Origin of the sequence: Anabaena sp. PCC 7938, assembly GCF_049315035.1 — a bacterium.
In the GTDB taxonomy this organism is placed as follows: Bacteria; Cyanobacteriota; Cyanobacteriia; order Cyanobacteriales; family Nostocaceae; genus Anabaena; species Anabaena cylindrica.
The window spans coordinates 2,986,438-3,217,123 of record NZ_CP186034.1 but is presented as its reverse complement, the minus strand read 5'-3'; the positions used below and the strand labels follow the sequence as shown (position 1 = coordinate 3,217,123).

Below are 230,686 nucleotides of genomic sequence, written 5' to 3'. Positions count from 1 at the left end.
GGTCAATCCCCGGAAGAAATTATCGGGCAAGATCCTTATGATATGTCTGCAACTTGTGAAGAAATTGATTATTATTTAGAGTGCGATCGCCTGGTGATGAGAACTGGTAAACCACAAATGCACATCCAAGAAACTTTCCATAAACCGGATGGTTCTTTGATGTGGATAGAAACCAATAAAGTACCACTGCGGGATACTGATGGCAATATTATTGGTATTCTGGGAACTTATGATGATATTACCAGCCGACGCACCGCAGAAGAAGCTCTCCGCTACGGTGAAGAACGCTTTCGCATTGCTTTAAATAATTCGCCAATTGTAGTATTTAACCAAGACCTTGACCTGCGTTACACCTGGATTTATAACCCAGCATTGGGTTTCACTCCTGAACAGGTAATTGGTAAATTTGATACTGATCTATTCCTTCCTAAAGATGCTCAAAAATTAGAAGCCTGGAAACGTAAGGTCATAGAAACAGGTCTTGGCATCAGAGATGAAATAGTTATTGGTACAGAAGACAATTTTCTGTGCTACGTTTTAACAATTGATCCACTGCGCGATCGCAATGGTGTGATCGAAGGTGTTACCTGTGCAGCTTTAGATATCACCGACCGCAAAACAACTGAAATTGCTTTAAAAGAAAGCCAGTATTTAATTCAACGTATCACTGAAGCCAGTCCAGATATCCTCTACATCTACGATTTGCGGGAAAAACGCAATGTTTACGTTAACAGAGAAATTGCTCAATTACTAGGCTACTCTCCCGCAGAAATTCAAAGCATGGGTTCAGAGTTATTTTTACAAACGATCCATCCCGATGATATCTCCAAAATCGCTGATTATCATGCTCGCTTTGCCACAGCTAAAGATGAAGATATCTTGGAAATAGAATACCGAATGCGCGATCGCCAAGGCAACTGGCACTGGTTTGTTAGCCACGATACTGTATTTAGCCGCGATCCCGAAAATATACCTAAACAAATTATCGGGTGCAGCTTTAGAAATGACAGAACGCAAGCAGATGGAGGCAGAACTGCGCCAAACCAATGCTGAATTGGCCCGTGCAACTCGCCTCAAGGACGAGTTTTTAGCGAATATGAGTCACGAACTGCGTACCCCTCTCAACGCCATTTTAGGGATGTCAGAAGGGTTATTAGAGGGAGTTTTTGGGGCTGTGAGCGATCGCCAACAACAATCCATCCAAACCATCGAACGCAGCGGTAAACACCTATTAGACTTGATTAACGATATTCTTGATTTATCAAAAGTTGAAGCCGGTAAACTAGAGTTACAACCGACATCAGTTGCCATTAGTTATCTCTGTAATTCTAGTTTGACATTTGTCAAACAACAAGCGCTGAAAAAAAATATTCAAATCTCCGTAGAATTATCTCCAAATCTACCTGACTTAATTGTAGATGAACGCCGTCTTCGTCAGGTGCTAATTAATTTACTCAACAATGCAGTTAAATTCACTCCTGATGGTGGAAGTGTCAAACTCATCGTGCATCAGGAGGAAGGCAGGGAGCAGGGGGCAGGGGGCAGGCAGCAGGGAGATGGGGGAGAAAATTTACCTTTCTATACTTCCCAGTCCCCAGTCCCCAGTCCCCAACCCCCAAATCAATGGATTTGCTTTTCAGTTATTGATACAGGAATTGGTATTGCTAAAGAAGAATTGGGTAAACTGTTCAAACCTTTTGTGCAGATCGACAGTAGTTTGAATCGTCAGCACAATGGTACAGGATTGGGTTTAGCTCTAGTACATCGACTGGTAGACCTACATAATGGTCAAATAATAGTCATTAGTGAGCTAGGTGAGGGTAGCTGTTTTACAGTTCGTATCCCCTGTATAGAGAAATTGGAGGATGGCGAAAAAAGTCTATTTTCTGGAAATCATCAACTTTTAACCAATACTCAAACCCCAAATTCACAGGTACTAATCATTGAAGACTCAATGGTTGCAGCAGAACAAGTTGCGCGATACTTGAATGAATTAAATATGCAAACTACTATTTATACTAAAGGTGAAGGGGCCATTGATGAAGCAATCCGCATCCATCCAGTGCTGATAATTTTGGATATTTTGTTACCGAATCTTTCTGGATGGGAAGTATTACAACAACTGAGAGCTAACCTGCAAACACAGAATATACCTGTATTGGTAATTTCGGTAGTTGATGAGCGATCGTATGCAATATCTTTAGGTGCTACGGAATACTTAGTTAAACCTATTAGCCGAGAACAATTCCGCAATACTTTACAAAAACTCCAAAATCCCAATGATGTCTCTAATCAAACTCTGATTATTGCCCCAACTACTACTTCCAGAGAACCAACTTCCCCTCCCCTGATTCTCTTAGCAGAAGACAATGAAGCCAATATCGCCACCATCTCTAACTATCTGGGTGCTAAAGGATATCGCCTGATTATATCCAAAAATGGTGAGGAAACCGTTACTCTCACTAAAATGCAACATCCCGATCTAATTCTTATGGATATCCAAATGCCAGGTATGGATGGATTGACTGCCATGAGTCTTATTCGTGCCGATCCGTTGTTCATAAATACTCCCATTATTGCTTTGACAGCTTTAGCTATGCCGGGAGATCAAGAACTATGCATCGCATCAGGAGCGAATGACTACTTGACAAAACCAGTCAAGTTGAAACTTTTAGTAGAAAAAATTCAAGTTTTGTTAAGTTACAAAACGGATCTTAGGTGATTGATAACTGATATAATCTTCGTCTAAGTATTTATTATATACAAGTAGGAATTTTAAATGATCTTTGAAACAGATTAATTAGAACGACCTAAAAAGACCGTGGACGCGTGGTGGTTTCTCGGAGAGTAGTATGTAACAAAAAATAAATTTGCCTACAAACCTCTTCCCTTCTGACCCCTACCTTGTCATAATGACAATTTTTAATGCCAAGTTAAGTTGGCATAGGATGACAAAGATTTTAAAAACGTTTTTAGATTGATATGTAAATTAGCTGGACTTGATTATGATATTAGCTATGAAACCACTACCAAAGATTTTAGTTATTGACGATGAGCCTGATAACTTTGATGTTATTGACGCATTATTAGATAATGAAGGTTACGCATTAAGCTATGTTGCTAATGGACAGCAAGCTTTGGATCTCATGGCTTTTTTTCAGCCTGATGTGATTTTACTAGATGTGATGATGCCACAAATGAATGGTATCCAATTCTGTGAAAAGTTTAAATCTAATTCTCAATGGAAGCATATTCCAGTGATTATGGTGACAGCACTTACAGCTAAAGAAGATTTGTCCCAATGTATGGCTGTAGGTGCTGACGACTTCATTAGTAAACCTGTGAATGGGATGGAACTGCGATCGCGGGTGAGATCAATGTTACGCATCAAACAACAATATGATGCTCTCCAAGAAACTCTGCATTTGCGGGAAGATCTTTCTAATATGATTGTTCATGATTTGCGGAATCCCCTCACCTCGATTATTCTCGCTGCTGAAATGTTGCGAATTTCTCACTTACCTCCCGAACGTCAGTTTCAAAAAAGCAGTCAAATCATTGCCGCTGCACAACAATTAAGATCAATGATTGATAGTTTATTGCTGTTGGCAAAATTAGATTCTGGAAAATTAATTTTGCAACGCACAGATGTTGATCTATATGAACTTTGTGTCGCAGCTATTACTGATATTGAACCATCTGTAATTCAAAAGAATATTAAACTGATTAGCGATTTACCCCAACCTGGAGGAAGTATTAGCTTGGATGCGAATTTATTCCGCCGAGTGCTTGATAATTTACTTTCTAATGCAATTAAATTTACCCACCCCCACAGTGAAATCATCGTACACGCTGACTATCCAGCACCAGGAAAAGCCAAAATCCAAGTTTTCGATTCAGGCCCAGGTGTGAAAGAGGAATTACGTGAAGTAATTTTCGAGAAATATGAAATTGGCACTTTTAATAAAGCAGCATCTCAAATTGGTTTAGGTCTTGCTTTCTGCAAAATGACGGTAGAGGCTCATGGGGGGAACATCAAGGTGGAAAGCAATCAACCTGCGGGGGCAATTTTTACGATTGAAATTGATGAAAATCAACAAATTTTACAGCATACTATCCGTAGATAGTTCTTCCTTATCGGAAAGAATGGTATCATATTTTCAAGCCGAAGTCAACAGCCCCTACTCTTATTAGCCGCCGATCTTCTGTTTTCCATATCTGCTCAATGCGTGAAATAAATCTACGATCTGAACTGGTTTGCTAATATAGTCATCCATACCAGCAGCTAGACAGATTTCGCGATCGCCTTGCATGGCATTAGCCGTCATGGCAATAATATAAGGACGTTGACTTGCTTCCCAACCCTGACAAATGATTTGGGTTGTTTCCAGTCCATCCATTTCTGGCATTTGTACATCCATCAATACCACATCATAAGACTGACGCTGCAAAGCTGTGAGTACTTCCAAACCATTAGCTGCGACATCTGCCCGATAACCAATTTTTTTGAGCATCAGTAAAGCTACTTTCTGATTAACGACTGTATCCTCTGCCAAAAGAATCCGTAATGGTAGTTTTTCGGCCAAATGAAAATCAATTTCTGGGATTTGAGTTGGGGAGATAATAGCTTTAATAGGTTGATTACCAAAAACATGAGCAAGTGCATCATAAAGTTGAGACTGTTTGACAGGTTTAGTCAGGTAAGCTGCAATCTTAATATCGCTGTATTCTTGACTAATTTCTGCTTTAGTTAAGGAAGTAAGAATTACCAGAGGTATAGTTTTACAGTTTGATTGCTTGCGGATTTCTTGTGCTAAGGTGACTCCATCCATCTCCGGCATATTTAAATCTAAAATAGCAATATCAAACTCAACACCTTGGCGAATTTGTTCTAAGGCTTGCTGTGCTGATGTAACGGCATAAATTTGCATATTCCAAGACCTTGCTTGCAAGCTCAGAATTTGGCAGTGAGCAGGATTGTCGTCTACAATCAACAGTCGTTTACCAGTTAATTGCGCTGAATCAGTTGATAATTCCTCTGAATCTAAATTGGAATTAATATCTTCTGGGACAGTAATAGTAAAAGAAAATGTTGAACCTTGATCAAACGGCAAACATGAAATTAAAAATTCATCTTGCCAACGAGAGCTAGGATTACCACCAATAGATCCTTGACTTTCAACCCAAAGAGTACCGCCCATCATTTCACTTAATCGCTTGCTAATGACTAAGCCTAATCCTGTGCCACCATATTTTCGGGTGGTAGAAGAATCTGCTTGGGAAAAAGGTTGAAATAAAAGGTTCATTTTATTTGCTGGAATACCAATACCTGTGTCTTTGATGGCAAATAAAATTTCGTAAGTTTTGGGGCTTGGGTGAGATTCTGCGACTGTGTTTGCAATTGGTTTTGCGTGTACAGAAAGTATGACTTCTCCTTTTTTTGTGAATTTAATGGCATTACTGACAAGATTCATTAATATCTGACGCACACGAGTGAGATCGCCAATAATCTTGGCAGGAACTTGAGAATTGATCAAGTAAGCCAGTTCTATGTCTTTTTCTGCTGCTTTTGGGGCTAAGGTATCAAGTACTCGTTCCACACAATTTCTTAACTCAAAAGATTGTTCTTCTAGTTCCAGCTTGCCCGATTCGATTTTGGAGAAATCGAGAATATCATTGATAATGGTGAGCAAAGATTCTCCACTATTACGAATTGTTTCTACAAAGTCTTGCTGTTGAACGGTTAAATTAGTATCTAACAGTACTCCTGTCATGCCAATTACAGCATTCATAGGGGTACGGATTTCGTGACTCATCATGGCCAAAAAATCACTTTTTGCGCGGTTAGCTGCTTCTGCTGCGTGTTTGGCCTGTTCTAGAGCAGAGTTTTTTAAAGTTAGTTCTTCCCGTTGACGGGTTTCTTGTTCTAGCAGATGAGCTTGTGCTAAAGCAATACCCAATTGAGCTGCAACGGCTTCTAGTAATTCAATTTCTTCTGGAGTCCATTGACGAAAATAACTGCATTGGTGTAAGCCAATGACTCCATTGAGTTGGCCTTGATAGGAGGTACGAATTGCTAACATGGACTTAAGTCCAATTGCTTGGCAAAGAGGTGCTGTTGTCTGGAGTAAGGGATCAGTGTACACATTGCTGGAAGCGATCGCTTGATCCTGTGCAATTATGTTCACAACATGGGAATTACCTTCCAAAGGGATCTCCATCTCTAGCATTGACGAGTAATTAGGAATAACATACTCCGCGACTAAGGGAATGCGAGGGATGGGGTTATTAATATAAGAATGAATCAAACAGCGATCTGCTTTAAAAGCTTGCCCAATTTCGGTAGCTGATGTCTCAAAAATTTCTTTAACATTGAGACTTTGACGGATTTCAGCAGTGATTTTTTTGAGCAGCAATGTGCGTTGTAATTGTTGTTTGAGTACTTCTTGTGCTTGTACACTTTCGTTTTTTTCTTTGAGGTCTGCTTCTGCTTTATCAACAGATTTAGTTCGCACTTTTAAGGTTGTTTCGATTTGATTTTTGAGGGTAGATTGGGCAAAATAGGTTAAGAAGATCATTTCCACACCCACAATGATTCCAGCCCACAATACGAAGACGGGTAGGGGTGAGCGTAAGTTTTTTAATAATTCTGGATTAGGTGAAATTATCATTTGCCAATTAAGGCTATAAGAGTCAACTTGAATATTTTGTTGCCAAGGAGATCTTTTAATTCTTCCACCATGACTGTAAAGCAATTTTTGACCATCAAAAATCTCAATTTGATAATTATTGGGTAGCTTTAAAATTGCATCCAATAATGGTTTATTTTGAAAAATCCCCAAGATAAATCCATCAAATTTATTTTCTATAAACAAGGGGATATATACTAAAAATTCTTTGCCATTTTGGCTCATTTTAACTATATCTACAACCTTTATTTGTCCATCATTTGGTGCGATTTCTAGGATTGTTTTGCTTTTTAATTCTTGTTTTAAATCAAAATTTTTATCTGATTTATTTTCTAATTTAGGAACAATCCAGCGGATTTGATATGATTTATCCACCCATGCGATCGCTTGATAACCTGCAAAATCTTCCATAGAGTTTTTTGCATCTGCCTCCCACGCTGTGTAAGGATTACCACCACTCTTTCCCCAACGTTTCCCCATGCGCTGGAGTTCCATAATTCGGTGATTAAGTTCGTTGGTTAACTCAATTTTGATAGAAATAGCTTGTTGTTGAATTAAATGTTTAATGTGAATTTCTTCTGCGATTGATAACCTGTACCAGAGTATAGTTACTATAATTAATACTAAACTTCCCATTAATAGAGGCAAAAATTTATGATTGCTGAAAAAATTAACTATTTTTAACTTATTTATTTTATGTAAAGTGTTCATATTATTTATTACCGTTTACTTATTGATCTTCAATTTTCAGAAGCGTCAACAACAATTATATTCTGCATTTTAACTTTATAAAAGGGTTTAATTTAAATAATTAATACTGTTGTTTGATGCTGAGATGACGTAGCTATAAATATGCTGGATTTGCTATTATGGAAGCTTTCTAAAATACATCGCTCCAAAATTTATGGTTATTCAGTACCTAATATGCAAAGTCTAGGCAAAAAATCCCAGAAACATTAATTTGTATAAGAAATAAGGCAAAATATTGCCTCTTTCCCCATTTCCCTATTAAGAGTTCCCTCTTATCGAGTGGTAATTGAGCATAACAAGTAACTTAGAGCAATACCTTGTCCATTTTTTTAGGTTGGGTTAAGCGACAGCGCAACCAGACGCATTTGTTGAGTTATGCCTCCGGCACACTACGTGAACGTCCCTCAATCCAACCTACAAATCAATGATTTTTTTTGATTTGGACAAGGTATTGGTAGAGCCAAATTTATTTGGTGCAATATCATATAGGATTGGTATAGAGAATGCAGAAGCAATAAGACTTTAAGGATCATACTTGATATTTTTGTAAAAATATCGAGTCTGTTAATTGCTGATTTTACAATTCTTGGGACTTCTGAATTCTAACAGTATCAGTAGATTTTGATTTTATTTGCAAAGCTAACTTTACTCTCTCATATTCAGTTTCCATCTGCTCTAAGAGAACTCGATATTTATCAATATTTTCATTTGGATCAAGCGTTTCCATGTTTTTGCAAAAATTGGCTAAATTGATAGCTCCAACAGAAGCGCTACTAGATTTAAATTTATGGGCTATTTGTTTAAGAGCAGTAGTATTGAGTTGTTCAATAGCTATATTTAAATCTACCAATGAATTAGCAGATTCTTCTATATATATATTAATCAACTCTGACATGAATATATTAGCATCTTCACCAGCCATATCCCGTAATGACTGAAAAATGCGAAGATCGATAGCAGAGGTATAGTTGAGTGAAGATAAGGTTGTGACTGGTTTTTTTTCTTGATAGTAACTGTTAGCAAATGTGTATGATACTGAAGTATTTTTTTGAGAGACTAGTTGACATTGAGTTAGTACTCTGACCAGATCTTCTAATCGAATTGGTTTACTGATATACTCATCCATGCCAGCCTCAAGACAAACTTCTTTATCTCCCTGCATTGCATTTGCAGTCATGGCGATAATTCGTGGTTGTTCTTCCCAATGCCACATTCGGATTTGTTGAGTGGTTTCTAATCCATCCATTTGTGGCATTTGTACATCCATGAGAATAACGTCATAGGATTGACGCTGTAAGGCAGATAATACTTCTAAGCCATTACCTGCTACATCTGCTCTTAAGCCCAGCTTGGACAAAATGAGGATGATCATTTTTAGATTCACGGGATGGTCTTCCGCTACTAAAATTCGCATTGCTAGATCACTTAGATCAGGATATGTTTGCCCAACATTGCTGTCTGAACTGCTAAATCTAATTGGTTGCTGACGAGTAAGATTGAGCAAACTATTATAAAGTTGAGATTGCTTGAGAGGTTTATTTAAAAAAGCTATTCCTGCTATCGGGTTAACTCGATGTTTGATTTCTGGCTGGTTGAGATCTTTTAATATTAGTAAAGGTAGTGTCTGGTAATTTGGATGCTGACGGATTTTTTTTGCTAATGCTAAACTATCTATTTCCGAAAATTGCATATCTAAGATGGCAATATCAAACTGTTCTCCTTGACGTAGACATGAAAAAACTTCAGCAGGAGATTTAACTGCATTTACTACCATTTCCCAAGATTCGGCTTGCATAGTCAGAAATTGCCGATGAGCTACATGGTTGCTGAGAATTAGTAGCCGTTTGCTGTTGAGTTGATTGGATGACTTGTTTAAGTTGATTGATTCCGTGAGAGGATCTGCTGGGACTGTGATGGTGAAATAGAAAGTAGAACCATTGTCTATTTGGCTTTCTACCCACATTCTTCCCCCCATCATTTCGCTGAGTCGTTGGCTAATAACTAAGCCTAGTCCTGTGCCACCATATTTGCGAGTCATGGACGAATCAACTTGGCTAAAAGGTTGAAATAATCGATCTATTTTTTCTGGGGGAATACCAATACCTGTATCTTTAATGGCAAATTCGATTTCATAAAGTGGGAAAGTTGGCGCTGTTGTGACTATTGCTAATGCTTTGGCTGTGGCTGTGACAATGACTTCTCCGATGTTGGTAAATTTGACAGCATTGCTCAATAAATTCACAAAAATTTGTCGCAGACGGGTGATATCGCCGATGATGGTGTTTGGTGTCTGGGGAGTTAGTAAATAAATTAACTCTATTTTTTTAGTGGCTGCTTGGGAAGCTAATAAATCTAAAGATTCTTCTAAACAATTACGTAGACTAAAGGGTTGTGCTTCTAAATTTAGCTGGTTAGATTCTATTTTTGAGAAGTCAAGAATATCATTAATTATTGATAGTAGGGCATCACCACTGCTGCGAATAGTGGTGATCAAGTCTTGCTGTTGTGAGTCGAGGTTGGTGTCGAGTAACAAACCTGTCATGCCGATGACTGCATTCATGGGAGTACGAATTTCATGACTCATCATGGCTAAAAATTGGCTTTTGGCTCTGTTGGCGCTTTCTGCTTGGCGTTTTGCTTGTTCTAAGTCAGAGTTTTTGATGGTAAGTTGTTGACGCTGTTGTTTTTCTTGTTCTAGAAGGTTTGCTTGGGCGATCGCAATTCCCACTTGTGGTGCGACTGCTTCTAGTAGTTCGATTTCGTCTGCTGTCCAACTACGGATGCGATCGCACTGATGTAAGCTAATTGCTCCATTTGCTTCTCCTTGATAGGATGTGCGAATTGATAATATTGATTTCACCCCCATTTGGCTATACATTGCTTCAGCCGTCCTGAATAGAAGCGGTTCAGTATAGACATAGTCAGAGCCGATACCTATACACTGGCTACGATAAGGCGGAGTATCTTGTTCAGGTGCTGTTTCCGATAGGAGAAGAGATGCGATCGCTTTGTCTTGTACAATCATCAACTCTGCATGAAGATTACCTGCAATGAAAATTTCTAAATTCAGTAAAGATTCATAACCTATATCTAAATGTTCAGCAACAACAGAAATTTTAGGTACAGGTGTAGCAATATAAGTGTGAATCAAACAGCGATTTACGTTAAAAGCCTGACTAATTTGATTAGCTGTAGTTTGAAAAATTTCTTGTGTATTTAAACTTTGGCGAATTTCTTCTGTAATTCGTTTTAGCAATAAAGTTCGATTAAATTGTTGTTGTAGTGCTGTTTCTGCTAGTTTACGAGCGATTTCACTACCTAACCATTGAGCCATCAGCATTAATAGTTTTTTGTCTGCTAACGTAAACTGCTTTAGTCGGGGGCTGAGACTAGAGAAACTGAGAGCGCCATACAACTTATCTCGGATCATGACTCTAATCCCAATATAAGCTTCCATATGGAACATTTGATAACCCGGATGTTGGCACCATTCAGAAGCACCAGTATGAATAATAGTTACAGGTTCTTCTCTATCTATGACTAAGTTACACAACATCTGTCGTACATCAAAAATATCGCCTGGTTGCAGCGAATTATCTGGGCATTGAGCTTGTAAAAGGTGAAAATATTGATTTTCATCTATATGGCCAACACTACCAAATTCCATTCCCAATGTTTGACAGCCCAGACTTAAAACACTTTTAATTCTTTCCTCAAAGTCTAATTGATGAGATGCTATATCATATAGTTTTCGCAGAAATGCTTCACTTTGTTTTAATTCTAATTCTACATTCCGTCGTTCAGTAATATCATAATATTTCCATAGATGCCCACAATAATTTTCATCCACAAAAATAGGTATATAACAACGCTCAAATATGCGATTATCCGACATAATAAATTCATCAATTACAGCAGATTTCTCTGCTACTATTTTTGATGATTGTTCTACAAAAACTTCTGGATCTGCAAATAATTCTTTTCTTGTCTTTGAACATTCGTTAAAACTTACCCCAATTAAACTTTGTGGTGCAATTTGAATATCAAACATTTGACAAAATTCTTGATTAATCAGAATAATTTTGTTTGATTCGTCTTCAACTAAAACACCGGCTTGTAAGTTTTCAATTAATGCTGTTAATCGTGATGTTGTCGTCCGTAATTTTGTTTCTGTTTGTTGGCGTTCTCTAATTTCATCGTGTAATTCCTGGTTAATTCTCTCCAATTCTCTAGGACTAGGTAAAGCTATAGCTTGAGGTATCAACGGTATCAGTTCTATAGCTGCATAGCAGGAAATCAGGGCTGTAATAGCTTTGATAGTACCCGATAGCCAATAATCTGGATACCAAAGTGTCCATATTGCCATTAAGTGGGTTGTACCACAGGAAATAATAAAAGCTCCAAATAAGGCAAATATAGACCTGAATGGGACATCTGGACGTTTATTAATGAAATACACTAGCCCGATTGGAATTGAGTAATATGCTAATGCAATTAGCATATCGGCAATAACGTGTAGAGACACTAAATCAGTATTCCACAAGTAACAGTGTCCATGTGGTATAAATGCTGGCATCCAAAAGAAGTAATTAAAAAAATCCAACATAGAGAAATGAACCCTCAAATAACCATAATGAAATGCAGATATTATCACTCTCTTCTATTAGATAAGTCTAAACTTGTCTATTAGGCAATAGTATCAACAGTATATTAAATTTATTTTATACCAAAAAATATAAGTGTTAGACAATAATAGGTTGGTATTAAATAAACCCAAAAATTAATTTTCAGTTTACGATTTTGGATTTGGGATTTACGTTAGCGAAGCGTAAGCAGCGCAGCGAGTATTTTTCCATCCTGAAGGACGGGGCTTGTACCAAATTTTTTTAATCTAAAATCTAAAATTCCCGGTCAAAAAAAAGGGTGAGCTATTCTGCCCACCCCAAAAAATAACTAAACTATTTATTGCTAATTAACCCAACAAAGCCTTAGCTTTAGCTAATACATTATCAACAGTGAAACCAAACTTCTCCATACAAGTACCACCAGGAGCAGAAGCACCAAAGGTATCAATACTGACGGTATCACCATCAGTGCCAATATACTTGTGCCAACCAAAACTGCTAGCAGCTTCTACAGATAGACGCTTGGTGACTGCTTTAGGTAGAACGGATTCTTTATAAGCAGCATCCTGAGCATCGAATAAATTAGTTGAAGGCATGGAAACAACACGGACTTTTTTCCCTTCCGCTGTTAGTTTCTCCGCTGCGGTGACGCAGAGGCTCAACTCTGAACCTGTACCGATGAGGATCAGATCGGGTGTACCTTGGGAATCTACAACTGTGTATGCACCTTTTTTCACACCTTCAATGGATGTACCTGCTAAGTTAGGAACATTTTGACGGGTAAATGCTAACAGAGTAGAAGCTTGTGCTTTAGACTTCTCAACTGCGACTGTATAAGCTCCAGAACATTCGTTACCATCAGCTGGACGAATCACTGTTAAATCAGGAATAGCTCGCAAGGAAGCTAGAGTTTCAATAGGTTGGTGAGTGGGGCCATCTTCACCTTGACCGATTGAATCGTGAGTCATTACCCAAATTGAGCCAGCTTGGGAAAGAGCAGCCAAGCGAATGGCAGCACGCATATAGTCTGTAAAAATCAGGAATGTAGCACCGTAGGGAATTAATCCCGAAGCGTGGAGCGCCATACCGTTACAGATTGCGCCCATAGCGTGTTCCCGGACACCAAAGTGGATGTTACGGTTTTGGTATTGCCCTTTCTGGAAGTCACCAAAACCTTTGAGTTCGGTGAGGTTGGAGTGAGTTAAGTCAGCTGAACCACCAATTAATTCAGGTAAAACTGCTGCTAGTTTGTTGAGGCAGTTTTCTGAGTGTTTACGGGTGGGTAGTGCTGAATCTGCGGGGGTGTAGGTGGGTAGTACTTTATTCCAACCGTCTGGGAGTTTACCGCTAACAAAACGCTCAAATTCCGCTGATTCTGCGGGGTATTTGGCTTGGTAGTCAGTAAAGGTTTTGTTCCATTCGGATTCGTAAGCTGCACCACGTTCTACTGCTTTGCGGGTGTGGTTGAGGGCATCTTGGGGGATGACAAAAGGCTCGTGTTCCCAACCTAAGTTTTTACGAGTCAGTGCTGTTTCATCTCCACCGAGGGCAGCACCGTGAATACCAGCGGTATTTTGCTTGTTGGGAGCGCCATAACCTATGGTGGTTGTCACCTTGATCATGGTGGGTTTGTCGGTGACAGCTTTTGCTGCTTCGACGGCTTTGGAGATGGCGGCTAAATCGGTGTTGCCATCTTCTACGTGTAGGACGTGCCAACCGTAAGCTTCAAAACGTTTGGAAACATCTTCGGTGAATGCTACATCTGTAGAACCATCAATGGAGATGTGGTTGTCGTCGTACAGAGCGATAAGTTTACCTAATCCATAGTGACCTGCTAAAGAAGCAGCTTCACCGGAAATACCTTCCATGTTGCAACCATCACCTAGAATTACATAGGTGTAGTGGTCTACGATTTTGGCATCAGGTTTGTTGAATTTAGCTGCTAGGTGTGCTTCTGCCATGGCTAAACCAACTGCATTGGCGATTCCTTGACCCAAGGGGCCTGTGGTAACTTCCACACCTGCTGTTTCAAAGTTTTCTGGGTGTCCAGGAGTTCTAGAACCCCATTGACGGAATTGTTTGATGTCTTCGATGGTAACGCTATCGTAACCTGTTAGGTACAGCATGGCATACTGTAACATACAGCCGTGACCGGCAGACAAGACAAAGCGATCGCGGTTGAACCATTTGGGATTTTTGGGGTTATACCGCATAAAGCGATCCCAAAGGACAAATGCCATGGGAGCTGCGCCCATTGGTAGTCCTGGGTGTCCCGATTTGGATTTTTCTATGGCATCTACAGCCAAAAAGCGGATTGAGTTAATACAAATTTCTTCGAGGGATTGGGTTGCAACAGCCATAATCTCTTGTTTTTAACGACGGGTTAACACTCTTTGTAGCTTTTTCTTGCTGGGGTCATATACAGCGATCCCACCATTCTCATCATCCCATTCCTACCTGTAGATGGACAAGCGGGATCTTCTGAGTTTGTGGTGACGAATAAGGCTGATAATTTGGTAATGCTGAACCCTTAATGTTGATAGGAATGATATCTGAGATACTTTCCAATGTTCATTTCAGGCAGGGTAATTGGTGATTGGGCATTGGGCATTGGGCATTAGGCATTGGGCATTGGGCATTAGGAAAAACCCTTCTCCCCTGCTCCCTGCTACCTGCTTCTTCCTGTCACCTTTTCCCTATTCCCTAATTAGACGTATTTTTTAAAAGCCAGGGTGACATTATGACCACCAAATCCAAAGGAATTGGATAGTGCTACCTCTACTTTTTGAGCGCGGCTCAGGTGAGGGACATAATCTAGGTCACATCCTGGATCGGGATTGTCTAGATGGATGGTGGGGGGAATGTGGTCATTAGCGATCGCTAGAACTGTAGCCACTGCTTCAATTCCACCTGAGCCACCTAACAGATGCCCGGTCATAGATTTGGTGGAACTAATTGCTATTTTGTAGGCATCATCGCCCAGAGCCTTTTTAATTGCTGCTGTTTCCGTGACATCATTGGCTGGGGTACTGGTTCCATGAGCGTTGATGTAACTGACCATTGATGGTGTGAGTTCACCATCCTTAAGTGCCAGTTCCATAGCTCTAGCAGCACCTAAACCACCGGGGACTGGGGAAGTCATGTGGTAAGCGTCACAAGTCATGCCATAGCCGACCATTTCTCCATAAATACGAGCGTCACGATTGAGGGCGTGTTCTAATTCTTCGAGAATTAAAATTCCTGAACCTTCACCCATGACAAAGCCATCTCGATCTTTGTCAAAGGGACGACAAGCATAATTAGGGTCGTTACGAGTTGACAGCGCTCTAGCTGCGGCAAATCCAGCTACAGACAATGGTGTCACAGCTGCCTCACAACCGCCACAAATCATGGCTTGGGCATATCCATTTTGAATTAGGCGAAAGGCATCCCCAATGGCGTTAGAACCAGCGGCGCAAGCTGTGACTGAGCAAGAATTAGGCCCTTTAGCACCTGTATGAATGGCTGTTAATCCTGCTGCCATGTTGGCGATCATCATGGGGATCATGAATGGACTACAGCGGTCTGGTCCTCGATTGAGGTAGACTGTTTGCTGGTCTTCCAACACTTTAATACCACCAATGCCTGAGCCGATCATGACACCTATATGTTCGGCGTTGAGGTCATTGATGACTAATTTTGCGTCTGATATAGCCTGTTTAGCCGCTGCGATCGCAAATTGAGCAAACCGATCTGTGCGCTTGGCTTCTTTGCGCTCCATATAGTCATGTGGATCGAAGTTTTTTACTTCACCCGCAATGCGACAATCATGTTTAGAGGCATCAAAGGCAGTGATAAAGTCAATGCCATTGCGTCCATTTAGCAATCCTTCCCAATATTCGGTTGGTGTGTTACCAATAGGTGTAATCGCGCCAACACCAGTTACAACAACGCGCTTACGTTTATAGTCTGTCATGATTCAGTTAAAGGTGGCGAAAAAGCAGCAGGTAGAACAATAGAAAGACTGGGGATGAGGGATGAAGGATAATTGGTATCAAAATTAGGAACAGTTCAAAATTCAATATTTCTCAGTCCCCAGCCCCTGATACCCAGTCCCTCAAAACTCTTAGGCAGACGCAGCAACGTTATTGCTGATGTAGTCTACTACCTCTTGAACCGTTAAAATCTTTTCGGCAGCTTCATCAGGAATTTCGATGTCAAATTCTTCTTCCAAAGCCATTACCAGTTCCACGATATCTAGGGAATCAGCCCCTAAATCATCTGTAAATGAAGCATTTGGTTCAACTTTATCAGTATCAGCGTCTAGTTGCTCAACGATGACCTTTTTAACCCTTTCAAAAATATCTGCTTGGCTCATAGATAAAAGTCCTTAACCAGTTGCTATGATCTGCTCTTTACGGGAAACGTTTTTTGAGCATATATATCTTATCGGAAAGCGTGATCACCCGTATACTTCTCAGGGTTTTTCCTATTTCCGGTTATCTATCCGGGACTAAAAAATCCCCACTTTTATTAAGTGGTATGTTTAAGTTAGGGTATAAATTGCCATCTAAAAACTCTTATTTCCTGTTCCCCATTCTCTATTCCCTCTTAAAAATTATATGCTATCTCAATCGCTCAAATACGCGTACTACCCAGGTTGTGTGGCTCAAGGAGCTTGTCGGGAGCTTTATTTATCAACACAGGCACTTACCCAAAAACTCGGTATTGAACTTATTGAATTAAAAAAAGCTGCTTGCTGCGGCTCAGGTACGTTTAAAGAAGATTCCCAATTATTGGAAGATACGGTTAATGCCAGAAATATAGCTTTAGCAGAAGAATTAAATTTACCCCTTTTGACTCATTGCAGCACTTGTCAAGGTGTAATTGGTCATGTAGATGAACGTTTGAAAGAATGCCAGTCAAGTAACTCCGCTTATTTGAATCAAGTTAATGGGTTGTTGCAAAAAGAAGGTTGTTCACCTTATCGGGGCAGTACAGAAGTTAAACATCTACTTTACGCCTTAGTCACAGATTATGGTTTAGAGGAAATTAGCGATCGCGTTACCCGCAAATTATCTAACCTCAAATGTGCAGCTTTTTATGGCTGTTATCTCCTCCGCGCTCAAAAATCCATGCCCTATGATGACCCCTTCCAACCTGAAGCGATGGAAAATATGTTTCGGGCAATAGGGGCAACACCAGTATATTATCGTGGTCGTACTCAATGCTGTGGTTGGCCTTTATCTAGCTATGCCACTAATGAATCTTTTAAAATGGCAGGAATGCATATTCAAGACGCTTTAGAAAATGGTGCTGATTGTATTGTGACACCCTGTCCTTTGTGTCATCTTAATTTAGATTCTCGTCAACCAGAGGTAGAAAAAGTAATTGAGAAAAAATTAGGTTTACCGATTTTACATTTACCTCAATTAATTGCTTTAGCTTTAGGAGTTAGTCCGCAAGAATTGGGTTTAGACAGACATATTGTTTCCACAAAACCAGTTTTAGAAAAATTGGGATTTTAGGTAATGGGTAATGGGTAAGTTTTTATTTTCTGTCCATTACCTCATCTTCCTAGTTTCACACTTGATGCGAGTTTTATTTAAAGCACTGTAGGTTGGGTTGCATAAAACGAAACCCAACAAATAAATATCAACAAGGAGATTAAAGCCAATTTCCTAACAGCACAAATGGAGCCCAATAGAAGGGATTTCTGTATTCTGGCTGGTTGAGTAGTTTTAATTGAGCAAGACGGATAGCTTCAGCTTTTGTTACTTTAGATTTGGCTAATTGGCGGTAAAATTCCACCATAAACTCAGCGGCAGATTCATCATCTACAGACCATAGTGTTGCTAGAGTACTACGTGCGCCAGAACGAACAGCTACACCTGCTATTCCTAGTGGGGCGCGGTTGTCTCCTTGGGCGGTTTGACAGGCGCTAAGAACTAATAATTCAATGGGATTATTGGTATCCTGTTCTCTTGTTTGCAGTAGTTCGCCTAAATCTTTAACGTTAAGACGATTATCCCAGGTGAGAATAAAGGTATCTTGTGCATTGGAACTAAATTGACCGTGGGTAGCAAGATGAACTATGGGGAAGGGTGTCGCACGGATGAGATTTTGGATGTCTGTGCTGGTGAATGTTTGATTAAATAGGACTTGAGTGGGAATCTCTGAAGTGATACCTTTAATTTCTACGCTTACTCCAGGTAATGAGGAAAAACCTTGTCTGGCTTCGCTGATAGCACCGACTAGTATTTTGAGGGGTTGTTGTTGTAGGGGTTGGGGAGAAAGTAGTTGTAAACCTGGTGTTTGAGCTAGGCTGTATTTTTCTACTAGATATTGCTTTCCGTCGTAAAGTGCTGCCATGGGTAGGTTTTTCATCACGCCATCGAGGACAAATACTAGGGTTTTGATGTCGCTGGCAGCTAAATCTGCTTCTGTGGGGCGGATGAGTAAATTGTATACTTTTTGAGCGATCGCTAGACGTTGTTTGTTTCCTAAGTTGGGTCTAAGGGACGATCGCATTTCTAGTAAATTCTTCTCTAGTTCGGCTTGGGGGATGGTTGTGGTATAGTGACGTAGAGGTTGATTGGTGACAGAAATGATCATCTCCAAGCGATCGCTCAAAATAATCGGATATATAATTGCAGCTTGGGGATCTATCTGATCAACTTTGGCAATCTGACTTGTGAGACAATCTTCCCGAAAGTAATTATCTAATTCTGCTACTTTTAAAGATTCAATCAAATCACGGGCTTTTGTCAAATTCAATTGACTGATATCTTTGGTATTTTTTATTTTTGTAGGTTGCAGTAATAAACCAACTAACTCTCGATAAATAGGTTCTATACTCTCCTGAAAGGAAAACTGAAGATTGCTATTCCCGGCAACTAAATCTTTACGAATATACGCCAGGGTTTTCACTGCTGCATCGTATGCACCAATAGCTTTTTCCGAGTTGCCAATGGCTTGAAAAATTCTTCCGAGTTGCCATTGCCAAAGATAGCTGATTTCGGCAGCATTACTGGTTTGGGAAAGATTTAAGGCTTGTTCAGTGAGTTTTTGAGCTTCCGACCATTGTTGATTTTGTTCATACATTCCACCCAAATAACCTAAAGCGTAAGATTCTGCCCTTGTGTCGCTGATAGTTTGAGCTTGTTGGACGGCTGTGGCCAGAGTTTTGGCAGCAAGTTGTTTTTGAGCAGTGTTTTGATAAATTTTTTGCAAACTTTGGGCAAAATTTACCTTTGCATATATGCTGGTGCGACTAGGAGTTAAGTTTTCTATTTGAGGCTGAATTTGGGTGATTAAAGCTTTAGCTTCTACCAATTTTTTGGTGTTTATGTAAAGACGTAATTGATTAAGTTGGGCTTGGAGTTTTATTGTAGGTGAAGTGGATGCAGATATTGCCTGTTGATAATAATTGAAAGCTGCTTGAATTTGTTGTTGAGAAAAAGCAGTGTTGCCTAAACTGAGTAATGTGACGGCGATTTCCGGTTGGGAATTTAATTTTTGAGCTATCACTAAACTTTGTTGTAAAATTTCATGGGATTTTTCTAAATTACCCATCACCCGCAGAGTATCACCCAAGTTCAGCAAACTAGATGCTTTTAACATATTGTCTGGTTGTGCTTGCAGGTTTTGGCTTACTTGCTCTAAAGTTTTCCTAGCACGGGGGTATAGTCCCAATGATCGCAAAGCTTGAGTTTGATTTAGTAAGCTGCGGTTGACTCCTGTTTGATCTCCAGCTTTTTTATACATATCAGCGGCTTTTTCCCAGGTAGTAAGTGCCGTTTCTGCTTCTCCGTGAGATAGTTGCAGATTTCCTTGGATATTCAATGCTGGCGCTAAGAGGGAGAAAGGTGGGTTTTTCTGATTTTTACTGAGTAAATTTATACTTTGAGATATAGCCTCGTTTGCTGGTTGTAACTTGCCTAACTGTTGATATGCCAAGGCTAAATTACTGAGTACAATTGCTTGGTTGAGGGTATCACCTTTTTTGGCAAATATCTCTGTGGCTTGTTGCCAAAGTGCGATCGCTTCTGTAAACTGTTCCGATTGATAGCTTTGCTTTCCAGCTTCTACTAATGAAGTTGGAGAAGTAATTTCTGTAGTCACTGCTGTTACTATAGGCAGTGAGAACGAAAAACTTTTATTTACTTGCAATAGAGTCAGCAAAGTAACTAATATTCCTAAACAAAAATATTTAAATATTACCCTATTAATAATCATATCTGCATTATATCTCCTACTAATATGCCAGTTGAGTAAGTCCTGATTTTTATTCTTGCTTTTTATTTATTAATTAAATATTGCAATTACCTTGATCTTCGTACCTCCAATCATGAATGATTACCGGATATAAACCGACTTAATAAAGCAGCCAGACTCAAAGCTTTCCCAATTGATTTAGGGTTAGTCTCTTCTTCAGCATTTTGAATTTTGAGTATTCCAGCGTATTTCAAAGCTAGTGGTTGCTTTGGGTTGAGTTTTAAGGATTGACGTATATAAACTTTAGCCATTCCTGGGAAGTTCTGTTGGAAGTGTATTACACCTAATAAAGCGTAATGATCACTATTATTTGGCTCTAGTTTAATAGCGTCACGCAGTTCTTGTACAGCTAATGCCCATTTTGCCTGCTGTCCATATTCGACGGCTCGTTCGTAATGACGTTGAGCGTAATTTATAGAAACAGGTTTAGAGTCTTTTTCTTTACTTTTAGGTAATTTAATTTCGGTTTTTTGAACACTTGGTCGAGGGACAATAGAGACGGATGCTGTGGATGTTGATATTGCTGGCAATGGTGGCGCTTGAAGGCTATTTTTTTTGTGCAATGATAAGTAAACTAGATTCAGTCGCAGGATATATTGAGTTACTTGATGTATTTTTTGAAGTGATTGATATTGCTTGTTTGCATAAGCAGCTATCGCTTGTTCATAAACAATATTAGTCTCTTGTAAAGACAGTGGCATGATTTGCAAATTGATGGCAGATTGAAGTTCTAAAATTGTTTGTTGATCCAAGGATACTGCTTTTAATCGCAACTCCCCTAGTATTTTGAACCTTGTTTTTACCTGTTTTAATTGCTGATAAGCTGGGTTAATCAATCTCGTAAATACTATTGTGGCTAATTCATGGTTTGGATCATCCCTGTTGACATAGTTGTCAGGATGTAGCTGTTTAGCCAAAGCGTGATAGCGCTTAAGAATTTGACGCTCATCGGCATTCACAGAAACTCCCAATACAGCATAGGGGTCAATCAGTAATTCAAGTACTTCTGGTGGCAGGGAGTTCTGTGACATCATTTTAATATTTGCAAATAAGAGCTTTAAGGTATTATCAAAGCTAAATGCAGAATTTTTGTTAATCAGGTGAATTGCTACAAAGCGTTTAATTATTCTATCTGTAGTTAGGTATTTTTAATGTGCCTAGTACGTCAGGGATAGCTGATAGAGATCACAATTAATGCCTACAATGGATTTAGATATAGCAGATTGCAGATCGATGAGGTATAGAATCTAAATTCAAAGCCAGACACCAAGCCAGTTTTATTCCTGACTTCTGAATTCTGCTGTATATATTTTGCATCTAAACTAGACCGAACTGAATTTATGAATGAGGTTTGCTAATATGGCTGTCTTATCTTAGAAATTATAGAATTTGGAGACTGATAACGATAATGTTAACTAAACATAAAAACCGAAGTATTGCTGCTATCTTAGCCTTTTCTGGTACACTGACAATCTCAGGATTACATAAATTTTACCTGGGACAACCATTCTGGGGAATTTTGTATGTTTTGTTGTCTTGGACACCAATTCCTAAGGTAGCTAGTGCTATTGAGGGAGTTTGGTATTTAGCTCAAGATGAAGAAGCTTTTAACCGAAATTTTAATTTCGGTAAGTCAACAGCCAAGGCTTCACAACAGGTTAGTAATCAAGTAGAATCCATAGCTAATGCTCTACGTGAGTTAGACGCTCTCCGCCAAGATGGTTTAATTTCTGAGTATGAATTCGAGCAAAAACGTCGCCAGATGCTAGACCAGATTTCTTGACGCAAGCAATAATAATGAATAACTGGCTACCTTTAAATCTGAAATTGCAAAAACTCCGCGTTAAGCTGCTGAATGATCCCTACTATCGTTTACAGTCTGGGGAAGAAATTCAGATGGCTGCACAGTTGGGAATGTGTATTGATGCTAATCAAGCAACGGTTGATGATTGGCTACGTTTACCGGGGTTGTCGATTCATCAAGGGCGATCGCTAGTCGAACTCTCTCGTTCTGGTGTGAGGTTCTATTGTATTGAAGATATTGCAGCTGCTTTGTGTGTTCCAGTACAGCGCGTGCAGCCACTAAAACCACTGCTAAATTTTAGTTATTATGACGATGAATCTATAGATCAGCCGACTTATTTGGTTAATCCAAATACAGCAACGGCAGAGAGTCTGGCAAAAATTCCTTTTATAAATTCATCTTTAGCCCAAGCGGTGGTACAAAATCGCCTCACTGCGGGGCCGTACCGTAATTTGGTTGATTTTCAGCAACGACTAGAATTATCTGGGGATGCGATCGCTCAATTAATGTATTATCTGCGGTTTTAGGTAGGAGGCAGAAGGCAGGAGTCAGGAGTCAGGAGTCAGGAGGCAGAAGGAGAAAGATAGATAGATTTCTCCTCATTTCCCCATTAAGCTGTTACGCACCTAAATTTTATAATCCTAAAATTGTTAAATCTTGTGGGGTGGGCATCTTGCCCGCCTGACTTATACAAATTAAATGCACAACAGCTTACCTCAGTTAGCAATACCTAAATTAACCCGATGCGGTCGAAAGGCCAGAAGCGAAAAGTTGCACGACCGATGAGATTTTTTTGGGGTAAAAAGCCCCAGTAGCGAGAGTCATTACTATCGTTTCGGTTGTCTCCCATGACAAAAAATTCATTTTCTGGAACTGTCACGGGTGCAAATGGCTGATTTGGCGGTTCTGCGATGTACTCTTCTTGTAGGGGTTGACCGTCGAGGTAAACTTTTCCCTTGGCTACACTAATCACTTCCCCCGGCATCCCAATGACACGTTTGATAAAAGCTTGGTTTGCTTCATATCCCCGACGTTGCAGTTCTGGAGGTGATTTGAAAACGACGATATCACCAGTTTTGGGAGGATGAAACCGATAGGATACTTTTTCGACTACTAAGCGATCGCCTGTGTGTAAGGTGGGGTACATTGATTCTGATGGAATTAACCGGGGTTCGGCGATAAATGTCCTAATCAGCAATGCTAAAGTTAGTGCGATCGCTACTAAAGTGAGATTTTCCTGCCAAGCACGCCATGTTTTTGAAGATGTGGAAGTTTCTTTAATATTATTTTCAGGGGGAAGCATAGAATTTTGTAGCTAGTTTAAATTTGGGACTACTGTGACTCTCAAGGTAGAATTATTAGTCATTTTAGTTCTGTGCGAACTCATACAAAGAAGAAGGAAAGAGGGAAGAGGAAATAATTACGAATTACGAATTACGTTAGCGCAGCGGGACGTAGCCCATTATGAATTAATTTATATTACCATCTAAACTTGATTCTACTTTAGCGGTAATTACTTCTGTGGGACGCAGAATTTTTTCACCCCAACGAAAGCCACGACGGACTATTTTAGTAATGGTTTGATCTGGAACATCAGTTCTTTCTTCCCGATCAATTACACGACATAAGTTAAAATCTGGTTCTATCCCTGCTTGTAATTCTATAGGTATAAGTTGACGTTTTCCTAATACACTCAAAAATTTTCGATTCACTGCGGCTACAGAACAGGGTAAGCGTTCTATGAATTCTGGGCTAGGACTGGGATTATTTTCCAAATAAGTTAATAAAGCTTCTAATGCATCAGCAACTTCTAAAAGTTCTAAAAATAAATCTTCAGTTTCGGATGCTGTTTGAGTTTGTTGTTCTCGTAATGATTGCTGTAAGGTAACATTTTCTTTTTTGATTTCACCAATTTGGTGCATGAGCAAATCACGCAATTCTTGGCTGATAAAATAGGTGGGAGTTAAGTCAGACACGGGTTATCTCTTTGGATAATACTGCTAAGATTTTGTTAGCCCAAGTATTGACTTGGGGGTGAGTATGATTACTCAGCGACTCACAAAGAGCGATCGCTTTTTGTAATTGTCCATCCATCTGATAGGCTTTAATCAGCCACATCATACCTTGTAGATAATTTTGGCTATTGCGGTTTCTACAACCTTGGCCGTAGTCTTCTAAATATTTTATCGCTTTGGGGTAACTTCCCTCTTTGCAAGCTGTCACTCCTTCTGTGAATAGTTGTGATAACGGAATCTGTGAAGGTTCTCTCTCTAGGTTTTCTTGTTGGGTAGCTTGTGCGATCGCATCATCCAAACCGTCAAATTCTGATAATAATACTAAAGTAGGAGCAGGTTTAGTCAAAACTGTCAAATCAGTATACTTAAATCGCTTAATAGTCGGCAATATCGGACGCAGATAGTCAGCAATAATTCTTTCTTCTGATTTGATCAAGCTTTTTTGTGCCTTAGCAATTACATCTACCGGATATTGCTTGCGCTTCATAGCAACCGCTACTGCTTTAGTAATTTCTGCTTCTGATGCGGTTTGAGATACACCTAAAATATCGTAGGGGTTATTTTCCATAATTTAATTACAAGGGTATAAATAAAGCTGTATGGTAGAGGCATATTGCAATACGATCTCTAAGTTGTTCTCAAAAATCTTGTAAGTATTCAGGATAGAGAATACAAAAGTCAGGAGAATAAAGCTTTTTTGGTCAAATTTGATAATTTTGATAAAATCTCACTTCTCTCTATTCTTCATTTCATTAAGTATTCTGACTCCTGACTCCTTACAAAATCTTTAACAAAATTTTAGTCTCCGATAAACTTCTTGAAACGCAGGTTCATCTGGACAGATTTCATAAGCCCAACGCCCTAATTGTAGCATTACTTCTGGGTCATTTAAACCACCTTCTTCTACACCTTTAATTAATAAATCTATAAAGAATTCAGCGACAATAAAGCGAACTTTATCACGCTTTGAACTTCTAGCTTTTTTCACCATTTCTTCATGTTTCCGAGTTTTAAATAAGCGGTTAATTTCTTCTATTTCCTGATCAAATTCAACATTTTCTATAATGTCATTGACAACTGGATTATTACTATCAATATTTTTAAGTTTCTGAAGTTTTTTCAAAGCTTGTTTTAAAGAAATTTCTTTATTAATAAGTCTTTGTCTGACTTCTTCTGCTTGGTACTCAGCCAAATAACTACTAGCAGACTGAGTATCTATAATATCATACCAAAATTGAGAAAATTCTAAATGTTCTTGAAACTCTAATATAACTTGACGATGTAAATTACAAAGTCTATCTATTTCTTGTTGCCAATCTTGATTATTTTTAATTTCTGCTTTTGCTTGCTGCCAAGGAGTAATTGCTGCTTGCCATTTTTGTTGTTGTAGATGATAACAACCTTCATGATAAGCAACAAAATTGTTAGCAAATTGTTCAACTTCAATAGTATGGTCATTTGTCGGTTTAAGTTGAATTGCTCTTTGCCTATCTCCTTCTAAACAAGCAGCCACAGCTAATCCCCAATGAGTATAAAGAGAATGGAGAATTTTTTGACTAGAATGTATTTTATATACTATGGTACTCTGCCATTGGGAACTAAATTTGTGATAACAGCCAGGTGTGATAAATACATCATTAATTTGCATTCCTGAGTTAGCAGGTTCTCCCATAAATCTGAGAGCAACTATTTGCCAGCGTAAGTAATCGCACAAATTTAAATAATTTTCAATATTGGTATTTTTGATATTATCAATTGCTGCTTCTAAACGGCGTTTTAATTTTAAAGATAAAAAATTAAAATCCACAGCTTTATTTCCTAACCAAGGAATATTTTGGAGACTAGGATCAGAGCTTAAATTGGCTATGGCAGTGTATAAGGCAATAATTAAATCAATCAGTTTATCAGGATTGCTTTGAGCATGGTAATAAGTTGCTACTGTCCAGTTATGTAATGTGGTAATATTGGGATTAGCAATCCAGATATTTTCCATTTTAGGAGCAATATTTTCCCAATCTGAATCTTGCCAAACTGCGGCTTCTAAACTTGGCTGGATATGTTCTTTCAGATTATTTTCAACCAAAGCGTTAGCACCAAATTTTTGAATAAATTCCCTACTTGCTGTTTTAGCTTTCTCCCATTGTTTAGACTTGACTAACTCTTCAATATTATGTAAAGATAATGAAAATTGATACTGAAAAACGTCCTGAATAATTGTTTTTTGCTCATTTATTGATACCGCAGATACATTTTGCCATTCCCAATAAGCTAACTGTAAATTTGCTTGTTGAGCTAGTGCAAAACCGCGCAGATAAGCAGCTTGTTGTCCTGATAAACCTTGTAAATAAGATAGTGCAGTTGCCCAATCTTGCATTTTTATTGCCACTATACCTAAGCGGATTTGGGAATCTTGAGGATTTGGTAAAAGTGATTGAGCATTTTCATATAGAGATTTAGCTGCTGGAAAAAAACCTGCTTTTTCTGCTGCTAAACCTTGCCGAAATAGTTCTCTACCTTTGACTATAGATTTGAGTTTTTGGAGTAAAGCAATTCCGTCCGCACGAGGGAAATTAGTTAAAGCGGAATCTAAAAGTACGATCGCTTCCTGTAATTTGCCTTTAGACTCTGCTCGCTTTGCCTTGCGAAAAATAGATTTATAACTTTCTTCTTGGGAAACTTGGCTTAAAGCATCAGCAAAGGCTTGTTTGATTGACTCAGTGATGTATAATTTCTCAGCTTCTTGGTAAATAGCGATCGCATTTTTAAAGAAGTAATTTTCAGCCTGTGACTGTGCTTGTTTCACCAATTCCTGAAACTGCTTGCGCTTTTGCAGTTCCTGTTGGCATTGCTGAATCGAGTATAATATTTGCTCATCTTCAATAATTATACTATATAGTCGATAAAGTGCGATCGCATCAGATATGCCCTTAGTGACGAACGGATCACCTGTATCATTCCTCAAAATCAAATTAGCCCTAGCAGCCAATTTATCTGCCTCTGTGACTTGATTTCGCCACTCTACTAATTGTTTTTGCAACCTGTCTACAAGATTACCAATTAATATTTTACCAAGTAATACTTCCCAAAAACTTGGTGCTTCTGCCCACATATTCAGGGCTGTTTCCGCAGTAGTTACAGCTTCTCGCAGTTGCTTTTTGAGAGCGAATTGTTCTGCTTGCTGGCTGGCCTCCTTTATAGTATCAAAGATACTCATTCAGTTTTCTCCTGACAGTTAGGAATTTTCAACTCCTCCCCCGGATCTATATAGTAGTTTTTCCGTTTTTCTAGTTCGGGATTAGCTTTAACGATCATTTCCCAAGTACCACCTTGACCACATAATTTTAAAGCAATCAAACTCAGATTATCTCCAGGTTTAACAGTGTAAATATTTGGTTGTGTGACGGGCTTATTTGCTGTTGATTTAATGCTATTAACTACTGTTGTATTAGAGTTTGAAATAGTTGCATTATATAGACCAGATTGCACGATTATCAAACTACTTCCCACACCCAAACCCATACCTATAATTAACATTAATAAAGCTACTGCTAATGTCCAACCGCTAAATTTTCTTTTGAGGGATTTTTTTTCTATCAGTGGTAATTCTTGGAGTGTGCGAATTAAGGAAAGGTCGGTATCACAGTTAGGACAAATATTGTTTTCAATATCTTGATATCCACAGACAGGACAATTAATTTTAGTATTCATCGTGTGAGTCCTGTGACAATGCTGTTATTGAGTAAGTCTTGATTGAGCCAATTCTGTACATCTGGTTGCAGTTCAATTAACAAATGTTCGGCTTCATTTTTATTACCATTTTCCATCGCCGAGAGATTATAGACCAAAATCGTCTTGACATCATCGCTATAGCGGTTCTCGGTTGAGTGAGATACAAGAACCCCTCCCCGCAAGCGATGAGGGGGCTATGATGTATTTCATTCAAGTGCATACCGCTATATTAGGTGAAAAACCATAGGCTATCGCCGCTTTTTTGAGAATTTTCGTTAAATCACCAAAACCCCTATCCATTAGCCGCTTAATAGAAATAATTACATTTTCTGGGTTATGGCGTAGCTGGTTGTAAACTTGACCTCCCACCAAAAATTTACCTTGGTTATAAGCAACCACAGAACAAGTGAGTTTCCGGTCTGGAGGCGTGTTATCGTTTGCTGTTACTACTTCCACTTCTGCTAACTTAAAAGCAGTGACAGAGTTAGTCGTCCCCAAATCAATTCCTATAGCCTTACCCATTACTAATCTTCACCCTACTATGTATTGTTTTTAATGTTCTAGGTAAACAGTCACTTTATCACTAAAACAGTGCTGAGTCTTGAGTACTCAGTAGCAAGTACTGAGTACTGAGTACTGAGTACTGAGTGAAAGATGAAATTAGACCAATTACCCATTCCATTACCAACCCAAATTAGTAGTCTGTTCATAAATGCGCTTCAAGGTATTCACATCTCTAGCAGAAATAGTTGGTGGGTTACGGACTTGGGAAAAATAAAGCACATCAGTTTGCAGAGGACTATGACCCCAAATTCCTAAAGCGTGTCCAAGTTCATGACGTGCGGATGCTTGCACATATTCCCCTGCTTGGCTAGGACTCAGCAAGATCCTAAAGCGGTGGGATAACACATTATTCGTTGTGTATAACTCAAAGGTAGTCAAAGCAGAACGCGCACGGGGAATTTTTTGGGGTGACAACTGAAGCGGTGGGGCTTTCCTGACAATTGTAATATCAGCTTCTGGCTGTTCCACTACCTGTAAAGGTAAATAAACACTCCACTCTTGTACAGCCTCTAAAATGCTATTAACCCATATTTGCGCCTGTTTTTCACTCATTCCTGTCGGTTTGTCTATCTTCACTTGCACAGGAAAACGTGACCAAATTAAATAACCAACTTTAGTGGGTGTAATTTGGTCAAAATAATCACTACTATTGGTTTTATCTTGCCAATTTTTGAGAGTCAGGGGTAACGGATGGGATTTTTGTATTAATTCTGCCTTTGCGCCTAAAACCTCACTTTTGGAAACTTTCCAGGTAAAATCTCTACTAAATGCAGGTTTTTGGACAGATTTATTCATCACAGCGCTGGATAGAAAGTTAGTAAAAATAACTAACAGCCCTGTACTTATGATTAAAGTTAGGACTGCTAATAACCTCCGCCAAAATATTTTATTTCGGGTTTTGTATATCAATATTTGGGTAATTTTGCCCATTTTCACCTATTTAGGGCTTGCTGAAAAAGTCTTTCCGTTAGGGCTAGAAGTCAGGAGTCAGGAGTCAGGAGTCAGGAGGAAGAATTAGAAGAAGAGAAGAATAGTCTTGAATCTGCTCAAGTGATAGGTTTTTGGTAGTTTCAACGCTTATTCCTTGCACCTGATTCACTTTTTAACCTTCAAACTCTTGATATATCTAGGTTTTTGCTTTATTCAGCAAGCCCTATTTAGGCAACCAATTAGCACTTAAAACTACTGTTAAACCCATAAAAATTACTACTAGCGCCCAAGTAATTCGATTTAATGTATTTTCTGCACTCTTGGTACTGCTAAACAATTGCGCTTGTCCACCAATTGCGCCAATACCATCACCTTTAGGACTATGCAGTAAAACGAGAATGATTAGACCTAAAGCAGAAAAAGCCCAAATACCTTGCACGATGTTAGTAAGTGTCATAAGTAATTCAAAAACAAAAATAATCAGACCAAATATAAATTATAACGGCTAAGGACTATTATCTCCTTCCTAAGTCGGTTGGCGTTAAAAATTGTCGTTGGGATCAGGCAGGGGGAAAAAGGATTTGAGCCTTGTTTACTTTTCTTTACATAGTTTGGTTTGATTCTGCCCACCTGACTTGAAAATCGGGGAAGGTGAAAAGACTTATTTTCATCCCTCCTGGTGTACGCAGTTCATGATGGCTACTTAGTGTAAGATTCTTCCTTCTTCCTTCTTCTTTCTTCACTTCGCGTCCTTCGCGTCTTCGCGGTTCATTTAATCCATATTCTTTTACACCCGCCAAAGGCATCGCTCAAAACTGCAAATTCAGAAAAGTTAACAGTTAACTTGATCATCGTTAACTGTTAAGCTTTCACTATTTTACAAACCTATTTGTGCAGGAGTGCGAATAGGTTTCAAGTCATATTCTGCGGGTTTTAGCAGTGATATCCCTGTCATTTCTGGTGGCTGGGGTAGCTGTAAAATATCCAGAATAGTCGGGGCAATATCGGCTAACTTGCCATCATTTCGCAGTTCCACATTTGTGCCATATCCTGGTATTTTGACCTTTTCGCCTTCTACCAAGATTAAGGGAACTGGATTAGTAGTGTGTGCTGTCCAAGGATTACCTTCTTCGTCTAACATATACTCAGCGTTGCCGTGGTCAGCAGTAATAATTGCTGTGCCGCCAGCTTTGCCAATGGTATCGAGGAGAAGACCTAAACAGCGATCTACAGTTTGAATGGCTGTCACTGTAGCTTCTATCTGTCCTGTATGCCCTACCATGTCTGGGTTAGCATAATTCATGACCACTAGGGAGTAGATGCCCTTTTTAATGGCTGCGATCGCAACTTCTGTCACGGATTGGGCTGACATTGCAGGTTCTGTGTCATAGGTAGCCACCATTGGACTGCTGACTAGTTCCCGGTCTTCACCTTCACAAGGTTCTTCAAGTCCCCCATTAAAGAAATAGGTGACGTGAGCATATTTTTCGGTTTCGGCGGTGCGAAACTGTTTTAAACCATGATTGGCGATGACTTCTCCTAAAATATTATTCAGATTCTGTGGTGTGAAAGCCACTGATACTGGTAATTCAGGATCATACTGGGTAAAAGTCACAAAGGATAGCGGTGTAATTTGCTGTCTTTCAAAACCTGCAAATTTGGGACTGACAAAGGCTTGAGTTAATTGTCTAGAGCGATCGGGGCGGAAATTGAAAAATATGACCCCATCACCTGGTTCTACTGCGCCAGGAGTAATACGAACTGGCTCAACAAACTCATCAGTTACACCTTTGGCGTAGGATTCTTTTAAGACCTCTACCGCCGTGAGTCCATTTCCCGCACCATCTTGTGTCATGACATCATAGGCGCGTTGGACTCGATCCCAACGGTGATCCCGATCCATTGCATGATAACGACCGCTAATAGTGGCTATCTGACCAATGCCGACGCTATCTATATAATCTTGCAGTTTCTGGATTGCTTTAATACCCTCAGATGGGGCAGTGTCACGTCCATCAGTAATGGCGTGAATACAAACTTTTGGAAGTTGCTCTTTTTTGGCTAAGTCAAGTAGTCCAAATAGGTGGGTAAGATGCGAATGTACCCCACCCTCAGAACAAAGGCCGATGAGATGCAACTTGCCATTGCGAGAGCGGACTTCCTGGCAAATTTTGACAAGTGCTGGGTTGGCGGCTAAAGAACCGTCTTCAACAGCATCAGAGATGCGTACCAGTTCTTGGGGAACCACTCTTCCAGCGCCAATATTCAAATGACCAACTTCCGAGTTGCCCATTTGACCTTCTGGCAACCCTACGGCTTTGCCTGATGTGCGAATGAGGGTGTGGGGATAGGCTGCCCATAAACTGTCCATGATTGGAGTTTTAGCAGCAGCGATCGCGTTTCCTCGCTTGTCCTCACAGTAGCCCCATCCGTCTAAAATGACTAGCACCACAGGAGCAACAGGTGCTTTGGTCATAGTAAAATTGCCCTTTACTTTTTGTAATAACCGAATGATACCATTGCTAATCGCTCATGTAAGTTAATTTCTGATTATTAATTTCTCAGGCACGTTCTTAACTATCAGCGTAGCAACTACGTATATTATTTTAATTTATACCATTAATCAGTATAACGGCTTGTGTCGCTAACAATAAATCTTTTGCAAAAGCAGCATATCCACCGGGACAGCAAGTTTTAATTATCTCTAAATCAATCTGAAAAGCCAAGTTCCAGCGAATTTGTAGCGATCGCTGATTACTAGTGTCTTCAGAAAAATATGTTGATTTCTGTATTGCATTCTCCAAAATGTCCTTAGTTTTGTCTAAATCTTCTAAATTTTCCAGAGATGGGAATTCTACACCTAAAACAGTTGCAACTGTTTGGGTATCAGCCTGTAACCACGTCTCAAAATTTCTAATTGCTAAACCTCCAGCAGAGCGATCGCTAATTGGTTGCTCGTTAATATCTAAGTGATTGTCACGAATTTTATTTAAAGCTCGTTCCAAATCAATTTTTCTTTGCTCAAGTTTATCATCTGCATCAACCACAATGAGGATCATATCTACCTCTTCTGGTTTCCATAGAATAACAATTTGGGCTAGATATTTGATATCTAAAATAGAATGTCCAGTTCGTAAAGTAAGTTTTTGAGTTTCTTTAATTGATGGATGTCTTTGGACAAAATCGCAATCTAGAAATCCAGCATTTTCCAGTTCTCGTCTAATTAAAGTATGCAGTGCGCCTTCATTATTTCTTTCAATTACTTTGCCACCATCTTCTGGTTTAATATAAGGAATACTTGCACCCAGTTCTGCCTCCCCTTCAGCAATTAATCCAATCCGAATCCGACGACTCATTCTGGATTTCCTCCAAACACATTTGTAAACCAAAGTTCACCTAATGCCCCATCATAGGCTTCTAAAGCTTTTTGAAACCGGACAGAATCTACAGGTAATTTATGAACTTGAGTTTTACCTTCTTTGTCTAATTCAACCGCACGGACTTGATATGGTTCAACATAATTTAACAACACAGGAGAATGGGTTGTAATTAAAACCTGCACAGGTTTACCAGTTATTCCTTCCGTGGAAACAATTTTTAGCAACTCCATCATTTTATGCAGTAACCAAGGATGCACACCATTTTCTATTTCTTCAAAGCAAATAATACTAGGAGTGTTTTCTTGATACAGTGCAGTTAGAAAAGCTAAAATTCTTAATGTTCCATCCGATATATCAGAGGCAGGGATATGATGTTCTGAATATCTATCAACTAACTCCAGTGAAAAAGTTTGATTTTCCCCACGAGGTAACAAAATTTTTTTGATATTAGGAACAAGCTGCGTTAAACGATCCTGCAATTCATCAAAACCTTCACGATTCGCAAGCAAAATATCAAGTAAAGCATAGGCAATTCCTTGACCAGTTTTATCCATATTGCCATTTGATGAGGTTTTATTAGAAATATCAAATGGCGCAAAATCGTAAACATTAACTTTTTTCAGTGCATTATACAAAGAAGAATCTGGAAATTGATGAGAAACTATAAAATCTCTTAATGGACTTATATATTCATCTTCTTCACATTGAGTATTGCCAAGATTTTTTATACTAATTATTCGCCGAGAATAATCAACATTAACTGATATTTTTAAAAAGTTTTGAGCTTTTTCAGAAGTAATTATTTCTGTTTTAGGAATGGTACTAGCCTCAAACAAAAGATAATCTGGCTTTCCATGCCAGAATTTAGATTGAATGCTCTGTAGGTTCGTACTTACAGTCTTTAAAGACTCTAAAAAAAAGGTCATACTCTCTGTATAGTCTGGAGCAACTATCAAGTTTTGAAAAAAATCAGACAATACAGCCAAAGCTTCACAAATATTAGATTTACCAGAACCATTAGGACCAATGAATACAGTCAATGGTTCTAAATCCACTTCTGTATCAAAAAGGCTTTTGTAGTGTTGAACTTTTAATTTAGATAACATCTGTTTGAAAGGAGATTGATATATACAGGACTTACGCAAAACAGGATGGAAGTAGGAGTAATTCATGAATTACCCTTACGCAAGAATCAGCTTTTGAGTTCAATCTTGCGTAAGTCCTAATATATTATACGCAGTGTGAGGGTTTAGCAATACTAAATCCCTACATCTATAGCTAATTCGTAGCGGTTGGTAAATTATTCGGATCAATCCCTTGGGATTTCAAATAAGCTATTAGCCGTTCTTTCTCATGACGTTCTTCTGCAATCTTTTCTACAGACCAAGGTAACAAATTACCCTCTTTATCCCACCATCTTAACCAATACCCTGTTCTGGCTTCTTTTTCTCCTCTCCAAGTTCCTAAAAATAGACCCATTGCATCAATCCAATGCAGACCATTTTCATTCGCTTGCTTTAATTCGTAGCGACCATTTTCTAGTTGATAAAATTCTAATAAACCACCATCTGGATCAAAAATTACATAAATGGGAACTTGTAAAATTTGCTCGTAAAAAAACCATTTTCCTGGTGGATATGTTCGCTTAACAGAATATTTTCCCCCTTCAGTATCAGATAAAAATTCTATGACTATAGCCGGAACATCCCCTTCTAAATTGGGTGTGTAGCTTTTGCGTTCAGGTACAATCTCTTTCACTGAAGGAATATATAGCCAATCAGGTGCTTTAGCAATAAATTGACCGTCTAATGTGGCACATAAACCAAAATTTGAGGCTATCAACATCTGCGGTTGAATAAAACCCGCAATTTCTAAGCTTTCTCGCAAAGCACCAGCCAAAATTGGCTGTCCTGTATTTTCCACCGGTTCATCCTCTAACTGAAAATCATGGGGTAAGGCTTCCCAAGAGATGACCGGTTCAGTGGGAGATTTGATTTCACTGATTTGGGTTGCCATAAAGACTTCCTCATTGTTGATTTGTTTTTATTTTATTCGATCAATAAGGAGGGTGATTGGTAAGAAATTATTCTCCCCTGCCCCCCTGCTCCCTGCCTCTTTTTATCAGGCTCTACCACTACCAATAAAATACAACAACGCCATTCGCACGGCTACGCCACTGGTAACTTGTGATTGAATTAAGCTAAATTCAGGATCATCCATTAAGTCAGAGCTAATTTCTACACCCCGATTAACTGGGCCTGGATGTAAAACTTTAACATTAGGTTTACACAGTTTGAGTTTGGCGCGAGTAATACCAAATAGTTGATGATATTCTCGCAAACTTGGCAATAAATGAGCCGTCATGCGCTCTTTTTGTAACCGCAATGTCATGACATAATCGGCATTTTCTAAAGCTGGTTCTATTTGCCAATGGGTGAATAACTTGCCTGTGTTTGCTGCTTCACCTAAATATTCACTAAAGAATTTAGGTAATAATGTTGGCGGTGCTGCAAGATGAACTTCAGCACCACTGGCAATTAAACTCCAAATATTAGAACGCGCTACGCGAGAATGGAGAATATCGCCAACAAGAGCTATTTTTTTACCTTGTAATAGTTCGATGCGGGGTTGGGCTGGATCAATTAATGTACAAATGGTAAATAAGTCAAGTAATCCTTGGGAAGGATGCTCGTGTTGACCATCACCGGCGTTGAGGACACTGACTTTGACACCTAAACGATCCATTTCTTGAGCGATCGCTTGTGGAACTCCCGCTTCTCGATGGCGAATCACCATAATATCAGTTCCCATCGCCAAATAGGTCTTCGCTGTGTCGAGAATTGTCTCTCCCTTTGTCATGGAAGAAGTCGCAGCTGCAAAGTTGAGGGTATCCGCACTTAAACGTTTAGCAGCAATTTCAAAACTACTGCGTGTGCGGGTAGAGGATTCAAAAAATAGATTGGCCACCACCTGTCCCTGTAAGGTAGGTACTTTTTTTGTTCTCCGTGATAGTACCTCTTGAAATGAGGCCGCAGTTTGCAAAACCGCGTTATATTCAAAAGTTGTGAAGTCAGCCAGGGAAAGAATGTGATGACGATTCCAGGTAGTACTAGGCATAAATAACTATTAATTTCGGTTGTAGAGATTGATACTGAATGTTTCTCTACAGCTTGTGAATTTACATATGTAGACGCACATAATCATACTTTTGTTCTATCATTTGCCTACCAAACAATAAATCTGTCCATAACTCTCACTCTAAAAGTTGCTAAGTGCAGACTTGAATTTTTCGGCAAATGTGGCTATTTAAGGTTGTAGATGAAAAACCTTTAAAGCAATAGAAATCATGCTGAGAAAGGTTAAAAAGCCAATTGTATCCAGAAGTGTGGTGACTAATGGCCCACTCATTAAAGCCGGATCTAGCTTCCAACGGGTTAAAGCCATTGGTAGTAAAGTACCGAGGGTAACAGCGACAATTGTATTAGTTGCCATGACTGTTCCTGCAATCAAAGCTACCCATCTTTCTTGGGGTTTAGCCCAAATTAGGGACAGCAGCATCATAGTTATGCACAAAGCTAAGGCTGTTCCTAAACCCGCTAACAGTTCTTTACGAAGAATTTTCAGAGTATCTTTGGGTGTGACTTCTCCCACTCCTAAGCCGCGAATAGTGACGGTTAAAGATTGGATGCCGACAGTGCCACCTGTGTTAGAAAAAATGGGCATAATCACAGCGAGGACTGGTACAGCAGCAATTACAGATTGAAAAGGAGCGATCGCACTAGCAGCACCTATATACAATCCCATAATCCCTAACAACCAAGGCAATCGTTTGCAAATTGTTACCAGTGGAGAAGATAAAGCAGATTCATCACCACTTACCCCCGCCAATTTTTGAATATCTTCAGTTGCTTCTTCTTCTAAAATATCAATGACATCATCAATGGTAATAATTCCCACTAATCTATCTTCCCTATCCACTACTGGCATCGCTATTAAGTCATAACGCTGCATGATGCGAGCAACTTCTTCTTGGGAAGTTTCAGTTTTAACTTTAATTACATGATCACTAGCAATATCTTTAATTAAAACTTCAGGAAAAGTAAATAACAACTGTCTCAAAGAAACAACACTTACTAAGGTGCGGTTATCATCTGTGACATAAGCGTAGTAAATTGTTTCTTTATCTTCGTCTTGCAGGCGGATTTTAGTTAAGGCCTCACCCACAGTTAAGCCTTGACGTAACCGAACATATTCCGTTGTCATTACCCGCCCAGCAGTCCCTTCTGGATAACCGAGAATGGTTGCTGTAGCCTGTCTTTGTTCGGGGCTTAATTGTTGTAACAGCCGTTTGACTACTCCTGCTGGTAGTTCATCAAACAAGTATGCTCGTTCGTCGGGACTCATTTCTTCCACTAGATGTACAACTTGGACATCATGGAGAGAATTTATGAGTTCTTCTTGTATTTCTGTGGGTAAATATTCAAAGACATCTATAGCCTGAGCCTTGTTGAGGAGACGAAATGCGATCGCTCTTTGTTTTTCCGGCAACTGTGTGATGTATTCCCCAACATCTACGGGTTGTAACCGATTTAAATCAAACTTAAGTTGATTCAAGTCAGCAATGTCTAGGGCATTGCGAACATCTTGTGTGAGCATAGTAAATACCTCCTATAGTCTCCCCCACGCTGGGAGACTAACTCGCCAGCTTAGAGGAGGTTGCTACTGCCATCTGGTGGACATCTGTCCATAAAATCTTAAAAACTCAATATTATTGATATTGGAGCAAAGCATCGTTGACTTATCATCCTATCCCAGAATGGTTTTCTCGGATAGATTCTTGGTAATAATGTACGTTATCAGTAAAATTGTACACTAGTATGAAAACAGCGGTCTTTGCTCCAGTTTAATTTAGAGATTTTACTACTGTATTAATCTGTGTCAAGTCAAACAGCCTCTTTACTGATAAACTTTACAAAATCAATATATTTGAATGACAAAAAGTATAACTTTTGTAAGAGCGATGCCTTCGGCGTACCACTAACGGGACTCGTTGGTATATCTTCTCGCAGAGAAGAGAGCAGACGCGCAACTTATCAAAGGTATGGCTCTTGAACTGATAAAGAAATCATTTAATCATATAAATGTGCTGTAAAATAGTTATTTTAAAGAGGACAATATGAGAATTAAGCAAATTTCAGTAACCGAACTTTTTGGCATTTTTAATCATGTCATTCCTCTGAATACGGAAGACCGTATAACTATAATTTACGGTTTAAATGGTGTTGGTAAAACAGCAATACTTAGGCTATTAAATAATTTTTTTAATTTCCGGTTTTCAGAACTATACAATATTATATTTAATAACTTCCAGATCGATTTTGATGATGGTAGTTATATTCGACTGAACAAAAAAGCCAAATCTGCTATTGATGGTGATATAAAAACTGAGATCATAATATTCTTCAAAAATAGTAGTAGCAATGAGTATGAATTTTCTCTAAATCAACATGACTATGATTTTATAGAAAATAAAAATTTCAATATACCTATAAAATCAAAAAATTCTGAATATTTCATGAGCGATAAAGAGAGGTACTTGGTTGCTGTAGAACGCCTTAAACAATCTACAAAAATTTTATATGGATTTCAACCTGAAACAATACCAGAATGGTTGCAGACTATTATTACTTCTATAAATATTCGTTTCATAGAATCCCAGAGATTATTAAATATATCAGACAATAATTCAATGATTCCATCTGTGACTAGTTATGCAAATGAACTTGCAGAAAATATTCAGGAAAAATTAGCTGAGTATGGTATGTTATCTCAATCACTTGATAGAACTTTTCCAGCAAGATTAGTTAAAAGACAAGCTTCAACTGAACTGACAGATAAGCAACTATATCAAAAGTTAGATGAAATTGAAGAAAAGCGAACTCATTTGATAAATGCTGGATTATTAGATAAAGATGAAAACTCAAACTTCCAAATTTTTGAGCAAATAGATGAAAATACAAAAAAGGTTTTATCAGTTTATGTTGAAGATGTTGAAAATAAACTTAATATTTTTGATAATCTATCTCAAAAAATAGAATTGATGAAGAGGATTATCAATCAAAGATTTTCTTACAAGCAAATAAATATCAGCAAAGATAAAGGTTTTACTTTTACCTCTAATGGTAATTCTTTATCACCAGAAAAATTATCTTCTGGAGAACAGCACGAATTAGTTATGCTTTATGAGTTATTATTTAAAGTCCAACCTAACACATTAATCCTCATTGATGAGCCAGAACTTTCATTGCACGTGGAGTGGCAAGTGAATTTTCTTAAGGATTTAAAAGAAATTACAAAAATTGCTAATATAGATGTTTTATTAGCGACGCATTCTCCTAGTATTATTCATGATCGATGGGATTTAACAGTTGAATTGAAAGGTCCTCAGATATGAGAGAATCTATCACACCTGAGTTTATTGCTAATCAGATTCGTATGAGGCGTAGTGCTTACTCAGGGACTTTTATAATTGTTGAGGGTTCTACAGATGCGCGGGTATATGAACGCTGTTTAGATAATAAAAAATGTGAACTTTCAGTTGCTTACAATAAAGAAAAAGCTATCGGCGCGTTAGCTATTTTGGAAAAAAATAATTTTGCAGGTGTGTTGGCTATTATTGATGCAGATTTTTCTAGACTTGAAGATATTTTACCAGCTAGTCCAAACTTATTGGTGACTGATTATCATGATTTAGAAATTATGCTAATTCAATCCCCAGCACTTGATAAGGTAATTCGTGAGTTTGGCAGTGAAGAAAAGATTAAAAATTATGCTAAAAATATCACTATAACTCTACTTGAAACTGGCAAAATTATTGGTTATTTAAGATGGCTATCTTTGAAATTTAATTTATCTCTTAAATTTGAAGATTTAACCTTTAGTAAATTTCTAGAACCTAAAACTTTAGCCATAGATACTATAAAACTGATTAAAGCAGTTAAAGACCACTCCCAAAAGCCAGCACTTATAGAAAAAGATATTCAAGAGAAGTTGGAAAATTTAAAAGATGATGATCATGATCCTCTTCAAGTATGTTGTGGTCATGATTTAATTTGTATTTTGTCCATAGGACTGTGTAAGGTCTGGGGAACATGGAATAGTAATGATGTTAAGCCAGAAGTATTAGAAAAAATTTTAAGACTGGCATACGAAGAATCGTATTTCCGTAATACACAGTTATATAGACATATTCAAACATGGGAACAAAATAACCAACCTTACCAAGTTTTATCATCAACTTCTTAAGAAAATGATCTCAGTTCAGGAAGGTGGGCTTTGTCTTGATAGACTTCAGAATTCTCTTCTGAAAGCTGTATATTCCCACACAGCACCCCACACACAGCACCCCCACGCTTCAATCCTCTGGTAAACTATCAAATAGGTGTTTAACTAGCTGCTTCGTTTTTTCTTCCAGATGTTGCCAATCCACTTCTCCTAACTCATCAATTAAGCTAGTATCAATATCAACATCATAAATCCCTACACTGTAATTTAAAAAACACACTTGGTAACAAATATCCCACAAATCCACATTTACTTGCTGCTCTTGACGTTGCAAGCGCAGATGGTATCCTGGATGGGGCATCGGCAGATGGGCAAGATTTTCTCTAATATCTTCCACCTGTTGGGGTGTTGCAGATTCCATATCTTGCAACAACTGTGTCACCAAGGCTTTTGTTTCATCAGTTGTGTTAGGCGGCCAAATCAGTACATCGTGGTAAGTTCCTTTCCAGGAAGAGACATCAAGATGCTTACGAATATTATCGACAACGCGAATAAATGCAGGTTGCATGAGGAGTTCAGCTTGCTGCCATGTAGTGGAATTTGTTATCTTAGGTGGCATTGCTAGTTAACATAGATACTAAATCAAACGTAACAATTTGTTGTTTTTATTAAAAAACTGCGTTTTGAGTCTAAATCTTTTCTCAAGATAGCGGATTTCCTAGAAGAAAATTTGGAGATATCTATTACTATCTGGAAAATTAGGTATTAAAACTGGGGAGGGAATATGATAGGCAAACTACTAGACCACCGATACCAAGTCATTCGCATCTTGGCGAAAGGAGGATTTGGTCAAACCTACATTGCCCAAGATACCAGGCGGCCAGGCAATCCCATCTGCGTTGTCAAACACCTTAAGTCCGCCAGCACTGACCCCAAAATTTTTGAAACGGCTAAACGTCTCTTCAACAGCGAGGCCGAAACTTTAGAGAAACTGGGTAATCATGACCAAATACCTAGGCTACTCGCTTATTTTGACGAAAATCAAGAATTTTTCTTAGTTCAAGAATATGTTGACGGACATACTCTGAGTGAGGAATTAATTCCGGGACAACCTTGGAATGAAGGCCAAGTCATCCAAATGTTGCTGGAAGTTCTGGGTATTTTAGAATTTGTCCATCAACAAGGTGTCATTCACCGCGACATTAAGCCAGATAATATTATCCGTCGCGCTGCTGATTATAGATTGGTTTTAGTAGACTTTGGGGCAGTTAAACAATTAAGATCACCTTTAGTGACGGTTGGCGCACAACTCACGGCGACAGTAGCGATTGGTACACCCGGCTATATGCCTACAGAACAAGGACAAGGCAAACCCCGTCCTAATAGTGATATTTATTCTCTGGGTATTATTGCTATTCAAGCTTTAACGGGAGTACCAGCCAAGCAATTACAAGAAGATCCGAATACTGGTGAAATTCTCTGGCAGCATTTCCTGCCTGTTAACTACCGCTTGGCAGAAATTCTCAGCAAGATGGTACGTTATCACTTTAAAGACCGCTACCAAACTGCTACGGAAGCACTGCAAGCCTGTAGAGAGTTGATGAATCTTGCCTCTGGATATTCTCTGCCTTCAGAGGCTCCTCAACAGGTTATTTACCAAATTCCTAAGTCTCTCCCCTCTCAAGTATTTTCACAGCACACCGTGGCTGTCGCACCCGCTAATCCGGTGGTTTCTAAATCTATTCGCAGAGAGTCTAACAAACCTGATCCATTGCCTTTGGTAATTGGCATCTTATTAGCAGGTGGTGCAGCAGCTTTGGTGACAAATTTATATCCAAATGTGAAAAATTTAACTGCTAATTGGACAGGGAACGATCGCACATTGGGAAACAAATGCTTGGCTGTAGTGGTGGCTAATTCTAATATCCGCTCTGAACCTAGTGCAATTAATTCTGATAATATTTTGAAAACTGTTGGTGATAATAGCCAATTTGATGTTACTGGCAAGCGCACAAAACGGGGTTGGATTGAACTGAAACTCAAGTCTGGACGTTTGGCCTGGGCGCATTCCGAAGTTATTACTAATAATGACAATTGGATTTCTTGCTTGAGGGATCAAGGTATTTCTGTGCAAACGGTAGATGATAGTTCTTTAATTACATCTATCCCTGTTCCGAAACCGCAAGTTAAACCTATTCCTGTTGCTACTTCTCAGCTAGAAATATCAGAATCTGAAAAAACCCAAGCTGGTCAGGATCAGGATAAAATTGTCGCACAAGCTAGAGAGAAGTTTGAGTCTGGAGATTTGCAAGGTGCGATCGCTATACTGAGATCAATACCTGCCAATGCTGCATCAGGAATCAAGGAAACTGTTCAGATTGTTAATCAATGGCAGAATGATTGGGCAAAGGCTGAAGCACTGGCTAATGATATCAATAAAGCTATTGATGATGGTAAATGGGATCAAGTTTTAGCTTATCGAGATAATCCTGAAAAATTACCCAATATTAAATACTGGCAAGACAAGTTAGAACCAATGTTTAAACAAGCATCTGAAAATGCGGCTAAACAGGTTCTTTCTCAGGAAGAGAAGAATAGTAATGAAAATAAACCGACTTCTACACAAACTCCAGGTGCTACAGACAAGCCAGCTAGTGATTTGTAAATGCCTGGTAATGGAAACTATCTTCTTCCCATTACCAATCACCAGCCTGACCGAATGAAGTTAGGTTCTAGTGTAGTTCATCGTATTCGGCCGTTTCCATGCGTCTGGTTTCCATCCGAGTGGAGGGTAAAAACTCAGCCCGACGGACATTTGCTAATGGTGGTGTGGGGCCATTGTAGGGATGAATTACCTGCACAGTACGGGTGGGACGATGTTGTTTTGGAGAAAATAGAGATAAGACTCCAGCGACAACAACACCACCACCGATAGTTAGTGTTGCTCCCCCAACTGCCCAAATTATAGGTGATTCCCACCAAGCTTTCTGTTCATATGGGAGTACAGATGATATTTTTTGTTGATTTTGCTGCTGGGCTAATTGCCACTGCTGCTGGGTGAAATTCTGTACTTGTCCCTGGAGTTGGAGGTTTTGTAACCTCAACTGTTCGTTATCTGTTTTCAGCTTTTCCAATGTCATGTTCAGTTTTTCCATTTCCACACGCTGGTCGGAATTAGGAGCTACTGGTTGTTGATATGGATATGCTGGTTGACCGTAATTAGGGGGATACTGGACAGGTTGCTGCATTAACTGGGGCTGTACAAATGATGGCATTTGTGGGGTAGCAGCAAAATTAGATTGTTGTATAGGAGTATTTGTTCCTTTTAGCAGGAGGAGAGCCGCCAGACCAGCTACAGCAACTCCGCCGATAAATGCCATACTTTCACTCATTGCTTTTATCCCTCAACTACGACGGCAGCGTAACTAGATTTTGACTGACTCACTCTCACACTCATATTGCTTGCCTACTTCAATTCACAATAAGACTCAAACTATAAGCAGATATATCAGGTAGTCTTTTTACCTTTGTATGTGCTGTTAACATTCAAGACCATATCAGTCAAATTGTCCACTAATGGATGGTAAAAAAACTACCCTGTTATACTTTTTAATCTAATTTTCCCAAATCATCAAGAGGTAGTTGTGATTGCTGTCTTCAGATTTTGGCAAAATTGAGCGATCGCATCTAATCCTTGTTCCGGTGTCCCTTCTGCTAAACGCTTGACTATAGCACTACCCACAATTGCTGCATCTGCACCCCATTCTCGGACTTGATGCGCTTGTTCAATGTCAGAAATTCCAAAGCCTACGCCGATGGGTTTATCTGTGACAGAGCGAATTTGTGTGAGTAAATCGGAAACTCGGCTTTCCATTTGCGATCGCATTCCTGTTACACCTGTCACACTCACCAAGTAAATAAATCCTTGGGAAGCACGTGCGATCGCTTCTATCCTCTCAGTAGAGCTAGTAGGAGCTACCAACAGAGTTAAATCAATCTCCATCTCACTTGCTGGTTTTAATAACCCTGCTGCCTCTTCCAAAGGTAAATCAGGAACTACCAAACCTGCTACACCAGCGGCCTTAATTTGCTGAAGAAACTTATCAATTCCCCGGTGTAAAATCGGGTTGTAATACGTAAATAAAATAATTGGTGCTTTTAAACTAGGAGTAGTTGCTTGCAACATCGCCAGCACCTGATCTAAAGTAGTACCCTTTGCCAATGCACGGGTAGCAGCTGCTTGAATCACAGGCCCATCAGCCAAAGGATCAGAATAAGGAACACCCAACTCAATTATGTCGGCTCCAGAGCGATCTAAAACTTGTAAAGCCTTAGCTGTTGTTTCCAAATCAGGATCACCAGCAGTAATAAACGGAATCAGAGCGCACTCTTGATTCCGTCTTAAAGTTTCAAAACAACGAGAAATTGCAGTCATTGGTCAGAAGAAGGGAATAGGGAATAGGTAATTAGGTGACAGGGAACAGGTGACAGAAGGTAGAAGGTAGAAGGTAAATACTCTCCCCCATCTCCCCCACTTCCTTATCTTTACTATCTTCCTATCTTTTCTGTCACCTGTCACCTGTCAACTGTCACCTAATTGCCTGATTCAATTTCAGCTTGAATTTTTGCTAATTCTTCAGGAGTGAGTTCATCTAGTCGCTTTTGTAAGAACGCCTTTTCATACTCTTCCCGTTGTTGATGGTAGGTCATTTTTTTGCTACCTGCTCGGAAAAGATATGTGGACAACCAGCCCAACAACCCAAAAACCAGTAAAACCTGACTCCAAATTCCAGCTTTTTGTCCATCTAACCCGACTAGCTGTAATCCCGCATAGGCCAAGCCACCAGCCACAAAAATCCCCAAAGCAATTCCGATTGCATCAATGCGTCGCATGAGAGTTATGACCTACCAATCAAGTTAAACAATTTGTCTGCGCCGGGGTCGAAAATTCGCAATGGGCGAAAGCAGCAACAAACCCGGAAAGAAGAAGAACACTAAAAAGTACATGAACACACGTTCAACAGAACTAGCCGTATACCACCGCAGCTTTAGATAAAGCATTACAGCCATTGGGATTACCAGAAGATAAGCTCCGGCCAAAATTAGATATAGTAGCGCTACAACCATAATTCTTTATCGGATTTGAGAAGACTATTCGGTGCATCTATTCCCATAATATGCTGAATGGTCGGACTCAGGGAAGTATCACTCATCAGTTTTGTCGGGAAAGAAAATAAATTAATTTTGTCCGACTTGCAATAATTTGAAAAAAAGTTTATATTGTGTTATGGTGATATTTCGCCATTAAACGCGGTTGTGCAACCAAGTTAAACAAGGTCATTACCTAAAAAGTATGATTTTGAGGCTAAATTGAAAAAAGTAGTGTTTGAAAAAAAATTTTGAAAACTACTTGCACAAAATACGCAATTAATGATGAAATAGATGGGGAGGTTTTTTGAGCCTCTAAACATCAAAAACCCTTGGGGGTGTGGCGGAATGGTAGACGCTACGGACTTAGAAAACTGAGCCTTGATAGAGAAATCTTTCAAGTGGAAGCTCTCAAATTCAGGGAAACCTAAATCTGTTTACAGATATGGCAATCCTGAGCCAAGCCCGGAAATTTTAGAATCAAGATTTTATTTTGGCTTTCAATTTGAAATCAGAAATTCAAAATTCAGGGAAGGTGCAGAGACTCGACGGGAGCTACCCTAACGTAAAGGCGAGGGTAAAGGGAGAGTCCAATTCTTAAAGCCTGAAGTTGTGCAAGCAACAAGGCAACAGTGAAAGCTGTGGAAGAATGAAAATCCGTTGACCTTAAACGGTCGTGGGGGTTCAAGTCCCCCCACCCCCATATAAATAATTTGTAATTTTGAGTTTACCGATATAGGCATTCCCAAGCTGATTAAATACACCCCACCCGCGCTGTCGCGCACCCTCCCCTTGGTAAGGTGAGGGTTAATTTTGTATATAACTAGAGTGGGAAAGGCTATAACTTTTCTGGTTTTCTTTCTAGACAATATGCTCCCTCAACTCGTTGTGCAGTGTTTGAAGAGCGATTTGTAGGTATTTCGAGTGTATCCACAACAGGATCTACATAGCGAACTCAAAAATTATCAATTCTATCTTTGTCCCAATTGCCGTAAAACGCAGGGAATATTAAGCCAGGGACTTTTTTCTTTAACTTCTTACCCATTACCTATTACAGATTACCTCAAATAGTTATCAATAAAATCAGTAATTTCTTGATAAAAAACCTGCCCCTTTTCTCTACTACTACTTGCAGTTACTAATAATCTTAAAGTTTCCACCAATGAAGTTATAACAGCATCACAAACCAAATCAAAAAGCCGATCTAAATTATCTTGGTTTTGTTGTCCATAAGCCAAAGCGTTAATATAATCATTGCGAATTTGATTATTAATCACCACAATGGGATACCCTGCACGAATTAAGAGTAAATTCATTAATAATCTAGCCGTTCTCCCATTCCCATCCCGAAAAGGATGGATCGAGACAAAACGATAATGAGCCATTGTTGCATATTCTACTGGATGGAGTGTTAAAGAAGCGTCTGAATTGAGCCAAATTACAAAATCTGCCATTAATTGAGATAGTAAATAATGGGGAGGATAAAGATAATTTGTTCCTGCTGCCATTACATCCAGCATTCGATAACAACCCGCTTCATCAGGGTTAATCTTTCTCAGGATTAGATTGTGAATTTGTTTAATTTCCCATTCATTAATTACTGTATCTTTTTGGGCTAAACTCTCAATATAGTCAATCGCTTCCTTATGTCCAATCACCTCTAAATGCTCATCAAGAGTTTTACCGCCAATTGTAATCCCTTTAGTTAACACTAACTCGGTTTCACTTTGAGTTAAAGTATTCCCTTCAATGGCATTAGAGTTATAAGTAAAGCGGATATCATACAGCTTTTTGAGTTCCGCGATAATTGTGGTATCAAACGGTCTAAAGTCATCCAACCAAACTTTTAGCTTGTCTATTTGCTCTAATTTAAGCTGATAATTCATGCTCACATAGTTACTTATTACAGCAGTCAATGAAAATTCTTTTTCTTGACTTAAACTAATTACCTGTTCAATAAACTGCTCGTAGAGTTGAGAAGAAGACAGTAGCATGGGGTATTGGGTAATGGGTAAAATGGGTAATGTTTTGATTTTATTCCCCATTTCCTGGTTCAAGGGTTAAACCGCGATAGACTTGCTCAATGGGGAAACTGAGATTGATGCTTTTTAGTTCAATGATGTCACCTTCTCCATAGTTAATAATCATCCATTGTCCCGCATCATTTTTGTGATACAGGTCGATTTCGATGCTGGTGGAACTAACCAATAGGTAATCTTTCAATATGGGGTTATTTCGATACATTCTAAATTTGCTACCGCGATCGTAGGCTTCGGTAGTTTTGGAGAGAACTTCAACAATTAAGCAGGGATAGGTAAAATAGTTGGAAGTATTTTTATCTCGTTCATCGCAAGTTACACTCGCATCTGGATAGGTATAGTTATTCGTTTCGACAATATTAACCTTGATATCAGAATTTCCAGTTATACAACCACTATTCTCTAAATGGGCATCAAAAATGGAGGTGAAGCGGATGGAAATACGACCGTGATTGACGCTACTGCCGCTCATAGCATAAACTTGACCGTCGATCAATTCGTGTTTTTCTAGTTGCTGTTCTTCCCAAGCGAAATATTCTTCAGGGGTGAGGTTGGGGGCTTTGTCTTTGGCTGCGATCATGGTTCGTTATTTTCTAACGTTTGCAGTTGCTTGGGGTCAGTTTGGCTCTGGGTTAGTTGATTTAATTTTAACAATCTAAACCAAGATTTTTTCGGAGTAAGCCTTTTTTAATTGGCGTTTTCAGCAAACTCTAATTAGCAAGACGTTCATCTAGGGAAGCTAGAGCCGCGCCGGCAATTTCAGCTAAGATGCTAATGAGACGATAAAGTGCGATCGCACTAATTACTAAAGCAGCAGGGAAGTGATACTGTAACAAGGTGAGAGCTGTAGCTTCAAACACACCTAAACCCCCAGGCGCACCAGGGATAACTAAGCCTAAGACCCAAGCAAAACTAAACGCACCAAGCAATAAAGGAATTTGACTCAAGTTTAACGAACTCAGGGCAAACATAGTTAATATAAAACCAGTACCACGCAGGCCTAAAAAACCTAACTCTCCTAATAACGGTTTGAGAGGATAGCATTCAATAATTAAACTACTAATAGGCTGATTTTCAGATTCAGATTTTTTGTTCTTGAATTGGTATAAAAAACGAATTGCTGGGTTCAAAAACCGGGGATGAACTGCACCCAGTACCACCGCTAAACTTAGCAATTGCAGAATTTGCACCCCAATATTAGTATCACTGACTGCAAATTCACCACCAAATAAAACAATAATAATTAAAGCCGCTGCCAGCATCAGTAACGGTTCTAGTAAAACGCTTAAAGTTGCCGCACCAGTAGAGACATTAGCATTTTTAGCCGCTAAAATTCGCCCGTAGTAATGCCAAACATTGCCAGGTAAATACTTAGCAATATTCGTTTTTAAATAAACTTGGATAAATGGGAAAGTTGGTACAGATTGATTTAACTCTTTCAACACCCAAGTCCATATCCAACCAGCCCATGTATGTGCGAGTAAAGTTATACCCGTAGCAACTGCTAAAATTGCCCATCCTGCTGCATCAATACGGATAGAAGTAACTTCTATCCAATTATCCTTCAAAGCTTTTCCTAAAAAAAACAGCGTTCCCCCCAAAATAAACCAGCGTAAAAATTTTTTCATTATTTGTGAAATTTAATCATTAAATTGCCCAAAATTATTATATTAAATAATATCTCTCTATAGTTAGATAAAATTAAACTTTTTTCAGCAGTAAAATGTGACCTAAGCTAGAGGTTAATGTTATTTAAAAACCGTTACTCTTAATAAAGTTTGTTCACGTTAATAAATTGCATCAATACCAAAAAATATGATTGATAAATTGAATTAACGTGTTCTCTTAATATAAGGAGGGCTAAGTGAAAAGATTGATGAACTGGTTTAATAAACTACAAATGCGTCGAATTTTAACTATCTTTTTAGCTGGAGTATTTTTGATGATTAGCACTGCTTGTAGTGGAACAAGCGCTCAAGGAATGAATCCCAAGAGTACTCCTGTGCAGGCTGGTGGAGCAAATAATCCTTATAAAAATGGTGGCGATAAATATACCAATTCAAATTCACCAACGTCTACTGAATCAAGAAAGCAAAAAGGCGATCAAGCTAGTCTGCCCTTAAATTCACAAACATTATTAGTTGCCAATAAAGACTCAGAACTTCTTTATCCTGGGGCAGAAACACCCTTAGGAAGAATTAAAAAAGAAGCAGAACTACCAATTATTACAGAAGAAGAGTTCAAACATACTGAGCCAGGTGGATTAATTCAGGGTCAACCAGATTTAGGAAATCGCATTCAAGACCGAATTGAAACTGTAACAGAGTCATTTGAAAAAGCTTCAGGATTTTTAAAAGAAAAAGCAGATGAAGCAAGTGCCAGACCTGAACTACAAAAAAATCCATCTGTAGGCAAATAGACCTTTATCAAAATACAAAGAGGATAATTATGAACAGAGTAATTAATTGGTTACAAAATCTGCGTCCCTTTAAAGTTTTAACGGTATTTTTAGCCGGGGCTTTACTCTTTTTAGCACAAGCTTGTAATCGTCCCACCATAGCCGGACAACCACCCCAACCCGCTGGACAACCGCCAAATGTGCAAAGATATGATCCCACAAAAGATTATCCTATCTCTCGATATCAAGGAGGGATGAACAATTTTAGTGATGTAGATCCCAGAGCGAGAGATGCAGAAAAAGCAGCCAAAATTAGAGCCGATGAGTTAATAGAAAATGCTCAGAAAAACAACGAAAATAAAGGAATTGATAGTACTGAGCAATATGTACGTAATTATCGTCAAGGAACACCTTTTGATGAAAGGGTGAAAAACTTAGGTGAAGATGTGGGAAGTTCTGCTGAAGAATTGCGGGAAGGTGTTACTAAAGGAACAAAGCGAGGAGTTGAAAACCTTCAGGAAAATGTCGGAAGTGCTGCTAAAGATTTGACCAAAAATATGCAACGTGGAACTGAAGATGTTGGGAAAAATATTCAACGCCGAGCCGAGGATACAGGAGAAGCAATCAACAGAACTGTGAGAGAGGCTGATTAAAATTAATTTCATGTTTAAAAGGTGGGCAATGCCCACCTTTTTCTTTTGGATATTGCTACTTAAAAGTGGATATTGATGTAAAACATGAGTTAAGTTTGAGAATACCAATTTTGTAGTGCCATGCGTTGAATTTCCCGCCAAGGAATATTATATTTTCGTGCTAAGTCTGCACAATCTTCATATTCTGGCTGTACATTGGTAATTACTCTTTCTGCGGCTGATCCTTTCCAAGCAACTTTAATACCGACTTTGCCATAAAGAGGAATTTCTACTTGTTGAATTTCCCGTTGTAAAATAGTGCGTTGTCCAGTAGTGCGACGAATTCCTAAAGTAGTGGTTTCGCGGAATAAAATCTCTTCACAAGTGACTAAATGTTCTGGATGACAAATAACGGTTAATAAAATACCTGGACGGGATTTTTTCATCCCTATCGGTTGGGTAAAGACATCCACCGCACCAGCAGTAAATAAAGCCTCAAAGACATAGCCGATAGCTTGGGGGTTTAAGTCATCAATTTGGGTTTCTAGAACAGAGATAGTTTCTACATTGGGACTAGTATTGGCAAAATTAAGAATATTTGTCTGGAAATTTGCACTTTCACCGAGCCAGAGCCGTAGTATATTGGGGATGGGTAAATCGAGGGAACCTGCTCCTAGTCCCACTTTTGTGATTGTGATTGGGGGGGGTGAACCAAAATTTCTGGCTAAAGTAGTAGCGATCGCTGCCCCTGTTGGCGTTACCAGTTCTTTTTCAATACCATTACTATAAACTGGACAACTCCGCATTTCCCACAGCTTCAATACTGCGGGGACTGGTACTGCCATTTGACCATGTGCAGCGCGAACAGTTCCCCCACCAGTCGGAAACGCTGAACAATAGATCAGAGGTAATCTTTCTTCATTGCTGTCAATACCCAACCAATCTAACCCCAAGCAAGTACCGACAATATCCACAATCGCGTCTACAGCACCTACCTCATGAAAATGAACTTTTTCCGGTTCAATACCATGTATTGCCCCTTCTGCCACTGCTAACTGCCTGAATACAGCTAAACTCCAAGCTTCTGCCTGTGATGGCAACTTAGCTTTAAGAATCATTTCCTCTATTTCTGGTAGGTGACGGCCATGATGGTGAGAGTGTTCATGGTGATGATGATGGTGTAATAAATCGACGTGGATTTTAGTTGCTTGCTGAGTTTGCCGATGAACAAGTTCTGCCCGTAATTGGTATTCTTGCTCAATTCCCAAACAATTGAGTTTTTCTACTAAATACTCTAAGGGAACACCCAGACTTACCAAAGAACCCAGGCACATATCACCGGAAATTCCTGTTGGACATTGAAGATAGGCAATTTTATTCATAAATTATCAATTGGTAATTGGTGATTGGTAACTGGTAATACTATTCACATTACCTTTAACCCATAACCTATCACCTGTCACCCTTCAACAGTTCATCCGTTACTCATAGGGAAAAACTACACCATTACCCATTACCCATTACCCATTACCCATTACCCATTACCCGTTATCCAGTGAGCATCTTTTATGGCAAGAACTTTTTCAATTCATCCTGATAATCCTCAAAATCGCCGAATAGATGAGATAAAGTTAGCGCTCTCTAGTGGCGCTATCATGCTCTACCCTACTGATACAGTTTATGCAATTGGTTGTGATTTGAATGCCAAGTCGGCGGTGGAAAGAGTGCGGCAAATCAAGCAGTTAGCAAATGATAAACCACTAACCTTTCTATGTCCCTCGCTTTCTAATGTGGCGACTTATGCCTTCGTAAGTGATACAGCCTATCGGATGATGAAGCGATTGATACCAGGTCCTTACACTTTTTTGCTACCTGCTACCAAGTTAGTGCCGCGACTGGTGCAAAGTCCCAAGCGGAAGACGACAGGAATTCGAGTGCCAGATCACACCGTGTGTTTGTCATTGCTAGAAGCGTTAGGAAATCCAATTATTTCCACTTCGGCACATTTGCCACCAAATGACATAGATGATGAAATAGTAGGAATAGATTCAGAATCTATTTTGTCTAGGGTTGAGCTATTTGACCGTTTGGATAACTTGGTGGACATAATTATAGACACGGGTGAAGAACCTACTTCTCTAGTGTCTACCATTTTAGATTTAACGGAAGAAGAACCAGTTATTACACGGAGGGGGTTAGGTTGGGAAGCAGCAGCAGCTTGGGTATAATAATTAATCCTTACAGATGCGACTTTCTGTTTCGGAAATTGTGATAAACATACACCAGTTTTAAAATTGTCATACTCACAGACGCTGGGATCGCGGAAAACGGGATGGCGGCAAATCTTGGTATTACCAGGTTTTGGATTTGTTTTAGCGCCCTCTTACAACCGATGTCTCAACTTTGATATAGTTGCTGATAAAAAAAGCGACACACTTGACAAGCCCTTAACTTTTGAAATTTACAGCAGTCTTATATGTGAACAGTATAGGCGGCGAGTCTTGATGGATAAATACCAGCAAGATTTTCCTGTTATGACTGGCTTTAAGTACTGTGTCTGCGTTTTAGTTAAGGTGCAATACCAATTCCAGGAAAAGTCATGAAAGCTAACCTCGTCAATCTGCCAAATTCTACACCTGCTTTTGATAGCGATGTTTCAACCGAAGACTTATCAGAGAGTAAATCTGATACTTTAGTACAACTGCTCTGTCAGGAAATGCAGTCTCAGGTAAAAGCTTCAGTTGGATGTGTACAATCTGTAACAAAGCGTATAGCTAAAGAAGTAGAACGCATTTGTGATAAAAGCTCCCGCATTCAAACTTCTGGCCAAATCAGGTCTTGGCAGATTACTTTAGCAAGACACCGATTACAAAAGTGCCTGCGTTACTATCAATTGGGTTCAAAACAAGGAAGAGTGGAATTACATAGCAGTTTAGGTGCTATTGTTTATCGCCACGTTACGATCGCTGGTTCAGAGTTGGGTTTTGAAGCTCGTTACAATTTGATTGAAGATTTTCTCCAAGCTTTTTATATTGAAGCGATTAAGGCTTTTAGAAGAGAAAACGAGTTACCGGAAGATTACACACCGCGTACTCAGCTACAATTGGCTGAGTATATGGCGTTTACAGAGCAGTATGCTAAACGCCGCATTAATTTACCTGGTGGTGCTAATCAACAGTTGATTGTGTTACGCGCTCAAGGTTTTGCTCGTCGTCAACCCCAAGAAACGACTGTAGATATTGAGATGGCTGTGGATTCGGCTAAGACTGAAGAAGCAGAATCTTATCAACGCAATTTGGCGGTGCAGCAGATTAGGTCACAAATGGTTGCTAAAGCGACATTTGATCCTTCTGAGGAATCGGAACGCGATCGCGTGATTACGGAATTGATGAAATATCTGGAATCCCAAGGTCAAGCTGATTGCATGGATTACCTCTCTCTGAAACTCCAAGACCTCTCAGCACCGGAAATTGACCAAATTCTCGGACTTACTAGCCGTCAGCGCGATTATTTGCAACAACGCTTTAAATATCATGTTGAGAAGTTTGCTAAACAACACCACTGGCAATTGGTACATCAATGGCTAGGTGCTGGTTTAGAACATAAGTTGGGTTTATCGTCCCAGCAGTGGGATACGTTTTGGAATCAACTTACAGAACAACAACAGCAAATCTTTAATTTAAAAACTGCTCTGGAAAATGATCAAGCGATCGCAAAAGCTGTCCAATGTACTCCCAAACAGCTACAAAAGCGCTGGACTCAAATGTTAGAACTAGCATGGGCTATCCGCAATGGTCATGCTGAAGTTAAAACCGGCTGAACCCAAGCTGAAATTCCTAAATTTATCTGAATCCCTGATCCACCTTATATACCTGTTCTTACAAAACAAATATCTCCTCTATTTCTCCCCCAGTCACGGGAGAATTAGAGAATAAGGTAGGAAGTAACAATTTTAGATTTTAAATTTGCATAAATACATTTGTTTTAAAGTACAAAAGTACCATCTTTATTTTTACCCTTTCTGAGAAAAAATCAAAAATTCATATTCAGCTATTTACCCTTTGTTACTGCTTTCATGGAATCCTAGAATAAGCAGGACTTTTAGCAGAGGGTTTGAGTATGACGATGACTCAAGGTGGACGGGCCAATAAGTCTGGGAAAATTTTAGAAGGTAATATAGAGGCAATATTAAAAGGGCATAATTATTTCCAAGTCGGAAACCATGTCCAAAAAGAATTTTTATATAATGCTGCTTTATTGCCAAAACGTTATGGAAAAGAAGTTTATATTGGTACAGGAATTTATGATACTGAACTAAAGGTAGACTTTTATATTATTGGTATACCTGCAATGCTATCAGGTTTAATTATCGAGTGCAAATGGCAAGAAAGTGGTGGTTCAGTTGATGAAAAGTTTCCTTATTTGAATATGAATATTCAGTTATCTTATCCTGCCCCAACTATAATAGTTATGGGAGGTGAAGGAATGAGAGAAGGTGCGAGCAATTGGTTGAAAGCAAGAGTTAATGATAACCCAAATTTATTAGCAGTTTTTAGCTTAGATAGATTCATTGCTTGGGCAAATAAAAACCTTTAGTAGGAAGTGATTAAGAGTTCATTAATAACACCACGTTTTTGAGCATTGGAATTAATTGATCTGGCTGCCGATATAGTACGAATATTAAAATTTTTATAAAGTTCCCGAATAAATTTGCAGTCTGAATTAGATAGCATAACTCTAACGCCACATTTAGATAATTTTACAAATATATCCCTTAATTCAACTTGCTGAATTTCAGCAAAGGAATAGCGACTGTAAGCTGTAAAATAGCTGGTTTCACTGACAGGATAATAAGGAGGATCAAAGAATACAAAATCATCACTGTTAAGCGCATATTGTAGCACTTTTGTAAAATCTGCTTGTTGGATATCAGCCCTATAAAGCGCTTTAGATGCGACTCTCAGCAAATCTTCTTGACAAATACCAGGATTTTTGTATTTACCCAAAGGCACATTAAACTTATTTTGAGAATTAACTCTATACAGACCATTAAAACAAGTTTTATTCAAATAAATAAACCGAGCAGCTTTCTCCAAATCTGTGCCTTCAGGATAGGCTCTTACATCATAATAATAATCTCTACCATGTCGTTCTTGATGTTTTTGTAGTAGCTCAATTAATTCTTCAACATGATCTCTAACACAGCAATAAGTGATAATTAATTCGGCATTAATATCAGTTAAAACTGCCTTTGGTGGTTGCAGATGAAAAAAAACAGCCCCTCCACCTAAAAAGGGTTCATAGTAAGTCTTGTAATGCTGGGGAAAATAATCTTTATATTGCGGAATCAACCGATTTTTACCCCCAGCCCACTTTAAAAAGGGACGTGGGAAAGTTGCTTTGGGGATTTGACTTACCATTTACTTAACGATTAAACTAAAACTCGGCTCCTAAATCAAAGCCAATATAACTAACGAATTATATTTTATATGAATTGAGCTATTTTCAGCATCATAGATTACAATTAAGCTAAATAAGCACCTGAAAACAAACTTACATTTTATAACAAGGCAGTCTATATTCAAATGTTTGACGGATTTTGGGATAACGTCTTTCGCTACCCTCGGTACTTGATCACTATCGTCTTAGGTATTTTTCTGAATACCTTTGAGCCATTAATGCCACTGTTGAAACGCCCAATCACCTTAATTTCTCTTTTGGGCTTGTTTATTGGGAGTCTGTTTGTTCCTAACGCTGACTCTCCGGGCTATGCTGGGCTTAGGTACAACCTAGCGTTATCCCCCCTAATTTGCATCTATATCATGTCGTACAACCTCTGTGAGAAGGCGGAATTTTTATGGCTACAAATCGCCGCGTTTCCCGCGTTGCTGAATTAATTAAACGGGAAGTTAGCCAAATGCTACTCAACGGTATTAAGGATGACCGTGTGGGTACAGGTATGGTAAGTGTTACCGATGTGGATGTTTCCGGTGACTTGCAACACGCTAAAATCTTCGTCAGTATTTATGGGACAGAGGAAGCTAAGGCAGAAACTATGGCAGGTTTAAAGTCAGCGACTGGTTATGTTCGCAGTGAGTTGGGTGCTAGAGTCAGGCTACGTCGCACGCCAGAAGTTATCTTTGTCGAAGATGATTCCCTTGAACGAGGTACTAAATTGCTGAGTTTATTGAACCAACTCAGGCAAGATCGTCCACCTGAAGGAACTGACGCTGATAACCAGGAATTGACTGATGAGTAACAAGCACTAGGTAACAAATAGTACCAAATAATTAAGGGAATACCAAAAAATAAATTATCCAAAAATTGTAGTTTTTTTATTTGGATGTCCCTTAAATAAATCAGAACCTGGCTAAAGTCCAGGTTTTTGGCGTTTGAGGTCAATTTACTATCTTTTGCAGGTGCGTCAGACCTATAAATTGCTTATTATCAAAAGATTTACGATATCTGACGCACCCTACAAAGCTGTTTAAGAAAACATAGCTTTCCAGATTAAAAAATTGTTAACAGATAGGTTGCGATAAAACTTAGTGGTGTAACTTAACTATTGGAATTTGCAACAGTTTATACTTGATTTTGGCTCATGGGTAATTTATTTTTCCTAGAAAAAATCATTACAGCACGGCTAGAAAGAGTTTGCGCTGGCTACTAATCATATCAGCAATATTTTATACTATGGGAGTTATTTTTAACTGCTAAATTGTAGCTATGGGCATATAGATATTAAAGTGTTAAACCTGTTGAATAGTAGTCACACCGAATTCTCAGTCAGTTTAATTAAACTCATTGGGATTCATAATATAAAGCGGAGTAAATATCAATGTTAGGATTCATTGACAAACTTAACATTTCTTTAGATAATTTATAGGTCTGTAGCGTCAAAATGATAATAGTTCCGTATAGCAAACTACAAAACCTAGCCACAGGTCTAATTATTGCCATTTTTGTTCCTGATTAAGATTGGGAACACTATCTAATTGTAAATTTGTGAGTAAAAACAATGAGTGTGAATACGGTGCCTTCTATCAATTACTACTCTCTAGATGTAATTCAGGACGAAGCACGCCAACTGGTACAAAGAGGAATGTTGAGCCGTCAGCAACCAATATATACGCTCTGCCAATACATCCCAGCCAGAGAGTGGGTTTGTGTGGAATGTGAATTAGAGAAATGTGACTTTTTATTGCGCGATCGCATTGGTGATTTGATTGGTCGTGAAGAATGGGATAACGACTAGTCAATCTTTAGTTGATGATTTTGGTCAGGCTATAAAGTCTTAATGGGTTTTCATCCAGTTAAGCAATTGCTTCCCTTTGGGTTTCGTAATTGCGCCCAAAGGGATTGGGTGTTAGTTTTTTATTTTAGATTTACGCAATATCTAAAAGTCGATCAATCTAAATAATTAGTCATTCTTTTATTTATACTTGTCCAGATTTCAGAAATCTGGGCAAGTATTTTTTAGCTTACTTGTTCTAAGTACTGGTTAATATCCTCAATCATGCGAGTGAGTTCAGTTTCTGTAGTTACGCGAATGTTGATATTGCGAATAGTCAGCAAGACTTTGGCTGCAAAGGGTGTAGGCCAAATATTGGGGTTACAAAAAACTTCTAAAAAAACTTCACCTGTATAGCGATACTCTAGGGAAGGTTGGGGCTTGACTTTACCACCGCCTGGGGTGGGTTTAGCAGCAACAGCTTTCAGACTCATCATTAATTCAGCTATTGCTGCTTTTAATTCTTGTGCTGCTTGGGCTGAAAAACTAAAGGAAACGGAACCCTGATCCAGGTTCAATGTCAGAGGGATAGAAGACATAGAGCTTTGTGATGACAACTTCTTGGTAATTACTTATCTTACCGGATGGGGTAGTGCGGAGATGGTAAAAAAATAATTTTTCGTTTAATTCAAAAAGTAGATCCTAAAACTGAAAATGATTTTTACTATTAATGATAATTATAGTCTATTGGAAGTAACGATAATACATCAATATATCAATATATAGGACTTCTATTTGATTTTTGCACAGGACTCGGTACACACTGAAATCCTGCTTCCCTGTTTCCTAACTCAAGGGAAAATTCATAAGTCATTTAGGATTAGTGTATTAGCTGTTTTTATTTAAAATAAATCGCAATAAAATTATCTAAAAATCAAAGTAAGTCAAGAGACTTATTCCTTATAGCATAGGAGTTGTAGCCATTTTATTTGTGTTAATTGGTGTTTTATGTTTTACAGTAGAAGTCATAGAACTTGAGATTATAAATTTATGACTTACGATCACCGGGCTGAAGTTAGAAAAGTTTTAATAATTACTCTTTTGCTCAATTTATTTGTAATGGGATTGAAAGCATTTGTAGGATACTCTACAGGTTCTCTCAGTCTGTTGGCTGATGCATTACATAGTGTGACGGATAGTGCTAACAATGTTTTAGGATTGTTTGCGAGTCATTTTTCTTCCCCATATCCAGATCGAGAACATCCCTATGGACACAACAAATTTGAAGCTGTGGGTGCTTTAGGGATAGCAGCTTTTTTAGGCATAGCCTGTTTTGAGATTCTCAAAGGAGCGGTGGAGAAAATTCTCAAAGGTGGTGAACCGGTGACAATATCAGCACCAGAATTGTGGTTATTACTGCTGGTGTTGGGGGTAAATATTTTTGTGACGTTTTATGAACGTGGTGTAGGTAGGAGAGTGGGTAGCCCAATTTTGATTGCAGATGCCACTCATACAATGAGTGATGTTTGGGTAACAATTGCTGTGCTTGGTGGTTTGATTGGTATTTGGTGGCTAGATTTTCAATGGCTAGATGTGGTGTTAGCTTTTCCGGTGGCTTTGTTGGTATTTTGGAGTGGTTGGTCAGTTTTAAAAGAAAATTTACCTTCGTTAGTAGATGAAATGGCGATCGCACCAGAAGCTATTCATGCGATCGCACTTTCTGTTTCTGGAGTGATAAATTGCCATGATATTGCTTCTCGTGGCATTCTCGGCCGACAAGTCTTTATAGAAATGCATTTAATAGTAGATGCACCAGATGTAGAAACTGCTCACCGGATTACCGAAGAAGTAGAAAGCCAACTAGAACAACGCTTTAGTCCAGTCAGGATTTTAATTCACGTTGAACCACCAGCATATAAATCTGAAAATATTAGCTTTGAACCGAGAGTAGAACAGATAGATCCTCAATGTTAATTGTGAGAAAATGCGACTAATTTGGCTATAATTTCCACTAATTCATCTGGCTCTACAGGTTTAGCTATATGATTCTGAAAGCCAGCTTGTAAGGCGCAAAGTCTATCATCACTATCTGCATAAGCAGTTAAAGCCACAGCCGGAATTCTTCCACCTTCATTTGCTTTAAGCGATCGCACTTGGCGGATTAAACTATAGCCATCTTCATCAGGCATAGCAATATCACAGATTAAAGCATCAGGTTTAAACCTGGTTAGCATTTCTAACGCCGCTGCTGCTGAAGAAACCGCTGTCACAACTGCTCCATCTGCTTCTAAGACAGTAGTAACGTAAAAGCGACTATCCTCATCATCATCGACTACGAGAATGCGTAAACGAGCAAGAGGGAGATCGGCTGGCATAACATCTCTATTAGTGTTAGAAATTTGCAAAAAAAAATCCTCAATCAGAGTGTGTTGTCCTATCCTCATCCACCACACAAGAAATAATTCTACTGTGATCAAGGTAATATTTTACTATTGATTAATTTATAGCAATTCCCAAGCTCATGAAATACACCCCACCCGCGCTATCGCGCACCCTCCCCTTGGTAAGCTACGGTGTACACACATCCTTATCCAGAGATGGTTTCCAGTCCTGAGAAAAGGATTCAAGTCACCGCAGACCCCAAACCAAAGCATGAATTACACGAATTTTTTGAGGTTTATAGCCAGACTAACCGCCAAGTTAAGCCGTAATCTTCAACTCACAACTGATGTTAACTCCCTAATTCTGAAATTATGCGGTGGTGAAGCTTAAATTTCCGGCTGAAAAAAGGCTCAAACCTATGCCAGGATTACTTGTGTGTACACCGTAGCCTTGCTAAGGAGAGGGTTGGGGAAGGGTAATTTTGTATATCACGCTTAGTGGGAAACGCTATAAGTTATTTAATAGTAAAATCAAGGATTATTAATAATCTCCTGGAAAATTGGGCAAATATTTATTATTTTGAATTATTCTTTTATAGCTTTTTACAAACAGTAAAAATTCAAGCTATTCATTTAACTTCACAAAAATACATTTTTTGTATAAAATTTAAAATTAGGCTTTTATAATAAAATTTAGAAATTTATCCAGAACTTTTAACTGATATTCATAGTTATTCACAGTCTATTCTAGAACCAATAATTAAATCTATATCTAAAATAGTAAGAGTCAAGAAACAAACATCTATTGATTGATAGTAAGGGACTTCCAACTAAAAAAATATCCAATCGTGTTTAAGGCAGGGGGCAGGGAGCGGGGAGCAGGGGGAGGGACAGTCGTTTTGAAACAGTAAAATTGGATAATTTATTTTCTGGAGTTCCCTAATCACCTTTTCCTTTAAAGATTGTTTCAAAAGTCTAATTTATTACAGTCCTGGCGACTAGAAGCAGTGGCTATACAAACTAACCCCTCCCTGCGAGGGTTAAAAAGACTAACTTTTCAAACATCCTCTTAGATAAAATCAATTTCCTATAATAAAACTCAAATAATAATTCGTGATTACAACTCAGAAATTACAATTATCAATTATGAATACTAGCAATGATGTCAGAATTGAGTTAACAAGCTGCGAAAAAGAAGCAATACATATACCTGGATTAATTCAGCCGCATGGAGTTATTTTATCTTTTCAAAAACCAGAACTAACTATTTTGCAAATTAGCGATAATACATTGAATATTCTAGGAATACAGCCAGATGAATTATTAAATCAAAACTTGAATCGACTACTTGAACCTGAGCAAATTAATTTATTATTAGATTCCTTAGAGCAGGAAAACTTAGAGTTTGGTAATCCCATTGAATTTAATATCAAAGTAAATCAAAAAAATGTGGATTTTGATGGAATTGTTCATCGCTGCCAAGAAATTTTTATTTTAGAATTAGAGCCTGCTTTATCAGAAAAAAGTAATAAATTTTTTAGATTTTATCCCTTAATAAAGTTTGCAATATCAAATCTAAGAGGAGCAGCTACCGTTACTCAATTAAGCCGAGTTATTGCTCAAGAAATCAAAAAAATTACTGACTTTGATCGAGTAATGGTTTATGAATTTGATGATAATTGGAATGGTGTAGTAATTACTGAAGAAAAAGCAGATAATCTCACATCTTATTTAGGTTTACATTACCCATCTGCTGATATTCCCCCGCAAGCTAGACAACTCTATACTCAAAACTGGCTCAGACTTATACCAGATATTAACTATCAACCAGCGGTAATTATCCCTAAAAACAACCCATTCAATCAACAACCTTTAGATTTAAGCAATGCCGTACTCAGAAGTGTTTCACCACTACATATTGAATATTTACAGAATATGGGTGTGATAGCATCAATGTCAATTTCTATCATCAAAAATAAAAAACTATGGGGACTCATTGCTTGTCATCATCAATCACCCAAATATTTATCCTATGAAATTCGCCATGTTTGTGAATTTTTAGGACAAATGACATCTTTAGAATTAGGTGCTAAGGAAGATAGTGAAGATACTGAATATAAATTAAAGTTGAAATCTATCCAATCTAAATTAGTAGAATATATGTCAGTAGAAAAAAACTTTATTCAAGGTTTAATTAACCATCAACCCAATTTACTTAATCTTGTAGATGCTGAAGGAGCAGCAGTTTATTTTGATAGTGAATATATTACTTTTGGTAAAACTCCTGAAATACAAGAAATTCATAATTTAGTGACATGGATTACTAAAAATCTGCATGACGAGATTTTTTATACTGATGGACTCTCACAAGTTTATCCAGCAGCAGAAAAATTTGCAAATATCGCTAGTGGTTTGATGGTTATTTCTATCGACAAAAGCCAGAACAATTATGTTCTGTGGTTTCGTCCAGAAGTTGTGCAAACTGTAAATTGGGGAGGAAATCCCAATAAAGCTGTAGAAGTAACAGTAAATGGGGATTTACACTTATCACCCCGTAAGTCTTTTGATTTATGGAAAGAAACAGTACGGTTAAAGTCACTTCCTTGGAAATCCTGTGAAGTGAATGCAGCACTAGAGTTGAGACATGCTATTATCAGTGTGATACTGCGAAAACTAGATGAGCTTGCACAGATAAATAGAGAATTGGAGAAGAGTAACAGTGAATTAGACGCTTTTGCGTATATTGCATCCCATGATTTAAAAGAACCACTGCGCGGGATTCATAATTATTCTAACTTTCTGATAGAAGATTATGGTAACACCCTGGATGAAGATGGTAACACTAAATTAAAAACCTTAGTGCGCTTGACTCAGCGCATGGAAGATTTAATTGATTCATTACTGCATTTTTCTCGCTTAGGACGGGTAGACCTTTCTATGCAGAAAACAAACCTCAACCATCTTTTATCTCAAACTTTAGATCTATTGAGCGCACGAATTGAAGAAATAGGAATAGAAATTCGTATTCCTCAACCACTACCAACAGTTTATTGTGATCGCGTTCAAGTAGGAGAAGTATTTAATAATTTGATTGCTAATGCCATTAAATACAATGATAAAGAGGATCAATGGATCGAGATTGGATATTTACATAATCATGAAGTCTTTATATTTTATGTCAAAGATAACGGAATTGGGATAAAAAATAAACATTTTGAATCTATTTTTCGCATCTTTAAAAGACTCCACAGTCCCAATAAATTTGGTGGTGGTATGGGAGCAGGGCTAACAATTACTAAAAAAATTATCGAGCGACATGGAGGTAAAATCTGGGTAGATTCAACCTATGGTGAAGGTAGTACTTTCTATTTTACATTACAAGCAGGAGAAATTTAATGTAAGAATTCAGGAGTCAGGAGTTCGGAGTTCGGAGTCAGGAGTCAGGAGTCAGGAGGAAGAAGGAAGAAGGAAGAAGGAAGAAGGAAGAAGAATATTTAATGCAACAACCATTAGCTAAATGTACATTTTGTCAAAAATCAGCCCTATTGTTAGTAATTGAAGATAGTGATGAAGATTTTGAAGCTTTTAGTAGAGTCATAGATCAACAAGGATTTATCAATCCCATTTTCCGTTGTACTGATGGAGATGATGCTCTAGATTACCTGTACCACGATGGTATTTATAATGATTATCAAACTTTTCCACGTCCATCTATTATTTTACTTGACTTGAATTTACCAGGAACTGATGGTAGAGAAATTTTACAGCAAATTAAACAGGATGAAAATTTAAAAATTATTCCTGTAATTGTATTTACTACGTCTTCTAATCCCAAGGATATTGAAATATGTTACCAAAACTCTGTTGCTAGTTATATGGTGAAACCAATCGATATCAAAAAATTAGTAAAAACGATTCAAAGCTTTATCACTTATTGGTTAGATATCGTCATTCTTCCTGATATTGAAAGTAATTAGTTATGATGCAACAGCTAACTGTTTTAATTGTCGATGATTCTTCTGAAGATCGCCAGACTTATCACCGCTATCTGCTACAAGATAAAGAATATAGTTACACAATTATTGAAGAAGAATCAGGCCATGCAGCGTTGGTTTTATGTCAGCAGTTTCACCCCAATGCCATCTTATTAGATTTTAATCTACCTGATTTAGATGGGCTAGAATTCATAGCAGAATTAAAACAGCAGACTCCAAAAATGATGCCATTAATAATTATGTTAACAGGGTATGGTAACGAAGATATTGCTGTGCAAGCGATGAAATATGGTGTCCAAGATTATTTAGTGAAAGGACGGACAACAGCCGATTTGTTACGCTCTACTATCCATGCAGCAATTAAAAATTCTCAACTCACTCAAGAACTACAAAGAACTGAGAATCGTTTTCAGACTTCCGTAGAAAATCTAATGGATTGTTTTGGTATTTACTCAGCTATTCGTAATCAGAAAGGCGAAATAATAGATTTTCAGATTGATTATGTAAATGCCGTAGCCTGTAAATGTCACGGTATGACTAAGGAAGATCAATTAGGTCAGAGTCTGTGTGCAATTTTCCCTGCTTATAAAGAAAGTGGTTTATTTAATGAGTATTGCCAAGTGCTGGAAATCGGTAAACCTTTAGTTAAAGAATCACAACAATTTATATGTGCTGATAAACCAGAGCAATCACATAGAACTTTTGATTTTCGGATTACTAAAATGGAAGATAGCTGTGTTGTTTCATGGCGAGATGTGACTGAAAAAAAACACGCAGAGGAACAGTTACGGCAAAGTCAGCAGTTTATTGAAAGCATTACTGAAGCAACTCCAGGGATGTTGTATGTTTACGATTTAGTTGCAAAGCGGAATATCTATATTAATAGTCAGGTTAAGGAATTGTTGGGTTATACACCTCAACAAATTCAGAATATGAGTATAGTGGATATGGGTAATTTAATACATCCCGATGATATCGAGTCAATATCAGCGATGTATCCACAATTTAATTTAGCCCAGGATGGCGAAATTCTGGAAACTGAATTGAGAATGCAGCACTTCAATGGTGAATGGCGCTGGTTTTGCTGTCGATATGTGGTGTTTGCGAGAAATGCTAACGGTTCTCCTTATCAGTTTCTCGGTTCAGCAATTGATATCAGTGAGAGCAAATTAACTGAAGAGGCATTACGTCAAAGTGAAGCTAAATTTCGCCGAATTGTAGAATCTAATGTTGTTGGTATTTACTTTGGTGACTTCCATGGGCAAATTTTTGAAGCTAACGATGCCTTTTTGAAAATGTTTGGCTATACCCATGAGGAATTAGCTAATGGAAGTATCCGTTGGGATATGATGACACCTTCGGAATACCAAACTTTGGATGAGCAGAAAATTCAAGAACTACAAACTTTGGGAATTTGCACTCCCTTTGAGAAGGAATATTTTTGCAAAGATGGGACTCGTGTGCCGATTATTTTAGGAATTGCGTTGATAGAAGGTAGAGAAAAAGATGGTTATAGTGCCTGCTTTGTGCTTGATTTAACGGAGCGTAAACAGGCTGAAGAGGCATTGCGCCAAAGTGAGGAATTGTACCGTTACTTGTCTGATGCTATACCTCAACTTGTGTGGATAGCTAATACTGAGGGTGAATATGTTCATGTTAATCAACAGTGGCTGGAATATACAGGAGAAAGGATTGAGGAGGTGAGGGGGTTTGGCTGGACAAGATATGTGCATCCAGACGATCTGCAAATTACTATGCAGGCTTTGTTAGGGGGTATGCAGACTGGGGAACCTTATGAATGTGAAAAGCGCTTGAGAAGATATGACGGTGTTTATCGCTGGCATTTAGTCAGGGGTGTACCTATCAAAAATGAGTTGGGACAGGTTGTGAAGTGGTTTGGGACGAGTACAGATATTGAAGATCGCAAGCAATTGGAAGTAGAACGTGTGCGACTTTTAGATTTGGAACAAGCTGCACGTCTTGAAGCTGAGACAGCTAACCAAATAAAAGATGACTTTGTGGCGATGGTGTCTCATGATTTGCGATCGCCACTCAACGCTATTTTAGGCTGGGCATCCATACTGCGAAATCGGTCTGTAGATACACAAACTTTCCACCGTGCGTTAGAAACCATTGAACGAAATGCTCATTCCCAAGGGAAACTTTTGGAGGATTTGCTCAATATCTCCCGTATTCTTCGGGGGAAGCTACATCTAGAACTTCGTCAAGTGAATCTGGTGTCTATTATCCTGGCAGCTGTTGAAACTGCTTATCCGACTGCAAATGCTAATGATATTTTTCTCGAATCTATTATTGATGAGTCTATTGAACCCATTATGGGTGATGAAAATCGCTTGCTACAAGTTTTAGGCAATTTACTCTCTAACGCTATTAAGTTCACCTCATCAGGTGGCAGAGTCAAAGTGAGTCTGTCACAAGTTTATGATCAGGTCGAAAAACTCAAATATGCTCAAATTACAGTTAGTGATACAGGGATTGGCATCAGTCCAGAGTATCTACCGTTTGTGTTTGAACGCTATTACCAGGGTGATAGCTTAACTTATACCGTAGATAATCGCGCTCACAAACAAGGTGGTTTAGGATTGGGTTTAGCGATCGCTCGTCATTTAGTAGAACTACACGGTGGCACTATTCAAGCCACCAGTCCCGGTGTAGGTAAAGGCGCTACTTTCACCATTAAATTACCTGTTTAGTAACTGGGGACTGGGGAGAATAACTTTCTATCTATTCCCTGTCCCCAATTACGAATTACGAATTACGAATTACGAATTACGAATCATTCCCACTCAATAGTTCCGGGTGGTTTAGAGGTGATGTCATAAACCACGCGGTTAACGCCTTTGACTTCATTGACAATCCTGGTAGAGATGGCTTCTAGGACATCATAAGGTACACGCGCCCAGTCGGCTGTCATGCCATCTTCACTGGTGACAATCCGCAAAACAATGGGGTAGGCGTAGGTACGTTTATCACCCATGACACCCACACTGCGAATTGGTAGTAATACGGCAAAAGCTTGCCAAACTTCGTTATACATTCCCCGCTGATTGATTTCTTGACGGACAATTAAATCAGCATCGCGTAAAATATTTAACCGTTCGGATGTGACTTCACCTAAAATGCGAATTGCTAAACCTGGGCCTGGGAAAGGTTGGCGTTGGACAATTTCTTCTGGTAAACCAATAGAACGTCCTACTTTGCGAACTTCATCTTTAAAAAGTTTTCGCAATGGTTCCACCAGTTTGAATCTGAGGTCTTTGGGTAAACCACCAACGTTGTGATGACTCTTAATTTTCACTGCTACCCGTTCACCAGTTTTGGGGTCAACATTTGTATCAGCGGATTCGATCACATCAGGATAGAGAGTACCTTGAGCTAAGTAATCAAAATGCCCCAGATTTTTGGATGTTTCTTCAAAGACGCGAATAAATTCATGTCCAATGCGGCGGCGTTTTTCTTCGGGATCTGTGACATCGGCAATTGCAGCGATGAAGCGATCGCGGGCATTCACATATTCTACGGGAATATGAAACTGTTCTTGGAATAACTTCAGTAATCTTTCTGGCTCTAATTTACGCATAAAGCCTTGATCGATAAACACACAAGTTAGCTGTTCACCGATAGCTTTATACAGCAAAAATGCCAGGGTAGAAGAATCTACACCACCGGAAAGGGCTAATAATACTCGTTTATTGCCAACTCTGGCGCGAATTTCCCGAATTGATTCTTCTACAAAAGCTGCTGTTGTCCAAGTGGGTTCACAATCGCAAATGTGGTAGACAAAGTTACGAATTAATGCTATACCACCAAGAGAATGTACGACTTCGGGATGGAACTGTACACCATAAAGTTTCTTTTCATGGTCAGCAATAGCAGCACAGGGAGTATTTTCTGTATGCGCTAGTAATTCAAATCCTTGTGGCATTTTTTGGACTGAATCGCCATGACTCATCCACATTGTTGTGCCATCTTCAACATTAGTCAGCAAGTCTGTGGGATCATCTATATATAAAGATGCTTTCCCATATTCACCTCGTTCAGCTTTGGTAACATTTCCACCAAGCTGATTAACCATCAATTGCATCCCATAGCATACGCCTAAAATGGGGATTCCCAAATTCCAGATTTCTGGGTCACAATGGGGAGCATGATCAGCATATACTGAATTTGGCCCACCAGATAAGATAATCCCTTTAGGATTTAGTTGGCGTAAATGTTCCGCTGTAGTGCGATAAGAAAATACTTCAGAGTATACTTGAGTCTCGCGGATACGACGAGCTATTAGTTCAGAATATTGAGATCCAAAGTCTAAAATTACAATAATTTGGCGATTAAGCTGCCTCAAACCTTCTTGTGTTTGAGGTGCTTGTTCGGTTGGTAGAGTCACCGCTGTATTCATGATGTCGAGAGTGTGTCTTTAAGGATAAATCGGTCTAATTGTAAGAATTCAGGAGTCAGGAGTCAGAATGCTTATGAAATCAGGAATAGAGAGAAGTTATTTTTTCTCAAAATCATCAAATTTGACTCGAAAAGCCTTTGTTCTCTATCCTGAATACTTACGTCTAATTTTACATGATCACCATTTTTGGCTTTTTTAGGCTAATAATGGTCGAAAAAACCTAATAGATAGACGCGACTCTTGCCGCGTCTGTTTAGCCGAGTAATTAAAAGCAAAAAATCACTCTAAAGATAGATAATCAAACGAATTAATTATTTGGTTTATTTATGTTAATTCATAATAAGTTAGCATAATTTTCCCATTAGCATACAACCAGTTTTACTTTGAACGATAATTTGGCGATCGCGATCAAAGAGAACTGAACCACAGACTGTTTTGGCTGTAACCCTGTCACTGTGGCTTTTCAGATATTCTTGACAACGCATATCAATGGTTTCGGCAATGTACCTATAAACTTGATTTACCCAATCGCTATTGTATATGCTGTCTAAGGAACGCAGATACTTTAATGCTGCTTCTGTGGTGGGACTGTAAAAAACTGTGTATATATGCGGATATGGTAAACCTAGTATGCCACAGTGTGCTGCTAAAATTTCCCGTCGGCCATCAGCTAAGTGATGATGGGTGTGAAAAATTCCCCCTGCTAGTTTGATCAGTTTACCGTGATAGCCAAACAACAAAATTTCTTTAACACCTAAAATATCAGCTTCTACTAACATTGGTCCCAACCAGTTAGCTGTTTTCACCAATTGTTGAGGATTTATCCCTAGTTTTTGCGCTAAATCTAAGCCGTTTTCCCCAATACAAAAAACTAAAGTCTCAAATTGACTAGCTTTGTCTTTTAACTCGTTGCGGAAAGCTGTGAGTTGATCTGGTGTACTCAAAGGTTGAGAAATACCTGTTGTTCCTAAGAGAGAAAGTCCTTCCACCACACCAAAAGCAGCGTTTGAAGTTCGCAATGCGAGCGATCGCCCTTCTGGTAAAATAATCGTGACTATGATTTGCTCATCAGGTGCTAACAGTCGTTGCAAATTCTCTGTTAACAACCTTTGGGCATAAGCATAAATCGCTGCGTTCCCTTCACCATTAAGTTGCTTCCCAATCCCCTCACCCCCTTTAATAATTACTCTTTCCCCATCTCCCTTAAACCATTCCACCATTGCCCAAATTGGTGTATTTCTAGTCAAATCCAGATTATCACCCGGATCACTGCGGGTAATAGCCAAAGCAGAATTTTCAGATATTCCTGCTACCTGTTCAATTGCTATTTCTGCGATTTGGGCTGGTTCAATCAAATCCACCGAGGTTACAGTCAAAGGCTGACGATGACGTAACCAATGTAAAGCTGCAACAGCAGCAGCACAAGCAAATACAGGAAGCGTGTATCCAGAACGGGACATAATAATTTGGGTTTCAGGAGTTCAGGTGGCTGACATATTCCATGACATCGTTCTGCACGGTGAATCCGTTATAGTTGCATTCAATCAGCGATCGCCATTTTAGCCTATTTAGGCTTCCCAATAGCTTCTAGTAGGGGTGGGGTTTTATGGCGACCAAAGAGCACCCCACTTGTGTGTACACCGTAGCCCTTCTTAAGGGGGGTTAGGGGGGATCATTGAGTGTCTAAAATCACCACCCGAAACTTTTCAAACACCCTCTTAGAGTAAATAGCTAAACAAGTACCTTCATAATAATACTCCTAGGTAATTTCAGTTCCCACTGGTGAGTCAAGCAATTGATACATTTGCACACTTTGCTTTTTGCAACTTCCACCAGCAATCATTCCCTTGATATTCTCTTTTTCTAAATTAAACAAAGTAGATAGTTTGTTATTAATCGTAAGCTACCTCAGATTTAAATCAACAATTTAAATAAACTCCGGCATCGCTTCTATAAATTCAATTTCTATTGTCTCTGAATCTGGATTAATAACTTTAATTTTAAAACCAATTATCTATTTTATTCCTAATATTTTGATTTTTTTTAATTGGCTCTTGCATCTCTTTTATGGAGAAAACTAAAAGTATTAAAATTTAATGCCGATAAATTTAAATTATTAAAGTTGAAAACTCTATCCCTGTAAAGGTTTGCAAACTTTTTGATATATGGGAATAAGCATAGGATTACAATCATAATTATCAAATACAAAAGTTTTAGGGATAGTTATGAAATTTAGCGTAGATCAAATCCTCAATCTCCCAGAGATGAAAGTGTTAGATTTTCAAGAACTTGTTGGGGCAGGAATAATTATAACAATAGAGAAAGCTGTCAACTATTCTACTTGTCCAGACTGTGAAAAAACCACCTATAGTATACATCAAAATCATTGGCGGCTAATTCACGATTTATCTTGGAGTGAAAAAACCAGTATTGTTAAGAATAAATCGCCGTCAATTCAAATGTAACAAGTGCAAAAAGGTCTTCAGTGAAAAGCTAAATTTTGTAGATAAAAGTAAAGGATATACTAAAAGACTAGCCATAGATATAGTTGCACAAGTATTAGACAGTAATATTCATAGTGTTGCCGAAAGAAATGACTTAAGCGATGAAGAAGTTGAATCAATGTTAAAGGCACAAGTATCACAAATATTAAACATTAATTTAAATCAGGTGAAAAGGTTAGGCATAGATGAGATTGCTTTGGTGAAAGGTCAAGGAAGTTATTTAGCAGTATTAGTAGATTTAGATACTCGTAAACCCATTGAGTTGGTGAAGTCAAGAAGAATAGAAGAAATACGTGAAGTTATTGTCAAATGGGGATCTCAGGTACTTGAACAAATAGTTGAAGTGAGTATGGATCTTTGGTCTCCTTATAAAAGTTTAGTAGAAGAATTAATGCCAAATGCGAATATAACTGCTGATAGATTTCATGTAATGAAACAAGTAAATGATGAATTAGATGCTATGCGTAAATCTGAAAAGAGAGCCGCCATGTCTTTAGATAATAAATCAGAGCGAGACCGAATATTAGCAGGATTAAATAAAAGCAAATATAGCTTAATAAAAAATGAAGATTCTTTAAATGAACAACAAAAAGAAAGATTAAATAATGTTCAAAAAGTTTCCCTATTCTGGCAAAAATGCACGCCCTAAAAGAAGAATTTCGAGACATATTTGAATCCACTAAGTCTTGGGGCGAAAGCATAATGAATTTATTAGATTGGATGCACGATGGACTTTCTTATTTTCCCAAAAGTATAGGAACAATGATTAGGTGGTTTGGTGAAGTTGTAGGTTATTTTGACGGCAGAACTACTAGTGGTACTGTAGAAGGAATTAATAATAAACTCAAATTAATCAAAAGACTTGGATATGGATTTCGTAACTTTAGCAATTTCAGATTACGTAGTTTATTAAACTGGCACTTTAGTATTAATTCTCCATAAAAGAGACGCAAGAGCCTTTTAATTTTGTTGAATATTCAGTATATGATCAATGCAGTAATTCAGTAATGAATGCAGTATAGCAGTAAGTAAACAATGCAAAAATATATTGGTTTGGCTTTGTTGGCAATTTCTTTAACGGCCACACCAGTCCAGGCACAGATACAGTTTCAGAAGCCGGCTCAAGTATCTGTAGATGAAAAATACCGTTGGCAACGACAAGAACCAAGTTATCATTCCTGTCACTGTGGCTGTCGGAAATCAAAAATGCTGGCGATTGTACCGAATAATAGTCCGTCCTTAACTATGTCTTCACATCCTAAGTTTTTTGTTAATGTGCCAAAGATAGAACCAAAGTTTATTGAGTCACCAGATGGAAAACTTAAGGGTGAGTTTCGTTTAATAGTCCAGGCAAATTATGAGGAAATTTACCAAACAGAAATACCAATATCAGATGAGGGAATCATAGAGATTAATTTGCCAAGTAATGTTCTGGGATTAGAAGTAGGAAAAGATTATGAATGGGTATTTGTGATATTTTGCAATGCTGATGACCACTTTGAATCAATTAATGTTGGGGGACTGGTGCGACGGGTTGAACCATCGGCAAAACTGATATCCCAACTCAAACGAGCAAATCCTCTACAAACGGCTGTCATCTATGCCAAAAACGGAATCTGGGTAGAGGCAATTTCTACCTTGGCTCAATTACGGCGGGAATCTCCCCAGGATTTGAGGCTCATCGCATATTGGCGTTCCTTACTCAAGTCTGTTGATTTACAGGATATAACGTTTCCCAGTCTGATGAAGTACACTGATTAAGATAAAGCTGTGCATCTAGTTAATGGTAAAAATGAAAGCATATTCTCTCAATGTTCGCCAAAAAATATTTGATACATACTTGGAAAGAGGAATATCACAACGTCAATTAGCAGAAAGATTTTGTGTAAGTTTAAGTGCGATCGCTGATCTTGTAGGTTGGGTTGAGGTAACGAAACCCAACACTATCTATTATTCCTTTACCCGACTTTTTTAAGAGAGTATTTAATTGTCTACTTCCGCCGCCAACTGATATTTTTCAAGTCGGAATAACAGATCATCATATAATTCATCAAAAGTCATACAGTAGATTTGTTTAGAATTTAGGCTCAGGTTTTTCTGTCGCCATTCCAGCCTCTTTTTTTCTCTACAGTTTTTTGCATGGTTATACTTAATAGCGATCGCTCCCTCCCCAACAAGACAAGCTGGAATAAAAGAGCTACGTTGCTTAAACTTTCATTTTCTAGGTATTACCAATTCTAAACATCCACTTCTAATAACAAAACTTGCATATCTTCCCAAGATATTCCTTGTTGAATATAACGAGGCGATTCAGGATTATAAGGACTAGCTATGCGGTCAATACTGCGGATTATTGCTTCATCTGGCAATACAGGAACATCTGGATCAGATGCAGTTGGACGCATTAGAGAGCTAGAAAAGCCCTTGAAGACGGCTATTTTATCTTGTTCATCAGTCAAGTCTATCGTGATGATGAGGACTTCTTGAGGGCGTTTGATCGTGTACTGTTCTAGCCGCTTACCAATGGAATTATTCATCAATAGAAAACTGTGTAACTTAGTTGGTTATTTGATGAAGTATTAACTTGAAAACTTAATACCTCATTTGTAAGGATTCAGGATACAGAATAGAGAATGCAGAACAAATAAGACTTTGAGTATCATGTTTGATATTTTTGTTAAAATCTTGAATCGCTTAATTCCTGATCTGACAATTATTCTGACTCCTGAAATTCTTTTTATTGTGTCGCCGAACGTCCCTGCTTGCCTAACTTAATTGTCACAAATATACCTAAATAAATCACATAAATTACTAAAGCCAATATGCCCAAAAAGCCTAGAAAAGCAGGTTTACTATTATAGTGGAAGTAGTCCTTAAACATTAAAGGTGCTTCAGTCCAAACGCTACAGAATGGTTTCTTTAATGCGTTTTCTGAAAAAGCACAACCTAAAAATGGTACAAATGTGATTGCTCCTAAAATGCAATAAACAGACATTGCCCAGCGCCAAGATGTGAAAATCAATTTCAGCAAACTATTCGGTTGATAATCAATTTCATCGTTGATATCAACCCAAAACCAGAGGGAAATGGGGATGAGAACACGAGCTATTAAGCCAGAGACAAAACCTACTGCCAAACCACCAATCATCAAGTAAATTGTGATTGCTAATAGACTTGCTACTCGCCAGTAAATCATTAATAAGCGTTGTATTGCTTCTGATTTTTGTACAAATGCCCAAATCAGGAGAATCAGAGGAATAATTAAAGCAAATAATAATGCTAATCTATAATCCATCCAAACGTAAGGGCGAAACCAAGGTTGTGGCATAACTTTTGTTAGTTGCTAAATGATAAATTTATTTATAGCCTTTCCCACTCTAATTAGATACAAAATTACCCCTCCCCAACCCTCCCCTTACCCAGGGGAGGGTGCGCGACAGCGCAGGTGGGGTGTATTTCATGAGCTTGGGAATTGCTATATCTGAATTGTTTAATTAAGTATTTCAGTACAATTAAACATAAGTATGTGAACAACAATTAATGATATGCAAATTTTTTTTCCTTCTGCCCCCTGTCTATTTACGCTAGGATGAATAAATTTAGAGGCATAAGTTCTATAGTTTGCTATCTATTAGGCAAAAAAGCAAGCAACACATGGAATCTGTAGCTGATATTTTGCACTGATGGATAAAGTTATCAGGAAGAATTTAGGAACTCAACCTGATTTATAATCACTTCAGCATTTATAATCACTTCTGCATACCCAGAATAACGAAGATTTTTATGGAGTTTTCGGGGTTTTAGCTGTAATTTTCGCCTCTCGCTGTATAATTTGCTCTTTTTGCCAACTTAGATATTATTCCAGGGGAAGTGGGAGCTTTATACTGGGAGTGGACTGAAGGTGCAAGATATTCAGTTGATAGATATTGGTTGCTTGCCCACTAAACTAGAAGAAAAGGGGTCAGCTTAATTTCTAGTCTTCGTAAATTTTGCATTCATCAGCCTCTGGATTAGCATCACAGTATTTCTCTAAAGAGTTTTTTGGCTTACTTTGACGCTGGTGGGAAGCTTCAGCTTGTAGTTCTTCAACTGCATCCCAAGCAGCAGCACACTCTGCGGAGTTACCACCTGAAATATCACAGACAGTACGCGCTTGCTCGATTTCTTCTTGGATCTGTTCTTGGATGTTGGTTTTTTCTTGGATATTGGTCATTGGGTTAGTCTCGTTATGTGTTGTTTATACTAGTGTAGAAAAAAAATCAAAAATTGTAGTAGTTTTTGCCTATTGCTCGCTTACTATTCTAACCACTGTGTTGATCTGTTAGTATTGGAATCTGATCAACGATAACTAATACAACAAATTACCTCATCTGTAGTTTATTCCTCCCTATGTTTTAAGATTTTGTTTAAGATTTTGTGGTGTCAGTACTACAGAAAAACAATAATACAATATATTTAAATGGATATATTAGGCAGTAACTGCCCCAGTTAGCTGCCTGTGATTGACAGGGTAATAAGGGGTATACAAAGGGCTGGTGGTCAACTCTTGTAGGATGGAATTTCCCTGAATAGCACAAACTACTAGCCTCTACACAGAGAGAAGCCCAGAACTCATGGCAGACCAAATGCAGTGGGCAAATGCCCTATCAACCCATCATTCTTTGGAAGCAGCTGTTGCAGATGTGGTACAACAAGCTGTCTCGTCTTTAACAGCGCCTGCGAATCTAGGACTGGTATTCATTTCGTCTGCTTTTACGAGTGAGTATTCCCGACTTTTACCGTTGTTGGCGGAAAAACTTTCAGTACCTGTGCTAATTGGGTGTAGTGCTGCGGGTGTAATTGGTACGACATCGAAAAGTCAAACCCAAGAGATAGAAGCAGAACCAGCCCTAAGTTTAACTTTGGCTCATTTACCAGGGGTGAATCTTCAAGCTTTTCATGTTCTAGCTGACCAATTACCTGATTTGGATAGTTCACCGGATGCCTGGATTAATTTACTCGGTGTGCCACCATCACCTATACCTCAGTTTATTTTGTTGTCGAGTGCTTTTTCGTCGGGAACAAATGATCTGTTGCAGGGGTTAGATTTTGCTTATCCTGGTTCGGTGGTTGTGGGGGGACAGGCTAGTGGGGGGTTTGTGAGCGATCGCATTGCTCTATTTTGTAATAATCGTCTTTATCGTCAGGGTACGGTGGGTTTGGCTTTGAGTGGTGATATTGTTCTAGAAACAATTGTCGCCCAAGGATGCAGGCCTATTGGGGAACCATTACAAGTCACTAAAGCTGAACGGAATATTATTTTGGAGTTGGATGAAAAAGTACCTTTGGTGGTGCTGCGAGATTTGATTAGTAATCTCAGTGAAGAAGAGAAGATGCTGGCACAGCATTCTTTGTTTGTGGGTTTAGCGATGAATGAGTTTAAGCTGTCTTTAAAGCAGGGAGATTTTCTCATTCGCAATTTACTGGGAGTAGATCCATCCGCTGGTGCGATCGCAATAGGCGATCGCGTTCGTCCCGGTCAAAGGCTACAATTTCACTTAAGGGATGCTCAAGCCTCGGCTGAAGACCTAGAATTTCTCTTACAAGAATATCAAGACCAAAGCAGCAATGAATCCTCCCCTTTCGCAGCCTTGATGTTTAGTTGTGTAGGACGTGGTGCAGGACTCTACGGTAAATCCAATTTTGATTCTGAGCTATTTCAGCGTTATCTCCATAACATCCCCCTTGGAGGCTGTTTCTGTGGTGGTGAAATCGGCCCTGTCAGTGGCAGAACCTTACTACACGGTTACACTTCAGTTTTTGCAATTTGCCGAGGGAAGAAGGTGATAGGTGACAGGTGACAGAAGGAGGGGGCAGGGAGCAGGGAGCAGGGAGTAGGGAGCAGGGAGCAGAAGAGATAATTACGAATTACGAATTACGAATTACGAATTACGAATTAAAAGTTTGCTGTTGTTGTCAATTAGGTGAGGATGACTATCTTGAGTAATTGCGCCATATTTTTGAATGTAATGGCGGACTTCTAGGGGAAATTCGGGGTAGTCTAAAACTCCATCTCCATCGGCTATGGTTGCCCAAAAGTCTTTTAAATCGGGAGCTAGTTGTTTTGCTTGGGCTAATGGTAGGTTGAGGGGAGGTAGGGTTAGTAGCTTGATGAGGAAGGGGAAAGAGCGATCGCCCATCCATTCCCGTGATGATTGCTGCAAGTTGGGAAAATCAGGTACTGACTCCACCCGATGAGAGACAATTTGCAACCATTCCCTATCTAAATGATCTCTTTGAAATTCTAGAACCCGATAAGGATGAGGATAGCTGACTAATGAACCAGTCGTAATGTCGTATATTCCATCTGCACAAGCTACATCTTGAACGTGCAAATGTCCTGTAAATACTAATCTCACTCCATATTGACGCAGCAAACCTAAAAGTTCTGGCGCATTTTGCAACATATAACGATTTGCCATTGGGTGGTCTGATTGATTAGGCAAATGCTCAACAACGTTATGATGTATCATTACTAGAACTAATTCATCCCCAACTTTTGCCAGTTCTGCTTCTAACCACCTAAGTTGTTCGGAATCTAAACGCCCTACTTGCTGACCTTGCTCATCAAATGAGTTAGAATTTAGACCAATCAGCCGGACTCCAGGTAACAATTGACAGTTGTAATAAGATTGCTCTGGGTTTTCATAACCAAACTTGCGGTAATAATGGGGTAAAATCTGCAAAAGCAATAGATTGCTCATTTGCCTTTAATACAGGAACATCATGATTACCAGGAACAACATAAACGGGAAAAGGTAGTTGAGATAATCTTGTTTGTAACCAAGCGTGGTTTTCTGGTTCACCATGTTGAGTTAAATCTCCGGGTATCAGAAGAAAATCTAAATCTAATTGTGTTAAATGTTCTAGTACACTTTCAAAAGCTGGGATACTTACTTCCACGAGATGAAAGCGGCTAGGATGATCCCAAATTGTATGGGGAAGCCCTATATGTAAATCGCTAACGATGGCAAACCGAAAATTGATATTCATTGATTTAAGAAAATGTTAAAACCCGAAGTGCAAATACTCTTTTTTTCAAAGTATAACTCTTGCTTTGTCTGTATGGGGATCAGCGGTTAGACTTAATATTTATATACATTTGAGTTTAATTTTTATGTGTGGCATTTAATATTTATTGTAGGGTGCGTCAGACCTATAAATTAGTGATTATCAACAGATACTTGACATCTGACGCACCTAACTAATTATGCCAGTTATACTAAAAACGGGTTAAAAGTGTCATTCTGATAGCGCAGCGTGGCATTAGCCATACGAAGTGAAGAATCTCCAAGATACTTCGCTGCACAAGTTACAAGTGTCATTCTGAACGAAGTGAAGAATCTCCGAGATACTTCGCTGCACAAGTTACAAGTGTCATTCTGATAGCGCAGCGTGGCGTTAGCCATACGAAGTGAAGAATCTCCGAGATACTTCGCTGCACAAGTTAAAAGTGTCATTCTGTAGCTTGCTTCCCGTAGGGTACGAAGTGAAGAATCTCCGAGATACTTCTCTACGAGACGCTCCGCGAACGCTGCACTACGTTACGTATGGCTAACGCCACGCTACGCGAACAGTATGACATAAGTCCAGATTTCACCCGTTTACAGTATATGTAAGCCCTGTACTTAAAGGAGATTTGATTTTGGCAGTTGTTCGAGTTCGTCAACACGTTAACCCACTTGCCAGCAAGTATAAAATACCAGCCAATCCCCTAGAGTGGGAAAAAGTTTATGCACAGCCAAATCAACCTCTGCACTTAGATATTGGTTGTGCGAGGGGCAGGTTTTTACTAGAAATGGCACAAATAGAACCGAACTGGAATTTTTTAGGTTTGGAAATTCGGGAACCTTTGGTAGTGGAAGCAAATAAGTTGCGATCTGAACTGGATTTAATAAATTTGCATTATTTATTTTGCAATGTAAATAATTCATTAACACCAATTTTATCTACCTTGCCACCAGGAATTTTACAACGTGTAACAATTCAATTTCCCGATCCTTGGTTTAAAAACCGTCATGCGAAACGACGCGTAGTGCAACCAGAGTTAGTTGCCGAATTAGCCGGTTATTTAACAGTGGGAGGAGTTATCTTTGTGCAGTCTGATCAAAAATTTATTGCTGTGGAAATGTCGGAACGCTTTTCCGAACACCCAGCATTTGAGAAAACGGGTACAGAGGAATGGTTAGCAGAAAACCCTCTCCCAGTTCCCACAGAACGGGAAATAGGCACTATGAAAAAAGGTGAACCAGTTTATCGGGCTTTATTTGTGAAGCGGTGATTGGTGATTGGGAAAGATGCGTTAAATCCTATAAATCCTGATGCAAACAAAAATTCTGTTAATCCTTAAATCCTGAAAATCCTGATTCAGACATCATTACACAACCGCTTATCCTTATCACTATCAGGCAAATTGTGCAAATAATCCTGCAACCAATCACAACCATCCTTAATTACCCTATCTAAATTTCTTACAGGCCACAACCGCGCCGTATTGTCCCAAGATGCCGTAGCGATGGTTTTACCGTCCGGGCGGAAACTCACACTAGTGACTTGACCCTGATGCCCCTTAAATTCCTGAATCAGTTGCCCCTGCAAGTTCCATAACCGCGCTGTTTTGTCATCTGATGCCGTAGCGATGGTTTTACCGTCCGGGTTGAAACTCACACTATTGACCCAAAACTGATGCCCCTTAAATTCCTGAATCAGTTGCCCCTGCAAGTTCCATAACCGCGCTGTATTGTCAGATGATGCCGTAGCGATGGTTTTACCGTCCGGGCTGAAACTCACACTATTGACTTGACCCTGATGCTCCTTAAATTCCTGAATCAGTTGCCCCTGCAAGTTCCATAACCGCGCTGTATTGTCAGATGATGCCGTAGCGATGGTTTTACCGTCCGGGCTGAAACTCACACTATTGACTTGACCCTGATGCTCCTTAAATTCCTGAATCAGTTGCCCCTGCAAGTTCCATAACCGCGCTGTATTGTCAGATGATGCCGTAGCGATGGTTTTACCGTCCGGGCTGAAACTCACACTAGTGACTTGACCCTGATGCCCCTTAAATTCCTGAATCAGTTGCCCCTGCAAGTTCCATAACCGCGCTGTTTTGTCCCAAGATGCCGTAGCGATGGTTTTACCGTCCGGGCTGAAACTCACACTATTGACTTGACCCTGATGCTCCTTAAATTCCTGAATCAGTTGCCCCTGCAAGTTCCATAACCGCGCTGTATTGTCCCAAGATGCCGTAGCGATGGTTTTACCGTCCGGGCTGAAACTCACACTAGTGACCCAAAACTGATGCCCCTGAAATTCCTGAATCAGTTGCCCCTGCAAGTTCCATAACCGCGCTGTTTTGTCCCAAGATGCCGTAGCGATGGTTTTACCGTCCGGGCTGAAACTCACACTATTGACCCAAAACTGATGCCCCTGAAATTCCTGAATCAGTTGCCCCTGCAAGTTCCATAACCGCGCTGTTTTGTCCCAAGATGCCGTAGCGATGGTTTTACCGTCCGGGCTGAAACTCACACTATTGACTTGACCCTGATGCCCCTGAAATTCCTGAATCAGTTGCCCCTGCAAGTTCCATAACCGCGCTGTTTTGTCATCTGATGCCGTAGCGATGGTTTTACCGTCCGGGTTGAAACTCACACTATTGACTTGACCCTGATGCCCCTGAAATTCCTGAATCAGTTGCCCCTGCAAGTTCCATAACCGCGCTGTTTTGTCATCTGATGCCGTAGCGATGGTTTTACCGTCCGGGCTAAAACTCACACTATTGACTTGACCCTGATGCCCCTGAAATTCCTGAATCAGTTGCCCCTGCAAGTTCCATAACCGCGCTGTTTTGTCATCTGATGCCGTAGCGATGGTTTTACCGTCCGGGCTGAAACTCACACTATTGACTTGACCCTGATGCCCCTGAAATTCCTGAATCAGTTGCCCCTGCAAGTTCCATAACCGCGCTGTTTTGTCATCTGATGCCGTAGCGATGGTTTTACCGTCCGGGCTAAAACTCACACTAGTGACTTGACCCTGATGCTCCTTAAATTCCTGAATCAGTTGCCCCTGCAAGTTCCATAACCGCGCTGTTTTGTCCCAAGATGCCGTAGCGATGGTTTTACCGTCCGGGCTGAAACTCACACTATTGACCCAAAACTGATGCCCCTTAAATTGGTTACGTTCTTTAATATTATCGAGAATATTATTTAAGGCATAGATAGGGCTAATAGTGGGATATTTATCCAGGGGATTATTTTTAACTAATGTTTTTAAAGTTTTACCATTCTGAACAGCAGACACTAAAGCTGGTAACTCTTCAAATTGGAACCGTCTTAAAACATTCACTCCACCTTGTTCTAGTTTAGTAACTAATAGTGCTTCTTCTTGGGCTTTGAGTGCTGTATTCAAGTTTATTTTGGCTGCAACTATAGCTTGATCAGCTTTTTTAAGAGCGTTTAACGATTTTAAATAAGCATCATTAGCTTGTTTGAATGTTCCTTGTGCCTTTAGTGCTTTTTGTTCTGCTTCCTTTTGTTGTTTACTTGCCTGTTGTGATTTATCCTCGGCAATTTTCGCACTAGCATTAGCTGTTTTAATTTTTGAATCTGCTTCTGTATTTTTCTGTTTTAATATTGCTGCTTGTTTATTTACTTCTGCTAACGTTGTTTTAGCTAATGATAGATTTTGTTGTGCTTTTTGAGTTTCCTGTGTTGCTTGTATAAACTTAATTTCTGCCGCTCTTTTATTTTCTTCTGCTTGTTGAGATTTTAGTTCTAAGTCTTTAGTTTGACTTACTAACTGTTGCGTTTTTTCTTGTAATTTATTTTGCTCCCTTTTGGCTTTTGTCGTTTCGATCAACTGAGTCATACCATAAACAGAAGCCATACTCGCAATTACTACTAAACCCACAGCTAAAGCAGAACTTAACTTTAATCTTTTTTGTCCTTCTTTAATTTGTTCATCAGCTTGAATTTTCGCATTAGCTAATATTTGTCTTGCTTCCTGTTCCTGTTTTAATTCCGCTTCGGCTTTAGCTAATTTCGCTAATAACTCATTTCCCTGTTGTTGACGAATGAACTCAACTAAATAATCATGCACTAATTGATATCTATCCGCAGGTGATTCTGGTAACAGTAATACCAAACCCGACGCAACAAAAATATTTAAAATTAAATCAAGTTTGACAGTAGATGAATTTGTCATGCTGAGGAACGAAGCATCTAATAGATTTTTATTTTCGTTCACAAAGTTATCTTTAAACCCTAACTGTTCTACTAATTCAGCACGAGTTTTTAAAGGTCTTGTGCCATTTTCATCTGTGAGTAAATATAAAACCAGTCGCGCTATTTGTTCATTTTCGTCACCACAGTCTTTAATTACATCTTCTAAAAACTTCTCAACTAATTTTTCTTTACCAAATTCTTGATATTTATCTAAAGTTTTAATATGTTCAGTTTGTAATTGTGTCCCCACAATTTGTAATTCAATTGGTCTAACTTCTCCAATATCTCCTGCTAAGTCTTTGACTAATTTATCAATTAACTCCGCTTGTAAATAAAACCGTGTTTTTTCAGTCAGACTTTTAATCACAGCTTTAGCATCTGCGGGTGAAAAATTACCCAAATAATAACGAATATTTTTATCAAGAATGTTATTATTCGTAACTGTTAAATCAACCAAACGGTCTAATTCTAATAAATAATGTAAATAATCTTCTCGTAAGGAAAGCACGATTTTCACAAAGGGAATATCTAAACAGACTCGTAAAAAATTATAAAATTGTCTTCTTTGTTTTTGTTCACTATACACAAAGAAAAATTCTTCAAATTGGTCAAATATCAAAACTGTTAACAAATTTCTTTTTTCATTTTTTCGTAATTGTTGAATAATTGCATCTGTAGACTGTAGGGGTAATTCATGAATTGTCCCTACATTTGATATATTTGATTTTAAAGATTCTCCTAAAATTTCTACCCAATTTGTATAAACTCGTAAAAGAATCGGTAAAGCCTCACGTTCTCCAATTGGTTCTTGTTGGAGTGCAGGAATTAAACCACCTTGTAAAATTGAACTTTTACCAACTCCAGATTGTCCATGAATTACAGTTAATTTATGTTCATTTCCCGCAATTCTTCCCCGCAATCGTTTTACATCTTCTTCTCTTCCAGAAGCGGAAATTTCTTGTGCAATTGTTCCAACATTTTCAATTACATCAGATACACCCCTCCCCAACCCTCCCCTTGCTAAGGGGAGGGTGCGCGATAGCGCGGGTGGGGTATTTCCGTAACTTATAACTTTGCGTTGGGGGTTTAAATAAGATGCACCAATAAAAGCTACAAATCCATATTGTTGTTTAATTTGTAGTCTTTTTTGTTTAATTGTAAAAGCTTTTAAATATTGTTTTTCTTGAAAATACAGAAAATTTAATTCTTCTAAGATATCAATATAAAGTTTAGGATTATACTGAGGATGACTTTCATTTTTAGCAGTTTCTAAAGTTTCAATTGCTGCGGTATTGTCTCCTAAACCTATCTGAGAACGTGCAAAAAATAAGCGATATAAACCATATTCTTGAGATGGTAAGTTAGGAATATTTGCTAAAATATCTAATGCTTGCTGCGCGTACTGGTTTGCCTTTTTCCATTCTTTATTTCTTAATGCTACTTCTGCGAGAAAACCATAACTTTGACATAATCCAATTTGCCGATTTTGTAGGGAAAATTCATGAATTGTCCCTACATTAATGTAAGAGATATTTTCATATAATTTCAGAGATTTTTGAGCAAGGATTTCTAAATCATTCCATGCTTTTAGTTGTCGTAATATTTCACCCAAATGGTTGTTATATTCAATTACTAAATCTAATCTTTCTGCTTGTTCAAAAATATCTAAAGCTTGCTGTAAATTATCTCTAGCATTATGCCGATTTTCTTGATTTTCGGTATTACTGATTTCAGCTTTTCGAGTATAAGCTGAAGAAATTTTAACCAATGTCATACCGTGACGTTCTAAGTTATTATGATTTTGCCAAAATTCTCGACTGCGTTGATAATGAATTAAAGCATCATCTATATGATCTTGTTGATATTCTCGTAAACCAAAAGCTAAATCTAAACCTGCTTTTATTTCTGGGTTTATATCTTCTCCTCTATCTTGTAAATCCTGACGTGCTGATTCTATTTCTTTGTAAACTTGAAGACTAGGAATAACATCACTAGTAAATATTTTCTCGCTTGTTTCTTGCAGAAAACCAATTAAATCATCAGTATCATTTTCAAAGTCAATAATACTCCCCCAATTTTCTAAATCTGGTGCAACTCTAATTATTTTTCTGAGAATTTGATCATCAATCCAAATCAAAATCGGAAAAGGAAAGTTTTTTCTAAATTCCTCTCGAATTTGATTAGATAAACTCAATATTGAATCAATGTTATTAACAGAGTCTAAACCGGAAATGATCACAGCTTGTGGTTGTTCATCTCCCAATTCTTGAGATATATTATTGTAGAGACTTTTCGCTGATTCTGGTAAAGTAATTTCTCTAATGGGTATAGAAGAAATTTCTTTGAGTTGTGCTGCTATCTGCTGACGTAGTTTTGCATAGTTGCAGCGGAGGAAAATTAGGGATAATTGACCTTGTGAGAAATCAATTGCTCTTAATATGGTTCTGAGAGAACTATCATTATTTTCAGGAGGACTTTCTTGATTATTCATGATGTTAAATGCTGATTTGAAAATGTTTTAATCTACTTAAATTCTTGATCTACGTAGGTTGGGTTGACGTAAGGAAACCCAACATTTTCGGTATTTTGTTGAGTTGCGCTATTGCTTAACCTATCCATTGTCCCACGTAAAACCCCACCCCTAACCCCTCCCCGCAAGCGAGGAGGGGAACTGGATACGCAATGTGATTATTCATAATGTTAATTCTTTGGAATCTATCAAAATTGGATTAATATCAAACCAAGAACCATCTTCATCTCGATATTCAAATACAAACATACTGCGGAGTAAGATATCATATTTGTCTTCACCTCTATAGGTTTTTGTTGTCCATACTTCTTTTAGTAATTCCCATTCGTCATCTGTAATTGCTAAACTTAACTCATTACAACGTTTTTTGATAACGCTTTCTACACATTTTTTAGAAATTGGTGTATCTTCTATTTGCAGACAGCGAAACAATAACATTAATAAGTTACGCAAATGACCACCGCTAACCTTACAAAGCCTTTCTAATGTTTCAGGACTATCAAATATTTTTGTAACTAAACTTTGACTTTGTTGCCAATTTACATCAGGAAAAGCTCTAGCCATTACCATTTGTTGTAAGAGTGTAATTCCTGCTTGGTAATCTTGACCATTTCTCTGTTTAATTGCAACCATTGGTAAGACTTTAGGATCTACTCCAAAGCGATTGGTTAATCTACCTAAAGCGTTAGAAAATATGAGAACTAGGGGAATTGTATACACAACATGACAGTTTAATTTGTTTAACTGTTCACCACGTTCTACAAATAGATATTCTGGTTGATATTGACCATTTGGTTTAAGTGCATTATCTATTCTATCTAGGTTGTCAATAATAACGACTAAACCTGATTTACCCTGTTTTTTGAGTCTTTCTTTGGCAGGTATGAGTAATTCTTGATTAATTGCTTCTAAAATGCCATTGGTGCGGGGTTCTAAATATTGTCGTAACTGACTACGCAGTTTAGGACTATCTTTAGTTTTAGCGGTAATTTTGCCAATACCTACAGATAATTCGGCTTCAACACCAATATCTAAGGGTGTTTGTAAAAGTTCAGCTATTTCGGTAAATAGATTTTGAAAATATCCTGGTTTGAGTTTGATTTGTGCCGCTTCTAAACTTTGACTAACTTCACGCGCTATGGCTAGTAAAATATCTGTAATATCAATATCAGCTAAATCTAAACTTTGACTAGATTCAAAATAAACTACATGAAATCCCTGTTCTTGTAATTCTGCTTTCAGTCGTAGTAATTCTGTAGATTTGCCGCAACCTATATGTCCTGTAAATAATTGACAAGTGGGTGATTCTGGAGAAAGTAGGGTAATAGTTCGTTTTAATTCTCTAATTATTTCTGCACCCCGCACTTCGGAAAAATCAATATAGTATTGTCTATCCTCCGCTTTGCTTTGATCAAGAGTTTTATTAGGGTTACAAGCTTGATAAAATCTTTTTAAATCAAGTGTCATGAGAAATTGCCTAAAACGAGTCTAATCTTAATTCATATCTCAGTAATTATACAGGTAATGATAAAATTAAGCCAGAAATTAGACTCGTGATAGCGCGGTATAAGCCATGTTGCTCACATATAAAAATTTTTAAAGTGTATTTCAGTGGAAATATGCGAAATTAGTTCCTACACCAACTTTTTGGGACATAAATATTTTAGTTATTACTAGGACTAGCCCTTTCAAGGTGACTAACGGAAATACGTCATATTTTTGAGGTTGGATACCTGGGATATTTTAGTGACATAAAAGGTTTATTTCTGGTTAATAAAAATCACAGGATTATCTTTAAATAATTTTTCTCATAGATAAAATAAGGCGGTGTAGGTACACACTCAACTATAAGGAAAAATAAAATGGAAATCAACAATAAACATCACAACAATCAATTTGAAATTAACGACCTGATTGATGAAGCTGTAAACAATGCAGTAGCACGTCGTCAAGAAACTTTGTTAGATTTATCTGATGAAGAAGCAAAAAACGTTGCAGGTGGTGCTTCTCTGTCTATTAAGCCCATCATCTTGGGTCGTATTTTTTGTCCTCCTATCACAATAGGAATTATCGCAGTTGATCCTAAAATTCAAACCATTTAGGTATTGACTTATAAGAGAATTGCCCAGCCGTATTTAGTTATAGTAGAACCTACAAGAGTAGTTGTAGGATGCGACTTTCTAAGCAGAGGTTGGGTACGGCTGGTCATTTTTTCAGAAGGCTCATAATGAAAGAAATTCCTACTGATAAAACTACACTTTGCCCTAGTGCTAGACCAGAATCTGAGAAGAGCGTTGTTTTTGGTATTATCAGCGGGACAGTTGCAGAACCCCGTGTAGCTTATCTCAAACAAACCCAACTGCTCACAGAAGAACTAATAGCAAAGGCTAGTCCAATTACACCTGCTGAAATTTTCCGCACAGCAGCACCTTGTGCAGCTACAGGTTGTCAACATTTTGATGGACACAATTGTGGTTTAGCTACACGAATTGTTGAAAATTTTCCCACAGTCACAGAAGAATTACCCCCTTGTTCCATACGTCGAGATTGTCGCTGGTGGCAACAAGAAGGCAAGGTAGCCTGTATGCGTTGTCCGCAAGTTATTACAGATAACTACAATGCATCAGAATTAGCAGTTAAAGTTGCATTACCAAATGCTAATTAACTTAAGTAATAAACAGCATTTAAATCATTTTAGGAGAGAATAATGTCTTTAGAAAACGTGAGAGATTTCTACGAAAGACTAGCTACTGATGATGATTTTCGTAATCAAATTCAAGGTGTTGAAAGTAGAGAATTAGGTAGACAAATTCTGCAAGATTCTGGTTACAACTTCTCTCCAGAAGAATTTGAAGAGTATACAGAACAATTGTTAGAATCTTCTAACTCTGATGACAGCTTAAGAGTTCTCAGTGAACAAGAAGCAGAAGCTGTTATTGGTGGATTTTTCCCTATCTTTCCAATTCTGTTATACGGAGTTGTAATTAGTCAGATCAAGTATATCCTCTAATTCATTTTCTATAATTCCACAATCACAGATCAAAAATTTTTCATAAGGAAGAAAATCATGTCTTTAGAAAACGTCAAAGCTTTCTATAAGCAACTAGCCTCTGATGAAGATTTTCGTACTCAAATTGAAGGTGTTGAGAATAAAGAAGAATGTAGCCAAATAGTTAAAGCTGCTGGCTATGATTTCACTCAAGCAGAGTATGAAGAATATACTTATCAACTTTTAGAATCAGCTAATTCTGAAGGTGAAGTTCAAGATTTAGGTGAAAAAGAACTAGCAGCCGTGTTTGGTGGAATCATCGGACGACCAAAAATCCAACCACTATACGGGGTTGTTTGGCCACCTTTTCAGCTTCTTTATGGTGTTATTCGCCCAGATGACACTTTAGCTTAGAAAATCTCTATTTCCGAACTCGCAAATTTAAGTTTATGGGGATGGATTAATGTATATCTGTCCCTTTCCCAAGAACAGTAATTATGCAATTGGTATATTAGTAAGGTGCGTCAGAAAAAATCTGTTGATTGTTGCCAAATTATTAAATCTGATCCACCCTACAAGAGATAGCCATAAAAAAATTGATTGAGGATATTTAAATGTCTTATCGCCGAATTAGTTATGCAGTTTGGGAAATTACCCTGAAGTGTAATCTAGCTTGTCAACATTGTGGTTCTCGTGCTGGTCATACAAGATCAAATGAGCTTTCTACAGCAGAAGCTCTTGATTTGGTCAAGCAAATGGCCGATGTAGGAATTACAGAAGTTACTATTATTGGGGGTGAAGCTTTTCTGCGTCCTGATTGGTTGGAGATTGCCCAAGCAATTACTAAAGCCGGTATGCTTTGTGGGATGACTACTGGGGGCTATGGTATTACTTTAGAAACAGCCCAAAAGATGAAAGCAGCAGGTATTCAAGTTGTTTCTGTTTCTGTTGATGGTTTAGAAGCTACTCATGACCATATCCGGGGTAAACAAGGCTCATGGCAATGGGCGTTTAAGACCATGAGTAACCTCAAAGAAGCGGGAATTCCTTTTGGTTGTAATACTCAGATTAATCGTCTCTCTGCGCCAGAATTTCCTCGAATTTATGAACATCTCCGCGACGCGGGTATTTTCGCTTGGCAAATTCAATTAACCGTACCGATGGGGAATGCAGCAGATAACAGCGAGATTTTGCTACAACCTTATGAACTCATAGATTTATATCCGATGATTGCTCATGTTGCCGAACGGGCAAAGCAAGAAGGGGTACAGGTGCAAGCAGGAAATAATATTGGCTATTACGGACCATATGAGCGATCGCTCCGAGGAGGTGATGCTTGGTCTTTTTGGCAGGGATGTAGCGCGGGATTGTCTGCATTGGGTATTGAAGCTGATGGTGCAATTAAAGGTTGTCCGTCGCTGCCAACCACAGCTTATACAGGGGGTAATATCCGCGACCATTCATTGCGAACAATTATTGAAGAAACTGAAGAATTGCGGTTTAATATCGGGGCTGGTACTCCCAAGGGAATAGAACACCTATGGGGTTTCTGCAAGACTTGTGAATTTGCCGAACTCTGTCGTGGTGGTTGTAGTTGGACTGCCCATGTTTTCTTTGATAAGCGAGGTAATAATCCTTATTGTCATCATCGCGCCCTTACTCAAGAAAAAGCTGGGATTCGAGAGCGAGTATTTCTGCAACGTCGTGCAGATGGCAACCCTTTTGATAATGGGGAATTTGCGCTGATTGAAGAACCCATTAATACACCTTGGCCAGAAAATGATCGACTTCACTTTACTGCTGATTTAATTCAATGGCCAGAAGGTTGGGAAAAATCATCAGAGTTAGACAAATCTTTGGTTAATTCAAAATAAATATGAACAATATTGATCTTGATTCTGTAGCTACAGAAGATACAAATACTTTGGCATCTGAGGATAGTTCAGATACTCCACAACGCTTATTACCTCGTTTGGCTTGGGATAGCCAAACAACTTATTTACGGCTTATTTTTAGAGCTAAGAAAGCTCTAGATAGAATCGAAACAGAAGCAGGTATTTCGAGATTTTAAAGCTGATTGACTGCATCCATATCAAAAAACTAACAACTCAAAAACGGTAATATGTCTAAACTCAAAGTTTCTGATTTAAATCCTCCTGGGTTTCAATTGTTCCAAGATTCTGAAACCTTCCTTATAGATTTGAATGATGATGATCTGTATATCGCTGGTGGCGGTATTTCAATTACCACTAGAATTAGTGTAATTCAAATCCCTGCATCTGAGGACATCTACCAGCCATCTATTTCTTTTATTTGGTAATTGATCACAAAGATCCCCAACATTTAAAAGAAGTCGGGGATCTCTAACTTTTTACTAAGTTTTTATTTGTGTCAATAGTCAAATAATTATGTCTCTAAAAGTTTTGCTTTAGTAAATGTATTAAATACTGATCTATGACATTTATTTTAAATTCTCATAATGTCTTTGATTATTTAGTTGCATCAGGTTCATAGCCTTTCCCACTCTAGTTAGATACAAAATTACCCCTCCCCAACCCTCCCCTTGGTAAGGCTACGGTGTACACACATCTCTAGACAGGATGCTAAACGTGATCCGATCCCCCTAAATCCCCCTTTTTAAGGGGGACTTTGAAGAATTTTATCTCGTTCCCATGCTCTGCATGGGAATGCTGCTCATTGAGGCTCTGCCTCCAATCTGGCATTGAGTCAGAGACTCAAAGAATGCATTCCCAGTCGGAGACTGGGAACGAGGAAACGAGAAAAGTCTTATCAAGCTAGGTTTTTAGGACTTGTGTGTACACCGTAGCCTTGGTAAGGGGAGGGTGCGCGACAGCGCGGGTGGGGTGTATTTCATGAGCTTGGGAATTGCTATATAGAATGAGTGCGATCAAGTTACAGCCCCAAGAAGGTACTGCATTTTTTATTTATTTACGAGGCTGAATTTCTTCGGCTCTGGATGTATTTAAATTCTGTTTAGCATTGTAATCTTGATAAATTTGATAAACAAATAGACTCGCGGCTATTGTTAGCGCCATTCCAAAAGCTATAGCTTTTAAAGATAACTGCTTCAGATTACCAAATTGAAAATTATCGAATTCTCTGATATTTTGCGTTACTAGGGATAAGATACCTAGAATAACCCAGATAGTTCCGGGTATATACTCTCTACGCCAGAACTGAATCACTCCATTAAGTATGAATATGATCCCACAAATAACTGGAAAACTGTTCATTTCTTTGCCTCTTTAAAATTAAGTAACTATCTAAACAAAATTAATTACATATTCTTGAAGCTGCTCCCTTCATCAACTATTTAACCTTGTCCATTAGAAGTTTTAGACAGGAGGATCTTATTTTGTAACCAGGTTTGAAAAAGTGACTCCATAATTCGTTCCCTGGTCAATTCATTAAGCTCAGGAGGAAACCATTTTTCAATTTTTAAAACGTGATAACCAAACTTGGTTTGAATTGGAGCAAGAATTTCACCTTCCTTCGCTTCAGAAACAGCTTTAGCAATTTCTGGCATCAGTTCAGTCAAAAAGCGATCGCCGATAAAACCACCATTTTCTTTTGCTTGTTTAACTTTCGAGTATTCCAGTGCTAAAGCACAAAAGGAAGCATTTTCTTCTCGAATTGCTTTGATTACTTTTAAAGCATCTTCTAGGTTGCTTACTAAAATCTGAGAGAGAGCAACTCGTTTATAGTCGTTACGATTTTGCAAGTAATGGTTATCAACCGCTTCCCCGAACAAATGCTCTTTCAGCTTATTTGCAAGTAGGGTAACTCTAATACCTTGAGTCCAATCTTCTGCTGTAATGCGTTGCTCAGAAAGCCAATCTAGGGTTTTCTTAGATTCTAGCAGGTTATGTTCCATGCGAAATGTATTTCCTGCGGTTTGTAGTTCCTCATCGGTAACTGCAATACTCAAGTTTTCGCAAATTTTGAGAATTAAGGTATCACGTTCTGCTAAAGTTGCGATTTGTGCAATTTTGCAAGATTGACGCAAATGAGCAATGATTTGTGTGTCTGTGGCTGGAGAAATTTCAGGGAATGTGAATTCTTGCTGAGTTAGCGGAGTAGACTTTTCTAAAGTATCGTTCATGGTTTTATAAGAAATATTGCTATCTAGGAGCGATAAATTAATTTTTCAGGGGCAATTTTTTGAACTTTTAGTTTGTGACGATGTAAGTCACCATAAATGTTTAGATAGTCAAGTTCATCAGGGGTTAATTTTCCTTGTTTAACGCTATTTATTGCCGCATCAATTTCTTCACGCCGTTGTAAACCCATTAAGCAGACATCTACACAGTTTTGTGTTAAAGAATAACGATATAAGTCTGGAACAGAAGGTTGCCAACATTTGGCTGGTAAATTATCGGGTGCGTCCCAAAGCATTCCTGAGTGAGAGCCAGTAGACTTAAACGTAATAATACCCGGTCGCTTTGGATCTTGCTGATTAAGTTGATTAAATATTAGGTTTTGAGCAGAGCGATGGGCGACATTATGCCTCACCATGACCACATCTAACAGGGGGCTATTTAACCATTGTTGAGCCAGGTTTAAATCATGGAAAGATGCGCCGATATAGCGCACAATTCCCATTTTTTTTAGCAGTTCTGATGTGCCAAGTAGTCTTTCTATTGATCGCTGATAAACAGAATTATAACCTTTAACTTCTTGAGAAATATTTAAGCAATCATTCAGAACTGAACCATCATTAGACCCAATCCAACCCCAAAATAGCACATCAATGTAATCGATTTTTAGCTCGGCAAACTGATCTAATAAAGCACCAAGCAACATTTCTGGACTTTTGATATAAGTAACCGTTGCCAGAATAACTTTTTCGCGGACTGAGGAACCGCGTCCGCAGATTTGGCGGAGCGATTGAGCCATGTTGGTATATAAATAATGGTGCAGATCGCTGGAGTAAAAAAAGTAGTTGATACCACGATCAAAAGCATAGAGGGTATCTTCACTAGAGATCCCACCGCCTCCACCCAATCCCAGACAACTGACGGTTAAATCAGTCCGCCCTAGTTTACGGTAAAAGGGCAAATCTGACTCTGGAAATGTGGCGATCGCCGGGTCAACTTCTTTAGCTATAGTTGAAGGTTGCGGTACTAAATCGGTTATTAGCATAAGTCTAAGGGAGCGTAGATGTCTGCGGATTTGGAATTTAGATAAGGACGTTGCCAGTCAATTCCCAGCAGCGAAAATTGAGCGATCGCTAATTTAAGACGGTTTTCGGGGGTCTCGTCTCCTTTTTGTCTAGCTTCCAATAACCCATTAACTACAATTTGGCAACGATTCATGCCAAAACTTTCTTGAACTGTGAATTTTTGGTCGGGTTCTTCTGCTAAACCTAGTCCAGGTGCTAGTTGTTTGGTAAAGAGGGGAATTTTTTCTTGAAAGTAGGATTGATTTTCGGTGTAAACAGTCTGGAGAATTTGCCGAACTTGTTCATATTCACTTTTTTCAAAGTATAGTACCCCTGAATCATGTCTTCCGTAATCAGAAGGGTTATATAGGACTTTGAAAGTAAAAGGAAGTTGAATTTCTTTTAGTTTCTGGGTTAAACTTCCCATGATGGCGATCGCACCTTCAGGCTTTAAATTGAAGTAGATCCGCACCGTTCCAGCATAATTATCTGAATTATTGACATTTTCGCTTCCTAGACTGCTGACTGCTACATAAAAGCCGTTTTGAACTAAATTTCGAGGCATTCGGATCGCAACTACATCGCCCACATTAGCCAATTTTTCTGCTGATGATAAATGGCAATCGCGCTCAATATGCAGAGTTAAACCATGTTTTATTACTGCCAAAGTGCCGTCGCTTTCTTCCTTCGCTACCTGCCAGCCTTGGTCAAAATAGCCTTCTCCTGCATTACTTTGGTGCAAGCGATCGTAAAATTCAACATCTATTCCTAGAAAGGTATTATTTTCTAAATTTTGGTAGAGGTTTGAATTAGCTAAATCTGACTGCAATGCTAGTTTTGATTGTAAAGAACCATTGTAATAGATACCATAAAGAAAACTTCTTAGCTGTAAACTCAGGTATTTTTCCTGAACATCCGCAGGCATTTTTTGAAACCGAGCGATCATTTCTGCGGGAAGTTCTAGGGGTTTATAATCAGGATGACGGACACCAAAATTGGGTTCTATTTGTATATTTTTGGCAACGTCTTGTAGAAAATTTAGGACTTCCATAAGGCTAATTTAGTAACTAAAATTATTTAAAATGCAACAGGTTTGGGAGAAGTTAGATCAGATTCAACAGTACCAAAAACTGTGTATATAGATTCCTCTGGACGGCATAATAACGTTTTGGCTACCTGAAGCATACAAATTCCAGTATTTCCAAATAATTTTTGGTACTGCATAATTGATTCAATCTGATGGATTAGTCCCAAACCCGCAAATTGAATAACTCGTTTGAGGAAATCAGGGCGGTACTCTAGAATCATGGGAAAATTTCTTAAATAAGCTTTAGTGAGAGCTAAAATTGAAGATTGGAGTAATTCTAAAGGTGTTTCCGCAAGACGCAAAGATTCTTCTATCTGAATAGAAGAAGCCACAACTAAGCTACTCAACCATATTTGCAGATAACTCGCTATTATCGTCCCTAGATCAAAGGCTGGATCTCCCCAAGCACAACGTTCCCAGTCAATCAGCCGCATCATCCCCGCATCTAATTCTTCTGAAAGCGATGCCTTCGGCAAGCGCAGCTGCCGCTCCCCATCTCGATCAATTAAAATATTATTTAATTTTAAGTCATTATGGGTCAAACAACAGGGATGCCAAGCATCTTTTAATTCTGTTACCGCTTCTGCCAAGCTATTATAACGTTGATAAAGAATGAAAAATTTTAGGCACTCTGGTGGAACCATGCCAAAAATTTCTGGACTAATTCGACTTATACCTTTTTCTAAATTTTTGGCGGGATTACTAAATTCAAAATGAATTTTTTCTTCAGAGAATTTAGCCAAAAAGTCTTGACAATCAGGTTGATTGAAAGTGGTTCTGTGCAGGGTCGCTAGAATCTTACCAACTGAAGCAGCAATCGCACTTGGAAAAACTTTTTCTTGATGGTAAACCTTGATCAGATCACTATATTTATCTAAATATTCATAAATAATAATTGAATTAGCTTCATCAAAATTTACAACTGGTATAACCGATGGTTTAAGACTGTTAAAAATATCAAGATGTTGCTGAAGTTGATAAAATTTCCACTCATTGATCAGTTCATTTGCTACTCTGCCATTAAAAGCATGACACTCTTGTTTAACCAAGAATTTTCGCTCGTTTGGCAATTTGATTAATAAGTTAAAATTTTTGGCAGGTGGTAATGTTTCAATTTGGATAGATTCTAAATCTTGTTGAGTGCAAAGATTCATATCTAATAAATACTGAGAAACATTCTGCGATGATAGTAGAAATGCCATAACTACCTTCTTTAAGACATAATGGGATGCTAACGCTACTGCTCTTACAAATTCATAACTCGTAACTTTGTGAAACTGTAAGGGCTAAAGTTTTGTAGATATCAAGCAATTTCAGGATGCGGAAGCCGCAGAAATGACTTCAGCTTTCCGCATCCCAGAATAACCGTTTACATTATCTGTTAGCTAAATAACCAACAAGAGCAGTGACACCTACAGCAGCGAAATACCAGCTAGGAGTAATACCACCATTGACATTTCCTAGTTCGTTATCGTTTAAGTCTGCCATGAAGCTTTCTGAACCGAAAAACAGTTCAGCACCAGTTGGACGTAAGTCGTTGATTGCGATAACAGCCATGATTTCTCTCCCAAATTATTGAAAAATTGTGAGCTTTTCAACTAGACAAAACTAAACCCAAATTAGAAGAAGCGGGCTAGTTCTTTGCCGACGTTATAACCAAGCCCAACCAGCACCAATCAAAAGCACTGTAGTGGGGGTGCTTCCACCATGAGTAATAGCTAAATCGCTGTCGCTTAAATCATTCAAAAAGCTTTCATTCAAGAAGCTTTCAGAATCTACAAACAAATCGAAGCCAGCGGGACGTAGGTCAGAAATTTTGATAGAAGACATGAAAAAGTCGCCTTTTTTGTTTCAATTGGGTTAGAAAAGTTAGCCTTTTTTAGACTGGTAATATCTAACATTTTGAAGCATTCAGGTAGTACAAAAAGCTTTAGCTTCCCGCATCCTTGAAAAACTATTTTCTGTTAGCTAAATAACCAACAAGAGCAGTGACACCTACAGCAGCGAAATACCAGCTAGGAGTAATACCACCATTGACATTTCCTAGTTCGTTATCGTTTAAGTCTGTCATGAAGCTTTCTGAACCGAAAAACAGTTCAGCACCAGTTGGGCGTAAGTCGTTGATTGCAATAACAGCCATGATTTCTCTCCCAAATTATTGAAAAATTGTGAGCTTTTCAACTAGACAAAACTAAACCCAAATTAGAAGAAGCGGGCTAGTTCTTTGCCGATGGAATAACCAAGCCAAGCCGCACCGAGCAAAGTAACAGTAGTGGGGGTAGCTCCACCATTAGTGGTAGCTAAATCGCTGTCGTTTAAATCATTCAAGAAGCTTTCAGAATCTACAAATAAATCTAAGCCGGAAGGACGTAAGTCGGAAATTTTAATTGAAGCCATGATCAAGTCTCCTTTTTGTTTTAATTGAGTTTATAAAAGTTAGCGGCTAAACTAGCTAACTTTTTGCCGAATATTAGATATCGAGAAGCAGCGCAACAAACTGGCTTTAGCTCCCCGCATTCCTAAAACATTCTTAGTTAGCTAAATAACCAACAAGAGCAGTGACACCTACAGCAGCGAAATACCAGCTAGGAGTAATACCACCATTGACATTTCCTAGTTCGTTATCGTTTAAGTCAGCCATGAAGCTTTCTGAACCGAAAAACAGTTCAGCACCAGTTGGGCGTAAGTCGTTGATTGCAATAACAGCCATGATTTCTCTCCGAAATTATTGAAAAATTGTGAGCTTTTCAACTAGACAAAACTAAACCCAAATTAGAAGAAGCGGGCTAGTTCTTTACCGATGGAATAACCAAGCCAAGCCGCACCGAGCAAAGCAACACCAGCGGGGGTAGCTCCACCATTAGTGGCTGCTAAATCGCTGTCGTTTAAATCATTCAAAAAGCTTTCAGAATCTACAAATAAATCTAAGCCAGAAGGACGTAAGTCAGAAATTTTAATTGAAGCCATGATCAAGTCTCCATCTTTGTTTCAATTGGTTTGATTAAATGGGAAGTAGAGTAGGTACTATAGCGGTTTTTGGTCGGATAGAATACAATCCAATGCGCGAAAAACAGACATCTATATGGTTTGCAATTTGATGACGCTATCTCATCTAAAGTGCATAAAGCTATACCTAATTCCCTATTTCTTGTTTCTAATTCTTAGGTATTTTTATTACTAAATCAAGTGTTTAAAAATATCTTTTTAAGCTATAAATAAACCTATTATGTCCTAGTTCAAAGAATATAAAAAATACATTCCAAGAATCTAGCTACTGTCTCAGTTTAATTTTTTTATAGCGGTATGCACTTGAACTCAGATACATCCCACTCCCCTCTTCACTTGCGGTGAGGGAGTTGGAGAAGGGGTTCTGGTATCTCACTCAACCATTAAGTTTTACTGGGTTTATTTTGGACATAAATCTTTTAGTTATATCCCACATTCCGCCCCATTGAGTATCACAGGCGGTTATTACAGAGACGCATTTATGAAAAAAGAGTAAAAAAATACATTTATCTATAACAATACTATTGCCAATTTTCCTAAATAGGTCTAAAACCCAAGGAAATCGTGACGATATCAATCGGGTTTCAAAGTTTTGGCAATAGTATTGATTTTTAAAACAGTATTAATTTTTTACAGTATAGTTTGTTTAAAAACTTTTAATTACTTCATACTGTTCAATTTGTTGTTTCAGCCACTCGGAGAATAAATCTGAAATAATGTGGGTGCGGAGTTGGAGTTTTTCATTTAAATCTGGCTGAATTAGTTCCTCTACCAAAATCAGGTGTACGCCCTTAGATGTCACAATAGGTTTAAGTAGCTGAGGTGGTTTCACAGCAAAGACAGCGGCAGAAATTTCCGGCTTTAAATCCCGGCGACGCAATAACCCCAAATATCCTCCTTTTCGCCGTAATTCCTGATCTTCAATATATTTGTGAGCCACATCATAGAAACTCATTTCACCTTCCTTAATAGAATAGAAGAGTTCTATTGCTAAATCTTCATCACTAAAAATAACCTCATACATCACCACACCCATATAATTGAGTTGATTTTCAAAGAAATAGGGTTCAACTTGATCAGCAAATAGATGGCTAAGTAACTTATTAGAAATAAGATTGGTGTAGACAATATCTTCAAAATCATCTAAAGATAAATGATGTTTTTCCAACCACTTCCAGGTATCATCAGCACTATTAAGTTGGTGAACTAATCGGATTTGATCTGCTACTGTTTGCAATTCTTCCGTTTCTACTTGTATTCCAGCTTCTTCCGCAGCAGCTATAATCACCTTACGAGAAACAATTTGCTCAATTATTTCTGGAATTTTACAAGAATATTGAACTTGCTTAAGTATATCTTCTTTGGTAATAGTGATAGGTTGTGACATGGAATAGTCCTTAAATTAATTAGTTTTGCTGAATGAAAAATTTTTTCGTGACGTTGCAAGCTCTTTGCTTCTTGCTGATGGTTGAATGCTGATGCTATAATTTCACTCCTCCTTTCTGCAATTTCTTAAATGGATCAATTAAGAAATCAATAATGCGGCGTTGACGCACAATTACTTCAGCCGTTGCTGTATCTCCTGGATGTAAGGAAATACATTTATTTGCAGAGGGAATACAATTCTGTTTGAGAGAAATTTCTAAGTTGTAAGCTGCAACTTTGCCACTAGGTGTATCTATTTCTGTGGTAGTTGGTGAAATCTTAATTAACTCCCCTGCAACTACTCCATAATCTTGAAAAGGATAAGCATCAAATTTTATTTTGACTGGTAATCCTAACCGCAAAAAACCACTTTCAGTTGTCGCCATTTGCGCCCGAATTATTAAAGGTGAATTGAGGGGCGCAATTTCTGCCACCATTGTGCCTACCTGTACAACTGAACCAGCTTTTTGAATCGGTAATTGAAACAGTGTACCACTAGCTGTAGCTTTTACTTCTCGTTGTCCTAATTGAAATTTTATTGATTCAATTTGGCTTTGACTTTGAGCGATTTCCGCTTGCAAAGAAGTAATTTCTGTATCTAAGTTTTTCTGCTGTTCCTGAATTCTTAAAACGGCTAGTTGACCAGAACGTACCAGGCTTTGATATCCTCTTTCCTGTTCTTTGAGTCGCAATGTAGCCTGTTCAATATCTGCATTTGCTTGACGAATATTTCTTTCATAACTACTCAGTTGTTCTGCTAAACGTAACTTAGCTTGCTTAATATCTGCTCTAGTTTGTTCATGCAATTGTTGTTTATCTTTAGCTATATCTTGCTTCTCTACAACGTTGATTTCAGGAACAACACCTTCTTTATTTAATTTCCTGTATCGTTGTACTTCGCGTTGCGTACTTGCTAAACTACTTCCTACTAATCTACTAGCAGTTTGATTATGTTCAAGGGTTTGTCGCGCTTGATTTACTTGAGATAATCTTTCTTCTTTTTGTAATTGATAGGCATTATTCAATGCAGTAATATTTTGTTGTGCTTGGTCTACTTGAGCTTGTTTTTCTAATTGTTGAGATTGATTTTGTTGCTGTTGAGTTGCCAAAGATACAACTAACTGATTTTTAGATAAATTCAGTTGAGATAGTCGGTTTAGTTGTCCTTCTAATTTATTTTGTATCTGATTTAGTTCTGATTTTACTAATTCTGATTCTAACAATAATAAAGTTTGTCCAGCTTTTACTGAATCGCCCTCTTTAACTCGAATTTCGGATACAGTACCCGACACAGCAGCATCGAGTTTAATTGTTTTATCTTTAGGCTCGATTCTTCCTCTAGCAGTACCAGTTTCATCTACCTTAGATAAGATTGCCCAAGGCAAAACTATAGAGACAAATATGACCAAAAAATATAGTAATCCCCTTGTCCACACTTGAGGCAAGCTATCAAGAGATTCTTTAGTTATGTCAGACCAATCATCTCTAATTACTATTTCTACTGGTACTTCAACTGCTAAATTATTGTCTTCATACACGTCTTTTGTTATGTAATGTTGAACCCGTCCATTAAGTAAATCTGTCATTCTTCTACCTTATTAAAAATTGTTTATTTATGATTTTTGAGAAAATTAATTACCAGACTTGTTTTTATTCTATCTTTTGTAATTGCTGTTGATTGAGATAGAAATAATGCCCTCGTTTTGACATTAATTCTTCATGATTTCCACTCTCAATTAATACACCTCGGTCTAGTACTAAAATCAAATCTGCATTTTTAACTGTAGAAAGACGATGGGCAATTACTAAGGTAGTTTTTCCTTTGAGGATTGTGTTTAAATTCTGCTGAATGATTCTTTCTGATTCGGTATCTAGATGGGAAGTTGCTTCATCTAAAATTAACAATCGAGGATTACCTAATAACGCCCTAGCAATAGCTATTCTTTGTCGTTGCCCACCAGATAATAAGCCTCCACCTTCACCTATTTGGGTTTCATATCCCATTGGCAATTTTTTAATAAACTCATCAGCACCTGCTAATTGTGCTGCTTCAATGACTTCTATTAAAGGTACTCCAGGATGCCCTAAACTAATATTTTCTCGAATTGTCCCACCGAATAAAAATGTATCTTGGTCAACTACTCCTACGTGCTGGCGTAAGGAACGCAAGGAAATACTAGTAATATCTTGTCCATCAATTAAAACTTTCCCATCTGTAGGAGGATATAAGCCCAAAACTAATTTAGAAAGGGTGGTTTTCCCTGAACCACTACGTCCTACTAGTGCTACCATTTGCCCTGGTTTGATTTCAAAACTGAGATTCTCTATGATATTGATATCGCTTTCTGGATGATAACGGAAAGTGACGTTATCAAAGCGGATATTTCCTTTTAGTTGGGGTAAATTTTGCCGTGGTTGATGCTGTAAATCTTCTTCTGGTTCTGTATCTAAAACATCATTAATGCGTTCTACGGCAATCACAACTTCTTGTAATTGATTCCATAGCACAATCAAACGTTGAAAGGGTGTAATAATGTTGCCTAGTAACATATTAAATGCTACTAGTTGACCAATTGTTAATTCATTTTGAATTACTAAATATGCCCCGTACCACAATAACCCAGTAGTCGCTAATGATTGGATGAGATTACTAAAAATTTGTAGACGATTGCTGATAATTTGCCCAGAGAAGTTAGTTTTAACTTCTTTATTTAATAACTCTTCCCAATGCCAACGGACTGTTTGTTCTACTGCTGTAGCTTTGACGGTTCGCAACCCAGTTAGGGCTTCAATTAGGTAACTACTTTCTTTGGCAACAGCATTAAATATTTCTCTGGAAATCCTTTGTAAAAAAGGTGTGGCAATTAGTGCTAATAAGGCAAAAGGTGGAACTATTACCAAGGCCAGCAATGCCATTTTCCAGCTATACCAAAGCATTAATCCTACATAGATAAAAACCGTAAATAAATCTAAGAGGATTGATGATGCTTCACCGGAGAGGAAGCGTTGAATTTTGCGATTTTCTTGAACGCGAGAGATAATATCCCCGACATAACGGGACTCGAAGAAACTCAAGGGTAGTCTGAAGGTATGGCGAATAAAGCCAACAATGAGGGCTAAATCTATGCGATTTGCCATGTGATCTAGCAGATATTGCCGTAAGCCCATCATGGCTACACGGAAGAAGCTAAATAATAATAAACCTATGCCTACTGCTGTTAAAGTGAGTTCGGAACGCTGTACTACTACACGGTCTAATATTAATTGGGTGAATAGGGGAGTAATGAGTCCAAATATCTGGATAAATATGGAAGCAATAAAGACTTCCAACATGATCAAAGAGTGTGGTTTTAATAATTCAAAGAATTGCCAAAAAGGTGTGGAAGTGTCTTTGGCTTCTTTGAGCATGGCTGTCGGTTGCAACAGCAAGGTATAACCAGTCCAATCGGCTTTAAATTCTAGGTGACTGAGAGTGCGTTGACCGATCGCAGGATCAGCGACTATAACGTGTTTGGAGGTTATTTCATAGACAACAATATAATGTTTACCTTCCCAGTGTGCGATCGCAGGTAATTTCTGTTTTGCTAATTGGTTGAGGCTGGCTTTAACAGGTCTGGTGGCAAAACCCAGGCTTTCGGCTGCTGTCAATAACCCCCGCAAGGATGCACCATTTCGATCTACATTGGCAATGTCCCGTAAACGATTAACGCTAAAACGTTTCCCCCAATACCGGGATACCATCACCAAACAAGCAGCACCGCAATCAGAAGCACTCTGTTGGGCAAAAAACGGATAGCGTCTAATAATGTGTTGCCATAAATGTCTGACTCGTTGTGTAGGACTAGGAAAATAGGCTTTGCTAATTTTTAGCTCTGATTTTGCTTCTACTGTTGGGAGTGCTGAAAATTCTGGGTTTGGATTGATATTCTCTACTACTTCTGATGTGGGATCTGAACCTACTAGTAGGCTATTGAGCTTTTGTGCTTGATGCCATAAATGTGCTTGAATTTGGGGATATTTAGCCATTAAAGGCGATAAAACTGCACTAGGCACAAAGCAAAGTTGTAAATTTACACTTGCCCTGGCACCATAGGTTTGAAATTCAGACTCTGGAAATAAGGTAAATTCCCCAAATGATGATCCGGCTTCAAGAGTGGCAATTAATTCACCCGCTTTGTCTAGCAATCTCGCTTTACCAGCAATGACGATGTAGATTCCTGCTTCAACATCATTTCCTTGCCAGAACTTGCCGACTTTGGGGGTTTTCTCTTTAAATTGTGGTAGATAATGTTGGAATTCGGCTGTGGAGAGAGAGTAGCCCAAAGCATGGTTGATTTGTTGTAGAGATACCAACTGAGCGGATAGATTGTGCGCCATATATATCTGAATCTTTATCTTGACTTAGTTTTGTAAAATTGATGGATATAAATTCGGAATTGTCCAATTTTTTGACGTTTTTAAGGTCATTAATCGAAATTCTGGCTTCGTAGTCAGATTTAATGTTGTTATCTTGGTTATTGCTGGGTTTTTGGCGCGTGGATAACCCTAGCTGTTTGAGTAACCGTTTAATATGGCGATCGCTCACCGAAATTCCAAATTCCTTGGCTAAATGTTTTTGTAGCCAGTTCGCTGTCCACCGCCGAAATGAATAGCCATGATCTCTAGGACTACTATTCAACAATTCTTGCAATCGCTCTAAATACTGGTCGTTCACTACCTTCGGGCGACCAATTGGACAATCTTGCCATTGATGCGCCATCCCCATCCGCGCTATGTGCATCCAATGTCTAACTGTTGCTGCACAACACCCCAGGATTTGACAAATTTCTGTTTGAGTTTTCCCATCATCTGCCAACAACATGATTTCAATTCTTTGGCGATAGGACTCAGGGTGATCCTCTTGCAGACTTTTTTGCAGAAGTTTACGTTGAAAAGGTGTTAAAAACTTACTGTTTTCCGTTGAATTACTTAGGGGTCTAGTCTCGACTTGTGACTGATAGTATGACATAATGCACCCATTAAAAATTGACAGTGGTAAAAACTAAAGTCAGTAGTTACTCTAGTTTGGCCTCAATGCAATCTTGCGTTTACGTTCCATGTCATCTGTAATATTGGACAAATTAATCCGTTTAAGTGGTCTTTCTCTGTAGTGATTACTCACTTTTTTATTACAGCGATAAACTTGTCGAATTTCAGTTTTTATCCAGATAATTGACATTTTCGCCCATACAAATCTTCCGCACGATGACTTAATACTTGTGCAGTTAATTTCCATAGTTTTTAGATGTCAATTTTGACTTTAGACAGTCTAGACCACTCTGTTTAAGTAAAGATTAAATTACAAATCAATAAGTAATAAGACATATTTATAATTACTCATTTTAAAATAAACCAAGCTATTACTTAGTGTTTAAATATATAAAATTGATTATACACATAGAAAAAATAAAGTCTATATTTCCTGTAAAATAAGGATTTTAATCTCCGTGCATCTTAATTGCATTGTTTTTATTTATATAAATAAATTTCTCCAAATAGCGATAATACATCTAGATTTTGCCTGATAGAGATGGTTAATAAATGTTACACATTCTATAGATTTTTGATTCTATTTTTTTATGTTAACGTTACAGAAACTAATGATTAATATATAGTTAAAAAAGTGGCGTTGGTGAATTAAAGTATGAATTTAGCTCACGCAGACGAGGACACTTTACTCAAGTAGGGAAACCCGCCCACGCAAGTGTCCGTCGCTCAAAGAGTAAGAGTTTGAGAAATAGAATTTTTGATTTTCATACCTCAATTCAGCCAAAAGGTTACATTTTAATCAATGGTAAATTCACTGTTAACGTAGTCCCTACGCCAATTTCACCACCATGCGCTTTAACGCATTTTTTAGCGATCGCTAAACCCATGCCCGTTCCCGAAATACTGCCGACATTTTCGCCCCGAATAAAGGGCTGAAATAGCCGACCTTGGTCATTTTTGGCGATGCCAATGCCCCAATCTTGAACTCGGAAAGTGACTACGTTATTTTGACTTGTGACTTCAAACTTGACTGTGCTATGTAGATTTTTTACCTTCCAGGTTTCGTATTCTATCTAAATGTACCGCTCTTGGCTTGAAAATTAACTTGCAGATTATTTCAGAAATATGCTTAAACTGTAATAATTTTCCTAGTTAAGTGCGTGACTCAAATCCAAGATCTAAACCACATTCGCAGGTGATAATCTTCTTGAGACAGAGGTAAACCCAAATAAATAGGCATCCAGAACACAAAAGCGGCTATGATAGCAAAAGTGATGGTAATACCCAGTATACGCAGTTCTCGACGATAACTACGAAGACATTGATCGACGAACCATGCGATCGCTATAAATGTAAAAACCACTGCACACATATAATGGTAGATAAACACACAACGATTGACCTTCACCCAAGGTAAGAAATTAGCTGCATAATTAATAACTAAATACAAAGCAATCCAACTATCAACACTCAGATTTTTAGGAACAAAGACGCGTTTTTGCTGTATCCCTGGTAAAACCATTTTTACAAACAGCATTCCGATTAAAAATATCATGGCTGCAACACCAAACCACCACAAAAACGGATTACCTATTGCATGAACATCATAAATTACTTTTCCAGCACCAGCAGGTAAGGGAGGGCCAAACACAGGTAGAGGATCTTTAAAACTTTGAGTTGTTTGATAATAATAAGCCATTGGTCGAGTTAATAATGGCCATTTGTACCAAGCAGCGCAATAAGGATGAACACTAGAACTGTTACCACCTAACTGCAAATGAAATTTCAGAATTTCCTGATGAACTTCTATAAATCCATACCTGGTGTCTAATTGCAAATGAGGAATCCAAATCAGACTATAAACTGCTGCGGGAATAATTCCCAGACAGGATATCATCTGCAAAATATTTACCTGAGCTAGATTTTGTAATGGTGTTTGAATAGTAACTTCATGATTAATTGGAGAATTTGCAGGAGTAATTAAAGGACGCAAATAAGAGAACATAGAAACATGGTGTGACGGTAAAAAAGATTGCAACCAGTTAATTATCCAAGCTGCTATCCACATTCCATAAGCACCAAAAAGAAACCATAGACCATTCCATTTTGTAGCGATAGAAGCACCAAATCCAACACCAGCTAAAGCCAACCACCACCAACGTTGTTTATTCTGCTTTTCCAAAGCTAATAATAAAAACCATTGCCCAATTAAACCAAAAATAACTATATATATATTATTGAGAGCATAGCGAGATTCTACTAAAAATAAGCCGTCACAAGCTGTAAATAAACCAGCTAATAAAGCAAAGCCACACCGATAGCTTAATTGATAAGTTATTAAAACAACTACCAAAGGAATAAATGAACCAGTAAAAGCATTTATCCACCTATAACTCCAAGGAGATAATAAAGAACCTGTCAACCCATTTACAGTATTTTGCCAAAAGGGAATATGATTACCAATCCAGATCCCAAAGCCAATTATATATTGACTCAACGGTGGATGAGCATTAAAAAATGGCGTTTGAGTAAGATAGTTATTACCAAATTGGGCAAAATAAATTTCATCAAATACAAGGGTATTAAATCGCCCTAAACCCCAAAAACGTAATATAAATGACAGGATAAATATCACTATCATGCCAGTCCGAAACCATTTTTTAGTCATTGATTATTGATCAAAGGAATATATGAAAATATTTCTATTATACTTTCGACAATTTTTGTCTCCAAAATACTGTAATTAAACCACAAAGTACACCTAAAAGTGATGTGTAGAAAGCAACGTTTGAGCTTAGTTCTCTAAGACCAGGCGAAAAAATCACCATTACTAACTGTGCTACATTACCACCTCAAAACCGAATACAAAGCTTAAAGAAGAAGTATTAATAATTATAAACAATTTATTTAACATCCTTGTAAATTTCACGCATTTTGTTTTGTCCAGGCTGGGTATTTTAAAAATCCATAAAAAATTTGACCCTGAGTTTTACCAGAATCAAAATTATTCTATCAAATTTCTTGTTTAATGCCTACCAAGCCAAAAATGCTAATTACAAATTCGCTCTGAGTTGCACACCATAAATTGCTGGATCTCCAAAACCCGCAGTCACATCAGGTGGTGGGAAAAAGAAGCCAGAATTGATATAACGAGTGTCAAACAAATTATTGGCATACAAGTAAATACCGTATTTTTGCCATTCATAACCAATGCGAGCATTCACCACCACAAACGGATCTTGCTTAATTTGATTTGCATCATCAAAATAATTTTTCCCATAGCCACGCAATTCCCCACGAGCAAAGATACCACCGGGACTGCGGTACTGAATAGCCAAATTGTAAGTTAATTCTGGTGCGAGAGGAACGCGATTATTACTATAATTTATCCCTGTAAATGGATTGCTGTAGTTTTGAAATTTGCTATCTACATAACCCACACCAGCAATTAAATCTAGCCCCTTTACAAGTTGGGCTTTTAGTTCAAATTCTAATCCGGTGATATCAACATCAGCATTCGCAATATCGCGGAAAAATCCATCATTATCGGTTAGCAAAACTTGATAGTCATTAACATTAGTCCGAAACACCGATAAATTAGCAGTCAAGCGGTTATCCAGCCAGGAAGACTTTAAACCCGCTTCATAAGTCCAAGATGTTTCTTCTCGATATTGACGGGTTGTGTCGTCGTCAGCCCGGTAATTGAGTCCATTGGGGCGATATCCTTGAGCAATTGTCCCATAAGCCATTAAATTTGGGGTGACTTGATACTGCAACCCAAAACGGGGAATTACTGCACTGCTACTGATTTCTGCTCCTTTTAATTCAGCACTCAATGGGGTAACTCCACCACCAGCCGCTTCAAAGACACGACGACGGCTCAGGGTGCTATCCGCAGCTTCATAACGCAACCCAGCAAATAAAGTCAATGCTTCAATTGGTTTATAGTCTAATTGACCAAAAACTGCATAAGTATTACGAGATTGTTCAGCGGAAACACGGTTGCGCCCTGCTGGTAAACCAAATATTGCGGCGGCGGTTGCTGTTCGTTCTATAGTATCATTAACAACATTAAAGTCACGCCCTTCATAATATCCACCGAATAACCAACGCAAACGGTCTGCACTTTCCGGTGACTGGAGACGAAACTCCTGTGACCAAACTATGGAATTAATATCTATAATCTGCCTTAATAAATCCAGTTCAGCAAAGTTATCTCCCAAAAAATTGGATTGATTGGTAAAACGCCTTGCTGTAATTGACGTAGCCCGAAATTTAGCACCATCATAGCCAATTTTCAAGGCTTGGGTATTACTGCTTAACCGCGCAAAACCATCCACACTTTGATCTATCTTAAATGGGTCATCAGCATTACGGAGATTATAAGTAGGATTGCCGCCATCGCTATCACTAGCATAGGTATTGAAAGACACGCTCCATTCTGGTGTGGGTGTCCAAAGAATTTGCGCTCGTCCTGCTACTTTTGATACTTCGCCAACGGTGCGATTCAATGTCGTATTATCAATAAATCCATCCCGTGCGTTGTATGCACCAGCTAGTCGAAACGATAGTTTATCAGGAATTACCGCATCACTGAGGGAAAGTTCCAATTCCCGGCTGTTGTAGCTACCATAACTAGCTGAAACTCCAAATTCGGGCTTCTGAGTCGGTTGATGAGAAATCACATTCACAACTCCAGCTGGACTGCTTCTCCCGTAGAGGGTACTTTGGGAACCGCGTAGCACTTCGACTCGTTCCAAATCAATCAAGCTCAGGTCTAAAAAGCCGCCATAATCAAATGGGACATCATCTATATAAAAAGCTACTGTATCCTGGTTGGTAAAAGCGTTGAAATTACTTAACCCGCGCATACTGTAGTAATTGTATTCAGCACTACCAGATGAAGAGGAGGAAAAGGTAAAATTGGGTGTGTTATTGGCGATATCAGAGAAAGAACTAATTTGCCCATCTTCTAATTCCTGACGCGGAATTACCGTCAAACTAAGTGGTATATCCTGAGCGTCTTCTGTTCGTTTTTGGGCTGTGACGGTTATTTCTATGTCTGGATCTGATGTAGCGGAAAATAGATTTAAAGTTAAACCGCCATTATTTGCACCTATCTGTAGTGTTGGTGCATCTTCAATTCCAGTTACAAGAACTCGCACTTTGTTATTTTCTTGTTGTGTAACCGTAATTGCAGTAATTCCCGCTGCTGGGTTTTTGGCTGTAAACTCTTTTTGATCTGGTAAAGCTAGTACTGCATTTTGTATATCTACAATTAAATTATTACCATCAACTAATGTTTCTGGTGCGGATAATTCCCCCTCTAGGGTTTCTAAAACAACTTCTAAACCAGCTTCTGTTTCTTGTAGCCGCACACCAGTTATTTGAAGAACTTGAGCAGTTTGAGATTCCTGTGCTAACCAATCTTGAATACTCGTTTTCGGACGTTCAATATCATTTAGTCGCGGAATATCTGTCATAACTTCACTGATAACAGGTTCTGCATTCGCTTTTTGAGTTATTAGCAAACAAATGGTACTTACCACACTTATAGACACACACCGTTTTAACTTCAAAGCTTCCCCCCACATTCCACAAAAAATAACTAGAGATATATATTACGTCTCAGCGTTTCAGGTAGGATTATTTACTTCATGGAGTCAGGTTGTCAAAAGACAAGCTGTCAAATAAGATGTTTACTTGGTATTTATTTAGCACATACGGTATATCAGACAGACTTAGTACGGCTGATTTAAATATTTAGCGATTTCTCCAAACCCACAAAATCGAAAATCAAGTTTGACAGCTTGTCTTTTGACTTGGTGATTTATTTAACTGAAAATTGAGTACGGTAAAGATACGGCTACTTTCAGACTAAATTCATGTATTCATACAAATAACCATGAAACGGCAATTATTATTAACGTCTACCACAATGGTAGGAATTATCCTGGTGGGAAATTTCGGTGGTGTTACCAAAACTGTAGCTCAAACTAGTAACAACCAAGAGGTAACAATTAATTTTCAAGGAAGAGTGGGTAAACAACCTTTTGAATGCGGTAAAACCTATACTTTAGGTAAACCAGCCACAAAAGTTACTCCTGATGACTTTCGTTTTTATGTATCTGATATTGCCTTAATTGATAATAATGGTAAATCTATACCTGTGAATTTAACACAGGATGGAAAATGGCAATATCAAAATGTTGCCCTCTTAGACTTTGAAAATAAATCTGGTGGCTGTGCTAATGGTACAGTCGAAACACGCAATCAAATTGTTGGGACAATACCCAAAGGTAATTATCAAGGCTTACAATTTACTTTAGGTCTTCCCTTCAATCTCAATCATGCTGATTCTGTCATTGCACCATCACCATTAAATCTGACTTCTTTATGGTGGAATTGGCTTTTTGGTTATAAATTTGCTCGTTTAGATTGGAAAACCCAAACTCATAATTCTCAGGTAAAGCATGGTGAAAAAAGTGAAAAAGCTCAGGGTTTCCCGATTCATTTGGGTAGCACAGGTTGTCAATCAATTGAGGGAAGTCAAAGCCCATCAACTTGTAGTAATTTGAATACTTCAAAAGTCATTTTTACAAAATTTGATGTTAGTAAAAATGTCGTAATTGCTGATATTGCAGCATTAATAGGAAATACAAATTTAACAATTAACAAAAAAAATACTCCTCCTGGTTGTATGTCATCTCCTGATGATAGTGACTGCAATGTGATTATGACTAATTTCGGTCTACCTTTTAATGGAAAAGCTGCTGCTAAACAGAAATTTTTTAGAGTTGAATGACATTATCTCGCTGGTTCACCTTGCTGACAATTTGTCTGTTCTCAGTTTATTTATCAATTGGACTGAGTACAGCCATTTCTGCATCTTCAACTTCAGAATATAACTGGAATATTCCAGTTTGGATGCCTAAACCAATAGTACCAGTCGATAACCCGATGAATTCCCAAAAAGTGGAGTTGGGAAGACATCTTTTTTATGAGCAACGGTTATCAATTACAGGTAAATTTTCCTGTGCTTCTTGTCATCTCCAAAAACTGGCTTTTACTGATGGTAAAACAGTAGCTGTGGGAGCAACTGAGGAAAAACACCCTCGTAACTCTATGAGTCTTGCTAATATAGCCTATAATCCTGTATTAACTTGGGCTAATCCTTTAATGACGAAGTTGGAAAATCAAGCTTTAGTGCCATTATTTGGAGAGCATCCAGTGGAAATGGGGATGGTAGGAAGGGAGAAAGAGATATTAGCAATGTTGCGGGATGATTCAAAATATCCGCAGATGTTTACAGATGCTTTTAGAAATGATCAAGATCCTATCAACCTCAGCAATTTAACTAAAGCCTTAGCAGCATTTGAACGCACTTTAATTTCCGTGAATTCTCCCTATGATAAATATCGCTTTGGTAGTGATACTAATGCCATTTCTCCAGCAGCAAAACGAGGTGAGAAGCTATTTAATAGCGAAGATTTAGAATGTTTTCACTGTCACGGGGGAATTAATTTTACAGATTCAGTAATGCACGAAAAATTAGCCTTTCAAGAAATCGCTTTTCACAATACTGGTCTTTATAATATTGACGGTAAAGGTTCTTATCCAGCGGATAATACTGGTGTTTATGAAATAACTTCTAAACCAACAGATATGGGTCGTTTTAAAGCTCCCACCTTGCGAAATATTGCCTTCACTGCTCCCTATATGCACGATGGGAGTATAGCAACTCTGGAAGAAGTGATTGACCATTATCAAGCAGGTGGTAGAACTATTAAAACAGGGAAGTTTGCCGGAATCGGTAGTACAAATCCTTTCAAAAGTGAGTTTATTAGTGGGTTTCAATTAAGTGAAAGTGAAAAACAGGATTTACTGGCATTTTTGCAAAGTCTGACTGATGAAGATTTTGTTGAAAACCCAGCTTTTAGTAATCCCTACGAAGACAAACTAACAGAATAATTATCAATATTGAACGGCAATCTTTTGTAATTGCAGTTAAATTCAACAAGACCTAAATAAAATTATCCTGCCACTCCCATTGACAACAAACGAAAATTATTGTATGTTTATTCTCAATGTCGGTTTTAATGGAAAAACCATTAAACGCAAGGGGGAAAGTTTGGTGTAAATCCAACGCTGTCCCGCAGCTGTAATGAGGCTTATGTCTCTGAGTCAGAATGCCCGCCGAAAGTGAAACTAACCATATCCATCTGCGTGGTACAGATGAATAAATCAATGAATATTTCCATCAAAATTCATCATTTTGGCTTCAGAGATTCTCTACAGATTGTGTATTACTCTGAGATTATTAACAGTCAATTTAATCTTTTACAACTTTTTATACAAGAAGACAGGAAGCGTATATGACTAACGCTTACTGCTATCTTCAATAGATTTCTTCAAATAGACATAGCAGTTTTCAATTGAATCAAATATATCAATTGACATCAGCCCTTTTTTAAAAAAGGAATGATTTCAAACATTATTTGTTTGCAGGAGAGGTTGCTGCTGTAGTCCTGCTTTAAAAATTCTCATGTCTGCGTTTCTGACTAATTCTTACACATTTTTCAATCAATGCTCAATCAAAAACATACTCTATTTGTCTGCAAAACTTGTGGTGGTAAGTGGCAAGACGGTAAGCGGGTTGGTGAAAGTAAAGGAGAGCAACTACTAAAACAGCTTCAACAACTTGCACAAGATAGAGAAATGCAGGATAAATTCTGCATTCAGGGGGTTGAATGTATGAGTGCTTGCAGTCATTCCTGCGTCATTGCTTTTGCAGCAGAAGGAAAATTAAGCTATCTCTTTGGTGATTTACCCGTAGATGGTAGTACATCTGCAATACTAGAATGTGCAAATCTATACTATGCTAAAGCAGATGGTTCGCTGCCTTGGTCAGAACGGCCAGAAGCTTTGAAAAAAGGTATCTTAGCAAAAATTCCTGCACTAAATAAGTGGGCAAATTTAAACGCCAATTGTTGTTAATTGTTCACTATGTCTCAGTATAAAAAGTATGTTGCTCTTGGTGACTAGTTGAATTGATGCCAAGCTGCTATTGCAATTTTTACCATTTATGTGATAATGATTATGATTCTCATATAAATGCAGTGCGGCTTTTTTCTATCTTTATTGTCGCAGTCTTTTTTAGCGTGTAATTAAGTAAATTACCGTACTTGTTAATAAAAAAGACTGCAACTTTTACCTTGTCCAAATTTTTATACAGGTGTTTAGATCAAAAATGTCTACTAATTTAGTTGCGAAACTGGGAATTCAAATTATTGCGTCTAGTGTGACTTTGGGAATGTGTTGTGAAAATTACAAAGTTATAGGAGTAGAAATTCCCCAACAGGAAGAACCAGTCGCAGAAAAAATTACTCAAAATACACCGGCAGATACTGAAGAAAAAGAAGCTGATATTGAAATAAATGTGATTGAGAAGCTATTAAATGAACCTGTTTTTTCACCTTTTCGTCGGGAAGGAACAGTGAAAGATTCCACTCGGCCAATTTATGTAATTACGGGTGAAGAAATGGAAGCACAAGGTGCGAGAACTGTAAGAGAAGCACTTAAATTTCTTCCTGGTATATTAGGTGATGGTACTGTAGGAACAGAAGTTAATGCTTTAAGTGGTCAATTTATTCGTGGTTCTAATACCGGTCAAGTATTAATATTACTTGATGGTAGACCAATTAAATAATGCCGGCAGTGGTGGTTTTGATCTTTCCGAATTTACAACTAATAATATTCAAAGAGTTGAAGTATTACCCGGAGGAGGTTCAACTCTTTATGGTTCTGATGCAATTGGGGGAGTAATTAATATTATCACCCGTCGTCCTACAGAGAAAATTACCACCGAAGCAAAAGTCAATATTGGTGCTTATGGACTGAACCAACAAAGTATTCAAAATAGCGGTAAAAAAGGTGATATTTCTTGGGTTGTAGGTTATAACCGTACCCAAGCTGAAAATAATTATCCTTTTTCTATTCCTGAAGCTAATTTTTCAGGAACCAGGAAGAATAATGATGCACTTTATAACAATTTTAATGTCAAATTAGAAGCAGATTTAGGCAAACGGAATACTCTCAGTTTCTCGACTTTATACTTAAATAAAGAACAAGGAACACCTGGAGGAGTGCCAATTCCTTTTCCAGTCAATGGACAAGGTTTTTTTAATTCGCTTACAGATAAAAATCGCAAATACACAGATCAAGTTTTAACTGATTTAACCTGGAATTCAAAATTAGGAGGTGGGGATGATTCTTTATTAACAGCAAGAGTTTATGGAGATTTTTTGAACACTCGGTTTGATCCTAGTGGTTCAAGTCGCTTTGAGACTAATCAAACTTCCTACGGAATTCAAACTACACATAGTTGGAATTTTGCTAAAAATCAAAGTTTAGTTTATGGCTTTGATTATCGCACTGTCAATGTTCGTAATACCTCCTTTAGTTATTCGACTAATAAAGAAACATTGAACTATGATAACGATATTAATCAAGGAGCATTATTTGCCAAATATGAAGTAGTATTAATCCCTAATTTGACTGTTAATTTAGGTTTACGTCAAGACTTTATTAGCTTGGTAAATGGTTCAGTTACATCACCATCTGTAGGGACAAAATTTGTCGTTTTCGACTCAACTACCTTAAGAGCAAATTACATCAAAAATTTTCGAGTTCCGACTATTGCTAATTTATTTAATGTCAATCCTAGCAATATTGGCAACCCAGAACTTAAACCAGAAAGAGGTGATAGTTTTGATATTGGCATTGACCAAAAACTTGGTAATATTGGTTTGCTAAGATTAACTTTTTTCAAAAATAGTGTATCAGATACGATTGCCTTTAAGAGACTGACACCACCAGTAAATGGTAATACAGGAACTTGGGAAAATATCGGACTGGTGGAAACTACAGGAATTGAGGCTACTTTGAATTTGCAACTTGCCAAAAATATTTATACTTTTGTTAATTACACGGCAAATGATCCGCGTATTTTGAAAAGTTCTAATTTAGCGGAGATTGACAAAGAATTGAGGTTTGCTGGTGCAGATAAATTAAATTTGGGAGTTTCTTATGAAAATCCTCAAGGTTTGTATTTGGGTTTATTAATGAATTCCTTAAATGGATATCCTACTAATAATATAAATACAGAATTTTTATCTGGATATACTACTTTTGATTTTAAATTGCGTGTGCCTTTAAATGATAAACTGGTAGTTACAGGTAGTCTGGAAAATCTCTTTAATCAGCGTTATCAGTTGTTTCCTGGTTTTCCTGACGGAGGTAGAGGTTTTCAAGTTGGTTTGAGTGCTATGTTTTAATATTGTTTTCTCACGCAGAGGCACAGAGGCGCTGAGAGTAATACAAGAGTTTAATATCAGGAGGGTTTTTTATGGCTGATTTTAATTGTTGGGTAACACCAGTAAATGAAAAAATAATTGAAGCGACTGGGAATAATTGGCAAATTGAATATGAGTTTTTTGATTGTCAAGGTGATGTTCTGGCTTGTTTAGCTTATACTTTATTTCAAGAAAATTGGCATCAAGTTGGTTTGGGACATTTGGAACAAGGTAGTGTTTTAGAGTTGGAGTTTCATGAAGCACCTAAGAAATGCGTTCTCTATGATGGATATTTAACTGTAATTACTAGAGATTGGCATTTTCATTTATGTATTGAGGAAACTTTAGGTGGTCCCAATGCTGAAACTTCTATCGAAGTAAGACAGCAACGTTTGATTAGTAAGGGTGCATTTTATAGAAGGATAAATTCAGAAGGTGAATCGAGAAGTTGGGGTATTCAATTTTGGAATGGTTCTGGTGAAAAGGCTATGACGATATTTTTACCTAATCCCTATGTAGAGGATGAAAATTTACTTCCTGAAGGGAAGGGAGATTTTACAAAGTTAGCTTTTTATCAGGAACTTAGAGATATTTATGTATTAGGTAAACAGCCAATTCCTTTTACTAAAAATCCTCTCAAATGTGCTTATATTGCAGTTTGTACTTCTGGACGTTGTTATCCTTCTCGAAAATGGCAACCTACTTTTGATGCTTTAAAGGCTGCTGTTGAAAAGGCAGAATTAGATTTGGAAGTGAGAACAAGTGGTTGTTTACAGGTTTGTAAGTTGGGTCCTGTTGTTTATCATTCTACTGATAGAACTTGGTACAGTCGTGTTAAGCCAGAAGTTGCGGAAAGAATTGTACAGGAACATTTGGTTGAGGGGAATAAGGTTGTTGAATATATATATCCTTAGTTGGTGTTTGGGTAGGGTGATTTTTTCACGCAGAGGAGCAGAGACGCAGAGAGAAATATGGAAGATGATTTTTGGGAAGTCTCAGGTTATTATTTTTCTATGTCAGTTGTTTTTAGTTGCTGTTTTGGTTGTTTCTTGTCAAGGTTCTCAGAATAGTCTGGTTGTTAGTTCTGCTAATAATGGTTGTGTTCAAAGTTATGATCCCAATGTTGATTATTTTCCCAATAAGGTGAAGGTTAATCATGCTATTGGCTTTGCAGTTGAATATTACAAAAACTACAAAGTCGTGACGATTAAAAATCCTTGGAAAGATGCTAAAACAGGTTTTAAATATGTTTTGGTTCAATGCGGTACACCGACACCACCAGGGTTTGATCAATCCCAAGTATTTACTACACCTGTAAATTCTGTGATTTCTCTTTCTACAACTCATCTACCACATTTTTCTAAGTTAAATGTTGTTGATAAGTTAATCGGTGTTAGCGATATCAAACAAGTAACTACACCAGAATTTATTGACAGAATTAAGGCTGGTAAGGTGGTATCTGTTGGCAATAATTCTACTGTGAATGTGGAGAAAGTTTTAGAACTTAATCCTGAGTTAGTTACAACTTTTGGGACTGGAAATCAACAAACTGATAGTTTTCCTAAGTTGTTGGAAGCTGGGTTAAAGGTGGCGATAAATGCTGAATATATGGAAGATACTCCACTGGGGAGAAGTGAATGGTTAAAATTTACTGCTTTATTTTTTAATAAGGAGGCGGCGGCGGAAAAAATATTTGCTACAATTGCTAAGAAATACGAAGATATCGCTGTTAAAGCTAAAGCTGTTAAAAATCGTCCGACTGTGTTTGTGGGCTTCAATTTTAAGGGAACTTGGCATACACCAGGTGGTAATAGTTATGTAGCCAAATATCTCGCTGACGCAGGTGCAAATTATCTCTGGAGTGAGAATAAATCTTCTGGTAGTTTACCTATATCTTTTGAAGCTGTTTTTGAACGCGCTGCTAACGCTGATTATTGGTTGAATTTTAGACAGTCTTGGAAAACTTTAAAAGATGTCATTATCGAAGATAGTCGCTATAGTGATTTTCAAGCTTTTAAAGAAGGAAATCTTTATAATAATAATGCTCGCGTTAATGCTAATGGTGGTAATGACTACTGGCAAAGTGGAATTAGTAACCCAGATGTAGTTTTATCTGATTTAATGAAAATACTTCATCCAGAAATATTAAAAAATCATCAATTATTTTATTATCGGAAACTTCGTCAATAATGTTAAGTGCAAAGTCTCAAATTTCAAATTCTTTATTACACCAAAAACCTGCAACTCGAATAAGGACTCTAGTTTTTTCCATTTTACTAATAAGTTTAGTTTTGGCATTTTTACTAGATTTAGCTTTAGGTGCAGTTGAAATTCCTATTAATCAGGTAATTACAATTTTACTCGGACAAGAAGCAGAAAAAACAACATGGACAAGTATTATTTTCAAGTTTCGTTTACCTAAAGCCTTAACTGCAACTTTAGCAGGTGCTGCTTTAGGGGTGAGTGGGTTGCAAATGCAAACTCTCTTTAAAAATCCTTTAGCAGGTCCATTTGTATTAGGAATTAGTTCCGGTGCTAGTTTAGGAGTAGCGTTAGTTTTGTTGACAGCAAGTGTGACTGCACCAACATTATTAACTAATTTGGGAATCATTGGTGATTTTAGTTTAGTTATCGCTGCAAGTTTTGGTGCAGCATCAGTATTAGGGTTGATGTTAGTTGTTTCTCGTCGTGTGCAAGATACAATGACATTGTTAATTTTAGGTTTATTATTTGGATATGCGACAAGTGCAATGGTAAGCATTCTGTTACAATTTAGCTCAAAAGAACGGATTCAAAGTTATATAATGTGGACTTTTGGCAGTTTTACTGGGGTAACTTGGCAACAATTAGCTATTTTAACTCCAGTTATCTGTTTAGGTTTATTAATTGCCATACTGCAATCAAAATCTCTAAATACACTTTTATTAGGTGAATCCTATGCACGCAGTTTAGGGTTGACAGTGCAGAAAACTAGATTTTCTGTGATTAGTAGTGCCTCTATATTAGCAGGCGCAATTACTGCTTTTTGTGGACCAATAGCATTTTTAGGTGTAGCAATCCCCCATCTTTGCCGTAGTTTTTTTAATACTTCAGATCATCGGATATTAATTCCTAGTGTTATCATTATGGGTGCAATTTTAGCTTTATTTGCTGATTTGTTTTCCCAACTTTTAATCAGTCAGATGGTTTTACCTTTAAATGCTATTACGGCTTTAATTGGAACTCCTGTTGTTACTTGGGTAATTCTGCGACGTAATTCTAAGAAAGCTTTTTAAACGCAGAGGGACACGGAGGTAGGCGCGGAGGTACGCAGAGTGTTTATACGTTTAATTCGCTATGCCTTATGAGTAACTCAATTCTGACAACTCACAATTTGACTATTGGTTATAAGACTTCCCGGAAAACTATTCGTAATGTTGCAGCGAATATTTCTACATCTTTGCAAGCTGGGGAGTTGGTTTGTTTACTAGGTTCTAATGGTGCTGGTAAGTCTACTTTATTAAGAACTTTGGCGGGAATACAACCACCAATTGCTGGGGAAGTTAAACTTTTAGAAGATGATATTTATAAGTTACCACCACATGAATTAGCAAAACGTTTAAGTTTGGTATTGACTGAAAAGATTGATGTGGGAATGTTATCAGCTTATGCTTTGGTAACTATGGGAAGATATCCTTATACTGACTGGTGGGGAAGGTTATCATCTGAAGATGAAGATATTATTAATTGGGCTATAAAATCCGTGGGGGCGGTAAATTTAGCCCAACGGAATGTGAGTGAATTAAGTGATGGTGAACGACAAAAAATTATGATTGCTCGTGCTTTAGCACAGTCTCCTATGGTAATGTTATTGGATGAACCAACAGCATTTTTAGATTTACCACGTCGGGTGGAAATTATGCAATTGTTGCGTCAGTTAGCGCGGGATACAAATCAAGCAATTTTGCTTTCTATCCATGATTTGGATTTAGCTTTACGCCTTGCTGATAAAATTTGGTTGTTAGGAAATAATGGTATTCTCCACGTTGGCGCACCGGAAGATTTGATATTAAGTGGTATATTTGCTGATACTTTCCGCAGTGAAGGTGTGGAATTTGATATTTTTTCTGGAGAGTTTAATCTGCATACACCATACAAAGGAGAAGTTAAGTTAATAGGTGAAGGTGTTGCTGCTATTTGGACAATTCGTGCTTTAAAAAGAGTTGGATTTATAGTTATACAAGGTGATCAGTCTACAGAAATTACGGTAGAAGTGATATCTGCGTCTGAAGGAGTTTTTTGGCGAGTTAGAAATAGTCAGGCTGTGTCTACACATCATTCGTTGTATGAAGTGATTAAATTTTTGGATTTTTTATAAAAGCGATCGCTCATAATGCCGTGTTATCCTTGACTGATAAGAATATTTCTATAATTATGTCACAATTAGAACGACTACAAAAAATGGCAGAAGATGAGCTAACTGAGTACAGCACTGATGCCCGGAAGATGGAAAAACTACGCCGTAAGATAGGTTTATCCGTATCTTTTGCGGAACAGCGACAAATCAAAGAAGCATTATTAGCTACAATGGAATCTAGCACAATTGCTGGAATAGTAGAAGAGCAAAGACAAACAGTAGCTTTACCTTTTTGGGGAATTGCGGGCTTGGGGTTGTTATTTGGAATTTCTCTCAATCAGCCCATAGCCTTGTTAGCGGCTGTAGCTGGTACTGTTGCAGCTTATAGAATTCAAAAATGGGGTTGGCAATTACAAGCAAAACGTCTATTGTTACGGACATTAGAAGATATTGAAGCACGTATCGCTCAACCAAATAAGTAATTTTCTCTATGGTTATGTATAAACTAAAAATGCAGGATCAAGAACCTGCTCAATATTGAAAGGACACTCATTAGGAAAAGTTTCTACTGGTTTGTGAGTCTCCTTTGCAGCATCTCGCACCGCGCGGCGATAATATTTCTCTATCCACTCCCAGTCTTTAAGCAAACGTTGCAAACTAGGAGTATCTTCTAAGCAATCTTGTATTTTGTCTCGACAGTTTGAGATTATATTGTCCCAACTTTTAGTTCTGCGTTCTGGTTGATACTGGCATTTGAGTAAGTGTATCAAAAGCACTTGTAGGTAACTTCCCAGTTCTTTTTTTTCACTACGACCCAAAGCCTCTATTTCCTCCACCAAGTTTTCAATATCTAATTCAGCCCAGCACCCCTTTTTTAGACTCTCAGCTTGTTGCTGTGTCCATAGGATAAAGTCCTGATTGTAGAGGATTTCTTGACTCATCAATGGTTTCTCCCCTTTGCTTCCAGCAACATCTCTCATATTTTCGCCTAATCTAGTACTGCTGTGCAATTATCTCGATTTAACTTGTCAGCTTAGTTGGTAATATAGATTACTAAAATAATATCTAGAGAAGGTTCCTTACATTGATAAACTAACAATTATTGCTGGTGTGTGATTGGTTATTACTAAAAAACCATTGAAGGAGATAGAGATGATGACAAAGTATGATAAAGTATTTAATTCAAAAGAAACCTCAGAAGAATCACTGAGTCCTGAAGAAGCGGTAGCGGCTATAGCTGTGATTACGGCAATAGTTGATTCTTCCATGGAAGACTTAGATACAGAAAGTTTGATTGATATTCTTTGGGAATTCGAGGTTTTTGATGAATACTCAGAAGAGGAAATGATAGAGATAGTTGATAGACTAGTAGCGATCGCACAAGATGAAGGACTAGGATCACTATTTAACACTGCATACGCAAGCCTCTCAGACGAAATCGTACTAGATGGCTTTGCGGCTGGGGTCATCATGCTTTTAGATGACGAAGACTTGACTATCCCCACACAAAAACAGCCTTATATCAAACAGCTACAGCAAGCTTTAGAACTAGAAGACGAAGAAGCAGAGGAAATTATTAAAGAAGTCATAGCTGCAATTGAAGAAGCAGAAAATGATGAATATGCAGCAGAAGAATCCGAAGCAGTAATATTTAATGACCTTGGACAGCAGATATATAAATCACCTTTAGATAATTTTACAGTTCCCATTCCAGTTAACCCAGAACAGGGGGGGAAAATTCAAAGTCAAGAAGGAATAGTCGGTTTTTCTGATGATATTGGTACTTTGCTCAGAATTGATTATTATCCTCTGCCTCCAGAATATTTAGAGGAAATGAAATTTCAAGGGCAAGAAAAATATTTCCACTCAATTATCATCGAAAAGTATGTGCCTCAGGCAATATTTGCCAATGTTCAAGGTTCAGAAATTAAATACGCCGAATATCTAGAAGATATTTTAAATGGATATTACTATGTATTAGTTGATATGCCTAAAGGCTCAACAATTTCCAAGCAAGGAAATAACGGAAGTGCGATTAGATTAGATGCCTATCGAGGATTACTGGCTTTTATTAGTGGGGAATTTTTGTATATAGTTAGTAGTCAGCGCAGCTTTTTTGAAGGTAATATTCCCGGTTCTATTAAAAAGGAAGCTGAAGAAATTAAGCAGCATATTTTAGAGTTTATAGAGACAATGGAATTTAGCTAAATAGGAACTTTTGCAGTCGTAATTTAGAGGATGTTTGTAAAGTTCACCAATATCAATTACCATTACTTCAAAACATCTCTCAAAATGCCGGGCAACTGGAATAATACCAATGATTAACCCCTACGACTTTGAAGATGATGACTTCGACATTGAGAATGAGGATTTATTGCCTATGAATCCCGTAAGCAAAATGACCGAAGGCGAGAAGCTACAGCGCTTTAAACGCTTTTTTGACAGCAGTACCCGCTCTATGTTACAAGACTGTCTTTTTCGGATTGTCAACTATGAAGATGGCACCGGCACTTTAGAAATACTTTGTCCAAATGAAATTGTCCGTCAACGTCTATCCAAAAAGAAGCGTAAAATTACCAATAACATTAATGGCTGTTGGAGTCATATCAGGTGGTTTTCCTTATGTATCCAGGAGAATGGACAGTTAGATTGTCAAACTTTTAACCGTAATGGCGATCGCTTTTGAAACCTTGACACGATATAGATTTCAGGGTTAATTAACAATAACTAATTAGTCTTTGTGGGTTCAAACGTGTTGAATGTTAAGATTTTGAATATCTTTCTCAAATTGTGAATTAGCATTGGTGATACCAAAATTTGAGTAATTAATGACTCTATTCTCAATAGAGAGGGTATTTTTTACCTGGACAAAACACAAAAAATATCAAATTTTGTTGTAATATTCAACTGTTTTCGCACAGTGTTGCGTAAGCCATTAACTGTGGTTTTGAGTGTGATAGAGATTTAAATACTAGTATTAATTGTAAAATAAAAAGCGGTCAGATTGACCGTGTTATTATATAGACTGGATAGTGCCAACACTTCCAGGATGAAACAGGAAGAGAAACAGACAATTGCTAGTTTTTTTTGTATCAGAGAAAATTATGTCTACCAATCCACAAAACCTAATCGTCACAAAATCCACACCAGTCAAAGCTGATCTTGGCATATACGTTCCTATTGATCAGATTTACACCTATACCTACGATACCAATGGCAATCAGACTTCAGTAAAATCTGATTACAATGCTGATGGCACAATCGACTCTATCACCACCTATACCTACGATGCCAATGGCAATCAGACTTCAGTCAACTATGACACAAATGGTGATGGCACAATCGACTCTACCTACACCTCCACTTACAATGCCAATGGCAACCTGATTTCACAAATATCTGATTACAATGCTGATGGCACGCCAGATTATATCTACACCTCCACTTACAATGCCAATGGCAACCTGACTTCACAAATATCTGATTACAATGCTGATGGCACGCCAGATTATATCTACACCTCCACTTACAATGCCAATGGCAACCTGACTTCACAAATATCTGATTACAATGCTGATGGCACGCCAGATTTCATCAGTATCTTCACTTATAATGCCAATGGTAATCAGACTTCACAAACATCTGACACAAATGGTGATGGCACGCCGGATTATATCACCACCTACACCTACGATGCCAATGGCAACCTGATTTCACAAACATCTGATTACAATGCTGATGGCACGCCAGATTATATCTACACCTCCACTTATAATGCTAATGGCAATCAGACTTCGGTCAACTCTGACACCAATGGTGATGGCACAATCGACTCTACCTACACCTCCACTTACAATGCCAATGGCAACCTGATTTCACAAATATCTGATTACAATGCTGATGGCACGCCAGATTATATCTACACCTCCACTTACAATGCCAATGGCAACCTGACTTCAGTAAACTCTGACACAAATGGTGATGGCACGCCAGATTATATCGACACCTATACCTACGATGCTAATGGCAACCTGATTTCACAAATATCTGATTACAATGCTGATGGCACACCAGATTTTATCACTGCCTACACTTATAATGCCAATGGCAATGCCAAGAGCAATCTGGCTTCACAAAGCTATGACTACAATGGCGATGGCACGCCGGATTATATCACCACCTACACCTACGATGCCAATGGCAATCAGACTTCAGTAAACTCTGACACCAATGCTGATGGCACGGTAGATTATACCGACACCTACACCTACGATGGTAATGGCAACCTGATTTCACAAATATCTGACTACAATGCTGATGGCACGCCAGATTATATCTACACCTCCACTTACGATGCCAATGGCAACCTAACTTCAGAAAGCTATGATTACAACGGTAACATCATTCCTGAATACAGATATCTCTATGATGTGAATGGCAATGTCACCAAATTGCTTAACAATGTAGTGGAAACAACCCAATTCATCACCGGTACTAATCGCAAAGATTCGTTATTCGGTTCTGATGGCATTGATAATATTTCTGGTGGTAATGGCAAAGATAAACTGTTTGGCTTAAAGGGTAATGACGTTCTCAATGGTGATAATGGTGCTGATCTCCTAGTGGGCGGTGCAGGGGCTGATGTCCTCACAGGTGGGAAGGGTGCAGACACATTCCGCTACAAGGATTTGAGCGATTCCCTATTAAGCAGTTACGACAAGATCACCGATTTTAAGATTGGTAAAGATAGGATTGATGGTATTAATGCCGTTTCTAAACGAAATGTGTTTGACGGAGGCACGGTTAAAAGCTTGATTGCTACTGATATTCAAGCAGTGTTAACTAATAGTTCTTTTGCTGCTAATGGTGCAGCTACTTTTACTTTGGGTAGTGGTGCAACTCAACAAACATTTGTAGCGATTAATGATGACATTGCTGGCTTCTCTGCTGCTACCGACTCCATTATTGAGATTACTGGTTTTAGCGGTAATTTGAATAATCTAAGAATAATCTAGTAATTTTGTAGTTGGACTTAATTTGTTTGTTCTGAGCAAACCAACATTGCTCAGAACAATTAGCGTACTAATTGGGGTATGCATTTGAATAAAATACATCATAGCCCCCCTCATCGCTTGCGGTGTACCAGCGCTGTAGGCGGGTTTCCCACCGTAGGCGACTGGTGAACCCGGAGGGGGTTGGGGATAGTGTTCTTGTATCTCACTCAACCGAGAACCATTATATTCAATTTTCGATATGGATTTTTAGAACCTGAAAAATGCCTAAAAAACAAAAATTTCCCTATTTACTCGGTTCTAAGTGGACAGCACAACAAAAAATTGATGGGTGGCGACATTTTCAAGTTGTTAACCGAAAAAATCAGGGTAAGTGGGTATATGCAGAAATGGTGGCTGCTTGCGATCCTCAAGTCCGCTTTTGGTTGAATGCAAAATTGTTACAAGATAATTCCCAGTGGCACGCCGGTTGGCAATCATTGCAGGAAATCAATGCTGTTGAAAAAAATTAAGATTAAATTAATATTTATATATCAAATTTATGTGTGTCATGATTTAATTAGTTTTTAGATATAAATTTTTTAATTTAATAATTATTTACAACTAACAATTCTTAGCCGAAGCCAGCAGAAGGCATTTTTCATCCAATTAAATCATTCCATGTTGAGTAAATTGCCTGAAAGCATCTATTTATATACTCTCTAAGATTCTTGGGTATAGCCAGCCGTAAGCATTGCTATTTTTATAGTATTAACTGATGGTAATTCTTTTTTGATGAAAAAACAAGCTTATCTGCTGGTTAATAGGCTGCAAATAAATAACTACAAGTGTTTGTAAACAGTTATAAACAGCGAATCTATTTTTTTTGTTTTTTGTAACTATTTTATTAAAAATTTTTTATAAATTTATTTAATAGAACTTTCAAATACTTTTTGAGCTTTATAGGTCTAATTAATTGCTTAAAGTCTTTATATATCTAAATTAAGTTGTCTAACGCCAAATTTCAAATTTATAGCCCCTTTCTTTTCTAGGAAATTTGCACAATAATGACATTCACACCTCACACGTCGCTAATACAGGCTAGGTGAAGGCTGCAAGTTTGAAAAGAAACTATTAAAGAGGCAATCAAAAGTGAAATTAGCAGTTTACGGAAAAGGTGGAATTGGCAAATCAACAACTAGCTGTAACATCTCAGTTGCCCTAGCCAAACGCGGTAAAAAAGTACTACAAATTGGCTGTGACCCTAAACATGACAGCACTTTCACACTTACCGGGTTTCTGATTCCTACAATTATTGACACTCTGCAAGAAAAAGATTACCACTACGAAGATGTTTGGCCCGAAGATGTAATTTACAAAGGCTATGGTGGTGTAGATTGCGTAGAGGCTGGTGGGCCTCCGGCTGGTGCAGGTTGTGGTGGATATGTAGTAGGTGAAACTGTAAAACTACTTAAAGAACTCAATGCTTTTGATGAGTACGATGTAATTTTATTTGACGTACTGGGTGACGTTGTGTGTGGTGGTTTTGCAGCACCACTCAATTATGCCGATTATTGCCTGATTGTTACTGATAATGGCTTTGATGCTTTGTTTGCTGCTAACCGGATTGCAGCTTCAGTCCGTGAGAAAGCACGCACTCACCCACTGCGTTTAGCTGGTTTAATTGGTAATCGCACTGTCAAGCGTGACTTAATTGAGAAATACATCGAAGCAGTACCGATGCCAGTTTTAGAGGTATTACCTCTGATTGAAGATATCCGTGTTTCCCGCGTCAAAGGTAAAACACTGTTTGAAATGGCAGAGTCAGATCCTTCACTGGACTATGTTTGCGACTATTATCTTAGCATTGCTGACCAAATATTGGCACGTCCTGAAGGTGTTGTTCCTAACGATGCTCCAGATAGAGAACTTTTCTCTTTGTTGTCAGATTTTTATCTAAATCCGAGTAAACCACAAGCCACTAATGCAGAAGAGGAACTAGACTTGATGATTGTATAAAACATTTTACCTCGTCAGGATGGGGGGAGACTATGGCATTCTTTAATAGCTTTACGGACTCAATCAAGCAAAAGTGGTTGCAATTCTTTCAGGTGAACCGCGATTGGATTACCCTGCAAATGGCAATAGAATCGGTTTATACCCCCGATGGAGGGAAGCGACCATCTTCGTACCTCATCCTGGGAGTGGTAAATGCGCTAGAACCCAAACTAGCCCAGTTAATGTTTCCCTTTGCTAAATTAAATCCAGATGCTGATACTCTGATTGAAGTATTGGATTTGCATTTTGATCCAGATATTGTCCTTGGAAACCGTTTGAGTCCAACAACAGAACCAAAAAGATACTTGGACGTTTCTGAAGACATCCCTGAAGTGCTAGAAGATATTGCTGAAGATGTTCTGGAAGAGGAACCATCAGCCAGCACTGATTTAAGTGATGTTGGGGAAGAGGACATTGATCAAGAATTCACAATGATCGATGTCACTCAAGTCAATTGGGATGAAAGCAATTCACTGGTAGATGACAATGCTTTCGATGAGATTTCTTTAGCTGATGCAAGCATCCTAGAGGAGTCCGAACCAGCATCCAGTGTAGAAACAGTGGATGAGTTTAGTGGGATTTCCTTTGAGTCTATGACTTTATCGGAAGACAACAATGCGTCTGCGTTAGGTGATTTAAATTTATCTGATGACAATGGGTTTGATGATCTAGGTCAACCGGAAGAGAGCGCATTTCGTGATGTGCTGTCTGATGTCTGGGGTGATGAAAAATCCCTCCAAGAGGGTGAAGAAAATAATGACCTTTTGGGTGAAGAACTGCCATCAGAGGTTTTTGATGAATCAGAAATGGCTCGTCTCTTTCCCAATAATTAATTGTTGAAAGCAGGTGATAGGAGGCAAAAGGCAGGGAGCAGGGAGCAGGGAGCTGAAGAAAGATCAATATTCTTTTCATCTCCCCAATCCCTAGTACCTAGTACCCAGTCCCTAGTCCCCAATCATCTGCTTTACAAGCTTAAAAAATTAAGGGGAGAATATTAATATGACTGTTGCTCAACAGCCAGAAGCTTTAAATTTTGAATGTGAAACCGGAAATTATCACACTTTTTGTCCTATTAGCTGCGTTGCGTGGTTATATCAAAAAATTGAAGATAGCTTCTTTTTGGTGATTGGAACAAAAACCTGCGGTTACTTCCTGCAAAATGCAATGGGAGTGATGATTTTTGCTGAACCCCGCTATGCAATGGCAGAGTTGGAAGAAGGGGATATTTCGGCACAATTGAATGATTATGAAGAATTAAAACGATTGTGTGAGCAAATTAAGCGCGATCGCAATCCTAGTGTAATTGTCTGGATTGGTACTTGCACCACAGAAATTATTAAAACCGACTTGGAAGGTTTAGCACCCAAGTTAGAAGCTGATTTAGGTATTCCCATTGTTGTCGCCCGTGCTAACGGACTCGACTACGCATTCACCCAAGGAGAGGACACTGTGTTAGCCGCTATGGCTCATCGTTGTCCAGAAAAGTCTCCAGTATCAGAAACTGAAAAAGTTGAGCGCAACGCCATTCAGAAGCTGATGAATTTCGGTAAGAAAAAAGAAGACATCGCCCAAGATGAATCTGAGTATGTAGATCATCCTCCTTTGGTGCTGTTTGGTTCTTTACCTGACCCCGTAGTAACTCAGTTAACCTTGGAACTGAAAAAACAAGGTATTAAAGTTTCTGGTTGGCTACCTGCAAAACGATTTACAGAATTACCTGTGATTGAAGAAGGGTATTATGTCGCTGGTGTGAATCCCTTCCTTAGTCGCACCGCTACAACCTTAATGCGTCGTCGCAAATGCAAACTCATAGGCGCACCATTTCCCATTGGCCCCGACGGAACCCGCGCTTGGATTGAAAAAATCTGCTCAGTGTTTGGAATTACACCCAAGGGTTTAGATGAAAGGGAAGCGCAGATATGGGCTGGTGTAGAAGATTATGTGAAATTGATTCGTGGTAAATCTGTGTTTTTGATGGGTGATAACCTGTTGGAAATTTCTATGGCGCGGTTTTTAATTCGCTGTGGAATGACTGTTCAGGAAATTGGTATTCCTTACATGGATAAACGCTATCAAGCTGCTGAGTTGGCTTTGTTAGAAAAGACTTGTCAGGAAATGAATTCACCTCTACCGACAATTATGGAGAAGCCTGATAATTACAATCAACTTCAACGGATTTATGAGTTGAAACCTGATTTGGTAATTACTGGTATGGCTCATGCTAACCCACTAGAAGCACGGGGTATTAATACTAAGTGGTCTGTGGAGTTTACCTTTGCTCAAATTCACGGTTTTGGTAATACCCGTGACATTTTGGAATTGGTAACTCGTCCTTTAAGAAGGAATAATAATCTGAAGGATTTGGGTTGGGATAAGTTGGTAAGAGAAGAAGCGAAGATTTAAGTTTTTTCGGCAATTTTAAGGACGGACTTTCGGGTTCGTCCTTTTTTTTGTTTTTATCTCACGCAGAGACGCAGAGGCGCGGAGAGAGGAGGAATGTTATAATTAGTGTTATGTTTTTAAGGGTTTAAATTTATGGAAGTTACAAAGTTATATCCTCAAGGACAGATAGTTCTTCCTGAATCTTTACGGGAAGCTTATCATTGGAATGTTGGTCAGGAATTTGTGATTATTGATATGGGTGATGGGATTTTGTTAAAGCCTAAGAATCCTTTTTCAGTAACTAAGTTAGATGATGTAGCAGGTTGTTTAAAATATCACGGTGAACCTGCAACACTTGAAGATATGGATGATGCAATTCGTCAAGGTGTTGAGGAAATGTGGAATGATTGCGATTGATACAAATATAATTATCAGGTTTGTAACTCAAGACGATGAATTACACTTTCAAAAAAGTATGGATGATGCAATTCGTCAAGGTGTTGAGGAAATGTGGAATGATTGCGATTGATACAAATATAATTATCAGGTTTGTAACTCAAGACGATGAATTACACTTTCAAAAAAGTAAGGAAATTTTCCAAACTCACGATGTTTTTATTGCAGATACGGTTATTCTTGAGACTGAATGGGTATTAAGATTTAGATACAAGTTTAAACCCAATGAGATATGTACAGCGTTAAGAAATTTGTTCGGTTTACCTAATGTTCACCTAACTAATCCTAGCTTAATTGCTCAAGTAATTCAATGGCATGAAAATGGTTTAGACTTTGCTGATGCTTTTCATCTAGCCCATACTCAACACTGTTCTCAATTTTACACATTTGATGAAAAGTTTATCAAGAAGTCCAAAGGACTAAATCAGTGTGATGTTCAAAGTCCTTAAAAGTTAATTTTCGAGATTTATTAGCTGAATTTATGATAATTAATTTGGAGTTCTAGGAGAAAAATTCATAAAAATTTGGTCTTACTTAATAGTTTCTGTAGTTTTCTGTAGTGCAATTAATGCTATAATTTTACCTGCAAAAGCTGAGGAAGTTTGTCAAGTGACAGATCCTACAGGTACTCCCCTAAATGTGCGAGATATCCCTAATGGTCGAATCATAAACAAATTGAAAAATGGCAAGGAAGTTTATATTCTTGAAATAACTTATGACAATAAAAGACGACCTTGGGCTAAAATAGGTGGTTATCACAATGGACAGTACAGAATTTGGGGTTGGGTATTTAGAGAATTTGTTAGTTGCTACAATCGCTAATCACACAATATACTAAATTCTAATGAATAGAAAGAGAAAGTTATGAAGCTGAATCTAAATTATAAGGAGATGCCATTTTTACAATATAATCAGCGTAAAAATTTACCAGCGAAACCTGGTATTTATTATGTTGGCAATAGTGATTATCCAGTTATGTATATAGGACTTTCTCATAATTTGAGAAATCGTCACCTGAATCATCATCGTCAGTCAGAATTTGAAGAAATCGAAAATGCTGTTATACGTTATCGAGTTGTCACTGAAGATTTATTAAATAGAATTTCCAACCTTGCAGAAAATCTCAGGAGACTGGAAAAACAAGCTATCAAATATTATCACCCAGAACTCAACAGAAAAGCTGTCACTACTCAGCCTAAGTTATCAGTTGGTGCAGTTTATATTCAAACTCATCAAGTTAAGCAAGCTGGATATTGCTCACATTTTGATGCAGAAGATGGGGAAGAATTAGCAATTAATACAAGTAAAAGTAAACTATCTTTCATAACTAGAGCTATTGAAGCACAACGTCCTATTTTTTTGATAGCATCTGGGAATTATAAAGATTATGTAAATTCAGGTTATCACAATTTATCGGAATTAGCTATCTACAAAAATGAAAAAATTTATATTATTATAAGTTGCTTTATTCCTGATGGCTACGAAGTTGATCATAGTTATGACCTCAGTTATATTGTGTATGGTGGCAATTCTACAATATTTATTAAACCCTACGTTATTCTTAATAATCAACCAGGATTTCAGGAATTTAAAAAAAGCTATTTGACAGTAGGATTTATTAACTGTGAAAAATCTTCATTTGCTCAAATTTTGTTAAACTTAGGGAATTTTCAATTAATTTAGATTATTTAATAAATTAAATGAGTGGAATAGAGAAGCAACTAACTCTAGACACTAGACATATTGCCAAGCATCTCCCAGACACACCACAAATGCAAATATTATTGCAGCGAGAAGGGTTTGTTCATGTTTTTAACGATGAAGCAACAATGCTCAGGGTAGCGCAAGCCATAATAGAAAATGGGGAGTTCACAGGTATCATTCGTAATCATGAACGATATGGACTCTATTTTGCCAGCGCAATTGGCTATAGAATAGATATTAATGGCAGTCAAATTCTTCTGCATTATGGTGAAATAAAAGTCACTGGAGATAATATCATGTCATTCCCCGCACCCGACCTAGCCAATAACTGGCAGTTTACAGAAATATGGGTTGACCCCACCTCTATACCACCCTACATTTTGATGTTGCTTGGTGATGATAAAAATAATTTTTGCATTTTAGATCCTACAGAAAATTACAAGATTATTTTTGCTTGTTCCAGTTATGAAGAAGCAAAACTTTGGCTGCTTGAGGATGAATATGAGCGTGTGGAAGGTCGAGTTCTAGCGGAACAGGTTGCTTAATTTATTCAAATAATAGAGTTAGAATAAAATAAGTACATCTGACTTTATCAGAGTAATTAAAGATTATGCTCAGTGGAATTAAACAAAAGGCTATTGTCGGTAAAGATGGCAAAATCGAACTATCTACCACTGAACTACCACCAGGAACAGTTGTAGAAGTTATTATCCTAGTTGAATCACCTATTGCAGAAGATGAAACTACCTATCTTCTCAAATCAGAAGCTAACAAAAAACATCTGCTCAAAGCTATGGAAAATGTAGACAAAGGTAACTTAGTTTATGTTGATTTAGATGAATATGAGAAAAGTAGCATTTGAACCAGAAGCTTTTGAATAATTAGGTGAGTGGGGAAAGGAGGATAAAAAAGTATTTAAAAAAATCTTGGAATTAATTAAAGATATCCAAAGAGAAGCATTTTCTGGAATAGGTAAACCAGAACCACTAAAATATGAATTGCAAGGTTACTGGTCAAGACGAATTACAGATGAACATAGATTAGTTTACAAAGTTGAAGCAGATTTATTGATTATTCTGTCTTGTAAATATTATTATGATTGATAAAAGATGATTACTGAAAAATACAAAATTGTTTTTGCTTATTTCAGCTATGAAGAAGAAAAATATTAAAACTGCCAAGCTAACCAAAGTATTACTCTTTACACTGTATTTGGATTAACAGCTATAATTCCCTCAGAGGCATAACGGATAAAATCACCTGTATTAAATGTCAGAATATGCGCTATATTATTAGCCTTCATAGTTGCAGCAAGACGCGCATCATGCACTTGAACACCTGATACACCAAATTTCACAACTAATTTACGCCACTCTGGGTAAACTGTAGGTATATCAGATAATAAGGGAAAAATACGCTCAATTAATCTTAACTGTCTATCGGCATCTTTGGGTGTTAAACCAAATCCGTTTTTTGTAGCTGGCCTTGTAGCAACATTCCAAAACTCCGCACAATTCTGGGGAGTAGTTAACATTATATCCCCATTATTCTTCAGCTTTCTAACTGCATTTCTAATCACTAGATTTAATGGATAAGTGCGCTGCACAAGACGCAATAAAATATTCGTATCTACTAAATATTCCACTGTTAAAAATGATCCACATAAATACTTTCACGACTAACAGCATAATCAGACAAAATAGGCGCAGTTGCACCCACACACGCTGCAAAATCATCAGCTAATTCATCTAAAGTAGTTTCAAATTCTTCATGATTTATCAGCAAGTTATGGAAACTCCCTTTACTTTGGCGCTGTGCTTCTTGAATAATTAACTGTTGGAAATATTCACTGGCTGAATTATAACCACCTTCAGCAATTTGTTGTTCAATAAAACTTTTCAGTGATTCAGGTAGAGTAATATTAATATTAGTCATGGTTTTTAACTTAGGTTGAACTAGGTTACTGATATATTAACATTTTACAGTTACAATAAGAGGTAAAAGTTTCATTTTGTCAAAATGTCTGAAAAGTGGTTGTTCAAAGTGTTTTAAAACCAGAACTCAATTTACAGTTATAGATCATTTTTACATTCCTGTTGCCTTTTTGAGTTATACTTTTCTAAGTTAACTTTAAAACAATTATATCTAATGAATAATCAAGTCTTGAAAGAAAAATTACAAGCAATAATTAATAAAATTAAAACTAAAGCTGATGGTTCTCCTGTTACTAATTTAAAGCTGGATCAAAATTTAGCTGAAGAAATTGAACAATTGACAACAGAACTAGAAAATCTTAATCCTAATCCTCAACCTCTCCTCCATGCTACTGCTTTGTTAGATGGTGCTTGGCAACTTCAATACTCCACAGCTAGAGAAATACGTTCTTTAGCTTCCTTACCATTGGGTTTACAGATAGGTAAAGTTTATCAGGTAATTAATGTTGCTAATAAACTGTTTTTTAATCTAGCTCAAGTTAAGCACCCTTTGGGGATAGTATCAGGATATGTGAAAGTAACAGCTAGTTTTGAACCTGCTTTAGATATATCGGGTTTAGTAGATAAACGTATTAATGTTGATTTTGATAAACGTTATTTAGCTATTGAAAAAATTGTGGGTATTGACACACCTCAACTAAATCCATTTAAAGTTGTCACAGCTAATAATCCTCAAGGTAGAATTGCTACTCTCGATATTACTTATTTAGATGAAACTTTAAGAATTGGACGTGGGGGTGATGGAAGTTTATTCATTCTTAATAAAGCCAATGATTTATCTAATTTACCTGCTGAATTGAGGTAATAGCAGGGGGTAAAAAAATGGCAGATACAAATAACTTTGACTAATTTTCTTAGCTAAAGAATTTGTGATAAAAACTTCTTTGTTCTTTCTTCTTTCGGTTCAGTAAAAAACATATCAGGAGTCGCTTCTTCAACTAAAGAACCACTATCCATAAGAATTACTCTATCTGCAACTTCCCTCGCAAATCCCACTTCGTGAGTCACTACTACCATTGTCATTCCCTCACTAGCAAGATTTTTCATCACATCTAAAACTTCTCGGACCATTTCTGGATCTAAAGCGGAAGTCGGTTCATCAAATAGCATGATTTTAGGTTGCATAGCTAACGCACGCGCTATGGCTACTCGTTGCTGTTGTCCACCAGATAACTGTCCTGGATATTTATTTGCTTGTGTTAAAATCCCTACTCTTTCTAAAAGTTGCATTGCTAATTCTTCAGCTTTAGCTTTTGGTAATTTCCGAACCCAAATTGGTGCTAAGGTGATATTTTTTAAAACGGTTAAATGGGGAAATAAATTAAATTGTTGAAATACCATTCCCGTTTCTTTACGAATTTTTTCGATATTTCGCAAATCACGGCTGAGAGTAATTCCATCAATACTGATATTTCCCTGTTGATATTCTTCTAAGGCGTTGAATGTACGGATAAAAGTTGATTTACCTGAACCAGAAGGCCCCATTAAAACAACAACTTCCCCCCGATTAATGGTTAAACTCACTCCTTGAAGAACGTGGAATTTACCATACCATTTGTGAACATCTTCAGCAATAATAATCGGTGTTTGTTCTTCCATGAATTTCAACCTCAACTTAATAAGTTTTTTTAAAATTACGAATTACGAATTACGAATTATTTAACTGTTTTTCTAGCCGTCGAGAAGCCAATGACATTGAGTAACAAAACACCCAATAAATTAAGCCAATAAATATATATACTTCAGCATATCTCCCCAAAAACTGCGGTTGTGCCAAAATAGAGCGAGCAATTCCTGTTAGTTCGACTAATCCCACTAAAGATAAAAGTGAAGTGTCTTTAAATAAGCCAATAAACTGTCCGACAATTGCGGGAATCACAGCACGCAAGGCTTGAGGTAAGATAATTAATATTAATACTAAAGGTGTATTAAATCCTAGTGCTTTTGCTGCTTCGGTTTGTCCTCTGGGTATTGATTGCAGTCCACCACGCACATTTTCAGCCATGTAAGCGGCACTAAATAGCACGAGTCCGGCTATTCCTCTGACTAAGCGATCTAAACGTAAATCTGTTGGTAAAAATAAGGGTAACATGACTTGAGCAATAAATAAAATTCCTATTAGTGGTAATCCTCTGACTATTTCAATATAGAGAATAGAAAACCAACGAATTATAAATAATTTACTTGTGCGTCCTAATGCTAATAAAACCCCAAGAGGAAAGGAGAGGACAATACTAATTACTGCCATTAATAGGGTCAACAGCAACCCGTTCCATAAGTTTGTTGATACAGATTGTAAGCCTAATCCTCCTCCTATCAGCCAGAGAATTAGAGGGAAAGATAATAACCATGTTGGTGCAAGGGCAGGGATAATAAATTTAGAAAATTTGCGTTTTATGATATTTTGCTTTTTAGTAAATACACTCCAGGTGATCCCGCTTAAAATTATAATGATTCCTAAAACTATCCAAATTCGCCAATATAAGCTTTGGGGAAATCTACCAACTAAAAATAAGGGTAAGTTAGCTTGAACAACTCGCCATTGTGCTTGAGTAATTACCCAAAATAGGAAGCTTTGAATTAGTCTAAATATGAAGACTGAACAGAAAATTGTTAATAAGCTGTTATACCAGTTACTAAATAAATTTTGGCGTAACCAAGTAAGTTGAGTCATTGGAAAAATTTGTTGTTTATCTTTCTTTGATTTGCACGGAACGATTTAACAAATTCATCATGAAGGAGATGATTAAGCTGAGGGTGAGATAGGTGAGCATAATTAATAACATCACTTCTACGGCTTTGCCGGTTTGGTTAAATGTGGTAGAAGCAACAAAATAAATATCGGGGTAGCCGATAGCGATCGCTAAACTAGAATTTTTTGTTAAATTCAAATACTGGCTGGTAAGGGGGGGAATGATCACCCGCAAGGCTTGGGGAATAACCACCAAACGCATGACTAAAACGGGTTTTAGTCCTAAAGACCGTCCTGCTTCCCATTGTCCCTTAGCTACTGATTGAATTCCACCCCTGACAATTTCAGCGATAAACGCACCTGTGTAAAACGTTAATCCCAGCAGCAAAGTTGAAAATTCTGGAGAAAAGCTAATTCCAGGAAGTTCTACCCCATTTTGACTGAGGTAAACTAACCCCCAGAATGAAAATTTATTTTCTGCTTTAGGAAAACCAAGGAAAACCGCAAAGTACCAAAATAGCAATTGCAGTAATAATGGGGTATTCCGAAAGATCTCTACGTAAACTAGACTGATATTTCTCACTAACCAATTATCAGATAAGCGAGCAATTCCCGCTGTTATGCCGACAATTGTTGTCAGCAAAATTCCCACCACTGCTACCCGCAAAGAGTTGATTAAACCTATCCATAAAGCACGGGTGTAGGTATCAGTTGGTTTATAACTAAGAGGAGTTTCGCCAATATCAAAAGATGCTTGTTGCTGAAGAAAATCAAAACCGAATTTAATACCTAATTGCTGTAAATTCCGGTTGAGATTCATCCCCAAAATAGCAACTATTGCGATCGCTAAAATTACAGCTACACATTGGGCTGCAATTTGCCAAAAGCGGTAATCACGCCATATCGGTGGTTTTGTATTAGTCATTGCTCACTGCCTCTTTCCCCCTGCTCCCTGCCCCCTGCCTCCAGTTACGATTACCGGAATGGGGGAGAATAGAGTAAACCGCCTTTTGTCCAGAGTTGATTTTGACCACGGGGGAGATTAAGCTTTGTTTGTGTACCCAGATTGCGATCGTAAATTTCACTATAGTTACCGACGTGTTTGACTATCTTCCCTGCAAAGTCATTTGTTAAGCCAAGTCCTTCACCCAAATTGCCTTCTGTTCCCAAAAAACGCTTGATTTCTGGATCATTACTGGTAGCAAATTGAGCTACATTCTGAGAATTAATCCCCAATTCATCAGCCTTAATGAGAGAATAAACCACCCATTTAACTACATCACTCCATTGAGTATCACCTTTAGCGACTGCTGGGGCGAGAGGTTCTGAGGAAAGTAACTCATCGAGAATTACATTATCTTCCGGTTTGGGTAAAGTCGTGCGTCGAGAAACCAAAGCCGAACGGTCAGCCGTCACACCATCACAGCGTCCTTCAGCATAAGTTGCAAAGGTAATATTAACGTCTTCAAAAACAACAGGTTTGTAGGTAACACCCCGTTTCCGCATTTGATCAGCTAAATTCTGTTCGGTAGTTGTACCAGTTTGAGCGCAAATCGCTTTGTTTTTCAAGTCTGCTAGGGTTTTGATCCCGCTATTTTTGCGAACCATAATCGCTTGACCATCGTAAAATACTACAGGTGCAAAATCCAACCCAACTGAAGTATCACGGCTGAATGTCCAGCTAGTATTGCGGCTGAGGACATCTATTTCCCCAGTTTGCAAGGCTGTAAATCTTTCTTTAGCATTCAGGTTGCGAAATTCTACCGCATCGGGATTATCAAACAAAGCAGCTGCCACAGCACGACAAATATCTACGTCAATACCGCTATATTTACCGTCAGTTCCCACAAAGCTAAATCCTGGTAATTCACCACTAACACCACAAATCAGCTTGCCACGGCTTTTAACTGTATTAGCAATATTCCGAGTTACCTGCGTTCCTGGATTATTGGCTGTATTGCCTGTTGTGCCTGAATCACCACCGCAAGCATTGAGGGCGAAAATTAAAAAAGGAGCGATCGCTAACATGAAAGCCGATTTACGCATAAATTTTCCAGATATTCAAGGTATTCAAGCTGAATGTATTGAGCAATAACGTATAAATTATTTTCATAATAGTACAAATAATCATTTTTATACTAGCAATACATAATAATATTTATTCACGACAATTTGGAATGCTTTACTATTGATATATGTCGCTAAAAATTTACATTTCAGAATCTTGAAAGCAAAACTTTGTCCAATTATTTATCAAACAGAATTGAGGATGAATTTTTTCCGACTGGCGGATGAATAATCGGGTTTAAGACCCACTACTGAATTGCATTCTGACTCCTGAATTCTGACTCCTGAATTCTTATTCTAAATTCTTTGATATCCAGATATCCTGTCAAGATATGAAGATAAAAACGAGGATTTTACTGTATTGAATAAAAATAATAAGCAAATAAAGTGATATATTTTAGCTATTGAGATTGGTTAATGCACAATTATTAATTAACCAATCTCAAACATGAGCTTACCAGAAATTCGGTACTCATTTTCACTTTTTTAGCTCTTTTTGTGGAATCGGCATAAATTCTACACTATCAAAAAAAAGAAGCTGCACCAATCTAAATCAAGACCCATAGCAGGTTACACTAGGTCTGGTAAACAGCCGCTCCACCGTTCCTTATGAGGCTTTTATGGGAGCTAATCTGAAACAGATAGCCAATTATTTAGACAATCTTGGCTGGGAATACCGTTGTGATGATGATGAAGACAGAATTATTACAGGTGTAGAAGCTGATAATTTAGAAGACTTTCTGATTGTTGTTCAGTTAGATGAGGAAGGAAAATTTTTCCGAGTCTTTGCGCCTCAAGTTCTAGCCGGAGTCAAAGAGCATCCTCACAAAGCATCTATTCTCCAGACAATGTTGGCCATTTCTTGGGAAACCAAAATGCTGCAATGGGAATATGATCCATCCGATGGCGAAATCCGCGCCATGATTGAGTTTCCCCTAGAAGACTCAATTCTGACAGAAAGACAATTTAACCGTTGTCTCAGTGGATTAATTCAGGTTGTGGATAATATCGCCTTACCCCGACTCCAACAGGTGATGGCAACCGGTGAAGATCCTGGTAATATAGAACTTGGAGAAAGACTGTTACTTAGTATTCAGGAAGAAGCCCCAGGATTACTTGATCTGCTGGAAAAGGCCATGGCAGCTCGAAAGAAGCGGGGCAGTTTTCCAAATGAGTGAGGCGGATAATCACTGAAAATAGCTATACTCCAAAGTGATACCCTCACTATAATACTGAAATTTTTAAGGTTGGATTTTTATGACATCCTATACAACTTCCTCTGCCAAAGCGGAAATGAGCGAACTCCGGCGGTTGAAAAGCTTACTACCACCAGAATTGCAAAGTTGGGTAACGGTTGAAGGCACAACTGAGGTCAATCCACCCCTGGTTCGTTGCGAAGAAATTGGGAAAGACCAGGTAGAAATTCAAATTGACTTGGTGAAATGGGATGCGCTCGCAATGGATCAGCGTAATCTGCTGTTCTGGCACGAAGTTGCTCGTGTTCAAAATGACACAATTCCCAAAGATGGTTGGGAAATGGCAGCATTGGCAATTGGTTTAGGTGGTGCTGTGGGTGAATTATGGGTACAGGATGGATTACTGCTAGTTCTAGCTTTAGCACTTTGTGGCGTATCCGGTTGGCGACTCTATCAAAAAAATAACGGGGATAAGCAAATTAAAGAAATACTCGATGCAGACGAGAAAGCGATCACACTAGCAACTCGCTTTGGATATAGTCTCCCCAACGCCTACAAGAGTTTAGGTAGCGCCTTAAAAACTTTAGTTGAAAACACTCCCAACAAGCGCCAGCGTTCTCGCTACGAAGCCAGACTTTCCGCCCTCAAACGCAGCGCCAACAAAGCCAAAGCCAAATCTAAAACCATGGATGAAGGCGGAATGTAAGTACCGAGTCCTGAGTCCTGAGTAAGAATTTTCTCTCCCTGCCCCCTGCCCTCTGCCCCCTGCCCCCTGTCACCTACATCTGCTTCAGCATTTTGTGAGTTTGGGGGATCACCCGTACTTGTTTAACAAACTGCTTCATCAAAGCTTGCCATTCTAAAATCTGGTCTGGTGAAGGTGCCAAAACTGGTACTTGACTGAATTGTTCCGAATCGGCCAAAGGTGTAACAGGTTGCAGAAATATAGGGATATCTTGATGTACTCCTCCGACTAACATCCCAGAACGTTTCAATTCGCCAGGATCTGTCCTTTGAGAGACAATTATCTTGACAAAAACCTCTAAATTTGCATCAAAGCAGAGTTGGAGAAATTTTTCGTGTTCTGTCCAATGAGTTTCGCCGCTAACACTGGGCAGTTTTAAATCCATACCCACAGAATCAAGATAGGGGAGAATCATGGCTAATTGCTCTGGCCTATGCCCTCCAGTTTCCAGGTATATGGGTAAATTGGTAAGCGATCGCACTTCCGGGAGAAATTGTTCTAAAAAAGGAGCATGAAGAAGTGGTTCGCCTCCCGTTAAGCTGATGCTATCGTGTAAAGAAGGCAAGTTTTGCCTTTCCACCCATTGGAGCAAAATGGGCAAGGGAACAGGATTAGAGTGCATTTCAAAGTCTCTTAATCCAGGTGAACGCTCTATCTTACATACAGAAGGGGCATCCCATGTCTGGGCGCTATCGCAGAAGTGACAACGCAAGTCACAAAGACCAAAGCGAATAAAAATCTGACGTGTCCCGACATTCAGTCCTTCCCCTTGAATAGCAGAGAAAACTTCAACCAGGCGTGCAGTAGGTTTGACTATAGTTTTAGCAATCATGAGATGATAGATAGCAGTGCGAAATCGCACCTAGTCGTCACAGCAGCAAGTATGTTTTTAGCTTCTTGTTCTATTGTGAACTCTAGCACGCGATTTCTAAGCTCTCCGCTAAAAACTAACCACTTGTCCTTAATCCTACTTTTTCAAAATTAGGTTAATTAATTTCCTAGGACAAAATTTATGTTTGGCAGATTAGATTTAAATGGCAACTAAAGTGCATAGCTTCATGAGTAGCCAACCCACAGAGGCAGATTTCCCAGTTACTTACCTTCAGGACACAGCAATCGTGCAAATGTCGATGCGTTTGAGCGTGCTTGAGGCTGTCAGCTTAAAGCAAACCTGCCGAAACTTAATGCAAGCTGATTCCCATCCCCAGCAAGTTGTCCTCGACTTCCAAAATACTATTTTTATGGATAGTAGCGGTTTAGGGGCTTTGGTAAGTAATTATAAATATGCCCAGGAACAAGGGATCTCATTCGTACTTCGTAATGTAACCCCCCAAGTGATGGCAGTGCTGAATCTGACAGGATTAGATCAGGTATTTTCTATTGAATCTGTGAACAGCAGCGAACCAATAGAATCTAGTCACCCTGGAGATAGTCGGAAAGAAGTTGTTCGGAAAGTAGATCCGCTACCTCAGACTCATCCTTCTGTCACCTCTTGGATGAAAAGACTGATTGACATAGTGGGATCATTGATAGGTTTAGTAATTACAGCAGTTTTATTCATTCCCATTGCGATCGCAATTCAAGTCAATGATCCCGGCCCCATTTTCTTCCGTCAAATCCGTTGCGGTTGGATGGGAAAGCGTTTTGATATCTGGAAATTCCGCTCAATGTGCGTGGATGCCGAAGCTAAGAAAGGTCAAGTCAAAAATCAAGTAGAAGGCGCTTTCTTTAAAAATGATAACGATCCCCGCATTACTCGCGTAGGTCGCTTTTTGCGCCGCACAAGTCTAGATGAATTACCACAATTCTGGAACGTCCTCAAAGGTGAAATGAGCTTAGTCGGCACCAGACCACCTACCCCAGATGAAGTAGAACGCTATGAAGTACCAGAATGGCAACGTTTTGATGTCAAACCAGGAATGACCGGCGAATGGCAAGTCAACGGACGCTCGACAGTACGCAGTTTTGAGGATGTCATTCGCCTGGATTTACAGTATCAAAAAAATTGGACTTTTGTTTACGATTTAAGGCTGATTTTCAAAACTATAGCCATATTGTTTAACAAAAACAGTGGGGCTGTTTAGCCAAACCCGCAAACTAAATTTTTTTTGATATGTAATCTACGGCTAAAACTACCAAATTTAATTTCTGAATTTACCCAAGCCCAAAGTGGTTCTGGGTAAATTTAGCTGTTATTGATGGAAAGAGGGAATTCTGACTCTTGAATTCTGCTGTAGTTGACAAAAAGTACACCAGAGCGAGAATATTAGGTATACAGCAAATACATTGTTGCAATAAAAAATTTTAAAGGTATTAATAACTACATTTTATCGGTTATAAAAGCTCAAAAAGACAAAGTTTCAATAAACTTCATGGAACAGTTGCATCAAAAACTGCATCTTCTTTAAGAAGCTGATATCAAAATTTACATAATCTTCAATGAAAACTTACTAGCAAACAATATGTATAAAGAGACAATAAAATTGTACAGGAGAACCTAATACTCCACAGTGACTTTAAAAACAAATACTGAATTGTCGTTCAACAAAAAACCAGGAAACTCCGACTAATTTGTTATGCGGATTTTAATTTACTCCTACAATTACCACCCAGAGCCTATTGGCATAGCCCCGCTAATGACTGAATTAGCAGAGGGACTGGTCAAACGTGGACATCAAGTACGCGTAGTTACAGCTATGCCCAATTACCCGGAACGTCAAATTTATCCAGACTATCGGGGTAAATTGTATTTAAACGAACAAAAGGAAGGAGTTGATATCCAACGTAGTTATGTTTGGATTCGTCCCCAACCAAACCTGTTAGATCGAGTGATGCTAGATGCTAGTTTTGTGATTACCAGTTTTTTTCCGGCTATCACGGGTTGGCGACCAGATGTAATTATTACTACATCACCATCTTTGCCAGTGTGCGTACCTGCTGCACTTTTAGGATGGTTACGCGGTTGTCCTGTGATCTTAAATTTACAAGATATATTACCTGACGCAGCTATCCACGTCGGTCTGCTGAAAAACAAATGGCTGATTAAAATATTTACAGCATTAGAAAAATTCGCCTATTCATCCGCCAGTAAAATTAGTGTAATTGCTGATGGGTTTGTAGAAAACTTGCTTTCTAAGGATATAGCAGCCGAAAAAATAGTCCAAATTCCTAATTGGGTTGATGTCAACTTCATCCGTCCATTACCACGAGAAGATAACCCTTTCCGTGCTACACATAACCTGAATGGTAAATTTGTGGCTTTATATTCTGGCAACATTGCCTTAACGCAAGGCTTAGAGACAGTTATTAAAGCTGCTGCAAAACTACGTGATATTCCAGAAATTGCTTTCGTGGTTGTCGGTGAGGCCAAAGGCTTGCAGCGATTGCAACAGCAGTGTCTCGACTGGGGCGCAGATAACGTTTTGTTATTACCGTTTCAGGACCGAAAAGATCTGCCGCAAATGTTGGCAGCAGCAGATGTGGGTTTGGTAGTACAGAAAAAAAACGTGATTTCCTTCAATATGCCATCAAAAATCCAAGTTCTACTTGCCAGTGGCAGAGCCTTAGTGGGATCTGTACCAGAAAATGGTACAGCAGCGAGAGCAATTAAACAAAGCGGTGGTGGAGTGATTGTACCTCCAGAAGATGCCCAAGCTCTAGCAACGGCAATTTTAGACTTGTACCAAACTCCGGAAAAGGTAAAAACCCTTGGTTACAACAGTCGTCAATACGCTATTGAGCAATATTCCTTTGAGCAAGCTTTAAATCAGTACGAAACATTATGTTACTCATTAACAGCAGATACCAAAGCAATTCAGCCCATAGTTGTGACTAAACCAGAAATTTAATAGATAGTAAGAGTATGAATGCGTTGATTTCAGGATAAGTAAGTTTATATAGATGGAACTCAGCAATTTATGTTTTGCCTAAATCCAGCGTGCTGCTAATTGTTAAGCAAGCCCCATAAACACCTATTTTTTTGTTAGTATTCAAAAAAACCTATTTACACAATTGCAAGTTTGTTGTAAGTACATCAGACTAATTGTTACAAAAGGAAAAAAGCACCTGAGGTTTAATGACTGATTATTTCCAAGGAAATTTCCCCCTACAATCTGTTCCACTGACAAAGAATACTGTGAACAGATCAATGGCTCAAACTGATGATGGCAGTGGCAAATTAGCTATAACCATCGCCGAAGCTGGGTCAGAACGCAAAGCTGGCGAGATCTTACTGCTTAGGGTAGCAGAGGTTTCTTACCTGTCTGACTATTTTGTGATGATGACTGGTTATTCTAGGGTACAAGTCAGAGCGATCGCAGCCGCAATTGAAGCCAAAGTTGAAAGCGAGTTGCAACGTCGTCCCCTAAGAACAGAAGGAAAGGCTGAGGGAAGTTGGGTGCTACAAGACTATGGTGATGTGATTGTTCACATCATGATGCCAAAAGAACGGGAGTTTTATAATTTAGAAGCGTTCTGGGTTCATGCCGAACGCATTTCGCTACCAAACTCCGATGATGGTGAGGATCAGCCCAGATGATGAAATCCTCGGTTTCTAATTGCCCAGTTCCTACAGAACAACAACCGCTCAATGAGTACGAAGAGTTAAAAAATGCGTGGCTGTTTCGTGATAGCGCTGCAAAGTGGCGCGATTACACCAGCAAAATTTTTTGGATTTGGAGTTGGTCGTGGCTATTGGCAGGGCCTGTAGCTGCGGCCAGCTTTCCTCCACAAAAGAATATGGTTTATTTTGTGCTTTGTGGAGCAGCCACAGCAAGCGTTGGGGTGGTGATGGTATTGGTGCGGTTGTACTTGGGTTGGTTCTATGTGCGCGATCGCCTTTACAGTCCCACAGTATTCTATGAAGAATCTGGTTGGTACGACGGACAAACCTGGACAAAACCCCAGGAAGTCATCACACGCGATCGCTTGATTGTCTCCTACGAAATTAAACCCATTCTCCAACGCTTACAAATTACCTTTGCAGCCTTGGCTTTAATGTATCTTATTGGTACTATAGTTTGGCATTTGTTATAAATTAGTCATTAGTCATTAGTCATTAGTCATTAGGAACTCTTAACAGCGAATAGGGGAGAATAGACTACTGTCTATTGCCTATTGCCTTTTCCCTCTGACAATTGACAACTGACAACCTACAAAATAGATATAAACCCATGACAATGGGAAAACGAACACAGTCCGCAGCGCTGGAAGTCCGGTTGTTGCGGGAAGGTATTATCGAATCTCGGCATATAGTCCAGGCTGTAGTCAGCGACGAACGGGGACGAGTTCTGTCGGTCGCTGGCAACGCCGAAACCGCTGCATTTGTCCGTTCAGCACTCAAGCCATTTCAAGCCTTGGCTGTCGCCAGCACAGGAACACTAGAGCGGTACGATTTGAGCGATCGTGATTTAGCCATCATCACCAGTTCCCACAAAGGCAGCTTAGAGCAGGTGAGACAGGTATTTAACATTATTTGGCGGGCTGATCTTGACCCATCTGCCCTCCAATGCCCAACTCCTAAAGACAAACGCAGTCCTCTAGAATACAACTGCTCCGGTAAACACGCCGGAATGTTAGCCGTCTGTCAGCAACGCCATTGGCCTTTAAACAACTACTTGGATCGTAAACACCCAGTCCAGCAGTTAATTATCACCAAAGTAGCAGAATTGCTGCGAATGCCAGCAGAAGAATTTCTCACTGCCCATGATGACTGTGGCGCACCCACATATTTGATGCAACTCAGTCAAATGGCTTCTCTATATGCGGTGCTTGCCTCTAGCAATAGCTTGGATATGGAGCGAGTCGTCCGCGCCATGAACCATCACCCCACTATGGTGGCTGGAGATGGGGAATTTGACACGGAATTGATGCGCCTAGCTCCCAGTGAACTGGTCAGCAAAGCTGGTGCAGAAGGTGTGCAGTGCATCGGCCGACTTGGTGAAGGCATGGGATTGGCAATTAAAGTCATGGATGGTGCAAAACGGGCAAAATATGCCGTAGCCATTCACCTGCTGCAACAAATGGGCTGGATTACTCCCAGCGTTGCCCAGAGCCTATCTGAGAAGTTTATGAACCTCGGAAAATACAAGCGTTTGGAAGTAATTGGAGAATTATCGCTTTTGTAGTTGACAAACTTTTGACTTCGCGCTATATTAAGGAAGTCGAGAGACAAAAGCAACGCGGGATAGAGCAGCCTGGTAGCTCGTCGGGCTCATAACCCGAAGGTCAGTGGTTCAAATCCACTTCCCGCCACCAATTTGAAAAACAAAACCCTTTAATCTTAAGTGATTGTGGGGTTTTGTTTTATTGAAGTTCTTTTTCAATCAAGTCAATTAATTCTAGGATATTCCGACATTGACTTGGTTCTACATTCGATTCTTGAGCGATGTGGACGTGGTGCGGAAAATTCGGTAAATTGGGAAAATGCCTGACACTATCCCAACGCTTTCTCAATTTTTCCTTAGTTTTATCCATCCATTGATAACGATAATCAAGAGTAACACAATCCTCATCTGTGATAGTAAAAGATTCAGCAAGTTCTAGAAAGTCACCGTTATTTAAAGTCAATCTTGCTCGGAAGTAACCTCGATTTAGTAAAATTCTTTCATCAACTATCACAATTTCCTTAACTGCGGAACTTGTATCCAGTTTTGTTTTAACCCTAATAATATAATCTTGGAGTTCCATTGGAAAATTAACTCTCTGTGGGTGTTAATTTTTGTTGTGCATTATTCCACATTTCATAGAAGACACTCCACTCAAAAAAGTCTATTCCATCTCCTAATTTACCTGATTTAAATTGCTGGTAAAAACTGCTTGATGACATCTGATATTGTTTTTCAAATTGTTTTAAACGATTTTCTAAATCTAAGATATTTTGTTTGCTTGATTGGTTAACTGTCGGAGATGTTACTAAGTTTGTAATTTTTAATTCTAATAGTTTTCTTTCTTCTTCAGATAAAGATAAAATAATTTGGGCTATAGATTCAACCAATTTTGTATTCATATCTATTTCCTGAAATTTTACTAGTTTGGCATTATTTCACAATTCTAGCCATTGTTCCAATCTTCACCACCGGGTAATTGTGCAAGATGATTATCTATAATGTCTGGTAATTCTCTATTTGGATAATTATATGTCATTGCTAATAACTCAGTTGCATTTAATATTAATTGCGGTTTATTTAACATTTGCGAAAGTTGTTTTCTTTTTAAAGTACCATTCAAAATCTCTAAACTTGCATCTCCTATTGCTAGTGTAACTTCATCTTCTAGATAAATTTGCCATTCATCTTGATTGATGTAATAGGATTTTTTATTATCTTTCAGGTTGAGTTTTTTGATTTCTATCAATGAATTACGAATAGACGCAATCCAAGAATTTGTTAATCTTTGCTCAATTTGATTTTTAATCAAATGAATCAGCAGAATCTTCAAAAAAGCCTGAATATTACGTATAATTGCTTGCTTACTCATTCCCTCTAATTCATCCACAATTGCTAAAGCATCTGTGTAACGTCCTTCTGTAATGCTATTTCTGAGGTCGATTAATTCTTGTGTCATCTGTATTAACCTCAAACTATAAATAAGTGAATATTTATTCAACCAGTGCATAATTGTATTTTATAATTAAATCTGTTTACCTGTGGCACTCGAAAAAGCAGGTTTTGATCTATTCTGAAAGATAAAGCTATCCAAGCGCGGAGAATCAGAATTGTGAAGTTACATAAACCAATATTGGTGGGAGGACTGGGATTGTCCTTTTCCCTGTGGATGTTAGACACTTGGCATGATTCAATAGTCCAGGTGGGAGAATTCGGACTCCTGAGTGCTTTAGCGGTGGGTGGGGGTTTGTGGTTATTGCAGAAAAATCGCCCCGGTGAGCAGCTAAATGATATGGTTGTAGATAGGGCATCTGTGGAAAAAGCGATCGCTCAAACAGAAGCAGTCATCAACCAACTTGCACAAGAAGCAGTCAATCATCCCGCTTTAGAAAGCCTACGCCAACAACTTGCTAAGTTACCCTTAGAGTTAGATAGACGAGAAATTCAAATTGCTGTTACTGGTGGGAAGTCAGTAGGTAAAAGTACAATTATTCAAATTCTCAAGACTTTAGATACAAACTCGTTACATTTTTCAGAAACAGCACCTTTGTTTACAGAGTTGGGTGAAAATTCCAATGTAGCTATTTTGTCACAAGTGCAAAAATCTGATTTTGTTTTATTCCTGACAAACGGTGATTTGACAGACTCAGAATTTCAAGTTTTGCAACAACTAAAAGCAGCAAAACAGCCGACATTGCTGGTTTTTAACAAACAAGACCAGTATATGCCAGATGAACGTGCGACAGTGTTGCAGTCATTGAAACAGCGAATGCAGGGAAATGTGGTAGCAACAGCAGTAAATCCCGTTTCTGTGAAAGTGCGGAAACATGAAGCTGATGGTACTGTACAAGAATGGATGGAACAACCAGCACCAGACATTCAACAGTTAACGCAGCAGTTAACCGAAATATTAGCGCAGCAAGGACAGCAGCTAGTTTGTACAACGACTCTGCGGAAAGTGCTGCTATTGAAAGCTGAGGCGAAAGATTGTTTAAATGGGGTGAGGTGCGATCGCTCTACACCCATCATAGAACAAAATCAGTGGATAGCTGCCGCTGCTGCCTTTGCAAACCCAATTCCTGCTTTAGATATATTAGCAACTGCGGCTATTAACGCCCAAATGGTCATGGATTTGGGTAATATTTATCAACAAAAAATTTCCTTAGAACAAGCGCAACAAGTAGCGGGAACTATGGGAAGCTTAATGTTGAAATTAGGTTTAGTAGAATTATCTACAAGGGCTGTTACTGGTATTCTCAAAACTAACGCTGTTACTTTCGTTGCTGGAGGAATGGTGGAAGGAGTTAGTGCTGCTTATTTAACCAGAGTTGCTGGTTTAAGTTTAGTTGAGTATTTTGAACAGCAAGAAATAGCATTAGAAACAGGAAATGGTTTAAACCTGGAAAAATTGCGCCAAGTTTTACAAACAGTATTCCAGCAGAATCAAAAGATGGCTGTTTTGGAAGCTTTTGTTAAGCAAAGTGTGAAACGTTTGTTACCGGAAGCGAAACCAGTTGAAGTTGTCGGATAATTTCGTACCAAATCAAGAATTTGAAACCCGCTTTCACTGGAGTTATTCCCAAATCAAAAGCGGGTTTTATTTTTGAAATTGGACAAATTTACGGCAATTTTGAACAGATTCATAGTGGTGTAGCAGTTATTCTCATAACATCTCTGATTTTCTTAGATGTTTACACTATTTGCGAACCTATGACACCTCAAGAATTTTTGGAAAATTTGGCTACAGCCGCAACAGATCCAGAAAAAATCATCGTTTTTGCACGATACTTAGATACAACTGCATTAGACCATGCTACAACTCCAAGATGGAGAAGTATTCCTCACAGTACAGAGATTCAATTCGCACTCAATAATATTGCTTTTCATTTAGAAGCACTTGCTGAAAAAGGCAATTAATGAAGACAATACTCGATAGGTTGTCTTCAGAGATACCTATCAAGTAATAATATTTTTTGGGATTAATTCGCACAAATATCTATTATTTTGATTTCCATCTAAGCGAGATACAGGAATAAAGAATTAACCGCAGATAGAAGAGGATAAACGCAGATAATTTTGTACCTCCATAGCCTTAGAAAGGCTATTATCAAGTTATAAAATAATTAGTTTAATTGGCGATGAACTGCAAATAGACAATCATTATATTGCTTGTCAACTTCAAGATTTGTAAACGCCCATGCGGCTTTGTATGGTTTTTGATATTCTCCTAAAATATTGATACGATGACAAACATTAGGAATTTTAGTCAAATATCTGGGTTCTAAAGGTACATCACAAGCAAATATACCCTTAACTCTGTGTGTCGTACCTGTTATCCCTAAGCTATAATTAATCATAATTGCTACATAGTATCTATCCTCTGACGTATGGAGAACTTGAACTAAGTCATCATGAGTAATACCAAGTAAATGATCAGGTAATTTCTTGATATTTTGTCAATGCTGCGCGTTTGCGGAAGAAATATTTAATCTCGACAAAGAAATTACTGATCCAGTATATTATATATAGCGATTTTAAGACAAATCCAGTGAATATTCTCTGTAGATTAAACATTTTTTCCACCTTACTAGTTAGGATTCAGATTATTCAATACTCTAATTAAACGGTATTTCTAAGATCCTATGCAACCTAAGCATCCTTGGCTACAAAAATGTATACAAAAGCTAGAAGAATTACCCCAGATAGAGACAACAACAACTATAGAACCTTTTTTAGAAAATACTTTAGCAGATGGACTGTTAACTATTTATACGCCTCATAACAAACTCAAATATGTAGTTGAAATTAAATCTCCTGTAACTTTAGATACGCTCGATTCAACCATTAATTATCTTAACCATCTCAACCAACAACTTAGCAATGGTCAAAGAACACTGCTCGTTACAGATGTACTTTCTGATGCAGTTGTGAATGAATTACTTGAAATAAATCTTGAATTTATTGATACGACTGGGAATATTTACCTCAACAATTCATCACTATATATTTTAGTTAGAAGTAGTTCAACACAAAGCAAAAAAATACTATCTGCTCCTAATATTACTACCAGCACTCTAAAAGTTGCTTATGCTCTACTTCAAGATCCAAGTATTTTACAATATCATAATTTTGATTATGATTTAGAGCAGATTGTAAATGTTGCAGGTATTGATTCTACGATTGTGAAACCCAGTGTTTTGAAAAAAATAGCAAACGCTGCAAGTGTTGACTATCAAACTGTAAAAGGCAGTCTAGAAACTTTGTATCAACTGAATTATTTACAACGTCAACGAAGTGGAACATATCGGATTGAAAATTATACAAAACTCTTTGAAAGATGGGAAATGGGGTATATAGAAAATTTGCGTCCAGAACTTTTGATAGGTACATTTAGTCGCAGAGAAAATATAAATATAGATTTAAACGATATATCGAAAGAAATAATAAAACTAGCCCAAATTAAACAACTTACAATTGGAGGAAAAGTATTAGATCCAATTACAATTGGAGGAGAAGTATTAGATTTAATTACAATTGGAGGAGAATTAGGTGCTGCAATGGTCACAGGTTATTTACAACCAATCAGAATGACTATTCATATTCCTGAAGAATGTAATTATCGTGTGATCACAACTATGTTGCATCTTAACCCAGATCCCAAGGGTAATATTATCATCTTGAAGCAATTTGGTAATAAAAATCAGCCTAAATATTCGTTATATGAATATGTAGCAGATCCTTTACTTATTCATGCAGAATTGTCTTTAAACCCAGATACAAGACTTAAAGAAACAGCTAAACGTCTGTACGAAAAATATATTATTACAAGACAAGAAATTGCAGAAATAGTATAAAGATGAAAAACTTACATACTGAAATTGACTCAGAAACTAAAAAATTCCTCACTGATTTTAAATATATCATTGATTCATTAAAAGTTCCTATGCTGTTGATAGGCGCTCAAGCAAGACTGTTAATCTTTGATAGTCAATATAAAGTTCAAGGTCGTGCAACTAAAGATTGGGATGTGGCAGTAAAATTAGATAGTTGGGATAAATATGATCTGCTGATAACCACAATGACGACTGGACAAAATCCTCTATTTAAAACAAGTAGAGTCATTCATAAATTTATTCATATTGAAACTGGGCTAGAAGTTGATGTTATTCCCTTTGGAGATATAAGTAAACCCACAGAGGAAATTAATTGGAAAGATGGTAATCAAATGAGTGTTTTGGGCTTAGAAGAAGCTTTTGCAAATACACAGATTATTATAATTGATAACATAGAAATTCGGGTAGCTGATATTGATGCTTTTATAGCTTTAAAACTACTAGCTTGGCATGAAAGAAGAGAGAATAAAGATCTAGAAGATATTATCACAGTATTGCTAAAATCTCCCAATGAAGAAGATGAACAGCGTGTTTATGATGAATTTATTGACGAAATTATAGAAGGAAGATTTGAAGTAGATGAAGCTGCTATTATTTTTATAGGTAGAAATATTCAGAATAAATTCAAAAGTGAAACTCTTAACAAAATCAAAGAAATTGTCGAGCTTATTTTGAAAGGTCAAAATAAATATATTCCGCCATTCGTTTCCAAAAATTCAGAGGATTGGGATGAGACTTTTGACAAAATAGTTAACCGTTTTAAATCACTACAATATGGATTAACTAATTTTTCTGCATAATTATTAAACTGGGTTATTAATGAATCGTAGCATTTCCATCTTCTCCTTCTTCTCCGGTTCAGGATTCCTCGATTTAGGCTTTGAAACCACAGGCTATAAAATCACATACGTCAACGAAATATTCCCACCTTTCTTATCCGCATATCGCTATTCACGGGAAATTCTTCAACTTCCATCTCCTGAATATGGATATCATCAAGGGGAGGACGCAGACGTAAGCAAATTAATAGCAGGAACACCAGCACAACGATTAAATGAATTAGTCAAAGATTCCCGCAAATCAAATAATATAATTGGTTTTATTGGTGGGCCACCTTGTCCTGATTTTTCTATTGGTGGCAAAAACAAAGGACATTTAGGAGATAATGGTAAACTCTCATCTGCTTATATTGAATTGATTTGTCAAAACTTACCCGATTTCTTTTTATTTGAAAATGTCAAAGGTCTGTGGAGAACAACTAAACATCGTTCATTTTATGAATCATTAAAAATCAAATTACAACAAGCAGGTTATATATTAATAGAACGGTTAATTAATGCTATTGAATATGGTGTACCGCAAGATAGAGACAGAATTATTTTAATTGGCTTTAGAAATAATTTACTCAAGGATATGGGAATAAAATCTGATTTTACCTTTCCTTGGGAAAAATATATTAGATATCCTCAATCAAAAGTGTTTGCTTATCCTTGGAATAAGTGCGAACCATTTAAAGAAGATTCTATAATTATTTGTCCTGATTATATTCCTCAAGAATTAACCGTTGAATATTGGTTTAGAAAAAATGATGTGCTAAACCATCCCAATGCTAAACATTATTTTCAACCAAGAGCAGGTATTACTAAATTTGCTACTATTGATGAAGGAGATGATTCTAAAAAGTCATTTAAACGTCTCCACAGATGGCGTTATTCTCCTACAGCTTGCTATGGGAATAACGAAGTACATTTGCATCCTTACAAAATCAGACGTATTTCTGTTGCGGAAGCTTTAGCTATACAATCTTTACCCGCTAATTTTTCACTTCCAGAAAATATGTCACTTACAAATATGTTTAAAACTGTAGGTAATGGTGTGCCTTACTTAGCAGCAAAAGCATTAGCTGAAACTATTTTGGATTTCTTGACAATTAGAAAAAAGTCTGATGAATAAAAAGTCAAATAGAATACTTTTATAACATCCTTTATAAAAACAAACCTAATAAATTCATATTTGTACTATCAATTACTTTATGGATTATTTTTTCAGATATAAAATATATTTCTAAGCAGTTCGTAAAAACAGGTAAATATTTTTTTAATGGTTTTGAAGCTTTAGCTACATCACCTAAATTTTTAGTGAGAGATTCTTAACAAAGAACATTTACCTAAAATAAGTTAATTTTACAGGCTATTTTTCACATTCTTAGGTATTTATATGGCTTATAACTCAGAAGAAATGCAACAGATTTTGGAAGTAGCTTTTGCCCGTCAGCAACAGGGAGAATTTACACGGGAACAGATTATAGAAATTGCATCAGAATTGGGACTTTCATCAGAGTCATTAAAAGCTGCGGAACAAGAATGGTTAACAAGGGAAATAGAAGTGAAAAAACAACATAAATCTAAAGCCCAAGAACGTAAGGAATTTAAATCACATCTGATTACTTTTGTCGGGGTGAATGGATTTTTAATTCTGTTAAATTTGTTAGTAAGTCCTTCATATTTTTGGGCAATTTTCCCTCTTTTGGGTTGGGGATTAGGTTTGTTTATTCATGCTATGAAGACATATATTATTGAGTCTTGATAAATAGGATATTAAAAAAAAATGCTTATATAGCGTTTCTCGATTAAGTGAGATACAAGAACCCCACCCCCAACCCCCTCCCCGCAAGCGATGAGGGGGCTATGATGTACCTCATGTGATGAGGAAACGCTATAAATGCTTATCAAGCTTTGATAGTAGTCTGTAAACCTGAAAATGACAGGTTCAGTCGTCAGGTGCGTCAGATGTCAAATTTCTGTTGATTGTTGATGAATTTTATCGAGTCTGATGCACCCTACAAAGTTATAAAGCAAGCTAATTAGGTGAGTTCTAAATCTGTCAATATCATCTTATCTTGTGCGTCTCACCCACCCTGACTAAATATTAATTAGGGGTAGTTCTAAAACCACCCCTAAATCCCCTCTTATTTAAGATTTACTTGCAGAACCTTTTTAGGGCTTTATAATTACTCGGCTATATTAACAATTTCAGAACTCGCTAATGTTGGTGTTGTGAAGATTTGCGAGTACAAGTTGGTTGGTTGTTGATGAGCAATAACTGGTAATGCTTGACGAGCATGAGCAGCAACTTCAACTGTTTTCACATCATAAGCTTGTGTGGCTAACTTAGGATAGAAACCAATGCCGATGATAGGAAGTAATAAACAAGCGGTGATGAATAATTCACGAGGTTTAACATCAGATACTACAGCATCTAAATGTAATTCTTGGCTTTGCTCTCCGTAGAACACTTGACGCAACATGGAGAGTAAATAAATGGGGGTGAGAATTACGCCAACTGCTGATAAGAAGATGACTACAATTTTGAAGCTAGAACTGTAAACATCACTGGTGCCAATACCCAAGAATATCATTAACTCACCGACGAAGCCACTCATGCCGGGTAAAGCTAGAGAAGCCATTGAACCGATAGTAAATAATGCGAAGGTTCGGGGCATTACTTTAGCTATGCCACCCATTTTATCCATCATTAAGGTGTGGGTACGTTCGTAAGTCACACCAGATAAGAAGAACAAACTAGCTGCAATCAAACCGTGGGAAACCATCTGTAACACAGCACCGCTGATGCCGATTTCTGTGTAGGAAGCAATCCCAATCAATACAAACCCCATGTGGGCAATTGAAGAGTAAGCCAAGCGGCGTTTGAGGTTGGTTTGAGCAAAGGCGCAACAAGCACCATAAACTATGTTAACTACTCCTAATACTGCTAAAACTGGAGCAAAAACAGCATGGGCATCTGTTAACATTCCCACGTTGAAGCGAATAAGTGCATAACCACCCATTTTCAACAATACACCTGCCAAAATCATGGAACCAGGAGCAGATGCTTCACCGTGAGCATCAGGCAACCATGTATGGAAAGGGAAAATTGGTAGTTTTACACCGTAGGCAATTAAAAATCCTGCATATAGTGCGAGTTCTAAGGCTTGGGGATATTCTTTCATTCCCAATGCTGTCATGTTGAAGGTGAAGTTATCACCATAGAATGCCATTGCAAAACCAGCTACGAGAATAAATATAGATGCTGCTGCGGTATAAATAATGAATTTGGTGGCTGCGTAGCGGCGGTTTTTTCCTCCCCAGATGGAAATTAGTAAGTAAACAGGTACTAATTCGATTTCCCACATTAAGAAGAACATTAGCAAGTCTTGGGCGAGAAAAACGCCTAATTGCGCGCTGTACATCACCAACATCAAGGCATAAAATAATCGCGGCTTGTTGTCTACTTTCCAAGCCGCGAATACTGCGAGAGTGTTGATTAAGCCTGTTAAAAGTATTAGGGGCATTGACAAACCATCGACTCCGACAGCCCAGTTAAAACCAATCTGGGGTATCCAAGCATAGTTTTCTGTGAGTTGCAGGGCTGAACTTTGGAAGTCGTAGCTCTGCCAGAGGGCAAAAATCATTAATGCAAAGTCTGCAAATGCTATTCCTAGCCCGTACCAGCGGACGGTTTTGCCGTCTTTATCGGGAATGAAGGGGATGGCTAGGGTGGCCACTAATGGCAAAAAAATTATGGCTGACAACCAAGGAAGTTCTATCGCATTCATCACTTCTGACAATATATTTTTGGTTTCGCTTTTGTTTACATTATATTAAGGAATCGTTACTTTTGTAAACGAGTTGGCCCCTAATATTTGCTATTTTGGGCATAATTAGTAATAAATACTTACTAAAATAGGCTCGTGTCCATTCTAAAAGCAAAGTTTTGTAACGTCAACAAAAAAACGGCAACATCAGTTGCCGTCTTACGTTATAATTCCGATTTTTTATATGGAATTTACATTTCTACAAAATTGATATCTAGTCTTTACACAACACGGTTGACAATTGTCCATACTTCTCCATCGGAACGGACATAGGGAACTGAGATGGTTTTAAATCCGGTGATGAAGGGTTTGTAATAAACCTGCCAATACATGGGGCTAAGTTCATCAGCGCAAGCTTTGAGGAGTTTGATTTCTGTGGCTAGTTCCTGTGCAAGTTGATTAACGTTTTGGGCGTGAACTTGAGCGATTTTTTTGGCTTCTTCTAGCTGCTGCTGCTGTTGAGAGATGCGAATGGATAGGGCTGAACGCTTGGTTAGATAGCCTTGCTGCTGTTGTATCTCTTTTTCTAAAAATGTGATACTTTCGGTGAGTGCTGCGATCGCATCATCAATGCCTTTGAGTTCTGCCGACAATTGCACATTTTCTCTAGCTTGGCGACGGTAAGCCTCAACTATTGCCTGGGGTGAATCATTCTCGCCAGACTCTATTTTATTATTAGTGAGTGCATTGCGTTCTTGCTGAAGCGCCTGAATTTGCGAGTTAAGTTCTTCTATCTGTACCTGCATTTGCTGCATATCCATATATATATTTTTTGGTAATTGGTAATTGGTAATTGGTAATTGGTAATTGGTAATTGGTAATTGGTAATTGGGGAGAAGAGTATTTATTTATCTTTCTTCTGCCCCCTGCCCTGTGCTATGAGATGGTTACCCCTTGAGTATCGAGGGGGAGCGATCGCACAATAGATGTAATTCCCTCTTGTTTCCAAGCATTTAACATAGCTGTTCCCACTGTTTTTGCTTCAGATGCATCCGCTAAAGCTAACAGTGTGGGGCCTGCGCCACTAATCACCATGCCATAAGCACCAGCAGCAACAGCAGCAGTATTTACCGCTTCGTAACCAGGAATTAAGGCTTGTCGATAAGGCTGATGTAACTTATCTTGTAAAGCTGCTTTTAACCATTCTTGACGATTAGTTGCCAAACCTCGCAACAATAAACCAAAATGAGCAATATTAAAAATTGCATCTGCACGACTGACTTCTGTGGGTAAAACTCGCCGCGCTTCTGAGGTTGACAATTCAAAATCAGGGATGGCAACTACTGGAACTATATCTCGATGCCAGGTAACATCACAAATTTCCCAACCTGTTAGGCTAGTTGCAGCTAGACGACATCCCCCTAATAAAGCTGGTACTACATTATCAGGATGTCCTTCCATAGCGATCGCTAATTCCATCACCTGCAACTCAGACAGAGGTGAACCCGCTAGTTGATTAGCAGCCACTAAACCCCCGACAATTGCAGTCGCCGAACTTCCCAAACCCCTCGCCAAAGGTACACCCAACTTAATTTCTATTTTCACTGATGGCGGTGTCTGCTCTATATATTGATATAACTTGACAAACGCCTGATAGAGCAAATTACTCTCATCAGTTTGCACCTTTTCGGCTTCAGCACCAGAAACTTGAATAATTAACCCACCAGCATCAAGGCGAGTGAACTTAACTTCGTTGTACAGCTTTAATGCAGCACCAATGCAGTCAAAACCAGGCCCCAAATTAGCAGTTGTGGCGGGGACTTTAACAGTAACAGTAGAAACCAAAGACATTTATTTATAAATACTCACCAATCGATTAACCAGCATCTCATGTTAAGGGTTCAGTTGTTACTAAAACTGACATTGGCGGAGAATAAAAATTAGCGAACTGACACGTACCCTGAAAAGCGGCAATGAGTACACCAGAGTCTAAGTATGTCTTCCTAAGACTCACAGAATCCACCTCGACGTGCAGCCAGTTCTTGTTCAATTTCGTCCTCGTTCAGCAGTCGTAAACCAGTAGCGATCGCTCGTTGCCGGATTTCCCATAATTTTTGGGCTAAGGGGGTTTGTGGTACAAAATCAGATTCGGGAGGTGTTATTTCTGACTCTGATTTCAGAAGTTCTACAAATGCTAAGACTTTTTTTTGCTTTTCCTGTGTGAGTTCTCGCCAGTTTTCTAGTAGTTCTTCTTCTTTCCCCATAAATACCTCACTATTGAATTATATTTCTATTTTATATCCAGAAACATTTCAGGTATTTTCGATGATAAATAGGACTTACTGAATAAATAATAAAAGCCAGTAGTCTATAGATTAGATAAACAAAGCAAAACACTCAATTGCAAGCACTGATTTATTTAGTTAGGTAAATAATTAATATCGAGAACTTCTTCAAAAGAATAAGGACATTCGGAGGGAAAATTTACAGTAAAACCTGTTTTTTCTTGAACATAGCCCAAAGCATCCTCATAAATAGTTGTAAGAATAGAATTCAAATAATTATACAAATTAGATGTTAATCTATCTTTTAACTGTACTCGAAAGCTTCTAATTTCCGAACGCCAATGATTTTTATTTCTGTCATATTCTTGCACCCAAAACTGCAATAATAAAAGATGTCTAATTACTTGTTCTAGTAAACTTTTAACTTGGTGTTTATCTCTTTTCGTCAATGATTCTAATTCCTCAATTAAATTTTCTAAATCTAACTCATCAAAACGACTTTGTTTTAATAATTGAATAGTTTCTAATAACCATAAATGATCGTCTGTTTCATAGAGTTGCTGTAAATTAGTAATAACTGTCATAACTTCACCTTTTGTTATTTACAAATTGCACATACAATCAATACTTACCCTGAAAAGCGGTCATGAGTACACCAGAGTCTAAGTATTTCTTCTTAAGACTCACAGAATCCACCTCGACGTGCAGCCAGTTCATGTTCAATTTCGTCCTCGTTCAGCAGTCGTAAACCAGATGCTATCACTCGTTGCCGGATTTAGTGGCAGAAACCTTGATTTGTTCGGTTTCATTTCATCAATCCAATCTACAAGAGGAGCGATTCGCTTGAGATTCAATACAGTTACTTGTACATCAATCATTATTTTCGCTATTATTTTCTTCACCAATTTCTCCCTCAATAAGTTTTTCGTTGTCTTTAATAGTTATATTTTCAATATCCTCGACGGAAATCTCTAAATCTTCTAAGGCTTCTTTCGTTTTCTCATAATGATACGGTTCAAATAAGAATTTGAAAATTCTTTCTGTTGTTTTTTCTTCATTGTCGCTTACTTCAATTTGCCGCTTAACAAACTGATTAATAAATTTAACAGTTTTAATTATAATTTCTTTATCATCTTGTTCATAAATTTTGATTATGTATTTATTTACATTTATTTTATCATTAAATTTTGCTTTTAAATACTTTGTAAAGCCTACTTTGAATAAAGCTAATAAATGATATAAACCAACGTTGAAATTATCCTTCTTTAAAAGAGATGTGTTTTGACACAGTACGTCCCAAACATACGATCCACATAGCATATTTTCAAATGTTGTTTCATTATTAAAGATTTTTTCATAAAGACCATCTTTATTTTCTATATGGGAAATAAAATTCAAGTCTTTACCCGTTTCGTTTCGTTGGCGGTCGTTTTTTAAAACACTAGAAGGATCTTGCAAATGATAAGCTAAATAGGTATTTGCAAAGATATAATTTGGAACTTCTGTTACATTCTCTGGGGTTTCTCTAAACTCGTCACGCCTTTTTTCATACCAAACATTAGTTTGATAGGATGCGTTTTGCAGCATTATCTGTATATCGTCATTAGCACAAAAATCTCTATCATCTACGGGGTTTTGGGAATTAGTATACCTGGTAACATTCAAATCAAAGTCTTTTCCACCTGATTTTAATAAGCGTAAAGTCACCAAAGATTCACTATCCATTTGCTTCCGTTTCGTTACTGTCGCATCTTTGTAAGCTCGGTAAATGGCATAAACAGTTTGTGCGCCATTAATAATTTGCAATCCTGTTAATTCTATTTGTTCAGCTTTTTTGCCAATAGTAGGTAAGAAATAAGTAATTGCTGTAATGCCATTATTATAATACCAAAAATAGGCAGGATTATCCACCGCAGTTATTTCTATATCTTCATTGAATTGTGATTGCAGTAGAGGATTTCTGACATTTTTATAAAAAAGAGCAAATCCATATTTTTCAAATAAATCATAGATACTTTTGGGGCGAAGTAAAAACATATACGCCTCAAAAGGCTTCTCTATTTTAACAACTCCATTTTTTTGAACTATTTCTAAAGTAACAGGATTTTCTTCTGGATTTTGATAACTTTCTAGGGGATTTAAAGGTTCTATTTTTTTATATGTTCTGTCAATATAATCTACCTTTATGCGATTTATATCAATTACTTCAAATTTAGTTTTTTCATCATTTTTTTTAAAAGCACTAATGTTTTCATCCGCACCCCCTTTATATTGAGAAAGTGTCAAAAATATAAATTTAACCTCTCCATTAGCTTTGAGGTGATTATCCAGATCCTCTAATTTTGCTTTGATTTTTTCATTAATATTTTGCTTCTCGCCTCGTAAAATCGTATCAAAATCATTCAGTGCTTTTAGTATTTCGTCTTTATCAGTTTCTTTTTCTGAATTATCAGCATTGTTCCATTTTGACTGAACGACATAAAAAATTTTATCCCCTTGATTGTTTGTATTATCAAAAACAATGTCGCAAGAACTATCTTTATCTCCATCGGTAATAAAATCTTTATAGTTAGATTTTCTACCGTAAAATTCGAGAAACCAAATTAAGAGGGCATAAGATTTCTGATTGTTTATAGCACTTTTATGTTTTTTTATAAATTCATCATCTTTATATTTTTCCAATAGTGTATTAATTTCGCTATCAATTACATTATAAAATTCTTTTGTCAGCATATTTATAGCTCAGTAAATTAATTGATATAGGGTATAGCTTTATATGCCCAAAGACAAACTAAGCTATCGGCAAACCCTAATTACCCATTCATTATAAGACTACTGCCCCTTGCACATCAATAGAAAGCGATCGCACCATAGATGTAATTCCTGCCTATTTCCAAGCATTAGCCATCCAGCATCTCATGGAAAGGGTTAATTTAATACTAAAACAGACATTTCAGAGAGCGATCGCTTATCGAAGATATTGCTTGTTCTGTTATTAATACCCGATAGCGATCGCCTTAACCCTTTATTTAAATTTCCTCAGATTCTGAGAATTTTGGCACCAACAATCCAGTAGCATAGATGCGGGGATTAGTTTGGGCAACAATACTATAAGACTGGCGAACATGAGCATTTATAGCAACTGTTTTCACATCGTACATCTGCATAGCCATCTTGGGATAAAAACCAATCCCAATAATTAACACTAGAAAACAGGCAGCAATAAACACTTCACGAGGTCTGGCATCAGTATATACAGTTTCCGTTGGTAAAAGGCAATCTGTACCAAAACAAGCTGTTCCTTCATCTTCCTTATTTTCCAAACCTGCATTGTTAATGTCACAGATTAAGTCTGCACCAGAACCATAAAATACCTGTCGCAACATGGAAAGTAGATAAATAGGTGTCAGAATCACTCCTACAGCCGCTAGAAACACCGTTACAGTGCAGAATGTGGAAGTATAAACATCGCTACTAGTTAATCCTACAAAAACCGAAAGTTCACCGACAAAACCACTCATTCCAGGAAGTGCTAAGGATGCCATTGCACCCATTGTAAACAGAGCAAATACTTTTGGCATGGCTTGACCAATACCACCCATATCTGCCATTACCATTGTCCGAGAGCGATCATAAGTGACACCAGCCAAAAAGAATAGTACTGAGGCAATCAAACCGTGGGATATCATTTGCAACATCGCACCGTTGATGCCCAAATCGGTAAAGGAGGCAATACCCAGGAGTACAAACCCCATGTGGGAAATTGACGAATTAGCCAAACGCCGTTTCATATTCGTTTGGGCAAAAGAGTTTAATGCACCATAGATAATATTGACAACACCGAGAATGGCTAGAACTGGTGCAAAGTAGATATGTGCATCGGGCAGAAGTTCCAGATTAAGGCGAATTAGTCCATAACCGCCCATTTTCAACAACACACCAGCCAGAATCATCGACACGGGAGAAGATGCTTCACCGTGGGCATCCGGTAGCCAAGTATGGAAGGGAAAAATAGCAAGTTTAACCCCAAAGGCAATTAACAGCCCTGCATACAGCAGCAGTTGGAGAGTCAGGGGATATTCTTTATGTGCAAGTTCTGCAATATCAAAGGTGACATTTCCCCCACCGTATAGCCCCATTGCTAAAGCTGCGACTAAAATAAATATGGAAGCAGCGGCGGTATAAATCAAAAATTTTGTAGCTGCGTAGCGTCGCCGTTGCCCACCCCAAATACAAACTAGTAAATATACGGGAATCAGTTCGACTTCCCACATGATGAAAAATAACAGCAAGTCTTGGGCAACAAATACTCCTATCTGTGCTGAATATAGCACCAGCATTAGAAAGTAAAAACAGCCGTGGTCTCCGGTCAACTTGCCAGGCCGAAAAAATAGAAAGTGTGGTAACGAATCCTGCTAAAAGCACCAGAGGTACTGAAAGACCATCAACTGAGACTGCCCAGTTTAAACCTAACTGAGGCATCCAAGCATAATTTTCTACAAGTTGAAAACTGGAACTACTAGCATCGTAATTGTTCCAAAATGCGTAGCACATCAAAGCAAAGTCTGCCACACCTACACCCAGTGCATACCAACGTACCAGCTTGCCATCTTTATCAGGCAATACAGGAATCAAAAAGGAAGCAAGGAGTGGCAGCAGGATAATTGTAGTCAGCCAAGGAAATTGATCCGCTATCATGTCAATAGGAAAAAATACTTATCAGTGAATATTGTTATTGTACTAAACTTTTTAACAATTTCAGTCTAGAACATTTACCAGGTGAGGGAATAGAAGTTTTACCGCTTTCACTGCCACACGCATCCTGATCAGCGCGACCGGCTTACCCGATAACTTTTCATCATCTAAAAATTTCCCCAGTTCTTTGAGCATTGGTGTAGTTCGATTCCGCTTAACTTCAACACGGGTAAATACCCACTGCCATAAGGCTTTTCTACATACAGAACTACCACCGGATACCTTGAGTCTGGAAATATCACCGCTAGATTCTTGAGTAGGTGCAAGTCCTAAAGACTTCTGAAATCTTCTCAAACTTAGGTAACGCTTGGTGGGTTTACCTGACCTTCTACCTTTGCGAATTTTCACCACTGGTTTAGCATCTTCCCCTAGGAAATTTTCTAGGGGATAAATTTGGCTGAGGATGGTAGCTTGTAATCTGTCACCAAAACAAAATTCATTAAAAACCTGTCGGTAACGGCTAAACTTTTCATCGTTGAGTAGTTGGGATATTTCATCCTCAACCATCTGTTCTTCCCGCTGTAAGCTACAAATTCGTTCAGCGTGAAACCGGACGGAATCATTTAGCCCCAGTCCAGCAGTAGCTGCATACAATCTGTCATACCTGGCTGATTTTCTCTGACCTGCTAACCATCCCCAAAGTACGGGAACTTTTCCAGAACTACCCCGAATTGATTTGACTAAGGCTACTTCTGGGAACTGCCAAGCCAAATCCTGACGCGCCCGGTTAATAATTGGGGACTGGACTTTGTTGAGGTGGTTGAGGCGCAAAATTAGCTCTCTAATTCTGGAAATTGTGCGATCGCTAATTCTGACAAATCTACTCCAGTCCTCACAGTAGTCAAAGTAGTAACAGGCGAGGGCGAGAGAGTCCGCGTCATCGTCTTTATCTGGTAGTCCTAAATGGTTCTCCCTGTATCGTCTGAGTTCCTTGTGACCAACCAACCTTACTTCTACACCTGCACGGGTTAGGTGTTCAGTCCAAAATTTCGAGTAGTTTACCCCAGTGGGTTCTAGTACAGCTACATCTGGTTTTAGCAGCAGTAAATTTGATATTCCTTTTTGATTGTTCTGGAAGAGTTGGAAATGGCAATCATAATAAAATTCTCTCACGTCACTCGGTTTACTTTCCAGTAAGCAGCACGAAACCGAGGACTTAGATACATCTAGTCCTACAATTCTCATATAATTTGTAAAGGGTGTGAACTAATTACGCTTAAGAATCACCCAAAGGCCAGAAATTAATCAGCCTGATTCAGTCTCAAAGCCCAACAATTACAACCAAGCTTATGAAATTGTGAAAGCCAAAAAGCTTAATTCTTTATCAAAGCCTTAAGTTGTAATTGCTGGTTTACGGCTGATTTGGACTCAGACCGCGACACCACCAGGGGCGGTGTTTCGATTGGGGAGTCACCCAATCTCATCAGGCGGTTTTAGGTTTAGGGAAGTTGATCACAATTGCTTTGGTTTTATCTTGTCTGCCAATGTAGTATTGGCGAATAAATTCATCAATAGATTCTGGGGTTTGCCATGCCATTCGCTTTTCTGCGTGTTGAATGAGATAGTTTAGACATTCATCAGGAGAGCATCCACAGCTTTTACAGAAAATTTCAACCGCCACACCAAGGGTTAAACTGTTGAGCATGAAGTCTCGTTTGCCTAGTAAAAATTCATCTTGTGGAATGTTAGTCATTAGATATTGGTGGGTTATCAGTTTGTACTACTAATTGGCTTTGGTTCAACTTCCAAAAATTAGCGACCAGTAAATTTGCACGCTCGCTTATTTGTTCGTCGGTCAATCCCTCAAGATGTTCGTTAGCAGCCACGCCAAATATTGCTGCTACAGCTTCTGGACTATTTCCTGAAAACTTGGATATAAACTCACTCATGGCGCTGATAGTAGCGGCGTTAACTAACAGTGTCCACTTGTTGATCAGGACATATTTATCATCATAGGGTAGGAGAGATTTTGGTTTTTCTGACATTAAAAATCACCTCCTTCAGTTACTTGATGGTCAAAAGGGATATCATCTGGGTCAGGTTCCTCAGAATCAGGATGGTCAGGCGTTGGGTGCAGGGATTCTTTTATTGAATTTTTAATGTGTTCATATTCTGCCTTGACTTCGCGTAACAATTTCCGACCGGCTGCAAGCTCTTGTTCAATTTTATTGTCTGCCTCTTCTCTGATTTTCCGTTCTACTAATTCCATAAGTCTAGACATTTCAATTTCTGGATCATCGTATTCGTCAACTTCACAAGAAAGTTCTAGATGCTTGCTTTCGTAGTTGCCTAGATTTAGAATCCGTTTATATGTAATCGTTTTTATTGTCATACGTCGAATACCACCTGAGATTGATGAATGCTGCTGTTTCTTAGAAGTTTGGCGTATTGATCCGCGTCGCTTCGTTTTTTAAATCTTGTCATGAGTAAATTGTTTGCGCCGTCTACGCGAAATACAGCCCAAGGAGTAGCTTGTTTATAGCTCATAATTCAAATTCCAATGTTTGAAGAAAAGCCAGCGTTAACGACCAGCTAACACTGGCTTGCAGAAGCGTATAAATCCAATAAATATTTCCCAGTGCTAGGACTGGGTGTGGTTCACATTCACAAAAAATAAGCGTGATTTGCGTCTATGGTTCACCTCCTAACTCTCTGAAATGGGGAATGGGTAATGGGGATTGGTCATTGCAGACATGATTGAGGGAAAGTCCCCATTAATTTGGGGACTACGAACGTGCGTCATCATCTACCAGTCAGGGTGTTTCCGTGCGGATACTCGCAATCACAATGCACGGGTGCTTGCTCCAGGTGGTAATCCCCGGTGTGGGGTGGGAGCTATTTTCTCAGGATACTGGACTTTTAGAAGTCCGTATGTCTATAATAATTGCACGTCTATAATTCTATGTCAATACCGGACTTATGGATGTGCAATAATTAGGTGTCGAATATGGAAACCGAAAATGGCAAGAACGGGAAGGCCCAGGAAAGAGAGAGAAGGAACAATAATTTCGGGTACGTTAAAGGTGTCCCAGGAATCTTGGGAACTCCTGAGACAACTTGCACAGGGATTGGGACTCACCAGGTCGGAACTGGTAGAGAAAATAGCCACAGAACAGATACCTCTATCCTTGGAGGAGAGTCAATTGAAGGAATCTCTGGGAAACTCGTCGGCCAGTTAATTGATGAGACTGAAAAACAACTGGCTTATTATGATCAACAGTCTCAACTCCTGAGAGTAAGACTTCAAGAGCTAAGAGAAATTTCCGAAATTACAGACACTGAATAAACCGTCCACCTAAGCCCACAGGTCGGACGGTTTTTGATGTTCTGGAAGCTTGTTGGGTGCAAGTTGGTGCGATCGCAAAAAATTATTGCCACCAATAGGAGGGGTGGCTGTAAACATTATGACTATGACAAATACAACTTGGACAAAGGCGCATGATGAATTTTGCCTTGAGAACAAAATACCACCGGCTGCAAAACTGCTATGGCAGTGGCTGATCAGACAAGGAATAAATGAAGAAGTTGAACCAGATTTATCCGAGTTCAACACCTGGGTAGAAAAATCTAGAGGTAAAGGTTTCAGTCATAACTACCTCAAGCAAATGTTTCAAATACTGGTAGAGAATCGTGTAATACAGACAATCAAAAAGTACTCATGGAAGATATTCAAGTTAATTGTTAGACCATTAGAATGGTTGAAACCACGCAGAAAACAAAAGTTACAAAACAGTAACTCAACTTACAATTCACCCACCTCAAACCCTACTAATTCCGTTGACCTGGATATTCAGCAGCAGCATATCTTATCTAATCAACAAATCTTGTCTGAGCATGGTGTTCATTTTGACACAGAAGAAAAGGAGGTTTTAAACCGTCCTCAGTTTGAAATTAAAGCCGCGCTGCTGCTGTTTAAACTGCGCGGCGCAGCAGAGAAAATTAACAACCCAGAGGGATGGATTAGACACTGTTTACGGCGGCGTTATTGGGAACAGCCAACCAATTACGCGGCCATCTGTCAGCACTTCGGAGGTGCTGTCAAGAACATTGAGGACTATTTTTAAATTTCAACTTTTACCAAGTGTTTACCATGAAAGTTAGATTACATGATGGTTATGGTGGATATCATGATCACGAATTGCAAGCAGTCATATATTACCCATCTGCAATTTTTTGGAATGGATTTTTATATCTTCATCACGGTGATGGTCAATACTACTCACACCCCTATTACTTAATCCCACCGTCTCAAATTTCAATAGAGGATGTGAGATGAATACCCTGTTTGACCTAGAGCAGTACACCTGTATCAAGTCGGTGTATGATCCTGCGTGGGATGACAAAGAAGACGACCCGGAACAACCATACAAAAGTGTTCTGGAAGACGCAAAAACAACACTTATAGAGCTTCCAGAACACAAAAAACAGCAATGGATGGAAACTTACGCGGTGACGCGCTGCGGGAAGAAACATTTTTATTTTCGATATTGTTTTTACAGTAATCGCAAAATTTCTCACATTCATATTCCAGGGGGAAATATTGAAAATGCGATCGCACTTCAGAGGAAGGAGATAATTCAGAGAGCGATCGCACTGGGTAAAAGTCCTTACGAAATTCAGAATTTTATTAGAGGTGGTTTTGGACAGAACGGTTACAGGCTCCTGGACTCCAAATAATAAAAAACTTCCCCTACGCGCTGAGAGAAGTTTGCCTTGCATCTTGTTAAATATGTTCTTAGAGGGGTGCAGGCGCTTTCACAGAGTACAAGGCTGGAATGCTCCTGCAAGTACAAATATATCACAATGCTGCAACAGCTTTAATTACCTGCTCTGGTGAAATTTGAATATATCGCTGTAGATTTTGTAGGCTTTCGTGTCCCGTGATTTGTTGAATCACAGATAAAGCTGTTCCGTTGTTTGACAGATTGGTAGTGGCAGTACGCCGGAAACTGTGGGAACTATACCCAAGTCCAGACAACCCCGCTTGTTTAATTGCCCGCCGGAGTGCATCATCAGCTGACTGAAATTGCAAATGTCCGCTCGCACCTGGAAACAAAAAACCAGCACTAGGATTTTGACTTAACCAGTAATACCTCAAGTATTCCCTGAGCTTTGGACTTGTGGGGACTTGGCGCGTCTCTCTAGTTTTAGTAGTACGTCGCTGATACGTAATTGAATCCATCGGCTTACCATCATTGTAAACATCAGATGTTTGCAGTTTCAAAACTTCTCCCATCCGCGCAGCCGTCAAGTAAGCAAGGCGAAAAATCATCTTGTGATTTTCGCCAACTGTTTTTTCTATTAACTTGTCAAAGTCATTTTGAGAAAAAATAGAAGCTTGACCGCAACGGTTTACTTTCATGTCTACCTGTTTTGTATTTCTATTAATTAAAACTTGTATATCTAGCTATTTAAGTTTATTTAGTAATAGCTGCATTGTAGTCATAGAAAGACTTTTCGTCAATTCATGTATATACATCTTTTAGGTAGAAGATGTATATTTCCAACTTCAACCTTCTAGCTTATAAATGAATTTAAGAATATCAATAATTAAGAAAAATGGTTTATTGCAATACGGGAGATATTGCACGGATAACTTTTCCTGATAATAGTACGCAGGATTTTACCGACACTCCTATTACTGTTAGCTGTAATCCTGATACCACCAACTGTGCAGAATTTACAATCACTTTTCTTTGTGATTATATTCAAGCCGGTGTTAATTTTACCAGCCGCACACTTTCTTTTACTGGAAAATATCCTTACGGTGGTTGGCGTACAGGTGACGGACTTGTGGAAGTTTCCAATGCACTTTATTTCTGTCCTTCAATAGAACAGGGTTGGGATAGCATTAGCGGTAACATTAACCGCTTCATATACAACGCAAGTTTAATTGGAATAGTACCTTCAAGTTTTAAGCTTTCTGTTTACGGTGCAGTAGGCGGTTTACTTTATGAAGAAAATTTTTCTACCTGTGATTACGAAGTCGAATGCATAGAAGGTTGTCCACCTGACCACCTTGATTGTGGTGATTGTTGTCTAGATTGTGAAGACGTACTTAGTAAGGTTTGTAATATCAAAAATTTATTTATAGGCTAATTTAAAATGACTACTTGCAGTGAAATAAATAGCGAGTTAGGAGTAATATCTAATGCCGCAGCAAGCATTAACGGCAAACTTGATCAGATTTCATCCAACCAAAATCAAATATTTTCTAGATTATCTTCTATTGAACAGAAACTAAACAGTTTAGAAGGTAGAATTGATGCGATAAATAATGCTATAGATTCACTGGAAAACATTATAATTACAGGATTAAATAGTGTAAAAGAAATAATATTAAATGCTATTAATGGCTTGTTTGAATTACTTAGTAATCTTCTAGGAGGTAACAGTAATGACCGTACTGGTGAAATATTAGCCGCTATACAAGAAGCTAGAAGTGCGTTAGGTGTTGCTATAGCAGATGTCGGTAGAATAACTGTAACTCAAATAAGAGCTAGTGAATCTAGTTTACAAGATTCTATATCAGGTTGTTGCAACTCGTTATCCGGTCAAATTAGCACCGCTATCGGTTTGCTCAACACCATTCTTAATTGCATTGATTGCAATGACGCTGGTGATAGAACTGGTGAAATACTTGACGCGATTAATTCACTAAGAAGATTAATAAACGAGATTGACTGTGGTAGTGGTGATTTACTAACTCAAATACTAGCAGCTATAGCAGCACTGGCAGCATTATTAAGAAATAACGAGTGTGATATTCAGCCAGTTTTGCAATCAATTCAAAACTGTTGTTCTACCTTAATAGCACTTATAAAAGGTATTGATTTTGATACATCTGGTATTACATTAGCTATCAATAATGTAGGTAACAAAGTTACTAATGTACAAAACACTACTAACACCATACAAAATATTGCTACACAAAATACTACTGTATTGAACAGCGTTGATGCCAGAACTAGTAATATTTTAAATCAAGTCAACAATAACAGTAACACTTTAAACAGTATAGATGCTAGTGTGAGAAACATAATCAATGATTTAAGAAGTATAGATAACTCTGTTACTAACAATAATAATCAAGTTACTAATTTATCTAATGACATCAACAATGTTACTAACACTATAGATTTGTCAACGGGTGACATTATTAATCACATCACCAACGAAGTAACTAGTACTTGTGGTTCGACCATACAAGTTTTAACAGGTACATTACCAAGTGTAGATTGTGATGGTAATATTACTAGTCATACATATGATGGCATTCAACAAATGTTAACCATCGTAAACAATAATATAAATTCTATAGTTTCACAGATATGCGAAATAGATAAAAATGAAGCTATCGCTGTTGTCCCGGAATGGTGGCAGATTCGACTAGAAGGTGGGACAAGACAGTTTATCATCTCGTTTGGTGAAGTAGATCCTGATTCGGGTAAAACCACTCATGCAAAATACACAATCACTATTCCTCACTTCAAAAATGTTAAACCACAATTTTGCCCAATTCCCAGATACAAAAAGGGTAATTATGAATTAATTGCTTACTTTAAAGACAATTCAAAATTAATAATTAACGCTTTCAATGAGTACGAGTGTGAGCGTGTGTATAACTCTATTCTGCCTTGGATCGAGCAGGAGTATATACAATCAATTAAGTACAAAGTCGGTAAGCGTGTATCATATCCGTTCAAAGAGATATGGGTTGGTCCCAAGTTTGGTAAATATTTTTCACAGGGCAACAGGGATTTAAACCCGGACTGGACTGTGTATTTTGAATAACATCTATTTTAGATTCAATCTATTGCCGGGGGTTAAGCCCCGGCAGAATGTTAGGGTATATCACGGTGGTGGTTAGTTTGATGAAAGTTTTAAGCTTTAGTCACACATCAGTAGCAACAACTAACTCAAAATGGCTGCAATTATTTCCGGTGCTAATCTCACTGCCTTTAATGCTTTAGATAACCTAGAGCAACAGGTAGCTTTTTTAATGGGTCAATTGCTAGTAGCGCAAAACACTTACAACACCGCTAATCCAACTACTCCTAAGAACGTTGTCGCAGTTTCTCCCAGCTATTCTACTAACGTCGCGGCCTTTCAGTGCCAGTTTCCAATCGAAGGTGATTCAGTTCTCCAGGCGTTGCACGAGAATGTTACCGCTGCTCTTTAAGGTAGGTAAACGGTGGGTGGTATATCCCACCAATTAAAACAATTAATACTTTTTAAATATGGCATCACCACGACGACCGTTGACCGGGCAACGACTTATTTATGAGATTCAAATGGGTGGAGTTGGCTACCGGGTCAGAATAAAAGAATCTATTGCAAACCTACTTGGTCTAAAACCTGCAACAACTGGACAAACTGGTACATTTGGTGCTTCAGGACTACCAGTTATTCCTGGAATTGGAGGCGGAAATATTGGTAGAAAATACCTTAAAGCTCCTCCTGGTTTTAGGTTTCAAAGCTATAAATTTTTGGTTGTTCCGGGAACTAAGGTTAAAGAGCCTATACCAGGATGTAACACCGCTGGTACTCGAACTAGGGAAATATGCAGCTTCTCTATAGGTTTTCCGAAGGGGGTTAAAGAGACTCCTATTACAAGATGGCGGGTAAGCAGTTGGGCTAGATCCAAACCTGTGATTATCGGTATGATCACGCCGTCTGGAGTTCAGCATCTGTGGAAAGGCAAGTTATCAAATAATCCAATTGATCCGAGCAATCTTCCCGATTTACCTGACTTTGACCTTGGCGGATTAATAGATGCTGGTAGAACGCTTTTACCGTTATTGCTTTAATGCTGACTGATTTTACCCAGTACGAGGAAGTTTTTGCAGGGGTTTACACGTCAACTAAAAATGGTTGTTATCGCGTGCAAATCCCTGAAATCTTTCTACCAATTATCAATCCTACTCAAGTTTTGTTAATTGGTTGTTTTTCTCAAAGTGCATCAGATTCTTGGAGTTTAGCTGGGTGGGTTCATCAAATCATCAAACTTCCTTTTAAGGATAGTTATTTGGAAGAAAAAAAATGTTTACTTGGTAGACATAATTTAATTATTTTCTCTACTACTGTAGACTTTACTTTGTCTTTTAAACCTGTTAGATGGTTGGATGATATACAGCTAAAGGTTAGCAAGTATAACGGAAGTTACCCTTAAGTAATTATCCAGTTGTCAGTATTAATACGTTTTAATCTGACATTGGGAAACAATAATACTGCTGTTGGAACTGATGAAACATGAACTAATTCATCTAGCTGAAGAGTTCTAATAAAGCATTTAGAAATAGTTACAGAATTCCAATCAATGCAATTATACGTTTTTGAGGTTGAATCATAAAAGCCATACCCTCTAAGTCCTTTAGGGCGTGATTGCCAATGACAAAGGACATAGCTTTTTAATTTATTCAGTTTAAATTCGTTAACGATAGCTTCAAAATCTACTTCTAAATTACTGCCATCTTCAAAGGTGATTGTTGCTTTGTATTCACTTGTATTAAATGATATTCTCTTCATAATTGTAGCGGGTCAAACTCAACAGTAGGAAGTGGTGAATAAAACTGTAAACCTAATGAAACCATCTCCTTATGATTGATTATTTCTTGAAGTTGAGTTTGTTGAGGGAGGTGAAGCTGTGGCGTTAACAGCAGTATCTTGATTTGCTAAAAGCCACTTATGACCTGATTGAACAATCGCCGCGAATGCTTGCAATGGTGAAACATCTTGACTAAATGTAATTGATAAAGTTGTTGTAGGTGCATCATACACCGCGCTATCAATTAATAACGTTTCGTTGTCAAATAAATTAGATGCTGTTGGCTGTGTCATTTATCAAAACTAACTTTCTATTATGAGTTTATCTAATACCGCGCTTATCGTCACCCTAATTTTAACCGTTGGCAGTAACCTTGTGTGGCTATTGAACTACTACGGCAATAGTGAAAAAAAACGCTATGCGGCCGAACGTGAATTTCAACACCTCAAAAAAAATCAGGAGCAATTAATGCTAAACCTGGATAATATTTTTCAAGATGTTGAATCTCAGTATAAATTTATTGCGCGTGATTTACTGGTGATAAAAACAAAACTAGGCATAGAATAATTAATTGGGGATTCTTTATAAGTTTTTACCACAGGTTGACATATAGAGAATATATACCTAACAAAAATTTTATGCTTGGGATTGAGTAGAGGAGATGGTGAGTAGATCAGAAAATATCTCAGGACTTACTCAACTGGCTTGGTTGTTAAGGTACGTCAAAACCAAAATTCGGTAACAATGAACAGATTTTTGGCATCTGATGCACCCTACAAGAGATATTTAGTGTGACTCTTGCGTAAGTCCTACCTCTACTGCTTGATGATCTAAAATGGACTATTAGACGCACTGTTAAATCTATGACAGAAATTCAATTAGCCAAAACGGGTCTTTATGATCAAGATCAGTACTTATGGTTAGAGGATACAATCCTAAAACTCAAGGCGCGGGATTTTCATGGTTTGGATGTGGAACATTTGATTGAGGAGATGGAAATCTTGGCGAGTAGGGATAGGGCTGAGGTTGAAAGTCGCTTGATTGTGCTATGGGTGCATTTATTAAAACGGATTTATGTTAATAGTGAATATGATAATCGTGGTTGGGAAGTGACGATTCGAGAACAACGTCGCCAGTTAAGAATCCTTCTCAAACAATCTCCTAGTCTGAAGCGATATTTTACAGAAGTGTTAGATCAAGCTTGGGAAGAGGCGCTAATGGAAGTTAGGGAAGATTATCCTCAAATTGAGTTTCCTGATTTATGGAAGTTTAGCCTGAATATTGATGTGCTTTTGAGTGAGAAATTCTGGGATTTTGCTGGGTAGAAATATGATTTTTTTCACGCAGAGGCGCAGAGTCACAGAGAGTTTTAAATAATTGGCGGATATCCCATAGTTAAAACATTATCTAATATCTCTGCTTTGCCAAACTCAAAACTCGGTATGTTAACAAAAGCATCCCCTTATTTTGGTTGGCATTTGAGACACGAAAAAAGTTAGTTATATTTGCTACTAAACCTATTTTAAAATCTCCTCACATATATGAATGGCAGAAAATTATTATCAAAACAAAACTCTTCACGTTTCCGTATTTTTAATTAAACACGATTACGCAAAGAGTGTTAATAGTAACTTAATTTTGAGTTTTACCCAAGATAGGAGTTAATAATTACTAGAAGTTACTAAAGTTAGCAATCGCTCCTGTAATCTTATCAACAACCTCATCTACAGCGATCGCACCCAATTCCCCAGACGCACGGGTACGAATACTCAAGCTGTTGGTTTCTACTTCCTTAGCACCAACTACCGCCATAACTGGGATTTTATCCTTTTCGGCGTTGCGAATCAACTTACCCAAGCGATCGCCACTCGTATCCACTTCCGCACGAATACCCAACGCAACCATCTTGGCTACTACCTCTTTGGTAAAATCTAACTGGAGTTCACCCACAGGTAAAAGCCTAATTTGCACAGGTGCTAACCACAACGGGAAATCACCAGCATACTCTTCAATCAAAATCCCAATCAACCGTTCCAAAGAACCAAACGGTGCGCGGTGAATCATCACGGGACGTTTGCGGGAACCATCTTCAGCCACGTATTCCAAATCAAACCGCTCAGGTAAATTATAATCTACCTGCACCGTTCCCAATTGCCATTCCCGTTCTAAGGCATCACTGAAGATAAAATCGAGTTTTGGCCCATAGAAAGCCGCTTCCCCAATCCCTTCAAAATAATCCATTCCCAATTGTTCCACAGCGCGACGAATCGCACCTTCAGCTTTATCCCAAGCTTCATCAGAACCAATATACTTATCACTGGCAGGATCTCGGAAACTGAGTCTAGCTTTAAAATTCTTCAGTTGCAAACTTCCAAACACTGACAAAATCAAATCTACAACATTCAAAAATTCGCTGTCTAGCTGTTCGGGACTCACAAACAAGTGCGAATCATCAACAGTAAAACCGCGCACTCTTGTTAAACCACCCAGTTCCCCAGATTGTTCATAACGGTAAACAGTACCAAATTCCGCCAACCGCATCGGTAATTCCCGATAAGAGCGTAACTCACTCTTGTATATTTGGATATGGAAAGGGCAATTCATTGGCTTGAGGACAAAACCCTGTTCTAGGGCTTTTGCTTCCTCATCTTCAGCCATTAAAGGAAACATATCTTCTTTGTATTTCTGCCAGTGTCCCGATGTTTTAAATAAATCAACTCTGGCAATATGGGGAGTGACAACAGGTAAATAACCCCGTTTTAATTGTTCCTTTTTGAGGAAGTCTTCTAAAGTAGTTCTCAATAAAGTACCTTTAGGAGTCCACAAAGGTAAACCAGGCCCTACTAAATCTGCAAAGATAAATAAACCCAGTTCCTTACCTAGTTTACGATGGTCACGCCGTAACGCTTCTTGTTTGCGGCGTTTGTACTCAGCTAGTTGTTCGGGAGTTTCCCAAGCTGTAGCATAAATGCGCTGTAATTGCGCTTTGTTTTCATCTCCACGCCAATAAGCACCAGCAACGCTTTCTAATTCTATAGCTTTGGCGTTAATTTCCTTGGTATTTTCTAAATGAGGACCGGCACACAAATCCCACCATTCATCACCTAAATGGTAAATGGTGATGGGTTCTTGTTTAATATCTGCCAGGATTTCTAGTTTGTAAGGTTCTTTAATTTCCTCAATCCGGCGTTGTGCTTCTTCCCGGCTGACTTCTTCTCTAACTACCGGCAATTTGCGATTAATAATCTTCACCATCTCTTTTTGGATGGCTTTCAAATCCTTATCACTGAAGGGTTCTGGACTATCAAAGTCGTAGTAAAACCCATTTTCAATCCAGGGGCCAATTGTAACTTGCGCCTTGGGAAACAGCTTTTGTACGGCCATAGCCATCACATGAGAGGCAGTATGGCGAATCTTTTTTAATGTCTCAGATTCGCTGGTACGCGGTAAATAAATTTTTTCTGGTTGTTCTAGGTTTTGGGTTTCTTGATTAGGCGACATCGGCTGTTGAAGGCGAAGTGATTACAAATAGAATTCTGAAAATATATTCTCAAAATCATAGTCCACTAGCTGATGACGCTGCCGTCATTACCTGTAGACTCTCCTAATTTATCACCCTAACCGAAAAGACCCCAACTGAAACGCCGCATAACTTGGAGATAATACCTATTTTGCTCCTCAGCTACTTTTGGTAGGATATTTCCAATTTATTTTTCCTCCTTTAGATAGATAAAGACTGATCCCCAGGGAACTGTGCAAACCTATTGCCAAAAATATACGATTGTGTATTGTATAGCAATTTACAGATTTTTCAGTTCACATAACCGGAGGAGAGATATAAGAAAATTGTTAAGAATCGTAAATAACGCTAATATTAAAAAGAAATTAGGAAATATGCTTCTCATATATGGGAGACTCAAATCCACCAAGTACTGAATTGCTCAAAACAGTCTTGGCACCGTTGTTAGAGGATTTTCAATATTGGTTTGAGCGCTCACGATCCCTGCTGGAAAATGAGAAAATCCAATTTATAAGTGAACAAGAGCAACTTGATTTGTTACAACGCGTTAAGGAAGCGCAGGTAGAGCTTAACACAGCCAAGATGTTATTTGCTGCCACTGATAGACAAGTCGGGATTGATATGGCGACATTAATGCCTTGGCATCAATTGGTAACTGAATGTGGAAATGTGGGAATGCGCTACCGTCAGTCAAAACAAAAATGACTTCACTGTGTGACAAAACTGTATATAAGTCGCAAACATAGAAAAGAAAACTTAACATTATTTTCATAAAAAAATAATGTATCCCATGTTACCGTAATCTGATATAGGATTACAAAATATCAAATCACAGATAGATAATGTAACATTTGTCAGCACGTAAACCACGGGTTAGCAAATGTTAAGTACTTAACGATATAAAGTTTTAAAACCTGTTGCCCTGGAGGATAATTTCGATGCTACACCTACTCTACATTTTAGCTTTCACAGTCCTAGCATTTATTGCCGTGGGTAATTTAATTCGCAATCTAGTCATGTTCAGTTTTGATAGGGAGCGTCCTTATCCAGCAAATTCCTCCTCAATGGGTAATCAAGGCAGGTATGGCTATTATGGAGCTAAAAAGCAATTTGTACCCCATCCAGAATTATTAGATAATGCAGGTAATTTAATTAAAGAACCACTGTTGGTAATGCGTTCAATCAATGTAGAAGATGCACGCGAACAGTTAGATGCTCTTTATGAATCTTCTCCTGGTCAAAAAATTGAGCGTTCAGAAGAAGCTTAATTTTTAATTATTATAATTCTGTATTCAGTAGGGGTTGAGCAACGCCCATTGGTGTCAACTTAAATTCAAATCCTTACCGTGTCTTGTATCTCGTTCCCAGTCTCTGACTGGGAATGCTAGACAGAGGCTCTGCCTCTACTTTCATGGAAGGCAGAGCCTTCTATAATCCATTCCCATACTTTGTGAACGAGAGGAATAAAATCTATGCTTTTTTATAACACTCTTCAAAAATAGCATCACACATCTAATCTGTTTCCTGTGGTTCTGTTACTATTGCTAATCCTGCTAAAATTTGTCTAATTCTTTCCTTAGATAGCGTGCCGATTTTTTCAGTTAATAAAGATTTATCCACTGTAAAAATCTGCGATACATTTACTACACTTTGCCTATCAAGATTAGCTTCTTCTAACTCTAGTAAAACATTACCCATAGCTTTAGCTCGTCTCAAATTAGAAGTTAATGCACAGACTATTACCGTTCTGATTTGAGAACTGTTGAGTAAATCATTTTGGATCACTACATAAGGACGGATAAAAGCAGGTTCTGAGCCTATTGTTTCTCCCAAATCAATCCAATAAATATCACCTTGCTTAATTACCATTCTTTTTCTTTTAATTGTCCTTGATGCTGTCGCATTGCTTCTAACATAATTTTTTCTGATTCATCTAGATCATCTGCATAAGCTTCATTCACACTTTCCACTAACTGGCGATGTTTTTTACGAAGCAAAAATTCTTCCATTGCTATAGCAAATAATTTACTACGAGGAATTTTCATTGTATTTGCTAAAGCGGTTGCTTCTTCATACAGTGATTCTTCAATTGAAATAGCTGTTTTGATGCTTGTCATTGAGTTATACCTCTTTTCTGACTGAGGGTATAACTTGATTTTACTCTATCTCGATCATTTTCATAAAAAATACCCGAAATAGTGGTTTAGCATTGCTAAACCCTTACAATAAATAGTTACCAGGAACAATTAATAATAAAGATGATTGATGATTTAGATTAAAAGATGTACAGGATGGAAATTGACATTTTTTAATTGTGTTTGAATAATCACTAATCCCACCAATAAGCAATTACTACACCATCTCGCTGTTCCCAAAATGACTCACCTTCCAAACCACCTTGTAACCTCATTTGTAACCTGCGCTGAAGTCGCAAACCATACTCTTCATTATTACCATCAGTAATATCCACTGAGTCTGCACGCCACTTTTTACCCAAATCTAAAAGCTGAGACACTATAGTATCTTGGTTTTCTGTCAAAATGTAGAGGGTATCCCCAGGATAAGCTACAAAGTGAATCATACTCGATTCTGGCATCGGGCGATAATTTGCCATTGCTAATAAAGTATCCACCAAACCACCAAAACTTAAACCATGTTCATCTGGTGCAAAAATTGGTTTGGTAAACAGAAAACTCATCCATAGATCAGAATGCAGGGTAAGATCCCTAATCACCTCTTCTCCATTAAACTCATTAAAGCGACGTTGCCACACCAAAGCTGCAAAAAGTTCCTGGGGACTGTATTCTTGAGCTAGGGTTTGAATTTTTGCTAGGTCTAACATAGAGAATTAATTACAGTTTTAAACTTTAATTGTGTATCTATTTCATCGTATTCAAGTGATTCTGCTGCTAAAGTTTCTTGTCCTTTTGCTATATTAAAAATCTGTTCAATTTCTTTTAATGCTTGTTGATAATCTGTTTCAGTTTTAATAGGTTTCAAATTCATAAAATTAAACCTCCTCAGATCAGATCAGATGTTTTATCAGCAGATTCTTGATATTCTTTAATTTTCTCATATAAACTATCAACGGTTTCTTGAGAAAATAGGCTGTCTTTCAATTGTAAATAATCACCTTCACCTAGTTTACAAGCAGCCCAAAATTTCATTACTTTTGCGGGTTCTAAGTGAGTGAGTAAAATCTGCATCACTTCTTGTAAATTTTGCTGGTCGTTAATAACTTTAATTGTCATCTTCTCTTTCCAAAATCAAATCTGTTGGGTTAATTACTTGCAATGATAAATCTTGACAACGGTTGATTAATCTTTTATCACAAGTGATAAAATAATTACTTTGAGATGATTCTGCACAAGCTACATGAAGTGCATCAATAGGTTTAACACCTTGCTGTTCTAGTTGTTTTGCTCTGATTCTAATATTTTCATCTATTAATACTCTTAAAGATGCTAGTTGTAAATATCGCTCCATTGATTGCTGATTCAAGGTGAAAGGGTTACGGCTATTTTCATATTCTAGAACTGAAGAACTAACTAATTCTAGTATTTTTGCTTCTACCATTTGTAAAATTAAAATAACCGCCTGTGTTTCTAGAAAGATTTTGGGCTGTGTTTGGTCGTCAAATGGACGATTATAAATACTGGTGTCTAGATAAACCCTGGTCATATAATTGTTTTTACATCTTTCTCTAGTTTACAAGAATAATATCCTCACTCCCAAAAACGCAATGGTTTTTTTCATCCGCCTGCGTTTATCTGAGTTCAATTATTCTGGATAAACTGGATAAACAACCTCTATTGTGCTGCACAAAACTTAGGTAGAGAATTTCAAATTACTGAAACAGAATTTTAAGCTGGAGGAATATCATGGTTGATTTGTATGATTTAATTCGTAATATTCAGAAACGTCCAGCTATGTATTTAGGACGAGTAAATATCACTAATCTCCGTACTTTTATAGCTGGTTACTGTTTTGCACGTCGCCAAATGGGAATACCTCAAACAGCACAAGAACAAAAATTTTCAGAATTTCAAAATTGGATGCAACAGAAATTTAGTATTGTTTCTCATCAAATATGGGATCAAATAATTCTGTTTTTTCCACAGATGAACAGAGTGCTTTAGAGAAATTTTTTCACCTATTTGACGAATTTACTCAAGCTGATGCTTCTTGTGAACAAAAAGATCGTCAACAGGAAATTTTGGTAAATACAGCACTTTGCAAGTAACTGTCAGAATCAGAATATACAGGATTTAAGGATTAACAGGATTAAGATTGACAATATTTTTTACTCATCCTCTAAGTAAGTCATTATACCAATTTGAAAAATGATTGTTACAGATGTAGGTTGGGTTGTGGAACGTAAACGTATCCCTGCGGGACACTACGTGAACGCGGAGCAATGGGACGAAAACCAACACTTCAAAACTTTGTGGATGTTGGGTTTCACTTTGTTCAACCCAACCTACGCATCTATCGCATTTTTTTATTGAATTAGTATTAGATGTGAGAAACAGGATTAATAAGATTATAGAGAATTTAGAGGATAAATAAAAAATTAACATAATTGATTATGTATTTTCTAATCATCCTGTAAATCCTCAAATCCTGTAAATCCTGATTCAGACATTTTACGCTTCAATCACCACCCGGAGATTACCGCGTTTTTTCGCCACCCGACAAGCGGTAGTGCTACCAACTCGCTCAAATTCCAAATCGAGAATAGTGCCACCAACACGCAAATTATGTAAAGATAAACGATTGATTGAATCTGGCAAAGCAGGGTCAATTATTCGCAAACAATTATTTTGCGCGTCTGGAACTAAATTCACCATCATTTGCAACAATTGAAAAATGCTACCTGTAGCCCAAGCTTGGGGACTACAAGCAACGGGATACTGTACAGGAGCATTATCACCGTTAAGTTCGTAACCGCAAAACAATTCTGGTGGACGTTGATAGGACTGATGGTTAGTCATGTCAAACAAACCTTGAAATAATTCCAACGCTTGATCTATTAAACCGAGCGATCGCAATCCCATCCCAATCAGAGAATTATCATGAGGCCAAACAGAACCAGTATGATAGCCCATGGGATTATATGCAGGAGACAAACTACTTAAGGTGCGAATACCCCAACCATTAAACATATCAGGCGCTCGCAACCTTTCCGCCACACTGTAGGCTTTTTCTGGTGTAAAAATTCCTAATTGCAGACAATGACCAGGATTAGAGCTAATACTATCTACTTGATTTCCTTCCCCATCTAAAGCCAAAGCGCAGAAATCTTGGTCTTCAATCCAAAAATCTTTGTTAAATCTAACTTTGAGATTTTGAGCTTCTTCTTGCCAACGATCTGCCAAATCTAGACGCTTTTTCATCTTAGCTATTTCTGCTAATTTAATTTTGGCAGCATAGACATAAGCTTGCACTTCACAAAGAGAAATTGAACCATGAGCTAATTCCCCTTTTCTGTTGACAATACAATCACCAGAATCTTTCCAACCTTGGTTAGTCAAACCGCGTTTTGATTTCCGGTGATAGCTAAGATAGCCAGTTTGTTTGAGATTCCGATCAATCCAATCCATTGCGGCTAAAGCATTTCGCCAAAGTTGCTCTAGGGTTTCTTGATCATGAGTCCAAGCGTAGTAATCAGCATACAACATCAACCACAGAGGAGTAGCATCAACCGTCCCGTAGTAAGGTGTATGGGGAATTTCTTGACAACGTGCCAATTCTCCCATTCGTAACTCGTGTAAAATCTTACCTGGTTCTTCTTCTCGCCATTCATCCTCCTTTTTACCTTGATATGCCGCTAACAGCATCAAAGTTTCTTTAGCGATTTGGGGATTTAACATCAAGGTTTGGGAAGCGGTAATAATAGAATCCCTCCCAAACAAAGTTGAAAACCACGGTACACCAGCCGAAACAGTTTTATACTTTCCAAAAGACTGACGCAACAAATACAAATCTTGTTCAGCCCTTTCAATGACTCGATTGAAAAGACTTTTATCAGAACTAATGCGAGTAATTTGTTGTACCCAAATTTGCTCCTCCATCAATTCAGAAGCTTTTGCTTGTACCAAAGTAATAGCTGCATTCACAGTGGAACTAGTCTGGTTATTGGTGAGCATATTCAGCCGATAACCAAGCTTTTGGGTTTCGTGAGAAGCTAAATCTAGCCGCCAAACCGCTGTGTAACCTTTGAAATAATCTGGTTGTCGGTGCTGGAATTGGATACGGGATTCCATGATTGCACCATCTAAACCTTGATAAGCCAGTGTCAGAGATTCTTCTCGGTGTGATGGATTTGCTAAAGGTGCTGCAACACCATCAGCTATTTCTTCTAAGTGTGTTGGCTCTGCTAACCGCAACAATCTACCCCGTTTTTCGCGGTTATGACCACGGACTTCAAATAAGTCTACAAAATCCGCATCAAAGCTGAGACTGAGTTCAAAACTGATGTTAGTGGTGCTGTAGTTAGCTACTTCTATTTCTTCAAAAAGTGCGCCATTAAGTACTATTTCCCGTCGAATGCCAATAGTATCAGCATTTAGGTGATTCTCAATTCTGGGGTTAGTACACAAAACCGAGAGCGCAAAGCCCTTATCAGCGGTGCTACTCAATAAAACAGGCGATCGCCCATCAATCTGCAATTCTAGACGACTCAAAAACCTTGTATCACAGCAAAACAGTCCCATGCTAGGATTTCCGTCATTCAGTGAACAACCAGAAATGTTTCCTATGGTGTCTGTCACCAAAAATAAATCATCATCTTTAACTGTCAAAGTTGGCTGTGGTCTTTCAATAACCACAGAAGGCCATTCTGGAATAGGTATCTGTTCTGCGGGAATAAAAGTCTTTCCATCCAATAAGATTTTTTCCGGGGTCATCAATGTATCCGGTGTCATGAGCTAAAATTCCCTATACAGGTCTAGATTTGCAGGAATTGGGCTGGGGAGGAGAGATGGGGAGGTTAATAATCCAATTACCAATTAATTACCATATGCCTAACGGCAGGCTACCGCCAACACCAATCACCACTTACCAAATCCTTATCAATTTATCTGTTCTCTCTTTGAAGTCAAGGCTGGAAATTGGGGATTTTTACCTGGTTTATTCGTTGATGAGGATTAAGAGATGGTATACGTAGAAAATGCTTATCCTCGTGTTTACTTAAAAATTTTTTGAGTTTTACTAAGCCTATTAAGTATACAAAATAACCAAGTTGTTTTTTATTTTTTTTGGCGATTCCTAGGTCGCGCTTCTCTACGCGAACGAGATCGCGCTCAAAAATTAGTAAGAGTTCTCCAATTAAAAAAATATCCCAAAATTTCTTGTGGTGCGGGCCGAAAAGCCCGCTAATAATACAAGGACGGGCAAGATGCCCATCCCACAAGATTGGATCATCTTTTTTGTGGAGTTCTCTAAGGCTTTAGCAACTTAGCTTTCAGCAGTATCCCATACTGTGGTATTTTGGCTGTATTTGCTGAAAAAGCTACAAGTTACCTTTGCTAGGCTAAATGATAGAAAAGATAACCAAGAATGTATATTGGCCATAGGAACTTTGATTAATTTCAAGGAACTGGTAATAGGTAATGGGTAATAGTTTTTTCCAATCACCAATCACCAGTTTTAATTTGTACAATTCATTTGTGAAGTGGATCTTGTCTAGATTGGGCGTTTAACGATATTCATGAGCATTTCGACTTCCGTGCTGAGTGATTTGCTACAGTCACTACCTTACCTGCGTCCCCAGTTATATTTCAAGGCTTCACTAACGGCGCTCTCCCATGCAATGGAAGATCAGGTTTTGGCGGCCACCTTGGATCAGCCTCTGATTATTGCTAGTTTCCAAAGAGAGCGATTCTACCGCCAAGAAGCTCATCGCTATCAACGGCTTTCGCAGCGAAGTAATCAAATATACGTATTGTCCGCACCAGAAACAGAGTTTGCTAATAGCTCGGAATACTATGAAAAGGTAGCTTTTGAACCGGATGATGCTTTAAGTCAAGAGTGGCATTTGGTTGTTGTTGCCGATAATTATGCTACCTGTTTGGTGTGCCGGGAAAGCCTTGGCTCTATTACCAAAAATCAGCAGTTACCAGAAATTACTCCTGGGCTAGATATGGACACAGCGCGCAGATTTGAGGGAATTTGGACTTCGGAGAGAGGAGTCAGTCTCAAAGCGGCAGAGTTGATATTAAGCAGGATTGAGGTTTATCGACCGGATTTAGTGGACAAAATTAATCTGGCACGTCAGAGATTTGGAATTGGTAAGTCAAGAAGAGAATCGGGAACATTTCAAAACGAATATGCTTGTGATATTGATACTGACCCGTTTGTACAGCGATTGGTAACTTACCTGCAAGCTAGTCAGTATAAATTACATAAAGCCTACCGTTCGATCGCTCTCCAAGCCCGCAAAGAACGCTTGGTTAACTCGATTGGAACAGCAATTAGGCGATCGCTTGACCCGCAATCAGTTCTCCAAGTAGCTGCTCAAGAATTGGGTCAACATTTAGAAGCAGGACGCTGTTTAATTTACCGCGCTCAAGCTACTGATGACCAAGCTGTAATTGAACACGAATTTTTGAGTCCTGGTGTGGTGTCTGTACGGGGACAAACTTGGGAGTTAGAACAAAATCCTCTGTTTCAGGAAATCACCCAACTAAGTGAAGGAATCTGTATTTCCGATACTTTAACTGACTATCGTGTCACCAGTTCAACTCCACTTTCTTTGATTGTCAAAAAGTTCGCTATTCGTTCTTGGTTGATGGAACCAGTATTTTCTCAGGGCAGGCTACTGGGTATTGTGGAGTTACATTATTGTGATGTACCTATTAAAGAGTGGCAACCAGGTGAGTTGGATTTGGTGAAAGCGATCGCTACTCAAGTCGGTGCAGCATTAATTCAAGCTGAAGCTTTTGCTAATTTAGAAGAACTGAACAAGCAGCTAGAAGCCCTAGACCGTACCCGCAGTAACTTAATAGCCATCACTGGGCATGAACTCCGTACCCCCCTATCTACCATTCAAGTTTGCCTCGAAAGCCTTGCTAGTGAGCCAGATATGCCTTTAGAGTTGCAGCAGGTGATGCTGAGTACAGCCCTTTCTGACTCTGAACGAATGCGGAAACTGGTACAAGATTTTCTCACTCTTTCTAACTTAGAAAGTGGTCGAGTGCAATGGCATCCAGAAACCCTAAGTCTACAAGAATGTATAGATTTAGCTCTCAGCCGCTTGCGTACACGATCCTCAACAGAAAAGATCCCCCAAATTAAAACACAAATTCCGAAAACCTTACCTTTGATTAGGGCTGATGGTGATTGGTTAGTGGAGGTAATAGCAAAGCTGATCGACAATGCCTGTAAATTTACACCAGCCGAAGGAGAGATTAACATTAAGGCAACTACTCGCAACCGCACTCAAATGGTTGAGGTGACAGTAGCAGACACAGGACGAGGCATAGAACCCAACCGCCTAGAAATAGTCTTTGACCGCTTTTATCAAGAAGAGGGAGCATTACGACGCACTGCCGGTGGTACAGGTCTAGGTCTAGCAATTTCCCGGCAAATTGTTACTGGTTGGGGCGGGAAAATTTGGGCAGAGTCTATCGGTAAAGACCAAGGCAGCAAGTTTTATTTTACCATTCCCATTGTTCAGGGCAGTGCAGAGGAAAAGTCGTCGTTTGCTAAGAATAAATAGGAGGTGGGGAAAATCACCTTCTCTCTCTTTCCTCTCCCCGTGTTCACCGGGAGAGGCTTTGAACTTGTTCTTTGTATTATCAAAAAGTCAAATTTCTAGCAGTTTTGAGTATATAAAGATTTTCGCGTAATTACTTGGTTAAATCACTCAAAAATATATGTGGAAATCTCTACGTTCAATTTTTATAGATGTCCTCGCATTAGATATATTATTTTTTCTAATTATACTCCCGGTTTTTTTATATATGCTCTTTTTTGCAGATAAAAATCTGATTTGTCAACGAGTTAATGCTATTGAAATGAATTGTGTTTTAGAACATAGACTATATGAACATCGTATTTGGAAAGAAGATATTCAAGGATTAGAAAAAGCAAGGATAAGCACCAGCTATAGCACCAGCAAAGAACGTATTAAGAAAAAAAGTAGTAGTAAAAACACCTCTGAAAAGGAAGAATATAGAACAGTTACTACAATTTCCTATCAGGTAAAACTTCATGCTCGCAATGGTAAGTTTAACTTTGGACACTCAGAGGAATATAAACCAAAGTTGCAAAAGCTAGAAGAGCAAATTAATAGTTTAATTAATGATATCAATCAACCATCATTTCAACTTTATTATCGGCAAGATCATCCGGTAGTTAGTTTAATTTATTTAGCTGGCGCAATTGCAGCTTTATTTGTATACTATGTGATGATTTTGCCTTTACTTATTAAGTATTATATTGATGCTCTTCATCCTGATACATTTCTGAGAAATCTATTCTACCGTCTGGGAATTGATAGATTAACTTCTCAATTCTAATCTTCATTTCATGAGCATATCTCGCACTTTGCACTTAACAAAATGTGGCTTATGTAAAGAATTTTAAATTTATGTAGTTTAATGTTAATTGTACATTGATTCTCAAAAATTGTTCTATTGTTCCTTGATGTAACATTCTGAACCCTGTAGCCAGACTCAATCACTAAAAACTGTTACAGTCTATGACGCGATCGCAATATAAGCTTGTTTACGATGTTAGTATGCCCTAAAAACGTTGAAGGACATTTTTTTATGGCAGAAAAACTGACTGGAAAAACTCCCCTCTTTGGTGGTAGCACTGGTGGATTGCTCAAAAAAGCAGAAGTAGAAGAAAAGTACGCTATTACCTGGACTAGCCCCAAGGCTCAAGTTTTTGAAATGCCTACAGGTGGCGCTGCAACAATGAACCAGGGCGAAAACTTGCTATACTTAGCTCGTAAGGAGTATGGCATCGCTTTAGGCGGTCAGCTGCGGAAATTCAAAATCACAGACTACAAAATTTACCGGATTCTACCCAGCGGTGAAACCACTTTCATTCACCCAGCTGATGGTGTGTTCCCAGAAAAAGTTAACCCCGGTCGTGATAAAGTACGCCACGTACCCCGCAGAATTGGTCAAAACCCCAGCCCTGCACAACTCAAGTTCAGTGGTAAAGCTACTCACGATGCTTAATGTTTAGGTAATTGGTAATGGGTAATTGGTAATGGGGAAAAACTTTTACTAATTACCTATTATTCATATCTGAACTATTTTTCATCATGATCTGGTATGTTATTTCCTAAGTGATGAGGTGGTGGGCAATGCCCACCCTACGTAATAATCTAAAAATATTCTATAATTCTCAATTCTGAACTCCTGAACTCCTAATATTCTGAACTCCTTATTGTATGATTTTTCCCGATTTCACCCAGTTTAAGAAGCTCGCTTTAGAAGGTAATTTTGTTCCTGTATATCAGGAATGGGTAGCTGATTTAGATACTCCCGTTTCTGCTTGGTATAAAGTATGTGCAGATCAACCTTATAGCTTTTTACTGGAATCGGTGGAAGGTGGAGAAAAAATAGGGCGTTATAGTTTATTGGGTTGTGATCCTCTATGGATTTTGGAAGCTAGAGGTGATCAAACTACCCAAACACATCGTGATGGTTCTCAGGAAATTTTTACAGGTGATCCTTTTACAGTTTTAGCCGAATGTTTAGCACCTTATCACCCAATCAAGTTACCGCAGCTACCTTCAGGAATTGGCGGTTTATTTGGGTTTTGGGGTTATGAGTTAATTAATTGGATTGAACCGCGTGTACCAATTCATCCCCAAGATGAGCGTAATATCCCTGATGGATTATGGATGCAGGTAGACCACTTGTTGATTTTTGACCAGGTAAAGCGGAAAATTTGGGCGATCGCATATGCTGATTTACGTGACCCAGAAGTTAGCTTAGAGGTAGCTTATCAACAGGCGAGCGATCGCATTCAGGAAATGGTCAGCAAGCTATCTTTACCCCTATCGCCACAAAATACTCAATTAGCTTGGACAGCCCCCGGAAACAAGCCGAAAGCGGGAATAGAGGAATACACCAGCAACTTCACCCGTTCTGATTTCTGCGCCAGTGTAGACAAAGCTAAAGAATATATCAAAGCTGGTGATATCTTCCAAGTCGTCATTTCTCAACGCTTATCTACAGAATATACAGGGAATCCTTTCGCCCTTTACCGTTCCCTACGCCAAATCAATCCTTCTCCTTACATGGCGTATTTTAACTTTAAGGATTGGCAAATTATTGGTTCTAGTCCTGAAGTCATGGTGAAAGCAGAATGTGACCCTGATGGGGGTATAATCGCCACAGTCCGCCCCATTGCCGGAACTAGACCAAGGGGGAAGACAACCCAAGAGGATGCGGCTTTCGCTGAAGATTTACTTCAAGACCCCAAAGAAATCGCTGAACACGTCATGTTAGTTGATTTAGGACGCAATGATTTAGGGCGTGTGTGCGAAAGCGGTAGCGTGAAAGTTGATGAATTAATGGTAGTTGAACGCTATTCCCATGTCATGCACATTGTCAGTAATGTGGTGGGTAAATTAGCAAATGACAAAACAGCCTGGGATTTACTTAAAGCCAGCTTCCCAGCCGGTACAGTTAGCGGTGCGCCGAAAATCAGAGCGATGGAAATCATTAACGAATTAGAACCAAGCCGCCGGGGTGTGTATTCGGGTGTGTATGGCTATTATGATTTTGAAGGGCAATTAAATAGTGCGATCGCTATTCGGACAATGGTATTGCATAATCATACCGTCACAGTCCAAGCAGGTGCCGGTTTAGTCGCAGATTCCGAACCCGAAAAGGAATATGAGGAAACACTAAATAAAGCTAGAGGATTATTAGAAGCAATTCGTTGTTTGCGATAAACTCCACTTTCTACGAAGAAGGGAAATTAAAATCAATACTGGAACTAAACTATGATACCAGCTATTAGTAGACCTTCAACATTACTTGGTCAGATTAAAGTTGAAAAGGTAGATAAATTCAATTTATTTAAATTTAATGATGAACTCCAGAAGCGAATGGAAGAACTTTTGGATAAAAAAAAAGCTGATTTGCTGACTTCAGAGGAAGTTATAGAATTGGAAGCTATTGGAGAGTTAGACAGAATTTTCACTCACATTAATGCGATGTTAGTAGCTCAAGTATGACTATTGACGATATTACCAGGGAATTAGTGCGTAAACGGGCAAAATATCTATGTGAGTATTGTCACTCTCCAGAGCGCATTTCTACAACTCGATTCACCTTAGATCATGTAATACCTAAATCTTTGGGTGGTGCTGATGATATTGATAATTTAGCTTTAGCTTGTCGTCGGTGTAATGAACGCCGCTACAACTTTTTAGCAGGAATTGACCCAGAAACACAAGCCATTACCCCTTTATTTAATCCCCTTCAACAAAAATGGTCTGATCATTTTATCTGGAGTGCTGACGGTAAAACTATTTTAGGAACAACTCCCACAGGTAGAGCTACTTGTAAGCGACTTGATATTAATGATGAGCGATATACAGAAGATGATTCTATCCGCAGTGCGCGAGGTTTTTGGGTAAAAGCTGCTTTACATCCACCTGATGAAGATCCGCGTCAGGTATTATAGAGATGATTATAATTTATGATCCAGAAATAATACTTATAAGGATTTTCATAAGTGTTGATAAATCTTCTGGAACTCGATAACGTTTTTGGTCTTGAGTTACTTGACGATTTGTGCGGTTATAAACTCCAAAACGCCAATCTTCACCAGTCGTAACTGCTCCATAAATAAGCTCAGAAGTAGATTTTGTCCATTGATCAAGTGCGATTAATTCAATAGCAAGTTGAGTAAACCCTCTCACTAAATCTGATTGTTTTGCTTCAATAACTAATAAATTTTGAGGTGCTGCAATATAATAATCTACAGTTCCTTTCAAATAATCATTTACTGCAATGGAATACTCTATATTCAGTCGCTGATTAGTTAAATCACATACCTCAAACAAAATAGGACCAATTAAAGCCTCACGTCTAGCAGTTTCATTCACTAAATCTATGTGAGATAAATTACGCTGAATCTGGTGCTGTAAAAACTGTAAGTTTAAATTTTCTGAAGATTCGGGTAATGTTAAATCTTTCCTTTCAATAGTGCAGTTTAATTCCGCTAAAATATCGTCAATAGTAAAAGATAATTCAAAATATCGGCTGAAAGGATAAGATTCACCAGCTTTCAGAATGCGACGGGAACTCATAAGAAACCTAAGCCAGATTTACCTGCATCTATTTTAGAATAAATTCGTTACGTAAACTTGGAAAATTAGTTCATTCCAAAATTCCTACCAAAATTCTCATTAAATCTTCTAAATCATCGGGAATTCGATATAGGGAAATATCTTGAAAAATCTGCTGATTAGTTTTTTCTAATCTCCCAAAACGCCAAGCATCACCAATCGTTACAACACCATAAAAAATATCACCTTCTTCAACTTCAGAAATAGCAATTAATTCTACTGCTAATTGTGTAAAACCTCGTGTTAAGTCATCATTTTTGGCTTCGACTACTAATAAACTGGGATTATGTTTGAGAAAATAATCCAAATAACCCTTTAACCAATTATTTACTGATAGTGAATACTCAATTCTGACTTGGCATTGACAATAGCGAGCGACTTCTAATAATGTAGGTGCTACCAAGGTTTCCCGTCTTGCTGTTTCACTACTCAAACTTACTAAAGGTAAAGATTCTTCAATTCGTTGTTTTAATTCTTCCAGTCTTTCTAAATGACGCTCGCTTCGTGGCAAATTAATATGTCTTCTTAGCAAAGAATATCCCAATTCAGCTAATATTTCATCAGCTTCATAAGGCATTTCAAAATAAGATCGAAATGTGTAAGATTGATCTTCTTGTAAAATACGTCTACGAGTCATTATTGTTATAATAAGGTATTTTTTGGATCATTAACTTCTAAATCAGGATTTAACGATTGATTTACAGGATAAAAAAAGTCAAAAAACAATCAAAATAAGATAATAAAACCCTCTTGAGTAAAATGTTGATCATGAGTTAATACTTCAATAATTTCTAATTGATTCATTATGTTCATTGAAATACCATCTGTTAATACTTCTTCTGTGGTTATAATTTGGGAATTAGCAATAGATTGACTCACTTTAATAACAGAATCATACCAATCATCTTTGGGGTTTAGTAGTGCTATCCAATAAAAAGTATCAGCAAATATTTTTTTCATATCTTATTTTTTAGGAATACCATAAATATAATGATCATGCTGTTGCGCCTCATCATGGGGTAATTGCTGAAGTTCATCTTCTGTAATATCTTCAGTAATTTCTTGAGCAATTTCCCAAATATTTTTATTAGTTAATTCTTGATTTTTAATTTCATCATTAGGCTGTAATTGAATAATATTTTTTAAAAGGTTTTCAAATTGATCAATGGGCAATATAACGGCGGTTTTTTCTCCGTTTTCATTAGTAATGTATTGAATTTGTAAATTAATTGTGTTAGTCATAGTAATATTTACTGAATAAGATTATTGAGGAAGTGTGAAGTTCTTAATACAAAGCTACGCCTATTATAACTTAAATTTTTACATGGACTGAAAACTTGCATTCATAATCATTGTCTGAATCAGGATATCCAGGATTTAAGGATTTACAGGATGATGATAAGATTAATATGATAGATTACAATCTAGATCATCTTGTCCGATTACTCAACCAATAAACCCTCAAATTTACCTAGCGTCTATCATTCCTCACATCTTGCCAAAATTATCAATGACTAAGATAATCAAATCAAAAAATCCTGTACATATTCAAATCCTGTAAATCCTGATATGGGTACGCTATCAGATAAATAAGAATAATAATGACCACAATTAAACAACAGCTAATTGCAGCCATTGAAAATACTCCAGAACCTATTCTGCAACAAACCCTCAACTATCTCAAATATCTCAAAACTAAAATGAATACCTCCACCATCAAATCAAGCAGTGTTGCTGTACAAGATGGAGAACCGATATTACGTGGATCTAAAGCCAAAGATTTGCTACAATTTGCTGGAACTTGGCAAGGTGAAGACTTCGAGAAATGTCTTCAGCGTGTTTACGATACTCGATCCGAAGCTGAATTTTGATGTATCTTATAGACACTAATCACTGTAGACGCATTACAGTATAAGCAATTCGTTGTTTGCTTTAAATCAGTTAGTTATTAGCAAATGCTGCAAAACAATCATTTTTAATTTATTTAGTTCCCCGTCGTACTGCTTTTGTAGAAATATACAATTCGCTTACTTAATTCCAAGGAGAAATAATTTCTGAAATTATATCAGAATATTCAATTTCTGTTTCCAAGTAATGCTTATTTTTTAAATCTTCAATTATACTATTACAGTTATTTTTTGCATCTTCTGGTGATTCACCAAATGTTACAATATCTTCTGTACTATTGATATACAATTTTTTAATAATTTTATCAGTGTAAATATCTTTATCAAAATTAACAACTGGTTCTTTTATAATAAGTCTATAGAGATATATAGGCTTTCGGGAGGATACATTATAATTATTGCTACTTTCAATAAAATTATTTCTTATATATTTTAGTTTATCAAATAAATCACTAGAAATAACTCTATTCATTATATAAGATTTACTAAAATGTAATTCTTTTTTTAAATTATCTAATATTTCTTCATAATCATTAAAAAACTGATCTTGTAACTTCCCTAAATTATTCTTCAAATAACATTTTGATAAATAGTAGCTTGTGAATATGCCAAAAAGAGAAGTTGTTAAAATTGCCATCTTAACAATTATTAAGGTTCTTTGATATTGAGGTTGGTACTCAATTTGATTAACATGAGTTTTCTTAACTCTAATATCTTCATCTAATTCAAATTCAATTAAGAAGCGTTCAATATAGTTAAAACATTGTTGTAATTCATTTGAATATTGGGAGATTATATCAACATCTTTTTCATCATAAATACCTATTTTATTCAATGCTGTATCATAAGCTTTAGAAGTGAGGAGATTATTTTTGTAGATTTTTATATAATTGATATATTCTTGAATTGAAGTAAATGATAAATAAAGATTAATAAACTGTAATGATTTTACTTGTGAATCAATAGAGTTTCTAAATAAAACAGATATTTCACGCTTTTCTTTATCGTCTGCTAATTTTTTTAAAAATCTATTAGTAAAGAAACCTCCTAAGATAGTAAATATAAAAGCAATGTTAGAGTTACCTTTAGCCCAAGATTGAATTGAATACCAATCAATATAAATAATCTCAAAAATAAACCCAGATACTATAAAAATAAAACTTGATATTAAAATTCCTGGAGGATTTTCGTTATAGTCAGGAATTTTAACAGAAAATAGAGATTTTAATATAAATATTCCAGTAATTGAAAATCCAATAATTGCTGGTAAAACTTCCATACCCATAACCCTATCGAATAGTTTTTATTTAAAATCCCTATATATCTCAGCTTACGAAGTGAAAAAATGAACCTCCCATATAACAAAGCTGTTGGATGTAACCAGGATTGTGTATAGAGAAATCTATTAAGCTTGATTCTACTAACCTTAATTCCACTTTATCTATGGGTAATACAGTTACAGTGTCATCTTCTTCTATCTCTAGACGTTTAATAACAGTTTGAGTGTTTTTCTCTACAGTTATTTCAAATAGAGAGTATGCGATGCCATGTTTATACATTATTAAGATATCATATAATGGATCTTCTTTAAAGAAAAGTTTTTGTTTCATAAAAATTAGATAAGGATCATCATTATTAAAGATTGAATTGATGGTAGGAAAAGTCTGTTGATCCCATTCAAGACATCCGACCAGAATAATAGTTTTGTTTATTTCTCCTGGAATTTGAGCTACTATTTCAAGGGTTGGTAAGAGGGAAACATCTCTACAGAAATAGTTGTATAAAGCAAATAATATATCGAAGCCATAATAAATCCTAAAACTTAGAGTAGCTTCTTGGCTTATAGATTCTACTTTTTCAGAAACCCAGTTAACCCCAATTTCCCAGCAATCATTACCATATAAAAAATGCTTTAATTTTTCAATAGTTGATTGCCATAAAGGTTGAATTCTAGGTGTGATCACTGATGTATAGATTACAGAGTTGCCAGCTTCAAAACTGATAATTTATTTAATAATTTCTTCATCAGTTATCAGGATATAATGTGATTGATTACCTTTATATATTGTTTTAATATCCCACCCCTTAGACATCATACCTTGAAGTGTTTCAGCAGTGCTTCCTTCCATACTGTCTATTAATCCTATTAACCTATTAGTAATCTCAGACAAAGCTTCTTCTTCAAGTAGAGGCTTAATATCTATATCATCATCCTCATCAAATTCATAATTATCATCATAAAAAATATTCAGATTGTGTTTAATCTTCTCTTTTTCTGAATATTTAAATATATCAATAACTAGGTATATAGCAAAAGGGTATATTACATTTTCAGAATCACCTTCGTAAGTTATTTTTAAGACTAAATTCCTTCTCAACAAACTTTAGATCAGCCTCGATCATATCTAAATTTTTTATTAAAAAGTCACGAATACCTGCTTCATTTATCATGATTATCTACTCACTTTTGATTTAATTAACTACCATGTTTACTAAAAAATCATAACTGAGAATTTTCTCAATCCTGAAAATCTTTAAATCCTGGACATCCTGATTCTGACAAACTGATAAAATGAATAATCAGATATAGCATTTCCCGATCAAGTGAGGTACAGATTCAAAAGCGAAAGCCTTGATATACAAAAGTGTTATGTACCTCATTAGCCTGAGAAAAGCTATAACGTGCGATCGCATCTAAATCAATATTCATAAACCAGCATCTTTTTTACTCAGCATCATTATAAATAACATGAGTAAAAATTATACTAAACCTAATTCATCTCAACCACTATTTGTTAAGTATATTTACATCAACTAGGATGATTTTGATAACATAGTTTTAAGACCTGCTCAAATCATAACTTTTCTAAATCCTGTAAATCCTTAAATCCTGGACATCCTGATTCTGACAACCATCTCATTCACAGCATCACAACAAACTTAACAATAAAAATCCTGCTATACTAAAAAGCACAAAGCACCCTAATAATTAAATTATGATCATCCATAAAATTATCCAAGAATTAGAACAAATTCCAGAAGAAAAACTAGCAGAAATTTATGACTTAATCCACTATTTCCGCGTAGGATTAAATCAAACAAAACCTCAACCCAGAACACCAGGAATACTAACAGGAAAACTCAGCGACACCTTTTTTGATCCTCTACCTGAAGAAGAATTGCAACAATGGGAATAAATTATCTGATTGATACCCATATTTTATTATGGTGGTTTTTTGATGATCCTAAACTTGATAGATCATGCCGAGAAATAATTAAAAATCCCGATCATCATATTTTTGTCAGTAGCGTATCCCCTTGGGAAATAGCCACTAAATACCGTATTGGTAAACTACCTGAAGCAAAAGATATATTACTAATCTATCCACAACTCTTAACTCAATCACAATTTATTGAACTAAATATTAATTCAAATCATGCTATTAGAGCAGGTACTTTACCTATAGATCATCGAGATCCTTTTGATCGTATGATTATGGCTCAGTCCGAAATTGAAAAAATGCCAGTTATCACTTATGATCAAGCATTTCATACAGGATTGATTGAAGTAATTCCTAATCCTGTAAATCCTTAAATCCTGTAAATCCTGACTCAGATAAAAAAAAGCGGGCTAACCGCTATTACATGGTTAACCCGTTCAGCTTTGGGAACGCGCAGAGAAATTATTATTGCAATACCAACTTGACATTGGCGTTTTGCAGACCGCGCTGTTTTACTTCAGTCAAAGTCTTGTTAACGGCGTATTTTTGGTTAATGGAGTTGATCAACTCGGTTTGGTTGTGCTTTTTAGCAACGCCCCACAAGTCAGCGATGAGGTCAAAAGAACCATCACTGTTGCGAGACCAACCTAAATCGTACTCGCCTTCCAATACAGCAACGATGTCGGAACGTACACGCTGACCGTTATAACCACGAACATCAGCTTCTGTCTTGACGCTGATACCTAGGTCGCGCAAAGAAGACTTCAGAATTTCGGCATCGGTGATTTTGGTACGCAGAGTGCTAAAGTGAGACATTTGGGTTTCCTCCAATGAGAAGATTGATGAGAAAAACGACAACGGTTTCTTTTCAGCCAAGCCGCATTGATTGGGAGCGGCTTTTTTCTTCTAAACTGTTAGCTTTGTAGCTAACCTTTCCCCCCTGACATTGCAGGAGAAAGCTTTTAAAACTCCATGCGCTGATATTCAGCGACGGAGGATGCTGCGGGTCTAGCACGCTGTCTGGCCCAGTCTCTTAAAGCTGTGACCTGTTCTTGCATCGTTCGTGACAGCGGCAAAGTTGACTTCAATGCAGCAATAATATCTAATTGGGTGAACTCCCGATCTTGGGCGAAGGCTTCATACATTGCCGCAATGATCGCTTGTTCAATTTCTGCCCCAGAGAAGCCGTCGGACATTTTCGCTAGTTGTTCCATATCAAATCTAGCAATTTCTTCCCGGCGTTTGGTCAGGTGAATGTTGAAGATATCCTGACGTTCTTCAGGTGTGGGCAGATCCACAAAGAAAATTTCATCAAAGCGGCCTTTCCTCAAAAACTCTCCAGGTAGGCGTTCCACACGGTTAGCAGTCGCCATTACGAAAACTGGAGATTTCTTTTCTTGCATCCAGGTGAGGAAAGAGCCGAAAATTCTGCTCGATGTCCCCCCATCGGAATCACCAGAACCTGCACTACCCGCGAAAGATTTATCCAACTCGTCGATAAACAGAATCGTGGGGGAAATTGATTCTGCTGTTTTCAGGGCGTTCCGCAGATTTGCTTCACTTCGACCCACCATTGAGCCGTCGTATACCCGCCCCATATCTAATCGCAAGATTGGTAAACCCCATAAACGGGAGGTAGTTTTGGCAATGAGCGACTTACCACAACCAGGAACACCGAGAATCAACATTCCCTTGGGTTGGGGCAAACCATACTCTCTCGCCCTTTCTGTGAAGGCGTTAGAGCGTTGCTTGAGCCACTTTTTCAATTCTTCCAAGCCACCAATAGCATCTATGGTTTCATCTTCTTCGATGTATTCTAGGATGCCATTGCGCCGAATCAGTTGTTTCTTCTCAGATAGAACTATATCTACTTCATCTTCCGTTAGTCGTCCGGTAGTTACCTGCGCCTTACGGTATACTTTTTCCGATTCATCTTTGGTTAGACCTAAAGCTGCTCTGAGAAGTTTTTCTCGGGCTTCGGTAGTTAGCCGTCGGCCACGATGCTGTTCTTGGTGATTGGTTAAAACTTTGTTCAACTCAACCATATCTGGGAGTTGGAAGTCTAGGACAACAACCTCTTTTTCTAGTTCAATAGGAACTTGTTGCATGGGAGACATCAAGATGATGTTCTTTTGCATTCCTTTGAAACTAGCGATCGCATCCCGTAGCGATCTGGTTGTTGCTGGTGCATCAATAAATGGATGTAAATCTTTAAGAATAAATATACCGGGTTCTTTCTGGCGAATAATCCACTCAATCGCTGCCTCTGGAGACACTGTATTATGTTGAGTCACATTCCGGGGTTGACCGTACTCCACGATACCGTGAGTTACTGTCCATACATATACCCGGCGTTGGGGCTTTAATAATTGAGCGATCGTGGAAATTGCTTGCTCTGCCCGCTCTTCCTCGGAGGTCACAAGGTAGATTAGAGGGTATTGAGCTTGAATGAGGATATTGAGCTCTTCTTTCATACAATCGACCTACTTGAGACCTTATAGAGACAGTACAGTCATCGCTACTTGTTATAGATAACTAAAACTATGAACTACTTATTCATAATTCCTATCTAGCAAGGAACTAATTCTTCCTCACCCTTGGGATGGGTTTCATCTTGTTCCATTTCTTCAATGGATAGATGATCGTGGCCTATTATTCCTGGTTGGTTACCTAAAGCTACTAGTTCGCCATTACGCAGGGTAAGTGAACTTTCACAAGTAGGACACGAATAAACTCTATGTGTTCGCCCATAAGCAGACGCTTCTAACTCTTCCACTAATTCTGAATTTGTCAGGTAGAAATTAAGGGCGCGTTCTGCGAGTTCTGACATTGGTTCAGAATCAACTGCTGATCGAATCTTCAATCTTCTGTGCAGTTCTGGCGATAGATACAAAGTAACCTTTTGCTTAGTTTGCATATGACTAAATAGCGGTCTTACCCGGGTATGTAACTAACGTTATCGACTCTTTGATTTCTTGTCAAGATGGTAAAACGTTTTAACAGCTATTTTGTTACATATCTTAATAACAGGACTGGCAATTACTCACAAAATTATTAATTGTGTGATTTATGAAACAATAAATCTAGTGGATAGACCGGGGTTCAAAGAAATTAATTCCTCTCAAGAATGGGGATAAAAGCCGATCTAACTCTGCTGTCGGTAAATCGGGTAAAGGGTGTAATTATGTCTATTGCTGCGGTCAAAACCTATAATTTGAGACGAATAATTGTGACTTTAGTCTCCGGTGTTGGCACAGCTATGATTTTTTCAGGGTGTGGTAATAGCTTCCTAACCTCCAAAATCACCTGGGAGACTTACCACAATCCTCGTTATGGGTTTGAGTTTCCCTATCCCAGTAATTGGAATTCTTCAACACCACCAGACAACAACGATGGAGTGACATTTATTTCACCACAAAACCAAAATACAGAAATTCGGGCTTGGGCAAGCAAGGAGTTACCAGAGTCAATTATCCAAGACCAAGAAACGATAAAACAGATAGATCATAACTTTGAAACGGATCAAGGCGTTTCTGGAGTGATGGTTGTAGAAGTTGGTCAACAGATGAGTTCCATGAAACTGACCATAACTCAAGGTCAAGTGACATATTATTGGCAAGGACAAAGCAACAGCAAAGAATTTCGAGATCACTATCGTTTGTTTTATTACATTGCCCAGCAGTACAAAATTAGGTAACTGGGGATTGAGGAGATGGGGAAAAATCAAGTCAAAAGTCAAAATTAAAGAAATTCAGCCTATTCCCTGTTCCCCGTTCCCTATTCCCTTGAAAAGAATTAATGATTGAGAGGGGACAGAAACCTGATAGATTTAGCTATCAGCGAGTAAAAACTGGTAAAAATGAAAGTCCTGGTTATTGGTGGCGATGGGTATTGCGGTTGGGCAACTGCACTCTACCTTTCTAATCGAGGTTATGAAGTTGGAATTTTAGACAGTTTGGTGCGGCGACATTGGGATAATGAACTCGGTGTTGAGACTCTGACCCCAATTGCATCAATTCAACAACGTCTCCAGCGATGGCAAGATTTGACTGGTAAATCTATTGACCTATTTATCGGCGATATTAACAATTACAGTTTTCTGCACAAAGCCTTACACCAATTTCAGCCAGATTCCATAGTGCATTTTGGTGAACAACGTTCGGCTCCCTTTTCGATGATCGACCGCGAACACGCAGTTCTCACTCAGGTAAATAATGTAGTTGGTACATTGAACTTGCTGTATGCCATGCGGGAAGATTTTCCTGATTGTCATTTGGTGAAGTTGGGGACAATGGGTGAATATGGGACACCCAATATCGACATTGAAGAAGGTTATATCACCATTGAACATAACGGTCGCAAAGATACTTTGCCCTATCCTAAGCAGCCGGGTTCAATGTATCACTTGAGTAAAGTGCATGATAGCCATAATATTCAATTTGCTTGCCGAATTTGGGGTTTACGGGCAACAGATTTGAATCAAGGGATAGTTTATGGCGTTCTTACCGAAGAAACGGGGCTGGACGAATTGTTAATTAACCGTCTTGATTATGATGGCGTTTTTGGTACAGCACTGAATCGTTTCTGTATTCAAGCTGCGGTAGGACATCCTCTCACGGTTTACGGGAAAGGTGGACAAACTCGCGGATTATTGGATATTCGGGATACGGTGCGATGTATTGAATTAGCGATCGCAAATCCTGCCCAACCTGGAGAATTTCGTGTATTTAACCAATTTACCGAACTATTCAGTGTTGGTGATTTGGCAATGATGGTGAAAAAAGCCTCGAATTCACTGGGCTTGAATGTAGAGATCAATAACATTGATAACCCCAGAGTTGAAAAAGAAGAACACTATTTCAACGCTAAAAACACTAAACTGCTCGATTTAGGCTTAGAACCACATTTTCTCTCTGATTCTTTACTTGACTCGTTGTTAAACTTTGCCATTAAGTATCAGAAACGAGTTGATAATAACCAAATTTTGCCTAAAGTTTCCTGGCATAGAAAATAGGTAACAGGTAACAGGTAACAGGTAACAGGTAACAGGTAACAGGTGACAGGTAACAGGTAACAGGTAACAGGTAAAGATTTTTCTCCCCTGCCCCCCTGCTCCCCTGCCCCCTGCCCCCTGCTCCCCTGCCCCCTGCTCCCCTGCTCCCCTGCCCCCTGCTCCCCTGCTCCCCTGCTCCCCTGCTCCCCTGCTCCCCTGCTCCCCTGACTCCGAACTCCGAACTCCGAACTCCTGACTCCTGCTTTCCAGTTTTTTATGAGAATAGCCCTATTCACCGAAACTTTTTTACCCAAGGTTGATGGGATTGTCACCCGTCTACGCCACACTGTTGACCATTTGCAGCGAGATGGAAATCAAGTTTTAGTATTTGCTCCTGAAGGTGGCATAACTGAACATAAAGGCGCGAAAGTTTACGGCGTTAGTGGCTTTCCCTTACCTCTGTATCCAGAGTTAAAAATGTCACTTCCCCGCCCGTCCATTGGTTACGAATTAGAGCGGTTTCAGCCAGATATTATCCATGTTGTTAATCCCGCCGTTTTGGGATTATCAGGAATTTTTTACAGTAAAGTTCTCAAAATTCCCTTAGTAGCTTCTTACCATACCCATTTACCTAAGTACTTAGAACATTACGGTCTAGGGATGTTAGAAGGTTTACTTTGGGAATTGCTTAAAGGCGCTCATAATCAAGCTGAATTAAATTTATGTACATCCACAGCCATGGTGGAGGAACTATCTGGACATGGGATTGAGAGAGTAGATTTGTGGCAGCGGGGTGTGGATACAGAATTATTTGATCCTGATTTGGCAGATCCAGAAATGCGATCGCACCTAACTCAAAATCATCCTGAGAGTCCATTACTTTTGTATGTAGGTCGTCTTTCAGCAGAAAAAGAAATTGAGCGCATTAAACCAATTTTAGAAGCCATTCCCAATGCGAGATTGGCATTAGTAGGGGATGGCCCCCACCGTCAAGCACTAGAAAAACACTTTGCTGGCACAAATACTTATTTTGTCGGTTATTTAATGGGGAAAGAGTTAGGTTCTGCCTTTGCTAGTTCTGACGCATTTATTTTTCCTTCCCGCACAGAAACATTAGGATTAGTCCTATTAGAAGCAATGGCTGCTGGATGTCCAGTAGTCGCAGCCCGTTCTGGAGGGATTCCTGATATTGTCACAGATGGGGTAAACGGATATCTTTTTGATCCAAAAGCAGACATTCAAGAAGCAATTGATGCTACAGTTTGTCTATTGCAATACCAACAAGATGTAAATATTATCCGTAAAAATGCCCGTAAAGAAGCAGAAAATTGGGGATGGGCAGCTGCTACACGCCAATTACAAGATTACTATCACAAGGTAGTCTCATCTAAAAAGTTGACCAAAGCTTTCTAAATTGGCTTTTTTCACTGAGGGTGGGCAAATTCGCCCCGCATTGAGTAGAAAAATAAATAATACATAACTCATTTAAAATCTCCAACCCTTAATTACCATGACACTCCCAAATGCAGGTAGCGTCTTGGCTACATTAACTGAACTGACTCAAGTTAATCGCACTCAAGCCCTACTCAGTCGTGTCAAAGACCTTTCTGTTAATGAATTTGTTTGCTTACTGGACTTTATCACGGCTGAGTTTCAGCAATTTCTCAGAGCTATTGATCTGATCAATAATGAAGCTCTAGAAAGTATGCTGGAGAAAGTCTTAGAAGCCATTACACTTAAAATTGGTCAAATTCTCCAAGCGGAACACACAGCTATTTTTTTAGTTGACTATGATAAGGCTCAACTGTGGTCAAAAGTTCCTCAAGATAATAGCCAGAAATTTTTAGAAATCCGCACTCCTTTAAATGTGGGGATTCCTGGTTATGTGGCTAGTACAGGCAAATATCTCAACATTGCAGAAACTATTACTCACCCTCTTTTTAGCCCAGAGTTAGAAAAACAAATGGGCTATAAAATCCGTAATCTTTTATGTATGCCTGTGATTAGCAGCAAAAAGCAAACGGTAGCTGTAGTTCAACTGGCTAATAAAGCTGGGGATGTTCCTTTTAATCAGGATGATGAGGAGTCTTTTCGAGATTTTGCCGCTTCTATTGGTATTATCCTGGAAAGTTGTCAGTCTTTCTATGTGGCAGCTCGTAATCAACGGGGTGCAACGGCTTTGTTGCGTGCGACTCAAACTTTGGGGCAAAGTTTGGATTTAGAAGCAACTTTGCAGATAGTGATGGAGCAAGCCCGAATTTTGATGCAAGCAGACCGCAGCACGCTGTTTTTGTATCGCAAGGAAATGGGTGAATTGTGGACGAAGGTAGCAACAGTTAATGACAAAAATTTAATCGAAGTCCGTATTCCTTCTAATCGAGGTATTGCTGGCTATGTAGCATCCACTGGTCAAGCACTCAATATCCCCGATGCTTATCAAGATCCCCGCTTTGATCCGACTACAGATCATAAGACTGGGTATGTAACTCGCAATATTCTGTGTTTGCCAGTTTTTAACTCTGCTAATGAATTAATTGGTGTAACACAGTTAATTAATAAACAACAAGGTAGTTTTAGTACTTCCGATGAAGAATTTATGCGGGCTTTTAATATCCAGGCGGGAATAGCTTTGGAAAATGCTCGTTTATTTGAAAGTGTTTTGTTAGAAAGACAGTATCAAAAAGATATTCTTCAGAGTTTATCAGATGCTGTAATTTCTACAGATATGCAAGGTCAAATTGTGACCATTAATGATGCAGCACTAGAGTTATTGGGTTGTCCGTTGAAGTCCGGCAATGGTAGAAGTAACAAGCTGTTGTGGAAACAAAATTTATTGGGTCGTCAAGTTTGGGAGGTAGTGCCGATTGAAAATCTGCAAGGGCGGCTGGAAGATAGTTTAAAATACGGGGCTAGGCATTATGTGCCAGAGCAAATTTTGCTGGTGGGATTATATCAACGAGAGAGTGGTGAAACTCAAAAGTTAATTTTAGCTGTGCGCGATCGCACTAATCCAAATATTTTCGTGCCTTGGAATCAACTCCTCACTCCCCAGTCTGAATTACTCAGTGCTGATGTAGTCAAAATTTTAGAACGTAGCATCAATCTTACCGTCAATCCCTTAACTAACCCAGAAGGTGGAGTTAGAGGCGGTCTGGTAGTATTGGAAGACATCAGCCGAGAAAAACGCCTTAAAAGCACTATGTACCGCTATCTTACACCCCACGTAGCCGAGCAAGTTATGGCTTTGGGCGATGATAGCTTAATGGTGGGTGAGCGCAAAGAAGTAACTGTCTTGTTTTCTGATATCCGTGGTTACACTACCCTGACGGAAAACTTGGGAGCAGCTGAGGTGGTATCTTTGCTGAATCAGTATTTTGAGACGATGGTTGAGTCAGTTTTTCAATATGAAGGAACTTTAGATAAGTTTATTGGTGATGCTTTAATGGCTGTATTTGGTGCGCCGCTACCATTAACTGAAAATCATGCTTGGCGAGCAATACAATCGGCTTTGGATATGCGTTACCGACTGAAGGAGTTTAACCTGAGACGGATTGTTCAGTCCCAACCACAAATTCGGATTGGGATTGGTCTTAGTTCTGGGGAAGTGGTATCCGGGAACATTGGTTCACATAAACGGATGGACTATACGGTAATTGGAGATGGGGTGAATTTGAGCTCCCGCTTGGAAAGCGTAACTAAGGAATATGGTTGTGATATAATTTTGAGTGAATTTACTTACAATTTGTGCAGCGATCGCATTTGGGTACGTCAACTCGATAGAATTCGTGTTAAAGGTAAACATCAGGCTGTAGATATCTACGAATTGATTAGCGATCGCTCTACTCCCCTCGATGCCAACACGGAAGAATTTTTGCATCATTATAATGCCGGACGCGTTGCTTATGTATCACGGGAATTCTCCCAAGCGATCACTTGCTTTGAAATTGCTCAACGTCTCCGACCCACCGACCAAGCTGTTGATATCCACCTAGAACGTGCTTATAATTACCAAAAGACACCACCACCAAAATCCTGGGATGGTGTCTGGACAATGATGACAAAGTAGTCATTGGTCATTGGATAAAATTTTTTCCTATTACCTAATCTTCAAATTCAGAGTCAGAGTCATTGTTTTGGAAGGGTTCTTCACCTATCCCTAGTTGCTTTTTCGAGCGTTTTAACTCTTTCCACAGCAACTTTATTTGTTTGTAAGCTTCTGCTGGTGGGAGTTTACCACCTGTTTCCAAGTTACAAATGTAATTTATGCGCTGGGCAAATTCTTGTAAATTAGCGTTGAAAACTAAATTCTCCGGCTGTACGTGACCGTAGTAGCGACCACGAGGATAGAGAAAATCACCTTTGTCCATTATTTTTTTTCTCCATGTATTTAACACTCCTGCTGATTTTCTTGTTTGCAGTAGAACCACTAGCTACTCTTCATCTCTATTTTTGAGGACAGGAGAAAGCATATGATTACCTATGAATTACCCCGTCAGCCTCCTAAAAGTAGGTTTTACCAATGCTCCTACGCTTGCAACTATTTCAGTTTATTCCTTTATCCATAAAAATGGGTTTTGATTACCTTCAACCCAAAAAATTATTAAAGGTATTAATCTATACTTTTTTAGACTATTATATAATTTTATTTACCAAAATTACAAAAAGTTAACTAAAAATCTTAGAGGTTTTATGTATAGTTAACCCGTTTCACCAAAAAGACGGGGGAATAGGGAACATGGAAGAGAAAAGACAATGAAATTAGCACCTGTTAAATCATCACCAATGGCTAATAACTAAAGATAAAATGGTTAAGCCTAAGATCACTGCCCAGAACTGTACCTACCAATATGTCTGTTAATACCAAGCTATACGAAGGCAAAGCGAAAATTCTATATACCACAGACGATCCTGAAGTCTTGTTGGCTGATTTTAAAGATGATGCGACTGCGTTTAATGCTCAAAAGCGGGGCAGTATTCAGGGAAAAGGCGGCATAAACTGTACTATTTCCAGTCATTTGTTTGAACAGTTAGCAGCCTATGGCATCAAAACTCATTTTATTGATTGTCCAGCCCCCAATCAAATGCGAGTCAGAGCCGTGAAGATTTTGCCATTAGAAGTAGTTGTCAGAAATATAGCTGCGGGTAGTCTATGTCAACAAACAGGGCTGCAAATAGGTACAGTTTTGCGACAGCCTTTGGTAGAGTTTTATTACAAAGACGACCAACTAGGTGATCCACTGCTTACACGCGATCGCTTGCGATTGCTGAAACTAGCCACTGAGGAACAAGTTGATAGTATTATCCATCTTGCATTGCAAATCAATGACTTTCTCCAGAAATTTTGGCAACAGTGTGGCATTACACTAGTAGACTTTAAACTCGAATTTGGTGTGGATTCACAACAGCAGTTGCTCTTGGCTGATGAAATTAGCCCTGATACGTGCCGTTTGTGGGACATAGCGGAAACCGATCCTAACCGTCGAGTCATGGACAAAGACCGTTTCCGTAGAGACTTAGGGAATGTGGAAAATGCCTACCAGGAGGTTTTACAAAGGGTATTACAAGTGGTGGAAAACCAAAATTATAGCAAAGTGCTTAGTCCTGAATCCTAAGTATAAAACCAGTTGTTTTAATAACTGCGAGTGAGTAGTCCTATGCCTTTGATGGCTAAAGACTCATAACTAAATTTGTAAAGGTGTGTGGTAGTGAAGAAGAATATGAATAAAATGCATTTATCTCCTGTATTGCTGGCAGTGATTGCGATCGCTACGCCCAACCCAGGCATCGCCCAAACGCCTAATATCCAGCAGCAAGTAACAGAGATTTCTACTCTAGAAACAAACCAGCTGTTACAACAGGAAACTAATCAAAATAGTGAAAACCCAGAATCTGATTTACCTGCAAAAGCAGTAATCATCAAAACTGAACCTCACCAGTCTGCAACTGAGGTCAAAGTCTTAACAGCTAACTCAACATCAATAGCAACACCAGAGGTAATTTTACCCACGGATGCGATAACGGCAAACACTGCACAAACATTGAAAGCGGCACTATCTCCCCAGCCAAAAACCGTAACAACACCAGAAGTCATTTTACCCACGGCTACAACAACGGCCAACACTGCACAAGCATTGAAAGCAGAACTATCTCCCCAGCCAAAATCAGTAGCAACATCAGAGGTAACTTTACCAACAGCTACAAAAACGGCCAACACTGCACAATTTGCCCAAGCAGAACCTTCTCCTGCCCCTGACACCGTTCCTACTCAGGAAAATATAGATCCACCTACAGATCCACCTACAGATCCACCCATAGCCGAACCTGTCTTCCCTACTACTCCAGAAACGACAGAAACAGCAGAACCCCGTGTATTAGTTTCGGAGGTAGCTGTCCAATCGCCAACAGGGACACTCTTACCCAAACTGGAAGAAGAAGTTTATAAAGCCATTCGTACCCAACCAGGACAGACAACAACCCGTACCCAATTGCAACAAGATATTAATGCTATCTTTGCCACAGGCTTTTTCTCCAACGTGCAAGCAGTACCAGAAGATACACCTTTGGGTGTGCGGGTTAATTTCGTCGTTAATCCCAATCCCGTCTTGACTAAGGTAGAAGTAGATGCTAACCCTGGTACTGGTGTTGCTTCCGTAATTCCTGCTACTGCTGTGGATGAAATATTTAAACCGCAGTATGGAGAAATCTTAAACTTGCGAGATTTGCAGGAAAGTATCAAGCAATTAACCAAACAATATCAAGACAAAGGTTATGTACTGGCTAACGTAATTGGAGCGCCAAAAATCTCAGAAACTGGAGTTGTCACCCTACAAGTAGCAGAAGGTGTAGTTGAGAATATTAAAGTCCGTTTCCGTAATAAAGAAGGACAGGAGACAGATGATAAAGGACAACCAATTCGCGGACGGACCAAAGAGTATATTATTACACGGGAAGTAGAATTAAAGCCGGGTCAAGTATTTAACCGCAACATAGTACAACAAGATCTGCAAAGGGTTTTTGGGCTGGGATTATTTGAAGATGTGAATGTCTCCCTTGACCCTGGTACTGACCCCAGCAAAGTGGATGTAGTATTAAATGTAGCTGAACGTAGCAGCGGGTCAATTGCTGCCGGTGCAGGTATTAGTTCGGCTAGTGGATTATTTGGTACTATTAGCTATCAGCAGCAAAATCTGGGCGGTAGGAACCAAAAACTAGCATCAGAGATACAGCTAGGTGAAAGAGAACTGCTGTTTGACCTACGCTTCACAGATCCTTGGATTGCAGGTGATCCTTACCGCACTTCTTATACAACCAATATTTTCCGCCGTCGCTCAATTTCTTTGATTTTCGAGGGCAAAGATGACAATATTGAAACCTTTGATCCAAACAATATTACTGATCAAGACAACCAGGATCGCCCCCGGATTACCCGTTTAGGTGGTGGTATCTCCTTTACCCGTCCCCTTTCTGCCAATCCCTACAAAAAGGCAGATTGGGTTGCTTCAGCGGGATTGCAGTATCAAAGGATTTCTGGCCGTGATGCTGATGGCAATCTCCGAAAACAAGGGGCAATATTTGATGATGATGGTAATATCATTAGCCCGCTAGTTCCCTTGACCCAATCGGCCACAGGCGAAGATGATTTGCTATTGTTGCAACTGGGCGCACAACGCGATCGCCGTAATAATCCTTTACAACCAAGCAGTGGTTCTTACCTTCGTGTTGGAGTTGATCAGTCTGTACCCATCGGACAAGGTAATATTTTCCTCACCCGACTACGGGGTAATTACAGCCAATATTTACCCGTTAAATTCCTCAGTTTTGGTAAAGGCACACAAACCCTAGCATTTAACCTCCAAGGAGGAACAGTTCTAGGTGACTTACCTCCCTACGAAGCATTTACTCTTGGTGGTAGCAATTCTGTTCGGGGTTACGACGAAGGCAGATTGGGAAGTGGACGCAGTTATGTGCAAGCATCTGTCGAGTATCGCTTCCCCGTTTTCTCTGTAGTTAGCGGCGCTCTATTTTTAGATTATGGTAGTGACCTGGGAACTAGTACTAGAGCATCTGAAGTGTTGAATAAAAATGGTAGTGGCTACGGCTATGGTCTAGGCGTGCGTGTACAGTCACCATTAGGGCCAATTCGCATAGACTATGGCATGAGTGATGATGGCGATAGCCGCATCAATTTTGGCATCGGGGAAAGGTTTTAAGTAGGAGTTCGGAGTTCGGAGTTCGGAGTCAGGAGTATGGCTTACGCCACGCTATGCCTACGGCACACTACGTGAACGCTATCAGTATCTCCCCAGTCCCTAGTACTTGCCAATTTTCACCTTTGCCTTAATACTATTTCCGTAAAGGTCATCATGGTTTCTACTAAAAACAGCACATGAGCAATATTAACGAAAATAGATCGGTTTTTCGCCTATGCACCAGCACACTTTAGCGGCAGAAATTACGCAAACGGGTGTGGGGTTGCATAGTGGTGTGAGTACCCATGTGCGGATATTACCAGCAGAGGTGGGAAGCGATCGCTATTTTGTGCGGGTGGACTTACCAAATTCGCCCATTATTCCTGCCCAAGTTGCAGCAGTTAGTCACACGATGCTTTCAACTCAACTGGGTGAAGGTGATGTGTCTGTCCGCACGGTAGAACATTTATTAGCAGCTTTGGCTGCTATGGGTGTAGATAATGCCCGCATTGAAATTGATGGGCCAGAAGTACCTCTTTTAGATGGTTCTGCCCAGATATGGGTTGAAAGCATTGCCGCAGTTGGCTTGGTATCACAACCAGTTAGCAACACACCAGCACCTATCACTATTCAAGAACCTATTTGGGTTTATCACGGTGATGCTTTTGTTTGCGCCCTGCCAGCAGCAGAAACCCGTTTTACCTATGGGATTGATTTTGAGTTGCCCGCTATTGGTAATCAATGGTACAGTTATTCACTAATTACCAATTTAGAAACCGCTGAAAATACTGCAAATACATTTATTACAGAAATTGCTCCTGCCCGTACCTTTGGTTTATTGCATCAGATCGAACATCTTCAGCAGTCGGGTTTAATCAAAGGTGGTAGCTTAGATAATGCCTTGGTTTGTGGATCTGAAGGTTGGCTAAATCCACCATTAAGATTTGCAAATGAACCAGTCAGGCATAAAATTTTGGACTTGGTAGGAGATATGAGCTTGCTGGGCAAATTTCCCGTTGCTCATTTCTTAGCATACAAAGCTAGTCATAATTTACACGTCCAACTGGCACAAAAAATTTTAGAATTAAACCCAAAATTAACTAAAATTTAAGATTGTATGCTATTTTCCAGCCTACTTTATTTCCCCATTCCCAATTAACTCAATTACCAATGTCAACTCTCACCCAAACTAACTCTACTGAAGTGACTATATCTGAAGGAGATGGACTCAACAGCAATACACCTGAAATTAAAACAACGTTCACAGTTGAAGAGATTCAGCAACTATTACCTCATCGCTATCCCTTTTTACTGGTAGACAAAATTATTGACTATGTTCCTGGGAAACTAGCAGTGGGCGTTAAAAATGTCACTTTTAATGAACCTCAATTTCAAGGTCATTTTCCCGAACGTTCACTGATGCCTGGTGTCTTAATTGTGGAAGCAATGGCACAGGTAGGCGGCATTGTCATGACGCAAATGTCTGATTCACCTGGTGGTCTGTTCGTATTTGCAGGTATTGATAAAGTCCGTTTTCGCCGCCAAGTAGTTCCCGGAGATCAGCTAGTTATGACAGTGGAACTGTTGTGGGTTAAACAACGTCGTTTCGGTAAAATGCATGGTCGAGCCGAAGTTGATGGACAACTAGCTGCTGAAGGGGAATTGATGTTTTCTTTAGTTAGCTAAAATTTTATATTGCTGGTCTGGGCATAACCGTGAACTGCCCTCAGTCAATCCTTAAAGAGCGTAACAGTAAAAACAAAAAACCACAATAGTATTTACTGATTTCTGGATTTTCGCCCCTCACACGTTGTTTGCCCGACACTTTTTTCACTGAACATTTAATACACAGCACTCAGTTCTGGAGAGTCTCCTTTGAAAACGCTTATTCATCCAACTGCTGTAATACATCCTAACTCTGAACTCCACTCAACAGTGCAAGTCGGTGCTTATGCTGTGATTGGAGCGAATGTCAAAGTCGGTGCGGAAACTGTGATTGGCGCTCATGCAGTGCTAGAAGGCCCATGCGAAATTGGGGCGCGAAATCATATTTTTCCGGGTGCAGCTATCGGTATGGAACCCCAGGATCTCAAGTATGTGGGAGAACCAACTTGGGTAAAAATTGGGGATAATAATTCTATTCGTGAGTATGTTACTATTAATCGCGCTACTGGTCGAGGTGAAGCGACGGTAATTGGGAATGGTAATCTACTCATGGCTTATGTTCATGTGGGTCATAATTGCTTGATTGAGGACTCGGTGGTAATTGCTAATTCTGTGGCCTTAGCGGGTCATGTCCACATTGAGTCAAGAGCTAGATTAAGCGGGGTTTTGGGTGTCCATCAATTTGTACATATTGGTGGTATGTCGATGGTGGGTGGTATGGCACGTATTGATAGAGATGTTCCTCCTTATATGTTAGTGGAGGGCAATCCTTCAAGGGTGCGATCGCTCAACCTGGTGGGTCTAAAACGCTCAGGAATGTCGGTTAAAGACTTCCAAATTCTCAAAAAGGCTTTCCGTATTCTTTACCGTTCTAATTTCCTTTTTAAAGATGCTTTGGCAGAGTTGGAACAGATCGGAGATACGCCACAATTAGAACATTTACGCCGATTTTTGCTGCTTTCCAAAATGCCGGGAAGACGCGGTTTGATTCCCGGAAAAGGCAGAAAAAGCACTGGTGATGAGTCTTGATCATTTGATTAGGGAATATGGCAAATACTCCCTAATCTCTGGAAGAAGAATATGGATTAATTGAACCGCAAAGACGCGAAGAGCGCGAAGGAAGAAATAAAGAAGAAGGAAGAGGAAGAGAAGAAAACATCTTAAATCTAAAATTGAAATGCGGATATTTATTAGTACGGGTGAGGTCTCTGGCGATTTGCAGGGGTCACTTTTAATTGCAGCACTTCAGCGTCAAGTTGCAGACGCGGGTTTGAAGTTGGAAGTTGTGGCTTTGGGTGGGGAGAAGATGGCTGCCGCAGGAGCGACGATTTTGGGCAATACTAGCGGTATTGGTTCGATGGGTATTATTGAGGCTCTACCTTACTTTATACCTACTGTTCAGGTACAACGCCAAGCGATCGCTTATCTTAAGCAAAATCGTCCTGATTTGGTGGTGCTGATTGACTACATGACTCCCAATATTGGGATTGGTAGTTATATGGAGCAGCATTTTCCCGATGTGCCTATAGTATATTATATTGCACCGCAAGAGTGGGTGTGGTCAACGAGTTTTGAGAGAACAAAACGAATTGTTAGCTTTACAGATAAGCTATTGGCAATTTTTCCCGAAGAAGCTCGTTATTATCAGCAGAAAGGGGCTAACGTTAATTGGGTAGGTCATCCGTTAATTGATAGGCTGGAAAATACTCCTAGTCGGGAAGTAGCGCGGACAAGTTTGGGAATTAAACCGGAACAAATTGTTGTTGCTCTTTTGCCAGCTTCTCGTCAACAAGAATTAAAATATTTGTTACCAATAATTTTCCAAGCTGCTCAAAATATTCAATCTAAATTACCAGAAATCCATTTTTGGATTCCTCTATCTTTGGAAGCATTTAGACAGCCTATTGAGAAAGCCATTCAAGATTACGGGTTACAAGCTACAGTTGTATCAGGTCAACAACAGGAAGTTTTTGCAGCGGCTGATTTTGCGATTACTAAATCTGGAACTGTCAATTTAGAATTAGCTTTGTTGAATGTGCCGCAAGTAGTTGTTTATCGTCTGAATGCCATTACGGCTTGGATTGCGCGTAATGTTCTTAAAGGTTCTATTCCTTTTGCTTCTCCAGTCAATTTAGTTGTAATGCGGGAAATTGTACCAGAATTGTTACAAGAGCAAGCCACAGCCGAAAATATTACTCAAGCAGCGATGGAATTATTATTAAACCCTGAGCGTAGACAGCAAACTTTGGCAGATTATCAGGAAATGCGGCGATGTTTGGGAGAAGTGGGAGTATGCGATCGCGCTGCAAAAGAAATTTTACAAATGCTACCCAATTAGAACTTTTTGATGGGGAATTAGTCAAAAAAAACAAATATAAAAGACCAATAGCTGTTGAATTATTTGCTGGTGCTGGGGGAATGACTCTTGGTTTTGAGCAAGCAGGTTTTGATGTCCTCGCAGCAGTGGAAATTGACCCTGTTCATTGTGCAACCCACGAATTTAATTTCCCTTTTTGGCAGATTTTTTGTAAAAGTGTTGTTGAAATTTCAGGAGAAGAAATTAGAAAATTATCTAAAATAAAAAATCAAGAAATTGATGTTTTATTCGGTGGTCCACCCTGTCAAGGATTTTCTTTAATAGGTAAACGGCTGTTAGATGATCCTCGTAATTCTTTAGTTTTTCACTATATTCGTTTAGTTCTAGAATTACAGCCTAAGTTTGTAGTTCTAGAAAATGTCAAAGGAATGACGGTAGGTAAACACCGTGAGTTTATTTTAGAAGTTATTTCTGCTTTTGCAGCAATTAATTATAAAGTTTATCAAGATTATCAAGTTTTAAATGCAGCTAATTATGGAGTTCCACAAAACCGAGAAAGATTATTTTTGTTGGCTTGTCGTCAAGATTTAGATTTACCAAATTATCCCCAGCCAATTACCACATATATAAAAAAAAAGAAAGCTATTAATAATCAGCTTCTATTAACTCCTAGCGTTAAAAAAGCACTGCAAGATTTACCAATAATTGAAAATTATCCAGAATTATATGAACAAGATTGGATATTAGCAGATTTTGGTAAAAGCAGCAGATATGTTCAACGACTAAATGGGTTTAATTCTAAATTTAATAACTACAGTTATAAACGTATTTATGATCCAAAAATTCTTACTTCTAGTTTAAGAACCAAACATACAGAAGTATCAATTCAAAGATTTGCAGAGACTTTACCAGGCAAAATTGAACCAATTAGCCGCTTTTATAAACTTGATTATAAGGGGATTTGCAATACATTAAGAGCCGGAACTGCTAGTAATAAAGGTGCATTTACTTCTCCTCGTCCAATTCACCCATTTATTCCCAGATGTATTACTGTAAGGGAAGCAGCACGTTTACATTCTTATCCTGACTGGTTTAGATTTCATGTCACAAAATGGCATGGTTTTAGACAAATTGGTAATTCTGTTCCTCCTTTATTAGCAAAGGCTATAGCATCAGAAATTATTAAAGCTTTAAATGTATTACCATGTAGACCTAGAACAATTAAAAATCTTGGAAATGAGAGTTTATTACATTTTAATATGTCGGAAGCAGCTAAATATTATGATGTGAATGCAGATATTATTGAACCTAGAATCAAAAAATAAATGTAGAGACGTATTGCAATACGCCCATATAGGAGTCTAAATAAGCAAAGCCAAGCATAATTCAATCTGGGCATGAATTACAGAATTTAGATGCGTTTACCCTGGAGATTTAATGGATACTATTGCTACTTTCTTGGCAGTTGCTATAATTTTATACAAATGAAATAATGAAATTTTTTTAAGATGATCTGGATTTGAATATGTTAAATAACCATCAAGTGATTGATAAATGCCTGAAATTACTTTCTCAAGGTTTATATCCTTATGTTGAACAGAAAATGAGATTGGTGTATGGTAATCAATGGCTTACTCAAGCTGGACAATGTTTGTCTCCAGATACAAATTTAAAACGAACTACAGAAGAGAGTTTACAGCAAGACATATCATCATTACTTTCTGTAATGACAAAAAGATGGGATAAAGCATTTAAAGATAAAGAGCGTTTATCTAATACTGAAAGGGCATTTGCAAGTGAAATTATTCAGATTCGTAATAAATGGGCGCATAATACACCATTTTCTACCGAAGATGCTTATCGCGCTATAGATAGTATTTATCGTTTATTGCAAGCTATTGAAGCTGAAGAAGCGCAAGAGGTTGAAAAATATAAACAAAAAATTTTTCAAGCTTTAGTACAAGAGCAAAATCGTAGTCAAAAACGTACACAACAACTATCTACTCAAGAAATAAGAATTAAGGAACGTTTAGCAGTAATTCTTAACGATATTCCTTTTGAAGATGTTACCTTGTTAGAAAGATCATTAACTCATCGTTCTTATGCCTATGAAAATAGAATTAATAAAGATAATGAACAATTAGAATTTTTAGGGGATTGTATTTTAGGTTTCTTAGCAGGTGCTTATATTTATGAACAGTACGGGGATATTTCTGAAGGTGAATTAAGTAAATTAAAAGAACGACTAGTTGATAATCCCCAATTAGCAAAATTAGCTAATCAATTAAATTTGGGACAATGGCTATTATTAGGAAAAGGGGAAAAATCACAAGATGGTAGCAAAAAAGAATCTCTACTGAGTAACACTTTTGAGGCTATTATTGGTGCGTACTATCTGGATTCTGGTATCCAAGCAGTCCAAGAAATAGTATATCCTTTATTTGCCTCAGTAGGTGAGGATAAAATTCCTGAAAATATCAGTTTAGAGAATTTAGAAAATGCTAAAGGATTATTACAACAATACGCTCAAAAAAATGGATTTGATATTCCTGAGTATACAACTATTCAAGAAACTGGAACAGATCACAATAAAGAGTTTACTGTTCAAGTTGAAATAGGTGGTCAAATTTGTGGTCAAGGAAAAGGTAAGAGAAAGAAAGATGCAGAAAAACAAGCAGCGGCAAATGCTTTGGAGAAACTCAGAGTACATTGATTATAATAATTATCGCCAATTATTAGCTTCCAAACTCTTTATATCCTTCCTGAATTCAGCAATATCATAGTGAATGGTAATTTTCCGACTAGCAAGTAATCTTTGAAACTCAAGTTGATTTATCCCTACAAAATTACTCGCCTCGCGATTATTTGTCTTCTTCCTTCGCGTTCTTCGCGTCTTTGCGGTTCATTTAATCCATATTCTTTTAGGAGTAACCAACAGTTTTTGGTATTACAAGCCAGAGACAAGACAAAAAATCTCTAAACTAGCAAAAAACCCCCAATTTAACGGAGGTCTTAATCAATACCTTAGCCAAAATAAGAGCCTTGATAATTTTTGGCAAAATCGGCAAAAATAAGCAGACATAAGCGTTTCGAGGAGAAGGTAGTTTAGAATCTAAAACCCTTATCCTATCGTCAATACATTAAAAAAATCCTTGTCGGAAACCTTCAAGGAATTTTTAGGACTGATTGTTTTTGCCAAGCCTAGCGAGAAACCGGAGTTCATGGTTAGGGCATTATCGTATCACCCTCGTAATTTGGCTAAGGTATTGTTAATTAAGAATATTATCATCTAGTAATCTACGTTAATTCTACCTCTCCGAATTTAGCAAAACTAATTTTTCTTTTGTCCACCTGCTAAATCATTAGGATTAATATTAATCAAAGGAACCGCACCATTACCACCCATAACCATTGGGAAACGTCCATCCCATTTTTCTATCGCTTGCTTTTGCAATAACTCCGGTGTTAAAGTTAGCCGTTGTAATCTTTGCGCTTCAGCTTGACCTTTCGCACGGTTAACATCTGCTTGCGCTTCTTGAGTTGCTTTCTGAGCAATAAAACTTGCTTGTTTTGCTTCTTGTTCAGCTATTTGTTTAGATTCAATCGCTCTACTAAACTCTGGAGAAAAGGAGAAATTTACTAGAGAAACATCATCTATAAGTATACCATATTGCTCTATCCTTTTTTTGAGATTACTATCAATTTCCTCTTTAAGTTCCGTTCTTTTAGTGATAATTTCTTCTGCTGTTTTTTTAGCTGTAGCTGCTTTTAAAACTTCTGATACTGCGGGTGTCATAATGCCATCAATAATTAAAGTTTCATCTCCAACTTGCTGAAAAACTTTGTTTACTTTGAGTGGATCAATATGCCAATTGACCGCAAGTTCAGTTGTGATTGTTTGCAAATCTTTAGAAGCAGCACCAGCTTTAAAACTATTTTGTTGAACTCTGACATTCAGCCTTTTAACTGATGTCACTACTGGCATAATCGGATGAATCCCTTCATCTAAAATTGTATCTTGAACTTTTCCAAATTTCATGACTACACCACGTTCACCAGCATTAACAATGGCAAAAGGACGAATAGTCATAGCGAAAATTAAAAGCAAAAAACCTCCACCTAAATAAAAAAATAGGCGATAATTATTTCCAAGATCTCTATTGATATTTCTCACGACTGTATTTATGTAATAGGGGACATTCGTTTATCAGGTCTAATAAATATTGATACCTTAAACGTAACAAAAGTTTACATTCTCTTTAAAATTCAGGATATATACTAAACACGGTTAAAATATGGACTTTTGAAGGATTATTAAACCCCTACCTATAGAATCAAATAATTAAACCAGTTTCAGTATAGATACAACATGGATAGTGAAGATTTCGGAATATCAACATTTTCCTCACAATTTAAATATGAAAATTCAACAAATTCATTCTTGGCCTTCCACGGTTGAAGAAGCTATAACCATTCAAGAAACCCTGCAAAATCAAGTAATTACTACAGATGTACTCAATGAACCTATTAAGTATGTTGCAGGTGTGGATATGGGTTTTGTCGAAGATGGTACAATAAGCCGTGCCGCAGTCGCAGTACTGAGTTTTCCCGATTTGCAAGTAGTCGAAACGAGTTTAGCATACCGTCCCACAACCTTTCCTTACATACCTGGTTTCCTCTCCTTTCGGGAAATACCTGCTCTGCTTGATGCTTTAGAAAAGATTCAAACTATACCTGATATAATATTGTGTGATGGTCAAGGAATTGCTCACCCCCGGAGGTTAGGCATAGCTTGCCATTTAGGGGTAATAGTGGATATACCGACAATTGGCGTAGCTAAATCTTTGCTTATTGGTAAACATGAAGAATTACCAGAAGCTAAAGGTAGCTGGCAACCATTAATACATAAAAAAGAAACTATTGGCGCAGTTTTACGTACACGCAGCGGGGTAAAACCTCTATATATATCTAGTGGACATCGCATCAGTTTACCAACAGCAATTGACTATGTATTACGCTGCACACCAAAATATCGGTTGCCAGAAACTACCCGCATTGCTGATAAATTAGCATCAGACAGATAAAGTGTGGATTTTGCAAATCATTATTTATTAAAGTTGATTTTCAAGACTTGCTTACTAGCACCCAATCATGTTAGGAATCCCAAAGAAACTATTTGAAGTAGCCAAATATAAAGTTACCTCAGAATAATGAACGCACTAACTTTACAGTGGCACGACGCACATCAAAATAAAACTCAGCACATTTACGAGCAACAACAAAGTAAAAATTCTGGTACTGTCCGTATTGGTCGTGACCCTTTACGGTGTGACATTGTTTTAACTCACCCGACTGTATCAGGATTACACGTTGAAATATTTTTTCATTCTCAACAGCAACGTTTTTATATTAGAAATTTGCGGGAATCAAACCCTGCTCAAATAGATGGTAAGTCATTAATCCAAGGTGAAGTTATTTTAAATAAAGGAAGCATTATTTATTTAGGACAGCAACAACTTCAAGTTACTGAAATTTCAATTAACAGTATTCCTGCTACAGTTTTAGTTCCACCCCAACAACCACCAGCACAACCAGTATATCACCACCATAAAAAGTCACTCCCTACACAACCAAAACCTGTTTATGGTTTGCAATGTTCTAGATGTCATAAAGTTTCCCCACCAGAAAATCTACAAGTAGGTTGTCCTTGGTGTGGCACATCTTTAGCAGCGGCTGCAAGTGTATTAGTAGCGCCGAAGAATTGAGTGCTAAGTCGATTTCTCTAATGACTAATGACCAATGACTAATTTACAAATTCAATTAAGTTGGGAAGATCCAGCAACGGGAGAACGACGAGAACCTAAGTTAAGTGTACCTATCGCTTTTGGTCGAGAATTTGCTCGTTTACCGACAGAAATTAGGGGTCAACGTGTTTCGCGGATGTTACTAGATAGTAATGAAGTATCTCGCTATCATGTTCTGATTGATTGGGAACAAGATTGGGAACAAAATCATTTTTTAGTAATTGACCAAAATAGCGTTAATGGTGTGTTGGTAAATGGTCAACGTCAAACACGCTGTCAGTTAGCGAATGGGGATACTTTGCAAATTGGCCCCTATATTATGACGGTGCAATTTGGTCTTAATACTACTATTCCTACTCCTAATAACCCTTCCACAATTCAATTTAATCCTCATACTAATCTCCCAGATCCTAGTCTATCGCCAGTGCCTCCTATCACTCCTTTAGGAAGTAATTTTCCACCACCAGCTTTTCAGGATGCAAAAGTTGATTTGCAGACGATTCATGCTACTGGTTTACCTGTTGATGAATGTGATTATCTAGCAATTGGGGCTGGTTTGGGTAGTTTTATTTGGGTTGATTTATTAAGAGTTAGTGGAATTAAAGCTGAAAAAATTATTGCTGTGGGACTAGAAGCAGAACCCTATGCTCGTTATAAACGGCTTTGTCTAAATTCGCAAATTCCGTTACATGAAAGGTTACGTTCTAATTCTGATTCTTGTCCTGATAATATTTGGGGTTGGCCTAGTTATGCTTTAAGGGAATCTTGGCATGATTTGACTAAAGGTCAGCTAAAATCTGCTTTTAAATATTTATGGCAAGTTTTTGGTGAACCAACTTTTGCAGAAACTTATACTCCCCGTGCTGGGAATGTTTTTGATTCTATAGATAGGGAAGCAAAGCGTATTAATTGGCATCAAATTTATCGTTATGGACGAGTTAGGTCAATTCGTAAAACTGAAGATGGTAGGTATTGTGTTGCTTATTCTCGCAGTCCGGGAAATTATGCTTTTTTAGTCTGTCGTTATTTACATTTGGCTACGGGATATCCTGCTATTCAGTTTCTCCCAGATTTGCAAGCTTATAGAGAAAAATATCAAGATTTTAAGTCTGTTGTGAATGCGTATGAAGCACACGATCATGTATATGAACAGCTAGAACGCCAAGGTGGGACTGTTTTGATTAGGGGACGGGGTATTGTGGCTTCGCGGATTTTGCAGCGGATTTATGAGGCTAGAAGGCAAAATCGCAATATTACAGTTTTACATTTAATGCGATCGCCTAAACCACAAGGCAACAAATTTCAAAAGTCCCAGCGTACCGTCAAAAATCACTACGAATTTCAACCCTTTAACTGGCCTAAAGCCTGTTGGGGTGGTGAACTGCGAGTCATGTTAGAAAAAGCCACCCCCGAAGAACGTCAGCGTCTATTAGCCGACTGGGGTGGAACTACTACCGCAGACCGTCAAGACTGGCAAAATATCACTGAACAAGGCATTAAAGAAGGTTGGTATCAAATTACCTTTGGTCAGGTAATGGACGTAGAACGAGACAACGAAAATCACACCATTACCCACATCCAAGAAAAAGGTTTTGGAGAAATGAAGTTAGTCGCTGATTTTATTATTGATGCTACTGGATTAGATGCCAAAGTTGATGCTAATCCGTTGTTAGAAGATTTGGTTCAACATTACAATTTACCTCTAAATCATTTAGGGCGGTTAGTAGTAGCAAATAATTTTGAATTAGTAGAAATGCGGAATACCAAAGGTCAAATGTATGCCGCAGGGGCGATAACTTTAGGTGGCCCCTATGCAGCAGTTGATAGTTTCCTTGGTTTGCAGTATGCGGCTTTAGTTGCTGTTGATGGATTATACACAGCCCGTGCGTCAGGAATTGGGCGCTTAAATACCTTTAGTTCCTTTGGGCAATGGATAAAATGGATATCAAATCAATTACCATAATTCGTAATTCGTAATTCGTAATTCGTAATTCGTAATTCGTAATTTTATTATTTTACTCCAATTACCCATTACCAATTACCTATTCACTCAATTGCTAATCGCAATGCAGGATAGGGGAAAAGACTTTGAAATCCTTTTAAACGCTGACTGAATGACTCTGAAGAATTATTCCAAAGACTTTCATAATAAAAGAAAACTACACCTAATCCACGTTGTTGTGCGGCTCGTACTTGAGATTTAATTTGATTCATGGATACGGGTTTAGTTCTTAACCCTGCCATAATTCCAACTCCAGTAGGAATTATTTGCTGTACTTCTTGGATTTCGGTACGGGAAATCTTGGCGTTAAATTGATCTAAATTGTCTCGATAAACTTGTACAATTAGCTCATCTACTATGTTAGATCGCACCCATTTGAGCCAGTCTTGTAGTTGAAACTTGTAAGCAAAATCGTAGTAATTAGGTGAAACTGAAAAAATTGCTTTTGGTTTTACTTGCTTAACTCTTTCGTTAAGTCTAACCATGAAATCTGTGATTTTATTCGCACGCCAGCTTACCCATTCTGGATCTTGAGGATCTGTTGGAGGATTCTTTTTGGTTTCTTGGCGGTACAAGGCAACTGTATATTTATCATAGCCAAATTCATGAGGTAAACTCATGTGATCATCAAACTGAATACCATCAATGTCATAGTTATTGGTAAGTTCTAACAACAGATTGGTGATAAAATTTTGTACTTCTGGATGAAAGGGATTTAACCATGAAACTTCACCAGCCGCACTAACGGAAGTTTGACTACCGTTCCGTTTTTGTGTAAACCATTCTGGTTTATTTAATGCTAGTTCCGAGGTGGGAGGAGCCATAAAACCAAACTCAAACCAAGGAATTACAAGTAAATTTTGACGATGGGCTTTATTAATTATATCAGCAAGAATATCATGTCCATCTGAACCACGAAAAACAAAAGGTTGAATATCTAAATTTTTAGCTACGTTGCTAGGATACATCACATAACCAGAATTCCAAACTACAGGATAGATGGTATTGAAGTTAAGCTTTCGCATTTTTGTGACAGCATCCTGAACTTTGTCACGCTCTTTGAAGACGTTAAGATCGTTGTTGGTAATCCACACTCCACGAATTTCTTGACGAGGTGTTTGGGCGTTCACAGCAATGAAGCTATTTCCCCATAAAACTGCAACGAAGGAAATTAAAAATAAACACGGAAACAGAGTTTTCAGTAATTTAGAATACCAATTCATCCTTTGTCTACGCTGCGAACCAAAGGAGAATAAATTCATTTTCATCCTGCTAAAAAATGTATTGATTGAGGATTTATGCAGCCACATCGGATTTTGACAGAACCTACGAGTCATATGATCTAAGGACATTAGGAATTTCGAGTTGGTAGTTGTTTATTCAATGCAATGCATTGTATTGGGCTAGAAAATTAATCCCATCTAATTAAATAAATGTAAATTTGTTGACGTAGCTAATTAAAAGTAGTGCCTGGTTTAGATATTTTTTTTGGATAAAGCTATGTCAAATTAATTTTTCAAGGTTTTTAGATCAAAAGAATTCTGATTTCTTATGTTAAGCATTAAAGAGATGCCAATTTTGTAAAATTCAAACTCATTTTGATAAATTTGCTAAATTCAAAGTTAAATTGCCGAAATTTTTGATATATCTTTGTATCTATACAAGTTTACAGCAGATTGCAGATAAATGAGGTACAGAATCTAAATTCAAAGCGATAAACCAAGCCAGTTTTACTCCTGAATTTTGCTGTAATACTCTATATACAGTATATTTACTATTGACTTTACAGAAGTAATATGATTTACAAATAATTTATAGGTATTAAGTTGTACTATTGGCATAATAGTTGGAAAATTCTTTTGTATCTCCTCAAATTCAAAGTCCAGTGAGACAGTCTAACAGATTTAATCTACCGTGTTTCAGATGAAAAGATAAAAAAGATACCATAAAATAGTGCAAAGATGTATAGAATCTTGTAAAGACATAAATCACACTTACACTGCTGTTTAAGATGCAAACCTTGAAGCCTTCCTCCTCAATGCTGTCTGTAGCGCCAAAATTATGCCAGCCTCTAAAGATTGTTGCCTTGGGGGATAGCTTAGTATATGGATACGGCGACCCGGATAAAGGTGGTTGGGTGGAACAACTAAGACGGTGGTGGATGTTACCGGATAGTGTCGGTCATGTGCTATATAATTTAGGGGTTAGGGGCGATCGCACTCAACAAGTTTCCCAAAGGCTAGAAATAGAATTTCGCAATCGCGGAGAAATCCGCAACCGTTTCCCTGACATGATAATGTTATCTGTCGGAGTTAACGACACACCCCGCTTAGGTCGTCCCAACGGCAAAAATTACACAGATTTCTCTCAATTTGAAACCGAAATATCGGCATTACTAGACCAAGCACAACAACTGTGTCCCGTTGTCTTTGTAGGAATGGTTCCCGTAGATGAGACTAAAATGCCATTTCTCGATTGTCTATACTACAATCACACCGACCAATACCGCTACAAAGAAGCCACTCGCATAGCTTGTGAACAACGGCAAATACCCTATTTAGATATTTTTGACCAATGGATGGAACGTAGTGCAGATTGGAGAGAAAAACGCATTACACCAGATGGACTTCACCCCAATACTCTCGGTTATCAAGACCTATTAGAAGCTGTCCTCAACTGGTCAGAATTAGCAAAATACCATTGCCAAGTAGATTACCAACTTTAATTAGAAAATTCATAGTTTTTAATTTGCAATTCATAATTAGATACTTCTGAAAATATCCAAAAAATTCTTGTGGTGCGGGCATCTTGCCCGCTACTACTCCAGGACATAGAGCATTTCCTAATTAATATCATAGCCCCCTCCTCGCTTGCGGGGAGGGGTTGGGGGAGGGGTTATTAGAAATGCTATCAATATTGATTTTAATCCTTTAATTACACAGTATTTATTTATGACTCCAACTTTATTTGGTCGTTGGCAAACTCGATTATTATTATTACTAACTGTCGGAATATTAGTATCTATACCTTTTGCCATTGGTTTAATTGGCAACCGTCCTCACACAGTTTATTTTTGGATAATTGCCTATGTTGTCATCTTTGGTTTAGGTTGGGATGTTGTTTATAACTATTTGCAAAAATCGCGTTGGGATAGGGACTGGCCAGCAGCTTATCAACTTTTTGCTGGTATTTGGGAAATGGTATTTATATTTTGTGGAGTCAAGATTTTTGGATTTTTACCCATACCTATGCCTAAAGAAGAATTACCAGTAGGAGTATTTTTTCTACATTACAGTATTGTTTGGTTGGCTGTTTTTATTATTTCACAAAGTTTAATGAGGATTATTTTTCCCCGCTGGCGTTTTCGGGGTGGAGAGTGGTTTTAAAATTCGGAAATTCTTTTTCTCACGCAGAGACGCAGAGACACAGAGAGAAATATTCTAATTTGGCGACCAGGGTCCGATGATTTTTATTCCTTGTTTTTCTTTTTCTGCAAGTTCTGTGTTTAAGTTGAGTAGTTTTTCTAGCAAATCATCATTAGAGTGAAAATCATAAGCTTGCATTACTAGTTTATCTAGTTGTTGATGCAGTTGATAAAGTTGGCTAGTTGGTTCGTGAAAGAATTTATTATAAAGTGTCGTAATTCCCCACTGTTGTAATTCCATTTGTGCTGTGCGATATTGATGAAGTTCTTTAGATTTGGCGCGAATTTTTTGTACTAATTTAGCGTCTGGGGTTTGGGGAAATGGGAATGTTTCAAAACAGGTGTTGTGAGTGTAACGTGTGGTCTCTCCAAGAGTAGAGCTTTGCGCTTTTACCCAAACACGATGTACACTAGATGTGAGAATTCCTAATATATAAAAGTCATCTGATGCTACAACTTTGGTAGAGTTATTAGGTAGCCAATTGGAAAATGAAGGAACAAAAATAAACCATTTTGAGTGAGCAGGAACAGTAAAATAAGTTTTTAGAGAAATCAGTGCTTGTCTCATTGCGGTATGAGTACGTTTAAACCTCCACCATTTTTCTCTTAAAACAGGTTCACGGTTATTTTCTCGTTCTGGTTTTACAGTAACTCTAACGTGTTCAAAAGGTAGAATATAATCACTAGCTTCCTCTAAACTCATATTTTCAAAATCAATAACCCACCTACTTGGTTTTCCATGTGGAACTTTGGTTAAGTCTCCTGCATCTAAAAATAACTTAATTACTACTGCGTTTTTAAAATTAGATTTTATCCACTCTTGAGCTTGATTTTCTGTGATTATAAAACCTTTCGCATTCGGCTTAACTCCTTCAAAACATAGATCAAGATTTGAATTTAATTTAATAGCTATCGAAACATCAACTGTTGAGCTTAGAGAGGAACTAATTTTTGTAACTACCTGATTATCTAAATACAATTTAAATGCTTTTTCATAACACCAATTCACAATACTAACATAAACTTGTGCTTCTCCAGACCAATTTTGAGTTGGAATTGCTTCATGAATATAACCGCTGTTCCTGGTGATATAGTCTAAAGAAGCATATCTACTATTTCCCTGACTGATAGAATTAGTACCAACTAAACCTGCTCTACCTTTTCCATTAAGAGATTCATGAGCTAGACGAAACCAATAAACACAAAAATCTACTTGTGATTTTACTTCTGAAAATTTTCTAAAAATACACTCAGCATATTCATCTCCTAAATCTAAACGAATTCGATTACCACCCAAAAAAGGTGGATTTCCAATCATAGCATCAGCTTTTACCCATTCACTAAATAACGCATCTTGACAGACAATATTATTATCTAAAGTATCCAACGGTAATGCCGGTTCAGTTAAATTCAAATTATCAATTGCAATCTTCCGCGCAATCATCAAAGTCACCCGTGCTAATTCCACAGCAAAAGGATTTGTATCCATTCCATAAAATTGTAATGGAGTCACCAAACCCATTTGCATTTGCTTATCTTCAGATTTTCGTTTTTGTTGCATTTTCTCTAACAGCAAACTTTCAATTCTCTTCAACTCCTGATAAGCCATATAGAGAAAATTACCCGAACCACAAGCAGGATCTAAAACACGATAACTTTGCAACTCTAATTGCAGTCCTGAAAGTTCCTTAATTGTACTTGCTTCCTCAATTCTTTCTTCCCAAAAACGGCTAATAGTTGGACGGACAATTTTCATAATGTCCGCTTCAGAAGTATAATGAATACCTCTAGCATGACGCTCTTTTTTATCCACCGTCTCTTCAAACAAATTCCCGAAAATAGCCGGACGTACCTTACTCCAATCCTCCCGCGCAGAGACATCCAAAAAATTTAATTCTTCTCTTGTTAACTCAATTGCATGAATTTGCGAAAATAACCCACCATTGAAATAATCTACTCCTTGATAACGTCCCGCAGGAGTTTTACCCAATTGATTCATTTCCCGAAACAAACCACCCAAAACATCATAAGAACTCGCCCCATTTTTGCAATCTTGCACACAAGAAACAAACATATCATGAGGTAAAAGTTGTCTATCTTCTGCAAACATTGCTAACACACATTGCAAAATAAAACGCTGTGCTGTTAACTTTTCAATTCCTCGTTTTTCCAACTCTAATAATAATTCTCCCATCCGCCGTGCAGCGCGTTCTGTCACCTCAACCTGATTATTTTGGAATACAGGAGTTTTTTGCCCTAATTCCATAAATACCAAAGCCCCTGCCCGTTCTGGCAATTGCTCCAGCGCAATTTTATCTACAGGTGTGTCTAACTGAATATCAAAATCAAATATCCAAAACTCATCAAAGTTGCACAAAATTACATATTTAGGACGATTGGGAACCAACCGCGTCCAATAATCAAAAGCCTGAGAATAATGCTTACTTAAATCTTCTCCCCGCTTTTTCATCTCAATCAAAACGCGAGGTTTCCAAACCAAATCAGCAAAACCAGTTTTCCCCTGTTTGCTACTTTTTTTTATAGCTTCCTCGTAAGTTGCACCAGCTTCCAAAGCCCCCTCATGTCCAAACGCCCGAAAAAATCGGTCTAAAAAAGTTTGCGCTTCCTTCCGTTCCTGTCCCGTAATGTGCTGCTGACAAAAACTCACAAACTTTGCCAAACTTTCCGGTGTAGCTGCTACCATTTTCGCAAGGGAATTATCTTAAGTACCTTCAATAATCCCCATGTTACAAATTAATCAACCAAAATAGTACAATCATTTCCATAAATACCCAAACTCATCTTCTCTCTTCTTCCTTCTTCCTTCTTCCTTCTTCCTTCGCGCTCTTCGCGTCCTTCGCGGTTCAATAAATCCAGAGTCTTCTAATCGCAAGAGATTAAACATTGCTAAAAAAAGAGAAAAAATCAACCTTCCCAATCCTGACGAGTATCACACAGAAAATTATCTGAAATGATATCATCGAATAAATAGGAACAATGCTCAGGAAAAGTTCTTAATGGTAAATTAGTTTCTCTTAAAGCTAAATCAACCCCTGCCTCAAAGCCATCTAACAAAGCTTCTTCTGTGCGAGACTTTAAACTGGGGTTCTGTCGCAAATGCCTGTGAATGGCACGACGCTGTTCTCGAATTGTTAAAAACCAACTGCGAGAGCGTTGTTCAGATTGATATTCCCACTTCAAAAGATGACCGATTAATACACTCAGACGACTAACCAATTCCCGATACTCCTGTCGTCCCAAAGCTTGAATTTCCTCTTGTAAGTGTTGCCAGTCCAGTTCCAGAACTAGCTTCTGTTCCAAAGCTCTAGCTTGTTGCTGTGTCCAACCATAAAAATCTTGTTCATACAAAAAAGATTTGTCCATATCTATCGTCACGAGTATAATTCAACTCACTTTTGCTTCATCACTAGAAGCTTCCGCTACAGCAGCTAATCTATCTGCCGCCGCTTGCACAATTTGCGCTACTTGACTCAAAGGCATATGCTGAATTTGCCTCAAAATTAAAATCAAATCAGAGGTTTCTTGTATTGGCTTGCCTTCTAAACAACTGAGTAATTCTTCTAGTGTGTAACCCGCTCTCGCTGCGATTTTCGCCAAATTCTCAGTATCTGGAACTTTTACGCCTTTTTCCCACATCTGAACTGAGGTAGCAGAAACACCCAAAAGTTTGCCAAATGCCCGTTTACTCATCTCACCACGAGCTAGTTTGATAATCTCAATCAGTTTTTCTCTGCTTTCAATATTCACTGCTTCTATAGGTAAATAGTCAGTTGTTTTGACAACTTTACTTTTAATATTACAACTTTAGTTTTATATTGACATCTACGGTTTTTGGAATTAAACTATAACTAAAGTTTTTATATATAAACTTAAAGAAACACAAGAGTGGTAAATTATCTAAACTAGCTTGAAGTGAAAAGAGTTAGTTGGTGACAAGGATTTAGCTACCAACTCTAGATTTCTGCCAATCCTATTCCAGGTGCATCATGTCTCGCCATTTACGCGAAATTAATAAATATCGCCGCAAAGGTAAAAACCTAATTAGCTCTAATAAAATTAAACCACAACAGTGGGACATTTCGGAAGCTGAAGCCCAAGAAGCTTTACAAGCTAAAGGCTACAATGTGAAGCAAATCAAAAAAATTCACTGTCTCAAGCATCAGGTGTCTATTTCTTATTGGGATCATCAAGGTAACATTTGCAGCAGTTTTTTCAGCTATCGGATTTTTGCCCGTTGGCACAAAGAAGTAGAAAAGTTAATTAACAATTGCCAAAATCTCAAAGAATGGACGAGATTAAACCATGTCATAGGTTATGAGTTTGTCTATTACCATTATCTGAGTGGGATTGAAGATGCACTCCATCAATCATTAGAAAACCGCCTGTTAGTGTTAAATGTAACAGAAGAACAAGCGGTTTTTCAGGATATTTAATGTTGAAGATTAGCTGCCAGAGGTAGCTAATTCAGCTAAACGCTCTTGCTGGTCTTGAGAAATACAAGATTGGATTACTGTTTCTAAATCGCCTTCCAATACAGGATTAAGGGTAAAATTTTGACCTAATCGGTGGTCAGTAACCCGACTATCTTTATAATTGTAGGTACGAATTTTTTCGGAACGGGAACCTGTGCCGACTTGCGATCGCCTCATCGAAGTGACAGCCTCTTGTTGTTCCCGTAACTTGATCTCATAGAGTTTAGCTCGCAGAATTTGCATAGCCCGTTCTTTGTTTTGCAACTGGCTACGTTCTTCTGTACAGAAAATTCTGATTCCTGTTGGTTTGTGGAACAAGTCAGCGGCTGTTTCCACTTTGTTGACGTTTTGTCCACCAGCACCACCAGAACGGGCTGTACTCATTTCAATATCTTTCGGGTCAATATGAATTTCTACATCATCCACTTCTGGCATAATAGCGATCGTGGCGGTAGAAGTGTGAACTCTTCCCCCGGCTTCTGTTGCGGGGACACGTTGTACACGATGTACTCCTGCTTCAAACTTCAGCTTGCTGTAAACACTATCGCCTTGAATTTCCAGAATCACTTCTTTGAAGCCACCCATCTCACCTAGAGACTCGCTGACTAGCTTCACTTTCCAACTTTGAGTGTCAGCATAGCGGGAATACATCCGCAACAAATCACCAGCCCAAATGCTCGCTTCATCTCCACCAGTCCCAGCCCGAATTTCCAACATGATGTTTTTATCATCATTGGGGTCACGGGGTAGCAGCAAAATCTTCAAGCGACTTTCTAGGTATTCTAGCTTTTCTACTAATTCACTAACTTCCAAAGCTGCCATTTCTTGCAACTCAGGATCATTATTTGCTTCTTTAAGTACTTGACGTGCGCCTGTCAAGTCTTCCTGCGCCGTCTTCCAAGTTTCATAAGTATTTACTACTTCTTCCAAGGAAGAACGAGACTTAGCAATTTTTTGATACTCATCAGGATTTTTAGTCGTATCAGGGTCGCCTAACCGACGTGTTAATTCATGAAAAGTTTGTTCAACAGATTTAAGTTTCTCCAGCAGGTATGATTCAGCCATGATTACGATTCCTTACAATAACAAATTGGCCCAAGCATTAAATGACAATCGACCCAGCAGATGCAGGGTCGTCGTTAACAGCTACAGCCAATCCGCTACTTTGTAGTATCGCCAGTTTCTTGAGTACTGCTCATACCGTACTTGCGGAGGAAACGTTCAACTCGACCCTCAGCGTCAATCATCTTCTGAGTACCAGTGTAAAAGGGGTGATTTCCAGACCAAACATCTACGTGCAGTTCGGGTTTGGTTGAACCTATGGTCATAACGACTTGACCGTTGCAGTAGACTTTAGCGTCTGGATACCACTTGGGATGAATATCAGATTTAGCCATTGTTCCTTTTGTGGTGAATCTATATAAATTATAACTGGGACTGGGGACTGGGGGACTGGGGAAAAATTTGAATAACCTTCTGCCTCCTGCCTCCTGCCTCCTGTCTTACCGTTTGGAGTACTGAGGAGCTTTCCGCGCTTTGTGTAAACCGTATTTCTTCCGTTCTTTAGCTCGTGGGTCACGAGTTAGGTAGCCTTCGGTTTTCAAAGGTGGGCGATTATCTGGGTCTAGTTGGCATAAGGCACGGGCTACTCCCAAGCGAATGGAATCTGCTTGTCCTGTTAAGCCGCCACCTTCTGCTTTGACTAAAATGTCATATTCGCTTTCTAGTCCTAAGGTCTCTAAGGGCGCTTTGATAGCTCCTAGATAGTTGGCATTAAATTGGAAATACAATTCTCCATCTTTGCCATTGACAACAAACTTGCCTTCGCCTGGAACTAGACGTACCCGCGCTACTGCGGACTTACGGCGGCCTGTACCCCAGTAAACGGCGCGACCGCTATTAGCTTCTGCTACTTGCATTAATTTTCTCCAGGAATTGTATTAATTACTAGTTCTTTGGGTTGTTGAGCCGCATGGGGATGAGTAGGACCAGCGTATACTTTCAATTTAGTGAATAATTGCTTACCTAAGCTATTTTTAGGCAGCATCCCTTTAACAGCGTGTTCTAAAATCCTTTCGGGTAGGCGCTGTTGCAGCTTGGCAAAGGTTTCTGTTTTCATTCCACCAGGACGACCAGAATGGCGACGGTAGATTTTTTGGGTACGTTTTTTGCCTGTAACTGCCACTTTTTCGGCATTGATGACAACTACAAAATCACCTGTGTCCATATGAGGGGTATATTCAGGTTTCTTTTTCCCTCTGAGGATCATGGCGATTTCGCTGGCCAGACGGCCGAGGCGTTTATCGGTGGCATCTACTACGTACCAGTCACGCTCAAGGGTTGCTTGAGGAGGAAGGTATGTTTTACTACTCATTGTTATTTGTCCTTTGTTTTTTGTTCTTAGTCAGTTGTGCTAATGACTAATGACTAAACACTAAATATGGCAGGGTGTCGTACCAAATTTCGCTGGGAAAGGGAAAATCGGGATAACCGACTCTCAACAAACATAAGCCCTGGGGAGGTGCGGCATATTTCACTTCATCCCGGCGTTGTTCTTGCCAGATTTCTGTAAAATTATTCAGCGTCCTTTGTCCAGAACCTACTTCTACCAGCATCCCTACCAATAGGCGCACCATGCCATACAAAAATCCATTGGCTTGAATTTCAATATGGATAAATGGCCCACTACGATGACATTCGGCTACTTGTACTTCTACCCAGGAATGCGATCGCGCAGATCCTGCACGGTGAAAAGCAGCTAAATGATGTTTTCCCAGCAGAGGTTTAAGGGCAGCTTGAATTAAAGATTCATCCAAGGGAGCATAATAATAATGCCAACTGAAGGGGGTTACGAACAAGTTCGGTAGTGCTTCAGTATAGATGG

The 230,686-nt window shown here is 38.3% G+C and carries 221 protein-coding genes, 1 tRNA gene, 9 pseudogenes and 1 riboswitch (2 of these 232 running past the window's edge); of the genes and pseudogenes, 115 read left to right on the top strand and 116 right to left on the bottom strand.

Annotated elements, in window-relative coordinates:
- From ACOWPH_RS14905 to ACOWPH_RS14895, 3 genes and pseudogenes are all read left to right on the top strand, one after another.
- Positions 1-1,053, top strand: the 3' portion of a protein-coding gene (locus ACOWPH_RS14905) for a PAS domain S-box protein (RefSeq protein ID WP_422665588.1). The gene continues 2,808 nt to the left of window position 1, outside the view; the window shows 1,053 of its 3,861 coding nt (coding positions 2,809-3,861); its start codon lies beyond the left edge, outside the window; its stop codon occupies positions 1,051-1,053.
- Positions 1,004-2,722, top strand: a pseudogene (locus ACOWPH_RS14900) (response regulator); the annotation flags it as partial. The gene ACOWPH_RS14905 and the pseudogene ACOWPH_RS14900, both read left to right, overlap by 50 nt.
- Positions 2,723-3,017: 295 nt before the next feature.
- Positions 3,018-4,127, top strand: coding sequence for a hybrid sensor histidine kinase/response regulator (locus ACOWPH_RS14895; protein ID WP_042466110.1), 1,110 nt, complete (start codon positions 3,018-3,020; stop codon positions 4,125-4,127).
- Positions 4,128-4,190: 63 nt separating this feature from the next.
- On the opposite strand, the gene ACOWPH_RS14890 is transcribed toward ACOWPH_RS14895, so the two are convergent.
- From ACOWPH_RS14890 to acpP, 5 genes are all read right to left on the bottom strand, one after another.
- Positions 4,191-7,400 (bottom strand): response regulator, encoded by a 3,210-nt coding sequence (locus tag ACOWPH_RS14890; RefSeq protein WP_015216157.1) that lies wholly within the window; start codon positions 7,398-7,400, stop codon positions 4,191-4,193.
- Between the two features lie 616 nt (positions 7,401-8,016).
- Positions 8,017-11,805, bottom strand: coding sequence for a response regulator (locus tag ACOWPH_RS14885; RefSeq protein WP_250855143.1), 3,789 nt, complete (start codon positions 11,803-11,805; stop codon positions 8,017-8,019).
- Between the two features lie 606 nt (positions 11,806-12,411).
- Entirely contained in the window at positions 12,412-14,424 is a 2,013-nt protein-coding gene (gene tkt / locus ACOWPH_RS14880; protein ID WP_015216155.1) for a transketolase, read from the bottom strand.
- Between the two features lie 347 nt (positions 14,425-14,771).
- On the bottom strand, positions 14,772-16,019 hold the full coding sequence (gene fabF, locus ACOWPH_RS14875; RefSeq protein ID WP_015216154.1) for a beta-ketoacyl-ACP synthase II: 1,248 nt from the start codon (positions 16,017-16,019) through the stop codon (positions 14,772-14,774).
- A 150-nt stretch (positions 16,020-16,169) separates the two neighbouring features.
- Complete coding sequence (gene acpP / locus ACOWPH_RS14870) at positions 16,170-16,421, bottom strand: acyl carrier protein (protein WP_015216153.1); 252 nt, start codon at positions 16,419-16,421, stop codon at positions 16,170-16,172.
- A 244-nt stretch (positions 16,422-16,665) separates the two neighbouring features.
- Here acpP and ACOWPH_RS14865 point away from each other — a divergent pair, with 244 nt between their 5' ends.
- On the top strand, positions 16,666-17,571 hold the full coding sequence (locus ACOWPH_RS14865; RefSeq protein ID WP_015216152.1) for a CoB--CoM heterodisulfide reductase iron-sulfur subunit B family protein: 906 nt from the start codon (positions 16,666-16,668) through the stop codon (positions 17,569-17,571).
- 139 nt (positions 17,572-17,710) lie between these two features.
- Here the strand turns inward: ACOWPH_RS14865 and ACOWPH_RS14860 are convergent, their stop codons facing one another.
- Both ACOWPH_RS14860 and ACOWPH_RS14855 read right to left on the bottom strand, forming a co-directional pair.
- Entirely contained in the window at positions 17,711-20,167 is a 2,457-nt protein-coding gene (locus ACOWPH_RS14860) for a CHAT domain-containing protein (RefSeq protein WP_244887708.1), read from the bottom strand.
- 224 nt (positions 20,168-20,391) lie between these two features.
- Positions 20,392-21,351 (bottom strand): J domain-containing protein, encoded by a 960-nt coding sequence (locus ACOWPH_RS14855; RefSeq protein ID WP_042465248.1) that lies wholly within the window; start codon positions 21,349-21,351, stop codon positions 20,392-20,394.
- Positions 21,352-21,728: 377 nt separating this feature from the next.
- Here ACOWPH_RS14855 and ACOWPH_RS14850 point away from each other — a divergent pair, with 377 nt between their 5' ends.
- Positions 21,729-22,103 carry an NINE protein gene (locus ACOWPH_RS14850; protein WP_015216149.1) on the top strand — a complete coding sequence of 125 codons (375 nt, stop codon included), beginning with the start codon at positions 21,729-21,731 and terminating at the stop codon, positions 22,101-22,103.
- A gap of 14 nt (positions 22,104-22,117) precedes the next feature.
- Entirely contained in the window at positions 22,118-22,651 is a 534-nt protein-coding gene (locus tag ACOWPH_RS14845) for a ComEA family DNA-binding protein (RefSeq protein WP_015216148.1), read from the top strand.
- 203 nt (positions 22,652-22,854) lie between these two features.
- Here ACOWPH_RS14845 and lepB read toward each other — a convergent pair whose 3' ends face one another.
- The 7 genes from lepB to ACOWPH_RS14810 all read right to left on the bottom strand — a co-directional run bounded on the left by lepB (position 22,855) and on the right by ACOWPH_RS14810 (position 29,362).
- Positions 22,855-23,427 (bottom strand): signal peptidase I, encoded by a 573-nt coding sequence (lepB, locus tag ACOWPH_RS14840; protein WP_015216147.1) that lies wholly within the window; start codon positions 23,425-23,427, stop codon positions 22,855-22,857.
- A 166-nt stretch (positions 23,428-23,593) separates the two neighbouring features.
- On the bottom strand, positions 23,594-24,100 hold the full coding sequence (locus tag ACOWPH_RS14835; protein ID WP_015216146.1) for a nucleotide exchange factor GrpE: 507 nt from the start codon (positions 24,098-24,100) through the stop codon (positions 23,594-23,596).
- On the bottom strand, positions 24,093-24,707 hold the full coding sequence (locus ACOWPH_RS14830) for a hypothetical protein (RefSeq protein WP_015216145.1): 615 nt from the start codon (positions 24,705-24,707) through the stop codon (positions 24,093-24,095). The genes ACOWPH_RS14835 and ACOWPH_RS14830 overlap by 8 nt, the downstream gene beginning before the upstream one ends.
- A 219-nt stretch (positions 24,708-24,926) precedes the next feature.
- A complete protein-coding gene (locus ACOWPH_RS14825) occupies positions 24,927-27,353 on the bottom strand; it encodes a tetratricopeptide repeat protein (protein ID WP_015216144.1) in 2,427 nt (808 codons plus the stop codon).
- Positions 27,350-27,847 carry a LysM peptidoglycan-binding domain-containing protein gene (locus ACOWPH_RS14820; RefSeq protein ID WP_015216143.1) on the bottom strand — a complete coding sequence of 166 codons (498 nt, stop codon included), beginning with the start codon at positions 27,845-27,847 and terminating at the stop codon, positions 27,350-27,352. Before ACOWPH_RS14820 ends, ACOWPH_RS14825 begins: the two co-directional genes overlap by 4 nt.
- Before the next feature lie 231 nt (positions 27,848-28,078).
- Positions 28,079-28,390, bottom strand: a complete 312-nt coding sequence (locus ACOWPH_RS14815) for an Hsp70 family protein (RefSeq protein ID WP_042465244.1) — start codon at positions 28,388-28,390, stop codon at positions 28,079-28,081.
- Between the two features lie 159 nt (positions 28,391-28,549).
- Entirely contained in the window at positions 28,550-29,362 is an 813-nt protein-coding gene (locus ACOWPH_RS14810; RefSeq protein ID WP_015216142.1) for a peptidase, read from the bottom strand.
- On the opposite strand from ACOWPH_RS14810, the gene ACOWPH_RS14805 reads away from it, so the two are divergent.
- On the top strand, positions 29,277-29,450 hold the full coding sequence (locus ACOWPH_RS14805; protein ID WP_190645432.1) for a hypothetical protein: 174 nt from the start codon (positions 29,277-29,279) through the stop codon (positions 29,448-29,450). The two genes, ACOWPH_RS14810 and ACOWPH_RS14805, sit on opposite strands and share 86 nt — an antisense overlap.
- Before the next feature lie 135 nt (positions 29,451-29,585).
- Here ACOWPH_RS14805 and secG read toward each other — a convergent pair whose 3' ends face one another.
- From secG to mgtE, 8 genes are all read right to left on the bottom strand, one after another.
- Positions 29,586-29,819, bottom strand: a complete 234-nt coding sequence (secG, locus tag ACOWPH_RS14800; protein WP_015216141.1) for a preprotein translocase subunit SecG — start codon at positions 29,817-29,819, stop codon at positions 29,586-29,588.
- A 145-nt stretch (positions 29,820-29,964) separates the two neighbouring features.
- Positions 29,965-30,168 (bottom strand): hypothetical protein, encoded by a 204-nt coding sequence (locus tag ACOWPH_RS14795; RefSeq protein ID WP_015216140.1) that lies wholly within the window; start codon positions 30,166-30,168, stop codon positions 29,965-29,967.
- Positions 30,169-30,239: 71 nt separating this feature from the next.
- Positions 30,240-31,838: a 2,3-bisphosphoglycerate-independent phosphoglycerate mutase gene (gene gpmI, locus ACOWPH_RS14790; RefSeq protein ID WP_015216139.1), complete on the bottom strand. Its 1,599-nt coding sequence runs from the start codon at positions 31,836-31,838 to the stop codon at positions 30,240-30,242.
- Positions 31,839-31,968: 130 nt separating this feature from the next.
- Complete coding sequence (locus ACOWPH_RS14785) at positions 31,969-32,718, bottom strand: hypothetical protein (RefSeq protein ID WP_015216138.1); 750 nt, start codon at positions 32,716-32,718, stop codon at positions 31,969-31,971.
- Positions 32,715-33,848, bottom strand: a complete 1,134-nt coding sequence (locus tag ACOWPH_RS14780) for an AAA family ATPase (protein WP_042465241.1) — start codon at positions 33,846-33,848, stop codon at positions 32,715-32,717. Before ACOWPH_RS14780 ends, ACOWPH_RS14785 begins: the two co-directional genes overlap by 4 nt.
- Before the next feature lie 172 nt (positions 33,849-34,020).
- Entirely contained in the window at positions 34,021-34,758 is a 738-nt protein-coding gene (locus ACOWPH_RS14775) for a Uma2 family endonuclease (RefSeq protein WP_015216136.1), read from the bottom strand.
- A 105-nt stretch (positions 34,759-34,863) separates the two neighbouring features.
- Positions 34,864-35,859, bottom strand: a complete 996-nt coding sequence (locus ACOWPH_RS14770) for an aspartate carbamoyltransferase catalytic subunit (RefSeq protein WP_015216135.1) — start codon at positions 35,857-35,859, stop codon at positions 34,864-34,866.
- A 189-nt stretch (positions 35,860-36,048) separates the two neighbouring features.
- Positions 36,049-37,398, bottom strand: a complete 1,350-nt coding sequence (mgtE, locus tag ACOWPH_RS14765; protein WP_015216134.1) for a magnesium transporter — start codon at positions 37,396-37,398, stop codon at positions 36,049-36,051.
- A 520-nt stretch (positions 37,399-37,918) separates the two neighbouring features.
- On the opposite strand from mgtE, the gene ACOWPH_RS14760 reads away from it, so the two are divergent.
- Positions 37,919-39,196, top strand: a complete 1,278-nt coding sequence (locus ACOWPH_RS14760) for an AAA family ATPase (RefSeq protein ID WP_015216133.1) — start codon at positions 37,919-37,921, stop codon at positions 39,194-39,196.
- Complete coding sequence (locus ACOWPH_RS14755) at positions 39,193-40,047, top strand: DUF4435 domain-containing protein (protein ID WP_015216132.1); 855 nt, start codon at positions 39,193-39,195, stop codon at positions 40,045-40,047. The genes ACOWPH_RS14760 and ACOWPH_RS14755 overlap by 4 nt, the downstream gene beginning before the upstream one ends.
- Positions 40,048-40,156: 109 nt before the next feature.
- Here the strand turns inward: ACOWPH_RS14755 and ACOWPH_RS14750 are convergent, their stop codons facing one another.
- Positions 40,157-40,645, bottom strand: coding sequence for a hypothetical protein (locus tag ACOWPH_RS14750; protein WP_015216131.1), 489 nt, complete (start codon positions 40,643-40,645; stop codon positions 40,157-40,159).
- A gap of 165 nt (positions 40,646-40,810) precedes the next feature.
- Here ACOWPH_RS14750 and ACOWPH_RS14745 point away from each other — a divergent pair, with 165 nt between their 5' ends.
- Positions 40,811-42,691: a serine/threonine protein kinase gene (locus tag ACOWPH_RS14745; RefSeq protein ID WP_015216130.1), complete on the top strand. Its 1,881-nt coding sequence runs from the start codon at positions 40,811-40,813 to the stop codon at positions 42,689-42,691.
- A gap of 67 nt (positions 42,692-42,758) precedes the next feature.
- On the opposite strand, the gene ACOWPH_RS14740 is transcribed toward ACOWPH_RS14745, so the two are convergent.
- The 7 genes from ACOWPH_RS14740 to ACOWPH_RS14710 all read right to left on the bottom strand — a co-directional run bounded on the left by ACOWPH_RS14740 (position 42,759) and on the right by ACOWPH_RS14710 (position 48,841).
- Entirely contained in the window at positions 42,759-43,418 is a 660-nt protein-coding gene (locus tag ACOWPH_RS14740) for a hypothetical protein (protein WP_015216129.1), read from the bottom strand.
- A gap of 239 nt (positions 43,419-43,657) precedes the next feature.
- Positions 43,658-44,461 (bottom strand): tryptophan synthase subunit alpha, encoded by an 804-nt coding sequence (gene trpA / locus ACOWPH_RS14735; protein ID WP_015216128.1) that lies wholly within the window; start codon positions 44,459-44,461, stop codon positions 43,658-43,660.
- 158 nt (positions 44,462-44,619) lie between these two features.
- On the bottom strand, positions 44,620-44,919 hold the full coding sequence (locus ACOWPH_RS14730; RefSeq protein WP_015216127.1) for a DUF3007 family protein: 300 nt from the start codon (positions 44,917-44,919) through the stop codon (positions 44,620-44,622).
- Positions 44,920-44,943: 24 nt separating this feature from the next.
- Positions 44,944-45,153: an NAD(P)H-quinone oxidoreductase subunit L gene (gene ndhL, locus ACOWPH_RS14725; RefSeq protein WP_081593707.1), complete on the bottom strand. Its 210-nt coding sequence runs from the start codon at positions 45,151-45,153 to the stop codon at positions 44,944-44,946.
- 1,079 nt (positions 45,154-46,232) lie between these two features.
- The gene (locus tag ACOWPH_RS14720; RefSeq protein WP_015216126.1) at positions 46,233-47,219 is read right to left on the bottom strand and encodes a Fic family protein; all 987 of its coding nucleotides are present in this window, start codon (positions 47,217-47,219) and stop codon (positions 46,233-46,235) included.
- Positions 47,209-47,793, bottom strand: a complete 585-nt coding sequence (locus ACOWPH_RS14715; protein ID WP_015216125.1) for a Uma2 family endonuclease — start codon at positions 47,791-47,793, stop codon at positions 47,209-47,211. The genes ACOWPH_RS14720 and ACOWPH_RS14715 overlap by 11 nt, the downstream gene beginning before the upstream one ends.
- A 130-nt stretch (positions 47,794-47,923) precedes the next feature.
- Positions 47,924-48,841 carry a lysylphosphatidylglycerol synthase domain-containing protein gene (locus ACOWPH_RS14710; protein ID WP_015216124.1) on the bottom strand — a complete coding sequence of 306 codons (918 nt, stop codon included), beginning with the start codon at positions 48,839-48,841 and terminating at the stop codon, positions 47,924-47,926.
- A 236-nt stretch (positions 48,842-49,077) separates the two neighbouring features.
- Between ACOWPH_RS14710 and ACOWPH_RS14705 the strand changes: the two genes are divergently transcribed.
- Both ACOWPH_RS14705 and ACOWPH_RS14700 read left to right on the top strand, forming a co-directional pair.
- Positions 49,078-49,632, top strand: coding sequence for a DUF6658 family protein (locus ACOWPH_RS14705; RefSeq protein ID WP_015216123.1), 555 nt, complete (start codon positions 49,078-49,080; stop codon positions 49,630-49,632).
- 29 nt (positions 49,633-49,661) lie between these two features.
- Positions 49,662-50,264, top strand: a complete 603-nt coding sequence (locus ACOWPH_RS14700) for a hypothetical protein (RefSeq protein ID WP_015216122.1) — start codon at positions 49,662-49,664, stop codon at positions 50,262-50,264.
- Positions 50,265-50,353: 89 nt separating this feature from the next.
- On the opposite strand, the gene larC is transcribed toward ACOWPH_RS14700, so the two are convergent.
- Complete coding sequence (gene larC, locus ACOWPH_RS14695) at positions 50,354-51,625, bottom strand: nickel pincer cofactor biosynthesis protein LarC (RefSeq protein ID WP_015216121.1); 1,272 nt, start codon at positions 51,623-51,625, stop codon at positions 50,354-50,356.
- A 186-nt stretch (positions 51,626-51,811) separates the two neighbouring features.
- On the opposite strand from larC, the gene ACOWPH_RS14690 reads away from it, so the two are divergent.
- The 3 genes from ACOWPH_RS14690 (at position 51,812) to ACOWPH_RS14680 (ending at position 54,839) form a co-directional block, all read left to right on the top strand.
- Positions 51,812-52,471 carry an L-threonylcarbamoyladenylate synthase gene (locus ACOWPH_RS14690; protein WP_015216120.1) on the top strand — a complete coding sequence of 220 codons (660 nt, stop codon included), beginning with the start codon at positions 51,812-51,814 and terminating at the stop codon, positions 52,469-52,471.
- Between the two features lie 371 nt (positions 52,472-52,842).
- A complete protein-coding gene (locus ACOWPH_RS14685) occupies positions 52,843-54,063 on the top strand; it encodes a HetZ-related protein (protein ID WP_015216119.1) in 1,221 nt (406 codons plus the stop codon).
- Positions 54,064-54,362: 299 nt separating this feature from the next.
- Positions 54,363-54,839 (top strand): PD-(D/E)XK nuclease superfamily protein, encoded by a 477-nt coding sequence (locus ACOWPH_RS14680; RefSeq protein ID WP_015216118.1) that lies wholly within the window; start codon positions 54,363-54,365, stop codon positions 54,837-54,839.
- On the opposite strand, the gene ACOWPH_RS14675 is transcribed toward ACOWPH_RS14680, so the two are convergent.
- Positions 54,836-55,663 carry a DNA adenine methylase gene (locus ACOWPH_RS14675; RefSeq protein ID WP_015216117.1) on the bottom strand — a complete coding sequence of 276 codons (828 nt, stop codon included), beginning with the start codon at positions 55,661-55,663 and terminating at the stop codon, positions 54,836-54,838. The genes ACOWPH_RS14680 and ACOWPH_RS14675 overlap by 4 nt on opposite strands.
- Before the next feature lie 165 nt (positions 55,664-55,828).
- On the opposite strand from ACOWPH_RS14675, the pseudogene ACOWPH_RS14670 reads away from it, so the two are divergent.
- From ACOWPH_RS14670 to ACOWPH_RS14660, 3 genes and pseudogenes are all read left to right on the top strand, one after another.
- Positions 55,829-56,036, top strand: a pseudogene (locus tag ACOWPH_RS14670) (DUF751 family protein).
- A gap of 64 nt (positions 56,037-56,100) precedes the next feature.
- Positions 56,101-56,502 (top strand): 30S ribosome-binding factor RbfA, encoded by a 402-nt coding sequence (gene rbfA / locus ACOWPH_RS14665; protein WP_015216115.1) that lies wholly within the window; start codon positions 56,101-56,103, stop codon positions 56,500-56,502.
- Positions 56,503-57,261: 759 nt separating this feature from the next.
- On the top strand, positions 57,262-57,498 hold the full coding sequence (locus ACOWPH_RS14660; RefSeq protein WP_015216113.1) for a DUF4327 family protein: 237 nt from the start codon (positions 57,262-57,264) through the stop codon (positions 57,496-57,498).
- A gap of 221 nt (positions 57,499-57,719) precedes the next feature.
- On the opposite strand, the gene ACOWPH_RS14655 is transcribed toward ACOWPH_RS14660, so the two are convergent.
- The gene (locus tag ACOWPH_RS14655) at positions 57,720-58,073 is read right to left on the bottom strand and encodes a hypothetical protein (protein ID WP_015216112.1); all 354 of its coding nucleotides are present in this window, start codon (positions 58,071-58,073) and stop codon (positions 57,720-57,722) included.
- A gap of 451 nt (positions 58,074-58,524) precedes the next feature.
- Between ACOWPH_RS14655 and ACOWPH_RS14650 the strand changes: the two genes are divergently transcribed.
- Complete coding sequence (locus ACOWPH_RS14650) at positions 58,525-59,448, top strand: cation diffusion facilitator family transporter (protein WP_015216111.1); 924 nt, start codon at positions 58,525-58,527, stop codon at positions 59,446-59,448.
- Here the strand turns inward: ACOWPH_RS14650 and ACOWPH_RS14645 are convergent.
- Positions 59,445-59,849 (bottom strand): response regulator, encoded by a 405-nt coding sequence (locus tag ACOWPH_RS14645; protein WP_081593755.1) that lies wholly within the window; start codon positions 59,847-59,849, stop codon positions 59,445-59,447. The genes ACOWPH_RS14650 and ACOWPH_RS14645 overlap by 4 nt on opposite strands.
- 198 nt (positions 59,850-60,047) lie before the next feature.
- On the opposite strand from ACOWPH_RS14645, the gene ACOWPH_RS14640 reads away from it, so the two are divergent.
- The 4 genes from ACOWPH_RS14640 to ACOWPH_RS14625 all read left to right on the top strand — a co-directional run bounded on the left by ACOWPH_RS14640 (position 60,048) and on the right by ACOWPH_RS14625 (position 66,564).
- The gene (locus tag ACOWPH_RS14640; protein WP_190645351.1) at positions 60,048-60,185 is read left to right on the top strand and encodes a hypothetical protein; all 138 of its coding nucleotides are present in this window, start codon (positions 60,048-60,050) and stop codon (positions 60,183-60,185) included.
- 816 nt (positions 60,186-61,001) lie between these two features.
- Positions 61,002-63,251, top strand: a complete 2,250-nt coding sequence (locus tag ACOWPH_RS14635) for an ATP-binding protein (RefSeq protein WP_015216109.1) — start codon at positions 61,002-61,004, stop codon at positions 63,249-63,251.
- A 101-nt stretch (positions 63,252-63,352) separates the two neighbouring features.
- Positions 63,353-63,832: a response regulator gene (locus tag ACOWPH_RS14630; RefSeq protein WP_015216108.1), complete on the top strand. Its 480-nt coding sequence runs from the start codon at positions 63,353-63,355 to the stop codon at positions 63,830-63,832.
- Between the two features lie 2 nt (positions 63,833-63,834).
- Entirely contained in the window at positions 63,835-66,564 is a 2,730-nt protein-coding gene (locus ACOWPH_RS14625; RefSeq protein ID WP_015216107.1) for a hybrid sensor histidine kinase/response regulator, read from the top strand.
- Between the two features lie 83 nt (positions 66,565-66,647).
- Here ACOWPH_RS14625 and guaA read toward each other — a convergent pair whose 3' ends face one another.
- Both guaA and cbiD read right to left on the bottom strand, forming a co-directional pair.
- A complete protein-coding gene (gene guaA, locus ACOWPH_RS14620) occupies positions 66,648-68,270 on the bottom strand; it encodes a glutamine-hydrolyzing GMP synthase (protein ID WP_015216106.1) in 1,623 nt (540 codons plus the stop codon).
- 344 nt (positions 68,271-68,614) lie between these two features.
- On the bottom strand, positions 68,615-69,730 hold the full coding sequence (gene cbiD / locus ACOWPH_RS14615) for a cobalt-precorrin-5B (C(1))-methyltransferase CbiD (protein WP_015216105.1): 1,116 nt from the start codon (positions 69,728-69,730) through the stop codon (positions 68,615-68,617).
- A 765-nt stretch (positions 69,731-70,495) separates the two neighbouring features.
- Here cbiD and ACOWPH_RS14610 point away from each other — a divergent pair.
- The 3 genes and pseudogenes from ACOWPH_RS14610 (at position 70,496) to ACOWPH_RS14600 (ending at position 72,749) form a co-directional block, all read left to right on the top strand.
- Positions 70,496-71,716: pseudogene (locus ACOWPH_RS14610) on the top strand (ISL3 family transposase).
- 93 nt (positions 71,717-71,809) lie between these two features.
- The gene (locus ACOWPH_RS14605) at positions 71,810-72,535 is read left to right on the top strand and encodes a DUF928 domain-containing protein (protein WP_015216104.1); all 726 of its coding nucleotides are present in this window, start codon (positions 71,810-71,812) and stop codon (positions 72,533-72,535) included.
- Between the two features lie 31 nt (positions 72,536-72,566).
- Complete coding sequence (locus ACOWPH_RS14600) at positions 72,567-72,749, top strand: hypothetical protein (RefSeq protein ID WP_242043210.1); 183 nt, start codon at positions 72,567-72,569, stop codon at positions 72,747-72,749.
- A gap of 262 nt (positions 72,750-73,011) precedes the next feature.
- On the opposite strand, the gene ACOWPH_RS14595 is transcribed toward ACOWPH_RS14600, so the two are convergent.
- The 3 genes from ACOWPH_RS14595 to ACOWPH_RS14585 form a co-directional block, all read right to left on the bottom strand.
- On the bottom strand, positions 73,012-73,311 hold the full coding sequence (locus ACOWPH_RS14595; protein ID WP_015216102.1) for a hypothetical protein: 300 nt from the start codon (positions 73,309-73,311) through the stop codon (positions 73,012-73,014).
- Positions 73,312-73,511: 200 nt separating this feature from the next.
- Positions 73,512-74,102: a DUF3177 family protein gene (locus tag ACOWPH_RS14590; RefSeq protein WP_015216101.1), complete on the bottom strand. Its 591-nt coding sequence runs from the start codon at positions 74,100-74,102 to the stop codon at positions 73,512-73,514.
- 645 nt (positions 74,103-74,747) lie between these two features.
- On the bottom strand, positions 74,748-74,987 hold the full coding sequence (locus ACOWPH_RS14585; RefSeq protein WP_015216100.1) for a Calvin cycle protein CP12: 240 nt from the start codon (positions 74,985-74,987) through the stop codon (positions 74,748-74,750).
- Positions 74,988-75,387: 400 nt separating this feature from the next.
- Here ACOWPH_RS14585 and ACOWPH_RS14580 point away from each other — a divergent pair, with 400 nt between their 5' ends.
- Positions 75,388-76,614 (top strand): FIST signal transduction protein, encoded by a 1,227-nt coding sequence (locus ACOWPH_RS14580; RefSeq protein ID WP_015216099.1) that lies wholly within the window; start codon positions 75,388-75,390, stop codon positions 76,612-76,614.
- An 81-nt stretch (positions 76,615-76,695) separates the two neighbouring features.
- Here ACOWPH_RS14580 and ACOWPH_RS14575 read toward each other — a convergent pair.
- Positions 76,696-77,806 (bottom strand): annotated as a pseudogene (locus ACOWPH_RS14575) (metallophosphoesterase family protein).
- A gap of 652 nt (positions 77,807-78,458) precedes the next feature.
- Between ACOWPH_RS14575 and trmB the strand changes: the two are divergent.
- The gene (gene trmB / locus ACOWPH_RS14570; protein WP_015216097.1) at positions 78,459-79,094 is read left to right on the top strand and encodes a tRNA (guanosine(46)-N7)-methyltransferase TrmB; all 636 of its coding nucleotides are present in this window, start codon (positions 78,459-78,461) and stop codon (positions 79,092-79,094) included.
- An 86-nt stretch (positions 79,095-79,180) separates the two neighbouring features.
- Here the strand turns inward: trmB and ACOWPH_RS14565 are convergent, their stop codons facing one another.
- Together ACOWPH_RS14565 and ACOWPH_RS14560 are read right to left on the bottom strand one after the other, a co-directional pair.
- On the bottom strand, positions 79,181-84,529 hold the full coding sequence (locus ACOWPH_RS14565) for an eIF2A-related protein (protein ID WP_422665738.1): 5,349 nt from the start codon (positions 84,527-84,529) through the stop codon (positions 79,181-79,183).
- Positions 84,530-84,730: 201 nt separating this feature from the next.
- Entirely contained in the window at positions 84,731-86,035 is a 1,305-nt protein-coding gene (locus tag ACOWPH_RS14560; protein WP_015216095.1) for an ATP-binding protein, read from the bottom strand.
- 395 nt (positions 86,036-86,430) lie between these two features.
- Here ACOWPH_RS14560 and ACOWPH_RS14555 point away from each other — a divergent pair, with 395 nt between their 5' ends.
- The 7 genes from ACOWPH_RS14555 to ACOWPH_RS14525 all read left to right on the top strand — a co-directional run bounded on the left by ACOWPH_RS14555 (position 86,431) and on the right by ACOWPH_RS14525 (position 89,877).
- Entirely contained in the window at positions 86,431-86,670 is a 240-nt protein-coding gene (locus ACOWPH_RS14555; protein WP_015216094.1) for a hypothetical protein, read from the top strand.
- A gap of 125 nt (positions 86,671-86,795) precedes the next feature.
- Positions 86,796-87,233, top strand: a complete 438-nt coding sequence (locus ACOWPH_RS14550; protein ID WP_015216093.1) for a hypothetical protein — start codon at positions 86,796-86,798, stop codon at positions 87,231-87,233.
- Positions 87,234-87,275: 42 nt separating this feature from the next.
- A complete protein-coding gene (locus ACOWPH_RS14545; protein WP_015216092.1) occupies positions 87,276-87,578 on the top strand; it encodes a Nif11-like leader peptide family natural product precursor in 303 nt (100 codons plus the stop codon).
- Between the two features lie 57 nt (positions 87,579-87,635).
- Positions 87,636-87,971, top strand: coding sequence for a Nif11-like leader peptide family natural product precursor (locus ACOWPH_RS14540; protein WP_015216091.1), 336 nt, complete (start codon positions 87,636-87,638; stop codon positions 87,969-87,971).
- Between the two features lie 200 nt (positions 87,972-88,171).
- Positions 88,172-89,431, top strand: coding sequence for a nif11-class peptide radical SAM maturase 3 (locus tag ACOWPH_RS14535; protein WP_015216090.1), 1,260 nt, complete (start codon positions 88,172-88,174; stop codon positions 89,429-89,431).
- Between the two features lie 2 nt (positions 89,432-89,433).
- Positions 89,434-89,628, top strand: a complete 195-nt coding sequence (locus ACOWPH_RS14530) for a hypothetical protein (RefSeq protein WP_015216089.1) — start codon at positions 89,434-89,436, stop codon at positions 89,626-89,628.
- Positions 89,629-89,679: 51 nt separating this feature from the next.
- Positions 89,680-89,877 (top strand): hypothetical protein, encoded by a 198-nt coding sequence (locus ACOWPH_RS14525; RefSeq protein ID WP_015216088.1) that lies wholly within the window; start codon positions 89,680-89,682, stop codon positions 89,875-89,877.
- A gap of 625 nt (positions 89,878-90,502) precedes the next feature.
- Here the strand turns inward: ACOWPH_RS14525 and ACOWPH_RS14520 are convergent.
- The 18 genes and pseudogenes from ACOWPH_RS14520 to ACOWPH_RS14435 form a co-directional block, all read right to left on the bottom strand.
- Entirely contained in the window at positions 90,503-90,811 is a 309-nt protein-coding gene (locus ACOWPH_RS14520; RefSeq protein ID WP_015216087.1) for a hypothetical protein, read from the bottom strand.
- A gap of 80 nt (positions 90,812-90,891) precedes the next feature.
- Entirely contained in the window at positions 90,892-91,680 is a 789-nt protein-coding gene (locus tag ACOWPH_RS14515; protein WP_015216086.1) for a peptidylprolyl isomerase, read from the bottom strand.
- A gap of 23 nt (positions 91,681-91,703) precedes the next feature.
- A complete protein-coding gene (locus tag ACOWPH_RS14510) occupies positions 91,704-92,720 on the bottom strand; it encodes an aldo/keto reductase (RefSeq protein WP_015216085.1) in 1,017 nt (338 codons plus the stop codon).
- Positions 92,714-93,790: a T3SS effector HopA1 family protein gene (locus ACOWPH_RS14505; RefSeq protein WP_015216084.1), complete on the bottom strand. Its 1,077-nt coding sequence runs from the start codon at positions 93,788-93,790 to the stop codon at positions 92,714-92,716. The genes ACOWPH_RS14510 and ACOWPH_RS14505 overlap by 7 nt, the downstream gene beginning before the upstream one ends.
- Before the next feature lie 26 nt (positions 93,791-93,816).
- Entirely contained in the window at positions 93,817-95,028 is a 1,212-nt protein-coding gene (locus ACOWPH_RS14500; RefSeq protein WP_015216083.1) for an aminoglycoside phosphotransferase family protein, read from the bottom strand.
- 172 nt (positions 95,029-95,200) lie between these two features.
- Entirely contained in the window at positions 95,201-95,383 is a 183-nt protein-coding gene (locus ACOWPH_RS14495) for a hypothetical protein (RefSeq protein WP_015216082.1), read from the bottom strand.
- A gap of 93 nt (positions 95,384-95,476) precedes the next feature.
- Positions 95,477-95,656: a hypothetical protein gene (locus ACOWPH_RS14490; protein WP_422665737.1), complete on the bottom strand. Its 180-nt coding sequence runs from the start codon at positions 95,654-95,656 to the stop codon at positions 95,477-95,479.
- 124 nt (positions 95,657-95,780) lie between these two features.
- The gene (locus tag ACOWPH_RS14485; RefSeq protein ID WP_015216080.1) at positions 95,781-95,966 is read right to left on the bottom strand and encodes a hypothetical protein; all 186 of its coding nucleotides are present in this window, start codon (positions 95,964-95,966) and stop codon (positions 95,781-95,783) included.
- Positions 95,967-96,028: 62 nt separating this feature from the next.
- Positions 96,029-96,223: a hypothetical protein gene (locus ACOWPH_RS14480; protein ID WP_015216079.1), complete on the bottom strand. Its 195-nt coding sequence runs from the start codon at positions 96,221-96,223 to the stop codon at positions 96,029-96,031.
- A gap of 133 nt (positions 96,224-96,356) precedes the next feature.
- Entirely contained in the window at positions 96,357-96,536 is a 180-nt protein-coding gene (locus ACOWPH_RS14475) for a hypothetical protein (RefSeq protein ID WP_015216078.1), read from the bottom strand.
- 62 nt (positions 96,537-96,598) lie between these two features.
- Complete coding sequence (locus ACOWPH_RS14470) at positions 96,599-96,793, bottom strand: hypothetical protein (protein ID WP_015216077.1); 195 nt, start codon at positions 96,791-96,793, stop codon at positions 96,599-96,601.
- Positions 96,794-97,478: 685 nt separating this feature from the next.
- Positions 97,479-98,219, bottom strand: a complete 741-nt coding sequence (locus tag ACOWPH_RS14465; protein ID WP_015216076.1) for a peptidylprolyl isomerase — start codon at positions 98,217-98,219, stop codon at positions 97,479-97,481.
- A 94-nt stretch (positions 98,220-98,313) separates the two neighbouring features.
- Entirely contained in the window at positions 98,314-99,843 is a 1,530-nt protein-coding gene (locus tag ACOWPH_RS14460) for an HlyD family efflux transporter periplasmic adaptor subunit (protein ID WP_015216075.1), read from the bottom strand.
- 64 nt (positions 99,844-99,907) lie between these two features.
- Positions 99,908-102,634, bottom strand: coding sequence for a peptidase domain-containing ABC transporter (locus ACOWPH_RS14455; protein WP_081593706.1), 2,727 nt, complete (start codon positions 102,632-102,634; stop codon positions 99,908-99,910).
- Positions 102,528-103,265, bottom strand: a complete 738-nt coding sequence (locus ACOWPH_RS14450; protein WP_015216073.1) for a helix-turn-helix domain-containing protein — start codon at positions 103,263-103,265, stop codon at positions 102,528-102,530. The genes ACOWPH_RS14455 and ACOWPH_RS14450 overlap by 107 nt, the downstream gene beginning before the upstream one ends.
- An 808-nt stretch (positions 103,266-104,073) precedes the next feature.
- Positions 104,074-104,322 (bottom strand): annotated as a pseudogene (locus ACOWPH_RS14445) (sensor histidine kinase); the annotation flags it as partial.
- Positions 104,323-104,450: 128 nt separating this feature from the next.
- Positions 104,451-105,953 (bottom strand): dolichyl-phosphate-mannose--protein mannosyltransferase, encoded by a 1,503-nt coding sequence (locus ACOWPH_RS14440; protein ID WP_015216072.1) that lies wholly within the window; start codon positions 105,951-105,953, stop codon positions 104,451-104,453.
- 385 nt (positions 105,954-106,338) lie between these two features.
- Complete coding sequence (locus ACOWPH_RS14435) at positions 106,339-108,879, bottom strand: TonB-dependent receptor domain-containing protein (protein WP_015216071.1); 2,541 nt, start codon at positions 108,877-108,879, stop codon at positions 106,339-106,341.
- 311 nt (positions 108,880-109,190) lie between these two features.
- On the opposite strand from ACOWPH_RS14435, the gene ACOWPH_RS14430 reads away from it, so the two are divergent.
- From ACOWPH_RS14430 to ACOWPH_RS14390, 9 genes and pseudogenes are all read left to right on the top strand, one after another.
- A complete protein-coding gene (locus ACOWPH_RS14430; RefSeq protein ID WP_015216070.1) occupies positions 109,191-110,090 on the top strand; it encodes an MbnP family copper-binding protein in 900 nt (299 codons plus the stop codon).
- A complete protein-coding gene (locus ACOWPH_RS14425; RefSeq protein WP_015216069.1) occupies positions 110,087-111,256 on the top strand; it encodes a methanobactin export MATE transporter MbnM in 1,170 nt (389 codons plus the stop codon). The genes ACOWPH_RS14430 and ACOWPH_RS14425 overlap by 4 nt, the downstream gene beginning before the upstream one ends.
- Positions 111,257-111,359: 103 nt before the next feature.
- Positions 111,360-111,500: riboswitch (cobalamin riboswitch) on the top strand.
- A 371-nt stretch (positions 111,501-111,871) separates the two neighbouring features.
- On the top strand, positions 111,872-112,282 hold the full coding sequence (locus tag ACOWPH_RS14420; protein ID WP_015216068.1) for a DUF1636 family protein: 411 nt from the start codon (positions 111,872-111,874) through the stop codon (positions 112,280-112,282).
- Positions 112,283-112,535: 253 nt separating this feature from the next.
- Positions 112,536-114,621 (top strand): annotated as a pseudogene (locus ACOWPH_RS14415) (TonB-dependent receptor).
- A gap of 71 nt (positions 114,622-114,692) precedes the next feature.
- On the top strand, positions 114,693-115,553 hold the full coding sequence (locus tag ACOWPH_RS14410) for a (2Fe-2S) ferredoxin domain-containing protein (RefSeq protein ID WP_015216066.1): 861 nt from the start codon (positions 114,693-114,695) through the stop codon (positions 115,551-115,553).
- A 64-nt stretch (positions 115,554-115,617) separates the two neighbouring features.
- Positions 115,618-116,829, top strand: a complete 1,212-nt coding sequence (locus tag ACOWPH_RS14405) for an ABC transporter substrate-binding protein (RefSeq protein WP_015216065.1) — start codon at positions 115,618-115,620, stop codon at positions 116,827-116,829.
- Positions 116,829-117,914 carry a FecCD family ABC transporter permease gene (locus tag ACOWPH_RS14400; protein ID WP_015216064.1) on the top strand — a complete coding sequence of 362 codons (1,086 nt, stop codon included), beginning with the start codon at positions 116,829-116,831 and terminating at the stop codon, positions 117,912-117,914. Before ACOWPH_RS14405 ends, ACOWPH_RS14400 begins: the two co-directional genes overlap by 1 nt.
- A gap of 68 nt (positions 117,915-117,982) precedes the next feature.
- Positions 117,983-118,996, top strand: a complete 1,014-nt coding sequence (locus ACOWPH_RS14395; RefSeq protein ID WP_015216063.1) for an ABC transporter ATP-binding protein — start codon at positions 117,983-117,985, stop codon at positions 118,994-118,996.
- 56 nt (positions 118,997-119,052) lie between these two features.
- Entirely contained in the window at positions 119,053-119,457 is a 405-nt protein-coding gene (locus tag ACOWPH_RS14390; protein WP_015216062.1) for a hypothetical protein, read from the top strand.
- A gap of 12 nt (positions 119,458-119,469) precedes the next feature.
- Here ACOWPH_RS14390 and ACOWPH_RS14385 read toward each other — a convergent pair whose 3' ends face one another.
- The gene (locus ACOWPH_RS14385; protein ID WP_015216061.1) at positions 119,470-119,916 is read right to left on the bottom strand and encodes a DUF29 domain-containing protein; all 447 of its coding nucleotides are present in this window, start codon (positions 119,914-119,916) and stop codon (positions 119,470-119,472) included.
- A gap of 214 nt (positions 119,917-120,130) precedes the next feature.
- On the opposite strand from ACOWPH_RS14385, the gene ACOWPH_RS14380 reads away from it, so the two are divergent.
- The 15 genes and pseudogenes from ACOWPH_RS14380 (at position 120,131) to ACOWPH_RS14310 (ending at position 131,669) form a co-directional block, all read left to right on the top strand.
- Positions 120,131-121,183, top strand: a complete 1,053-nt coding sequence (locus ACOWPH_RS14380) for a hypothetical protein (protein WP_015216060.1) — start codon at positions 120,131-120,133, stop codon at positions 121,181-121,183.
- A 109-nt stretch (positions 121,184-121,292) separates the two neighbouring features.
- Positions 121,293-121,661, top strand: coding sequence for a hypothetical protein (locus tag ACOWPH_RS14375; RefSeq protein ID WP_015216059.1), 369 nt, complete (start codon positions 121,293-121,295; stop codon positions 121,659-121,661).
- A 418-nt stretch (positions 121,662-122,079) separates the two neighbouring features.
- Positions 122,080-123,990, top strand: a complete 1,911-nt coding sequence (locus ACOWPH_RS14370) for a bluetail domain-containing putative surface protein (RefSeq protein ID WP_171815807.1) — start codon at positions 122,080-122,082, stop codon at positions 123,988-123,990.
- A 260-nt stretch (positions 123,991-124,250) separates the two neighbouring features.
- Positions 124,251-124,499 carry a TIGR02450 family Trp-rich protein gene (locus tag ACOWPH_RS14365; protein ID WP_015216057.1) on the top strand — a complete coding sequence of 83 codons (249 nt, stop codon included), beginning with the start codon at positions 124,251-124,253 and terminating at the stop codon, positions 124,497-124,499.
- 619 nt (positions 124,500-125,118) lie between these two features.
- A complete protein-coding gene (bchL, locus tag ACOWPH_RS14360; protein WP_015216056.1) occupies positions 125,119-125,985 on the top strand; it encodes a ferredoxin:protochlorophyllide reductase (ATP-dependent) iron-sulfur ATP-binding protein in 867 nt (288 codons plus the stop codon).
- Positions 125,986-126,017: 32 nt separating this feature from the next.
- A complete protein-coding gene (locus tag ACOWPH_RS14355) occupies positions 126,018-126,857 on the top strand; it encodes a DUF5331 domain-containing protein (protein ID WP_015216055.1) in 840 nt (279 codons plus the stop codon).
- 166 nt (positions 126,858-127,023) lie between these two features.
- A complete protein-coding gene (locus ACOWPH_RS14350; RefSeq protein WP_015216054.1) occupies positions 127,024-128,427 on the top strand; it encodes a ferredoxin:protochlorophyllide reductase (ATP-dependent) subunit N in 1,404 nt (467 codons plus the stop codon).
- Positions 128,428-128,559: 132 nt separating this feature from the next.
- The gene (locus tag ACOWPH_RS14345; RefSeq protein ID WP_015216053.1) at positions 128,560-128,823 is read left to right on the top strand and encodes an AbrB/MazE/SpoVT family DNA-binding domain-containing protein; all 264 of its coding nucleotides are present in this window, start codon (positions 128,560-128,562) and stop codon (positions 128,821-128,823) included.
- Positions 128,810-128,935: a hypothetical protein gene (locus ACOWPH_RS14340; protein WP_015216052.1), complete on the top strand. Its 126-nt coding sequence runs from the start codon at positions 128,810-128,812 to the stop codon at positions 128,933-128,935. Before ACOWPH_RS14345 ends, ACOWPH_RS14340 begins: the two co-directional genes overlap by 14 nt.
- Entirely contained in the window at positions 128,922-129,311 is a 390-nt protein-coding gene (locus tag ACOWPH_RS14335) for a type II toxin-antitoxin system VapC family toxin (RefSeq protein ID WP_015216051.1), read from the top strand. Before ACOWPH_RS14340 ends, ACOWPH_RS14335 begins: the two co-directional genes overlap by 14 nt.
- Positions 129,312-129,471: 160 nt before the next feature.
- Positions 129,472-129,684: an SH3 domain-containing protein gene (locus ACOWPH_RS14330; protein ID WP_199327375.1), complete on the top strand. Its 213-nt coding sequence runs from the start codon at positions 129,472-129,474 to the stop codon at positions 129,682-129,684.
- Positions 129,685-129,726: 42 nt separating this feature from the next.
- A complete protein-coding gene (locus tag ACOWPH_RS14325; protein WP_015216049.1) occupies positions 129,727-130,545 on the top strand; it encodes an Excinuclease ABC C subunit domain protein in 819 nt (272 codons plus the stop codon).
- Between the two features lie 17 nt (positions 130,546-130,562).
- Positions 130,563-131,111 carry a DUF6972 family protein gene (locus ACOWPH_RS14320; RefSeq protein ID WP_015216048.1) on the top strand — a complete coding sequence of 183 codons (549 nt, stop codon included), beginning with the start codon at positions 130,563-130,565 and terminating at the stop codon, positions 131,109-131,111.
- Positions 131,112-131,176: 65 nt separating this feature from the next.
- Positions 131,177-131,428 carry a hypothetical protein gene (locus ACOWPH_RS14315; RefSeq protein WP_015216047.1) on the top strand — a complete coding sequence of 84 codons (252 nt, stop codon included), beginning with the start codon at positions 131,177-131,179 and terminating at the stop codon, positions 131,426-131,428.
- Positions 131,409-131,669: pseudogene (locus tag ACOWPH_RS14310) on the top strand (Txe/YoeB family addiction module toxin). The gene ACOWPH_RS14315 and the pseudogene ACOWPH_RS14310 overlap by 20 nt, the downstream one beginning before the upstream one ends.
- Before the next feature lie 98 nt (positions 131,670-131,767).
- Here ACOWPH_RS14310 and ACOWPH_RS14305 read toward each other — a convergent pair.
- A complete protein-coding gene (locus ACOWPH_RS14305) occupies positions 131,768-132,211 on the bottom strand; it encodes a type II toxin-antitoxin system VapC family toxin (protein WP_015216046.1) in 444 nt (147 codons plus the stop codon).
- 2 nt (positions 132,212-132,213) lie between these two features.
- A complete protein-coding gene (locus ACOWPH_RS14300; RefSeq protein ID WP_015216045.1) occupies positions 132,214-132,501 on the bottom strand; it encodes a type II toxin-antitoxin system ParD family antitoxin in 288 nt (95 codons plus the stop codon).
- 213 nt (positions 132,502-132,714) lie between these two features.
- Here ACOWPH_RS14300 and ACOWPH_RS14295 point away from each other — a divergent pair, with 213 nt between their 5' ends.
- Positions 132,715-133,365 (top strand): PAP/fibrillin family protein, encoded by a 651-nt coding sequence (locus ACOWPH_RS14295; protein WP_015216044.1) that lies wholly within the window; start codon positions 132,715-132,717, stop codon positions 133,363-133,365.
- 53 nt (positions 133,366-133,418) lie between these two features.
- On the opposite strand, the gene ACOWPH_RS14290 is transcribed toward ACOWPH_RS14295, so the two are convergent.
- Genes ACOWPH_RS14290 through ACOWPH_RS14275 form a run of 4 tightly spaced genes read right to left on the bottom strand, consistent with a single transcriptional unit; the run spans position 133,419 to position 137,298 of the window.
- The gene (locus tag ACOWPH_RS14290; RefSeq protein WP_015216043.1) at positions 133,419-134,159 is read right to left on the bottom strand and encodes an amino acid ABC transporter ATP-binding protein; all 741 of its coding nucleotides are present in this window, start codon (positions 134,157-134,159) and stop codon (positions 133,419-133,421) included.
- A gap of 49 nt (positions 134,160-134,208) precedes the next feature.
- Entirely contained in the window at positions 134,209-135,234 is a 1,026-nt protein-coding gene (locus ACOWPH_RS14285) for an amino acid ABC transporter permease (protein WP_015216042.1), read from the bottom strand.
- A gap of 16 nt (positions 135,235-135,250) precedes the next feature.
- The gene (locus tag ACOWPH_RS14280; RefSeq protein ID WP_015216041.1) at positions 135,251-136,177 is read right to left on the bottom strand and encodes an amino acid ABC transporter permease; all 927 of its coding nucleotides are present in this window, start codon (positions 136,175-136,177) and stop codon (positions 135,251-135,253) included.
- Between the two features lie 50 nt (positions 136,178-136,227).
- Positions 136,228-137,298: an amino acid ABC transporter substrate-binding protein gene (locus ACOWPH_RS14275; RefSeq protein WP_015216040.1), complete on the bottom strand. Its 1,071-nt coding sequence runs from the start codon at positions 137,296-137,298 to the stop codon at positions 136,228-136,230.
- A gap of 641 nt (positions 137,299-137,939) precedes the next feature.
- On the opposite strand from ACOWPH_RS14275, the gene ACOWPH_RS14270 reads away from it, so the two are divergent.
- Positions 137,940-138,497 carry a hypothetical protein gene (locus ACOWPH_RS14270; protein ID WP_015216039.1) on the top strand — a complete coding sequence of 186 codons (558 nt, stop codon included), beginning with the start codon at positions 137,940-137,942 and terminating at the stop codon, positions 138,495-138,497.
- A gap of 79 nt (positions 138,498-138,576) precedes the next feature.
- On the top strand, positions 138,577-139,221 hold the full coding sequence (locus ACOWPH_RS14265) for a DUF3318 domain-containing protein (RefSeq protein ID WP_015216038.1): 645 nt from the start codon (positions 138,577-138,579) through the stop codon (positions 139,219-139,221).
- 73 nt (positions 139,222-139,294) lie between these two features.
- On the opposite strand, the gene ACOWPH_RS14260 is transcribed toward ACOWPH_RS14265, so the two are convergent.
- Positions 139,295-140,092 (bottom strand): 7-carboxy-7-deazaguanine synthase QueE, encoded by a 798-nt coding sequence (locus ACOWPH_RS14260; protein WP_015216037.1) that lies wholly within the window; start codon positions 140,090-140,092, stop codon positions 139,295-139,297.
- A gap of 202 nt (positions 140,093-140,294) precedes the next feature.
- Here ACOWPH_RS14260 and ACOWPH_RS14255 point away from each other — a divergent pair, with 202 nt between their 5' ends.
- The 6 genes from ACOWPH_RS14255 to ACOWPH_RS14230 all read left to right on the top strand — a co-directional run bounded on the left by ACOWPH_RS14255 (position 140,295) and on the right by ACOWPH_RS14230 (position 145,515).
- On the top strand, positions 140,295-141,344 hold the full coding sequence (locus ACOWPH_RS14255) for an anti-sigma factor antagonist (RefSeq protein ID WP_015216036.1): 1,050 nt from the start codon (positions 140,295-140,297) through the stop codon (positions 141,342-141,344).
- A gap of 492 nt (positions 141,345-141,836) precedes the next feature.
- A complete protein-coding gene (locus ACOWPH_RS14250) occupies positions 141,837-143,108 on the top strand; it encodes a glycosyltransferase family 4 protein (protein WP_015216035.1) in 1,272 nt (423 codons plus the stop codon).
- A 227-nt stretch (positions 143,109-143,335) separates the two neighbouring features.
- Complete coding sequence (rsfS, locus tag ACOWPH_RS14245; RefSeq protein ID WP_015216034.1) at positions 143,336-143,797, top strand: ribosome silencing factor; 462 nt, start codon at positions 143,336-143,338, stop codon at positions 143,795-143,797.
- Entirely contained in the window at positions 143,794-144,294 is a 501-nt protein-coding gene (locus tag ACOWPH_RS14240) for a CGLD27 family protein (RefSeq protein WP_015216033.1), read from the top strand. Before rsfS ends, ACOWPH_RS14240 begins: the two co-directional genes overlap by 4 nt.
- Positions 144,295-144,431: 137 nt before the next feature.
- Complete coding sequence (locus ACOWPH_RS14235) at positions 144,432-145,385, top strand: asparaginase (RefSeq protein WP_015216032.1); 954 nt, start codon at positions 144,432-144,434, stop codon at positions 145,383-145,385.
- 53 nt (positions 145,386-145,438) lie between these two features.
- A tRNA-Met gene (locus ACOWPH_RS14230) sits at positions 145,439-145,515 on the top strand.
- A gap of 48 nt (positions 145,516-145,563) precedes the next feature.
- Here the strand turns inward: ACOWPH_RS14230 and ACOWPH_RS14225 are convergent.
- Genes ACOWPH_RS14225 through ACOWPH_RS14215 form a run of 3 tightly spaced genes read right to left on the bottom strand, consistent with a single transcriptional unit; the run spans position 145,564 to position 146,823 of the window.
- Entirely contained in the window at positions 145,564-145,947 is a 384-nt protein-coding gene (locus tag ACOWPH_RS14225) for a toxin-antitoxin system TumE family protein (RefSeq protein ID WP_015216031.1), read from the bottom strand.
- Between the two features lie 7 nt (positions 145,948-145,954).
- Positions 145,955-146,266 (bottom strand): hypothetical protein, encoded by a 312-nt coding sequence (locus ACOWPH_RS14220; RefSeq protein WP_015216030.1) that lies wholly within the window; start codon positions 146,264-146,266, stop codon positions 145,955-145,957.
- Between the two features lie 44 nt (positions 146,267-146,310).
- Positions 146,311-146,823 (bottom strand): DUF29 family protein, encoded by a 513-nt coding sequence (locus tag ACOWPH_RS14215; protein ID WP_015216029.1) that lies wholly within the window; start codon positions 146,821-146,823, stop codon positions 146,311-146,313.
- Between the two features lie 153 nt (positions 146,824-146,976).
- On the opposite strand from ACOWPH_RS14215, the gene ACOWPH_RS14210 reads away from it, so the two are divergent.
- Both ACOWPH_RS14210 and ACOWPH_RS14205 read left to right on the top strand, forming a co-directional pair.
- Positions 146,977-148,395 carry a YcjF family protein gene (locus ACOWPH_RS14210; RefSeq protein WP_015216028.1) on the top strand — a complete coding sequence of 473 codons (1,419 nt, stop codon included), beginning with the start codon at positions 146,977-146,979 and terminating at the stop codon, positions 148,393-148,395.
- A 20-nt stretch (positions 148,396-148,415) separates the two neighbouring features.
- Positions 148,416-148,781 (top strand): hypothetical protein, encoded by a 366-nt coding sequence (locus ACOWPH_RS14205; protein ID WP_015216027.1) that lies wholly within the window; start codon positions 148,416-148,418, stop codon positions 148,779-148,781.
- 206 nt (positions 148,782-148,987) lie between these two features.
- Here the strand turns inward: ACOWPH_RS14205 and ACOWPH_RS14200 are convergent, their stop codons facing one another.
- A complete protein-coding gene (locus tag ACOWPH_RS14200) occupies positions 148,988-149,221 on the bottom strand; it encodes a hypothetical protein (RefSeq protein ID WP_015216026.1) in 234 nt (77 codons plus the stop codon).
- A 285-nt stretch (positions 149,222-149,506) separates the two neighbouring features.
- Here ACOWPH_RS14200 and ACOWPH_RS14195 point away from each other — a divergent pair, with 285 nt between their 5' ends.
- From ACOWPH_RS14195 to ACOWPH_RS14180, 4 genes are all read left to right on the top strand, one after another.
- Positions 149,507-150,718 (top strand): type IV toxin-antitoxin system AbiEi family antitoxin, encoded by a 1,212-nt coding sequence (locus ACOWPH_RS14195; protein WP_015216025.1) that lies wholly within the window; start codon positions 149,507-149,509, stop codon positions 150,716-150,718.
- Between the two features lie 2 nt (positions 150,719-150,720).
- Positions 150,721-151,557, top strand: a complete 837-nt coding sequence (locus tag ACOWPH_RS14190; protein ID WP_015216024.1) for a nucleotidyl transferase AbiEii/AbiGii toxin family protein — start codon at positions 150,721-150,723, stop codon at positions 151,555-151,557.
- Between the two features lie 19 nt (positions 151,558-151,576).
- Positions 151,577-152,710: a DNA cytosine methyltransferase gene (locus ACOWPH_RS14185; protein ID WP_015216023.1), complete on the top strand. Its 1,134-nt coding sequence runs from the start codon at positions 151,577-151,579 to the stop codon at positions 152,708-152,710.
- A gap of 264 nt (positions 152,711-152,974) precedes the next feature.
- Positions 152,975-153,343, top strand: coding sequence for a 2TM domain-containing protein (locus tag ACOWPH_RS14180; protein ID WP_015216022.1), 369 nt, complete (start codon positions 152,975-152,977; stop codon positions 153,341-153,343).
- A 424-nt stretch (positions 153,344-153,767) separates the two neighbouring features.
- Here the strand turns inward: ACOWPH_RS14180 and ACOWPH_RS14175 are convergent, their stop codons facing one another.
- From ACOWPH_RS14175 to ACOWPH_RS14125, 11 genes and pseudogenes are all read right to left on the bottom strand, one after another.
- Positions 153,768-155,372: an NAD(P)H-quinone oxidoreductase subunit 4 gene (locus ACOWPH_RS14175; RefSeq protein WP_015216021.1), complete on the bottom strand. Its 1,605-nt coding sequence runs from the start codon at positions 155,370-155,372 to the stop codon at positions 153,768-153,770.
- Between the two features lie 260 nt (positions 155,373-155,632).
- Positions 155,633-156,166 (bottom strand): hypothetical protein, encoded by a 534-nt coding sequence (locus ACOWPH_RS14170; protein ID WP_042466098.1) that lies wholly within the window; start codon positions 156,164-156,166, stop codon positions 155,633-155,635.
- A 121-nt stretch (positions 156,167-156,287) separates the two neighbouring features.
- Positions 156,288-157,202, bottom strand: coding sequence for a homoserine kinase (gene thrB, locus ACOWPH_RS14165; protein ID WP_015216019.1), 915 nt, complete (start codon positions 157,200-157,202; stop codon positions 156,288-156,290).
- A 152-nt stretch (positions 157,203-157,354) separates the two neighbouring features.
- Positions 157,355-157,615 (bottom strand): hypothetical protein, encoded by a 261-nt coding sequence (locus ACOWPH_RS14160; protein WP_015216018.1) that lies wholly within the window; start codon positions 157,613-157,615, stop codon positions 157,355-157,357.
- A 155-nt stretch (positions 157,616-157,770) separates the two neighbouring features.
- A complete protein-coding gene (locus tag ACOWPH_RS14155) occupies positions 157,771-158,220 on the bottom strand; it encodes a DUF29 domain-containing protein (RefSeq protein WP_015216017.1) in 450 nt (149 codons plus the stop codon).
- Positions 158,221-158,506: 286 nt separating this feature from the next.
- Complete coding sequence (locus ACOWPH_RS14150) at positions 158,507-160,369, bottom strand: AIPR family protein (protein WP_015216015.1); 1,863 nt, start codon at positions 160,367-160,369, stop codon at positions 158,507-158,509.
- A gap of 296 nt (positions 160,370-160,665) precedes the next feature.
- Positions 160,666-162,334, bottom strand: a pseudogene (locus ACOWPH_RS14145) (NAD(P)H-quinone oxidoreductase subunit 4).
- A gap of 60 nt (positions 162,335-162,394) precedes the next feature.
- The gene (locus tag ACOWPH_RS14140) at positions 162,395-163,576 is read right to left on the bottom strand and encodes a transposase (protein WP_015216013.1); all 1,182 of its coding nucleotides are present in this window, start codon (positions 163,574-163,576) and stop codon (positions 162,395-162,397) included.
- Positions 163,577-163,814: 238 nt separating this feature from the next.
- Positions 163,815-164,084 (bottom strand): hypothetical protein, encoded by a 270-nt coding sequence (locus ACOWPH_RS14135; RefSeq protein ID WP_015216012.1) that lies wholly within the window; start codon positions 164,082-164,084, stop codon positions 163,815-163,817.
- Positions 164,077-164,376 (bottom strand): hypothetical protein, encoded by a 300-nt coding sequence (locus ACOWPH_RS14130; protein WP_015216011.1) that lies wholly within the window; start codon positions 164,374-164,376, stop codon positions 164,077-164,079. Before ACOWPH_RS14130 ends, ACOWPH_RS14135 begins: the two co-directional genes overlap by 8 nt.
- Complete coding sequence (locus ACOWPH_RS14125; RefSeq protein ID WP_015216010.1) at positions 164,376-164,723, bottom strand: hypothetical protein; 348 nt, start codon at positions 164,721-164,723, stop codon at positions 164,376-164,378. Before ACOWPH_RS14125 ends, ACOWPH_RS14130 begins: the two co-directional genes overlap by 1 nt.
- 615 nt (positions 164,724-165,338) lie before the next feature.
- Here ACOWPH_RS14125 and ACOWPH_RS14120 point away from each other — a divergent pair.
- From ACOWPH_RS14120 to ACOWPH_RS14105, 4 genes are all read left to right on the top strand, one after another.
- Positions 165,339-165,677 (top strand): hypothetical protein, encoded by a 339-nt coding sequence (locus ACOWPH_RS14120; RefSeq protein WP_015216009.1) that lies wholly within the window; start codon positions 165,339-165,341, stop codon positions 165,675-165,677.
- A gap of 124 nt (positions 165,678-165,801) precedes the next feature.
- On the top strand, positions 165,802-166,455 hold the full coding sequence (locus ACOWPH_RS14115) for a hypothetical protein (protein ID WP_250855183.1): 654 nt from the start codon (positions 165,802-165,804) through the stop codon (positions 166,453-166,455).
- Positions 166,456-166,481: 26 nt separating this feature from the next.
- Complete coding sequence (locus ACOWPH_RS14110) at positions 166,482-166,667, top strand: hypothetical protein (RefSeq protein ID WP_015216007.1); 186 nt, start codon at positions 166,482-166,484, stop codon at positions 166,665-166,667.
- A complete protein-coding gene (locus ACOWPH_RS14105) occupies positions 166,664-167,068 on the top strand; it encodes a hypothetical protein (protein WP_015216006.1) in 405 nt (134 codons plus the stop codon). Before ACOWPH_RS14110 ends, ACOWPH_RS14105 begins: the two co-directional genes overlap by 4 nt.
- Positions 167,069-167,189: 121 nt before the next feature.
- On the opposite strand, the gene ACOWPH_RS14100 is transcribed toward ACOWPH_RS14105, so the two are convergent.
- The gene (locus tag ACOWPH_RS14100; RefSeq protein WP_015216005.1) at positions 167,190-167,753 is read right to left on the bottom strand and encodes a tyrosine-type recombinase/integrase; all 564 of its coding nucleotides are present in this window, start codon (positions 167,751-167,753) and stop codon (positions 167,190-167,192) included.
- Positions 167,754-167,950: 197 nt separating this feature from the next.
- On the opposite strand from ACOWPH_RS14100, the gene ACOWPH_RS14095 reads away from it, so the two are divergent.
- The 5 genes from ACOWPH_RS14095 (at position 167,951) to ACOWPH_RS14075 (ending at position 171,563) form a co-directional block, all read left to right on the top strand.
- A complete protein-coding gene (locus ACOWPH_RS14095; protein ID WP_015216004.1) occupies positions 167,951-168,490 on the top strand; it encodes a hypothetical protein in 540 nt (179 codons plus the stop codon).
- Positions 168,491-168,496: 6 nt separating this feature from the next.
- Positions 168,497-170,185: a coiled-coil domain-containing protein gene (locus ACOWPH_RS14090; RefSeq protein WP_015216003.1), complete on the top strand. Its 1,689-nt coding sequence runs from the start codon at positions 168,497-168,499 to the stop codon at positions 170,183-170,185.
- A gap of 130 nt (positions 170,186-170,315) precedes the next feature.
- Positions 170,316-170,573: a hypothetical protein gene (locus ACOWPH_RS14085; protein WP_015216002.1), complete on the top strand. Its 258-nt coding sequence runs from the start codon at positions 170,316-170,318 to the stop codon at positions 170,571-170,573.
- Between the two features lie 58 nt (positions 170,574-170,631).
- A complete protein-coding gene (locus ACOWPH_RS14080) occupies positions 170,632-171,201 on the top strand; it encodes a hypothetical protein (RefSeq protein WP_015216001.1) in 570 nt (189 codons plus the stop codon).
- Entirely contained in the window at positions 171,201-171,563 is a 363-nt protein-coding gene (locus ACOWPH_RS14075; protein WP_015216000.1) for a hypothetical protein, read from the top strand. The genes ACOWPH_RS14080 and ACOWPH_RS14075 overlap by 1 nt, the downstream gene beginning before the upstream one ends.
- Here ACOWPH_RS14075 and ACOWPH_RS14070 read toward each other — a convergent pair.
- Positions 171,560-171,919: a hypothetical protein gene (locus tag ACOWPH_RS14070; RefSeq protein ID WP_015215999.1), complete on the bottom strand. Its 360-nt coding sequence runs from the start codon at positions 171,917-171,919 to the stop codon at positions 171,560-171,562. The genes ACOWPH_RS14075 and ACOWPH_RS14070 overlap by 4 nt on opposite strands.
- Before the next feature lie 69 nt (positions 171,920-171,988).
- A complete protein-coding gene (locus tag ACOWPH_RS14065; RefSeq protein ID WP_422665736.1) occupies positions 171,989-172,231 on the bottom strand; it encodes a hypothetical protein in 243 nt (80 codons plus the stop codon).
- Positions 172,232-172,253: 22 nt separating this feature from the next.
- Between ACOWPH_RS14065 and ACOWPH_RS14060 the strand changes: the two genes are divergently transcribed.
- Complete coding sequence (locus ACOWPH_RS14060; protein ID WP_015215997.1) at positions 172,254-172,505, top strand: hypothetical protein; 252 nt, start codon at positions 172,254-172,256, stop codon at positions 172,503-172,505.
- A gap of 296 nt (positions 172,506-172,801) precedes the next feature.
- On the top strand, positions 172,802-173,263 hold the full coding sequence (locus tag ACOWPH_RS14055) for a DUF29 domain-containing protein (RefSeq protein WP_015215996.1): 462 nt from the start codon (positions 172,802-172,804) through the stop codon (positions 173,261-173,263).
- 346 nt (positions 173,264-173,609) lie between these two features.
- On the opposite strand, the gene thrS is transcribed toward ACOWPH_RS14055, so the two are convergent.
- Complete coding sequence (gene thrS, locus ACOWPH_RS14050; protein ID WP_015215995.1) at positions 173,610-175,439, bottom strand: threonine--tRNA ligase; 1,830 nt, start codon at positions 175,437-175,439, stop codon at positions 173,610-173,612.
- Positions 175,440-175,845: 406 nt separating this feature from the next.
- On the opposite strand from thrS, the gene ACOWPH_RS14045 reads away from it, so the two are divergent.
- Positions 175,846-176,163, top strand: coding sequence for a DUF2605 domain-containing protein (locus ACOWPH_RS14045; protein WP_015215994.1), 318 nt, complete (start codon positions 175,846-175,848; stop codon positions 176,161-176,163).
- Between the two features lie 233 nt (positions 176,164-176,396).
- The gene (locus tag ACOWPH_RS14040; protein ID WP_015215993.1) at positions 176,397-176,726 is read left to right on the top strand and encodes a DUF2973 domain-containing protein; all 330 of its coding nucleotides are present in this window, start codon (positions 176,397-176,399) and stop codon (positions 176,724-176,726) included.
- Positions 176,727-176,970: 244 nt separating this feature from the next.
- On the opposite strand, the gene ACOWPH_RS14035 is transcribed toward ACOWPH_RS14040, so the two are convergent.
- The 6 genes from ACOWPH_RS14035 to ACOWPH_RS14010 form a co-directional block, all read right to left on the bottom strand.
- Positions 176,971-177,327 (bottom strand): type II toxin-antitoxin system PemK/MazF family toxin, encoded by a 357-nt coding sequence (locus ACOWPH_RS14035; protein WP_015215992.1) that lies wholly within the window; start codon positions 177,325-177,327, stop codon positions 176,971-176,973.
- Positions 177,321-177,575 carry a hypothetical protein gene (locus ACOWPH_RS14030; RefSeq protein WP_015215991.1) on the bottom strand — a complete coding sequence of 85 codons (255 nt, stop codon included), beginning with the start codon at positions 177,573-177,575 and terminating at the stop codon, positions 177,321-177,323. The genes ACOWPH_RS14035 and ACOWPH_RS14030 overlap by 7 nt, the downstream gene beginning before the upstream one ends.
- 212 nt (positions 177,576-177,787) lie before the next feature.
- Positions 177,788-178,300: a hypothetical protein gene (locus ACOWPH_RS14025; RefSeq protein WP_015215990.1), complete on the bottom strand. Its 513-nt coding sequence runs from the start codon at positions 178,298-178,300 to the stop codon at positions 177,788-177,790.
- Entirely contained in the window at positions 178,294-178,464 is a 171-nt protein-coding gene (locus ACOWPH_RS14020; protein ID WP_015215989.1) for a hypothetical protein, read from the bottom strand. The genes ACOWPH_RS14025 and ACOWPH_RS14020 overlap by 7 nt, the downstream gene beginning before the upstream one ends.
- A gap of 14 nt (positions 178,465-178,478) precedes the next feature.
- Positions 178,479-178,709, bottom strand: coding sequence for a hypothetical protein (locus tag ACOWPH_RS14015; RefSeq protein WP_015215988.1), 231 nt, complete (start codon positions 178,707-178,709; stop codon positions 178,479-178,481).
- Positions 178,699-179,139: a PIN domain-containing protein gene (locus ACOWPH_RS14010; protein ID WP_015215987.1), complete on the bottom strand. Its 441-nt coding sequence runs from the start codon at positions 179,137-179,139 to the stop codon at positions 178,699-178,701. Before ACOWPH_RS14010 ends, ACOWPH_RS14015 begins: the two co-directional genes overlap by 11 nt.
- A gap of 200 nt (positions 179,140-179,339) precedes the next feature.
- Between ACOWPH_RS14010 and ACOWPH_RS14005 the strand changes: the two genes are divergently transcribed.
- On the top strand, positions 179,340-179,597 hold the full coding sequence (locus ACOWPH_RS14005; RefSeq protein ID WP_190645367.1) for a hypothetical protein: 258 nt from the start codon (positions 179,340-179,342) through the stop codon (positions 179,595-179,597).
- A gap of 507 nt (positions 179,598-180,104) precedes the next feature.
- On the opposite strand, the gene ACOWPH_RS14000 is transcribed toward ACOWPH_RS14005, so the two are convergent.
- Positions 180,105-182,384 carry an amylo-alpha-1,6-glucosidase gene (locus tag ACOWPH_RS14000; RefSeq protein ID WP_015215985.1) on the bottom strand — a complete coding sequence of 760 codons (2,280 nt, stop codon included), beginning with the start codon at positions 182,382-182,384 and terminating at the stop codon, positions 180,105-180,107.
- A 785-nt stretch (positions 182,385-183,169) separates the two neighbouring features.
- On the opposite strand from ACOWPH_RS14000, the gene ACOWPH_RS13995 reads away from it, so the two are divergent.
- The 6 genes from ACOWPH_RS13995 (at position 183,170) to ACOWPH_RS13970 (ending at position 189,120) form a co-directional block, all read left to right on the top strand.
- A complete protein-coding gene (locus tag ACOWPH_RS13995) occupies positions 183,170-185,179 on the top strand; it encodes a DICT sensory domain-containing protein (protein WP_015215984.1) in 2,010 nt (669 codons plus the stop codon).
- A 244-nt stretch (positions 185,180-185,423) separates the two neighbouring features.
- On the top strand, positions 185,424-185,981 hold the full coding sequence (locus ACOWPH_RS13990; RefSeq protein ID WP_150111038.1) for a hypothetical protein: 558 nt from the start codon (positions 185,424-185,426) through the stop codon (positions 185,979-185,981).
- 252 nt (positions 185,982-186,233) lie between these two features.
- Positions 186,234-186,653 (top strand): photosystem I reaction center subunit II PsaD, encoded by a 420-nt coding sequence (locus ACOWPH_RS13985; RefSeq protein ID WP_015215982.1) that lies wholly within the window; start codon positions 186,234-186,236, stop codon positions 186,651-186,653.
- A gap of 215 nt (positions 186,654-186,868) precedes the next feature.
- Complete coding sequence (gene trpE / locus ACOWPH_RS13980) at positions 186,869-188,383, top strand: anthranilate synthase component I (RefSeq protein WP_015215981.1); 1,515 nt, start codon at positions 186,869-186,871, stop codon at positions 188,381-188,383.
- Between the two features lie 51 nt (positions 188,384-188,434).
- Positions 188,435-188,668 (top strand): hypothetical protein, encoded by a 234-nt coding sequence (locus ACOWPH_RS13975; RefSeq protein WP_015215980.1) that lies wholly within the window; start codon positions 188,435-188,437, stop codon positions 188,666-188,668.
- Positions 188,665-189,120, top strand: coding sequence for an HNH endonuclease (locus tag ACOWPH_RS13970; protein ID WP_015215979.1), 456 nt, complete (start codon positions 188,665-188,667; stop codon positions 189,118-189,120). Before ACOWPH_RS13975 ends, ACOWPH_RS13970 begins: the two co-directional genes overlap by 4 nt.
- A gap of 13 nt (positions 189,121-189,133) precedes the next feature.
- Here ACOWPH_RS13970 and ACOWPH_RS13965 read toward each other — a convergent pair whose 3' ends face one another.
- From ACOWPH_RS13965 to ACOWPH_RS13950, 4 genes are all read right to left on the bottom strand, one after another.
- Positions 189,134-189,748 carry a hypothetical protein gene (locus ACOWPH_RS13965; protein ID WP_015215978.1) on the bottom strand — a complete coding sequence of 205 codons (615 nt, stop codon included), beginning with the start codon at positions 189,746-189,748 and terminating at the stop codon, positions 189,134-189,136.
- Positions 189,749-189,818: 70 nt separating this feature from the next.
- The gene (locus tag ACOWPH_RS13960; RefSeq protein WP_015215977.1) at positions 189,819-190,424 is read right to left on the bottom strand and encodes a hypothetical protein; all 606 of its coding nucleotides are present in this window, start codon (positions 190,422-190,424) and stop codon (positions 189,819-189,821) included.
- An 89-nt stretch (positions 190,425-190,513) separates the two neighbouring features.
- Positions 190,514-190,747, bottom strand: a complete 234-nt coding sequence (locus ACOWPH_RS13955; RefSeq protein WP_015215976.1) for a hypothetical protein — start codon at positions 190,745-190,747, stop codon at positions 190,514-190,516.
- Positions 190,748-190,750: 3 nt separating this feature from the next.
- Entirely contained in the window at positions 190,751-191,029 is a 279-nt protein-coding gene (locus ACOWPH_RS13950; protein WP_015215975.1) for a hypothetical protein, read from the bottom strand.
- Between the two features lie 359 nt (positions 191,030-191,388).
- Between ACOWPH_RS13950 and ACOWPH_RS13945 the strand changes: the two genes are divergently transcribed.
- On the top strand, positions 191,389-191,658 hold the full coding sequence (locus ACOWPH_RS13945; protein WP_015215974.1) for a hypothetical protein: 270 nt from the start codon (positions 191,389-191,391) through the stop codon (positions 191,656-191,658).
- A gap of 160 nt (positions 191,659-191,818) precedes the next feature.
- Here the strand turns inward: ACOWPH_RS13945 and ACOWPH_RS13940 are convergent, their stop codons facing one another.
- From ACOWPH_RS13940 to ACOWPH_RS13930, 3 genes are read right to left on the bottom strand one after another with little or no spacing between them, the layout of a single operon-like run.
- The gene (locus ACOWPH_RS13940; RefSeq protein WP_242043064.1) at positions 191,819-192,973 is read right to left on the bottom strand and encodes a hypothetical protein; all 1,155 of its coding nucleotides are present in this window, start codon (positions 192,971-192,973) and stop codon (positions 191,819-191,821) included.
- A gap of 46 nt (positions 192,974-193,019) precedes the next feature.
- Positions 193,020-193,658, bottom strand: coding sequence for a hypothetical protein (locus tag ACOWPH_RS13935; RefSeq protein ID WP_015215972.1), 639 nt, complete (start codon positions 193,656-193,658; stop codon positions 193,020-193,022).
- 42 nt (positions 193,659-193,700) lie between these two features.
- The gene (locus tag ACOWPH_RS13930) at positions 193,701-194,075 is read right to left on the bottom strand and encodes a hypothetical protein (protein WP_015215971.1); all 375 of its coding nucleotides are present in this window, start codon (positions 194,073-194,075) and stop codon (positions 193,701-193,703) included.
- A 615-nt stretch (positions 194,076-194,690) separates the two neighbouring features.
- Here ACOWPH_RS13930 and ACOWPH_RS13925 point away from each other — a divergent pair.
- Together ACOWPH_RS13925 and ACOWPH_RS13920 are read left to right on the top strand one after the other, a co-directional pair.
- Positions 194,691-194,891: a hypothetical protein gene (locus tag ACOWPH_RS13925; RefSeq protein ID WP_015215969.1), complete on the top strand. Its 201-nt coding sequence runs from the start codon at positions 194,691-194,693 to the stop codon at positions 194,889-194,891.
- Positions 194,882-195,289: a type II toxin-antitoxin system VapC family toxin gene (locus tag ACOWPH_RS13920; protein ID WP_015215968.1), complete on the top strand. Its 408-nt coding sequence runs from the start codon at positions 194,882-194,884 to the stop codon at positions 195,287-195,289. Before ACOWPH_RS13925 ends, ACOWPH_RS13920 begins: the two co-directional genes overlap by 10 nt.
- 91 nt (positions 195,290-195,380) lie before the next feature.
- Here ACOWPH_RS13920 and ACOWPH_RS13915 read toward each other — a convergent pair whose 3' ends face one another.
- The 3 genes from ACOWPH_RS13915 to ACOWPH_RS13905 all read right to left on the bottom strand — a co-directional run bounded on the left by ACOWPH_RS13915 (position 195,381) and on the right by ACOWPH_RS13905 (position 197,832).
- Positions 195,381-195,731, bottom strand: coding sequence for a DUF1257 domain-containing protein (locus tag ACOWPH_RS13915; RefSeq protein ID WP_015215967.1), 351 nt, complete (start codon positions 195,729-195,731; stop codon positions 195,381-195,383).
- A 146-nt stretch (positions 195,732-195,877) separates the two neighbouring features.
- A complete protein-coding gene (locus tag ACOWPH_RS13910) occupies positions 195,878-197,389 on the bottom strand; it encodes an AAA family ATPase (RefSeq protein ID WP_015215966.1) in 1,512 nt (503 codons plus the stop codon).
- Between the two features lie 95 nt (positions 197,390-197,484).
- Entirely contained in the window at positions 197,485-197,832 is a 348-nt protein-coding gene (locus ACOWPH_RS13905) for a hypothetical protein (protein ID WP_015215965.1), read from the bottom strand.
- 267 nt (positions 197,833-198,099) lie between these two features.
- On the opposite strand from ACOWPH_RS13905, the gene ACOWPH_RS13900 reads away from it, so the two are divergent.
- From ACOWPH_RS13900 to ACOWPH_RS13885, 4 genes are all read left to right on the top strand, one after another.
- Complete coding sequence (locus ACOWPH_RS13900) at positions 198,100-198,612, top strand: hypothetical protein (protein ID WP_042465209.1); 513 nt, start codon at positions 198,100-198,102, stop codon at positions 198,610-198,612.
- A gap of 162 nt (positions 198,613-198,774) precedes the next feature.
- Entirely contained in the window at positions 198,775-199,929 is a 1,155-nt protein-coding gene (locus tag ACOWPH_RS13895) for an NAD-dependent epimerase/dehydratase family protein (protein WP_015215963.1), read from the top strand.
- A gap of 255 nt (positions 199,930-200,184) precedes the next feature.
- Entirely contained in the window at positions 200,185-201,321 is a 1,137-nt protein-coding gene (locus ACOWPH_RS13890; RefSeq protein ID WP_015215962.1) for a glycosyltransferase family 4 protein, read from the top strand.
- A 97-nt stretch (positions 201,322-201,418) separates the two neighbouring features.
- Positions 201,419-203,974, top strand: a complete 2,556-nt coding sequence (locus tag ACOWPH_RS13885) for an adenylate/guanylate cyclase domain-containing protein (RefSeq protein ID WP_015215961.1) — start codon at positions 201,419-201,421, stop codon at positions 203,972-203,974.
- A 34-nt stretch (positions 203,975-204,008) separates the two neighbouring features.
- On the opposite strand, the gene ACOWPH_RS13880 is transcribed toward ACOWPH_RS13885, so the two are convergent.
- Positions 204,009-204,275 carry a DUF7219 family protein gene (locus tag ACOWPH_RS13880; protein ID WP_042466097.1) on the bottom strand — a complete coding sequence of 89 codons (267 nt, stop codon included), beginning with the start codon at positions 204,273-204,275 and terminating at the stop codon, positions 204,009-204,011.
- Positions 204,276-204,755: 480 nt separating this feature from the next.
- Here ACOWPH_RS13880 and purC point away from each other — a divergent pair, with 480 nt between their 5' ends.
- The 8 genes from purC (at position 204,756) to rnc (ending at position 214,792) form a co-directional block, all read left to right on the top strand.
- Complete coding sequence (gene purC / locus ACOWPH_RS13875; RefSeq protein ID WP_015215958.1) at positions 204,756-205,520, top strand: phosphoribosylaminoimidazolesuccinocarboxamide synthase; 765 nt, start codon at positions 204,756-204,758, stop codon at positions 205,518-205,520.
- Between the two features lie 105 nt (positions 205,521-205,625).
- Positions 205,626-208,118: a BamA/TamA family outer membrane protein gene (locus ACOWPH_RS13870; protein ID WP_015215957.1), complete on the top strand. Its 2,493-nt coding sequence runs from the start codon at positions 205,626-205,628 to the stop codon at positions 208,116-208,118.
- Between the two features lie 214 nt (positions 208,119-208,332).
- The gene (gene lpxC, locus ACOWPH_RS13865) at positions 208,333-209,208 is read left to right on the top strand and encodes a UDP-3-O-acyl-N-acetylglucosamine deacetylase (protein WP_015215956.1); all 876 of its coding nucleotides are present in this window, start codon (positions 208,333-208,335) and stop codon (positions 209,206-209,208) included.
- A 59-nt stretch (positions 209,209-209,267) separates the two neighbouring features.
- Complete coding sequence (gene fabZ / locus ACOWPH_RS13860; RefSeq protein ID WP_015215955.1) at positions 209,268-209,783, top strand: 3-hydroxyacyl-ACP dehydratase FabZ; 516 nt, start codon at positions 209,268-209,270, stop codon at positions 209,781-209,783.
- Positions 209,784-209,972: 189 nt separating this feature from the next.
- On the top strand, positions 209,973-210,791 hold the full coding sequence (gene lpxA, locus ACOWPH_RS13855) for an acyl-ACP--UDP-N-acetylglucosamine O-acyltransferase (protein ID WP_015215954.1): 819 nt from the start codon (positions 209,973-209,975) through the stop codon (positions 210,789-210,791).
- 148 nt (positions 210,792-210,939) lie between these two features.
- Entirely contained in the window at positions 210,940-212,100 is a 1,161-nt protein-coding gene (lpxB, locus tag ACOWPH_RS13850) for a lipid-A-disaccharide synthase (RefSeq protein WP_015215953.1), read from the top strand.
- Positions 212,055-213,404 (top strand): DNA cytosine methyltransferase, encoded by a 1,350-nt coding sequence (locus ACOWPH_RS13845; RefSeq protein ID WP_015215952.1) that lies wholly within the window; start codon positions 212,055-212,057, stop codon positions 213,402-213,404. Before lpxB ends, ACOWPH_RS13845 begins: the two co-directional genes overlap by 46 nt.
- Positions 213,405-213,604: 200 nt before the next feature.
- Positions 213,605-214,792, top strand: a complete 1,188-nt coding sequence (gene rnc, locus ACOWPH_RS13840; RefSeq protein WP_015215951.1) for a ribonuclease III — start codon at positions 213,605-213,607, stop codon at positions 214,790-214,792.
- 9 nt (positions 214,793-214,801) lie between these two features.
- On the opposite strand, the pseudogene ACOWPH_RS13835 reads toward rnc, so the two are convergent.
- Both ACOWPH_RS13835 and ACOWPH_RS13830 read right to left on the bottom strand, forming a co-directional pair.
- Positions 214,802-214,927 (bottom strand): annotated as a pseudogene (locus ACOWPH_RS13835) (UPF0175 family protein); the annotation flags it as partial.
- Between the two features lie 483 nt (positions 214,928-215,410).
- A complete protein-coding gene (locus ACOWPH_RS13830; RefSeq protein WP_015215950.1) occupies positions 215,411-216,253 on the bottom strand; it encodes a prohibitin family protein in 843 nt (280 codons plus the stop codon).
- A 244-nt stretch (positions 216,254-216,497) separates the two neighbouring features.
- On the opposite strand from ACOWPH_RS13830, the gene nfi reads away from it, so the two are divergent.
- The 3 genes from nfi (at position 216,498) to ACOWPH_RS13815 (ending at position 219,846) form a co-directional block, all read left to right on the top strand.
- Positions 216,498-217,163 (top strand): deoxyribonuclease V, encoded by a 666-nt coding sequence (gene nfi / locus ACOWPH_RS13825; RefSeq protein WP_015215949.1) that lies wholly within the window; start codon positions 216,498-216,500, stop codon positions 217,161-217,163.
- Positions 217,164-217,289: 126 nt separating this feature from the next.
- Positions 217,290-217,844, top strand: coding sequence for an FHA domain-containing protein (locus tag ACOWPH_RS13820; protein WP_015215948.1), 555 nt, complete (start codon positions 217,290-217,292; stop codon positions 217,842-217,844).
- A gap of 34 nt (positions 217,845-217,878) precedes the next feature.
- A complete protein-coding gene (locus ACOWPH_RS13815) occupies positions 217,879-219,846 on the top strand; it encodes an FHA domain-containing protein (RefSeq protein ID WP_015215947.1) in 1,968 nt (655 codons plus the stop codon).
- Positions 219,847-219,929: 83 nt separating this feature from the next.
- Here ACOWPH_RS13815 and ACOWPH_RS13810 read toward each other — a convergent pair whose 3' ends face one another.
- Positions 219,930-221,153: a glycoside hydrolase family 10 protein gene (locus ACOWPH_RS13810; RefSeq protein ID WP_171815806.1), complete on the bottom strand. Its 1,224-nt coding sequence runs from the start codon at positions 221,151-221,153 to the stop codon at positions 219,930-219,932.
- Positions 221,154-221,896: 743 nt separating this feature from the next.
- On the opposite strand from ACOWPH_RS13810, the gene ACOWPH_RS13805 reads away from it, so the two are divergent.
- Together ACOWPH_RS13805 and ACOWPH_RS13800 are read left to right on the top strand one after the other, a co-directional pair.
- Entirely contained in the window at positions 221,897-222,610 is a 714-nt protein-coding gene (locus tag ACOWPH_RS13805; protein ID WP_015215945.1) for a GDSL-type esterase/lipase family protein, read from the top strand.
- Positions 222,611-222,836: 226 nt separating this feature from the next.
- Positions 222,837-223,271, top strand: coding sequence for a hypothetical protein (locus ACOWPH_RS13800; RefSeq protein ID WP_015215944.1), 435 nt, complete (start codon positions 222,837-222,839; stop codon positions 223,269-223,271).
- A gap of 54 nt (positions 223,272-223,325) precedes the next feature.
- On the opposite strand, the gene ACOWPH_RS13795 is transcribed toward ACOWPH_RS13800, so the two are convergent.
- The 3 genes from ACOWPH_RS13795 to ACOWPH_RS13785 all read right to left on the bottom strand — a co-directional run bounded on the left by ACOWPH_RS13795 (position 223,326) and on the right by ACOWPH_RS13785 (position 227,077).
- The gene (locus ACOWPH_RS13795; RefSeq protein ID WP_015215943.1) at positions 223,326-226,013 is read right to left on the bottom strand and encodes a DNA methyltransferase; all 2,688 of its coding nucleotides are present in this window, start codon (positions 226,011-226,013) and stop codon (positions 223,326-223,328) included.
- Positions 226,014-226,234: 221 nt separating this feature from the next.
- Positions 226,235-226,693: a DUF29 domain-containing protein gene (locus ACOWPH_RS13790; RefSeq protein ID WP_015215942.1), complete on the bottom strand. Its 459-nt coding sequence runs from the start codon at positions 226,691-226,693 to the stop codon at positions 226,235-226,237.
- Between the two features lie 21 nt (positions 226,694-226,714).
- A complete protein-coding gene (locus ACOWPH_RS13785; RefSeq protein WP_015215941.1) occupies positions 226,715-227,077 on the bottom strand; it encodes a helix-turn-helix domain-containing protein in 363 nt (120 codons plus the stop codon).
- 239 nt (positions 227,078-227,316) lie between these two features.
- Here ACOWPH_RS13785 and ACOWPH_RS13780 point away from each other — a divergent pair, with 239 nt between their 5' ends.
- Positions 227,317-227,763: a hypothetical protein gene (locus ACOWPH_RS13780; protein WP_015215940.1), complete on the top strand. Its 447-nt coding sequence runs from the start codon at positions 227,317-227,319 to the stop codon at positions 227,761-227,763.
- 9 nt (positions 227,764-227,772) lie between these two features.
- On the opposite strand, the gene prfA is transcribed toward ACOWPH_RS13780, so the two are convergent.
- The 5 genes from prfA to truA form a co-directional block, all read right to left on the bottom strand.
- Positions 227,773-228,867 (bottom strand): peptide chain release factor 1, encoded by a 1,095-nt coding sequence (gene prfA, locus ACOWPH_RS13775; protein WP_015215939.1) that lies wholly within the window; start codon positions 228,865-228,867, stop codon positions 227,773-227,775.
- 95 nt (positions 228,868-228,962) lie between these two features.
- The gene (rpmE, locus tag ACOWPH_RS13770) at positions 228,963-229,199 is read right to left on the bottom strand and encodes a 50S ribosomal protein L31 (protein ID WP_015215938.1); all 237 of its coding nucleotides are present in this window, start codon (positions 229,197-229,199) and stop codon (positions 228,963-228,965) included.
- A 105-nt stretch (positions 229,200-229,304) separates the two neighbouring features.
- Complete coding sequence (gene rpsI, locus ACOWPH_RS13765) at positions 229,305-229,721, bottom strand: 30S ribosomal protein S9 (protein WP_015215937.1); 417 nt, start codon at positions 229,719-229,721, stop codon at positions 229,305-229,307.
- Positions 229,721-230,176 carry a 50S ribosomal protein L13 gene (gene rplM, locus ACOWPH_RS13760; protein WP_015215936.1) on the bottom strand — a complete coding sequence of 152 codons (456 nt, stop codon included), beginning with the start codon at positions 230,174-230,176 and terminating at the stop codon, positions 229,721-229,723. The genes rpsI and rplM overlap by 1 nt, the downstream gene beginning before the upstream one ends.
- 46 nt (positions 230,177-230,222) lie before the next feature.
- Positions 230,223-230,686, bottom strand: the 3' portion of a protein-coding gene (gene truA / locus ACOWPH_RS13755; protein ID WP_015215935.1) for a tRNA pseudouridine(38-40) synthase TruA. 364 nt of this gene lie beyond the right edge of the window; the window shows 464 of its 828 coding nt (coding positions 365-828); its start codon lies off the right edge, out of view; the stop codon is at positions 230,223-230,225.

Bases quoted from the DNA above. Each gene is read 5' to 3' on its own strand.
- thrS (WP_015215995.1), bottom strand. From the start codon at position 175,439: ATGTCGCCTAATCAAGAAACCCAAAACCTAGAACAACCAGAAAAAATT.
- ACOWPH_RS14680 (WP_015216118.1), top strand. From the start codon at position 54,363: ATGACGATGACTCAAGGTGGACGGGCCAATAAGTCTGGGAAAATTTTA.
- ACOWPH_RS14730 (WP_015216127.1), bottom strand. From the start codon at position 44,919: ATGCGACGCATTGATGCAATCGGAATTGCTTTGGGGATTTTTGTGGCT.
- ACOWPH_RS14605 (WP_015216104.1), top strand. From the start codon at position 71,810: ATGCAAAAATATATTGGTTTGGCTTTGTTGGCAATTTCTTTAACGGCC.
- ACOWPH_RS14070 (WP_015215999.1), bottom strand. From the start codon at position 171,919: ATGAAGAGAATATCATTTAATACAAGTGAATACAAAGCAACAATCACC.
- ACOWPH_RS14845 (WP_015216148.1), top strand. From the start codon at position 22,118: ATGAATAACTGGCTACCTTTAAATCTGAAATTGCAAAAACTCCGCGTT.
- ACOWPH_RS13990 (WP_150111038.1), top strand. From the start codon at position 185,424: ATGCTCTTTTTTGCAGATAAAAATCTGATTTGTCAACGAGTTAATGCT.
- ACOWPH_RS14710 (WP_015216124.1), bottom strand. From the start codon at position 48,841: ATGAAAAAATTTTTACGCTGGTTTATTTTGGGGGGAACGCTGTTTTTT.
- ACOWPH_RS14550 (WP_015216093.1), top strand. From the start codon at position 86,796: ATGAAAGAAATTCCTACTGATAAAACTACACTTTGCCCTAGTGCTAGA.
- ACOWPH_RS14355 (WP_015216055.1), top strand. From the start codon at position 126,018: ATGGCATTCTTTAATAGCTTTACGGACTCAATCAAGCAAAAGTGGTTG.
- cbiD (WP_015216105.1), bottom strand. From the start codon at position 69,730: ATGTCCCGTTCTGGATACACGCTTCCTGTATTTGCTTGTGCTGCTGCT.
- ACOWPH_RS13895 (WP_015215963.1), top strand. From the start codon at position 198,775: ATGAAAGTCCTGGTTATTGGTGGCGATGGGTATTGCGGTTGGGCAACT.
- ACOWPH_RS13970 (WP_015215979.1), top strand. From the start codon at position 188,665: ATGACTATTGACGATATTACCAGGGAATTAGTGCGTAAACGGGCAAAA.
- rpsI (WP_015215937.1), bottom strand. From the start codon at position 229,721: ATGCAAGTAGCAGAAGCTAATAGCGGTCGCGCCGTTTACTGGGGTACA.
- ACOWPH_RS13985 (WP_015215982.1), top strand. From the start codon at position 186,234: ATGGCAGAAAAACTGACTGGAAAAACTCCCCTCTTTGGTGGTAGCACT.
- ACOWPH_RS14780 (WP_042465241.1), bottom strand. From the start codon at position 33,848: ATGTTATCTAAATTAAAAGTTCAACACTACAAAAGCCTTTTTGATACA.
- ACOWPH_RS14005 (WP_190645367.1), top strand. From the start codon at position 179,340: ATGGTTGATTTGTATGATTTAATTCGTAATATTCAGAAACGTCCAGCT.
- ACOWPH_RS14375 (WP_015216059.1), top strand. From the start codon at position 121,293: ATGATTAACCCCTACGACTTTGAAGATGATGACTTCGACATTGAGAAT.
- ACOWPH_RS14490 (WP_422665737.1), bottom strand. From the start codon at position 95,656: ATGTCTTCTATCAAAATTTCTGACCTACGTCCCGCTGGCTTCGATTTG.
- ACOWPH_RS14345 (WP_015216053.1), top strand. From the start codon at position 128,560: ATGGAAGTTACAAAGTTATATCCTCAAGGACAGATAGTTCTTCCTGAA.
- ACOWPH_RS14715 (WP_015216125.1), bottom strand. From the start codon at position 47,793: ATGATCGCAGCCAAAGACAAAGCCCCCAACCTCACCCCTGAAGAATAT.
- ACOWPH_RS14435 (WP_015216071.1), bottom strand. From the start codon at position 108,879: ATGTGGGGGGAAGCTTTGAAGTTAAAACGGTGTGTGTCTATAAGTGTG.
- ACOWPH_RS14795 (WP_015216140.1), bottom strand. From the start codon at position 30,168: ATGCCTTTGGCGGGTGTAAAAGAATATGGATTAAATGAACCGCGAAGA.
- ACOWPH_RS14885 (WP_250855143.1), bottom strand. From the start codon at position 11,805: ATGGCAATATGGACACTTTGGTATCCAGATTATTGGCTATCGGGTACT.
- ACOWPH_RS14270 (WP_015216039.1), top strand. From the start codon at position 137,940: ATGGGAGCTAATCTGAAACAGATAGCCAATTATTTAGACAATCTTGGC.
- ACOWPH_RS14060 (WP_015215997.1), top strand. From the start codon at position 172,254: ATGAGTTTATCTAATACCGCGCTTATCGTCACCCTAATTTTAACCGTT.
- ACOWPH_RS14280 (WP_015216041.1), bottom strand. From the start codon at position 136,177: ATGACTAATACAAAACCACCGATATGGCGTGATTACCGCTTTTGGCAA.
- ACOWPH_RS14130 (WP_015216011.1), bottom strand. From the start codon at position 164,376: ATGTCAGAAAAACCAAAATCTCTCCTACCCTATGATGATAAATATGTC.
- ACOWPH_RS14740 (WP_015216129.1), bottom strand. From the start codon at position 43,418: ATGAGTGAAAGTATGGCATTTATCGGCGGAGTTGCTGTAGCTGGTCTG.
- ACOWPH_RS13870 (WP_015215957.1), top strand. From the start codon at position 205,626: ATGAATAAAATGCATTTATCTCCTGTATTGCTGGCAGTGATTGCGATC.
- ACOWPH_RS14585 (WP_015216100.1), bottom strand. From the start codon at position 74,987: ATGACCAATATCCAAGAAAAAACCAACATCCAAGAACAGATCCAAGAA.
- ACOWPH_RS14080 (WP_015216001.1), top strand. From the start codon at position 170,632: ATGGCATCACCACGACGACCGTTGACCGGGCAACGACTTATTTATGAG.
- ACOWPH_RS14565 (WP_422665738.1), bottom strand. From the start codon at position 84,529: ATGAATAATCAAGAAAGTCCTCCTGAAAATAATGATAGTTCTCTCAGA.
- ACOWPH_RS14275 (WP_015216040.1), bottom strand. From the start codon at position 137,298: ATGCGTAAATCGGCTTTCATGTTAGCGATCGCTCCTTTTTTAATTTTC.
- ACOWPH_RS14480 (WP_015216079.1), bottom strand. From the start codon at position 96,223: ATGGCTTCAATTAAAATTTCCGACTTACGTCCTTCCGGCTTAGATTTA.
- ACOWPH_RS13885 (WP_015215961.1), top strand. From the start codon at position 201,419: ATGACACTCCCAAATGCAGGTAGCGTCTTGGCTACATTAACTGAACTG.
- ACOWPH_RS13995 (WP_015215984.1), top strand. From the start codon at position 183,170: ATGAGCATTTCGACTTCCGTGCTGAGTGATTTGCTACAGTCACTACCT.
- ACOWPH_RS14365 (WP_015216057.1), top strand. From the start codon at position 124,251: ATGCCTAAAAAACAAAAATTTCCCTATTTACTCGGTTCTAAGTGGACA.
- ACOWPH_RS14675 (WP_015216117.1), bottom strand. From the start codon at position 55,663: ATGGTAAGTCAAATCCCCAAAGCAACTTTCCCACGTCCCTTTTTAAAG.
- rnc (WP_015215951.1), top strand. From the start codon at position 213,605: ATGTTAAATAACCATCAAGTGATTGATAAATGCCTGAAATTACTTTCT.
- ACOWPH_RS14215 (WP_015216029.1), bottom strand. From the start codon at position 146,823: ATGACACAAGAATTAATCGACCTCAGAAATAGCATTACAGAAGGACGT.
- lepB (WP_015216147.1), bottom strand. From the start codon at position 23,427: ATGCTTCCCCCTGAAAATAATATTAAAGAAACTTCCACATCTTCAAAA.
- ACOWPH_RS13900 (WP_042465209.1), top strand. From the start codon at position 198,100: ATGTCTATTGCTGCGGTCAAAACCTATAATTTGAGACGAATAATTGTG.
- ACOWPH_RS14300 (WP_015216045.1), bottom strand. From the start codon at position 132,501: ATGACTAATATTAATATTACTCTACCTGAATCACTGAAAAGTTTTATT.
- prfA (WP_015215939.1), bottom strand. From the start codon at position 228,867: ATGGCTGAATCATACCTGCTGGAGAAACTTAAATCTGTTGAACAAACT.
- fabZ (WP_015215955.1), top strand. From the start codon at position 209,268: ATGTCAACTCTCACCCAAACTAACTCTACTGAAGTGACTATATCTGAA.
- rplM (WP_015215936.1), bottom strand. From the start codon at position 230,176: ATGAGTAGTAAAACATACCTTCCTCCTCAAGCAACCCTTGAGCGTGAC.
- ACOWPH_RS14370 (WP_171815807.1), top strand. From the start codon at position 122,080: ATGTCTACCAATCCACAAAACCTAATCGTCACAAAATCCACACCAGTC.
- ACOWPH_RS14625 (WP_015216107.1), top strand. From the start codon at position 63,835: ATGATGCAACAGCTAACTGTTTTAATTGTCGATGATTCTTCTGAAGAT.
- ACOWPH_RS14240 (WP_015216033.1), top strand. From the start codon at position 143,794: ATGATGAAATCCTCGGTTTCTAATTGCCCAGTTCCTACAGAACAACAA.
- ACOWPH_RS14700 (WP_015216122.1), top strand. From the start codon at position 49,662: ATGAACAGAGTAATTAATTGGTTACAAAATCTGCGTCCCTTTAAAGTT.
- acpP (WP_015216153.1), bottom strand. From the start codon at position 16,421: ATGAGCCAAGCAGATATTTTTGAAAGGGTTAAAAAGGTCATCGTTGAG.
- ACOWPH_RS14055 (WP_015215996.1), top strand. From the start codon at position 172,802: ATGACAGAAATTCAATTAGCCAAAACGGGTCTTTATGATCAAGATCAG.
- ACOWPH_RS14075 (WP_015216000.1), top strand. From the start codon at position 171,201: ATGCTGACTGATTTTACCCAGTACGAGGAAGTTTTTGCAGGGGTTTAC.
- ACOWPH_RS14475 (WP_015216078.1), bottom strand. From the start codon at position 96,536: ATGGCTGTTATTGCAATCAACGACTTACGCCCAACTGGTGCTGAACTG.
- ACOWPH_RS14600 (WP_242043210.1), top strand. From the start codon at position 72,567: ATGAAAGCATATTCTCTCAATGTTCGCCAAAAAATATTTGATACATAC.
- ACOWPH_RS14255 (WP_015216036.1), top strand. From the start codon at position 140,295: ATGGCAACTAAAGTGCATAGCTTCATGAGTAGCCAACCCACAGAGGCA.
- ACOWPH_RS14340 (WP_015216052.1), top strand. From the start codon at position 128,810: ATGATTGCGATTGATACAAATATAATTATCAGGTTTGTAACTCAAGAC.
- ACOWPH_RS14520 (WP_015216087.1), bottom strand. From the start codon at position 90,811: ATGAACAGTTTTCCAGTTATTTGTGGGATCATATTCATACTTAATGGA.
- ACOWPH_RS14170 (WP_042466098.1), bottom strand. From the start codon at position 156,166: ATGCAGCAAATGCAGGTACAGATAGAAGAACTTAACTCGCAAATTCAG.
- guaA (WP_015216106.1), bottom strand. From the start codon at position 68,270: ATGAATACAGCGGTGACTCTACCAACCGAACAAGCACCTCAAACACAA.
- ACOWPH_RS13780 (WP_015215940.1), top strand. From the start codon at position 227,317: ATGTCTCGCCATTTACGCGAAATTAATAAATATCGCCGCAAAGGTAAA.
- ACOWPH_RS14045 (WP_015215994.1), top strand. From the start codon at position 175,846: ATGGGAGACTCAAATCCACCAAGTACTGAATTGCTCAAAACAGTCTTG.
- tkt (WP_015216155.1), bottom strand. From the start codon at position 14,424: ATGGCTGTTGCAACCCAATCCCTCGAAGAAATTTGTATTAACTCAATC.
- ACOWPH_RS13795 (WP_015215943.1), bottom strand. From the start codon at position 226,013: ATGGTAGCAGCTACACCGGAAAGTTTGGCAAAGTTTGTGAGTTTTTGT.
- ACOWPH_RS13790 (WP_015215942.1), bottom strand. From the start codon at position 226,693: ATGGACAAATCTTTTTTGTATGAACAAGATTTTTATGGTTGGACACAG.
- ACOWPH_RS14645 (WP_081593755.1), bottom strand. From the start codon at position 59,849: ATGCCAGCCGATCTCCCTCTTGCTCGTTTACGCATTCTCGTAGTCGAT.
- ACOWPH_RS14150 (WP_015216015.1), bottom strand. From the start codon at position 160,369: ATGCTGACAAAAGAATTTTATAATGTAATTGATAGCGAAATTAATACA.
- mgtE (WP_015216134.1), bottom strand. From the start codon at position 37,398: ATGCTCACACAAGATGTTCGCAATGCCCTAGACATTGCTGACTTGAAT.
- ACOWPH_RS14755 (WP_015216132.1), top strand. From the start codon at position 39,193: ATGAGAGAATCTATCACACCTGAGTTTATTGCTAATCAGATTCGTATG.
- ACOWPH_RS14265 (WP_015216038.1), top strand. From the start codon at position 138,577: ATGACATCCTATACAACTTCCTCTGCCAAAGCGGAAATGAGCGAACTC.
- ACOWPH_RS14720 (WP_015216126.1), bottom strand. From the start codon at position 47,219: ATGGGGAATAAAATCAAAACATTACCCATTTTACCCATTACCCAATAC.
- larC (WP_015216121.1), bottom strand. From the start codon at position 51,625: ATGAATAAAATTGCCTATCTTCAATGTCCAACAGGAATTTCCGGTGAT.
- ACOWPH_RS13815 (WP_015215947.1), top strand. From the start codon at position 217,879: ATGACTAATTTACAAATTCAATTAAGTTGGGAAGATCCAGCAACGGGA.
- lpxC (WP_015215956.1), top strand. From the start codon at position 208,333: ATGCACCAGCACACTTTAGCGGCAGAAATTACGCAAACGGGTGTGGGG.
- ACOWPH_RS14865 (WP_015216152.1), top strand. From the start codon at position 16,666: ATGCTATCTCAATCGCTCAAATACGCGTACTACCCAGGTTGTGTGGCT.
- ACOWPH_RS14000 (WP_015215985.1), bottom strand. From the start codon at position 182,384: ATGACACCGGATACATTGATGACCCCGGAAAAAATCTTATTGGATGGA.
- ACOWPH_RS14200 (WP_015216026.1), bottom strand. From the start codon at position 149,221: ATGATTAATTATAGCTTAGGGATAACAGGTACGACACACAGAGTTAAG.
- ACOWPH_RS14025 (WP_015215990.1), bottom strand. From the start codon at position 178,300: ATGTTAGACCTAGCAAAAATTCAAACCCTAGCTCAAGAATACAGTCCC.
- ACOWPH_RS14350 (WP_015216054.1), top strand. From the start codon at position 127,024: ATGACTGTTGCTCAACAGCCAGAAGCTTTAAATTTTGAATGTGAAACC.
- ACOWPH_RS14125 (WP_015216010.1), bottom strand. From the start codon at position 164,723: ATGACAATAAAAACGATTACATATAAACGGATTCTAAATCTAGGCAAC.
- ACOWPH_RS14775 (WP_015216136.1), bottom strand. From the start codon at position 34,758: ATGGCAACCCAAATCAGTGAAATCAAATCTCCCACTGAACCGGTCATC.
- ACOWPH_RS14525 (WP_015216088.1), top strand. From the start codon at position 89,680: ATGTCTAAACTCAAAGTTTCTGATTTAAATCCTCCTGGGTTTCAATTG.
- ACOWPH_RS14315 (WP_015216047.1), top strand. From the start codon at position 131,177: ATGCTCAGTGGAATTAAACAAAAGGCTATTGTCGGTAAAGATGGCAAA.
- ACOWPH_RS14385 (WP_015216061.1), bottom strand. From the start codon at position 119,916: ATGAGTCAAGAAATCCTCTACAATCAGGACTTTATCCTATGGACACAG.
- lpxB (WP_015215953.1), top strand. From the start codon at position 210,940: ATGCGGATATTTATTAGTACGGGTGAGGTCTCTGGCGATTTGCAGGGG.
- ACOWPH_RS13890 (WP_015215962.1), top strand. From the start codon at position 200,185: ATGAGAATAGCCCTATTCACCGAAACTTTTTTACCCAAGGTTGATGGG.
- ACOWPH_RS13920 (WP_015215968.1), top strand. From the start codon at position 194,882: ATGGGAATAAATTATCTGATTGATACCCATATTTTATTATGGTGGTTT.
- ACOWPH_RS14895 (WP_042466110.1), top strand. From the start codon at position 3,018: ATGAAACCACTACCAAAGATTTTAGTTATTGACGATGAGCCTGATAAC.
- ACOWPH_RS14220 (WP_015216030.1), bottom strand. From the start codon at position 146,266: ATGAATACAAAATTGGTTGAATCTATAGCCCAAATTATTTTATCTTTA.
- ACOWPH_RS14190 (WP_015216024.1), top strand. From the start codon at position 150,721: ATGAAAAACTTACATACTGAAATTGACTCAGAAACTAAAAAATTCCTC.
- ACOWPH_RS14065 (WP_422665736.1), bottom strand. From the start codon at position 172,231: ATGACACAGCCAACAGCATCTAATTTATTTGACAACGAAACGTTATTA.
- ACOWPH_RS14590 (WP_015216101.1), bottom strand. From the start codon at position 74,102: ATGCCACAACCTTGGTTTCGCCCTTACGTTTGGATGGATTATAGATTA.
- ACOWPH_RS13820 (WP_015215948.1), top strand. From the start codon at position 217,290: ATGAACGCACTAACTTTACAGTGGCACGACGCACATCAAAATAAAACT.
- ACOWPH_RS14595 (WP_015216102.1), bottom strand. From the start codon at position 73,311: ATGAATAATTCCATTGGTAAGCGGCTAGAACAGTACACGATCAAACGC.
- ACOWPH_RS14095 (WP_015216004.1), top strand. From the start codon at position 167,951: ATGGTTTATTGCAATACGGGAGATATTGCACGGATAACTTTTCCTGAT.
- ACOWPH_RS14555 (WP_015216094.1), top strand. From the start codon at position 86,431: ATGGAAATCAACAATAAACATCACAACAATCAATTTGAAATTAACGAC.
- trpA (WP_015216128.1), bottom strand. From the start codon at position 44,461: ATGACTGCAATTTCTCGTTGTTTTGAAACTTTAAGACGGAATCAAGAG.
- ACOWPH_RS14015 (WP_015215988.1), bottom strand. From the start codon at position 178,709: ATGACAATTAAAGTTATTAACGACCAGCAAAATTTACAAGAAGTGATG.
- ACOWPH_RS14505 (WP_015216084.1), bottom strand. From the start codon at position 93,790: ATGGAAGTCCTAAATTTTCTACAAGACGTTGCCAAAAATATACAAATA.
- ACOWPH_RS13965 (WP_015215978.1), bottom strand. From the start codon at position 189,748: ATGAGTTCCCGTCGCATTCTGAAAGCTGGTGAATCTTATCCTTTCAGC.
- ACOWPH_RS14745 (WP_015216130.1), top strand. From the start codon at position 40,811: ATGATAGGCAAACTACTAGACCACCGATACCAAGTCATTCGCATCTTG.
- ACOWPH_RS14500 (WP_015216083.1), bottom strand. From the start codon at position 95,028: ATGGCATTTCTACTATCATCGCAGAATGTTTCTCAGTATTTATTAGAT.
- ACOWPH_RS14420 (WP_015216068.1), top strand. From the start codon at position 111,872: ATGCTCAATCAAAAACATACTCTATTTGTCTGCAAAACTTGTGGTGGT.
- ACOWPH_RS14085 (WP_015216002.1), top strand. From the start codon at position 170,316: ATGGCTGCAATTATTTCCGGTGCTAATCTCACTGCCTTTAATGCTTTA.
- purC (WP_015215958.1), top strand. From the start codon at position 204,756: ATGTCTGTTAATACCAAGCTATACGAAGGCAAAGCGAAAATTCTATAT.
- ACOWPH_RS14530 (WP_015216089.1), top strand. From the start codon at position 89,434: ATGAACAATATTGATCTTGATTCTGTAGCTACAGAAGATACAAATACT.
- ACOWPH_RS14650 (WP_015216111.1), top strand. From the start codon at position 58,525: ATGACTTACGATCACCGGGCTGAAGTTAGAAAAGTTTTAATAATTACT.
- ACOWPH_RS13955 (WP_015215976.1), bottom strand. From the start codon at position 190,747: ATGAAAAAAATATTTGCTGATACTTTTTATTGGATAGCACTACTAAAC.
- ACOWPH_RS14580 (WP_015216099.1), top strand. From the start codon at position 75,388: ATGGCAGACCAAATGCAGTGGGCAAATGCCCTATCAACCCATCATTCT.
- ACOWPH_RS14440 (WP_015216072.1), bottom strand. From the start codon at position 105,953: ATGACTAAAAAATGGTTTCGGACTGGCATGATAGTGATATTTATCCTG.
- ACOWPH_RS14090 (WP_015216003.1), top strand. From the start codon at position 168,497: ATGACTACTTGCAGTGAAATAAATAGCGAGTTAGGAGTAATATCTAAT.
- ACOWPH_RS14285 (WP_015216042.1), bottom strand. From the start codon at position 135,234: ATGACTCAACTTACTTGGTTACGCCAAAATTTATTTAGTAACTGGTAT.
- ACOWPH_RS14890 (WP_015216157.1), bottom strand. From the start codon at position 7,400: ATGAACACTTTACATAAAATAAATAAGTTAAAAATAGTTAATTTTTTC.
- ACOWPH_RS14410 (WP_015216066.1), top strand. From the start codon at position 114,693: ATGGCTGATTTTAATTGTTGGGTAACACCAGTAAATGAAAAAATAATT.
- thrB (WP_015216019.1), bottom strand. From the start codon at position 157,202: ATGTCTTTGGTTTCTACTGTTACTGTTAAAGTCCCCGCCACAACTGCT.
- ACOWPH_RS14335 (WP_015216051.1), top strand. From the start codon at position 128,922: ATGATTGCGATTGATACAAATATAATTATCAGGTTTGTAACTCAAGAC.
- ACOWPH_RS14485 (WP_015216080.1), bottom strand. From the start codon at position 95,966: ATGGCTGTTATTGCAATCAACGACTTACGCCCAACTGGTGCTGAACTG.
- ACOWPH_RS14030 (WP_015215991.1), bottom strand. From the start codon at position 177,575: ATGACAAGCATCAAAACAGCTATTTCAATTGAAGAATCACTGTATGAA.
- ACOWPH_RS14235 (WP_015216032.1), top strand. From the start codon at position 144,432: ATGACAATGGGAAAACGAACACAGTCCGCAGCGCTGGAAGTCCGGTTG.
- ACOWPH_RS14470 (WP_015216077.1), bottom strand. From the start codon at position 96,793: ATGGCTTCAATTAAAATTTCTGACTTACGTCCTTCTGGCTTAGATTTA.
- ACOWPH_RS14685 (WP_015216119.1), top strand. From the start codon at position 52,843: ATGAAAGCTAACCTCGTCAATCTGCCAAATTCTACACCTGCTTTTGAT.
- ACOWPH_RS13915 (WP_015215967.1), bottom strand. From the start codon at position 195,731: ATGTCTCACTTTAGCACTCTGCGTACCAAAATCACCGATGCCGAAATT.
- ACOWPH_RS14175 (WP_015216021.1), bottom strand. From the start codon at position 155,372: ATGAATGCGATAGAACTTCCTTGGTTGTCAGCCATAATTTTTTTGCCA.
- ACOWPH_RS14785 (WP_015216138.1), bottom strand. From the start codon at position 32,718: ATGAGTCGTCGGATTCGGATTGGATTAATTGCTGAAGGGGAGGCAGAA.
- ACOWPH_RS14545 (WP_015216092.1), top strand. From the start codon at position 87,276: ATGTCTTTAGAAAACGTGAGAGATTTCTACGAAAGACTAGCTACTGAT.
- ACOWPH_RS14390 (WP_015216062.1), top strand. From the start codon at position 119,053: ATGTCACAATTAGAACGACTACAAAAAATGGCAGAAGATGAGCTAACT.
- ACOWPH_RS14560 (WP_015216095.1), bottom strand. From the start codon at position 86,035: ATGACACTTGATTTAAAAAGATTTTATCAAGCTTGTAACCCTAATAAA.
- ACOWPH_RS14465 (WP_015216076.1), bottom strand. From the start codon at position 98,219: ATGTCACAACCTATCACTATTACCAAAGAAGATATACTTAAGCAAGTT.
- ACOWPH_RS14120 (WP_015216009.1), top strand. From the start codon at position 165,339: ATGGAAACCGAAAATGGCAAGAACGGGAAGGCCCAGGAAAGAGAGAGA.
- ndhL (WP_081593707.1), bottom strand. From the start codon at position 45,153: ATGGTTGTAGCGCTACTATATCTAATTTTGGCCGGAGCTTATCTTCTG.
- ACOWPH_RS14225 (WP_015216031.1), bottom strand. From the start codon at position 145,947: ATGGAACTCCAAGATTATATTATTAGGGTTAAAACAAAACTGGATACA.
- ACOWPH_RS14510 (WP_015216085.1), bottom strand. From the start codon at position 92,720: ATGCTAATAACCGATTTAGTACCGCAACCTTCAACTATAGCTAAAGAA.
- ACOWPH_RS14320 (WP_015216048.1), top strand. From the start codon at position 130,563: ATGAGTGGAATAGAGAAGCAACTAACTCTAGACACTAGACATATTGCC.
- ACOWPH_RS14660 (WP_015216113.1), top strand. From the start codon at position 57,262: ATGAGTGTGAATACGGTGCCTTCTATCAATTACTACTCTCTAGATGTA.
- ACOWPH_RS14810 (WP_015216142.1), bottom strand. From the start codon at position 29,362: ATGGGCAAAATTACCCAAATATTGATATACAAAACCCGAAATAAAATA.
- ACOWPH_RS14655 (WP_015216112.1), bottom strand. From the start codon at position 58,073: ATGTCTTCTATCCCTCTGACATTGAACCTGGATCAGGGTTCCGTTTCC.
- ACOWPH_RS13925 (WP_015215969.1), top strand. From the start codon at position 194,691: ATGATCATCCATAAAATTATCCAAGAATTAGAACAAATTCCAGAAGAA.
- ACOWPH_RS14515 (WP_015216086.1), bottom strand. From the start codon at position 91,680: ATGAACGATACTTTAGAAAAGTCTACTCCGCTAACTCAGCAAGAATTC.
- ACOWPH_RS14295 (WP_015216044.1), top strand. From the start codon at position 132,715: ATGAATAATCAAGTCTTGAAAGAAAAATTACAAGCAATAATTAATAAA.
- fabF (WP_015216154.1), bottom strand. From the start codon at position 16,019: ATGACAGACTATAAACGTAAGCGCGTTGTTGTAACTGGTGTTGGCGCG.
- ACOWPH_RS13975 (WP_015215980.1), top strand. From the start codon at position 188,435: ATGATACCAGCTATTAGTAGACCTTCAACATTACTTGGTCAGATTAAA.
- ACOWPH_RS13945 (WP_015215974.1), top strand. From the start codon at position 191,389: ATGACCACAATTAAACAACAGCTAATTGCAGCCATTGAAAATACTCCA.
- ACOWPH_RS13905 (WP_015215965.1), bottom strand. From the start codon at position 197,832: ATGCAAACTAAGCAAAAGGTTACTTTGTATCTATCGCCAGAACTGCAC.
- ACOWPH_RS14100 (WP_015216005.1), bottom strand. From the start codon at position 167,753: ATGAAAGTAAACCGTTGCGGTCAAGCTTCTATTTTTTCTCAAAATGAC.
- ACOWPH_RS14770 (WP_015216135.1), bottom strand. From the start codon at position 35,859: ATGCCTAGTACTACCTGGAATCGTCATCACATTCTTTCCCTGGCTGAC.
- ACOWPH_RS14535 (WP_015216090.1), top strand. From the start codon at position 88,172: ATGTCTTATCGCCGAATTAGTTATGCAGTTTGGGAAATTACCCTGAAG.
- ACOWPH_RS13950 (WP_015215975.1), bottom strand. From the start codon at position 191,029: ATGACTAACACAATTAATTTACAAATTCAATACATTACTAATGAAAAC.
- ACOWPH_RS13805 (WP_015215945.1), top strand. From the start codon at position 221,897: ATGCAAACCTTGAAGCCTTCCTCCTCAATGCTGTCTGTAGCGCCAAAA.
- ACOWPH_RS14140 (WP_015216013.1), bottom strand. From the start codon at position 163,576: ATGAGAATTGTAGGACTAGATGTATCTAAGTCCTCGGTTTCGTGCTGC.
- ACOWPH_RS13800 (WP_015215944.1), top strand. From the start codon at position 222,837: ATGACTCCAACTTTATTTGGTCGTTGGCAAACTCGATTATTATTATTA.
- ACOWPH_RS13880 (WP_042466097.1), bottom strand. From the start codon at position 204,275: ATGGACAAAGGTGATTTTCTCTATCCTCGTGGTCGCTACTACGGTCAC.
- ACOWPH_RS14855 (WP_042465248.1), bottom strand. From the start codon at position 21,351: ATGTCACAGAACTCCCTGCCACCAGAAGTACTTGAATTACTGATTGAC.
- ACOWPH_RS14020 (WP_015215989.1), bottom strand. From the start codon at position 178,464: ATGAATTTGAAACCTATTAAAACTGAAACAGATTATCAACAAGCATTA.
- ACOWPH_RS14325 (WP_015216049.1), top strand. From the start codon at position 129,727: ATGAAGCTGAATCTAAATTATAAGGAGATGCCATTTTTACAATATAAT.
- ACOWPH_RS14405 (WP_015216065.1), top strand. From the start codon at position 115,618: ATGATTTTTGGGAAGTCTCAGGTTATTATTTTTCTATGTCAGTTGTTT.
- ACOWPH_RS13940 (WP_242043064.1), bottom strand. From the start codon at position 192,973: ATGGAAGTTTTACCAGCAATTATTGGATTTTCAATTACTGGAATATTT.
- ACOWPH_RS14815 (WP_042465244.1), bottom strand. From the start codon at position 28,390: ATGGGTAAGGCTATAGGAATTGATTTGGGGACGACTAACTCTGTCACT.
- ACOWPH_RS14380 (WP_015216060.1), top strand. From the start codon at position 120,131: ATGACAAAGTATGATAAAGTATTTAATTCAAAAGAAACCTCAGAAGAA.
- ACOWPH_RS14110 (WP_015216007.1), top strand. From the start codon at position 166,482: ATGAAAGTTAGATTACATGATGGTTATGGTGGATATCATGATCACGAA.
- trpE (WP_015215981.1), top strand. From the start codon at position 186,869: ATGATTTTTCCCGATTTCACCCAGTTTAAGAAGCTCGCTTTAGAAGGT.
- ACOWPH_RS14195 (WP_015216025.1), top strand. From the start codon at position 149,507: ATGCAACCTAAGCATCCTTGGCTACAAAAATGTATACAAAAGCTAGAA.
- ACOWPH_RS14155 (WP_015216017.1), bottom strand. From the start codon at position 158,220: ATGACAGTTATTACTAATTTACAGCAACTCTATGAAACAGACGATCAT.
- ACOWPH_RS14395 (WP_015216063.1), top strand. From the start codon at position 117,983: ATGAGTAACTCAATTCTGACAACTCACAATTTGACTATTGGTTATAAG.
- ACOWPH_RS14450 (WP_015216073.1), bottom strand. From the start codon at position 103,265: ATGTCATACTATCAGTCACAAGTCGAGACTAGACCCCTAAGTAATTCA.
- ACOWPH_RS14805 (WP_190645432.1), top strand. From the start codon at position 29,277: ATGATTAAAGTTAGGACTGCTAATAACCTCCGCCAAAATATTTTATTT.
- ACOWPH_RS14630 (WP_015216108.1), top strand. From the start codon at position 63,353: ATGCAACAACCATTAGCTAAATGTACATTTTGTCAAAAATCAGCCCTA.
- nfi (WP_015215949.1), top strand. From the start codon at position 216,498: ATGAAAATTCAACAAATTCATTCTTGGCCTTCCACGGTTGAAGAAGCT.
- ACOWPH_RS14035 (WP_015215992.1), bottom strand. From the start codon at position 177,327: ATGGTAATTAAGCAAGGTGATATTTATTGGATTGATTTGGGAGAAACA.
- ACOWPH_RS14460 (WP_015216075.1), bottom strand. From the start codon at position 99,843: ATGACAGATTTACTTAATGGACGGGTTCAACATTACATAACAAAAGAC.
- rbfA (WP_015216115.1), top strand. From the start codon at position 56,101: ATGGCTACAAATCGCCGCGTTTCCCGCGTTGCTGAATTAATTAAACGG.
- secG (WP_015216141.1), bottom strand. From the start codon at position 29,819: ATGACACTTACTAACATCGTGCAAGGTATTTGGGCTTTTTCTGCTTTA.
- ACOWPH_RS14635 (WP_015216109.1), top strand. From the start codon at position 61,002: ATGAATACTAGCAATGATGTCAGAATTGAGTTAACAAGCTGCGAAAAA.
- ACOWPH_RS14825 (WP_015216144.1), bottom strand. From the start codon at position 27,353: ATGAGTATCTTTGATACTATAAAGGAGGCCAGCCAGCAAGCAGAACAA.
- gpmI (WP_015216139.1), bottom strand. From the start codon at position 31,838: ATGACCAAAGCACCTGTTGCTCCTGTGGTGCTAGTCATTTTAGACGGA.
- ACOWPH_RS14180 (WP_015216022.1), top strand. From the start codon at position 152,975: ATGGCTTATAACTCAGAAGAAATGCAACAGATTTTGGAAGTAGCTTTT.
- ACOWPH_RS13845 (WP_015215952.1), top strand. From the start codon at position 212,055: ATGCGATCGCGCTGCAAAAGAAATTTTACAAATGCTACCCAATTAGAA.
- ACOWPH_RS14430 (WP_015216070.1), top strand. From the start codon at position 109,191: ATGAAACGGCAATTATTATTAACGTCTACCACAATGGTAGGAATTATC.
- ACOWPH_RS14160 (WP_015216018.1), bottom strand. From the start codon at position 157,615: ATGGGGAAAGAAGAAGAACTACTAGAAAACTGGCGAGAACTCACACAG.
- ACOWPH_RS14760 (WP_015216133.1), top strand. From the start codon at position 37,919: ATGAGAATTAAGCAAATTTCAGTAACCGAACTTTTTGGCATTTTTAAT.
- ACOWPH_RS13960 (WP_015215977.1), bottom strand. From the start codon at position 190,424: ATGACTCGTAGACGTATTTTACAAGAAGATCAATCTTACACATTTCGA.
- rpmE (WP_015215938.1), bottom strand. From the start codon at position 229,199: ATGGCTAAATCTGATATTCATCCCAAGTGGTATCCAGACGCTAAAGTC.
- ACOWPH_RS14135 (WP_015216012.1), bottom strand. From the start codon at position 164,084: ATGACTAACATTCCACAAGATGAATTTTTACTAGGCAAACGAGACTTC.
- ACOWPH_RS14830 (WP_015216145.1), bottom strand. From the start codon at position 24,707: ATGGAAAATAACCCCTACGATATTTTAGGTGTATCTCAAACCGCATCA.
- ACOWPH_RS14115 (WP_250855183.1), top strand. From the start codon at position 165,802: ATGACAAATACAACTTGGACAAAGGCGCATGATGAATTTTGCCTTGAG.
- ACOWPH_RS14290 (WP_015216043.1), bottom strand. From the start codon at position 134,159: ATGGAAGAACAAACACCGATTATTATTGCTGAAGATGTTCACAAATGG.
- ACOWPH_RS13810 (WP_171815806.1), bottom strand. From the start codon at position 221,153: ATGAAAATGAATTTATTCTCCTTTGGTTCGCAGCGTAGACAAAGGATG.
- ACOWPH_RS14010 (WP_015215987.1), bottom strand. From the start codon at position 179,139: ATGACCAGGGTTTATCTAGACACCAGTATTTATAATCGTCCATTTGAC.
- ACOWPH_RS14260 (WP_015216037.1), bottom strand. From the start codon at position 140,092: ATGATTGCTAAAACTATAGTCAAACCTACTGCACGCCTGGTTGAAGTT.
- ACOWPH_RS14185 (WP_015216023.1), top strand. From the start codon at position 151,577: ATGAATCGTAGCATTTCCATCTTCTCCTTCTTCTCCGGTTCAGGATTC.
- ACOWPH_RS14540 (WP_015216091.1), top strand. From the start codon at position 87,636: ATGTCTTTAGAAAACGTCAAAGCTTTCTATAAGCAACTAGCCTCTGAT.
- ACOWPH_RS14455 (WP_081593706.1), bottom strand. From the start codon at position 102,634: ATGGCGCACAATCTATCCGCTCAGTTGGTATCTCTACAACAAATCAAC.
- ACOWPH_RS14040 (WP_015215993.1), top strand. From the start codon at position 176,397: ATGCTACACCTACTCTACATTTTAGCTTTCACAGTCCTAGCATTTATT.
- ACOWPH_RS14425 (WP_015216069.1), top strand. From the start codon at position 110,087: ATGACATTATCTCGCTGGTTCACCTTGCTGACAATTTGTCTGTTCTCA.
- rsfS (WP_015216034.1), top strand. From the start codon at position 143,336: ATGACTGATTATTTCCAAGGAAATTTCCCCCTACAATCTGTTCCACTG.
- ACOWPH_RS14750 (WP_015216131.1), bottom strand. From the start codon at position 40,645: ATGCCACCTAAGATAACAAATTCCACTACATGGCAGCAAGCTGAACTC.
- ACOWPH_RS14495 (WP_015216082.1), bottom strand. From the start codon at position 95,383: ATGGCTGTTATCGCAATCAACGACTTACGTCCAACTGGTGCTGAACTG.
- ACOWPH_RS14105 (WP_015216006.1), top strand. From the start codon at position 166,664: ATGAATACCCTGTTTGACCTAGAGCAGTACACCTGTATCAAGTCGGTG.
- ACOWPH_RS14690 (WP_015216120.1), top strand. From the start codon at position 51,812: ATGGCAAGAACTTTTTCAATTCATCCTGATAATCCTCAAAATCGCCGA.
- ACOWPH_RS14400 (WP_015216064.1), top strand. From the start codon at position 116,829: ATGTTAAGTGCAAAGTCTCAAATTTCAAATTCTTTATTACACCAAAAA.
- ACOWPH_RS14820 (WP_015216143.1), bottom strand. From the start codon at position 27,847: ATGAATACTAAAATTAATTGTCCTGTCTGTGGATATCAAGATATTGAA.
- ACOWPH_RS14850 (WP_015216149.1), top strand. From the start codon at position 21,729: ATGTTAACTAAACATAAAAACCGAAGTATTGCTGCTATCTTAGCCTTT.
- ACOWPH_RS14250 (WP_015216035.1), top strand. From the start codon at position 141,837: ATGCGGATTTTAATTTACTCCTACAATTACCACCCAGAGCCTATTGGC.
- ACOWPH_RS13910 (WP_015215966.1), bottom strand. From the start codon at position 197,389: ATGAAAGAAGAGCTCAATATCCTCATTCAAGCTCAATACCCTCTAATC.